The sequence below is a fragment of the Ruegeria sp. SAZA006 genome (assembly GCF_059613465.1).
In genome coordinates, this window is sequence record NZ_JBXWSO010000017.1 from 1 (window position 1) to 227133 (window position 227133).

220 protein-coding genes, 4 tRNA genes and 1 pseudogene (1 of these 225 only partly in view) are annotated in these 227133 nt (G+C 61.1%); 120 read left to right on the top strand and 105 right to left on the bottom strand.

The window, feature by feature from the left end; all coding sequences use genetic code 11:
* Positions 1–77, bottom strand: a tRNA-Asp gene (locus tag AC2FNZ_RS17845).
* A 210-nt stretch (positions 78–287) separates the two neighbouring features.
* Positions 288–422, bottom strand: coding sequence for a hypothetical protein (locus AC2FNZ_RS17850; RefSeq protein ID WP_496841459.1), 135 nt, complete (start codon positions 420–422; stop codon positions 288–290).
* A 211-nt stretch (positions 423–633) separates the two neighbouring features.
* On the opposite strand from AC2FNZ_RS17850, the gene AC2FNZ_RS17855 reads away from it, so the two are divergent.
* Positions 634–708: transfer RNA gene (locus tag AC2FNZ_RS17855), tRNA-Val, on the top strand.
* A 95-nt stretch (positions 709–803) separates the two neighbouring features.
* Positions 804–2387 carry an APC family permease gene (locus AC2FNZ_RS17860; protein WP_496841461.1) on the top strand — a complete coding sequence of 528 codons (1584 nt, stop codon included), beginning with the start codon at positions 804–806 and terminating at the stop codon, positions 2385–2387.
* 47 nt (positions 2388–2434) lie between these two features.
* Here AC2FNZ_RS17860 and lon read toward each other — a convergent pair whose 3' ends face one another.
* The 3 genes from lon to AC2FNZ_RS17875 all read right to left on the bottom strand — a co-directional run bounded on the left by lon (position 2435) and on the right by AC2FNZ_RS17875 (position 7163).
* Positions 2435–4843 carry an endopeptidase La gene (gene lon, locus AC2FNZ_RS17865; protein WP_496841463.1) on the bottom strand — a complete coding sequence of 803 codons (2409 nt, stop codon included), beginning with the start codon at positions 4841–4843 and terminating at the stop codon, positions 2435–2437.
* A gap of 214 nt (positions 4844–5057) precedes the next feature.
* The gene (gene tgt, locus AC2FNZ_RS17870; RefSeq protein WP_496841464.1) at positions 5058–6188 is read right to left on the bottom strand and encodes a tRNA guanosine(34) transglycosylase Tgt; all 1131 of its coding nucleotides are present in this window, start codon (positions 6186–6188) and stop codon (positions 5058–5060) included.
* 63 nt (positions 6189–6251) lie between these two features.
* Entirely contained in the window at positions 6252–7163 is a 912-nt protein-coding gene (locus AC2FNZ_RS17875) for a nucleoside hydrolase (protein WP_170339387.1), read from the bottom strand.
* 175 nt (positions 7164–7338) lie between these two features.
* On the opposite strand from AC2FNZ_RS17875, the gene AC2FNZ_RS17880 reads away from it, so the two are divergent.
* The 3 genes from AC2FNZ_RS17880 (at position 7339) to AC2FNZ_RS17890 (ending at position 8965) form a co-directional block, all read left to right on the top strand.
* On the top strand, positions 7339–8229 hold the full coding sequence (locus tag AC2FNZ_RS17880) for an SPFH domain-containing protein (protein ID WP_496841467.1): 891 nt from the start codon (positions 7339–7341) through the stop codon (positions 8227–8229).
* A complete protein-coding gene (locus AC2FNZ_RS17885) occupies positions 8229–8507 on the top strand; it encodes an NfeD family protein (protein WP_093962948.1) in 279 nt (92 codons plus the stop codon). The genes AC2FNZ_RS17880 and AC2FNZ_RS17885 overlap by 1 nt, the downstream gene beginning before the upstream one ends.
* A 95-nt stretch (positions 8508–8602) precedes the next feature.
* A complete protein-coding gene (locus AC2FNZ_RS17890) occupies positions 8603–8965 on the top strand; it encodes an SUF system Fe-S cluster assembly protein (protein WP_093961939.1) in 363 nt (120 codons plus the stop codon).
* Between the two features lie 264 nt (positions 8966–9229).
* Here the strand turns inward: AC2FNZ_RS17890 and AC2FNZ_RS17895 are convergent, their stop codons facing one another.
* Entirely contained in the window at positions 9230–9565 is a 336-nt protein-coding gene (locus AC2FNZ_RS17895) for a hypothetical protein (protein WP_254441519.1), read from the bottom strand.
* A 168-nt stretch (positions 9566–9733) separates the two neighbouring features.
* Here AC2FNZ_RS17895 and AC2FNZ_RS17900 point away from each other — a divergent pair, with 168 nt between their 5' ends.
* Positions 9734–10099, top strand: a complete 366-nt coding sequence (locus tag AC2FNZ_RS17900) for a HesB/IscA family protein (protein ID WP_170338817.1) — start codon at positions 9734–9736, stop codon at positions 10097–10099.
* Between the two features lie 180 nt (positions 10100–10279).
* Positions 10280–11029 carry a triose-phosphate isomerase gene (gene tpiA, locus AC2FNZ_RS17905; protein WP_170338818.1) on the top strand — a complete coding sequence of 250 codons (750 nt, stop codon included), beginning with the start codon at positions 10280–10282 and terminating at the stop codon, positions 11027–11029.
* Positions 11030–11044: 15 nt separating this feature from the next.
* On the opposite strand, the gene AC2FNZ_RS17910 is transcribed toward tpiA, so the two are convergent.
* From AC2FNZ_RS17910 to AC2FNZ_RS17940, 7 genes are all read right to left on the bottom strand, one after another.
* Positions 11045–11578, bottom strand: coding sequence for a nucleoside deaminase (locus AC2FNZ_RS17910; RefSeq protein ID WP_496841468.1), 534 nt, complete (start codon positions 11576–11578; stop codon positions 11045–11047).
* On the bottom strand, positions 11571–11882 hold the full coding sequence (locus tag AC2FNZ_RS17915; protein WP_170338823.1) for a DMT family transporter: 312 nt from the start codon (positions 11880–11882) through the stop codon (positions 11571–11573). The genes AC2FNZ_RS17910 and AC2FNZ_RS17915 overlap by 8 nt, the downstream gene beginning before the upstream one ends.
* Positions 11883–12074: 192 nt before the next feature.
* Positions 12075–13451, bottom strand: a complete 1377-nt coding sequence (locus tag AC2FNZ_RS17920) for a TRAP transporter large permease (RefSeq protein ID WP_170338824.1) — start codon at positions 13449–13451, stop codon at positions 12075–12077.
* Complete coding sequence (locus AC2FNZ_RS17925; RefSeq protein WP_093961935.1) at positions 13451–14128, bottom strand: TRAP transporter small permease; 678 nt, start codon at positions 14126–14128, stop codon at positions 13451–13453. Before AC2FNZ_RS17925 ends, AC2FNZ_RS17920 begins: the two co-directional genes overlap by 1 nt.
* 108 nt (positions 14129–14236) lie before the next feature.
* On the bottom strand, positions 14237–15238 hold the full coding sequence (locus AC2FNZ_RS17930; protein ID WP_170368383.1) for a DctP family TRAP transporter solute-binding subunit: 1002 nt from the start codon (positions 15236–15238) through the stop codon (positions 14237–14239).
* Positions 15239–15511: 273 nt separating this feature from the next.
* Positions 15512–16741 (bottom strand): sigma-54-dependent transcriptional regulator, encoded by a 1230-nt coding sequence (locus AC2FNZ_RS17935; protein WP_496841471.1) that lies wholly within the window; start codon positions 16739–16741, stop codon positions 15512–15514.
* Positions 16738–18471, bottom strand: a complete 1734-nt coding sequence (locus AC2FNZ_RS17940; RefSeq protein ID WP_496841472.1) for a sensor histidine kinase — start codon at positions 18469–18471, stop codon at positions 16738–16740. Before AC2FNZ_RS17940 ends, AC2FNZ_RS17935 begins: the two co-directional genes overlap by 4 nt.
* A gap of 47 nt (positions 18472–18518) precedes the next feature.
* On the opposite strand from AC2FNZ_RS17940, the gene AC2FNZ_RS17945 reads away from it, so the two are divergent.
* Positions 18519–19700 carry a cytochrome P450 gene (locus AC2FNZ_RS17945; RefSeq protein ID WP_496841656.1) on the top strand — a complete coding sequence of 394 codons (1182 nt, stop codon included), beginning with the start codon at positions 18519–18521 and terminating at the stop codon, positions 19698–19700.
* A 7-nt stretch (positions 19701–19707) separates the two neighbouring features.
* On the opposite strand, the gene AC2FNZ_RS17950 is transcribed toward AC2FNZ_RS17945, so the two are convergent.
* A complete protein-coding gene (locus tag AC2FNZ_RS17950) occupies positions 19708–20187 on the bottom strand; it encodes an Lrp/AsnC family transcriptional regulator (protein WP_093961931.1) in 480 nt (159 codons plus the stop codon).
* 174 nt (positions 20188–20361) lie between these two features.
* On the opposite strand from AC2FNZ_RS17950, the pseudogene cobA reads away from it, so the two are divergent.
* The 7 genes and pseudogenes from cobA to infC all read left to right on the top strand — a co-directional run.
* Positions 20362–21108 (top strand): annotated as a pseudogene (gene cobA, locus AC2FNZ_RS17955) (uroporphyrinogen-III C-methyltransferase); the annotation flags it as partial.
* The gene (locus AC2FNZ_RS17960) at positions 21108–21422 is read left to right on the top strand and encodes a DUF2849 domain-containing protein (RefSeq protein WP_093961929.1); all 315 of its coding nucleotides are present in this window, start codon (positions 21108–21110) and stop codon (positions 21420–21422) included. The pseudogene cobA and the gene AC2FNZ_RS17960, both read left to right, overlap by 1 nt.
* A 65-nt stretch (positions 21423–21487) precedes the next feature.
* Positions 21488–23152, top strand: coding sequence for a nitrite/sulfite reductase (locus tag AC2FNZ_RS17965; RefSeq protein ID WP_496833045.1), 1665 nt, complete (start codon positions 21488–21490; stop codon positions 23150–23152).
* A complete protein-coding gene (locus tag AC2FNZ_RS17970) occupies positions 23142–23903 on the top strand; it encodes a phosphoadenylyl-sulfate reductase (RefSeq protein ID WP_170432902.1) in 762 nt (253 codons plus the stop codon). The genes AC2FNZ_RS17965 and AC2FNZ_RS17970 overlap by 11 nt, the downstream gene beginning before the upstream one ends.
* A complete protein-coding gene (locus AC2FNZ_RS17975; protein WP_496841473.1) occupies positions 23900–24307 on the top strand; it encodes a DUF934 domain-containing protein in 408 nt (135 codons plus the stop codon). Before AC2FNZ_RS17970 ends, AC2FNZ_RS17975 begins: the two co-directional genes overlap by 4 nt.
* Before the next feature lie 88 nt (positions 24308–24395).
* A complete protein-coding gene (locus AC2FNZ_RS17980; protein WP_496841474.1) occupies positions 24396–25229 on the top strand; it encodes a ferredoxin--NADP reductase in 834 nt (277 codons plus the stop codon).
* Positions 25230–25473: 244 nt separating this feature from the next.
* The gene (gene infC / locus AC2FNZ_RS17985; RefSeq protein ID WP_254920153.1) at positions 25474–25935 is read left to right on the top strand and encodes a translation initiation factor IF-3; all 462 of its coding nucleotides are present in this window, start codon (positions 25474–25476) and stop codon (positions 25933–25935) included.
* Positions 25936–26014: 79 nt separating this feature from the next.
* On the opposite strand, the gene AC2FNZ_RS17990 is transcribed toward infC, so the two are convergent.
* Together AC2FNZ_RS17990 and AC2FNZ_RS17995 are read right to left on the bottom strand one after the other, a co-directional pair.
* Complete coding sequence (locus AC2FNZ_RS17990) at positions 26015–27331, bottom strand: aspartate aminotransferase family protein (protein WP_496841476.1); 1317 nt, start codon at positions 27329–27331, stop codon at positions 26015–26017.
* A 1-nt stretch (position 27332) separates the two neighbouring features.
* Entirely contained in the window at positions 27333–28094 is a 762-nt protein-coding gene (locus AC2FNZ_RS17995; RefSeq protein WP_496841478.1) for a beta-keto acid cleavage family enzyme, read from the bottom strand.
* A gap of 88 nt (positions 28095–28182) precedes the next feature.
* Between AC2FNZ_RS17995 and AC2FNZ_RS18000 the strand changes: the two genes are divergently transcribed.
* Complete coding sequence (locus tag AC2FNZ_RS18000; RefSeq protein WP_496841479.1) at positions 28183–29085, top strand: MurR/RpiR family transcriptional regulator; 903 nt, start codon at positions 28183–28185, stop codon at positions 29083–29085.
* 44 nt (positions 29086–29129) lie between these two features.
* Here the strand turns inward: AC2FNZ_RS18000 and AC2FNZ_RS18005 are convergent, their stop codons facing one another.
* From AC2FNZ_RS18005 to AC2FNZ_RS18025, 5 genes are all read right to left on the bottom strand, one after another.
* The gene (locus tag AC2FNZ_RS18005; protein ID WP_496841480.1) at positions 29130–29921 is read right to left on the bottom strand and encodes an FAD binding domain-containing protein; all 792 of its coding nucleotides are present in this window, start codon (positions 29919–29921) and stop codon (positions 29130–29132) included.
* A gap of 100 nt (positions 29922–30021) precedes the next feature.
* Positions 30022–32382, bottom strand: coding sequence for a xanthine dehydrogenase family protein molybdopterin-binding subunit (locus tag AC2FNZ_RS18010; protein ID WP_496841481.1), 2361 nt, complete (start codon positions 32380–32382; stop codon positions 30022–30024).
* Between the two features lie 81 nt (positions 32383–32463).
* Complete coding sequence (locus tag AC2FNZ_RS18015) at positions 32464–32949, bottom strand: (2Fe-2S)-binding protein (protein WP_093961919.1); 486 nt, start codon at positions 32947–32949, stop codon at positions 32464–32466.
* Positions 32950–33097: 148 nt separating this feature from the next.
* Positions 33098–34102 (bottom strand): molybdopterin-binding protein, encoded by a 1005-nt coding sequence (locus tag AC2FNZ_RS18020; protein WP_496841482.1) that lies wholly within the window; start codon positions 34100–34102, stop codon positions 33098–33100.
* Positions 34099–35067: an XdhC family protein gene (locus AC2FNZ_RS18025; RefSeq protein WP_496841483.1), complete on the bottom strand. Its 969-nt coding sequence runs from the start codon at positions 35065–35067 to the stop codon at positions 34099–34101. The genes AC2FNZ_RS18020 and AC2FNZ_RS18025 overlap by 4 nt, the downstream gene beginning before the upstream one ends.
* 256 nt (positions 35068–35323) lie before the next feature.
* On the opposite strand from AC2FNZ_RS18025, the gene AC2FNZ_RS18030 reads away from it, so the two are divergent.
* Positions 35324–35824: a hypothetical protein gene (locus tag AC2FNZ_RS18030; RefSeq protein ID WP_093961916.1), complete on the top strand. Its 501-nt coding sequence runs from the start codon at positions 35324–35326 to the stop codon at positions 35822–35824.
* A gap of 2 nt (positions 35825–35826) precedes the next feature.
* Here AC2FNZ_RS18030 and AC2FNZ_RS18035 read toward each other — a convergent pair whose 3' ends face one another.
* Positions 35827–37083, bottom strand: a complete 1257-nt coding sequence (locus AC2FNZ_RS18035) for a vWA domain-containing protein (protein ID WP_222456585.1) — start codon at positions 37081–37083, stop codon at positions 35827–35829.
* A gap of 37 nt (positions 37084–37120) precedes the next feature.
* A complete protein-coding gene (locus AC2FNZ_RS18040) occupies positions 37121–38029 on the bottom strand; it encodes an AAA family ATPase (protein ID WP_170338863.1) in 909 nt (302 codons plus the stop codon).
* A gap of 144 nt (positions 38030–38173) precedes the next feature.
* Between AC2FNZ_RS18040 and pyrC the strand changes: the two genes are divergently transcribed.
* On the top strand, positions 38174–39211 hold the full coding sequence (gene pyrC, locus AC2FNZ_RS18045; protein WP_496841485.1) for a dihydroorotase: 1038 nt from the start codon (positions 38174–38176) through the stop codon (positions 39209–39211).
* Here pyrC and AC2FNZ_RS18050 read toward each other — a convergent pair.
* The gene (locus tag AC2FNZ_RS18050) at positions 39208–40503 is read right to left on the bottom strand and encodes an MmgE/PrpD family protein (RefSeq protein WP_496841486.1); all 1296 of its coding nucleotides are present in this window, start codon (positions 40501–40503) and stop codon (positions 39208–39210) included. The two genes, pyrC and AC2FNZ_RS18050, sit on opposite strands and share 4 nt — an antisense overlap.
* A gap of 38 nt (positions 40504–40541) precedes the next feature.
* On the bottom strand, positions 40542–40988 hold the full coding sequence (locus tag AC2FNZ_RS18055; RefSeq protein ID WP_496841488.1) for a type II toxin-antitoxin system RatA family toxin: 447 nt from the start codon (positions 40986–40988) through the stop codon (positions 40542–40544).
* A gap of 75 nt (positions 40989–41063) precedes the next feature.
* Here AC2FNZ_RS18055 and hpt point away from each other — a divergent pair, with 75 nt between their 5' ends.
* Together hpt and AC2FNZ_RS18065 are read left to right on the top strand one after the other, a co-directional pair.
* Positions 41064–41606 (top strand): hypoxanthine phosphoribosyltransferase, encoded by a 543-nt coding sequence (gene hpt, locus AC2FNZ_RS18060; RefSeq protein WP_093962943.1) that lies wholly within the window; start codon positions 41064–41066, stop codon positions 41604–41606.
* Positions 41607–41629: 23 nt separating this feature from the next.
* Positions 41630–41803 carry a hypothetical protein gene (locus tag AC2FNZ_RS18065; RefSeq protein WP_496841489.1) on the top strand — a complete coding sequence of 58 codons (174 nt, stop codon included), beginning with the start codon at positions 41630–41632 and terminating at the stop codon, positions 41801–41803.
* On the opposite strand, the gene AC2FNZ_RS18070 is transcribed toward AC2FNZ_RS18065, so the two are convergent.
* Both AC2FNZ_RS18070 and lipA read right to left on the bottom strand, forming a co-directional pair.
* The gene (locus tag AC2FNZ_RS18070; RefSeq protein WP_496841490.1) at positions 41793–42947 is read right to left on the bottom strand and encodes an amidohydrolase; all 1155 of its coding nucleotides are present in this window, start codon (positions 42945–42947) and stop codon (positions 41793–41795) included. The genes AC2FNZ_RS18065 and AC2FNZ_RS18070 overlap by 11 nt on opposite strands.
* The gene (lipA, locus tag AC2FNZ_RS18075) at positions 42944–43894 is read right to left on the bottom strand and encodes a lipoyl synthase (protein WP_496833057.1); all 951 of its coding nucleotides are present in this window, start codon (positions 43892–43894) and stop codon (positions 42944–42946) included. Before lipA ends, AC2FNZ_RS18070 begins: the two co-directional genes overlap by 4 nt.
* Positions 43895–44159: 265 nt before the next feature.
* On the opposite strand from lipA, the gene AC2FNZ_RS18080 reads away from it, so the two are divergent.
* Positions 44160–44708 (top strand): peroxiredoxin, encoded by a 549-nt coding sequence (locus AC2FNZ_RS18080; RefSeq protein WP_496841492.1) that lies wholly within the window; start codon positions 44160–44162, stop codon positions 44706–44708.
* Between the two features lie 48 nt (positions 44709–44756).
* On the opposite strand, the gene AC2FNZ_RS18085 is transcribed toward AC2FNZ_RS18080, so the two are convergent.
* Positions 44757–45680 carry a LysR substrate-binding domain-containing protein gene (locus tag AC2FNZ_RS18085; RefSeq protein ID WP_093961908.1) on the bottom strand — a complete coding sequence of 308 codons (924 nt, stop codon included), beginning with the start codon at positions 45678–45680 and terminating at the stop codon, positions 44757–44759.
* A 60-nt stretch (positions 45681–45740) separates the two neighbouring features.
* Positions 45741–46844: a DUF6456 domain-containing protein gene (locus AC2FNZ_RS18090; protein WP_496841494.1), complete on the bottom strand. Its 1104-nt coding sequence runs from the start codon at positions 46842–46844 to the stop codon at positions 45741–45743.
* A gap of 238 nt (positions 46845–47082) precedes the next feature.
* Here AC2FNZ_RS18090 and AC2FNZ_RS18095 point away from each other — a divergent pair, with 238 nt between their 5' ends.
* Positions 47083–47391 carry a DUF6477 family protein gene (locus tag AC2FNZ_RS18095; protein ID WP_093961906.1) on the top strand — a complete coding sequence of 103 codons (309 nt, stop codon included), beginning with the start codon at positions 47083–47085 and terminating at the stop codon, positions 47389–47391.
* On the opposite strand, the gene AC2FNZ_RS18100 is transcribed toward AC2FNZ_RS18095, so the two are convergent.
* Together AC2FNZ_RS18100 and AC2FNZ_RS18105 are read right to left on the bottom strand one after the other, a co-directional pair.
* Positions 47384–48928 carry a trimethylamine methyltransferase family protein gene (locus tag AC2FNZ_RS18100; RefSeq protein ID WP_480753138.1) on the bottom strand — a complete coding sequence of 515 codons (1545 nt, stop codon included), beginning with the start codon at positions 48926–48928 and terminating at the stop codon, positions 47384–47386. The two genes, AC2FNZ_RS18095 and AC2FNZ_RS18100, sit on opposite strands and share 8 nt — an antisense overlap.
* 140 nt (positions 48929–49068) lie before the next feature.
* Positions 49069–49506 carry a GNAT family N-acetyltransferase gene (locus AC2FNZ_RS18105; protein ID WP_496833061.1) on the bottom strand — a complete coding sequence of 146 codons (438 nt, stop codon included), beginning with the start codon at positions 49504–49506 and terminating at the stop codon, positions 49069–49071.
* A gap of 82 nt (positions 49507–49588) precedes the next feature.
* Here AC2FNZ_RS18105 and guaA point away from each other — a divergent pair, with 82 nt between their 5' ends.
* From guaA to AC2FNZ_RS18150, 9 genes are all read left to right on the top strand, one after another.
* Positions 49589–51148: a glutamine-hydrolyzing GMP synthase gene (gene guaA / locus AC2FNZ_RS18110; RefSeq protein ID WP_496841496.1), complete on the top strand. Its 1560-nt coding sequence runs from the start codon at positions 49589–49591 to the stop codon at positions 51146–51148.
* 98 nt (positions 51149–51246) lie between these two features.
* Positions 51247–52152: a DMT family transporter gene (locus tag AC2FNZ_RS18115; protein ID WP_496841498.1), complete on the top strand. Its 906-nt coding sequence runs from the start codon at positions 51247–51249 to the stop codon at positions 52150–52152.
* 142 nt (positions 52153–52294) lie between these two features.
* Positions 52295–53425: an OmpP1/FadL family transporter gene (locus tag AC2FNZ_RS18120; protein ID WP_170363590.1), complete on the top strand. Its 1131-nt coding sequence runs from the start codon at positions 52295–52297 to the stop codon at positions 53423–53425.
* A gap of 134 nt (positions 53426–53559) precedes the next feature.
* Positions 53560–54456: a DMT family transporter gene (locus AC2FNZ_RS18125; RefSeq protein ID WP_496841501.1), complete on the top strand. Its 897-nt coding sequence runs from the start codon at positions 53560–53562 to the stop codon at positions 54454–54456.
* Between the two features lie 49 nt (positions 54457–54505).
* On the top strand, positions 54506–55378 hold the full coding sequence (locus AC2FNZ_RS18130) for an ATPase (RefSeq protein WP_496841502.1): 873 nt from the start codon (positions 54506–54508) through the stop codon (positions 55376–55378).
* Between the two features lie 37 nt (positions 55379–55415).
* Positions 55416–56333, top strand: coding sequence for a homoserine O-acetyltransferase MetA (gene metA, locus AC2FNZ_RS18135; RefSeq protein WP_170338894.1), 918 nt, complete (start codon positions 55416–55418; stop codon positions 56331–56333).
* Positions 56329–57276: an alpha/beta fold hydrolase gene (locus AC2FNZ_RS18140; protein WP_496833217.1), complete on the top strand. Its 948-nt coding sequence runs from the start codon at positions 56329–56331 to the stop codon at positions 57274–57276. The genes metA and AC2FNZ_RS18140 overlap by 5 nt, the downstream gene beginning before the upstream one ends.
* 49 nt (positions 57277–57325) lie before the next feature.
* Positions 57326–58195, top strand: a complete 870-nt coding sequence (ppk2, locus tag AC2FNZ_RS18145) for a polyphosphate kinase 2 (RefSeq protein ID WP_496841504.1) — start codon at positions 57326–57328, stop codon at positions 58193–58195.
* Between the two features lie 123 nt (positions 58196–58318).
* Positions 58319–58933, top strand: a complete 615-nt coding sequence (locus tag AC2FNZ_RS18150; RefSeq protein ID WP_093961897.1) for a TetR/AcrR family transcriptional regulator — start codon at positions 58319–58321, stop codon at positions 58931–58933.
* Between the two features lie 3 nt (positions 58934–58936).
* Here the strand turns inward: AC2FNZ_RS18150 and AC2FNZ_RS18155 are convergent, their stop codons facing one another.
* The 6 genes from AC2FNZ_RS18155 to AC2FNZ_RS18180 form a co-directional block, all read right to left on the bottom strand.
* Complete coding sequence (locus AC2FNZ_RS18155) at positions 58937–59995, bottom strand: adenylate/guanylate cyclase domain-containing protein (protein ID WP_093961896.1); 1059 nt, start codon at positions 59993–59995, stop codon at positions 58937–58939.
* Entirely contained in the window at positions 59992–60360 is a 369-nt protein-coding gene (locus tag AC2FNZ_RS18160; protein WP_496841506.1) for a group I truncated hemoglobin, read from the bottom strand. Before AC2FNZ_RS18160 ends, AC2FNZ_RS18155 begins: the two co-directional genes overlap by 4 nt.
* A 133-nt stretch (positions 60361–60493) precedes the next feature.
* On the bottom strand, positions 60494–61348 hold the full coding sequence (locus tag AC2FNZ_RS18165) for a glycosyltransferase family 25 protein (protein WP_496841508.1): 855 nt from the start codon (positions 61346–61348) through the stop codon (positions 60494–60496).
* A gap of 112 nt (positions 61349–61460) precedes the next feature.
* Positions 61461–62138 carry a GntR family transcriptional regulator gene (locus tag AC2FNZ_RS18170; protein WP_170455060.1) on the bottom strand — a complete coding sequence of 226 codons (678 nt, stop codon included), beginning with the start codon at positions 62136–62138 and terminating at the stop codon, positions 61461–61463.
* A complete protein-coding gene (locus tag AC2FNZ_RS18175; RefSeq protein WP_496841509.1) occupies positions 62135–63166 on the bottom strand; it encodes a Gfo/Idh/MocA family protein in 1032 nt (343 codons plus the stop codon). Before AC2FNZ_RS18175 ends, AC2FNZ_RS18170 begins: the two co-directional genes overlap by 4 nt.
* Positions 63163–64254: an isocitrate/isopropylmalate dehydrogenase family protein gene (locus tag AC2FNZ_RS18180; RefSeq protein WP_496841511.1), complete on the bottom strand. Its 1092-nt coding sequence runs from the start codon at positions 64252–64254 to the stop codon at positions 63163–63165. The genes AC2FNZ_RS18175 and AC2FNZ_RS18180 overlap by 4 nt, the downstream gene beginning before the upstream one ends.
* Before the next feature lie 131 nt (positions 64255–64385).
* Between AC2FNZ_RS18180 and AC2FNZ_RS18185 the strand changes: the two genes are divergently transcribed.
* The 15 genes from AC2FNZ_RS18185 to AC2FNZ_RS18255 all read left to right on the top strand — a co-directional run bounded on the left by AC2FNZ_RS18185 (position 64386) and on the right by AC2FNZ_RS18255 (position 75761).
* A complete protein-coding gene (locus tag AC2FNZ_RS18185) occupies positions 64386–65393 on the top strand; it encodes a Bug family tripartite tricarboxylate transporter substrate binding protein (protein ID WP_496841512.1) in 1008 nt (335 codons plus the stop codon).
* 59 nt (positions 65394–65452) lie between these two features.
* Entirely contained in the window at positions 65453–66202 is a 750-nt protein-coding gene (locus tag AC2FNZ_RS18190; protein ID WP_496841514.1) for a hypothetical protein, read from the top strand.
* A 4-nt stretch (positions 66203–66206) separates the two neighbouring features.
* Complete coding sequence (locus tag AC2FNZ_RS18195) at positions 66207–67718, top strand: tripartite tricarboxylate transporter permease (RefSeq protein WP_496841515.1); 1512 nt, start codon at positions 66207–66209, stop codon at positions 67716–67718.
* A complete protein-coding gene (locus tag AC2FNZ_RS18200; RefSeq protein WP_093961888.1) occupies positions 67718–68005 on the top strand; it encodes a putative quinol monooxygenase in 288 nt (95 codons plus the stop codon). Before AC2FNZ_RS18195 ends, AC2FNZ_RS18200 begins: the two co-directional genes overlap by 1 nt.
* A complete protein-coding gene (locus tag AC2FNZ_RS18205; protein ID WP_496841517.1) occupies positions 68002–68799 on the top strand; it encodes an N-acyl homoserine lactonase family protein in 798 nt (265 codons plus the stop codon). Before AC2FNZ_RS18200 ends, AC2FNZ_RS18205 begins: the two co-directional genes overlap by 4 nt.
* A complete protein-coding gene (gene otnK, locus AC2FNZ_RS18210; protein WP_496841518.1) occupies positions 68796–70025 on the top strand; it encodes a 3-oxo-tetronate kinase in 1230 nt (409 codons plus the stop codon). Before AC2FNZ_RS18205 ends, otnK begins: the two co-directional genes overlap by 4 nt.
* On the top strand, positions 70022–70666 hold the full coding sequence (gene otnC, locus AC2FNZ_RS18215) for a 3-oxo-tetronate 4-phosphate decarboxylase (RefSeq protein WP_170366996.1): 645 nt from the start codon (positions 70022–70024) through the stop codon (positions 70664–70666). Before otnK ends, otnC begins: the two co-directional genes overlap by 4 nt.
* Positions 70667–70849: 183 nt before the next feature.
* Positions 70850–71914 carry a glycosyltransferase family 4 protein gene (locus AC2FNZ_RS18220; RefSeq protein WP_496841658.1) on the top strand — a complete coding sequence of 355 codons (1065 nt, stop codon included), beginning with the start codon at positions 70850–70852 and terminating at the stop codon, positions 71912–71914.
* A gap of 152 nt (positions 71915–72066) precedes the next feature.
* On the top strand, positions 72067–72657 hold the full coding sequence (locus tag AC2FNZ_RS18225; protein WP_496841519.1) for a TetR/AcrR family transcriptional regulator: 591 nt from the start codon (positions 72067–72069) through the stop codon (positions 72655–72657).
* Entirely contained in the window at positions 72654–72923 is a 270-nt protein-coding gene (locus AC2FNZ_RS18230; RefSeq protein ID WP_093961882.1) for a hypothetical protein, read from the top strand. Before AC2FNZ_RS18225 ends, AC2FNZ_RS18230 begins: the two co-directional genes overlap by 4 nt.
* A gap of 9 nt (positions 72924–72932) precedes the next feature.
* Entirely contained in the window at positions 72933–73337 is a 405-nt protein-coding gene (locus AC2FNZ_RS18235; protein ID WP_496841521.1) for an aromatic ring-hydroxylating oxygenase subunit alpha, read from the top strand.
* A 15-nt stretch (positions 73338–73352) separates the two neighbouring features.
* Positions 73353–74096 carry an RHO alpha subunit C-terminal catalytic domain-containing protein gene (locus tag AC2FNZ_RS18240; RefSeq protein WP_496841522.1) on the top strand — a complete coding sequence of 248 codons (744 nt, stop codon included), beginning with the start codon at positions 73353–73355 and terminating at the stop codon, positions 74094–74096.
* 88 nt (positions 74097–74184) lie between these two features.
* A complete protein-coding gene (locus AC2FNZ_RS18245) occupies positions 74185–74415 on the top strand; it encodes a hypothetical protein (RefSeq protein WP_496841524.1) in 231 nt (76 codons plus the stop codon).
* Positions 74416–74463: 48 nt separating this feature from the next.
* Entirely contained in the window at positions 74464–74661 is a 198-nt protein-coding gene (locus tag AC2FNZ_RS18250; RefSeq protein ID WP_496841526.1) for a hypothetical protein, read from the top strand.
* 38 nt (positions 74662–74699) lie between these two features.
* Positions 74700–75761, top strand: a complete 1062-nt coding sequence (locus AC2FNZ_RS18255) for a 2Fe-2S iron-sulfur cluster-binding protein (RefSeq protein WP_496841528.1) — start codon at positions 74700–74702, stop codon at positions 75759–75761.
* 131 nt (positions 75762–75892) lie between these two features.
* On the opposite strand, the gene AC2FNZ_RS18260 is transcribed toward AC2FNZ_RS18255, so the two are convergent.
* The 8 genes from AC2FNZ_RS18260 to AC2FNZ_RS18295 form a co-directional block, all read right to left on the bottom strand.
* Positions 75893–75982: transfer RNA gene (locus tag AC2FNZ_RS18260), tRNA-Ser, on the bottom strand.
* 159 nt (positions 75983–76141) lie between these two features.
* On the bottom strand, positions 76142–78586 hold the full coding sequence (locus AC2FNZ_RS18265; protein ID WP_496841530.1) for a DUF3772 domain-containing protein: 2445 nt from the start codon (positions 78584–78586) through the stop codon (positions 76142–76144).
* Entirely contained in the window at positions 78586–79620 is a 1035-nt protein-coding gene (locus tag AC2FNZ_RS18270; RefSeq protein ID WP_093961878.1) for a cysteine synthase A, read from the bottom strand. The genes AC2FNZ_RS18265 and AC2FNZ_RS18270 overlap by 1 nt, the downstream gene beginning before the upstream one ends.
* Before the next feature lie 69 nt (positions 79621–79689).
* Positions 79690–80805, bottom strand: a complete 1116-nt coding sequence (locus tag AC2FNZ_RS18275) for an NUDIX domain-containing protein (RefSeq protein WP_496841531.1) — start codon at positions 80803–80805, stop codon at positions 79690–79692.
* Between the two features lie 21 nt (positions 80806–80826).
* Positions 80827–81267, bottom strand: a complete 441-nt coding sequence (locus AC2FNZ_RS18280; RefSeq protein WP_093961876.1) for a TrgA family protein — start codon at positions 81265–81267, stop codon at positions 80827–80829.
* A gap of 17 nt (positions 81268–81284) precedes the next feature.
* Entirely contained in the window at positions 81285–82493 is a 1209-nt protein-coding gene (locus AC2FNZ_RS18285; protein ID WP_093961875.1) for an SAM-dependent methyltransferase, read from the bottom strand.
* A gap of 69 nt (positions 82494–82562) precedes the next feature.
* Positions 82563–83987 carry a cryptochrome/photolyase family protein gene (locus tag AC2FNZ_RS18290; protein WP_496841532.1) on the bottom strand — a complete coding sequence of 475 codons (1425 nt, stop codon included), beginning with the start codon at positions 83985–83987 and terminating at the stop codon, positions 82563–82565.
* A gap of 45 nt (positions 83988–84032) precedes the next feature.
* Positions 84033–85259 carry an aminotransferase class V-fold PLP-dependent enzyme gene (locus AC2FNZ_RS18295; protein WP_496841533.1) on the bottom strand — a complete coding sequence of 409 codons (1227 nt, stop codon included), beginning with the start codon at positions 85257–85259 and terminating at the stop codon, positions 84033–84035.
* 257 nt (positions 85260–85516) lie between these two features.
* Here AC2FNZ_RS18295 and AC2FNZ_RS18300 point away from each other — a divergent pair, with 257 nt between their 5' ends.
* Positions 85517–85900, top strand: coding sequence for a VOC family protein (locus AC2FNZ_RS18300; RefSeq protein ID WP_496841534.1), 384 nt, complete (start codon positions 85517–85519; stop codon positions 85898–85900).
* 51 nt (positions 85901–85951) lie between these two features.
* Here the strand turns inward: AC2FNZ_RS18300 and AC2FNZ_RS18305 are convergent, their stop codons facing one another.
* The gene (locus tag AC2FNZ_RS18305) at positions 85952–87538 is read right to left on the bottom strand and encodes a BCCT family transporter (protein WP_496841535.1); all 1587 of its coding nucleotides are present in this window, start codon (positions 87536–87538) and stop codon (positions 85952–85954) included.
* Positions 87539–87744: 206 nt separating this feature from the next.
* On the bottom strand, positions 87745–88497 hold the full coding sequence (pyrH, locus tag AC2FNZ_RS18310) for a UMP kinase (protein WP_093961870.1): 753 nt from the start codon (positions 88495–88497) through the stop codon (positions 87745–87747).
* A gap of 98 nt (positions 88498–88595) precedes the next feature.
* On the opposite strand from pyrH, the gene miaA reads away from it, so the two are divergent.
* The 5 genes from miaA to AC2FNZ_RS18335 all read left to right on the top strand — a co-directional run bounded on the left by miaA (position 88596) and on the right by AC2FNZ_RS18335 (position 96346).
* Positions 88596–89492, top strand: a complete 897-nt coding sequence (miaA, locus tag AC2FNZ_RS18315; RefSeq protein WP_496841536.1) for a tRNA (adenosine(37)-N6)-dimethylallyltransferase MiaA — start codon at positions 88596–88598, stop codon at positions 89490–89492.
* Between the two features lie 340 nt (positions 89493–89832).
* A complete protein-coding gene (locus tag AC2FNZ_RS18320; protein WP_496841538.1) occupies positions 89833–91503 on the top strand; it encodes an ABC transporter substrate-binding protein in 1671 nt (556 codons plus the stop codon).
* Positions 91504–91640: 137 nt separating this feature from the next.
* Complete coding sequence (locus tag AC2FNZ_RS18325) at positions 91641–92687, top strand: ABC transporter permease (protein ID WP_093961867.1); 1047 nt, start codon at positions 91641–91643, stop codon at positions 92685–92687.
* 13 nt (positions 92688–92700) lie between these two features.
* Positions 92701–94164 carry an ABC transporter permease gene (locus tag AC2FNZ_RS18330; protein ID WP_170363621.1) on the top strand — a complete coding sequence of 488 codons (1464 nt, stop codon included), beginning with the start codon at positions 92701–92703 and terminating at the stop codon, positions 94162–94164.
* Positions 94165–94258: 94 nt separating this feature from the next.
* A complete protein-coding gene (locus AC2FNZ_RS18335) occupies positions 94259–96346 on the top strand; it encodes a dipeptide ABC transporter ATP-binding protein (RefSeq protein ID WP_480726660.1) in 2088 nt (695 codons plus the stop codon).
* 52 nt (positions 96347–96398) lie between these two features.
* On the opposite strand, the gene AC2FNZ_RS18340 is transcribed toward AC2FNZ_RS18335, so the two are convergent.
* The gene (locus AC2FNZ_RS18340) at positions 96399–96977 is read right to left on the bottom strand and encodes a lytic transglycosylase domain-containing protein (RefSeq protein ID WP_093961864.1); all 579 of its coding nucleotides are present in this window, start codon (positions 96975–96977) and stop codon (positions 96399–96401) included.
* Between the two features lie 204 nt (positions 96978–97181).
* Between AC2FNZ_RS18340 and ssb the strand changes: the two genes are divergently transcribed.
* Positions 97182–97679 (top strand): single-stranded DNA-binding protein, encoded by a 498-nt coding sequence (gene ssb, locus AC2FNZ_RS18345; RefSeq protein WP_496841540.1) that lies wholly within the window; start codon positions 97182–97184, stop codon positions 97677–97679.
* Between the two features lie 18 nt (positions 97680–97697).
* Complete coding sequence (locus AC2FNZ_RS18350) at positions 97698–98768, top strand: site-2 protease family protein (RefSeq protein ID WP_222458135.1); 1071 nt, start codon at positions 97698–97700, stop codon at positions 98766–98768.
* Positions 98769–98777: 9 nt separating this feature from the next.
* Here the strand turns inward: AC2FNZ_RS18350 and aroB are convergent, their stop codons facing one another.
* On the bottom strand, positions 98778–99890 hold the full coding sequence (gene aroB, locus AC2FNZ_RS18355) for a 3-dehydroquinate synthase (RefSeq protein ID WP_496841542.1): 1113 nt from the start codon (positions 99888–99890) through the stop codon (positions 98778–98780).
* Positions 99891–100478, bottom strand: a complete 588-nt coding sequence (locus tag AC2FNZ_RS18360; RefSeq protein WP_093961860.1) for a shikimate kinase — start codon at positions 100476–100478, stop codon at positions 99891–99893.
* Positions 100479–100557: 79 nt separating this feature from the next.
* Between AC2FNZ_RS18360 and AC2FNZ_RS18365 the strand changes: the two genes are divergently transcribed.
* The 9 genes from AC2FNZ_RS18365 to AC2FNZ_RS18405 all read left to right on the top strand — a co-directional run bounded on the left by AC2FNZ_RS18365 (position 100558) and on the right by AC2FNZ_RS18405 (position 112104).
* A complete protein-coding gene (locus AC2FNZ_RS18365; RefSeq protein ID WP_170338962.1) occupies positions 100558–100707 on the top strand; it encodes a hypothetical protein in 150 nt (49 codons plus the stop codon).
* Positions 100697–102223: a hypothetical protein gene (locus AC2FNZ_RS18370; protein ID WP_496833085.1), complete on the top strand. Its 1527-nt coding sequence runs from the start codon at positions 100697–100699 to the stop codon at positions 102221–102223. The genes AC2FNZ_RS18365 and AC2FNZ_RS18370 overlap by 11 nt, the downstream gene beginning before the upstream one ends.
* Positions 102224–102225: 2 nt before the next feature.
* Positions 102226–103176, top strand: coding sequence for a site-specific tyrosine recombinase XerD (locus tag AC2FNZ_RS18375; protein ID WP_496833086.1), 951 nt, complete (start codon positions 102226–102228; stop codon positions 103174–103176).
* A 69-nt stretch (positions 103177–103245) separates the two neighbouring features.
* Entirely contained in the window at positions 103246–104553 is a 1308-nt protein-coding gene (locus AC2FNZ_RS18380; RefSeq protein WP_496841543.1) for an HlyC/CorC family transporter, read from the top strand.
* 105 nt (positions 104554–104658) lie between these two features.
* Positions 104659–107076 carry a GcvT family protein gene (locus AC2FNZ_RS18385; RefSeq protein WP_496841544.1) on the top strand — a complete coding sequence of 806 codons (2418 nt, stop codon included), beginning with the start codon at positions 104659–104661 and terminating at the stop codon, positions 107074–107076.
* 32 nt (positions 107077–107108) lie between these two features.
* A complete protein-coding gene (locus AC2FNZ_RS18390) occupies positions 107109–107708 on the top strand; it encodes a nucleotidyltransferase family protein (RefSeq protein WP_496841545.1) in 600 nt (199 codons plus the stop codon).
* Positions 107709–108458: 750 nt separating this feature from the next.
* Positions 108459–109895: a DegQ family serine endoprotease gene (locus AC2FNZ_RS18395; RefSeq protein ID WP_496841546.1), complete on the top strand. Its 1437-nt coding sequence runs from the start codon at positions 108459–108461 to the stop codon at positions 109893–109895.
* Between the two features lie 165 nt (positions 109896–110060).
* Positions 110061–110741: a response regulator transcription factor gene (locus AC2FNZ_RS18400; RefSeq protein ID WP_093961855.1), complete on the top strand. Its 681-nt coding sequence runs from the start codon at positions 110061–110063 to the stop codon at positions 110739–110741.
* Positions 110734–112104, top strand: a complete 1371-nt coding sequence (locus AC2FNZ_RS18405; RefSeq protein ID WP_496841548.1) for a sensor histidine kinase — start codon at positions 110734–110736, stop codon at positions 112102–112104. Before AC2FNZ_RS18400 ends, AC2FNZ_RS18405 begins: the two co-directional genes overlap by 8 nt.
* Positions 112105–112128: 24 nt before the next feature.
* On the opposite strand, the gene AC2FNZ_RS18410 is transcribed toward AC2FNZ_RS18405, so the two are convergent.
* Positions 112129–113307 (bottom strand): cytochrome P450, encoded by a 1179-nt coding sequence (locus AC2FNZ_RS18410; protein ID WP_496841660.1) that lies wholly within the window; start codon positions 113305–113307, stop codon positions 112129–112131.
* A gap of 142 nt (positions 113308–113449) precedes the next feature.
* On the opposite strand from AC2FNZ_RS18410, the gene AC2FNZ_RS18415 reads away from it, so the two are divergent.
* Positions 113450–113797, top strand: coding sequence for a TfoX/Sxy family protein (locus AC2FNZ_RS18415; RefSeq protein WP_093961853.1), 348 nt, complete (start codon positions 113450–113452; stop codon positions 113795–113797).
* A gap of 60 nt (positions 113798–113857) precedes the next feature.
* Here the strand turns inward: AC2FNZ_RS18415 and ndk are convergent, their stop codons facing one another.
* Positions 113858–114280: a nucleoside-diphosphate kinase gene (ndk, locus tag AC2FNZ_RS18420; protein ID WP_027237357.1), complete on the bottom strand. Its 423-nt coding sequence runs from the start codon at positions 114278–114280 to the stop codon at positions 113858–113860.
* A 119-nt stretch (positions 114281–114399) separates the two neighbouring features.
* Positions 114400–115602, bottom strand: a complete 1203-nt coding sequence (locus AC2FNZ_RS18425) for a multidrug effflux MFS transporter (protein WP_496841550.1) — start codon at positions 115600–115602, stop codon at positions 114400–114402.
* A 106-nt stretch (positions 115603–115708) separates the two neighbouring features.
* Here AC2FNZ_RS18425 and AC2FNZ_RS18430 point away from each other — a divergent pair, with 106 nt between their 5' ends.
* From AC2FNZ_RS18430 to AC2FNZ_RS18475, 10 genes are all read left to right on the top strand, one after another.
* Entirely contained in the window at positions 115709–117562 is a 1854-nt protein-coding gene (locus AC2FNZ_RS18430) for an ABC-F family ATP-binding cassette domain-containing protein (RefSeq protein WP_496841551.1), read from the top strand.
* Positions 117559–118179, top strand: a complete 621-nt coding sequence (locus AC2FNZ_RS18435) for a MarC family protein (protein WP_093961850.1) — start codon at positions 117559–117561, stop codon at positions 118177–118179. Before AC2FNZ_RS18430 ends, AC2FNZ_RS18435 begins: the two co-directional genes overlap by 4 nt.
* 42 nt (positions 118180–118221) lie before the next feature.
* Complete coding sequence (locus AC2FNZ_RS18440) at positions 118222–118803, top strand: retropepsin-like aspartic protease family protein (protein ID WP_496841553.1); 582 nt, start codon at positions 118222–118224, stop codon at positions 118801–118803.
* Between the two features lie 51 nt (positions 118804–118854).
* The gene (locus AC2FNZ_RS18445) at positions 118855–119475 is read left to right on the top strand and encodes an ImuA family protein (RefSeq protein ID WP_093961848.1); all 621 of its coding nucleotides are present in this window, start codon (positions 118855–118857) and stop codon (positions 119473–119475) included.
* 66 nt (positions 119476–119541) lie between these two features.
* Positions 119542–120756, top strand: a complete 1215-nt coding sequence (locus AC2FNZ_RS18450) for an MFS transporter (protein WP_496841554.1) — start codon at positions 119542–119544, stop codon at positions 120754–120756.
* Complete coding sequence (locus tag AC2FNZ_RS18455; RefSeq protein ID WP_496841555.1) at positions 120753–121352, top strand: YceI family protein; 600 nt, start codon at positions 120753–120755, stop codon at positions 121350–121352. Before AC2FNZ_RS18450 ends, AC2FNZ_RS18455 begins: the two co-directional genes overlap by 4 nt.
* A 76-nt stretch (positions 121353–121428) precedes the next feature.
* Complete coding sequence (locus AC2FNZ_RS18460) at positions 121429–122652, top strand: MFS transporter (RefSeq protein ID WP_496841557.1); 1224 nt, start codon at positions 121429–121431, stop codon at positions 122650–122652.
* Between the two features lie 69 nt (positions 122653–122721).
* Complete coding sequence (metG, locus tag AC2FNZ_RS18465; RefSeq protein WP_496841558.1) at positions 122722–124440, top strand: methionine--tRNA ligase; 1719 nt, start codon at positions 122722–122724, stop codon at positions 124438–124440.
* A gap of 239 nt (positions 124441–124679) precedes the next feature.
* Positions 124680–125858: an efflux RND transporter periplasmic adaptor subunit gene (locus AC2FNZ_RS18470; RefSeq protein ID WP_496841560.1), complete on the top strand. Its 1179-nt coding sequence runs from the start codon at positions 124680–124682 to the stop codon at positions 125856–125858.
* A gap of 3 nt (positions 125859–125861) precedes the next feature.
* Positions 125862–128999, top strand: a complete 3138-nt coding sequence (locus AC2FNZ_RS18475; RefSeq protein ID WP_496833097.1) for an efflux RND transporter permease subunit — start codon at positions 125862–125864, stop codon at positions 128997–128999.
* Between the two features lie 58 nt (positions 129000–129057).
* Here AC2FNZ_RS18475 and glpD read toward each other — a convergent pair whose 3' ends face one another.
* The gene (gene glpD, locus AC2FNZ_RS18480) at positions 129058–130650 is read right to left on the bottom strand and encodes a glycerol-3-phosphate dehydrogenase (protein WP_496833098.1); all 1593 of its coding nucleotides are present in this window, start codon (positions 130648–130650) and stop codon (positions 129058–129060) included.
* A gap of 217 nt (positions 130651–130867) precedes the next feature.
* On the opposite strand from glpD, the gene AC2FNZ_RS18485 reads away from it, so the two are divergent.
* The 6 genes from AC2FNZ_RS18485 (at position 130868) to AC2FNZ_RS18510 (ending at position 135633) form a co-directional block, all read left to right on the top strand.
* The gene (locus tag AC2FNZ_RS18485) at positions 130868–131629 is read left to right on the top strand and encodes a DeoR/GlpR family DNA-binding transcription regulator (RefSeq protein WP_093962933.1); all 762 of its coding nucleotides are present in this window, start codon (positions 130868–130870) and stop codon (positions 131627–131629) included.
* A 110-nt stretch (positions 131630–131739) separates the two neighbouring features.
* A complete protein-coding gene (locus AC2FNZ_RS18490) occupies positions 131740–131895 on the top strand; it encodes a DUF5993 family protein (protein ID WP_170339565.1) in 156 nt (51 codons plus the stop codon).
* A gap of 12 nt (positions 131896–131907) precedes the next feature.
* Positions 131908–132477, top strand: coding sequence for a disulfide bond formation protein B (locus AC2FNZ_RS18495; RefSeq protein WP_170439523.1), 570 nt, complete (start codon positions 131908–131910; stop codon positions 132475–132477).
* Between the two features lie 34 nt (positions 132478–132511).
* On the top strand, positions 132512–132871 hold the full coding sequence (locus AC2FNZ_RS18500; RefSeq protein ID WP_093961840.1) for a DUF3302 domain-containing protein: 360 nt from the start codon (positions 132512–132514) through the stop codon (positions 132869–132871).
* 21 nt (positions 132872–132892) lie between these two features.
* A complete protein-coding gene (locus AC2FNZ_RS18505) occupies positions 132893–134038 on the top strand; it encodes an HlyD family secretion protein (protein WP_496841561.1) in 1146 nt (381 codons plus the stop codon).
* 2 nt (positions 134039–134040) lie between these two features.
* Positions 134041–135633, top strand: a complete 1593-nt coding sequence (locus tag AC2FNZ_RS18510; protein WP_496841562.1) for an efflux transporter outer membrane subunit — start codon at positions 134041–134043, stop codon at positions 135631–135633.
* A 3-nt stretch (positions 135634–135636) separates the two neighbouring features.
* Here the strand turns inward: AC2FNZ_RS18510 and mprF are convergent, their stop codons facing one another.
* Both mprF and AC2FNZ_RS18520 read right to left on the bottom strand, forming a co-directional pair.
* Entirely contained in the window at positions 135637–138246 is a 2610-nt protein-coding gene (mprF, locus tag AC2FNZ_RS18515; protein WP_496841563.1) for a bifunctional lysylphosphatidylglycerol flippase/synthetase MprF, read from the bottom strand.
* Between the two features lie 101 nt (positions 138247–138347).
* Positions 138348–138776, bottom strand: a complete 429-nt coding sequence (locus AC2FNZ_RS18520; RefSeq protein WP_496841564.1) for an Lrp/AsnC family transcriptional regulator — start codon at positions 138774–138776, stop codon at positions 138348–138350.
* Positions 138777–138862: 86 nt separating this feature from the next.
* Here AC2FNZ_RS18520 and rocF point away from each other — a divergent pair, with 86 nt between their 5' ends.
* The 3 genes from rocF to ocd are packed head-to-tail and all read left to right on the top strand — an operon-like array spanning position 138863 to position 141754.
* Complete coding sequence (gene rocF, locus AC2FNZ_RS18525; protein WP_170371210.1) at positions 138863–139783, top strand: arginase; 921 nt, start codon at positions 138863–138865, stop codon at positions 139781–139783.
* A complete protein-coding gene (gene ctlX, locus AC2FNZ_RS18530; RefSeq protein ID WP_496841566.1) occupies positions 139783–140703 on the top strand; it encodes a citrulline utilization hydrolase CtlX in 921 nt (306 codons plus the stop codon). The genes rocF and ctlX overlap by 1 nt, the downstream gene beginning before the upstream one ends.
* Positions 140704–140713: 10 nt before the next feature.
* Positions 140714–141754: an ornithine cyclodeaminase gene (ocd, locus tag AC2FNZ_RS18535; RefSeq protein ID WP_496841568.1), complete on the top strand. Its 1041-nt coding sequence runs from the start codon at positions 140714–140716 to the stop codon at positions 141752–141754.
* Between the two features lie 172 nt (positions 141755–141926).
* On the opposite strand, the gene AC2FNZ_RS18540 is transcribed toward ocd, so the two are convergent.
* The 3 genes from AC2FNZ_RS18540 to AC2FNZ_RS18550 are packed head-to-tail and all read right to left on the bottom strand — an operon-like array spanning position 141927 to position 145038.
* Entirely contained in the window at positions 141927–143330 is a 1404-nt protein-coding gene (locus AC2FNZ_RS18540; protein ID WP_093961833.1) for a TRAP transporter large permease, read from the bottom strand.
* Positions 143331–143333: 3 nt separating this feature from the next.
* Positions 143334–143963: a TRAP transporter small permease subunit gene (locus AC2FNZ_RS18545; RefSeq protein WP_093961832.1), complete on the bottom strand. Its 630-nt coding sequence runs from the start codon at positions 143961–143963 to the stop codon at positions 143334–143336.
* A gap of 58 nt (positions 143964–144021) precedes the next feature.
* Positions 144022–145038 carry a C4-dicarboxylate TRAP transporter substrate-binding protein gene (locus AC2FNZ_RS18550; protein WP_496841662.1) on the bottom strand — a complete coding sequence of 339 codons (1017 nt, stop codon included), beginning with the start codon at positions 145036–145038 and terminating at the stop codon, positions 144022–144024.
* Positions 145039–145467: 429 nt separating this feature from the next.
* On the opposite strand from AC2FNZ_RS18550, the gene acs reads away from it, so the two are divergent.
* The 8 genes from acs to AC2FNZ_RS18590 all read left to right on the top strand — a co-directional run bounded on the left by acs (position 145468) and on the right by AC2FNZ_RS18590 (position 154873).
* Positions 145468–147432 carry an acetate--CoA ligase gene (gene acs / locus AC2FNZ_RS18555; RefSeq protein WP_496841569.1) on the top strand — a complete coding sequence of 655 codons (1965 nt, stop codon included), beginning with the start codon at positions 145468–145470 and terminating at the stop codon, positions 147430–147432.
* Between the two features lie 7 nt (positions 147433–147439).
* A complete protein-coding gene (locus AC2FNZ_RS18560; RefSeq protein WP_496841571.1) occupies positions 147440–148123 on the top strand; it encodes an adenylate kinase in 684 nt (227 codons plus the stop codon).
* A 182-nt stretch (positions 148124–148305) separates the two neighbouring features.
* The gene (locus tag AC2FNZ_RS18565; protein WP_093962930.1) at positions 148306–148590 is read left to right on the top strand and encodes a DUF4212 domain-containing protein; all 285 of its coding nucleotides are present in this window, start codon (positions 148306–148308) and stop codon (positions 148588–148590) included.
* Positions 148591–148605: 15 nt separating this feature from the next.
* Positions 148606–150390 carry a sodium:solute symporter family protein gene (locus tag AC2FNZ_RS18570; RefSeq protein WP_496841572.1) on the top strand — a complete coding sequence of 595 codons (1785 nt, stop codon included), beginning with the start codon at positions 148606–148608 and terminating at the stop codon, positions 150388–150390.
* Positions 150391–150498: 108 nt separating this feature from the next.
* Positions 150499–152322 (top strand): DUF294 nucleotidyltransferase-like domain-containing protein, encoded by a 1824-nt coding sequence (locus tag AC2FNZ_RS18575; protein ID WP_496841573.1) that lies wholly within the window; start codon positions 150499–150501, stop codon positions 152320–152322.
* A 30-nt stretch (positions 152323–152352) separates the two neighbouring features.
* Positions 152353–152871, top strand: coding sequence for a hypothetical protein (locus AC2FNZ_RS18580; protein WP_496841574.1), 519 nt, complete (start codon positions 152353–152355; stop codon positions 152869–152871).
* A 2-nt stretch (positions 152872–152873) separates the two neighbouring features.
* Positions 152874–154286 carry a 3'-5' exonuclease gene (locus tag AC2FNZ_RS18585; protein ID WP_496841576.1) on the top strand — a complete coding sequence of 471 codons (1413 nt, stop codon included), beginning with the start codon at positions 152874–152876 and terminating at the stop codon, positions 154284–154286.
* An 86-nt stretch (positions 154287–154372) separates the two neighbouring features.
* Positions 154373–154873 (top strand): flavin reductase family protein, encoded by a 501-nt coding sequence (locus tag AC2FNZ_RS18590; RefSeq protein ID WP_170586295.1) that lies wholly within the window; start codon positions 154373–154375, stop codon positions 154871–154873.
* Here AC2FNZ_RS18590 and AC2FNZ_RS18595 read toward each other — a convergent pair whose 3' ends face one another.
* From AC2FNZ_RS18595 to AC2FNZ_RS18610, 4 genes are read right to left on the bottom strand one after another with little or no spacing between them, the layout of a single operon-like run.
* Complete coding sequence (locus tag AC2FNZ_RS18595) at positions 154874–155353, bottom strand: DUF6505 family protein (RefSeq protein WP_496841578.1); 480 nt, start codon at positions 155351–155353, stop codon at positions 154874–154876.
* Complete coding sequence (locus AC2FNZ_RS18600) at positions 155350–156048, bottom strand: biotin/lipoate--protein ligase family protein (RefSeq protein ID WP_496841580.1); 699 nt, start codon at positions 156046–156048, stop codon at positions 155350–155352. The genes AC2FNZ_RS18595 and AC2FNZ_RS18600 overlap by 4 nt, the downstream gene beginning before the upstream one ends.
* Complete coding sequence (locus AC2FNZ_RS18605; RefSeq protein ID WP_496841581.1) at positions 156045–157106, bottom strand: Mrp/NBP35 family ATP-binding protein; 1062 nt, start codon at positions 157104–157106, stop codon at positions 156045–156047. Before AC2FNZ_RS18605 ends, AC2FNZ_RS18600 begins: the two co-directional genes overlap by 4 nt.
* A complete protein-coding gene (locus AC2FNZ_RS18610) occupies positions 157103–157300 on the bottom strand; it encodes a DUF6494 family protein (protein ID WP_496841583.1) in 198 nt (65 codons plus the stop codon). Before AC2FNZ_RS18610 ends, AC2FNZ_RS18605 begins: the two co-directional genes overlap by 4 nt.
* Positions 157301–157363: 63 nt before the next feature.
* On the opposite strand from AC2FNZ_RS18610, the gene AC2FNZ_RS18615 reads away from it, so the two are divergent.
* Entirely contained in the window at positions 157364–158092 is a 729-nt protein-coding gene (locus AC2FNZ_RS18615) for a c-type cytochrome (protein WP_496841585.1), read from the top strand.
* Here AC2FNZ_RS18615 and AC2FNZ_RS18620 read toward each other — a convergent pair.
* Positions 158086–160041 (bottom strand): 4Fe-4S binding protein, encoded by a 1956-nt coding sequence (locus tag AC2FNZ_RS18620; protein WP_496841587.1) that lies wholly within the window; start codon positions 160039–160041, stop codon positions 158086–158088. The genes AC2FNZ_RS18615 and AC2FNZ_RS18620 overlap by 7 nt on opposite strands.
* A gap of 252 nt (positions 160042–160293) precedes the next feature.
* Here AC2FNZ_RS18620 and AC2FNZ_RS18625 point away from each other — a divergent pair, with 252 nt between their 5' ends.
* The 10 genes from AC2FNZ_RS18625 (at position 160294) to AC2FNZ_RS18670 (ending at position 169464) form a co-directional block, all read left to right on the top strand.
* Positions 160294–160848, top strand: coding sequence for a DUF3305 domain-containing protein (locus AC2FNZ_RS18625; RefSeq protein WP_480726714.1), 555 nt, complete (start codon positions 160294–160296; stop codon positions 160846–160848).
* On the top strand, positions 160845–161414 hold the full coding sequence (locus AC2FNZ_RS18630; RefSeq protein ID WP_496841589.1) for a DUF3306 domain-containing protein: 570 nt from the start codon (positions 160845–160847) through the stop codon (positions 161412–161414). The genes AC2FNZ_RS18625 and AC2FNZ_RS18630 overlap by 4 nt, the downstream gene beginning before the upstream one ends.
* Before the next feature lie 4 nt (positions 161415–161418).
* A complete protein-coding gene (locus AC2FNZ_RS18635) occupies positions 161419–162030 on the top strand; it encodes a TorD/DmsD family molecular chaperone (RefSeq protein WP_496833116.1) in 612 nt (203 codons plus the stop codon).
* 61 nt (positions 162031–162091) lie between these two features.
* The gene (locus AC2FNZ_RS18640) at positions 162092–162280 is read left to right on the top strand and encodes a twin-arginine translocation signal domain-containing protein (RefSeq protein WP_005983760.1); all 189 of its coding nucleotides are present in this window, start codon (positions 162092–162094) and stop codon (positions 162278–162280) included.
* Between the two features lie 129 nt (positions 162281–162409).
* A complete protein-coding gene (locus AC2FNZ_RS18645; RefSeq protein ID WP_093961816.1) occupies positions 162410–165304 on the top strand; it encodes a formate dehydrogenase subunit alpha in 2895 nt (964 codons plus the stop codon).
* Positions 165305–165315: 11 nt separating this feature from the next.
* Complete coding sequence (fdh3B, locus tag AC2FNZ_RS18650; RefSeq protein WP_005983764.1) at positions 165316–165909, top strand: formate dehydrogenase FDH3 subunit beta; 594 nt, start codon at positions 165316–165318, stop codon at positions 165907–165909.
* A gap of 71 nt (positions 165910–165980) precedes the next feature.
* Complete coding sequence (locus tag AC2FNZ_RS18655) at positions 165981–167189, top strand: formate dehydrogenase subunit gamma (protein ID WP_496841591.1); 1209 nt, start codon at positions 165981–165983, stop codon at positions 167187–167189.
* The gene (locus AC2FNZ_RS18660) at positions 167190–168452 is read left to right on the top strand and encodes a c-type cytochrome (RefSeq protein ID WP_260065759.1); all 1263 of its coding nucleotides are present in this window, start codon (positions 167190–167192) and stop codon (positions 168450–168452) included.
* 13 nt (positions 168453–168465) lie between these two features.
* Positions 168466–168591, top strand: a complete 126-nt coding sequence (locus AC2FNZ_RS18665) for a hypothetical protein (protein WP_254920111.1) — start codon at positions 168466–168468, stop codon at positions 168589–168591.
* A complete protein-coding gene (locus AC2FNZ_RS18670; protein WP_496841593.1) occupies positions 168592–169464 on the top strand; it encodes a substrate-binding domain-containing protein in 873 nt (290 codons plus the stop codon). It abuts the gene before it with no gap.
* Positions 169465–169470: 6 nt separating this feature from the next.
* On the opposite strand, the gene AC2FNZ_RS18675 is transcribed toward AC2FNZ_RS18670, so the two are convergent.
* The 10 genes from AC2FNZ_RS18675 to AC2FNZ_RS18720 form a co-directional block, all read right to left on the bottom strand.
* Positions 169471–170289: an ABC transporter substrate-binding protein gene (locus AC2FNZ_RS18675; protein ID WP_093961812.1), complete on the bottom strand. Its 819-nt coding sequence runs from the start codon at positions 170287–170289 to the stop codon at positions 169471–169473.
* Positions 170290–170308: 19 nt separating this feature from the next.
* Positions 170309–171043, bottom strand: coding sequence for an ATP-binding cassette domain-containing protein (locus AC2FNZ_RS18680; RefSeq protein ID WP_170580113.1), 735 nt, complete (start codon positions 171041–171043; stop codon positions 170309–170311).
* Positions 171036–171749: an ABC transporter permease gene (locus AC2FNZ_RS18685; RefSeq protein WP_260065751.1), complete on the bottom strand. Its 714-nt coding sequence runs from the start codon at positions 171747–171749 to the stop codon at positions 171036–171038. The genes AC2FNZ_RS18680 and AC2FNZ_RS18685 overlap by 8 nt, the downstream gene beginning before the upstream one ends.
* Positions 171750–171902: 153 nt before the next feature.
* Positions 171903–172892 carry an ABC transporter substrate-binding protein gene (locus AC2FNZ_RS18690; RefSeq protein WP_496841596.1) on the bottom strand — a complete coding sequence of 330 codons (990 nt, stop codon included), beginning with the start codon at positions 172890–172892 and terminating at the stop codon, positions 171903–171905.
* A 63-nt stretch (positions 172893–172955) separates the two neighbouring features.
* Entirely contained in the window at positions 172956–173801 is an 846-nt protein-coding gene (locus AC2FNZ_RS18695) for an ABC transporter permease (protein ID WP_496841598.1), read from the bottom strand.
* The gene (locus AC2FNZ_RS18700) at positions 173798–174715 is read right to left on the bottom strand and encodes an ABC transporter permease (RefSeq protein ID WP_170403668.1); all 918 of its coding nucleotides are present in this window, start codon (positions 174713–174715) and stop codon (positions 173798–173800) included. The genes AC2FNZ_RS18695 and AC2FNZ_RS18700 overlap by 4 nt, the downstream gene beginning before the upstream one ends.
* Entirely contained in the window at positions 174712–175143 is a 432-nt protein-coding gene (locus AC2FNZ_RS18705) for a GNAT family N-acetyltransferase (RefSeq protein WP_496841599.1), read from the bottom strand. The genes AC2FNZ_RS18700 and AC2FNZ_RS18705 overlap by 4 nt, the downstream gene beginning before the upstream one ends.
* Positions 175143–175940 carry an ABC transporter ATP-binding protein gene (locus AC2FNZ_RS18710; RefSeq protein ID WP_496841600.1) on the bottom strand — a complete coding sequence of 266 codons (798 nt, stop codon included), beginning with the start codon at positions 175938–175940 and terminating at the stop codon, positions 175143–175145. The genes AC2FNZ_RS18705 and AC2FNZ_RS18710 overlap by 1 nt, the downstream gene beginning before the upstream one ends.
* 51 nt (positions 175941–175991) lie before the next feature.
* On the bottom strand, positions 175992–177446 hold the full coding sequence (hydA, locus tag AC2FNZ_RS18715) for a dihydropyrimidinase (protein ID WP_170357549.1): 1455 nt from the start codon (positions 177444–177446) through the stop codon (positions 175992–175994).
* 72 nt (positions 177447–177518) lie between these two features.
* Entirely contained in the window at positions 177519–178769 is a 1251-nt protein-coding gene (locus tag AC2FNZ_RS18720) for a Zn-dependent hydrolase (protein WP_496841601.1), read from the bottom strand.
* Between the two features lie 171 nt (positions 178770–178940).
* Here AC2FNZ_RS18720 and AC2FNZ_RS18725 point away from each other — a divergent pair, with 171 nt between their 5' ends.
* Complete coding sequence (locus AC2FNZ_RS18725; protein WP_093961802.1) at positions 178941–179549, top strand: TetR family transcriptional regulator C-terminal domain-containing protein; 609 nt, start codon at positions 178941–178943, stop codon at positions 179547–179549.
* 43 nt (positions 179550–179592) lie between these two features.
* Here the strand turns inward: AC2FNZ_RS18725 and preA are convergent, their stop codons facing one another.
* From preA to AC2FNZ_RS18740, 3 genes are all read right to left on the bottom strand, one after another.
* Positions 179593–180897, bottom strand: coding sequence for an NAD-dependent dihydropyrimidine dehydrogenase subunit PreA (gene preA / locus AC2FNZ_RS18730; RefSeq protein ID WP_093961801.1), 1305 nt, complete (start codon positions 180895–180897; stop codon positions 179593–179595).
* A 69-nt stretch (positions 180898–180966) separates the two neighbouring features.
* On the bottom strand, positions 180967–182301 hold the full coding sequence (locus tag AC2FNZ_RS18735; protein WP_170357545.1) for an NAD(P)-dependent oxidoreductase: 1335 nt from the start codon (positions 182299–182301) through the stop codon (positions 180967–180969).
* A 160-nt stretch (positions 182302–182461) separates the two neighbouring features.
* Positions 182462–183094 (bottom strand): cupin domain-containing protein, encoded by a 633-nt coding sequence (locus AC2FNZ_RS18740; protein WP_496841603.1) that lies wholly within the window; start codon positions 183092–183094, stop codon positions 182462–182464.
* A 151-nt stretch (positions 183095–183245) separates the two neighbouring features.
* Here AC2FNZ_RS18740 and AC2FNZ_RS18745 point away from each other — a divergent pair, with 151 nt between their 5' ends.
* The 3 genes from AC2FNZ_RS18745 to AC2FNZ_RS18755 all read left to right on the top strand — a co-directional run bounded on the left by AC2FNZ_RS18745 (position 183246) and on the right by AC2FNZ_RS18755 (position 186323).
* Positions 183246–184241 carry a GT-B fold glycosyltransferase domain-containing protein gene (locus AC2FNZ_RS18745; protein ID WP_496841605.1) on the top strand — a complete coding sequence of 332 codons (996 nt, stop codon included), beginning with the start codon at positions 183246–183248 and terminating at the stop codon, positions 184239–184241.
* Positions 184242–184313: 72 nt separating this feature from the next.
* On the top strand, positions 184314–185606 hold the full coding sequence (locus tag AC2FNZ_RS18750; protein ID WP_170339646.1) for an O-acetylhomoserine aminocarboxypropyltransferase/cysteine synthase family protein: 1293 nt from the start codon (positions 184314–184316) through the stop codon (positions 185604–185606).
* Positions 185607–185612: 6 nt separating this feature from the next.
* Positions 185613–186323, top strand: coding sequence for a GNAT family N-acetyltransferase (locus tag AC2FNZ_RS18755; protein WP_496833137.1), 711 nt, complete (start codon positions 185613–185615; stop codon positions 186321–186323).
* A 2-nt stretch (positions 186324–186325) separates the two neighbouring features.
* Here the strand turns inward: AC2FNZ_RS18755 and AC2FNZ_RS18760 are convergent, their stop codons facing one another.
* Entirely contained in the window at positions 186326–187021 is a 696-nt protein-coding gene (locus AC2FNZ_RS18760) for an SIMPL domain-containing protein (RefSeq protein WP_496833139.1), read from the bottom strand.
* A gap of 164 nt (positions 187022–187185) precedes the next feature.
* On the opposite strand from AC2FNZ_RS18760, the gene AC2FNZ_RS18765 reads away from it, so the two are divergent.
* A complete protein-coding gene (locus AC2FNZ_RS18765) occupies positions 187186–189216 on the top strand; it encodes a hypothetical protein (RefSeq protein WP_496841607.1) in 2031 nt (676 codons plus the stop codon).
* A gap of 60 nt (positions 189217–189276) precedes the next feature.
* Here the strand turns inward: AC2FNZ_RS18765 and hppD are convergent, their stop codons facing one another.
* Complete coding sequence (hppD, locus tag AC2FNZ_RS18770) at positions 189277–190374, bottom strand: 4-hydroxyphenylpyruvate dioxygenase (RefSeq protein ID WP_170586239.1); 1098 nt, start codon at positions 190372–190374, stop codon at positions 189277–189279.
* Positions 190375–190519: 145 nt separating this feature from the next.
* Here hppD and AC2FNZ_RS18775 point away from each other — a divergent pair, with 145 nt between their 5' ends.
* Together AC2FNZ_RS18775 and AC2FNZ_RS18780 are read left to right on the top strand one after the other, a co-directional pair.
* Positions 190520–190975, top strand: a complete 456-nt coding sequence (locus AC2FNZ_RS18775; protein ID WP_093961793.1) for an Lrp/AsnC family transcriptional regulator — start codon at positions 190520–190522, stop codon at positions 190973–190975.
* A 19-nt stretch (positions 190976–190994) separates the two neighbouring features.
* Positions 190995–192872, top strand: a complete 1878-nt coding sequence (locus tag AC2FNZ_RS18780) for a monovalent cation:proton antiporter-2 (CPA2) family protein (RefSeq protein WP_496841609.1) — start codon at positions 190995–190997, stop codon at positions 192870–192872.
* 27 nt (positions 192873–192899) lie between these two features.
* On the opposite strand, the gene cobT is transcribed toward AC2FNZ_RS18780, so the two are convergent.
* Entirely contained in the window at positions 192900–193913 is a 1014-nt protein-coding gene (gene cobT / locus AC2FNZ_RS18785) for a nicotinate-nucleotide--dimethylbenzimidazole phosphoribosyltransferase (RefSeq protein WP_496841610.1), read from the bottom strand.
* Between the two features lie 79 nt (positions 193914–193992).
* Here cobT and cobS point away from each other — a divergent pair, with 79 nt between their 5' ends.
* A complete protein-coding gene (gene cobS / locus AC2FNZ_RS18790; protein ID WP_496841612.1) occupies positions 193993–194757 on the top strand; it encodes an adenosylcobinamide-GDP ribazoletransferase in 765 nt (254 codons plus the stop codon).
* On the opposite strand, the gene AC2FNZ_RS18795 is transcribed toward cobS, so the two are convergent.
* The 6 genes from AC2FNZ_RS18795 to AC2FNZ_RS18820 all read right to left on the bottom strand — a co-directional run bounded on the left by AC2FNZ_RS18795 (position 194754) and on the right by AC2FNZ_RS18820 (position 200629).
* The gene (locus tag AC2FNZ_RS18795) at positions 194754–195515 is read right to left on the bottom strand and encodes an ion channel (RefSeq protein ID WP_170357534.1); all 762 of its coding nucleotides are present in this window, start codon (positions 195513–195515) and stop codon (positions 194754–194756) included. The two genes, cobS and AC2FNZ_RS18795, sit on opposite strands and share 4 nt — an antisense overlap.
* 126 nt (positions 195516–195641) lie before the next feature.
* Positions 195642–196151 carry a CarD family transcriptional regulator gene (locus AC2FNZ_RS18800; RefSeq protein WP_093961789.1) on the bottom strand — a complete coding sequence of 170 codons (510 nt, stop codon included), beginning with the start codon at positions 196149–196151 and terminating at the stop codon, positions 195642–195644.
* 282 nt (positions 196152–196433) lie between these two features.
* Entirely contained in the window at positions 196434–196772 is a 339-nt protein-coding gene (gene fdxA / locus AC2FNZ_RS18805; protein WP_093961788.1) for a ferredoxin FdxA, read from the bottom strand.
* Positions 196773–196838: 66 nt separating this feature from the next.
* Positions 196839–197210 (bottom strand): RNA-binding S4 domain-containing protein, encoded by a 372-nt coding sequence (locus AC2FNZ_RS18810; protein ID WP_496841614.1) that lies wholly within the window; start codon positions 197208–197210, stop codon positions 196839–196841.
* Positions 197211–197216: 6 nt separating this feature from the next.
* Positions 197217–200039: a helicase-related protein gene (locus AC2FNZ_RS18815; RefSeq protein ID WP_496841616.1), complete on the bottom strand. Its 2823-nt coding sequence runs from the start codon at positions 200037–200039 to the stop codon at positions 197217–197219.
* Between the two features lie 20 nt (positions 200040–200059).
* Positions 200060–200629 (bottom strand): tetratricopeptide repeat protein, encoded by a 570-nt coding sequence (locus AC2FNZ_RS18820; protein WP_496841618.1) that lies wholly within the window; start codon positions 200627–200629, stop codon positions 200060–200062.
* A gap of 68 nt (positions 200630–200697) precedes the next feature.
* Between AC2FNZ_RS18820 and AC2FNZ_RS18825 the strand changes: the two genes are divergently transcribed.
* The 4 genes from AC2FNZ_RS18825 (at position 200698) to AC2FNZ_RS18840 (ending at position 204089) form a co-directional block, all read left to right on the top strand.
* Positions 200698–200988 (top strand): SCP2 sterol-binding domain-containing protein, encoded by a 291-nt coding sequence (locus AC2FNZ_RS18825; protein ID WP_093961784.1) that lies wholly within the window; start codon positions 200698–200700, stop codon positions 200986–200988.
* Positions 200988–201965: an alpha/beta hydrolase gene (locus AC2FNZ_RS18830; RefSeq protein ID WP_496841619.1), complete on the top strand. Its 978-nt coding sequence runs from the start codon at positions 200988–200990 to the stop codon at positions 201963–201965. The genes AC2FNZ_RS18825 and AC2FNZ_RS18830 overlap by 1 nt, the downstream gene beginning before the upstream one ends.
* A gap of 70 nt (positions 201966–202035) precedes the next feature.
* On the top strand, positions 202036–203856 hold the full coding sequence (locus AC2FNZ_RS18835) for a M3 family oligoendopeptidase (RefSeq protein WP_496841621.1): 1821 nt from the start codon (positions 202036–202038) through the stop codon (positions 203854–203856).
* Positions 203853–204089 carry a hypothetical protein gene (locus AC2FNZ_RS18840; protein ID WP_496841623.1) on the top strand — a complete coding sequence of 79 codons (237 nt, stop codon included), beginning with the start codon at positions 203853–203855 and terminating at the stop codon, positions 204087–204089. Before AC2FNZ_RS18835 ends, AC2FNZ_RS18840 begins: the two co-directional genes overlap by 4 nt.
* A gap of 56 nt (positions 204090–204145) precedes the next feature.
* Here the strand turns inward: AC2FNZ_RS18840 and AC2FNZ_RS18845 are convergent, their stop codons facing one another.
* From AC2FNZ_RS18845 to AC2FNZ_RS18855, 3 genes are read right to left on the bottom strand one after another with little or no spacing between them, the layout of a single operon-like run.
* Positions 204146–204994, bottom strand: coding sequence for a DMT family transporter (locus AC2FNZ_RS18845; RefSeq protein ID WP_496841624.1), 849 nt, complete (start codon positions 204992–204994; stop codon positions 204146–204148).
* Entirely contained in the window at positions 204991–205260 is a 270-nt protein-coding gene (locus tag AC2FNZ_RS18850) for a DksA/TraR family C4-type zinc finger protein (protein ID WP_170339110.1), read from the bottom strand. Before AC2FNZ_RS18850 ends, AC2FNZ_RS18845 begins: the two co-directional genes overlap by 4 nt.
* A gap of 57 nt (positions 205261–205317) precedes the next feature.
* Positions 205318–206292: a Gfo/Idh/MocA family protein gene (locus tag AC2FNZ_RS18855; protein ID WP_496841626.1), complete on the bottom strand. Its 975-nt coding sequence runs from the start codon at positions 206290–206292 to the stop codon at positions 205318–205320.
* Between the two features lie 147 nt (positions 206293–206439).
* Between AC2FNZ_RS18855 and AC2FNZ_RS18860 the strand changes: the two genes are divergently transcribed.
* A complete protein-coding gene (locus AC2FNZ_RS18860; protein WP_496841628.1) occupies positions 206440–207618 on the top strand; it encodes a dipeptidase in 1179 nt (392 codons plus the stop codon).
* Between the two features lie 60 nt (positions 207619–207678).
* On the opposite strand, the gene rpoH is transcribed toward AC2FNZ_RS18860, so the two are convergent.
* Both rpoH and AC2FNZ_RS18870 read right to left on the bottom strand, forming a co-directional pair.
* Positions 207679–208575 (bottom strand): RNA polymerase sigma factor RpoH, encoded by an 897-nt coding sequence (rpoH, locus tag AC2FNZ_RS18865; RefSeq protein WP_170339116.1) that lies wholly within the window; start codon positions 208573–208575, stop codon positions 207679–207681.
* Positions 208576–208699: 124 nt separating this feature from the next.
* The gene (locus AC2FNZ_RS18870) at positions 208700–209743 is read right to left on the bottom strand and encodes an RluA family pseudouridine synthase (protein ID WP_496841630.1); all 1044 of its coding nucleotides are present in this window, start codon (positions 209741–209743) and stop codon (positions 208700–208702) included.
* Between AC2FNZ_RS18870 and AC2FNZ_RS18875 the strand changes: the two genes are divergently transcribed.
* Positions 209742–210044, top strand: coding sequence for a DUF6476 family protein (locus AC2FNZ_RS18875; RefSeq protein ID WP_093961773.1), 303 nt, complete (start codon positions 209742–209744; stop codon positions 210042–210044). The two genes, AC2FNZ_RS18870 and AC2FNZ_RS18875, sit on opposite strands and share 2 nt — an antisense overlap.
* Positions 210045–210062: 18 nt before the next feature.
* Here the strand turns inward: AC2FNZ_RS18875 and AC2FNZ_RS18880 are convergent, their stop codons facing one another.
* The 7 genes from AC2FNZ_RS18880 to AC2FNZ_RS18910 all read right to left on the bottom strand — a co-directional run bounded on the left by AC2FNZ_RS18880 (position 210063) and on the right by AC2FNZ_RS18910 (position 217111).
* Positions 210063–211046 (bottom strand): hypothetical protein, encoded by a 984-nt coding sequence (locus AC2FNZ_RS18880; protein WP_141138456.1) that lies wholly within the window; start codon positions 211044–211046, stop codon positions 210063–210065.
* Positions 211046–212050 (bottom strand): glycosyltransferase family 2 protein, encoded by a 1005-nt coding sequence (locus tag AC2FNZ_RS18885; RefSeq protein WP_496841631.1) that lies wholly within the window; start codon positions 212048–212050, stop codon positions 211046–211048. The genes AC2FNZ_RS18880 and AC2FNZ_RS18885 overlap by 1 nt, the downstream gene beginning before the upstream one ends.
* A gap of 164 nt (positions 212051–212214) precedes the next feature.
* A complete protein-coding gene (locus AC2FNZ_RS18890) occupies positions 212215–214209 on the bottom strand; it encodes a hypothetical protein (protein ID WP_496841632.1) in 1995 nt (664 codons plus the stop codon).
* On the bottom strand, positions 214206–215141 hold the full coding sequence (locus AC2FNZ_RS18895) for a hypothetical protein (protein ID WP_496841633.1): 936 nt from the start codon (positions 215139–215141) through the stop codon (positions 214206–214208). The genes AC2FNZ_RS18890 and AC2FNZ_RS18895 overlap by 4 nt, the downstream gene beginning before the upstream one ends.
* A 5-nt stretch (positions 215142–215146) precedes the next feature.
* Positions 215147–216130, bottom strand: coding sequence for a glycosyltransferase family 2 protein (locus AC2FNZ_RS18900; RefSeq protein ID WP_093961769.1), 984 nt, complete (start codon positions 216128–216130; stop codon positions 215147–215149).
* A gap of 365 nt (positions 216131–216495) precedes the next feature.
* Positions 216496–216572, bottom strand: a tRNA-His gene (locus AC2FNZ_RS18905).
* A gap of 47 nt (positions 216573–216619) precedes the next feature.
* Positions 216620–217111 carry a GNAT family N-acetyltransferase gene (locus AC2FNZ_RS18910; RefSeq protein ID WP_093962926.1) on the bottom strand — a complete coding sequence of 164 codons (492 nt, stop codon included), beginning with the start codon at positions 217109–217111 and terminating at the stop codon, positions 216620–216622.
* Between the two features lie 70 nt (positions 217112–217181).
* Here AC2FNZ_RS18910 and AC2FNZ_RS18915 point away from each other — a divergent pair, with 70 nt between their 5' ends.
* The gene (locus AC2FNZ_RS18915) at positions 217182–217370 is read left to right on the top strand and encodes a DUF6324 family protein (protein WP_093961768.1); all 189 of its coding nucleotides are present in this window, start codon (positions 217182–217184) and stop codon (positions 217368–217370) included.
* A 2-nt stretch (positions 217371–217372) separates the two neighbouring features.
* Here AC2FNZ_RS18915 and AC2FNZ_RS18920 read toward each other — a convergent pair whose 3' ends face one another.
* From AC2FNZ_RS18920 to AC2FNZ_RS18950, 7 genes are all read right to left on the bottom strand, one after another.
* A complete protein-coding gene (locus tag AC2FNZ_RS18920) occupies positions 217373–217804 on the bottom strand; it encodes an MmcB family DNA repair protein (RefSeq protein ID WP_093961767.1) in 432 nt (143 codons plus the stop codon).
* Between the two features lie 350 nt (positions 217805–218154).
* The gene (locus AC2FNZ_RS18925) at positions 218155–219267 is read right to left on the bottom strand and encodes a PIG-L deacetylase family protein (protein WP_496841636.1); all 1113 of its coding nucleotides are present in this window, start codon (positions 219265–219267) and stop codon (positions 218155–218157) included.
* A gap of 354 nt (positions 219268–219621) precedes the next feature.
* A complete protein-coding gene (locus AC2FNZ_RS18930; RefSeq protein WP_496841637.1) occupies positions 219622–219918 on the bottom strand; it encodes a hypothetical protein in 297 nt (98 codons plus the stop codon).
* 67 nt (positions 219919–219985) lie between these two features.
* On the bottom strand, positions 219986–220468 hold the full coding sequence (gene nusB / locus AC2FNZ_RS18935) for a transcription antitermination factor NusB (RefSeq protein ID WP_170363703.1): 483 nt from the start codon (positions 220466–220468) through the stop codon (positions 219986–219988).
* Entirely contained in the window at positions 220465–221016 is a 552-nt protein-coding gene (locus AC2FNZ_RS18940) for a 6,7-dimethyl-8-ribityllumazine synthase (protein ID WP_496841638.1), read from the bottom strand. Before AC2FNZ_RS18940 ends, nusB begins: the two co-directional genes overlap by 4 nt.
* 2 nt (positions 221017–221018) lie before the next feature.
* A complete protein-coding gene (gene ribB / locus AC2FNZ_RS18945) occupies positions 221019–222140 on the bottom strand; it encodes a 3,4-dihydroxy-2-butanone-4-phosphate synthase (RefSeq protein WP_093961762.1) in 1122 nt (373 codons plus the stop codon).
* Positions 222141–222256: 116 nt separating this feature from the next.
* The gene (locus AC2FNZ_RS18950) at positions 222257–222844 is read right to left on the bottom strand and encodes a riboflavin synthase (protein ID WP_170339138.1); all 588 of its coding nucleotides are present in this window, start codon (positions 222842–222844) and stop codon (positions 222257–222259) included.
* 152 nt (positions 222845–222996) lie between these two features.
* Between AC2FNZ_RS18950 and AC2FNZ_RS18955 the strand changes: the two genes are divergently transcribed.
* From AC2FNZ_RS18955 to AC2FNZ_RS18965, 3 genes are all read left to right on the top strand, one after another.
* Complete coding sequence (locus AC2FNZ_RS18955) at positions 222997–224295, top strand: capsule polysaccharide biogenesis protein (protein ID WP_496841640.1); 1299 nt, start codon at positions 222997–222999, stop codon at positions 224293–224295.
* 92 nt (positions 224296–224387) lie between these two features.
* Entirely contained in the window at positions 224388–225521 is a 1134-nt protein-coding gene (locus AC2FNZ_RS18960) for a polysaccharide biosynthesis/export family protein (RefSeq protein WP_170363706.1), read from the top strand.
* A 3-nt stretch (positions 225522–225524) separates the two neighbouring features.
* Positions 225525–227133: the 5' portion of a capsule polysaccharide biogenesis protein gene (locus AC2FNZ_RS18965; protein WP_496841642.1), read on the top strand. Its footprint extends 392 nt past the window's final position; the window shows 1609 of its 2001 coding nt (coding positions 1–1609); its start codon is at positions 225525–225527; its stop codon lies beyond the right edge, outside the window.

Below are 227133 nucleotides of genomic sequence, written 5' to 3' on the forward strand. Positions count from 1 at the left end.
TGGCGCGGTTGACGGGGCTCGAACCCGCGACCCCCGGCGTGACAGGCCGGTACTCTAACCAACTGAGCTACAACCGCCCGCTGCCCGTTCATTGCTGAACGTTGGGGTGTATTATGGCTACGCCCGGGCATCGTCAAGCGGCGTTTTCAAGTTTTTTGCACGAACCGGAAAATTTGTTCCCGAGCGCGTTTGGCATGCTCCTTTGGGATAGCGCCGGCGCGGAGACACCCTAACCCTTGGTTGCCATCGCCGAGCCGCAACAAAACGGCGAACTTGCCAACGAATAGTCAGACGGCAGATTCTACTGCTACCAATTGCCCTGCAAAATCCCCCTCGACACAAATCGCTTGGCTTTCATAGCCGTCCACGTTGCAGTCGTTTCCTAGTTCCGGGACGAATTCAGCGATCAGTGTCTGGTTCATACCAAGACTTCATTTGTTTCGGTTTCAATCTGGCGCACCTGGCTCGCTGTATTAACCGCATTTGGGCTGCGCCACTTGTTAGACGCTCAAAACTATTGGACAGGGAAAAAGCCCAGTCACAGGACCCAAACGGTCTTGTCCGGATATGGAAAAAAACCGCATGCCTCCCCTCTTGCAGCCGGATAGAAAGCACTGTAATACGCCGCCCTACGGGTGATTAGCTCAGTGGTAGAGCGCTTCGTTCACATCGAAGATGTCAGGAGTTCAAATCTCTTATCACCCACCATTCCCTCTCTTTTTCAACGCTTGATACGGATGAGACTCGGCGTCTATCCTTGAGTTCGGGCCGGTGCAGCACCGGCATGGCAATCAGGGACATGCATGGCCGAACTAAAGCGCGACATCGGCCTGGTGGGTCTGACGTTCATATCTGTCGGAGGAATCATTGGCTCAGGCTGGCTGTTCGGGCCGCTTCTGGCCGTTCAGCACGCTGGCCCCGCGGCCGTTTTGTCCTGGATAATCGGGGCTGTGGCAATGTTCATTCTGGCCATCACATTCGCCGAAATCTCGGCCATGTTGCCGATCCCCGGAGGGATCGCCCGGGTCCCGCAGTTTTCGCACGGCAACATCGTCGCCATGACGATGGGTTGGACTGCCTGGATCGGGTACAACACGACCGCTCCGATCGAGGTCGAGGCGATGCTGTCCTACCTCGCACCCTATGCACGCTGGCTGCATGCGCCATCTGGTGACCTGACCACGCCCGGACAGGCTGTAGCCTTGGTATTCATGGTGTTCTTCGTCCTGGTCAACATGCTGGGCGTAAAGTTCTTTGCGCGGGTCAACACAATGATAACAAGCGCAAAGGTGGCTATTCCGATCCTGCTATCCGTGGTGCTGATCCTCTCACGTTTCAATGCCCAGAACTTCACGCAGCCCGACGGGTTCGCACCGTATGGGCTCAAGGGAATACTGGCCGCCGTTTCGACCGGTGGGGTAATCTTCTCGTTCATCGGGTTCCGGCATGTGGTCGACATGGCAGGCGAGGTGCGAAACCCGAAATTCGACATTCCGGCGGCGCTGGTGTTGTCGATCATCATGTGTGCGGCAATCTATCTGGGCCTGCAGATTGCTTTCATCGGCTCGCTCGACCCTCAGATGCTGGCGCAGGGCTGGGCCAAGCTGAGTTTTGCCGGAGAAGGCCCTTTGGACGGAGTCATAATGTCCGTCGGGATATTATGGTTCATCAGCATCCTCAACGTCGGCTCGGTGATCGGGCCGTTCGGAAACGCCCTCGTGGCCACCGGTTCGAATGCGCGGATCGCGATGGCCCTGTCGCAGAACGGGTTTCTGCCCGCGCGCATCCAGCATCTGTCGGCCTTTGGCGTGCCCATCTGGGCGCTGGTGCTCAACTTCGTGATTGGCACCCTTTTCCTTTTGACCATTCCCTTTGAGACGGTGATCGCCCTGAACGGAGCAGCTATCGTCCTGTCCTTCGCCGTAGGCCCCATCGCCGTTGTGTGCCTGCGCAGCCTGCTGCCAGACAGGCCCCGCTCGATCCGCGTTCCAGCGGTTGGTTTTGTCGGGATGCTGGCCTTTGCGATTGCAACTCTGATCGTCTACTGGAGCGGCTGGGATACGGTCTGGCGCCTGGGCATCACCCTTCTGATCGGGCTGCTCCTGCTTTTGGCGCGGTTTCGGGGACGCCTAGAGCAGATGGACCTCAAACAGGCCTTGTGGCTCGCGCCCTATCTGGCTGGACTTGGGTTGATCTCGTTTCTTGGTCAATTCGGAGACGGCGCGCTGCACCTGATCCCGTTCGGGTGGGACATCTTGTTTTGCACCCTGCTGTCATCGACCATTTTCTGGATCGCAGTCCGGTCCGCCCTGCCGCCCGAGAAATTCCAGCTCTACATAGCCGAGGAAGAAGTTTTGGACCCAGCAAAACCTGTAATCGGGCTTTGAATCAGAAAGGGCGGGGATTATTCCCCGCCCTTCTCGGTGTTTTCAGATCAGTGCGCTGTGGCTGAAGGTCCACTGTTATCCGAAGCCTTGGCCGCTGCGGCCGCGGCTTCTTCGGCGGCCTCATCCCATTCGATCGGCTCAGGTTTGCGCACCAGTGCGCGCTCCAGAACTTCGGACACGTGCTTGACCGGGATGATCTCCAGCCCTTCCTTCACGTTGTCGGGGATGTCGGCCAGATCCTTCTCGTTCTCTTCCGGAATAAGCACTGTCTTGATGCCACCCCGCAGAGCTGCGAGCAGTTTCTCCTTCAACCCGCCGATCGGCATGGCGTTGCCGCGCAGCGAAACTTCGCCCGTCATGGCGATGTCCTTGCGGACCGGGATACCGGTCAGAACCGACACGATCGAAGTCACCATCGCCAGGCCGGCGCTGGGCCCATCCTTGGGAGTCGCGCCGTCAGGCACATGCACGTGGATGTCGATCTTGTCGAACTGCGGCGGTTTGACCCCGATCTGAGGCGAAATCGACCGTACATAGGACGAAGCCGCGTCGATGGATTCCTTCATCACATCGCCCAGCTTGCCTGTGGTCTTCATCCGGCCTTTGCCCGGCAGCTTCAGCGCCTCGATATGCAGCAGGTCGCCACCGACCGAGGTCCAGGCCAAACCGGTCACAACGCCGACCTGATCATCCTGTTCAGCCAAACCGTACCGGAACTTGGGCACACCCAGGAACTCGTGCAGGTTTTCAGCCGTCACGACAACCCGGTCGGTCTCGTTCTTGATGATCCGGGTCAAGGATTTGCGCGCCACCTTGGCAATCTCGCGCTCCAGATTCCGCACACCGGCCTCGCGGGTATAGGTGCGGATTATCGCGGTCAGCGCATCATCGGTCAGCTCGAACTCTTTGGCTTTCAGCCCGTGGTTCTTCACCTGCTTGGAGATCAGGTGCTGCTTCGCGATTTCGCGCTTTTCGTCCTCGGTGTAGCCGGCCAGCGGAATGATCTCCATCCGGTCCAGAAGCGGCCCAGGCATGTTGTAGCTGTTGGACGTCGTCAGGAACATCACGTTCGACAGGTCATATTCGACCTCAAGGTAGTGGTCCATGAACGTACTGTTCTGTTCCGGGTCCAGCACCTCGAGCATGGCCGAAGCCGGATCACCACGGAAATCCTGCCCCATTTTGTCTATTTCATCGAGCAAGATCAGCGGGTTCGTGGTTTTCGCCTTTTTCAGCGCCTGGATGATCTTGCCGGGCATCGAGCCGATATAGGTCCGGCGGTGGCCGCGGATCTCGGATTCATCGCGCACCCCACCCAACGAGATGCGGATGAACTCGCGCCCCGTGGCCTTGGCGACCGACTTGCCAAGCGAGGTCTTGCCCACGCCCGGAGGGCCGACAAGGCACATGATCGGGCCTTTCAGCTTCTTCGAGCGCTGCTGGACCGCCAGATACTCGACGATCCGCTCCTTGACCTTTTCAAGGCCATAGTGATCGGCATCGAGGATCTGCTGCGCCCGGCCAAGGTCTTTCTTGACCCGAGACTTGGTGCCCCATGGCAGCGACAGGATCCAATCCAGATAGTTGCGCACCACGGTCGCTTCGGCCGACATCGGCGACATGTTCCTGAGCTTTTTCAGCTCGCCTTCTGCCTTTTCGCGGGCTTCTTTCGAAAGCTTGATCTCGGCGATCTTGGCTTCCAGCTCGGCGATCTCGTTCGCGCCGTCCTCGCCATCGCCCAGCTCCTTCTGAATGGCCTTCATCTGCTCATTCAGATAGTATTCGCGCTGGGTCTTCTCCATCTGCGACTTGACTCGGGTCTTGATCTTCTTCTCGACCTGAAGAACCGACATCTCGCCCTGCATCAGGCCATAGACCTTTTCCAGACGCTCGCTGATGCTGAGCGTTTCCAGCAGGTCCTGCTTCTGTTCGACCTCGATGCCAAGGTGACCGGAAACCAAATCGGCCAGTTTCGCCGGATCGGTTGTCTCGCTGACAGCGGTCAGGGCTTCTTCCGGGATGTTCTTGCGAACCTTGGCGTACCGCTCGAACTCATCGGCGACGGTACGCAAAAGCGCCTGCGTCGTCGTTACGTCGCCGGGAATTTCGGTCAGGTATTCGGCGCGGGCCTCAAAGAATTCTTCATTCTCAATGAATTCCGAAATCTTGACGCGGGCCTGCCCTTCGACCAGCACTTTTACCGTGCCATCGGGCAGCTTGAGCAGCTGCAAGACATTTGCCAGAACGCCGCTGCGGTAGATACCGTCCTGGGTCGGGTCGTCGACGGAAGGGTCGACTTGACTGGACAGCAGAATTTGCTTGTCATCCTGCATCACCTCTTCCAGCGCGCGCACCGACTTTTCACGCCCCACGAACAGCGGGACGATCATGTGCGGAAACACGACAATGTCGCGCAGCGGCAGAACGGGGTATGAGGAATTAAGAGGCTCTTGCATGCTCTATCCTTATCATTGGCAAGATGGCACTGACCCCTGTTTCAGGCAGCCGTCGGCCATCTCCTTTCTCGGACGATAAAGGTGGGGCGCGGACCGCCCCATTTCAACCTCGTCGCCTTACCTGTGCCAATCAGAATGGCCCGAGGTTTCCCCGACTGCAAGGCATCGCGACAACATATCCACTGATTTTGGCTTGGGCAGCCCAACACGCCCGTTAGAGCGGCTCGATATCACCCTGCGCCCGCTGCGCATGGAACTCGGCCTGCCAGGCCTCGAATGCACCGGCGGCGATGGCGTCCCGCATGCCCTGCATGATCTCTTGGAAATAATGCAGATTGTGCCAGGTCAGCAGCATGCCCGAGATCATCTCGTTGGCCCGGAATACATGGTGCAGATAGGCACGCGAGTAATTAGAGCAGGCCGGGCAAGTGCACTGTTCGTCCAACGGGCGCGGATCGTCGGCATGGCGGGCGTTCTTGATGTTCACCACGCCGCGGCGGGTGAACACCTGCCCCGTCCGCCCCGAGCGCGACGGCAGCACGCAATCCATCATGTCGATCCCGCGCGCAACGGCACCCACGATGTCATCGGGCTTGCCCACGCCCATCAGATAGCGCGGCTTGTCGGTGGGCAGGAAATCGGGTGCATAATCCAGACAGTCGAACATGGCCTCCTGCCCCTCGCCAACGGCCAGACCGCCAACGGCATAGCCCTCGAACCCGATGGCCTTCAGCGCCTCGGCGCTTTCCTCGCGCAGGTCGCGCTCCAACCCGCCCTGCATGATCCCGAACAGCGCATGGCCGGGCCGATCGCCAAAGGCCTCGCGGGACCGTTCGGCCCACCGCATCGACAGGCGCATCGACTCGGCGATCCGGTCGCGATCGGCGGGCAAGGCGGGACATTCGTCGAAGCACATCACGATGTCCGATCCCAGCAGGCGCTGGATCTCCATCGACCGCTCGGGTGTCAGCTTGTGTTTGGACCCGTCGATATGCGATTTGAAGGTCACGCCCTTCTCGGTCAGCTTGCGCAGACCCGCCAGCGACATCACCTGAAACCCGCCCGAGTCGGTCAGGATCGGGCGCTCCCAGTTCATGAACTTGTGCAGCCCGCCCAGACGGTCGATCCGTTCGGCCGTGGGCCGCAGCATCAGGTGATAGGTGTTGCCCAGCAGGATATCGGCGCCGGTCGCCCGCACGCTTTCGGGCATCATCGCCTTGACCGTCGCGGCCGTGCCCACGGGCATGAAGGCCGGCGTCCGCACTTCGCCCCGCGGCGTGTGGATCACGCCGGTGCGGGCCTTGCCGTCGGTGGCCTTCAATTCGAATGAGAAACGCTGGGTCATGTCATCGCCTCGGGTCGCTGAACCGGGCAGGCTTTGCCCGATCTGCCCGGCCAATGCAACCCGTCAGGGCAAGCTGGCAACCCTTTGCGTGAACAGGTCCACCACCTGCTGACCAACGACGTCACAGCACACCTGCAACGGTGGGCGAGACGGGTCCGGCCGGGTTGCCCCAACCTCGGGCCCTTCGGTTACCACTTTCAAACCTGTTTCTTGAATTTCGAACATCGCACGGTGCGAACAGGCGATGACTGCGGTCGAGTCATGCAGACCGCAGCCATCCAACCCGGCGACATCGCGGTAGAAATTCAGATAGAACTGTGAGATATCGTTCAGAAATCCACCGATTTCAGGCGCGCGTCGCGCCAGTTCCCCGAAATCAGCCGCGCGATAGAGCGTTTTCAAGGTCACATCCAGGCCGACCAGAACCGTCGGAGCGGGCTGAGCGAACACCTCGTCTGCGGCTTTCGCATCGTGATAGATATTCGCCTCGGCGTGATCGGTGATGTTGCCAGGACAGAAGACTGCACCGCCCATAATGACTAACTGGCCGATGTTCTCAGCGAAATCCGGATCCAGACGCATCGCATTGGCAATGTTGGTCAGCGGCCCAACCGCGCACACCGTTAGGTCCTTCTTGTAGCGCCGGGCCATCTCGACCAGAAACTCGGCTGCGCTCAGGTCGTGGTTCGCGCCGATCTCGGGCACATCGATTACATCGCCAAAACCCTCATCCCCATGCACGTGCCGAGAGGGCGTGTGCGCATCAGCTTCCCATGGAAACGCTGCGCCCTGCGCTACAGGTATGTCCAGCCCAAGCTTGTGAGCCAGAAACCGCGCGTTCCGGCTGGACTGCTGGACATGCGTATTGCCAAAGACCGTAGTCAGGCCAATAAGGTCAATTTCCGGAGCGGCGGCGGCGTAGGCGATCGCCATGGCATCGTCGATGCCGGGGTCTGTGTCGATAATCAGTTTCATTTCGCCCCGATAGCGCAATCAACGGCGGATGCAAAGCAGCCACAACCCGAAATCTCCGTGCTTTGTCCCAATTACCTTGCATGGATATCCTGTTCGGTTCATTTCATAGCTGAGTTGAAATTCAGCCCTTCAATCCCCAAGTGTATACCATTGTACACAAAAAATGAGGACAGAAATGACCGAAGACCAGATCATCGGACTGCTATCATCGAACATCATCTACCTGCTTGGGGCGGCCTTGGTTGTCGTCATCATCTTCAAGGGTATCAAGATCGTTCCACAATCCGAGAAATATGTGGTCGAACGGTTCGGACGCCTGCACTCTGTGCTGGGCCCCGGGATCAACTTTATCGTTCCTTTTCTGGACGTTGCCCGCCACAAGATATCCATCTTGGAACGTCAGCTGCCCAATGCGACGCAGGACGCAATCACCAAGGATAACGTCTTGGTGCAGATCGATACATCGGTCTTCTACCGTATCCTCGAGCCGGAAAAGACCGTTTACCGCATTCGCGACGTCGACGGCGCCATCGCAACGACCGTTGCTGGTATCGTGCGGGCCGAAATCGGCAAAATGGACCTGGACGAGGTTCAGTCAAATCGCGCGCAACTGATTGAACGCATTCAAGAAAGCGTCGAAACCGCGGTTGACGACTGGGGGATCGAGGTAACCCGCGCCGAAATTCTGGACGTGAACCTGGACCAGGCGACCCGCGACGCCATGCTTCAGCAGTTGAATGCCGAACGCGCCCGTCGCGCTCAGGTAACCGAAGCCGAGGGCCAGAAACGCGCGGTCGAACTGCAGGCCGACGCCGATCTGTATGCGGCGGAACAAGCCGCCAAGGCACGTCGCGTGCAGGCGGACGCGGAAGCCTATGCAACCGGCGTCGTCGCAAAGGCCATCCAGGACAACGGGATCGAAGCCGCCCAGTATCAGGTTGCGCTGAAGCAAGTTGAGGCATTGAATGCGATGGGCAAAAGCGGAGGCAGCCAGACGATCGTCGTGCCCGCAAATGCGCTCGAAGCGTTTGGCGACGCCTTCAAAATGCTCAAAGGAGGCAAATGATGGCGGATCCGTTCTGGCTGACGTGGTGGGTATGGCTGGCAGCCGCACTGGCGCTGGGCATTCTGGAAGTGGCTTTGCCAGGTTTCATCTTCCTTGGCTTCGCTATCGGGGCGGCTATCACCGGCATCCTTCTGGTCATCCCCGGCTTAGCACCGAACCTGCCTGTCCTGCTTTTGATCTTCGCCACCTTGTCGTTGATCGCATGGCTCGTTCTGCGGCGCATGTTCGCGCTGCCACATGGGCAAGTCAGGACGTTTGACCACGACATCAACGACTGACCGGTGCGGCGCCCTGTAGCGGGGCGCCCTACCCCCTCTGGACGCTGCCTTCAGCTTTCCCTATATAATTGCTCAGGTAACAACCCGAGGCATTCATGACCCACCCCAGCGAACAGCTTGAAGGCACGCCCCTGATTGCGCCTTCGACCGTTGAGCACCCTCTGTACGAATCCGTGGTCGAGGCCTGCAGGACTGTCTATGACCCTGAAATTCCGGTCAATATCTATGACCTTGGACTGATTTACACGATCGACATCAGCAGCGACAACGCAGTCAAGATCATCATGACCCTGACCGCTCCGGGCTGCCCGGTGGCCGGTGACATGCCCGGCTGGATCGTCGAGGCCATCGAGCCCGTTGCCGGGGTCAAGGAGGTGGATGTCGAACTGACCTGGGAACCACCCTGGGGCATGGAGATGATGTCCGACGAAGCCCGGCTGGAACTTGGCTTTATGTAAGGGCCTGTCGCGCTGAGCGCGTGGGAATTGTCACAAACCTGAAACCCAGTTGTCACGGATCGGTCGTCGAACCGTTACGTTGCTGCGCAACAATTACAACGCGGGCTTCGCAGTCGGACCCGTCATAGGAACTCGGCAACTCAAATATCGCTCCAGTAGTCAATGGCGACCACGTTTGAGCGTCTACCGCCCCCCCTGCCGAGGCTCTGCAATACTGGGCCGTTCTTGCCCGAGAGCGGCCCTATTTTACTCTCTGAGGTACACTCAGTTCACGTTGCACTGTGCTTTGATCTCGGCGGCGCGGTCGTCCAGTTTCTTGACATAGTCACCCGACAGCATCTGCAACCGCTTCTGCTCTGTGCCAGAGATCAATCCAAGCAACGCCCCGGCCGGCGTGATCGCGACCACACTTTCCGCCTGCTGATCCTCGGCATGTTTCTTTTCCGCCGCAATTGCACGCAGGTCGCCTTCGGCGGTCGAGCAATTCACCGGGTGCCGCTTTTGATCGCCCGCTGCATGAACGGCACTACCGGCCACCAGAAGAGCCAGAAACGCAACCTGCCGGCAAAAGCCAATCTTATTTGAAATCCGCAACATCATCGAAACCCACCTTGTTCTGCTGTCAATTCGATCTCATCGGCAAACCCTACCCTCTGCCCGTACGGTACGGTCAAAACCGGCGATGAGCAAACTTGTGGCACCGCACTCTCTTGAGCCCGGGCCCTTGGGGCCTTAGATTAGGTATAACGCGCGAAAATGGAGACGACGATGTTCGGCATTCCCGGCAAACAGGCCGTGACGATGACGCCCAAAGCTGCAGAGCAGATCCTCCGCCTGATGACGTCGGGCGGCCATGCCGGTCTGCGGATTGGCGTCAAGAAAGGTGGCTGCGCCGGTATGGAATATACCATGGAGTATGTCGATCAGCCGGACCCGCATGACGAAGTGGTCGAACAGGATGGGGCGCGGGTCATGATTGCTCCGATGGCTCAGATGTTTCTGTTCGGAACCGAGATCGACTACGAGGTCTCACTGCTGGAATCCGGGTTCAAGTTCAAAAATCCCAATGTCGTCGATGCCTGTGGCTGCGGCGAGTCGATCAAGTTCGACGAAAACCTGGCCGAACAGCGCTGAGTCACGCCAAGCCTGCACCGTTTGCGGGCAGGTGAACTGCCGCCTGCACCGCCTGGTTGGGTCCGCCCGGATCGATCCGTCGCGCGACTCGCCAACGCGCGGCCACCCAAGCGCAATTGTCAGGCCTTGATCCGGGTGCTAACTGGATAGAAACGCACGAAAGATCACGGAGACCCCGCTATGCGACGCAGACTGGCAGCCGGAAACTGGAAAATGAACGGAACCGGGGCTGCTCTGTCCGAGTTGGACACGCTGACTGCAACGCACCCTTCTCCGACGGTCGATATTCTGATCTGCCCTCCGGCCACTTTGATCCACCGGGCCGCGCAAGCCGTGCAAGGCTCGGGCGTCGCCATCGGCGGACAGGATTGCCACGCCGAGGTTTCGGGCGCCCATACGGGTGATCTGAGCGCCGAGATGCTGAAAGACGCCGGCGCGACCAGCGTAATCGTCGGGCATTCGGAACGGCGCGAAGACCACGGCGAGAAAGACGACGATATCCGCGCCAAGGCCCGGGCGGCCATGAACGCGGGCCTGACCGCAATCATCTGCGTCGGAGAAAGTCTTGAACAGCGCGAAGCGGCCAATACGCTCGATATCATTGGCGGACAGTTGTCCGGATCGATCCCCGACCTTGCCACCGGAGAGAACCTCGTCGTGGCTTATGAACCGATCTGGGCCATCGGCACCGGCAAGGTTCCTACTTTGGAAGAAATCGGCGAAGTCCACGATTTCATTCGCGCCAGACTTGAACGGCGATTTGGCGAAGGTGTCGGCCGGTCGGTTCGTTTGCTCTATGGCGGTTCGGTCAAGCCGGACAACGCGGCGGAGATTTTCGGAGTGTCAAACGTGGACGGCGCGCTGGTCGGCGGTGCAAGCCTGAAGGCACGCGATTTCTCGGGCATCATTTCCGCGCTGGAACAGGCCTGACCAGTCGACGCACGCTCAGTCCGCGATGTCCTCGGCCCAAAGCTCGGGCTGTTCAGTCACGAACCTGCGCATCAGGGCGATGCCGTCCGGGTCTTCGGCCAAAACTACCTCGACCCCGCGGTCGCGCAGGAAATCTTCGTTGCCGCCGAAGTTTTTCGTGTCACCAATGACCACGCGTGGGATGCCGAACTGAACGATCGTTCCGGCGCACATCATGCAGGGAGACAGGGTGGTATACAGAACTGTATCTCTGTACGTCTTCTGCCGCCCGGCCTTGCGCAGCGCATCCATCTCGCCATGGGCGATCGGATCCCCCTGCTGAACCCTTTGGTTTCGGCCCTGCGAGATGATCGTGCCATTCCGAGCCAGTACAGATCCGATCGGGCAACCGCCCTCATCGAAACCGGCTTTGGCTTCTTGGTAAGCCACGCGCATCAGGCGCTTGTCGTCATCGGTCAGCATGTTGCGGCACTCGTTGGTTGCGGTGGTCAGGATGGTACCAGCCTGCCCACCGTGGGTGCCTGCGTCAACAACGGGCCGGTCACGCAAGTTTCATTGCGACCATGCCGGACACGATCAGCGTTGCCGCGATGACACGCAGCGGGGTCAGTGCCTCGCCCAGAAACATCACGCCAACCAGGAACGCACCGACCGCGCCGATACCCGTCCACAGCACGTAGGCGGTTCCCAGTGGCAAGGAGCGCATGGCAAGGGCCAGCAAACCGAACGAACCGAGCATCGCGCCCCCCATGACAACGGTTGGCCAAAGCCGCGTGAATCCAGCAGACTGCTTCATGGCAACTGCCCAGACGATTTCCAGCAAACCGGCAAAAAGAAGAAATATCCAGGACATCAGGGACACCTCAATAAACTTCGGATCGTCCCGAATGATCACCCATGGTGGGGAGGTCGTCCTCGGTCACTATGTGGGAAGAACCGGTGGTGAGTTCAAGCCCGGCCATTCAGCGAGGCGACCCTTCAGATGCCGGCCGGCCGCGCAAAAGTGATCCGAACCGGCTGCCCGGTTCGGATCGATTGCAATGGTCTAGTTCGTAATGATCTCGGGGCCCATGAAGGTGTTTGGCAACACCGTCGACAGCCACGGGATATACGTGATCATGATCAGGAAGACGAACAGAACGGCCAGGAACGGCAGTGCCGCGCGTACGACGGCCATCATCGGCATTCCCGCGACGCCCGACGTAACGAACAGGTTCAGACCCACGGGCGGCGTGATCATCCCGATCTCCATGTTCACCACCATGATGATGCCCAGATGGATCGGGTCGATGCCCAGTTCGATAGCAATCGGAAACACCAGCGGCGCAACGATGACCAGCAGGCCCGAGGGCTCCATGAACTGACCGCCGATCAGCAGGATCACGTTGACCACGATCAGGAAGGTGATCGGCCCCAGACCCGCCGACAGCATTGCGCCGGCAATATGCTGCGGCACCTGCTCATCGGTCAGAACATGCTTGAGGATCAGCGCGTTGGCGATGACGAAAAGCAGGGTGACCGTCAGCTTGCCGGCCTCAAACAGCGTATGTTTGGTGTCGGGGTGGAAAAAGGCCGTGATCAGCGCCAGCGGCTTTTTCACAAGCGAGAGGTTTTGCTCACCGTCCTGGGTGCTGAGTGGCCCCATGTCCTTGTAGACGAAGCTGGCGATGAAGAAGGCGTATACAGCCGCGACCGCCGCCGCTTCGGTCGGTGTGAAGATACCGCCGTAGATGCCGCCCAGGATGATGACGATCAGGAACAGACCCCAACCGGCCTCGCGTGCCGACGCAAATATCTCGCCCCAGCCTTTCCAATCACCTTTCGGCAGGTTCTTGACCTTGGCCATCACATAGATTGTGACCATCAGCATGAACCCGGCCATGAGCCCCGGAATGACACCGGCCAGAAACATCCTGCCGACCGAGACTTCGACCGCGGCCGCGTAGACAACCATAACGATCGAAGGCGGGATCAGGATACCCAGCGTACCGGCGTTACAGATGACGCCCGCTGCGAATTCCTTGGAATAGCCGACCTGCCGCATACCGGCGATCACGATCGAACCGATCGCAACAACGGTAGCCGGGGACGATCCTGACAGCGCGGCGAACAGCATACATGCGAACACGCCCGCAATTGCCAGACCGCCAGGCAGGTGACCAACGCAGGCGATCGAGAACCGAATGATCCGGCGTGCCACCCCTCCGGTCGTCATGAAGGACGATGCAAGGATGAAGAACGGGATGGCCAGCAGGGTAAAGTGGCCCTCAAACGCCTCGAACAGGGTCCCGGCAACCGAAGCCAGCGAGCTGTCCGAGTAGATCAGCAGAAACAGGGTCGAGCTCAGCCCAAGGGCAACTGCGATCGGAACGCCGATCAGCAGTAGGCCCACGACCATGGCAAAAAGTAGTACTACATCCATCAGTCGTGTTCTCCCTTAAGGGCCCGGACTTCTTCGATCTCGTCCTCAACCTCGTGGCTTGCGACAATACGGTCGGCCTCACCGCGCAGGATCTGCAGCCCTGCCTGGGCAAAGCGGATCACCAGCAGCAGCATCGACAGCGGCAGAACGAAATACGGCACGACCTTGGGCAGCTTCTCGTAGTACTCGCCATAGTTGATGAGATCTTCGAGGAACCGAAGCGGCGCGACCATAGGGATGTCGTCCACCTCGTAGAAGCTCTGACTACGAGCGTCGAAATCAAAGCCCGTAGGGAACCAGCGGCCAGAGGTCGGGGGCAGGTCAGCGAAGACCGCCCAGTAATCGTAGGACCCCTTCAGCAGCAGCAGCGAGAATACGAGGCAGCACCCCACCGCTATCAGTGCCAATACCCTGCGCGGTGCCGGTGGCAGCATGTTCAGGATGGCATCCACCCCCAGATGCGCGTGTTTCTTGACGGCGTAGGACGCCCCCAGCAAAACCAGCCATCCGAAGGTGAATACGGTCAGCTCTAGCGCCCAAAGGATGTTGGAGTTGAAGACGAAACGCGCGATTACGTTGGCAAAGGTCACGGCCGTCATCAGGCCAAGAAGCAACGCGATCAGGGTTTCTTCGATTCGGTCGACCAGCCCACCGGGGCCGGTTTTCGCACCAGACATCTTTCTGTCCCCATTTTTGTTGATTTATCGAGGTGGCGGGCGTGGTCAGGCCCGCCAGGTATGTGCTCCGGCGGGCTTGCGACCGTCGGAGCACTCCTGCGTGTCGGATCAGAACCCGGCGTTGATCGCCTGAGCGGCGTCGATCTTGTCCTGACCGACGTCACCGGAGAACTTGTCCCAAACCGGCTTCATCGCATCAACCCAGGCCTGACGCTGCTCGGGCGTCAGCTCGCGGATCGTGCCGCCCGCGTCGACGATTGCCTGCTTGGCCTTTTCGTTGACCGCAAACGCCTCTTGGTTACGCTCTTCGGTCACCTCGGCCAGGATCGTCAAGAACTGCTCGCGCACTTCCGGATCCAGGCTGTCCAGCCAGTCGACCGAAGTCACGACCAGATAGTCGATGATGCCGTGGTTGGTTTCGGTGATGCCATCCTGCACTTCGAAGAACTTTTTGCCGTAAATGTTCGACCAGGTGTTCTCCTGACCGTCCACAACGCCCTGCTGCAGAGCACCATAAACTTCCGAGAATGCCATTTTCTGCGGGCTGCCGCCGATGGCCTCCATCTGCGCAACCAGCACGTCCGAAGACTGAACGCGGAACTTCAGGCCATTGGCGTCCGAAGGATCGATCAGCGGCTTGTTGGCCGACATCTGCTTCATGCCGTTGTGCCAGAACGCCAGACCCTGCAGGCCGCGGCGCTGCATGCTGTCTTTCATGGCCTGGCCATCCGCCGAGGCCTGGAACGCATCAACGGCGTCGATGTTCTTGAACATGAACGGCAGGTCGAACAGGCGGAACTGCTTGGTGAACTTCTCGAACTTCGAAAGCGACGGGGCGGCCAGTTGCACGTCGCCCTGCAGCATCGCCTCCAGCACCTTGTCGTCGTTGTACAAGGTCGAGTTCGGATAGACCTCCATGCACATGACGCCGTTCATCTCGTCATTGACGCGCTGCTCGAGCAGCGATGCGGCGATACCCTTGGGGTGTTTGTCGGTGTTCGTCACATGCGCGAACTTGACGACGATCTCGCCATCGTCACAGGCAGCGAAGCCCGCTGTTGCGGTAACGGAAAGCGCAAGCGCGGTGGCGGCTGTTGCCAGGAATTTCATCTGTCTTTTCCTCCCAGACTTCCAAAGAAACTTCCTTTGACATCCATGGGGATGCCGGATGCGCAAGAGTGAAACGAATCGACGGACACCGTTCAACAATTCGAGAACGGCTGGTAGCAGACAGATTTTCTAATTACTTTTCCGTAGTTTAAATAGAACATCCGCAATGAGTATTTTGTTATCGCAGACATTTGTGCGGGAAACCGCACACCCAAATGCGCAAGTGTGCGGAAATCCGCACACACATCGAATCACCGGGCGAATCGTTCCGCGTCAGCGCCGATAGTCTTCAGGGCGTATGCCGTAGCGGGCCAATTTGTCGTAGAACGTCTTGCGCGGCAGTTTCAGGGACTTGGCCGCGTCCGACGCCCTTCCGTTGTGACGACCCAAGGCCGCGATCAGCAACGAGCGCTCAACGCGCGCCATCTGCTCGTTCAGCCCAAGGTCGGCCGCTGCAGCGACATCCTCGGGCATCCCCAGAACAAAACGCATCGCCGCCGACATCAGCGAACGCGCGTTGCCGGGCCAGTCTCGCGCCATCAATGAAGCCAAGTGTTCGGACGAGACATCAGGTGTCGCGATCCCGGCCTGCTCGGCCGCTTGGGCGACGTAGTGGCGAAAGATCACCGGGATGTCCTCGGGGCGCTCGGCCAAAGACGGTACACGCACCCGCATCACATCCAACCGATAGAACAAATCGGCATTGAACCGACCCTCGGCCGCCATCTCGGACAGGTCCGCGGTTGTACCGGCGATGATGCGTACTCCGGGCCCGTTTTCGATCATCTCCAGGGCCGCATATTGCGTCGCCTCGGGCATGGCCGAGACTTCATCCAGAAACAACGATCCGGCTGCCGCATCCTTGCATATCGCCTGCAGGGCATCCGCCCCCAGCCCTGACGCCGGGCGCTTGACGAACGGCCCCTGCGCGCGGGGTGACATCAAATGGATGACTTCGGCGACTTTGGAAATGCCACTGCCGGGCGGTCCGGTGACCAGAACTTCGGCTTGAGTTGGGGCAACGCTGCGCACCCTGTTCCGCAATGCATCAGCCTGCGGTGACAAACCGAACAACAAGCGGGCCGCCGGATCACCCTTCTCCAGTTCGCGCTTGGCTGCCCGGTCGTCCAATACCTGATTGCGCGCAGCAAATGCGCGGCTCAGAACCGCAAGCAGATCGGCGGCGGCGCAGGGCTTCTCAAGAAAGTCGAACGCGCCCTGCCCCATGGCCTGCACCGCCATCGGTATGTCGCCCTCGCCGGTCAGCAGAACGACCGGCAACTCCGAGTCGACCTCTCGGGCATAGGACAGAAGATGAAACCCGTCCCGTCCCGGCATCCGAATATCCGAGACAATCACACCGGGAAAATCGTCCCGGATATGGTCCTTGGCAGCCACAAACGATCCAGCTGCAATTACGGAATAGTCCGCAAGCTCCAGAGTCTGGGCCAGTGCCTCACGCACGGCGGCGTCGTCATCGACCAATAGAACCGTTCGGATCATGCCGCGGCTTCCTTTTCAAAAGGTTCCAACTCGACGGTGAATTCTGCTCCATCGGGCATGTTCGCGCCGCGTATCTCGCCTCCGAAACTCTGGACCAAACCGTATGAGATCGAAAGGCCAAGGCCCATTCCCTCGGATGAACCAACGCTTTTGGTCGTGTAGAACGGCTCAAAAACGCGATCGGGATCCTGAATGCCCGGGCCGGTATCGCGCACCGCGACCATCAACCGCTCGCCACGGGTCAGCGAGATCGTGAGGCTTCGGGTTTCGCGACCGGTCATTGCGTCGGCGGCATTGGTGATCAGATTGACGAAGACCTGCACCAGCCGCACCTCACCGCCCCAGGCAAAGACAGGTGCATTGGGCGGTTGCCAGATCAACTTGACCCCGTCCGAGCGCAACCGGCCGTCGGTCAGTTCGACGGCGGTGTTGAGCACCTGAACCAGATCGACCTTGCCCATCGGCTCACTCTCATTGCGGGCAAAGGCTCGCAAGTTCTTGATAATGCGTGCCATACGGGCAGCCATGTCCGAGATTCGCCCCAGGTTTTCGCGGGCCTTTTCGGGCTTGCCCTGCGCCAGAAAGGCCGTGCCATTGTCGGCGTATTGCCGGATCGCCATCAGCGGCTGATTCAATTCGTGGCTGATGCCCGCCGACATTTTCCCCAGAGCGCTCAGCTTGCCGGCCTGAACCAAATCGTCTTGCGCGCGTTTCAACGCCGCCTCGGCCTCTTGCCGCTCGGCCACCTCGCGGCGCAGCGCCACGTTTGCGGCCGTCAAAGCGCGGGTCCGCTGGGCCACCCGGCTCTCCAGCACCGCATTGGCTTCGGCCAGAGTACGCCGCCGTTCGGTCGCCAGAAACAGCAACGCGCCAAAGGCAAGGCAGATCGCTGCGACCGCGGCGGCCTGCAATCCGGCCAGACGTCGTGCCGGCGTCACATCCATCAAGACTTCGCCGGTCATTCCGATCACCGGCAGATCGCGGGTCAGGTGCAGGGCGCGATCCGGCAGGTACGGGCTCCAGCCGATCGACCATAGTTCGTGCGGGCCCATGCGTGTAGACGAAAACGCGCCCGGCTTGCCATCAGCCGGCTGCAAGCCGATCTGCCCCGGCGGACGTTGCCAAAACAGCAGTTCGGACCGGTTGGAAATGAAGACCGAGCCAGAACGATCCACAAAAAACACCGCCTCGGTACTGCCGCGCCACGTGCTTTCAACGTCTTCGACATCCGCGATGACCATCAGGGCTCCGGTTACCTGACCATCCTCGGAAAACGCAGGCGCCGCATAGGAATAGATCCGGTTTCCCGTGTCGCGCAAAACCCCGTGCGAGCTGCCAAGAGCGCCGTGCAGCGCGCGTTGAAACGCGGGCTGATCGGCCATGTTGCCATTCACCACGTCCCGCGCAGCGGCCAGAACGCGCCCAGTCTTGTCCGCATAAAGTACATCCACAGCCGAGGTCTTGTCCGCGACCTCCAGCAGAAGCGCCTGCGCCGCCCGCCTCCCGTCGCTGGTGTCCAACGCCCGCAGTGCGGGATGCTCGGCCATCAGCACCGCAAGTTCCTGATAGACCTGCAACTGAGTGCTCAGACGATCCGACGCCAACTCCAGATCGGCCTCGGCCTTCTCGCTAAGCTGAGAGAGCGCCTGCCGGTACCCATAAGACCAGACGGCCGCCGACAACAGCGCGACCGCGAACAGGAAACCAATCGTGACCCAAACTCTTTGCATGAAACAGGGTCTTGCATTCACAGCGCCGCATGGCAAGTCTGCGCCGCATGAAGACCGTGCACCAATCTCCGACCGAGCCCGAATTTGTTCAAAACCCCTACCCTTTCTACCGGACAGCGCGCGATCAGGGTGACCTGGTGTACTGGCAGGACTACGACATGCCCGCCGCGATGTCTCACGCGGCCGTCCAGGCGCTTTTGCGCGATCGGCGTTTCGGACGCGAAGTACCGCCAGAGATGGCCACAAAAGGCCCCGATCACCTTGCGCCGTGGCTGACGATCGAAGCGCATTCCCTGCTCGAAGCCGAACCTCCACGCCATACCCGCCTTCGCGCTCTGGTTCTGCGCGCCTTTACCTCGCGGGCTATCGGAGCGCTTGCACCGGACATCGAAAAACTGTGTCACAACCTGATCGACGCGTTCCCCGATGCTCCATTCGACCTTCTGGATGCCTATTGCACGCAGGTTCCTGTGATCACGATCTGCCGGTTGCTGGGTGTACCCGAAAGCATGGCACCGCAGTTGTTGCAGTGGTCCCACGCCATGGTCGCCATGTATCAGGCCAGCCGCACCCGTGAGACCGAAGATCAGGCAGCACAGGCCGCCGCCGAGTTCTCGGCATTTCTGAACGACTACGTCTCTCACCGCCGATCCGAACCGAAAGACGATCTGATCACCCGTTTGATCACGGCAGAGGAAGACGGCGAGAAACTGTCACGCGACGAGTTGATCGCAACCTGTATCCTTTTGTTGAACGCCGGCCATGAGGCAACCGTTCATTCGCTGGGCAACGGCGTCAAAACACTTTTGGAGTCCGAAACCAGCCCTGATGCCCTGGGCCCGGACACAATCGATATGACGGTCGAGGAGATCCTGCGCTTCGACCCGCCGCTACATATGTTCACGCGCTATGCCTATGAGGACGTCGAGGTTTTTGGCCATCAGTTTGCCCGCGGCGATCAGGTGGCGTTGATGCTTGGGGCCGCCAACCGTGACCCGGACGTCTGGACCGACCCGGACAAATTCGACCCGACCCGCAGCATTCAGGCCAACACGAGCTTTGGCGGTGGTTTGCATTTCTGCGTCGGCGCCCCGCTGGCCCGGCTGGAAATGCGGATTGCCCTGCCGGTTCTTTTTGACCGTTGTCCGGGCCTGCGACTGGCCGAATCTCCGGAATATGCCAACACGTACCATTTCCACGGGCTGACACGACTTTTGGTCCAAGCCTGAGCGTCGATCAGGTGTCGGCCAGGGCGTTCAGGGGCAGCATGGTGGTCGATTTGATTTCTTCCATCGACAACAGCGCGGTGACGTTGTGCACGCGCACCTCCGAGATCAGCGCCTGGTAAAAAGCATCGTAGGCCCGTGCGTTCCTGACCCGAACTTTCAGAATGTAGTCGATGTCGCCAGCCAGGCGGTGCGCCTCTTGAACTTCGGGACGATCACGCAGGGCCTGCAGGAACTTGCGTTGCCAGTCCGCCTCATGCTCGGAGGTTCGGATCAGAACAAAGAACGTCGCCTCGAAACCCAGCGCCTCTGCGTCCAGCAGAACGGTCTGCTGACCGATGATTCCGGCCCCTTTCATCTTGCGGATCCGATTCCAAACGGGTGTCTTTGAACTGCCCACCTTGGCCGCGATTTCGTCCAGCGATTGACTGGCGTCTCGCTGCAGCTCGGCCAGAATTTTCCGATCCGTGTCGTCTATTCGAACCGACATTCCAATTTTCCTTCCGAATGAAAACCCATGTTCCGCCTGCCGCGCATTTCAGAACGCCTGTCCTTTTTTGATCGGCAATATGGCATCTGGGCGGGAATATTTCCTATATTGAGGGCCAAGTCAAACAACAGCCAGGGCTACCCAATGAAGGCCGCGCAGACAAAAGGACAAACGGGACAGGTCGACTTCGTCGGCGCAGGACCCGGTGATCCTGAATTGCTGACTCTCAAGGCCCTGTCCGCATTCCAGCGGGCCGAGGTTGTTTTGCATGATCGCCTGATCAGCCCAGAAGTTTTGCAACTGGCCGGCCAGAACGCCCGGCTGGTCGACGTGGGCAAGGCCGGCTTTGGTCCGTCCTGGAAGCAGAATGACATCAACGCATTGCTGGTTGACTACGCACTCAAGGGACAGCGGGTCGTTCGCCTCAAATCCGGTGACGCGACCCTCTTCGGCCGGCTGGACGAAGAGATCGATGCGCTGGACGCCGCCGGCATCCCGTGGACGATCGTTCCTGGCATTACCGCTGCCTCGGCGGCGGTGGCCGGAATTGGCCAAAGCCTGACCCGACGCGGCCGAAACTCCTCGGTCCGGTTTCTGACCGGGCACGACATGCAGGGCTTTGCCGATCACGACTGGGCTGCGCTGGCCCGTCCGGGGTCGGTTGCAGCCATCTACATGGGCAAGAAATCCGCCCGTTTCATCCAAGGACGCCTGATCATGCACGGCGCCGATCGCGCCACGCCGGTCACGCTGGTCGAAAATGCCTCGCGACCTGATCAGCGCGTTGTCGCCACGACGCTGGATCAACTGCCTGCAGACCTCGCCGCTGCCGGCCTCGACGGTCCTGCACTCACATTCTATGGCCTGGCCCCGCGCGACGCGGCCAAAGCCGTCACCGAATTCAACAAGGAGCTTGCCTGATGGCCCGCGCTTTCACCCCTAAAGTCGTTACCGCAAATGACCTGCTGGAAGGCGACGTGATCTATCTGACCGCCGATGACCGTTGGTCGCGCGATCTGCGCGAGGCCGAACTGATCACCGACGAAGCGCACGCTCAGCTGCGTCTTCTGGATGCCCAGAAGCAAGTCGACAAGATCGTAGGTGCCTATCTCGCAGATGTCGTTGCAGGCGAAAACGGTCCTGAACCCACCCATTTTCGGGAAGACTTCCGCCGGACTGGTCCGTCCAACTATGCCCACGGCAAACAGGAATCTTCCCCGCAGCCCCGGGTCTGACCTCAGGCCCCTCTCTCCCCGTAAAAAGGCCCCGGATCCGGGGCTGCAACAAAGGACAGCCAAAGATGTACCGCTACTCCGAGTTTGACAAAGCATTCCTGGCAGAGCGCAACGCACAGTTCCGCGCCCAGGTCGAACGCCGCATCGACGGCTCGCTGACCGAGGACGAGTTCAAGCCGCTGCGCCTGATGAACGGCCTGTATCTGCAGCTGCACGCCTACATGCTGCGGGTGGCGATCCCCTATGGCACGCTCAACAGCGCCCAGATGCGCCAACTGGCTCTGCTGGCCGAGAAGTGGGACAAGGGTTATGGCCATTTCACCACGCGCCAGAACATCCAGTACAACTGGCCCAAGCTGCGCGACGTGCCTGACATGCTGGACGCGCTGGCCGAGGTCGGCCTGCACGCGATCCAGACCAGCGGCAACACCATCCGCAATGTGACCGCGGACCATTTCGCCGGTGCCGCCGCGGATGAAATCGCCGATCCGCGCCCCTATGCCGAGCTGCTGCGCCAGTGGTCCACCGACCACCCGGAGTTCCAGTTCATGCCGCGCAAGTTCAAGATCGCCATCACCGGGTCCGAGCATGACCGCGCCGTGATCAAGGCCCATGACATCGGCCTGCAACTGGTCGAGCGCGACGGCGTTCTGGGTGCCCGCGTTCTGGTGGGGGGCGGCTTGGGCCGCACGCCGATGATCGGCAAGGAATTGTCCGACTTCGTGGCCTTCGACGACCTGCTGGCCTACCTGGAAGCCACCGTTTCGGTCTGGAACCAGATCGGCCGCCGGGACAACAAGTACAAGGCCCGCATCAAGATCACCGTGCATGAACACGGCATCGACGCGATCCGCGCCAAGGTGAACGAGCGCTTCCTGCAAGTCCGCCCGCAATTCAAGGGCGCCGACATGGCGCTGCTGGATCAGATCAAGGCGCATTTCGCCCCGCCCGCCTTCCGCGAAGGCTCGGTCGCGGCGTTCGAGAGCGCCTATTCGAACGACCCGGTATTCCGCTCGTGGATCGACACCAACATTGCGCCGCACAAGCAGGCGGATCACGCGATCGTCACGATTTCGATCAAGAAACACGGCCAGACGCCGGGTGACGCAACCGCCGAGCAGATGCGCGTGATGGCCGATCTGGCCGAGCAATACGCCTATGACGAGCTGCGCATCAGCCACGAGCAGAACGTGATCCTGCCGCATGTCCACAAATCGGACCTGCCCGCGATCCACGTCAAGCTGAAAGAGCACGGGCTCGCCACCGCCAATATCGGGTTGATCAGCGACATCATCGCCTGCCCCGGCATGGACTACTGCGCACTGGCAACGGCCCGCTCGATACCGGTGGCGCAGCAGATCGCGACCCGGTTCGACGAGCTGAAGCTGGAGCACGACATCGGCCACCTGAAGATCAAGATCTCGGGCTGCATCAACGCCTGCGGGCATCACCACGTGGGTCACATCGGCATCCTGGGTCTGGATCGCGCGGGCGTCGAAAACTACCAGATCACGCTGGGAGGAGACGCCACCGAAACGGCCGCCATCGGCGACCGTACCGGTCCGGGCTTTGCCTATGACGAGATCGTGCCCGCGGTCGAACGTATCGTGGAAACCTATCTGGAACAGCGCACAAGCGCCGAGGAGACTTTTTTGGAAACCTACCGCCGTGTTGGAATGGCGCCATTCAAGGCGGCCCTCTACCCTGAGGCGCGGGCCAATGCCGCTTGACCTGATCCAGACGGAACTGGGCCGGGAACGACGCGAACTGACCGAAAAGGTCGAGGCGCTGAACGCCCGGTTCCGCCACCACAGCGCACATGACGTCATGCATGGTGCGCTTGAGGAGGCGGGCAACCTGGCGCTGGTCTCCAGCTTCGGTGCCGAGTCGGTGGTGTTACTGCACATGGCTGCCGTGGTCGACAAGGCCACGCCGGTCCTGTTCATCGACACGATGATGCTGTTTACCGAAACGCTGGAATACCAGCATGAGGTCAGCGAGCGTCTGGGCCTGAAGAACGTCCAGATCATCCGCGCAGATGACGAGGATATTCAGCGCGAAGACCCTTATGGCGCGCTGCGGCTGCGTGACATGGATGCCTGCTGCAACCTGCGCAAGACCTTCCCCTTGCAGCGGGCCTTGGCGAGATATGAAGGCTGGATTACCGGACGCAAGCGGTTCCAATCCGGCACCCGCGCCACGCTCGAGTTCTTCGAGGTCGAGGACGGCACCGGCCGGATCAAGGTGAACCCTCTGGCGCATTGGGCGCCTCAGGACGTGCGCGCCTACATGGAAGAAAACCGCCTGCCCCGGCATCCGTTGGTGGCAAAGGGCTATCCCTCGATCGGCTGTGCGCCCTGCACCTCGCCGGTGAAGGATGGCGAAGACCCTCGCGCCGGACGCTGGCGCGATCAGAACAAGGAAGAATGCGGCATCCATTTCGTCGACGGCAAAATGGTACGCAGCGGAGAGAAAACATGAATGTGATCGTGAATGACCGGGGCTTTGCCCCTGATGACTGGACCGACGGATTTGTCACCCTTGAGGATGCCGCAAACGATGTGATCGCACTGGACGTCACCTCGGATACGGACCCCGACGAATTGTTCGAACGGCTTGGAAACACGCGCATGGTGCGCGTCGACTTTCCGTCCTTTGCCGATGGCCGAGGCTTTACCATTGCCCGCACGCTGCGCCTGAAGGGCTATGAAGGCCGCCTGCGCGCGAAAGGACATGTGTTGGCCGACCAATACGCGATGGCCCGGCGCAGCGGCTTCGACGAAGTCGAGATTGACGCAGACCTTGCCACCCGCCAGCCCGAGGACCAATGGCTGGCCCGCGCCAACTGGCAGGACCACGACTATCAGGCCCGCCTGCGCGGCTGACGCAACGATCGGGGCAATCTGCCCCCTTTTCCTGACCTGGATCAAAGCTTAAACGGAGATGCCGGTTTACCAGACCGGTAGTGAAACGATGACAGAGATGAAGCCCGTGACCGAAGCCACCGCCGTAAAGGCCCCCGTCCTGCCGGACGCCCAGACCGTTCTGGAAGTGCAACACTGGACCGACCGCCTGTTTTCGTTCAAGGTCACGCGTCCGCAATCGCTGCGCTTCCGCTCGGGCGAATTCGTTATGATCGGCCTCTTGGGCGACAACGGGAAACCGTTGCTGCGCGCCTATTCGATCGCGTCGCCGTCGTGGGACGAGGAACTGGAATTTTATTCGATCAAGGTGCAGGACGGCCCGCTGACCTCGAAACTGCAGCACATCCAGCCCGGCGATCAGATCATTCTGCGGCCCAAACCTGTGGGTACGCTGGTGCATGATGCACTGTTGCCGGGCAAGCGCTTGTGGTTCTTTGCCACCGGAACCGGGTTTGCCCCGTTTGCTTCGCTGCTGCGCGAGCCGCAGACCTATGAGGACTACGATGAGGTCATCATCACCCACACCTGCCGCGAGGTGGCGGAACTGGAATATGGCCGCCAGCTGATCGAAAGCATCCGCAAGGACGAGTTGCTGGCCGAACTGATCGGCGAAGGTTTCGCCGACAAGATCCGCTATTACCCGACGACCACCCGCGAACAGAGCCCCAAGATGGGCCGGATCACCGACCTGCTGAAGGACGGAACTGTTTTCAATGACCTGGGCATCGAAGGCGGCATCAAGCCCGAGACCGACCGCGCCATGGTCTGCGGCAGCCTGGCCTTCAACCACGACATCAAGGCCATTCTTGAAGAATTCGGCCTGCGCGAAGGCGCCAATTCCGACCCCAAGGAGTTCGTGATCGAAAAGGCCTTTGTCGGCTGAGATCGAACCCGGCCGGCGCTCCATGCGCCGGCCGCTGCCTTTCGCGCGGCGGGGGCAGAGATTTTCGCACCTGGCCCGCGTTATCCCGCTTGAAAGACGCAGGGTCTCAGTTTAAATTCCGGGCTCGAAATTCTGCAATTATCAAAGGAATGAACCCATAGCTCGCAGACCTCACAACGCGCCGCCGCAACGCGACACCGGCCCGCGCGTCAATGAAAAGATCCGTGCCCCCGAAATTCGCCTGATCGGCGCCGAAGGTGAGAATGTCGGGGTGGTTCATCCCGCCAAGGCCATGCAGATGGCGGCCGATGCCGGTCTTGATCTGGTCGAGATCTCGCCCAACGCGAATCCGCCGGTCTGCAAGATCATGGACTTTGGCAAGTTCAAGTACGAAACGCAGAAGCGCGAAGCCGAAGCCCGCAAGAAACAGAAGATCATCGAGGTGAAAGAGGTCAAGTTCCGGCCCAACACCGATACGCATGACTACGACGTCAAGATGCGGAACGTTTTCAAGTTTCTCGAGAATGGCGACAAGGTCAAAGTGACTCTGCGCTTCCGCGGTCGGGAAATGGCGCACCAGAACCTTGGACGTGAACTGCTTGAGCGCGTGGCGGAAGACATCAAAGAAATCGGCAAGATCGAAAACATGCCGAAGATGGAAGGCCGCCAGATGATCATGATGATCGGACCGCTTCCCCAGAAGTGACGGCACATGGATCCGAGTGACCAAAGCTCCCTCGTTCGAGGGAGCTTTTTTGTTTGTGGGTCACAGTCAGAACGGCGTGTCAGATTGCTTTGGAAATCGCAACCGACAGCTTGTCCACCAGTTCGTCCAACTGCGGCTCTTCGATGATGAATGGCGGGGCCAGAAGCACATGGTCGCCTCTCCTGCCGTCGCGTGTTCCGGACATCGGATAGCAGATCAACCCCGCTTCGACGGCGGCTTTTTTGATCTTGGCCGCCACTCCCCGGGTCGGGTCAAACGGTTCGCGCGTATCTCTGTCAGCCACCAGTTCGATGCCTCGGAACAGGCCCCGACCACGGATGTCCCCGACATTGGGATGCTGGCCGAAGGCTGCTTCGAGTTTGGCTTGCAGTTTGTCACCCATGTTGCGGGCACGGGCCGGCAAATCGCGCGAGGTAAGCTCTGTCACCACGGCGAGAGCTGCAGCTGTGGCGACCGGGTGCCCGACATAGGTATGGCCGTGCTGAAAGAAACCCGAGCCATTTCGGATGGCGTCATAAATCTGATCCGTGCACAACGTGGCACCGATGGGTTGATATCCAGCCCCCAAGCCCTTGGCGATGCAAAGAATATCCGGCGCCACTCCATCGTGGTCGCAGGCAAAAAGGTGGCCGGTCCGGCCCATGCCGCACATGACCTCGTCCAGGATCAACAACACGCCGTATTGATCACAGATTTCGCGAATTCGCTTGTAATACCCCTCGACCGCGGGGACGGCGCCCAACGTGGCCCCAACCACCGGTTCCGCCATAAACGCCATCACGGTCTCGGGTCCCAGCCGCTTGATCTCCACCTCAAGCTCGTTCGCCACGCGTTGACCATAGTCATAGCTGCTCTCGCCTTCGGGCTTTTCGGCATATTCGTAGCAGGGCGCGATATGGCTCATCTCGATCAGCATCGGTGCGAATTGGGTCCGTCGCCATGCATTTCCGCCCGCTGAAAGCGCGCCCAGCGTATTGCCATGATAGCTCTGCCGCCGTGCGATGACCCGAGACCGCTCGGATTGCCCGATTTCCAGGAAGTACTGGCGCGCCAGCTTGATCGCGGCCTCGGTCGCCTCGGACCCACCGGACACGAAATAGACCCGGTCCAACGATCCGGGCGCGTGCTGGATCAGCAGATCTGCTAGGGATTCGGCCGGTTCCGAGGTCATGAAACCAGTATGGGCAAAAGCGATCTTCTGGACCTGCTCCTGCACCGCGTGGATCACTGCCGGGTTTGAATGTCCCAGACACGACACGGCCGCATCCCCGCAGTCGAGATACCGTTTGCCCTGTGCGTCGATCAAATAGCACCCGTCACCGCCGACAGCGATCGGCAATTCCGCCTTGGTGTGGCGCGGAAAAACATGGCTCATGTCAGTGTCCTTTCAGCAAAGCGATCAACGCCGCGACCGAGGCCGCGTTGTCCGTCCATCGGGTTCCATCCGAGTTCGTCAGGCTGTTCTCAAAACCGACCCTGACATCGCCGCCACGAGCGGCCGCAGCCGCCAGACAGGCGTGTTCCAGACGCCCGAACGCACAAACCATCCAAGGCGTGCGAGCAGCGGGAAAGGCCTCCAGGTCCGCCGGTTGGGATTCCTGCCCGGTGGTATAGCGTCCCAAGACCAGCAAGCGGTCTTCCTGCTCGCGCCGCACGATCCCATCCGACTGCCATCGCTCCAGCAGATCCGCATCCGTCGAATCGTACAGGATATGCTGCACCCGAGTTCCCTGTTCCGCGCACAGCCCATAAACCCGCGGGGCCAGATCGGGCGCGCGCGCAATTTCCCGAACCGAGATCGAAGCCCATTTCGGGGCCACCTGCTGCAGGCACTCCAACTGCGCAGAAACGTCGTAGATACCGGCGGCCTCGGTCGTGATCTGAACATCCATCGTGGGCACGGTTCGGGCAAGCTCGGCCATAGCCTCCCGATAGCGCCCTGCATCCAGAGAATGAGCGCCCTGCCCATCCCTGACATGCAGGTGCAACCCGTTTGCCCCGGCCGCGTGGCAGGCAATGGCCGTCTCCACAATCTCACCGGTCGAAACCGGCACGGCGGGGTGATCCGCATGACTGCGTCGCGCACCGTTCGGTGCGACCAAAACATACGGAAACGACGAAGCCTGTGTGTCAGACATTGAATCATCCTATCGGTTTCTTGCGTGCTTAGCTCGTGTGAGGATGTTTTTCTCTTGCATTGATCATAACATTTGTTTTTCTCCCATCATGACACCCTCAACTCACCACCTGATGGATCGGCTGCGCCGAGAGATCGACCATTTACCGGCCCAATTGCAGGCCGCAACAAAATACATCATCGACCATCCGGGCGATTTCGGAATCGACTCCATCCGCGTGTCTGCCGAAAAGATCGGCGTCAGCACAAACGTGATCGTTCGCCTAGCACAGCATCTTGGTTTTGACGGCTTCGAAGCCTTTCGCCGCCCTTTCCGCAGGGATCTTGTGACAGACAGCGAAGACCGCCTCAGCCGGGATTGGCTGACCCAGTTGAATGCCGGCGATGCCTTTGCGTCGGCACAGGCCAACTATGCCCGCAACGAGATGAACGTTGTGTCACGTTCGTTGCGCCAGCTGGACCCGGGCAAGGTCAGATCCGCAGTCACACTGATGTCCGATGCTCCCCAGTGCTTGGTCACTGCAACCCGCGCAAGCTATGCCTTGGCCTATTACTTCCACTACGCCGGACGCATGGCCCACCCGGGAATGCAGTTGATCCCCAGACATATGGGGTCGGCCATCGACGACCTTCTGAGCGCGGGCGAAACCGACTGCCTGTTCGCGATCACCGTTCATCCCTATTCTGCTGACACGATACGTGCCATCCGGTTTGCCCGGGAAAGGGGTAGGCGCGTTGTTCTGCTCGCTGACAGCGATGTCATTGCCCCGGGGGTTGAGGCGGACGTGACGCTGACCGTCAGCACCCGATCTCAGCATCAGTTCTCCAGCTTCTCCGGAGCGATGGCCGTTCTCGAAGTTCTTCTGAGCCACCTTTTCGCAATCAAGGGCGACGCGGCTTATCACCGGGTTCAGGACTATCAGAAAGCGCGCGAGGATGCCGGAGCCTACTGGCAGCCCAAAAGGCTTCCGCGTGTGGCAAAAAAGAAATAAGCCCCGGAACACGTCCGGGGCTCAAAGCAGTCACTGCGACCGCGTCACATGCAGGCCTGAACCGCCCGCCGGGTCATGACGCCAACCAGATGGGCGCGGTAGTCTTTGCTGCCGTGCAGATCTCCGATCATGTTCATCGGGTTGACCCGAAGATCCATAATGGCATCGGGCCGGAACTCCTTGCTCAACGCCTGCTCGGCTTCGCTCCAACGGAACACGCCGTCTTCGCTGGCTCCGGTCACGGCAACGCGCACCCCGTCCGCAAAGCGGGCAAGGAAAACACCCACCAGCGCAAAGCGCGAGGCAGGCTGCAGAAACTTCTGGTAGCTTGCTGCCTGCGGTACCGGGAACCGGACCGTCGTTATCAGTTCGCCCTCGTCCAGTGCTGTCGTGAACATGCCCTGAAAGAAGTCATCCGCAGCGATTTCGCGCGCATTCGTACGAATGGTCGCGCCTGACCCCAATGCAGCTGCAGGGTAGCACGCCGCCGGATCGTTGTTGGCCAAGGACCCGCCTATCGTGCCCCTGTTGCGAACAGCGGGATCACCGATATGCCCCGCCAAATCAGCCAGTGCGGGATACTTGCCCGCAACTTCTGCCGCTACCGTGGCATGCGTGGTTGCCGCTCCAATCGAAATCGACCCATCATCTTCGACACACACCCCCTTCAACTCGGGAATGCCACCCAGGCTCACCAGCGTCGCGGGTGAGGCCAGTCTCTGCTTCATCGTCGGGATCAGGGTCTGACCGCCCCCCAACGCCTGTGCATCCTCTCCCGCCAACGCGGCAACCGCATCAGCAATGGTCGAGGGGTTCTTGAACTCGAAATTGTACATTTCGCTTTTCCTTTCCGAAAGGCGCGGAACCGCCCTTCATCTGGCAATTGATTGACCGGGGAACGCGAGGGGCTGCCCCCTCGCGGTCCAACCTCTCCACTCAGCTGTTCATCGCCGCCCAAACACGCGACGGGCTGACCGGCATGTCGATGTGGTCCACCGCCTTGCCGCCCGATTGCAGCGCATCGATCACGGCATTGACCACCGCCGGCGGAGACCCGATCGCCCCGGCCTCGCCGCAGCCCTTCACACCCAACGGGTTGTGCGTGCACGGCGTCTGGCTCGAATGATCCACGGTATAGAACGGCACGTCATCGGCCCGCGGCATGGCATAGTCCATGAAGGACGCGCTCAGCAGTTGGCCGTTCTCGTCATAGACGCAGTTCTCCAACAAGGCCTGACCGATCCCCTGTCCGATGCCACCATGCACCTGGCCGTCGACGATCATCGGGTTGATGATGTTGCCGAAATCATCCGCCGCGGTGAACCGTTCGATGGTCACCTGCCCGGTCTCGGGGTCAACCTCGACCTCGCAGGCATAGGCACCGGCCGGGAAGGTGAAGTTGGCCGGATCATAGAACGCGGTCTCCTCCAGCCCCGGCTCGACCTCCAGCGGGAAGTTGTGCGGCACATAGGCCGTCAGGGTCACATCGCCCCAGGCCACCGACTTGTCGGTGCCGGCCACGGTGAACTGGCCATCCTTCAGCTCGATATCGGCCTCGGAGGCTTCCAGCAGATGCGCCGCGATCTTCTTGGCCTTGGCGATCACCTTCTCGGTCGCCTTGACCATCGCCGATCCACAAACCGCCAGCGAGCGCGACCCATAGGTGCCCATGCCGAACGGGATCTTCGAGGTATCGCCGTGCACGATTTCAACCATCGACTCGTCGATGCCGATCATGTCGGCCACGACCTGCGGAAAGGCCGTCTCGTGCCCCTGCCCGTGGCTGTGCGCCCCGACCATGACGCTGATCGAGCCGGTGGCGTTCACCCGCACGGTTGCGGCGTCATATAGGCCCGCACGCGCACCCAGCATCCCCACGATGTTCGAGGGCGCGATGCCGCAGGCCTCGATATAGCAGTTCACGCCCAGGCCGCGCAGCTTGCCCCGCGCCTCGCTTTCGGCGCGACGTGCCGGGAAGCCGGCGAAATCGGCGGCCTGTTCCAGCTTGTCCATGGTGCCGTTGTAGTCGCCGGTGTCATAGGTCAGCGCCACCGGCGTGTCATAGGGGAACTGCGTGATGAAGTTCTGCCGGCGCAGCGCCACCGGATCGACACCCAGCTCGCGCGCGGCTTTGTCGATCACGCGCTCCAGCTGATAGGTCGCCTCGGGGCGGCCTGCGCCGCGATAGGCATCCACCGGCACGGTGTTGGTGAACATCGCCCGCACATTCACCTGAATGACCGGCGTCTTGTAGTTGCCCGCCATCAGCGTCCCGTGCAGCCAGGTCGGCACCGAGCTGGAAAACGTCGACAGATACGCGCCCAGATTGGCAAAAGTATTTGTCCGCAGCCCGACGAAATTGTTGTCAGCATCCAGCGCCAGCTCGATCTCGCTGACATGGTCGCGGCCCTGTGCATCCGACATGAACGCCTCGGACCGACTGGCCGTCCACTTCACCGGGCGGTTGCAAGCCTTGGCGGCGAAGGTGCAGAACGCCTCTTCTGCGTAGTGGAAGATCTTGGTGCCGAATCCGCCACCCACATCCGGCGCCACGACGCGGACCTTGTGCTCGGGCAAGCCCAGCACGAAGGCACACATCAGCAGCCGGATCACATGCGGGTTCTGCGAGGTGGTATAGAGCGTGTATTCATCCGTGCCCCGGCTGTATTCCGCCACGGCCACGCGCGGCTCCATCGGGTTGGCGACCAGACGGTTGTTCACCAGTTCCAAGGTGGTGACATGCGCCGCATTGGCGAACACCTCGTTCACCTTGGCATCGTCGGCCTCGCCCAGCTGCCAGTCATAGCAGATGTTGTTTTTCAGATCGTCATGGACTAGCGGCGCGCCCTCTTCGGCGGCGGCTTTCATGTCCAGAACGGCGGGCAGTTCCTCGATGTCGACGTCGATCGCCTCGGCCGCGTCGCGGGCCTGTTCCAGGCTGTCGGCCACGACGGCCGCAATCGGGTCGCCCACATGGCGCACCTTGCCTTGCGCAAGGATCGGGTGCGGCGGTTCCTGCATGGGCGCGCCGTGCTTGTCGGTCACCTCCCAGCCGCAGGGCATGCCGCCCACGCCTTCGAAATCCTTGCCGGTAAACACCCGGACCACGCCGGGCATGGACTCGGCGGCGGAGGTGTCGATGCTTTTGATCCGGCCGTGCGCGATGTCGGATCGCAGAAAATACACATAGGCCTGACCGCGGATGTTGATGTCGTCGGTGTAATTGCCCGCTCCGGTCAAAAAGCGCACGTCCTCGCGGCGCTTGGAACTGGCTCCGATGCCACTGTCTTTGGGCATTGCTTGTTCTCCTCCCATAAACGGATGCTTGGGCGCATCCCTGTCAACCCACGGGCGCCTCCTCATGCGCCCGCAGCGGCATCACTCGGCGGCGATGTGGCTGACGTCCTGGCCGGACGCGGCCATGATCGCCTTGACGATGTTGTGGTACCCGGTGCAGCGGCACAGGTTGCCTTCCAGGTATTTGCGGATTTCGGCCTCGGTCGGGCGCGGGTTTTCCTTCAGCAGGGCCGCTGCCGACATCACCATGCCGGGCGTGCAGAAACCGCATTGCAGGCCGTGATGATCCTGGAACGCCTGCTGGATCACGTTCAGCGATCCGTCCGGGTCGGCCTGCCCCTCGATGGTGCCGACATCGGCCCCTTCGGCTTCGAGCGCCAGCATGTTGCAGGACTTGACCGCCTCGCCGTTCACATGAACCACGCAGGCGCCGCATTGGGCCGTGTCACAGCCCACATGGGTACCGGTCAGCGACAGGTGATCGCGCAAAAAACTGGACAGCAGCGTCCGGCCTTCGACATCACCGCTCACGGTCTTTCCGTTCACGGTCATTGAGACCTGTGTCATAAGTTCCTCCCATTTTCGTATTTATCCTTGGCCCGAGTTAAACACGGGAAAAGTCGTTTGAGAACAAAAATCTTGGCCGTTTCCAACCCGTCTCTTGGGAGCAAAGAGCTAACACATATCGCAGGTCGCCAGCGGGGCGAAACTGCCGTTACGTCACTTTGCGTTTGGCCCGGGGTTGCGGACGGGTCGGGATTTCCTTGAGCAGACCACCGACGCCCATCGCCGCGATATCGGCACCCGTGGTCGGGATCCCGCAGGCCACCCGCGACAGCACCCAGTCGGCCCCGTTCAACGCGGGCGAGCGTGCGCATCCCGGCAAACCGATGACCGGCCGCTTGCCCAAAGCCCCGAGAAACAACAGGTTGCCCGGATCAACCGGCATGCCGAAACGGTCCACCTGCCCTCCCGCGCGCCGAACGGCCTGCGGCGCCACGTCCTCGACATCGGATGTGGCTGAGCCGGTCAGGATCATGACGATATCGGTATTCATCCGGGTCAATGCCTGCGCCAGAGCATCAACCGCATGCGGAACGATCTGCACGTCGTCCAGGCTCAGACCCAGGGCCTCGACCCGGCCGCGCATCGCGGCGATGCCCTTGTCGTTGGGCGGCCCGCCGGGGATGTCGGTCACCACCAACCCGGCGCTGCCAAATATCGGCGTGGCCAGGCGAATGGCCCCCCTGGCCAGCTCGGCCGCACGCTGAACGTCCGCCAGCGGCACCGCGTAGGAAATGACCTTGATCGTGGCAACCATGCCACCCGCACCCATCTGCTGATGCTGAGGAACGGTGGCCACCGTGATCATCGGGTTGACCTGATTGAACGCCAGCAGAGCCTCAACGTCCAGAAGGGCAACACCAGCTTGATCCGCAATCAGGTTGACGCGCCCCGTGAACGGCTCGGTCACGCGCAAGTTGGCCCGCTTCGGATCAGGGGTCAGTGCCACAGCCAAATGGCGCGCGGCCTCGTCCTCGTGACAGTCGCCGGGTTCCAGCCGCGCGACCACCACCTCGGACACGCCCGCCTCGGCCAACAGGGCGACATGCGTATCGTCCAGCATCATTCCCTTGCGCAACTTTTTTGTACCCGCCATGACCGAGTGCGCAAGGATCGCGCCCCTCGCGTCCGCAACCGGTACAGGGCCGAACTTCATGCCTTGCCCCGCAGCACCGCCGTCATCTGCGCGATAATCGCAACGGCAATCTCGGCCGGTCCGGCCGCGCCGATATCCAGACCAATCGGCCCGTGGATGCGCTGCAACTGCGCTGCCGAAAAGCCCGCCTCGGTCATCCGCTGCACCCGTTTGGCATGGGTGCGCGACGACCCAAGCGCGCCGATGTAGAACACGTCCGAGTCCAGCGCAGCCTGCAGGGCCGGATCATCCAGCTTGGGGTCGTGGGTCAGCAGAACCATCGCCGTGCGCGCATCCAGACCGATGCTTGCCACGGCCTCGTCCGGCCAGTCGGTCAGCAGCTTTTCACCGGGAAAACGGGTTTTGGACGCAAACGCCTCGCGCGGGTCGATGATGATCGGGTCATAGCCCGCGATCCGCGCCATCGGGACCAGCGCCTGCGCGATATGGACCGCGCCCACTACGATCAGCCGCAAGGGCGGGTTGTGTACGGCCACGAAGGTCCGACCATCTTCTTCGAACCCCGAGCGATCCATGCGCAGCCGGTCCGCATAGGCGTTGCGCCGCAGCGCGCGGTGGCCGGTCTCGACATTGACCTCATAGGCCATGGGCTCGCGCCGCGCCCGCGCCGCCACCAGTTCGGCCAGCATCGGTTCGGGCAGGACCGAGCCCACCGGCTCGACCAGAACCCGGATCGTGCCGCCGCAGGCCAGCCCGACGGCAAAGGCGTCCTCGTCGGTGACGCCGAATTCCAGCAGGCGCGCTTCGCCTTCTTCGATGGCTTCAAGCGCCTCGACGATCACCGCGCCTTCGACACAGCCGCCCGAGACCGACCCTTCGATTCGACCATCACCGGCAATGACCAACTGGGCCCCCACCCGCCGAGGTGCGCTGCCCCAGGTTTCAACGACCGTCGCCAGAACCGCGCCGCGACCCTCGCGAAACCACGCCAATGCCGTTTCCGGACTGTTGTCAAATCTGTCCATCGGACCCTCCCGCGGTGGTTCGCATCAACATAAGCAGGATTGACGCGATGAAAAGCAAGGAGCGCATTCTCAGGTGGATTATCTCGGACACCGACCCCGCCAACTTGGTTCTTCATGTGACGCAGAAGGCAGGTTTCGGCCGAAGTCCGCGACAGACAATCAAACATTTGATTGTTTTTCGCCCGCCGACTAGCCTGCGGGCAGGCCCGACTTGCGGCCGAATTGACGCAAGAGATTTCGTAAAGGAGACAATGTCTTGAAACAGATATTTACACTAACCATCGGCGCAGCGGCATTGATTGCAGGCAGCGCCTGGGCCGACACTTTCGAACGCTACGGAGAGGTCGAGGGCTGGAAGGTCTTTGTCGACAAGGAAAAGAAGTCATGCCTGATCGAAGCGGTCGATGATGCCGAGAACGTGGTGCAGATGGGTCTGACCGAAGACCGCAGCGTGGGATATGTCGGTGTCTTCACCAAGGCGGAAACCGACATCAAGCGCGGAGACAAGGAGGCCGTCGCGATCCTACTGGGCGACAACCTGTATGTCGGCGAGGCAACCGGAATGAAGGGCAACATCACCAAGGGGTATTCCGGCGGCTATGTCCTGTCGGACGACCCGCAATTCGCCGACGACCTGGCCAAGCAAAAGGTAATGGCGGTGTTTCCCGAGAAATCCTTTGGCTTCACCGTCGATCTGACCGGCACCTACAAAGCCATGGAAATGGCGCGCGAGTGCAACGAAAAGCAACTGCAGTGACGTCAGCTTGTAAGCGCGGCCAACAACCGCGCTTTCTCTCCCTGGTCGTCGGGTCGTGAAATCACGGCGGCCAGGTCCTCAAGCGATGCAATCGAATGACCGGCGCGGAAGCTGTCCACATGCGGCAGCATGGTGGCGACACCCTGCGCCTTTGGCGCGAACCCGTCCCAGCGCAGCAGCGGGTTCAACCAGATCAGCCGCCGGGCCGACAGGTGCAGGCGTTCAATCTCTTTTTCCAGCAGATCGGGATCACCCCGTTCCAGCCCGTCGGTGATCAGCAGCACGACGGCCCCCTGCCCCATAACCCGGCGCGACCAGTCGCGGTTGAACTGGTGCAGGCATTCGCCGATGCGCGTGCCGCCCTCCCAATCCTGCGCCTCGGCCCCGGCAGCGGCCAGCGCCGCATCGACGTCGCGCTGATGCAGGTGCCGTGTGATGTTCGTCAGCCGCGTGCCGAAGGTGAACGCATGCACCTTGGCCCAGCCGGCCCCCTTGGCGTTCGAAACCGTGTGCAGGAAGTGCAGGATGATCCGGCTGTACTGGCTCATCGACCCCGAGATGTCACACAGCGCGATCAGGTTGGGCCAGCGCGGTTTCGGTTTGACCAGCGCGATCTGCCGCAGTTCGCCGCCCTGACGCATGGCCGCGCGCAAGGTGCGCGCCCGGTCGATCCGCTGGCCCAGATGGCTGGCCTGACCCCGGCGCGAGGCGATCGGGTCCACCGGCAGTTGCAACCGCGCCAGAATGCGCTTGGCCTGCGCGGTTTCGGCAGTGCTCATCTGTTCGAAATCCAGCGACCGCAGCCGTTCCTCGGACGAGGCGGTCTGCGTGGCGTCAATCTCGATCTCGCTTTCGCCTTCTTGCTCGACGTCCTTGGGCTCGTCCCGCTCGACCCCGTCCAACAGGGCCTCGGCCGCGCGTTTTTCGCCCGCCTCGGCCATGCGTTCCTCCTGAACGCCGCGAATGGCCGGCAGCATCATCGACATCATGTGCTCCAGGTACCGCGGGTCGCGCCAGTACAGGCGGAAGATCTGGGCAAACACGGTGCGATGCTCGGGCCGGTTCACGAAACAGGCGTGCAAGGTCCAGTAGAAATCCTGCTTGCGGGTAAAGCCCGCCGCCTGCACCGCGCGGATGGCGTCAACGACGCGGCCGGGGCCGATCGGCAGCCCGGCCTTGCGCAAGGCGCGCGCGAAATGGGTGATGTTCTGCGCCAGTTTCGGATCGGCCGGGATATCCAGCGGAAGCTGTTCGGCCATCGCTAGGCCCCCGGAGTGTTTTGGCGCCGCGATGACATTAGACCGGTTCGAGCGTGGCTTTGGCCTGATCCAGAATGCGCTTGGCCTCGGAGCCCTGCAGTTTCTGGATGTCGTCCTGGTATTTCAGGATCGCGCCCAGCGTGTCGCCGATCACCTCGGGGCTGAGGTTGATCACGTCCAGTGCCAGCAGGCATTTCGCCCAGTCGATGGTCTCGGCCACGCCGGGTTTCTTGAACAGGTCCTCGGTGCGCAGATGCTGGACAAAGGCCACCACTTCGCGGCTCAGCGCCTCGGCGGCCTCGGGCGCGCGGGCGTGCAGGATCTCCAACTCGCGGTCGAAATCGGGGTAATCGACCCAATGATACAGGCAGCGGCGCTTGAGCGCGTCATGCACCTCGCGCGTGCGGTTCGACGTGACGATGACAATGGGCGATTCGGGCGCTTTGATCGTGCCGATCTCGGGGATCGTCACCTGGAAATCGCTCAGCGCCTCTAGGAGGAAGGCCTCGAACGGTTCGTCCGTGCGATCCAGTTCGTCGATCAGCAGCACCGGCGGGCCAGCCGGGTCGGGCTCCATCGCCTCGAGCAGCGGGCGGCGGATCAGATAGTCGCCGCTGAACAGTTCCTCCTGCAGGCCCTTCCGGTCGGACCCGCCGACCGCCTCGGCGGTGCGGATGGCCACCATCTGGGCGGGAAAGTTCCATTCATAGACGGCCGAAGACGCATCAAGCCCTTCATAGCATTGCAGCCGGATCAGGCGGCGGCCGAGTCCAGAGGCCAGGGCCTTGGCGATCTCGGTCTTGCCGACGCCCGCTTCGCCCTCCAGAAACAGCGGCCGGCCCAGTCTCAGCGACAGGAACACCACGGTGGCCAGGGCGCGCCCACAGACATAGCCCTGTTCGCCCAGCATCTTCTGAACGGCGTCGATGGAATCTGGCTGGCTCATGTGTCTCAATCTCCCTTGGCACAACAGGTCATGGCTGCCGCTGCGCGTCAAGACCGTGATCTTTCCGGGACTTGCGGCAATCTGGTCGCCTGGCAAGGTTTGTTGTCACTTTCCCGTGCGGCCTGCCTGTGCTAGCCCGGCGCCATGACCGATACTCTGACGCTCCGCCGCCCCGATGACTGGCACCTGCATCTGCGCGATGGCGCCATGCTGCAGGCCGTCCTGCCCGAAACCGCCCGCCATTTCGCGCGGGCCATCATCATGCCCAACCTGGTGCCCCCGGTGGTCACCGGCGCTCAGGCCGCGTCCTATCGCGACCGTATCCTGGCCGCCCTGCCCGAAGGCATGAGCTTTGAGCCGTTGATGACCCTGTACCTGACCGAGGATACCGACCCCGACGACATGGCCGCGGCCCATGCCAGCGGTCTGGTCAAGGCGGTCAAGCTGTACCCGGCAGGGGCCACGACCAACTCGGCCTCGGGCGTGCGGGATTTCGACAAGGTGCGCCCCGTGCTGGACCGGATGGCCGAAATCGGCCTTCCGCTCTGCGTGCATGGTGAGGTTACCGATGCCGAGATCGACATCTTCGACCGCGAGGCGGTGTTCATCGACCGCGTTCTGGACCCGATCCGCAAGGCCACGCCGGGCCTGCGCGTGGTGATGGAGCATATCACCACGCGCGACGGCGTGGAGTATGTGCGCGCGAACGATACCTACCTGGGCGCCACGATCACCGCGCATCACCTGATCATCAACCGCAACCACATCCTTGTGGGCGGGATCAAGCCGCACTACTACTGCCTGCCCGTTGCCAAACGCGAAGAGCACCGCAAGGCTCTGGTCGATGCCGCGACCTTGGGCGACGAACGGTTCTTTCTGGGGACTGACAGCGCCCCGCATACGGACGCCAACAAAGAAATGGCCTGCGGCTGCGCGGGATGTTTCACAGCGACCAACACCATGTCGCTTGTGGCCGAGGTCTTTGATCGCGCGGGTGCGCTGGACAAGCTGGAAGGGTTCACGTCGGTCAACGGGCCCAGGTTCTATCGGCTGCCCGTCAACGATCAGACCATCACCCTGCAGAAGGGCGAACCGGTCACCTACCCCGACAAGATCGAAACGCGCGATGGCCCGGTCACCGTGTTCGACCCCGGCTTCCCGCTGCACTGGCGCGTGGTCTAGTCAACCAGTCGTTTTGCTAAATCCGCTGCGCGCCCGCCGGTGCGCAGCATCGACCAGATCGCATCCGCGTCGTCCGCGCCGATCAGTTTGGCGGCCTTGTCACGGACCCGGTCCTCGCGTTCGGAAATCGAGATCGGCGCGGCCAGATCGTGGGTCGCCTCGCGCCGTACCCCGTCCCGCCGCCGCAGCAACAGGCGGGCCTCGGTCTCGGACAGGGTTTCATCCGCTTCAACCGTGATCCGGTCGCGCAGCGATTGCAGGCGCGGATCGGCGCAGACCTTGTCCGTGTAGCTTTCAGGCAGGGCCGTATCATATCCCAGCGCCTGCATCGCGATCACCGTCCGATAGGAAAACTTGGCGCCCAGCCCGGTTGTCGGCGCGGCCTGATTGCAGACGCTCATCCAACGGGGATGTGTGCGGATCTTGATCTCGGCCACCTCGGGTTCGGCGATGTCCAGATCGCGCGCCGCCTCGAGCGCGGCGTGCAGCCCGTGGCAGCAGGCGTGGAACTTGTGGCTGACGCTTTCGAACAGCCACTCATCCCCAAGTCCCGACAGAGCCGTGGCAGTATCATCGGCACCGTGATGGGTCGCGCCAAATCCGAACGGGCCGGTCAGGGCATCGGGATTGGGCGCGAACCCCCGCTGAACCAACAGCGCGGCCTCGACCCCGACCGACGCCGCCTGCCCCGCATTGTAAGGCTTGCCCATGGTGCCAAACTGCGTCTTGAGGCCAGCCGCCCGGGTCGCGGTCAGCCCCAGAACACGGCGCATGGCCGCCGCATCGCATCCCAGCAAGCGGGCGGCTGCTACGGCCGCTCCGAACGCGCCCGCCGTTGCGGTCTGGTGAAACCCGACCTGATAATGCCCCCGCCCCAGCCACAGGCCGATGCGGATGGACAACTCCATCCCCACCAAGGCCGATTCCAGCAGATCGACGATGGGCTGGTCCTGCCATTCGGCCACGGCCAGCGCGGCCGGAAAAACCGCCACAGAGGGGTGACCGATATGGGCGAAATGCGTGTCATCATAGTCCAGCGCGTGCGACACCGTGCCGTTGACCAAAGCCGCAGCGCGCATCGGCGCAGTCCCGCCACCGAACAGAGTGGCCTGGCCGGCCCCGCCTTCGTCCAGCACCATCTCCCGCAGAATGCGAGAGACCTGTTCGTTGACGCCTGCGCGCCCGACCGCCAGCCAGTCGAGCGCGGACAAAGACGTGACGATCCGAGCCCGCGCAGTTGTCTTGACCGGGCCTGCGGCGAATTCGGAAAGAGTGCGTGTGAAATCAGTCATGCGGCGCAGTCTAACGTGCGCCCGCGCCGGGTAAACCCTCAGCCGTAAAGGCTGGCCGCGCGCTGCTCGAAGGCCCGTACGATCCGGTGCATCGCCTCGTTGAAAACCACGCCGATGATGCCCTGCAACACGGCGTTCTTGAACTCGAAATCCACGTGGAAGGACACGTTGCAGCCGCCCTCGGGAGCGTCCTCGAAATGCCAGTCCGATTTCATGTATTTGAACGGGCCGTCCAGATATTCGGTGTCGATCTTCCTTTGATCGGGGTACAGCGTCACCCGGCTGCCGAACCGTTCGCGGAACACCTTGAACGAGATCACCAGATCGGCCTCCATCACCTGCGCCTCGCCCGCCGCATAGGTTCGCCGGATCCGCGCGGCCGCGCACCAGGGCAGAAACTCGGGGTATTTCGCCACATCCGCAACCAGATTATACATCTGCTGCGCGCTGTATGGGAGGTGGCGGGTTTCCGAATGAGTGGGCATGGCAACCTGGACATTTGAAACGTGACAATGGCGCGTCATGTCGTATGTTGCGCGCCAAAGATCAAGGGGGCAGCCATGAGCCAGCGCGCATATGTGATAGATGAGATGATCTCGGCCAAGGCCATCGCGGCGCGGATCGAGGAATTGTGCCGCGAAATCACCCGCGAATTCGGCGATACCGACAAGCTGGTGGTCGTGGGCCTGCTGCGCGGCAGCTTCGTGTTCATCGCCGATCTTGTACGCGAACTAGACCTACCGATCGAGGTCGATTTCCTCGAGGCGTCTTCGTATGGCGATTCAATGGAAAGCAGCCGGGAAGTGCGCATTCTCAAAGACTTGCGCGGCGCAATTGAAGGGCGCGACGTGCTGGTGGTCGAAGATATCGTCGACACGGGGCACACGCTGAACCACGTCACCCACCTGCTGCGCAGCCGCCAGCCGAAACGGCTCAAGTCGATTGCCCTTCTGGACAAACCCAGCCGCCGCGAGGTCGATTTCCGCGCCGACTGGATCGGCTTTGAAATCCCTGACGAATTCGTCGTGGGCTATGGCATCGACTATGCCCAACGCAACCGCAACCTGCCCTTCATCGGCAAGGTCCGCTTTACCGAAGACTGATCCCGCCGCGGATTCGAGGCCCCATGATCCTGCGCCACCTTCTGCGAATGTCCCGATGGGCGCGCAATCCGCCCTCGGACCAGCGGGTCAAACTGGTGCTGGGCCTGATCGTTCTGTGTCTGGTGATTGCCGGCGTTGAACACATGGGCTGGTGGCCCGAATGGGCAACCAGCCAGCCACGCAAGCTCAGGCCGTGACCGGCGCATCCAGCACCTGATGAATTGCCGCCAGAAAGATACCCGCACCGACAGGAATCAGCGCGTCGGGGAAATCATAGTCGGGGTTGTGCAGTTGCGGATGGTCAACCCCGGACCCCAGCCAGAACATGGCGGTTTTCGCCCCTTTGGCGAATTGCCCGAAATCCTCCGAAAACCTTTGCGGCACGGCCGTCAGGCGCGGTTGCACCCCGGCCTGCGCGCAGGCTTGAGCCAGGATCTGCACGGCCTCTGGGTGGTTGACACAGGCCTCGAACACGTCGTCATAGGTGATCACAACACCCAGCCCCTCGTCGGCAGCGACCTTGCGGACCAGCGCCTCGGCCTGATCGACCAGTTGCGCCATGCGCGCGTCCGAGACGGTGCGCAGCGTGACCCATATCTCGGCCTGACCGGGCGCCACGCCGAATGTCGGGGCCCCCAGTTGGGCGTGGGTGACGGTGGTCAGCGCGTAATCCTCACTCAGTTCGCCGCCCGGCCCCAAGGCCGCCAAGGCCGGCATCAACTCGGCCATGGCCGAGGCCGGCGACAGCCCGTCCTGCGGGGCCGCGGCGTGCGAGGTCTTGCCCGTCAGCCGCACCCGCATCCCGCGTGAGGCGCAATTGGCCGGGCCAGAGCACAGCTCGACCGCGCCCAGGTCCAGCCCCGGCAAGTTGTGCAGCGAGAACAGAAAATCCGGCTGTATCTCAGCATATTGCGGATCGTTCCGAAAGTCGCGTGCGCCCTGTCCGGTCTCTTCGGCGGGCTGGAAGATCAGCACGACGCGGCCGCGTGACACGGGCGTTTGCGCCAGGTCCTGCGCCACGCCCAGCACCATCGTCATGTGGCCGTCATGCCCGCACAGATGACCCTTGCCCGGAACCTGCGAGCAATAGGGTTTGCCCGGCATCTCCAATATCGGCAGCGCGTCGAGTTCGCAGCGGATACCAACGGTCGGCCCCGGCTGGCCCGAGTCGAACACGGCCGCCACCCCATGCCCACCGATCCCGGTCAGAAGCCGACTGGCCAAACCGCGCAATTGCTCGGCGATGAAAACGGCCGTTTCGGCCTCTTCACCCGAGACCTCGGGCCGTTGGTGCAACGCGTGGCGCAGCGCAGTCAGTTGCGCGAGCCGTTCGGGCGTCACGCCTGCCCCAGCTTTTTCTGCCGCGCTGTCCGCAGGCGCGCGAAATCATCGCCCGCATGGTACGAGGACCGGGTCAGCGGCGTGGCTGAAACCATCAGGAAACCCTTGCCATAAGCGGCTTTTTCATAGGCCGCGAACTCTTCGGGCGTGACAAACCGGTCCACGCGGTGGTGTTTCGGCGTGGGCTGCAGATACTGACCGATGGTCAGGAAATCGATGTCGGCGGCGCGCATGTCGTCCATGACCTGGCGCACCTGCTGTTCGTTCTCGCCCAGTCCGACCATGATGCCCGACTTGGTGAAGATCGACGGGTCCAGTTCCTTGACCCTCTGCAACAGACGTAGCGAGTGGAAATAGCGCGCGCCCGGGCGCACCTCGGGGTACAGGCCCGGCACGGTTTCAAGGTTGTGGTTGAACACATCCGGCTTGGCCGCGACCACGGTTTCCAGAACCGACGGATCGCATTTCAGAAAATCCGGGGTCAGGATCTCGATCGTGGTCTTGGGCGAGCGGTGACGCACCGCGCGGATGGTCTGAGCGAAATGCTCGGCCCCGCCATCGGCCAGGTCGTCGCGGTCGACCGAGGTGATCACGACATGATTCAGACCCAGCTTTTCCACCGCATGTGCCACCCGGCCCGGTTCGAACGCGTCCAGCGCATCGGGGCGACCGGTGGCGATGTTGCAGAAGGTGCAGCCGCGGGTGCAGATTTCGCCCATGATCATCATTGTCGCGTGGCCCTGGCTCCAGCATTCGCCCACGTTCGGGCAGCCGGCCTCTTCGCAGACAGTGACCAGGTTGTTGTCGCGCATGATCCGGCGCGTGTCGGCATAGCCCTTGCCGCCGGGCGCTTTCACCCGGATCCAGTTGGGCTTTTTCGGCTGCGCATTGTCGGGCTTATGCGCCTTTTCCGGGTGACGTTGTTCAGGGATTTTCAGATCGCGCACGGGGCCGGTTTCCTGACTTTGGGTCAATTTGGTTGGTGCATAACATAAACCGGTCGGATGTATTACGCCAGCCATGCATAGCTGCCATGCGTCAGCGTTTCGCAGATGCAGAATTTAGGTGTGATTTTCCAGGAGACCGACGCAAATTTCGACATGGTTTCAGAAGACAAGAGGATATTCGCAAACGCAGCACATCCCGTGTTGAAGCCGATTTGGAATCGTTTTAACCCACGGGCTGAACAAATGTGAATCACAGGAGATGCCCATGAAAACCGGTGCCAAGCTGCCCGACGTGACGTTCCACACCCGCGTGCGCGACGACTCGATCGACGGGCCCAATCCGTTCCGCTGGGAAGACAAGACCACAGCCGACTACTTCGCAGGCAAGCGGGTCATCCTGTTCTCGCTGCCCGGTGCGTTCACGCCCACCTGCTCAACCTACCAACTGCCGGGGTTCGAGAACAACTACGAGGCGTTCAAGGCCAAGGGCATCGACGAGATCTACTGCATGTCGGTCAATGACAGCTTTGTCATGAACAAATGGGCGCAGGATCAGGGGCTGAAGAACGTCAAGGTCATTCCTGACGGATCGGGCGAGTTCACCCGCAAGATGGGCATGCTGGTCGACAAGGCCAATCTGGGCTTTGGCATGCGGTCGTGGCGCTATGCCGCCATCATCAACGACGGTGTGGTCGAGGCGTGGTTCGAAGAGCCCGGCCTGATGGACAACTGCGCTGAGGACCCCTATGGCGTTTCGTCGCCCGAAAACCTGATGAAGCACCTGGAAGAAGCGCAGCAGCCCGAAATGGCCTGAGCCTTCAACCAGCCTCCACTCGAAGGGCTCGCCAAGTGCGGGCCCTTTTCAGTTCCGGGTTTCTGACACGATGTTTTCGCCGACCTGCCGGATCACCTGGGCCAGTTGATCGAACCACACCGCCCCATCCGACGAATCGCGCCGCACGAGGCCGATCTGCCGCGCGGGCTCCGGGGCGCCGAACCGCAGCAGTTTCAGCCTCGGCACGGCATCGGCCTCGGAACGCGCCGCCAATTCCGGAATCAAGGTCAGGCCGAACCCCTCGGCCACCAAACGCGACAGCGTGGCCAAAGACGACGCGCCCATGTTGATATGGGCGCTGGTCCGGTCCTGCCCGCACACCTCAAGCGCCTGATCCGTCAGGCAATGCCCGTCTTCCAGCAGCATCAGCTGGGCTGCGTTCAGGTCGATCGGGCGCAGAGCGTCGGGGCTGACGGTCAAGCTGTTCAGGCGTGTCTCGCTGCCGGCCAGCAGAAAACGATCCTCGAACAAGGGCACCTCGTCCAGGCCGCGCGCGCCCACCGGCAGGGCTAGCACGGCGGCGTCAATCTCGCCCGCTTTCAGCATCGACAGCAACCGCTCGGTGCGCGCCTCGCGTACCTGTACGCGCAGGGACACATCCTCTGACCGCAGACCAGCCAATACACCCGGCAACAGATATGGCGCGACCGTCGGGATCAAGCCGACCGACAGACTGCGATGCCCGGTGGAGTTGTCACGCGCGAACCGATCCAACCGTTCGGCCGCGCCCAAAATGCGCCGTGCGTGCTCCAGCGCATCACGCCCCAACGGTGTCAGCAGAACATCGCGGGCGCGCCTTTCAAACAGCGGCCCGCCCATGATGTCTTCCAAAGCCCGGATCTGCACCGATAGCGCCGGTTGAGAAACATGACACACCTGAGCGGCCCGGCCAAAGTTGCGTTGCTCGGCCACGGCGCGGAAGTATTGCAGCTGCCTGAGGGTAAAATTCATAACCCCTGATTATCACCTGCTGCGTTTTCCGCAACTGCAGCCAATCGGATTCAACGTGAATCAGCCGATCAGCCGGTCACACTCTGCTTGCTTCTCGTAATGTCGCTTGAGGCGCTGCAGTGCAATGCGCAGCACGATCTTCCCCGAACGCGCTGACCAGCCCATCCGTTTCTCGGCCAGTTCCAGACCTTCCAGATAGCAGCAACACCGCAGCGCAACGTCGCTCAAACCCGGACCCAGATCCGACAAGGCCCGGGCCACGCGATCACGCGCCTCGGACGACCCGCGCGCAACCTGCGCATCGCCTTCGAAACCCGCACGACCGCCAGCGGTGAGGAACCGGTCCCAGTTTTGCGTGACCCGCGGTCCGATCTGGGCCAGCTCGAAATCCTCACGTAGTCGCTCTCCGGCGCGCACTAGGCTTTCGTCCAGAAACGGCTTTCCGTCCCGGTCGCGTCGGCGCGACAAGGCAATCAAGGGGCTCTCTGCTGCGCAATAGCGGATGCGCCGTGGGCGCTTCTCGTCGGCTTGATTGCGCGTTTTGAACTTCGCCGGTGCCTCGGCCATCCCATATTCTGTCTGTGTCCGCGCCCGGTTTTCGGCATCTGCAATCAACTGGCTTAGTGCGGTTCGGCCCGTTTGCGTGATCCGGTAGCGCGACACACGCCCCGGATTGTCACAAACGATCCAGTCCTTCAGAGCCAGTGCCTGAGCGGTCTTGCAGTCAACAACGGCGGTCCGAGTTGTACCGCCCTCGCCGCTGTCGCGGACAACGACCGCCTTTTCCATGTCCTCGGCCACGGCCAGAACCGCACCCGTTTCGCAAAGGCGCCGCAGCACCCGCAAAGCCTCACGCTCGAACGCTTCGTCTTCGGCATTGGGAATGCGATGAGGATCGTCGCCGACGCCGAAGAAGGGACCAGAGGCCGTTTCATTCCCAGCACCGGGAAAGTGTGTTTCGGCAAGTGACTGCAGTGCTTTATCCACCAAGGGATCGTCGCGGCGCATTTCGATCCTTCGGATCTGTCGCAGAATGGTTGACGCGTGACACCCTGCCGACCGCGCCAGATCCCGGATCGACCGTCCCGCCTCGGTATGGGCCAGGTATCGCTGTGCCCCTTCGGGAACCCAAGCTGGAACGGTGAATGCGGTGCTGTTTTCCATCGTTATTCGCCCTCGTCGACAATCAAACTGCCACTGTCCGCCGTCGGATAAAGTGTTAACCAAATCTACCTAGAGTTGCTTTCGTTACTCGTTCGTTAACCTCCAGCGGCTCTGACCAGAATTGATTCAAAAAGATAAACAGTCGTGAAACCATCGTTCGGCGCGAGCCATGTCACAGCAGCACCCGCTTGGGTTGTGCCAAATTGCTGCAGGCAAAATTGAACAGAGGAACGCCGAAATGCAGGACCTGATGACTATGATCACCGCCCTCCGCCGCCCACGGCTACTGTCTCGGGCAGCCAAGGTCGGAGCACAGGAATACGACCGTGACCGCCACTTGCAGCGCCTGTTCGGCTATGGCGCGCTACCTGGAACCGGAGCGGCCTTGATGCGACTGTTGGAGATGGAGCGGAGCGTCGACGACCAACGACGCTCGGGCGACGCCGCGTATTCGCTGGTTCGCCACCTGGACCTACTGATCGCACTGATTGGTGAGGCGCGACTGCATCAAGCCAGCCGCGCCCCGGAACTTCATGTCGTCAAGTGAAGGCGTCGGGCATGGACGCTTTCTTTTCCTCGACATAGGCGGTTAGTGCCGCCAGTTTTTCCGGGTCGAGTTGCGGTTGCTGGTAGTTGGCCAGCAGATGCTCGACCCGGGCCGAGGCCAGCATGCGCGTGTCCCGCGCACCCTCTTCTTCCCATGTTTCAAAGGGTTTGTAGTCCAGCAGGTCGGTCTTCCAGAAGGCGCTTTGGAAATTGGCCTGGGTGTGCGCACAGCCAAGATAGTGACCACCCGGCCCCACCTCACGAATCGCGTCCATGGCCTGCGCGTTTTCATCATAGGCCACCCCTTTGGCCAACGCATGAAGCGCTCCCAACTGATCGGCATCCATGACGAATTTTTCGAAATCGGCGACCAGACCGCCTTCGAGCCACCCACATGCGTGCAACATGAAGTTGACGCCTGAAAGCAGCCCCATGTTCAGCGAGTTCGCAGTCTCGTAGGCCGCCTGCGCGTCCGGAAGCTTGGATCCACAGAACGACCCGGCCGAGCGGTAGGGAACACCCAAACGGCGCGCCAACTGACCGGCCCCATAGGTGATATGCGCGGCTTCGGGCGTGCCGAAGGTCGGTGCGCCAGAGTTCATGTCGATCGACGACACGAATGCGCCAAAAATGGCCGGTGCTCCCGGACGGATGATCTGACTGTAGGCGATGCCGGCCAGCACCTCGGCCAGCACTTGCGTCAGAGTTCCGGCAACCGAAACCGGGGCCATTGCGCCGCCCACGATGAAGGGCGAAATGATGCAGGCCTGATTGTTGCGCGCATAGACTTCCAGCGACCCCATCATCACGTCGTCGAACGTCATCGGCGAGTTGATGTTGGTAAGCGAGGTCATCACGGTGTTTTCCTGAACGAACTCCTTGCCGAACAGAATCTCGCACATCTCGACTGAATCCTGCGCCCGGCTGGGATCGGTCACCGAACCCATGAAGGGTTTGTCAGACAGCGTCATATGCGCCATCAGCATGTCGAGGTGCCGCTTGTTCACCGGTATGTCGGTGGGTTCGCAGACGGTGCCGCCCGAATGGTGCAGCCATTTGGACATGTAGGCCAGTTTCACGAACTTGTTGAAATCGTCCATCGTGGCATAGCGGCGGCCACCCTGTGCGTCCCGCACGAAAGGCGGTCCGTAGACCGGCGCCAGCACCAGGTTGCGCCCGCCGATCACCACCGATTTTTCCGGGTTGCGCGCGTGCTGCGTGAATTCCTTGGGTGCGGTCTTGATCAGTTCGCGGGCCAGACCTCGCGGAATGCGAACGCGCTCACCGTCGATGTCGGCCCCGGCATCGCGCCAGCGTTCCAGCGCCGCGGGGTTGTCGACGAAATTGACGCCGACCTCCTCCAGCACGGTTTCCGCATTGGCCTCGATGATCTCCAACGCTTCGTCATTGAGGATCTCGAAGTTCGGAATGTTGCGTTCGATATACTTCGCCGTTTCGATCCGAACCGCGGTACGCTCGGCCCGGCGGGCGGCGCCTCCGCCACCACGCGCTCTGCGTCGGGTGCTTGCCTCTGTCATGAGATGATCCCGTGTGAAAGTTTAGATTGGATTGCTTGTTACAAGATGCCGCGACTTCACCAGATGTGGATTCCGGCGCAATAGGGGGAAAAGCGACATATTTCGCGCTGTCCAGTACCTGCAACAGGCCTTACGAGGCGTCAGGTTGGTTTGCTGAAATAGACCTTGCTTCCCTCATGCCCGGTCTCCTGCCACCCAAGATGACGGTACATCGCACGGGTGTCCGCCATCAGACGGTGGGTTGTCAGGCGCATGTTCCGAACCCCGTTTTCGCGGACCTCTGCCGCGACGAAATCGACCAGCCGGCGAGCAATACCCTGCCCTTGCGCAACAGGTGAAACGGCCAGATTGAAGATCATCGCGGTTTCTCTTTCGAAACCAAAAACCACGACACCGTGCAGGGATGTTTCATCCACGGCCACAACGACGTTCCGGTCGCGAATGTCCTCCTCGACCCCCTCGGTCACATCCGGCAGGTCCGGAATGGTCTGGCGCGCGGCGGTATAGGCCGCTTCGATGCATCGGCGGATGGGCTCCGCATCGGTTGCCACAGCCCTTCTGAGCGAAATTCCAGTCATTCAATGCGCTCCGCGTCACTCTTTACCGCCAAATGACGTCAAGGCGCTTGCACATGCAAGGCTTCCGACCTAAAGGCCGGGTATGACCGAGACATCCCATGACCGCCTTCTGATCATCGACTTCGGCAGCCAGGTAACGCAGCTGATCGCCCGCCGCCTGCGCGAGTTGAACGTCTATTGCGAAATCCACCCCTACCAGAACGTCACGATGGATTTCGTGCGGGACATGGCCCCGCGCGCAATCATCTTTTCGGGCGGGCCGGACAGCGTGACCCGCGAGGGATCACCGCGCGTCCCGCAAGAGATCTTCGACTATGGCGTTCCGATCCTTGGCATCTGCTATGGCCAGCAGGTCATGATGCACCAGTTGGGCGGCAAGGTCGAAAGCGGCCATGGCACCGCCGAGTTCGGCCGGGCCTTCGTGACGCCGCGTGGCAAGCTCGACCTTTTGGAGGGCTGGTTTACAGATGGCAATGAACAGGTCTGGATGAGCCACGGCGATCATGTCAGCCAAGTCGCACCGGGGTTCGAGGTGTTCGGCACCTCGCCCAACGCGCCCTTCGCGATCACCGCCGATACCAACCGCCATTTCTATGCCGTTCAGTTCCACCCCGAGGTGCACCACACCCCCAAGGGCGCAAAACTGTACGAGAACTTCGTGAAACTGGCCGGGTTCAAGGGCGACTGGACCATGGGCGCCTATCGCGACGAGATGATCCGCAAGATCCGCGAACAGGTCGGCGACAAGAAGGTGATCTGCGGCCTGTCGGGCGGCGTCGACAGCTCGGTCGCGGCGATTCTGATCCACGAGGCGATCGGCGACCAGCTGACCTGCGTTTTCGTCGATCACGGCCTGCTGCGCAAGAACGAGGCGCAGGAAGTCGTCTCGATGTTCCGCGACAACTACAACATCCAACTGATCCACGCGGATGAAAGCGAGCTGTTCCTGGGCGAGCTCGAGGGCGTCTCGGACCCCGAGACCAAGCGCAAGATCATCGGCAAGCTGTTCATCGACGTGTTCCAGAAACACGCCGACACGATCGAGGGCGCCGAGTTCCTGGCCCAAGGCACGCTGTACCCCGATGTCATTGAATCGGTGTCGTTTTCCGGCGGCCCGTCGGTCACGATCAAATCGCATCACAACGTCGGCGGCCTGCCCGAGAAGATGGGCCTGAAGCTGGTCGAGCCGCTGCGCGAACTGTTCAAGGACGAGGTCCGCGCGCTGGGCCGTGAACTGGGCCTGCCGTCCAGCTTCATCGGCCGTCACCCTTTCCCCGGACCGGGTCTGGCCATCCGCTGCCCAGGCGACATCACCCGCGAAAAGCTGGAGATCCTGCGCGAGGCCGACGCGATCTATATCGACCAGATCCGCAAGCACGGCCTGTATGACGAGATCTGGCAGGCCTTCGTCGCCATCCTTCCGGTGCGCACGGTCGGCGTTATGGGCGACGGGCGCACCTATGACTATGCTTGCGCCTTGCGGGCGGTGACCTCGGTTGATGGGATGACGGCCGATTACTACCCGTTCACTCACGAATTCCTGGGCGAAACCGCCACCCGGATCATCAACGAGGTCAAGGGCATCAACCGCTGCACCTATGACATCACCTCCAAGCCTCCGGGCACGATCGAGTGGGAATGACACGGAAAGCCGGGCTTTGACCCGGCTTTTTTGTTGTTGTGAACCGGCGTCGGTTTTGGTTCGGTGACCAAACGCAAGCTCAGCCCAAGGATCGAAACATGCGCGATAGCAAATCGATGATTGCCAAAACCGCGCTTTGGATGACCGGGGCGATCGCTTCGTTCTCGACAATGGCCGTTGCCGGGCGCGAGCTTAGCCTGACGCACGACACGTTTGAAATCATGATGTACCGCAGCATTGTGGGCGTCATCGTCGTCTCGGCCGTTTTGACGGCAACCGGCAAATGGCACCAGGTATCGACACAACGTCTGGGTCTGCACGCGGTTCGAAACTCGTTGCATTTTGCGGGTCAAAACCTGTGGTTCTACGCTGTCAGCGTCATCCCTCTGGCGCAGGTTTTTGCGTTGGAATTTACGCAACCGATATGGGTCGTACTTCTGTCTCCGCTTCTGCTGGGCGAACGCCTGACACCCACGCGGGTCATGTCGGCAATCATAGGTTTCGCAGGCATATTGATCGTCGCCCGACCCGGAGCCACCCCGCTCACGCCCGGTGTTCTTGCAGCGGCCTCCTCGGCTGTTTTCTTTGCGCTTACAACGATTTCGACGAAGAAGCTGACAGGTTTCGCCAGCATCGGATGCATCGTTTTCTGGCTGACTACGATGCAGGCCGTAATGGGTCTTGCTGTTGCCGGAGCGGACGGGCAGATCGTCCTGCCAACCGCTCAAAGCGCGCCCCTGCTATTGCTGGTCGGGCTGGCCGGCCTGCTGGCCCATTTCTGCATTACAAACGCGCTTGCCATCGCTCCGGCCACGGTCGTTATTCCCTTTGATTTCGCGCGCCTGCCGACCATCGCCATCGTTGGGATGCTGCTGTATCACGAACCCTTGGATCAGTGGACCATGCTGGGCGCCGTCGTGATTTTCTCGGGCATTTTCCTGAATGTCTGGTCCGAAGGCCGTGCAGGATCGGGAACTCTGGCAAAAACCACACACAAAAACTGACGTTCGGTCACTGGCGGAAACTAACGTATGGTCAGTGGTTGACGTTTTTTTCAACTCCCCGTGAATAATGGTCACAGAAATGACCGCCACTGACACTCACAAGACAATACTGTGGCGCCGGATAGTGAAAAGGGAGGAATACATGAAGAAAGCGCTGTTACAGGCGTGCGTGCTCTGTGCAGGGGCGACCGCCGCTCATGCCGGCGGTATCGACCGTAGTGGGCAAGGCATCAACATTATTTTTGAGGAAGGTTCCGTCGTACAGTTTCGCCTGGGCTACACCAACCCAAGTGTAAGCGGCACGATGCTGGGCGTAGACTCGGGCAACGTTGCAAACGACTTCTTCTCGCCTCATCTCGCGTACAAGCACGCCTTCACCGACCAACTCGACTTTGCGCTGATCTACGACGAACCGTTCGGTGCCGATATCGCCTACGGTTCGAACTACCCGCTCTCGCAGAACCCGATCCCGGGCGGCCGCACTGACGTTCTGCGTGCGAAAGCCGACACAGAGGCTATTACTGCCCTGTTGCGCTACAAGTTCGACGGCGGATTCAGCGCCATCGGTGGATTGCGCATTCAGCGACTCAGCGCTGACGTTGCCGTTCCGGCGGCGGCTGGTTACGAGGTGAATGCCGACAAGGACACCGCGCTGGGTTACGTCGTAGGTGTGGCTTGGGAAAAGCCCGAGATCGCAGCGCGCGTTGCGCTGACCTACAACTCGAAGATCTCGCATGACTTGTCGCAAACCGAGTCGCTAAACCCTCCCCCCCCGGCCCCTGGAGGTTTTGTTGCGACATTCGACACTTCCAGCGAGGTCGTTTCTCCGCAATCGGTGAACCTGGACTTCCAGACCGGCGTTGCCCCCAAGACACTGCTGTTCGGATCGATCCGCTGGGTCGACTGGCCGCAAACGGTTTACGATCCCCCGAACTATCCGCCGACCAGCGCGCTGGTGGACTATGACGATCCGACTTGGACCTATTCGCTGGGTCTTGGCTACCAGTTCTCCGAACAGTTCTCGGGCGCAGTGACCCTTGGCTATGAATCGGCAACCAATGAGCCCGTTTCCAACCTGGGTCCGACCGACGGGTTCTGGAGCATCGGCCTTGGCGGCACCTACTCGATGGAACGTGCCAAGATTTCGGGCGGCGTTCGCTATACCGATCTGGGCGACGCAACCGCTGACGGTGCTGGCCCCGGGGCGCGGGCTAACTTCTCTGGAAACAGCGCGTGGAGCGTTGGTATTCAGGTTACCTACGCCCTGAACTAACGGATAGGCTCATTCATACAGAATTGGAAAACCCCGCCCCTGTGGCGGGGTTTTTCGCATGATCCGGGTCGCTTACCGAATTGCCGAATGCAAGTATTCCGCGTGAGGCAAACATAAACATGCAAGAAATAGCCATGACGCAGCAAAAATCCCTCTCCGCCCTTGCCTGGTTCGAGCTCATCCTCCTTGGACTGATCTGGGGAGCGTCCTTCCTGGCGATCCGCGTCGCACTGGACACGATACCTGTGATGACGGCCGTGTTTCATCGCGTTTTCTGGGCGGCGCTCGTACTTTGGGCCGTCGTCCTCTTCCGCCGAGAAACGATACCGAGGGACCCGCGTATTTGGGGCGCTTTTCTGGTCATGGGTCTGTTGAACAACGTATTGCCCTTCTCGCTGATGGCCTGGGGCCAATTGTATGTCGACACCGGTCTGACCTCGATCTTGAACGCTGCCACGGCAATCTTCGGCGTTCTGGTTGCGGCTGCGTTCTTTCCCGACGAGCGACTGACCAAACGCCGAGCCGTGGGTGTTGCGCTTGGCTTTGGCGGAGTTTCCACCGCAATCGGATTGCACAATTTCCTTGGGTTCAGCCTTCAAAGCGCTGCTCAGTTGGCCATTCTGGCCGGGACCGTATCCTATGCGCTGGCGGCTGTCTGGGCCCGTCTGCGCTTGTCAGGCCTGGCGCCGCAGGTTGCGGCGGCGGGAATGCTGAGCGGGTCAACCATCGTCATGCTGCCGGTAATGCTGGTCGTCGACGGTGCGCCATCGTTCGACCTGCCAATGACAGCGTGGATCGCCGTAGCCTATTACGCACTCGTCGCTACTGCTGGGGCCTACCTGCTGTACTACAGGGTTCTGGCCGCAGCCGGCAGCGGCAACCTGCTGCTGGTCACCCTGATCATCCCTCCAGTCGCCATTCTGCTGGGCGCCTATGTCCGGCACGAAACCCTTGCCCCGAATGCCTTCATCGGCTTTGCAATCCTTGCATTGGGGCTATTGATCCTAAGCCGAGCCCGCGGCCGAGATTGACGCCATCGCCGGGCCGATTTAGCTAGGACAAAACAAGGGACGGTTGCACATGATCTACAGTTCGGCAAAGGACTGGCGCGAAGCGGCGCGCAAAAAGGTGCTGTTTTTCGGCATGTCCGGCTTGGGCAAGACTTATGTATCGAACATCCTTCGCGACTCGGGCGACTGGTTCCACTATTCGATCGATTATCGAATTGGCACGCGTTACATGGGTGAATACATCACCGACAACGCCAAGGCCGAGGCAATGAAGGTCCCCTTTCTGCGGGATCTGCTGCTCTCTGACTCGATCTATATCGGGTCCAACATTTCGTTCGAAAACCTGACGCCGGTCGCCGCCTATCTGGGCAAGCCCGGAAATCCGGACCAGGGTGGGCTGGCGATGCCGGAATATCGGCGTCGGCAAGAGCAGTTCCGGCAGGCCGAAATCCACGCTCTGCTGGACACCGAATATTTCATTGACCGCGCTCAGCGTCTGTACGGATACCCGCATTTCATCTGTGACACCGGCGGGTCAATCTGCGAATGGGTGGACCCTGACAATCCTTCCGACCACGTCCTGTCGGAACTCTCGCGCCAGACCCTGATGGTCTGGATCAAGGGTGACGACGATCACACCGCCGAACTGATCCGGCGGTTCGACAAGGCCCCCAAACCGATGTCGTACCAGGCCGATTTCCTGACGCGCACCTGGCAGGAATACCTTGATCAGCACGGCTGCGCCGAGGCAGAGGTCAATCCAGACGACTTCATCCGCTGGACCTATGCCCGCGCCCTGGCCCACCGTCAGCCCAGATACCAATCCATGGCTGAGAATTGGGGGGTCACCGTTACCGCCGACGCAATCGGCAAGGTGCGGGATGCCCGTGATTTCGATGAGTTGATCGAGAGCACACTTGAGACCCGCGCCGCGGCGTCCTAACTAGAACGCTTCAGAAGAAACTGGAAAAACCCGCCTCATGCCTATCAAGATTCCGTCCGACCTCCCGGCCTTTGACGTTCTGACGAAAGAGGGCGTCATGGTCATGGCCGAGGATCAGGCTGCACGGCAGGACATCCGGCCCCTGAAGATCGGGTTGCTGAACCTGATGCCGAAGAAAATCCAGACCGAAAACCAGTTTGCCCGGTTGATCGGCGCGACGCCGCTGCAGATCGAGTTGTCTCTGATCCGCATGACCGAGCATCAGACGAAAAACACCGCGGCCGAACACATGGAAGAGTTCTACCGCCCTTTTCAGGACGTGAAGGACCAGAAATTTGACGGCCTGATCATCACCGGCGCCCCCATCGAGCATCTGGAATTTCAGGACGTCACCTATTGGGACGAACTGACCGAGGTGTTTGAATGGACCCGAACCAATGTGCATTCGACCTTCGGCGTGTGCTGGGGTGGCATGGCGATGATCTATCATTTTCATGGCGTAAAAAAGCATATGCTGGACGCCAAGGCGTTTGGGTGTTTCCGGCATCGGAACCTGTCGCCGGCCTCGCCTTTCCTGCGAGGTTTCTCGGATGACTGCGTGATCCCGGTCAGTCGCTGGACCGAAGTCCGGCAGGATGAAATCGACGCTGCCAAAGGGCTTGTGACCCTTTTAGGCAGCGACGAGGTCGGTCCGTGTCTGGTTGAAGATCGGCAGAACCGGGCGCTGTATATCTTCAATCACTTCGAATACGACAGTGACACGCTGAAACAGGAATACGATAGGGACGTGGCCAATGGCACTCCGATCAACGTACCCATCAACTATTATCCCGACGATGACCCGTCCCGCACGCCTCAGAATCGGTGGCGTAGCCATGCGCATCTGCTGTATGGGAACTGGATCAACGAAATCTACCAGACCACTCCTTTCGACATGACGAAAATTGGTCATTAAGTCGTTGATATACCTAGGCCTGTTTGCGGCCCTTTTTGCGGCTTTGACGGCTTGGCTTGCCGCACGCCATGAGGCCCGGGCCGAGGCCGCGTTTCCGCCAGAGGGTCAGATATTGGATGTCGACGGCGTTGCTGTACATGCCGTCGTCATTGGCGAAGGCCCGGATGTCGTCCTGATCCACGGGTCCAGCGGCAATACCCGGGACATGACGTTTGCTCTGGCGCCGTTGCTGGCAAAATCCTTTCGGGTCATTGTATTTGACCGACCGGGGCTGGGCTATTCTCAGAGCTTCTCGGCGGAGGGCGAAACCATCGTTGAGCAGGCAGAAATCCTGCAGAAAGCTGCCGCGATGCTGGGGGCCGACAAACCCATCGTAGCCGGTCAAAGCTATGGCGGGTCGGTATCGCTGGCCTGGGCTGTGACGCGACCTGACAACATCTCGGCTCTGGTCCTGATCGCCCCGGCCGCGGTGCCATGGGAAACTCCGCTCGATTCCTTCAACCGGATTACCTCGACCGCCTGGGGAAATGCTCTCGTCCTGCCGTTGATCACCGCCTACGTTCCGGACTGGTACGTCAACAAGGCCCTGGATACGGTCTTTGCCCCCCAAACGGCACCCGAAGGCTATGCCGAGCACTTTGGCCCGCCCCTGACGCTCCGCCGGTCGTCGATGCATGCCAACGCAAAACAACGGGCCAACCTCCTGAACGAAGTTGCCGAGCTGCAACCGCGCTACCCCGAGATTTCGGTGCCCACCGAAATTGTGCATGGTACGGCAGACACCACAGTTGGGCTGGGCTGGCATTCCGAGCGGTTAATCGAACAAATCCCCGGCGCTGAGCTGATCGAACTTGAAGGTATGGGTCACATGCCTCAAGTGGTGGCCGCTCCAGAAGTTGCTGCTGCGATCGAACGTGTCGCCGAACGAGCGGATTTGCGTTAACCCCGCCCGTAATCCATAGTAGAAACTGGATTTTATGGCGAGGCAACTCATGACCCGTGCAGCGGACCGAGCAATCAACAGCTACTTTCGGAACGACGCTCCCGAGAGCGTGCGAAAGGCCATCGAAGACGCTGAAAAAGGCGACATCCTCAACCCCAGCTACCCATATCAGGAAAGGATGAAGCGCAAGGACTATGACAATCAGATGGAGGCCCTGCAGATCGAACTGGTCAAGATGCAGGCATGGGTCAAGGAAACCGGACAACGCATCGCGATCGTGTTCGAGGGCCGGGATGCAGCAGGCAAAGGCGGTACGATCAAGCGATTCCGGGAAAACCTGAACCCGCGTGGCGCCCGCAATGTCGCCCTCAGCAAACCCTCCGACGCCGAGCGCAGCCAATGGTATTTCCAGCGGTACATCCAGCACCTGCCATCAGCCGGCGAGATCGTTTTCTTCGATCGCAGCTGGTACAACCGGGGGGTCGTCGAAAACGTGTTTGGATTCTGTACCGCAGACCAGCGGGAACGCTTCTTCAGGCAAGTCATGCCGCTGGAGATCGGGCTTGTGCATGACGGCATTCACCTTTTCAAGTTCTGGCTCAACGTCGGACGCGCAGAACAGCTCAATCGGTTTCTCGCGCGCGAGAATGACCCGCTGAAACAATGGAAACTGAGCCCTATCGACATCGCCGGTCTGGGCAAATGGGATGAATACACGCAGTCAATTTCCGAAACTCTGACACGCTCCCACTCCGATCTGTGCCCTTGGACGATCATCCGTTCAGACGACAAGAAGCGCGCGCGGCTTACGGCAATCCGGGCGGTATTGTCGAACGTGGACTATGACGAAAAGGACGTCGAAGCCGTTGGCGAGCCCGACCCGATGATTTGTGGCGGACCGGAAATCTGGGATGCGTAGTCTAGGGCGTCTTTGGTCAAGCATTGGTCCCTTTGATCATGTCTCAAAGATTGGACCTGCTGCCCCGCGTGCATTATGTCTGGTTGGTAAAAGAGCACGCAAACACAGGCAGGTGCCGTCGGAATGACCAAACGCGGCTATCACCATGGGAATCTTAAACAGGCGCTGATCGACGCCGCCCTCTCGCTGATCGAGGAAAAAGGTCCGACCGGCTTCACCCTGTCTGAAGCCGCAAAACGGGCCGGTGTCACCCCAGCCGCGGTTTACCGACACTATCAGGGTCGCGAGGATCTGATCGCCGAGGCGGCCCGTCAGGGGTTCGAGATGTTCGCGGACCTCATGCAGTATGCCTATGACAAGGGGCAGCCCTCGGCGCTGGCCGCTTTCGAAGCGACCGGGCGTGCATATCTGGCGTTTGCGCGCAAGCATCCCGGCCATTACATCTCGATGTTCGAAAGCGGAATCTCGGTCAACCGGACGCCCGAGCTGGCGTTGGCCGCCAACCGGGCAAAAGAGGTTCTGGAAATGGCTGCGGCCGATCTTTCAGAACACATCCCGCCGGAAAAGCGCCCACCGGCGTCTATGTTCAGCGCGCATATCTGGGCGATGAGCCATGGTGTCGTAGAGCTTTATGCCCGCAATGCGGGGGCCAGTTCGCCCTTCCCGCCCGAAGACCTGCTGGAATCCGGGATCGGCATTTACCTCAGAGGGTTGGGGCTGGTGCCGCCCGACGAATGATCGTCAAAACATTCGGCTGGCATGCGGTGCGTTCAGCCGTGAGGTGACATTGATCAGATCCATCATGCCCATCCCCTTGATGTCGACCGGACCCAGGTCCGAGACCTGGAATTCATCGATCAGCGCATATTTCATCTCTTCGGGGGCAACGATGTTCATGGGGTTCGCAAAGACCTGCAACCGCGATGCGATGTTCACGGCCGGTCCAAAAACGTCATAGACGTATTTCTGGATCCCTACCACGGACCCAACGGCCGGCCCCATGCCAAGCCCGATCCGGGCCTGCCATTTGTGCGGATGACTTTCGTTGCGCCGTTCCAGATACCGCAGAAATCGGACCGCACAATGCGCAACCGCCGTGGCATGGTCGGGCGTCGCGTCCGGCATGCCTGACACCGCAAGATAAGCGTCTCCGATCGTCTTGATCCGTTCACAGCCGAACTGTTCGACGATCCGGTCGAAGGCGGTGAAGATGTCATTCAACTCACTGAGGGTGACCGTAGGGTCGGTTTTTGCCGCAAAATCCGTAAAGCCGACGAAATCCAGCATGACCACGGAAACCTGATCATACAGCTGAGGCGTCACTACGCCGAAGGTTTTGAACTCTTCATAGACCGCACGCGGCATCAGGTTCAGCAAAAGCCGTTCGACCCTTTCCTTTTCTCTTTCCAACTCGCGAGTATTGCGCTCGACCATTGTCGAATAGCTGTCGATCATGCTTTCCAGCTCACGAATTTTCGTGATGTTCTGACATTCGACAACCAGAACCTGCTCATCCATCCCATTGGCCAAGGAAATCGTCACCGCGAAGATCAGCGTGCGGCGTTTCGGCTTCATCTGCAGCTCTGCCGAATACCGCAGGCCCGATTGCTTAACGTCATCCAGCTCGCGCTGGTCCAGATCCGGCAAAATATCCAAAAGTGTCTGACCGGGCTCGGGTTTGCCGAACCATTCGGCGAATGGGCCATTGTGGAACACGAAGGTCAGGTCCGAGGCCCGCAATACTGCAACACCGACCCCGATGGCACGCAGCAGATGCTCGTTGATGGCCAGAATGCTCATGCCGCATCCCGGGCAACGATGATCGCCCTCTTGCCCTCGATCGCAACCAGCGCGACCTGCACGTCATCTTCGGTCATTCCATGAATTGAAAGTGCTTCACCGAACAGCGTAGCCATCTCGTCGAAATCATCATGGCTGATGTTGAGGTGCCGATGCACGGCCTCGATCCGATCATCACTGAAAGACGCTGGTCCACCCACCAGAGACGAAACGAACTTGGTTTGATGATCGATCAACCGAGGCATGTCGATGTCTTCGAAGTAGCCTCCGATCTCATCCGATTCCAATGCCATTTCGTAAAATGTCATCACGATCCGGCTGATGGTTTTGAACCCGCCGTATTTCTCGTAAATCGTTTGACCCACACCAAAACCCCAAAAAATCGCGCAGTAACACTGCGAGATTATATCAAATCGAGAGTTTTGTTAACGTTTATGCGCCTTGCGACCGGCGCGGATGGTTGGAACCGCTCGGTTTTTCACCACTGGCTCAAAGACTTCAGGACCAAGGGCGCACGATCAGATCGTCGGCACAGGGAATGAAGCCCACCATGCCGCCGCGCTGGACAAGCCGCGCCTGACCGCCCAGCTTCCATGTCAGTTTGCGGCCGGCCGACTGAAGCTCGCGCCGCAGCCGAAACCATGTGGGGCCCTTGTCCAATCCGCTGTTCGTGGCGGCGTTTTGGGTTCGCTCACTGCTTTTGATCGGCTCGTCGATCTGCTCCTGCCGTCCCGACCAGATCATCTGAACACCAACGGCCGGAAAGCACTGAAACATGTTCCAATCCCTGCGCGGCAACGACAGAAAGTCATCGAGATGGTCAGAATATCTCTGCGACCAGGCCAACAGTTTGCGGCAGCCTGCCTGTGACAGAACATAGGCCGCCGCACTTGGCGCCATTTCCAACATTGGGCGCACGCGGGCATTTCCGATCCCGGTCTCCGGCCCAAAGCGCAGTGACCGGGGCGAGTAATCCAATTTGACGCAATCATAGGCTTCCGGGTGGTTCAGCACTTCGGTGATCACCCGGCCAGCGTCAGAGGACATTTCCACATCATCCTCAAAGACGACAGCGGCTGGAAGGTTCCGATCGACGATCCGCTGCCAAACCGATCTATGGCTTTCGAAACAGGCGATTTCGCTGGTCGTCAGACCCCAGCGCGTTCCCGTTCCCGCAACATATCCGTTTTGCTCCAACGCACCCGGCTGACTGGCATCCGTCGCACTGATCCTATGTGCCCCCACAAGGCCCGCCTTCAGAAACTGCGCCTCCATGAACGCCCGGCGCTCGGGCACACGGTCCAGATTGATGTAATAGACGTTGTCGCCTGCCATCTGCTGGGTTATCTGCACCGGAAGTCCTTTCGCATCGCGCCGCTTTATTGGCCATATCCCCTGTTGGGACTGGAAGTCCAGATTGCACCACTGGCAGAAGTACGGCCAGCGGGGTGACCGAACTGACTGGCTACAGCTTGTTCAGCCGATGCTTTTCCAAGATGTCGATGATGACGGATTTGGCATGCAGCCGGTGCTGGCGATGCCGGTCGCGCGCAACCTCAGGTTTGCCGTCACGGATTGCGGTATAGACCGCACGGTGATCTTCATTCGATTTGACCGGTAACGGGCGAATGAACAGGGTCGAGGCCCGCGCCCTGCGGACCTGGTCGCTCATCATGGAAACGATGCTTTCCACCCGTCGGTTGCCACCCAACCGGACAAGCTCGCGGTGGAACAGGTCATCGGCCTTGGCCCACGCCTCCAGGTCTTCCTCACCGATGGCGCGATCCATTTGGGCGATCGAGTCCGCCAACGGCTGAAGGTCCTGTTCAGAAAATCCGGCCTCGGCCGCGCGTTCGGCTGCAAGGCTCTCCAACTCGGTCAAAATGTCATAGATCTCGCGCATATCATCCGGAGATACCGGCAGGATCCGCACCCCTTTGCGCGGCCGCATTTCCAACAGGCCCTTGCTTTCCAGCATCAGCGCTGCTTCGCGAACCGGCGTGCGCGACATCCCCAACTGCTCTGCCAGCTCGGTTTCCAGATGGTCGGTGCCCGCGGCCAACTCTCCGGTCAGGATCATCCGCCGCAAGTCCCGCACCGCGCGCTGGGTATTCGAGAGAGCCTTGCCGGTCTCGTTTTTCATTCGGCCTCCAAAACGATTTTCCTGCCCTCCGCATCAGATCTGTAGATCGCCTGCTCAATGCGGATAACGTCCAGATAGTCCGGGCCAGTATTTTCCAAATGCGTTCCATTTAGAAGACCGGATATGACATGCTGCTGCAATGCGTGCACGCAATCGCCACCAAAGCCCTCCCATTTATCGGGCGCAAGCAACTGCACGCTGCTCTGGCTGCCGAATTCCCGCAGCCCAACGGCGCCAAAGCCATCCATCGTCAGCGTTCCGCCGGTGCCTTCGATCAGGGCCTCCCCCATGGTGCGGCGCAGATTGTCCGAGGCATGATCCAGGTTCCGGTTGCCATCGAATACGGCCCTCAACCCGTTTTCGAACTCAAAGATTACATAGCCTGCGTCCTCTCCGGCAATGACCGGGTTGATCCGCCGCAGATCGGCATAAACCGAGACTGGCTTGCCGAACAAGAACCGGAACGTATCGACCCAATGCACCGCCGTTTCGTGGATCAGAAAACGCGGCATTTTCTGAAAATAGGGTTGCCGATCAAGATAAGCGCGAGGCCCCTGCCCGTCGCCCGGGCGCAGCCGGAACGTGGCCTGCAGCGGTGTCCCGATATCCCCGCGTGTCAGGGCGTCCTTCATCACCCGATACCACGGCTGAAAGCGAAAATTCTCGTGGACAACGACGGTGGCTCCGGCATCCCGAGCGTCCTTCAGTACATCCTCCGCTTCTGCCAGAGATCGACAAAACGGTTTTTGGCACAGGATCCAACCCACACCCGCGTCCAGCGCGGCGCGAATTGCGTCGGCATGACCGTCAGGCGGCAGGATTATGTCCAACAGCTGGGGCGTTTCCTGGGTCAGCATCGACGGCAGATCATCATAGGCAGGCAACCCAGTGGCGGCCGCCTTCTCGAGATCGCGATCACATGCGGCGACCAGTTGAACCTGCGGTATGCGGCGCCAGCTGCCATAGTGGAACTGGCTGAAATAGCCGGCGCCGACACAGGCGACACGAATGAACTGCTGGCTGCTCACACCGAGAACACCCTGTCCGCTACCGCCCGCGCTGCGGCCAGCGTGTCGGCTTCTCCGCCCAGATCACGGGTCAGAATTCGGCCCTCGGACACGACGCTGTCGACTGCGGCGTGCAGCCGTTGCCCATCGCGCGACAACGCCGGGATCTGATGCCGCAACCCAAGCCACTCCAGCATCATCGCCGCCGACTGGAACATGGCAAACGGATTGGCGATGCCCTCCCCGGCAATGTCGGGGGCGGAACCGTGACACGGCTGGAACACCGCATGATCCAGACCAATGTCAGCCGAGGGCGCCAGACCCAGCCCTCCCATCAGCCCGGCCCCAAGGTCAGACAAAATGTCTCCAAACATGTTTTCCGTGACCAGAACATCGAATTCCCAAGGCTTCTGAACCATCCACAAGGCCGTTGCATCCACATAGGCATGATCCGCAACCAGGTCCGGGTGACGCTCAGCCTCGGCATCGAACAGATCTCGGAAGAATGCAAAGGCGCGGAAGACGTTGGCCTTGTCCACACAGGTGACTCGACCCCGACCCTGCCCGGATGCCTTTCGGTCATGCGCCAACTGGAAGGTAAACCGAAACAGCTTTTCGCAGACCTCTCGGGTGATCAGCAGCGTCTCGCGCGCCTCATCCTCGGTCACTTCTCCGCACCCCTGGGTGTGAAACAACCCCTCAGTACTTTCGCGGATCAGAACGAAGTCAATTTCCTTGCCGGGCGGCAGGGCCAACGGTGTCGCCTGCCCGGCCCTCACCCGCACAGGGCGCACACCGGCAAACAGCCCCAGCGCCTTGCGGAGGTCGATCTGAGGGGAAATCTCGGTCCCATCCGGGTACCGAACGTTCGGCAAACCCATCGCGGACAGTAGAATGGCATCCGCCTGCCGCGCCGCATCCATTGACGCTTTCGGAAATGATTCTCCGGTTTGCGCATAGTGGGCTGCCCCGGCCGGAACCTCCCGAAACTCAAGTGTATAGTCCTCGGTCTGCTCAGACAGCTGCGCAAGGATGCTTAGCGTCGGAGCCATGATTTCCGGGCCGATCCCGTCCCCGTGGAACACTGCAATCTCTAGTTTCTCGGCCATATGCGCCCTGCGTCCTTTTCCTGTGTTCTTGCGTTCGACCTTAAATCAATTCCGGTCGTTGACAACGCATTGTGTAACGTATACGCAATTTAATGCAACAACAAACACATCACTGCATCTGGGAGGAAAAGATGAAGTCGAAAATCGCAAGGTTGGCCGCGGCCGCCCTATTGACGGCAGGTGCCGCAGGGCTCGCCAGCGCGCAGGAGTATCCTTACCGGGACATTACCACCGCCGTCGTCTGGGGCGCCGGAGGCGGTACCGACACCATCAACCGGATGATCATGGCCGAGATAGAGAAACACCTGCCGGTGTCGATCAACGTGATCAATCAGACCGGAGGCGTGGCGGGTTCAAACGGAATGGTCTACGTCATGAACCAGCCTGATGACGGCTATACGTTGGTCGGACTTTCCGAATCAAACGTGACCGCCGCCGTCCAGGGCGGCTGGGACAAAAAGTTCGACTACTGGTATCCGTTCATCGTTGGCGGCTCGCCTGATTTGATCTCGGTTCCCGCAGACAGCCCCTACAACAGTCTTGAAGAGTTGGTGGACGCGGCGAAGGCCGCGCCCGGAACCATCCCCGCGGCAGCCTCGGGTGCGGGATCCATCCACCACCTGAACCTGCTGGCCATCGAAAAGGGCTCGGGCGCCGAGTTCAAATTCGTCCCCTACAAAGGCTCAGCTCCGGGGCAAGAGGCCGCCATCGCCGGTGAAGTTGCGCTGGTCGTGACCTCGCTGGCGGAACAGGCCCCGCTGATCGAAGGCGGACAGTTGCGCCCTCTGGCGATGCTGACGCCTGAAAACGCGGAAATCGCGGGAATGACCGTTCCTTCGGCCTTTGGCATCTATGACGGGCTCGACCAATATTTGCCGCTGAAACAGGCAATCGGCTTTGCGGTCCACAATTCGGCAAGCGACGATGTAAAGGCAAAACTGGCGGATGCGTTCCAGAAAGCCATGGCCTCGCAAGCCGTGGCCGATTGGGCCGCAGCAAACAATTATGACATCGGCGGACAGTACGGACCCGAGGCGCAGAAGCTGTTCTCGACGCTGGAATCCACCTTTGCATACACCCTGCAAGATTTGGGTGCGACGACCGTCGATCCGGCCTCTCTGGGCATCGAGAAGCCCTGAGCGACAAACGATCTTGGGGGCGCGGTTCCGCGCCCCTTTTTTTGCACGGGAGGGCAAAGTTGGAAAAGGCTGAGGACATTCTGGTCCTGCGCGCACGGGATTTCTGGGCGTCGCTGGTTTTGGGGGCAACATCAGTGTTCTTCCTGTGGGAGACCATGGACATCCCCCTGTGGGGAGAAAACAAGGCGGGGGTCAGCGGTACCCAATGGTACGACTCGGCAGCCATTGTTCCGTTGTTCATCTTTGTGGGCCTGTTGTGCCTCTCGATCGCGCTGTTCGTGATCTCGGTCCGGTCTGGCGGGGCGCGGCACGCCCTTGGTGCGGCTGGCATCGGCTGGAACCCTGACGAAGCATTTCGCTTTTCCACCATTGGCCTGATCCTTCTGGCTTATGTGGGCGGGCTGGTGCCGCGCGTCGATTTCATCCTGTGTTCCGGCCTTCTGATCACCGCTCTCATATTTGGGTATTACGGTGGGCACCCGCGGCGCGCGATGATCGCCTGCGGCTCCGTTTGCCTGGCTGGGTTCACGTCCTGGTTGCTCTACCCTGCTCAAGCCGACTGGAACGCACATGCGGACGACTGGGTCACGTTGGGCATTTGGGTCGCCTTGACGATCCCGGTTTTGGTCAAGGCCCGGTCCGAGCGGCTTTTGCGGGTTGTTCCCTACATAGCCATCCTCGCGCCGTTTTCCCTGGTTTGCGCCATGGCCTTCGGATTTCGCCAGAATGTTCCGGCGCGCGGTGGCCTGCTGTTTCAACAAATCGAGTACCACTATTACGTGACGCTCCGCCCGATCTGGAAAGGCTAAGACCATGGAGTTCGTCTTGTCTCAGCTGGCGGGTTTCGGCCATGCCTTCGCTGCGCTGGTCGTCGATCCGCTGACCTATCTCTATCTGGTTTTTTCGGTCTTTCTGGGCATCACATTCGGTGCCCTGCCCGGCCTGACCGCAACCCTTGCCGTGACCATTCTGACCGGTTTCTTCGGCAACAAGATCCCGCTGGATTACTCTTTGATCGCACTTCTGGGTGCCTATGTGGGGGCAATTTACGGCGGGTCCTATCCCTCGATCCTACTGAACATCCCCGGCACCGCAGCCAGTGCCGCAACCGCAATGGACGGTCACCCGCTTGCCAAGGCCGGACGCGGAGGTGAGGCGCTTGGATTGACGACGACGGCCAGTTTCATCGGGACCATCATCGGCACACTCACGCTCCTGATCTTCGTCTGGGCACTGCTGCTTGTTTCAAAGAACATCGCAAGCCCGGAAAAGGCGCTACTAGCCCTGTTCGGTATCCTTCTGTCTGGCACGCTCATGAGCGAGGACCTGGTGCTCAAAGGGTGGATTTCTGGTCTGATCGGGCTTGCTATGGCCATGGTCGGACTTGACCCCTTGCTGTCCGAGCCCCGCTACACCTTCGGCTGGTCCTACATGCTGAGCGGGTTCCAGGTGGTGCCCGTTCTCATGGGGGCCTTCGCGATCCCTCAGATCATCGAAGGCCTGCGCCATGTCGAAGCCGGCAAGGTTATGGCCCTGAAAGGCTCGATCCTGCCAAATCTCTCGACGGTCCGCCGTCACCTGCCCACCATCGGCAGGTCCGGCGTGATCGGCACCGGCGTTGGTGCCCTGCCGGGCGTCGGCGAGGATGTTGCCGGATGGGTCAGCTACGGTGTCGGCAAAACCGTTTCGAAGGATGGGAAGAACTTCGGCAAAGGTTCACTGGACGGGCTTTTGTGTTCAGAGACCGCCAACAACGCCTGTATCGGCGGCGCACTGATCCCCCTGTTGGTGCTGGGCATCCCCGGCTCGCCACCTGCGGCCGCGCTGCTGGGGGCTTTCAAAATCAACAACGTCATCCCCGGCCCCACGATCGACCCCGAAATCATCCTGCGGGTCGTCGCCATCCTGGTACTGGCATCGTTGACGATGTTCCTGATGGGCCTTTTCACCGCGCGGGTCTTCATCAAGATTCTCAAAATCCCGCAAACTGTTTTCTTGCCCGTCGTGATGGTTCTGACCACGATTGGTTCCTTCAGTGTGGGTGGCGGTATCAATGACCTTTACCTTATGCTGGGGGTCGGCTTCGTGGCGTATTTCATGAACCTGATGAAGTATCCGATTGCGCCGCTGGTCATTGGCGTCATCCTTGGTGGGTTGTTCGACGAGACATTCCGCCGGTCACTGTTCCTGTCGGATGGCGATCTGTCGGTATTTGTGTCTCGACCCGGAGCAGCAATTCTGCTGGTGTTGAACGTGGCGCTGATCCTCAGCCAATTGCCTCCGGTAAAACGCCTGTTCGCCCGTCTGAAAGGAGCGCCCGCCTGATGTATGCCGTTACCGTAACCTTCGAGTTGAAGCCCGGGACACGCGAGCGTTTCCTGCCTCTGATGCTGGACAACGCGCGCATGTCGTTGAGCGACGAGCCCGGGTGCCTGCAATTCGACGTCTGCGCAGGGGACGATCCGGCCATCGTTTTTCTGTATGAGATCTACTCGAACGCCGAAGCGTTCAGGATCCACTTGGACAGTCCGCATTTCAAGACATTCGATCTGGCGGTTTCGGATATGGTGGTCCGAAAGCAGGTCAACACGTTCTCCGAGGTCATGCGATGAACGACTGGGAAGTCTATGCCATCAAATATGCGGACAGAAATGCCCGCACCCGCGCCGACAGTTTCATACTGGATGACGATCACGCGGCCCCTCATGCCATGGACTACTACCTGTGGCTGCTCAAGCGCGGCCCTCAGGTCATTCTGGTGGATACCGGATATGACACCGACGAAGGGCTGAGCCGCGGACGTCCTATTGCCATGGATCCACGTGATGCCTTGCGGCCATTCGGGATCGCGCCAGAGGCCATTCAGCAAGTGATCGTCACGCACCTGCACTATGACCACGCAGGGGGTCTGCACCTGTTTCCAAACGCCACGTTGCATATGCAGGCGGCCGAGATGGCCTTTGCCACGGGTCCCTGCATGTGCCACGACACTCTGCGCGCGCCATTTTCGGCCGGTCATATCTGCGAGGCGGTCAAGCGGCTTTATTCCGGCAAAGTGGTTTTCCATGACGGCGACGCCGAGTTGGCTGACGGAGTCACGGTCCATTGCATCGGCGGCCACTCCCGCGGGCTGCAATGCGTACGTGTCCGGACTGCCAGCGGCTGGATGGTTCTGGCCTCGGACGCATCGCATTATTACGAGAACTTCATGGCCCGAAAACCATTCCCCATTGTGGTCGACCTGCAGGACATGCTGGAGGGCTTTGACAAGCTGCAAAGCCTCGCGTCCGCCCCCGGCCTGATCATCCCAGGCCACGATCCGCTGGTCCGGTCCGTTTTCCCCCCGGGACCGGCCGACCACATCAACCGTCTGGACACGGGGCCAATCAGAGAGATCAAACTATGAAGATCGGAGTCATTGCCGATGATTTCACCGGCGCATCCGACATTGGCCTGACCCTCGCTGAGGGCGGCATGCGGGTCAGCCAGTTTGTTGGCATCCCAACGGGCCACGCGGACCAAGATCTGGATGCGGCCGTGGTTGCGCTCAAGTCGCGCACGGCCCCGGTTGACGAGGCGGTGCGCGACAGTCTGGCAGCCTGTGACTGGCTGCTGTCCCAGGGTGCGCAGCAAATCGTCTTCAAGGTCTGTTCGACCTTCGACAGCACCGCAAAGGGCAATATCGGTCCGGTTCTGGATGCGCTTGCGGAAAGGCTGAACGCTCCGACCACGATCGTCTGTCCGGCTTTTCCCGAAAATGGGCGCAGCGTTTACCAAGGGCATCTGTTCGTGCAGGACAAGTTGCTGAGTGAAAGCGGCATGCAGAACCATCCACTGACACCGATGACCGACCCTGATCTCCGGCGTCTGCTGGCCGCTCAGTCCGCCCGTCCGATCCATCATGTGGCCGCCTTGGTGGTCATGCAGGGGGCTGCGGCCATTCGGTCTGCCCTGCCTCCCAAAGGTCATACGATCGTCGACGCAATCCGCGACGCAGACCTGCTGGAAATCGGCAAGGCTGCCCGTGATACCCTGCTCCTTTGCGGCGGGTCCGGGATCGCGCTAGGGTTGCCGGCAAATTTTGGGTTCGAACCGCGACACCCACAGTGGGACGGAGTGTCCGGGCCCGGCATCGTGCTGTCAGGATCCTGCAGCCGCGCCACCCGAGAGCAAGTCGCGCGCTTCCGGGACGTCGCCCCACACCGTGAGGTCACGGCGCGGGACGCGGTCAGCGGCTCGATCTCGGTGGAAGAATTGGTCAACTGGGCGCTCGAGCAGAAACAACCGCCGCTGATCTATTCTTCGGCCGATCCACAAGTCGTGAGGCAAGCACAGGACTCCTTCGGCAAGGAAAAGGCATCTGCAGCGATCGAAAACCTGTTCTCCGATCTCTCCCGCAGCCTGCGGGCCGCGGGCTTCCGACGGATGGTCATTGCTGGGGGTGAGACTTCGGGCGCGGTTGTCCAGGGTCTGCGCGCGCAGCAGTTGCAGATCGGCCCCCGCTTGGCCGCCGGCGTTCCCATGGTACTCCTGCCCGGCACCCCGTCCATTGCACTGGCTCTGAAATCGGGCAATTTCGGCGGCCCCGATTTCTTTGCGGACGCCTTGAACAGAATGGAGCAACAACAATGAGCGAGGCGGCGAAGCTGCGGGAAGAAATCTGTCTGCTTGCAAAGTCGATGTTCGACCGGGGACTGACCTGCGGTGCGTCGGGCAACATCTCGGCCCGGCTGACCGACGGAACGATCCTGGTTACGCCGACCGGCAGTTCGATGGGGTTTCTCGACCCGGCGCGGATCAGCCATCTGGATGCCCGGTTTCAGCACATTGATGGCGACTTGCCGACCAAGGAAGTCCCGCTGCACTCGGCCTTCTACGACACAAGGCAGCAGACCGGGGCTGTGGTCCACCTCCACTCGACGCATTCGGTGGCCTGGTCCATGCTTCCCGAAGTTGACCCCGAGGACGTTCTGCCGCCGCTGACCCCGTATTCAATCATGCGGGTCGGTCGGGTGAAATTGCTGCCATTCTTCCTGCCCGGCGACCCTGAAATGGGCAACGCGGTCCGGGGATTGGCTGGACAGCGCAGCGCGGTGCTGCTGGCCAATCACGGCCCTGTGGTTGCCGGCAAAGACATCTGGGCGGCCAGTTTCGCAATGGAAGAACTGGAGGAAACCGCAAAACTCGCCCTGCTGACCCGAGGCCTGAACCCTCGACAGCTGAGCGCCGAACAGATTTCAGCCCTGTACGACATGACAGGCCACAGCAAGTAACCGGTTCGAACACCTACTGCTCTGACAACACGCTTTGCGATCCAATCGGCCGGAGTTCGGCTATTGCCGCCAGATTTTGCGCACATTTCCGGCAAAGATCACCTCAAGCTTGCTCAATTACCCTGCGTAAATTACCATTTTCGGCGGGGGAATGTGTCGTTGAATGGTTTAAAGCTGCTTTTTGTGCAGGCAGGGTTCGGTCCGGGTGGTGCGGAAAAAGTCATCGCCATGTTGTCGAACCATTTCGTGGAACGCGGTTGCGAGGTTCACGCAACGGCGTTCAGCATGCCGGAAAACGGTCCCTATTTCTCGATGAATGAAAAAGTGCGGACCAGTGCGCTATCAGGCAGGCGCGGACAGTTGAACAGGATCACGCACGTACGTTCGGTCATTCGCGACCTACGACCCGATGTCGTGATTTCGTTTCTGACCAAAGTGAATGTAGTTACCCTGATCGCCACATTGGACTCCAAGCTGCCGGTCATCATTTCGGAACGGAACAACCCACGTCTACAGGACGCACACCCCGGATGGGCGCGATTGCAATCCGTTCTGGGCCGAAGGTCGAAGGCTGTCGTTGCATTGACACAAAAAGGTCTGAAGGATCTGCCTGGCCCGCTCCGCCGTCGCGGTCGGGTCATACCAAACCCGATCGAGCCCTTCACAAGGGCGCAGGTGTCGAACTCCGAAAAAGCGCGTCACCTGGTCTCGGTTGGTCGCCTGGTGCCGCAGAAAGGTTTTCACCTTCTTCTGGAGACCATGGCCAAGATCCATGCCGAGTGCCCATGGACCACCCTGACGATCTATGGTGAAGGCCCCGAGCGTCCCCCACTCGAGCGGTTGCGCAAGTCTCTCGGTCTTGAGGGTTGCGTTCATTTGCCCGGCAATACGGCCCGGGTCGGAGAATGGGCAAACGACGCCGATATCGTGGTTGGGTCTTCGCTGTATGAAGGGTTTCACAATGTTGTCGCCGAGGCTGTCGTCAGCGGGATCCCAGTCGTGTCATTCGATTGTGACTATGGTCCGTCCGAATTCATCCGCCACGGGCGAAATGGCTATCTGGTACCGACCGGCGACGTAACCGGATTGGCAGAAGCCGCCATTCGTCTGATCAATGACCCGACAGCCCGCGCGGGGATGGCAAACGAATCCGATGAGTTAAGGGCGCTTCTTTCTCCAGAGAGGGTCTACTCCGCGTGGGAGAACGTCGTCGCGGACGCAGTTGCGCGAAACGGTCGTATGATCTGACGTGACCCGACACGGACGACCATCCCATTATGCCAAATCCTGAGCAGGGACAGGCTGATTTTTGCCTGCCCTCAACCCTGCTTTGTTAATTTTCATTATTGACAACTTATCCGCTGCAGTTATTTGTCAAAATTGACAATAAAGGAGCCCCAATGCCCCGGCCCACGCTCAAAGACCAACGATCCGCTGAAATACTCGATGCCTATCTGACCTGTGTGGCCCGTTTCGGATTGGAAGGCGCAACACAAGAACGCATCGCGGCAGAGGCTGGTGTCAAACGGCCCTTGTTGCGCCACTACTTGGGAAACCGGGATGACATGACGGCGGCATTGGCAGACCACGTGATCAACGCTTTTGCCGAAGTGACAGAGGCGGTCTCGGTTCAATTCGAATCGCAGGGTGAGCCATCTGAGTTGATTGATGCCCTGTTTGACGACGGGCACGGCCATGATCCCCGGCTGATGCTGGCTTGGCAAGCTTTGGCAACGGCCGCAGAACGCATTCCTGACCTGGGCCCCAAACTGTCTCACAGCTACGCAGACTTTCTGGCCGTCATCGAAGGTGTTCTGGCACGCGCATATCCATCGGCACCTCCCGAACGCATTCGGGCCGTCGCCCATGGAGTAACCGCTTGCGCTCAAAACATCGACGCGCTTGTCCCGATTTCGCCACCGGACCAGTGGCGCGACGATCTGAAAGCGGCGGCGCTGGCGTTGCTTGCAAGCTTGGAGGGTGACGCATGATCAATCTTCCCAGACTGATCAACTACGCAGCCCTACCCGTTCTTTTGGTGGCCACATGGCTGGGGCTCCAGTGGCCCTGGGGACTGGTATTCCTCTGGTGGGCCATACCTTCGATCCGCAGCGGCCAAGCTTTCCTGATCGATGCCGTCAACCGCGACACCGATCCACTCCTGTTCTGGACCGTTACTGTTCTTTGGATGGTCTTAGGCGGCCTGATGGTTACCGCCGACATCGCACCGGCCATCTATCCGGCCTGGCTGGTCTGAGAGGTTTTCATGACACGAGTGTATCACCGGCTTCCCGCCTCTGCCTATACAGCGCAGGACTGGTTCGACCGCGAGCAAGAACTGATCTTCTCTCGCACCTGGCGATATGCTGGGTTTGCCGAGGATGTACCCGAGCCCGGACATTACATCTCGGTTCAGGCGGGTTTGAACAACATCTTCGTGGTAATGGGGCGCGACCGTCGGCTGCGGGCGTTCCACAACATCTGCCGTCACCGCGGAATCCAATTGATCCGTGCAGTGGGCAAAACGCAGAAGGCACTGACCTGCCCCTATCACGATTGGACCTACGATCTGGAAGGCAACCTGATCTCAGTCCCAGATGAAAACCGCGAATATCCTGACGGCATCGACAAGTCTTGCCTCGGGCTGAAACCCGCGAGCGTCGATCTCTAGCGCGGGATGATCTTCGTGCACCCTGATCCGCAGGCGCCAAGCCTTGCGGAGTGGTTCGGGCCCGTGGATCCGTTGCTGGGCCCGCACAAGCCCGAAGAAATGGTCGAATACGGCGAAGCCCGCCAAAGCTATGAGATCCGCGCCAACTGGAAGATCGTGGTTGAGAACTACATCGACGTCTATCACCTGAGCCACCTGCATTCGAACACGCTTCACATGTATGACCATGGCCGCGCAGAATACGGCTGGGAAGGTCCACACTATCATTTTTTGGAGCCGCCCTCGTCAGACTATGCCTGCGCGCTCGAGAAAAACCTGCCCACCCCGCGGGTAATCCCGAAACCGCATATTGGCGCCTGGGTGCCGATGCTGTTTCCGGGCATTGGCTTGGCTGGCAGTGAAGACAGCTGGAACATCTTCATCATCACGCCCCTCGCGCCCGACCGAACACGTGTGGAGAACCGCACCAGATTGGCCAGCGCGTCGGCGTGGGAGTACTCGCGGCAGCAATGGTCATCTTACGCGTTCTGGCGTGACTTCGGTGGCCCCAAATACAAAAGCGACGATGCGTTGGGCAAAGATGACCCGATGGCATCGGGCGATTTCACGGCCGAAGATGTCTATGCCTGCGAACAGCAACAGAAATCCTTGGCAAGCCCGTTGTTTGAAGTCGGCCCCGCCTCTGTCGGAGAAGGCCCGGTTCTGCAGCATCAGCAAGTTGTTCTGGACTTCATGGCGAAAGCTGAGGCCGAGACATGACCAGGCCCAAAACACTCTCCCAAAATGCCCTCTCCGGGCCGGCACCAATCATCCCGCGCCCAAATGCCCAGAACCAGAAGGTCATCCTGTGAGACTTCGCATTCTTGCCACCTTGGCTGGGATCGCCCTGGCAGGCGGACTGGCTCTCGCCGCGCGCGGCAGCGACCCGAAGGTCATCGCCGAACGTCAGGTCTCTGTCCCCAACTCTCAGATCGCGTGGAGCGACTGGGATCCCGAAGCGATCCACACAATCACCGTAAAATATGGTCAGGGCCAGCCGGATGATCACTTTAGCTATTCGGTGGCAGATTGGGCCTAGCGAAAGGGCGACACCGGCTTTGAATCTGTCCTAGCGCTGCAGGGATATGTGGAAACAGACCGCGCACCCCCGCGGATCGTGACTACAGAAGAGCCGGGCAGCGCCACAGCAACAGCGGTCACCACAGTCAACTACGACTGGCAGGGTCACGCAGGTACGATGAGGCAAACCAACCGCTTTTCGCTGAAACGAAAAGGCGGAAAATGGGTGATCCGCGCGCTGGACACCACCATGGATTATCGCTGACTGAAGATGGCCGTCTTTTGCTCAGGAAAGGACCACTCGTGACCCGAAAATTTTTCCCCTTGTCCGTGGCTGAAATCCGGCCTGAAATCGGTGGCGAAGCAACCACAGTCGTGCTGGACGTACCACCCGCATTGACCGAACTGTTTCGCTGGTCCCCCGGCCAACATCTGACACTGCGCTTCGGCCTGAGCGGGAAGGAGCAGCGGCGATGCTACACCATCTCGAACCCGCCAAACGAAGCGCTGCGGATCACCGTGAAACGCGTTTCCGGGGGATTGGTGTCGAACCATATCGGCGACACCCTGCGCGCCGGAGATACGGTCGAGGCGATGCCACCCTTTGGCCGCTTCACGCTGGAACCCAACGCAACTGCACGACGTACCCACTACTTTTTTGGCGCGGGCAGCGGGCTGACGCCGCTTTATGCGATGATCCGAGCCATGCTTGATCACGAGCCACATTCCGTCGCCCATCTGATTTACGGCAACCGGTCCGAGAATGAGATTCTGTTTCGGGAAGCGCTGGACGCCCTCGTCGAGGCCAACCCATACCGGTTCACCCTGCGCCATGTCTTGTCGGCCCGATCACTGTTGAGCTGGTTCAGCCCCTGGCGAACCGGCCGCGTTGACTCGGTTGCGATCAAGGCGGCAATCGACGAGACGCCCCCCATCGCGCAGGACGTCCACTACTGGATCTGCGGCCCAGGCAGCATGAACGCAGACGTCCGGGCAGCGCTGAACGCGCTGGATGTGCCCGATGCACGCATCCACATGGAAAGCTTCGGCGCCGACCCAGTTCAGGACACGAACCAATTTGGCATGGCGGCCACAGCAAGAGTGACGCTTGATGGGGAAACCCGCGAGGTGCCCATTGAGGCCGGGCAAACGATCCTGGAGGCCGCCATCGCAGCGGGACTGGCGCCGCCCTTCAGCTGCCAGTCAGGCGTCTGCGGCGCATGCCGCGCAATTCGGACGGAGGGTCAGGTACAAATGCGGGCGCACATGGCCCTCGATCGGAACGACATCGCGCGGGGTGAAGTTCTGACCTGCCAAGCCGTCCCCAAAAGCAAAGAACTGGCCGTGCAGTTCCCCGATACGTAACAGTCTCGGTACAACCCCTCACCGCTCGGCAGTACGGATCCCAGCACACAACAAATCTTCGCCCAACGTGCCGGGGTCAAAGCAAGGCCGATCTCGCGCGGTGCGCAAAAACTGTGGGTATTCAAGGTGAATGGCGGAGAGACAGGGATTCGAACCCTGGAGACGGTTTCCCGCCTACACACTTTCCAGGCGTGCGCCTTCGACCACTCGGCCACCTCTCCGTGCCGGCGATATTTGGACCAACGAACAGGGATTTGCAAGGGCCGATTGCGTGGAAATCCAAGGGATACGCAAGTTGCCTGAAGCGCCCCCACCCCAAACGATTGAGCGGGGTCGCTTCGGTCTCGGCCAGCCGGCGAGATGGTGCTGTAGTCCTCTGACTACAGCTCTTCGCCGTTGTCTCCGTCCATGTCGGCCTCGGTCAGGCCCATCGGCGCCGAGCTTGAGTCGTCGGTCTCAACAGGTTCCTGTTGATCCGACTGTTGGGGCTTCGCTGCCTTGTTGGCAGGTTGCACCAAAACCTCGGGGTTGCGCAGCCAGAGATCGCGCTGTGCGAATGGAATCTCGATCCCCTCTTCGGTGAAGCGCCGGTTGATTTCGTGGTTCATGTCCGACTTTACGGACAGGACCCAATTCACGTCGCGCAGGATGGCTCTGATTTCGAAATCCAGCGAGTCCGCACCAAACCCCTGGAACACGACGTTGGGTGCCGGGTTGGCCAAGACCATAGGATGCTCATTCGCGATTTCGCCCAGGATCTTCTCGACCTTGCGAGTGTCAGTCCCATAGGCGACGCCAACCGGAACGATGACCCGTCCGATGGTATTGCCGCGGGTATAGTTGGTCACCACGCCGCTGATCAGGTCCGAGTTCGGAACGATCACATCGGTCCGGTCAAAGGTTTCCACCCGCGTCGAGCGTACCGAGATGTCGCGCACATAACCCATCATCCCGTTGACATCGATCCAGTCCCCTTTGGCAATCGGCCGTTCGACCAACAAGATGATGCCCGAAACAAAATTCGACACGATTGTCTGCAATCCGAAACCGATGCCCACAGACAACGCACCCGCGACGATCGCCAGTGACGACAGATCAAAGCCCGCGACAATGATCGCGGCCAGTGCTGCAAGGAAAATTCCCACATAGCCCGTGCCAGCGACGATCGCGTTCTGCCCACCCGGATCGATGCTGGTTTTGGGAAGCAACGAATTGCGCAAACCGCTCTGCAGCAGTCTGGTCAGCATGTAACCGATCGCAAACACGGCCACGAAAGTCAGGAAGTTGCTGGGCGAGATCGTCACGCCGCCGATGTCAAATCCCATCAGAAGGCGGGACCACGCCTCGCGCAGATCCGAGTCGCGCGCGCCCCAATACAGCGCCAGAATAGGCAACGACAGAATGGCCAGAGCGAACCCGACGAGCACCGAGAACAACGAGTCGCTGGCCGCGTCGCCCTGCCCCGTCAGCCAGCCATAGATCGAGCTGATGAACCGCTGGAAGATGACGATGGCCGTTATCAGGACCAGCGTTTTGACCGATGGGAACACGATCGCTTCGGCGGCATTGGTATAGCCAATGGCAGCGAGGACAACGCTTGCGATGCCCAGAAAAAACAGCGCCCGGCGGAGCAGCTCGACCAGCTGACTGAACCCGGCAGCCCGTGCTGACTGGCCCTGCTCAGTCTCATCCTCGGATCCTTCGGGGCGGCGGATTTGGCGGATCCGCAGCAGCAACAGGGCTGTCACGAGTATCACAGGGAAACTGACGACGGCGCGAGTAGCCTCTGACGTGTTTTCGATCCGTTCGAACAATTGGCCAAGTTCATGCAGGATCAGCATCAGCGCGAGCAGATCCAGATAAACCCGCAGTTCCTTGATCGTATTTGCCGACAGGACTTTGAAACCCCGTTCTTCGCCCATAAAATAGACCTGACGACCGATCCAGTCGTAAAACAGGATGATCGCGGCCCAATATGGAATTTCCTGGATCAGCAATGTGCCGCGCAACCCCGGCACTCCGGTCATGACCACGGCCTGAACGATGAGGACAACCCCGAACCACGGCAGGATGATCCGGAACAGCGACACGACGAATGTCCACACGCCTCGTCCGGAGCCTCCGAACCGCCGCAGATAGTCCCCCGCTTTCTCCGACCATGATCGCCCGAACAGCAGCAGGATCGCTGCCACCGCAAGCAGTATTCCGATGGCAAGGCCGCTCCCTTTCAGCTTTTCGCGGACAACGGCCGAACGCATGTTGGCCTTCGTCTCGTTCATCAACGCACGGCCCGCTTCGGTCACGTCCACCCAGGCAGGTGCCCAATGCGCCGGGTTGAGCGGCGATGGCCCGCGCTCAAGAAACTCTTTCCGCTGCCGTTCACGGATGATCTTATCAATTTCGCTGATCAGGCCGTTGGCGCGGCTGTAGGCCTCTTCGGAGATGATCCGCGGTACCTTCAGGCTGTTGAGTTGCTGCTCGAGGCTTTCTCGCAAGCTGGCGATGTCCTCAGGTTCCGAAGATCCGTCATCGGGTTTGGGCCCCAATGCCTTGAGCTGGCTTTCCAGCGTTTGAATGCGGTCTGTGTTCGCACTTCGCGCGCGATTGAAGTCGTCCCGATAACCACTTATTTCAGAACGCAATTTCTCCATCGAAGCATTAGATGCCCGATTGGCTTCGATCACCTTCTCGGCACGCTCGGCGGTGCTGAGCCATCCCTGGTAGTACTCGCTTTGACGGTCGGTCAGCTGCGCCGAGGCTCCGCCTGCGGCGCCAATTGCGACCACAAACGCAAATGCCAGTAAAACCAGAAACTGCCGCAGCATCATACGTCCTCAAAAACACCCGGGATGCTGCGCGGGGCCTCGGTCATCCACTCTGGAACCGGCAGTTCTTTTTCGCGCAGGAAGTCGGGGTTGAACAGTTTCGACTGGTAGCGCGTGCCATAGTCGCACAACACGGTGACGATGGTGTGACCCGGACCCATTTCCTTGGCCAGCCTCACAGCGCCGGCAATGTTGATTGCGGTGGACCCACCCATGACCAGCCCCTCTTCGCGCAGAAGATCGAAGATATAGGGCAACGCTTCATTGTCCGTAATCTGGTAGGCGTGGTCGGGCTTGAACCCTTCAAGGTTTTTGGTGATGCGGACCTGGCCGATCCCCTCGGCGATCGAGCCACCCTCCATCGCGATTTCACCCGTCGTGTAATAGGAATAGAGACCCGCGCCCATTGGATCGGCGATACCGATCTTGACGCCCTTGGGCTGCAAAGCCTCGGCCACACCGGCCAGCGTTCCGCCCGATCCGACCGCGCAGATGAATCCATCGACCTTGCCGTCGGTCTGCTCCCAGATTTCCGGCCCAGTGGTCTCGACATGCGCCCGACGGTTCGCGACGTTGTCGAACTGGTTTGCCCAGATCGCGCCATTGGGTTCGGTCTTGGCCAACTGCTCGGCCAGCCGCCGCGAGTAATGCACAAAATTGTTGGGATTCCGGTAGGGTGCGGCGGGAACCTGAACCAGTTGAGCCCCGGCAAGGCGCAGCATGTCCTTCTTCTCTTCCGATTGGGTTTCCGGGATGACGATCACGGTTTTGAACCCCATCGACGCGCCGACCAGCGCCAGACCAATGCCCGTGTTGCCCGCGGTCCCCTCGACAATCGTCCCGCCGGGCTTGAGATCGCCGCGCGCAATGGCGTCGCGAATGATGAACAGCGCCGCGCGATCCTTGACCGACTGACCGGGGTTCATGAACTCGGCCTTCCCAAGGATTTCGCACCCGGTTTCTTCGCTGACACGGCGCAGCCGGATCAACGGAGTTTTTCCTACGGCGTCAGCAAGGTCTCGTGCAATGCGCATGGCACCCTCTTGTAAATTGGCGTTTTCGCAGATGTACAGGTGCCCTGCGCCGACCACAAGGCGGGATAGTCATCCCCGCAACCGATCGCGGTTGCGTGCCAACCAATGCGCCAAGGACAATAGAGGAAGGTCCTTGAAGACATGCCGGTCAACCATATCCATGAATTCGGCATACGGCAGAATCCTGCTGCGAATGTCCTCCCCCTCGGTTGCTAAGCCACCATTGTTGATCGAGGCGGTCAGGTCTCCAATCCCAACATAAAGGTGGATGTATTCAGTGGACGATCCGCTCGAAGAATAGGCACCGCCTGCATATTCGAGCCGCGAGAACGAGACCTGCGCCTCCTCCATGGCTTCCCTGTGGGCTGCCTGTTCAAGGGTTTCTCCGGGATCGATCATGCCGGCGACCGGCTCCCACATCCAAGGCTCGGGGTCGCCGATCAAGAAAACCGGGGTTCGGAACTGCTCAACCAAAAGGACCGTATCGCGCAGGGGATCATACGGCAGCACCACGACCGCAGCACCCTGCATCAAACCATTCCGATTGAGAACCGGCCCCATCGACCCATCGTATCGGCGGTGCTGCAGTTCGATTTCTTCCATCCCGAAATAGTCGATGTATGCGCGCGTGTGGCGGTGCACGATCACATCATCGCGGACACTGCGACCATCCCCGGTTCTCCGTTGCTGGGCCGCAAGCTTGGCCCAGGCCCGGGTGCGAATGGCTGGAAAGCTGCGCGCGATCCGAGAGGCATCGACCTTGCCGAAATACCCCATGACCTCATCCGCAGCCAAAAGGGTCATCGCGCCCCACTCGGACACCCACTGTTCCAACGACCAGGGATCGGCCGGCGTCCATAACCCGGGAGCGGGAAAGAAGACTTGGGCGGAAACGCTCGGTCCGCTCTCAAGGACGACCTCTTTGACGTGCAGGTCATAGTCGAACCCACCTTCGTAGAAGGCCAACCGTTCGATGTCTTGCGCAGTTAGGTTCTGCACCAAGATACCCCGTGCCGCTGCGCCGGGCGCCTCAAGGATCATCGGAAAGGCCTGGTCCTGCACCGCGTGAACCGCATGGTCCGGCAGCATCGCCGGCTCGGCCGCAAGATCCTGTCCCGAGCGACCCAAAACAAGTTCAAGCAGCGGCAAATACCGCAATGTGCCGTAGAAAAACAGATTGGTCATCGTAGGCTCGTGACTAGGGCGTCAGTTCCAGCGCCGCGAGGCGCCTTCGGTAAACAGGCCGGAAAGCAGCGCACCAATCGCCAAGGTCGCGATGATCTCGGGCGAGATCAGTTGCTTGCCGAAATCCACACCGATCTGGAAAATGGCCAGCAATGCCTCGAATGGCCCGTCATATCGGTGACGCATCGCAAGCCGGAACATCTCGTACGTGCCCTGGACGAACAGGCCCCAAAACACCAGAGAAACCACTCCGGTCAGGCCATTGTTCACGGCTGCAGTCCAGCCGCGGCCCGCCCGTTTGCCCATGATGACCCAACCACACAAAAAACCAAGGACCAGGTTCACATAGGTAAAGTAGCCGTAGTCCTTTCCCTCTTCGCCGTTGTCGATGATCATGCCGGACACAAGGAAAGCCACCACCATAAGACTGAGCGCGGCAACAAGACGTGAGGCTGTCGGCATTCCGATATTTCCGTGTGTTAGTTGGGTTTTGCTACGGTGATCTGTGTCACATCGCAATTGCCCGTGTCAAAGGCTGCGCCGCAGGCGGTCAAATAATAATTCCACATGCGGCGGAAACGCTCATCAAAGCCCATCGCAGCCACCTGGTCCCATTTGTCGTTGAACGTATCGTACCAACGCCGCAGGGTCAGGTCATAGCTTGGGCCAAACTCCTTCGACTTGACCACATCGAGACCGGCCTGCTGGATTTCCTGCCTCAGCACAGTCGGAGCCGGTAACATGCCGCCCGGAAAGATGTATTTCTGAATAAAATCAACGCCGTTTTTGTAAACGTCCCAGCGGCGGTCGGCCACTGTGATGATCTGAAGCGTGGCCCGTGCGCCTGGCTTCAGCCGGTCGCGGACCGTTTGAAAATAGACCGGCCAGTACTTTTGCCCAACGGCCTCGAACATCTCGATCGACGCAATGCCGTCATACTGCCCACGCTCGTCGCGATAGTCCTGCAGCTTGAAGGTCACCTTGTCGGAAAGTCCAGCTTTTTCTATGCGTTGTGTCGCATACTTCAACTGTTCCTGGCTGATGGTCAGGCCTGTGACCCTCAGGTCTCTTTCCTTGGCGGCGTATTCGGCAAAGCCACCCCAACCGCAGCCGATTTCAAGGATGTGGTCGCCCGGTTTTGCTCCCATCTCGTCGACCAGGCTGGCATATTTGGCCGTCTGAGCCTTTTCCAAGCTTTCCTGGCCAGTTTCGAACAGCGCGCTGGAGTAGGTCATCGTCTCGTCCAGCCACAGGCTGTAGAAATCATTGCCCAGATCGTAGTGGTACGAAATGTTCTTTTTGGCCTGTTTTCGGTTGTTCCGGTGCAGCCAGAACCGCAGGCGTTCATAGGCCTGAACCAAGAATTTGCCAGTGAAATCATCATAGACCGTCTCGGTGCCCAGATGGACAAGATCCATGAAGGCGCGCAGGTCAGGTGTGCTCCACCCACCTTCAAGGTAGGCGTCGGAAAAGCCGAGCTCGCCTTCACGGATCAACCGGGCGAACACATCCGGGTCGTGAATATCGACGCGGGCGACAGGTCCGGGTTTGGCACCTTCGTTGCGAAACACGCGCCCGTCCGGCAGCGCGATGTCCAGCCGTCCGGACTCCATTCGCTGCAGCATCTTGAAGACCTGCGAAAAATATCTGGGCAGGTTTTTTTGCCCCTCTGTCGTCGTCAGGATCATCCGCTCTCCCCTGTGCGGTGGTCGGAGCAGGCTAGGACGGGATTCCGTTTCTGGCAAGTTTTCAATTCCTTACTGGTGTTTTCGGCCTTCGTAGGCGGCAAGCGCCCGCTGACGCCCAACCTTCAGATCAACGACCGGATCAGGATAGGCATCCGTCGGAGACAGTCCCCACGACACCGGCACCGCATCGAAATAGGCAAGCGCCGTCTCGGGCGGGTTCTTTTGTCCTTCGGCCAGCCATCGGCGCACATAGGCGCCCGTCGGGTCAAACTTCTCGGCTTGGGTCTGCGGGTTGAAGATACGAAAGAACGGCGAGGCATCCGGCCCCGACCCCGCAACCCACTGCCAACCCATGGCATTCGCCGCCGGATCCCAATCGACCAGACAGTCCGCAAACCAATCCATGCCGATCTTCCAGTGCGTCATCAGGTGCTTGGTCAGGTAGCTGGCGACGATCATGCGGACGCGGTTGTGCATCCGCCCGGTGACGTACATCTGCCGTAGGCCCGCATCTATCACCGGTATCCCCGTTCGCGCCATCGTCCAGGCTCGAACTTCGGGGGTGTCGGCGTCTGTGTTCCACGGAAACGCATCCCATTCCGGCTTCCAGTTTGCGCTCAGTAGATGCGGTGTGTGGTACATCAAGTGATATGCGAACTCGCGCCAGACGAGTTGGCGCAAGAAGCCCTCGGCCCCGGACGAGCCGGAAAACCCTGTGCTCTGCACCCGGTGCCAAATGGTTGCCGAGCTGATCTCGCCCAACGAAAGGTACTCGGACAGTCCGGACGTTCCGTCATCGCCCAGATCGTCGCGTTTTGCGGGATACGCGTCGAGCCGTTCGGTGAATTCGTCCAGCTGCGCAAATGCGGCGGCTTCACCCGGTTCGACATGAGCCCGCACGACCGCTGCGCCACGACGCATATCCGCGCCAAGGTTCCAGGCCTCAAGCACGTCCGACTGCGGCCATGATCGGGGTGCCGCGATCCGGGAGGGTGCCGACTTGGGAGCATCAACCTCTCTCCCGCGCACAGCCCGCCACATGGGCGTAAAAACACGAAACGGCTGACCCGCCTGTGTGGCGACCGTCCATGGCTCGAACAAAAGATGCCCGGCAAAGGACTTGGCGGTTACGCCCTGCGCGGACAACGCAGCCTTTATCTGAGTGTCACGCCCGATGGATTCGGGATCATAGGCCCGCGACCAATAGACGTCAGTTGCCCCCGTTTCCCGTATCAGGTCTTCAAGCGCGGCCAGCGCCGGGCCGCTTCGCAGGATCAGCTTGCTGCCCTTGCGCTCGAGGCTGTCTGACAATGCGGAAAGGCCGAGGCCCAGCCGCCATTTCGGAGCCGCGCCCAAGTCATCGACCAGCTGATCGCGCAGGAAAACAGGAATCACTGGTCGGCCTGTCTGCGCGGCCGCAGCCAAAGCCGGATGGTCACTCAGGCGCAGATCACGCCGGAACCACAAAATGATTGGTGACTGCTCTTTGTCCATTTCCGCCCCGTTTTCATAAGTCTACGGGGCGGAACTGTTACCGGATCACAAAACCCGGTCAAATGCTTCGAGCAATTGGTCGATCTCGTTTCGCGAGGTGTAGTGGGTGAAACTGACCCGTAGAACACCTTGCCCCAGATCGACACCCATGGCGGTCAGCGGGCGAACCGCATAGAAATCACCACCGCCGGCCATGATGCCGTGTTCGGACAGATCAGCCGCCACGCTTTCGGCGTTGCGGTTGACGGCCAAGGCCACGGTCGGAGCCCGTCGTTCGGCATCGGACGGGCCGATCAGGCGCACCGCGTTGCGATCCTTGAGCGCGTCCAGAACCGGCTGCAGAAGCTCAACTTCGTGCGCACGCATCAGGTCGTGGACAAACGCACCACGCGCAGAAGCCCCCGAGGATGGGCCGCCGTGGTGGTCGCAGAGTTGTTCGACATAGTCGGCCATGCCGGCGCTGGCGGCAATCTGAGCATGGTCCGGTCCGGCCGGCGTGAACCGCTTGTACAGCACGTCTCCGTTGAAGAAATGCCCCTGATTGGGCAGCAACTCGCCCAGCGTGCGCCGGAGCACCATGCAGCCCTGATGCGGTCCGTAGGTCTTGTAGGCAGAGAACAGGTAGATATCCGGCCCAAGGTCCCCCACGTTCGGGAAGCCGTGCGGTGCGTAGGAAACACCATCCACGCAGACAAATGCCCCGGCCGCATGCGCGATCGCAGTGATTTCGGTGACCGGGTTGATCTCGGCGATAACGTTCGAACAGTGGGGAAAGCAGACCAGCCGCACCTTGTCGTCCAGCAGGTTTTCCAGATCGGACGGATTCAGCGAACCGGTTTCCGGGTCGATTTCCCATTCGCGAACCTCGATGCCGTCCTCGGCAAGGCGCCGCCAGGGGCCCGAGTTGGCTTCATGGTCCTGGTTGGTCACCACGATCGCTTCACCCGGCTTCATCCACTGCCGAAATGCCTGCGCCAGTACGTAGGTGTTCTGCGTGGTCGAAGGGCCAAAGCTCAGTTCGTCGGTGTCCACGCCCAGCAGAGCCGCCATCCGGGCACGTGCCTCGTCCATCTCTTCGCCCGCCAGACGGCTGGCCTCGTAGGGCGCATATGGCTGAACCTTGCGCTGGGTATAGAAGCGGGTCAGCCGATCCAGAACGGGTTTGCAGGTATAGGAGCCGCCCGCGTTCTCAAAGAATGCCTGCCCTTTCAGGCTGGGTTCGGAAAAAGCCGGAAACTGCGCCCGAACGAAATCGATATCCAGAGTGCCCATCGCACAATCCTTCTGTTGTCATGCCCAATGTTCCGAAGTTCCGCCCGCGCATGACACCGGACAACTCCGATACATGGCAGGTCTTCCAGCCAGCCGCGGGTATCGCCGTGGCAGTTCGGCAGCCCGCACGGGGATGACGGGACCAAACGCCGTCAGTTAGCCCGGCCAACCCCGCGCGGTCAAGCCGGGCGTCTGATGCCAGCTTCTGTCATCAGCGCATGCCAAACTCGCGGCACTCAAGACAAGAGAGGTCAAAGATGAGTTATCTTCCAAAGGATTTTCTGGTGTGGGGCGAACTGCCCGTTTCCGACTTGGACAAGGCGGTAGAATTCTATGCCCACGCCACGGGGGCAGAACTTGCGGTCGACACATCCGGCCCGAACCCCATGGCCATGTTCCGCCCCGCTGACCCGGCAACGGGCGTGGCCTTGCATCTGTATCCGGGTAAGCCAGCAAAAGATGGTACCGGTCCGACCCTTCATCTGGCGGCAGAGGGCACGGCTGAAGAGATCATGGCCAGAGTCAAGAATGCCGGAGGTCAGGTTGTCTCGGATCCGATCCAGATCCCGGCCGGTCGGTTCTTCTATGCGGTCGATCCCGACGGCAATTCGGTCGGCTTCTTCGAAGGCAGTCAGAAATGAAAAGAAAGGCCCCGGTGACGTCACCGGGGCCCTCTGTCAGTGGCGGTACGCTCAGTTGCGTCGGCGTTCGTTCACCAGACCGATGAAGATGGACACGCACATCAAGACCAGCACGATCGCAAAGGGAAAGCCGGTGGCAATGGCCGCGGCCTGCAATGCGCCGAGCCCACCGCCCAGCAGCAGTACGACCGCGATGGCCCCTTCCAGCACGCACCAAAATACGCGCTGAGCCGTCGGAGCGTCGGTCTTGCCGCCCGCCGTTATGGTGTCGATCACCAGCGAACCCGAATCCGAGCTTGTGACGAAGAACACAACCACCAGAACGATACCGACGAACGACAGCAGACCAGCCATCGGGAAGGCCTCGAACATCTTGAACATCTTCAGTTCCAGCGCCGCATCGGTCAGAGCCTGCCCATTGCCGGACATGACCTGATCCAGAGCAGCTCCGCCGAAAACGCTCATCCAAAGGGCGCCGACCAGCGTCGGGATCAGGATGACACAGGTCACGAACTCGCGGATCGTGCGCCCGCGCGATATACGTGCGATGAACATGCCGACGAACGGTGACCAGGAGATCCACCACGCCCAGTAGAAGGTGGTCCAGCCCTGCATGAAGTTCGTGTCTTCGCGACCGATCCAATTGGACAGGCCCGGCAGCGCGACGACATATTCGATCATGCTGTCGAAGAAGCCGGTCAGGATCGCCATGGTCGGCCCCACGATCAAGACCAGCAACAAAAGCAGCGCCGCCAGCACCATGTTGGCCTCGGACAGGCGTTTGACCCCTTTGTCCAGTCCGGCGATCACAGAGATCAGGGCGAAGACCGTGATCAAGCCGATCAACAGCACTTTCATCCCGTCCGTCACCGGAACATCAAACAGATAATTCAAACCGGCCAGCGCCTGTGTCGCCCCCAAGCCGAGCGAGGTCGCCAGGCCGAAGATGGTCGCAAAGACCGCAAGCACATCGATGACATGCCCCAGCGGGCCCCAAGTGGCCTCGCCGAACAGCGGGTAAAAGACCGAACGCATCGTCAAGGGCAGCCCGCGATTGAAGCTGAAGAATGCCAAGGCCAGCGCAACAACCGCATAGATCGCCCAAGGGTGCATGCCCCAATGAAAGATCGTGGCTGCCATCGCCAGCTTCCGCGATGCGTCGGGATCCTCCAGCCCGGCGCCCAACGGTGCCCAGTCGGTGCGCAGGCCGTCCTCGCCCACGGCGACACCACCAAGTGATGCGCCATAGTGCGAGATCGGCTCGGCCACACCCCAGAAAACAAGCCCGATCCCCATGCCAGCGGCGAACAGCATCGAGAACCAACCCGCATAGCTGTAGTCCGGTTTCGCATCGTCGCCGCCCAACCTGATCTTGCCCAGCGGCGTCACGATCAGCAGCAACGAAAACACGACGAAGATGTTGGCCGAAAGCATGAATACCCAGTCGAACCGGTTGGTCAGCGCGGGGCGCAACCAGCCGAAGAAATCGGCAGCCTGCTCGCGGAAAACCAACGAAAAGAAGACGAAGGCGATGATGGTCAGGCCAGACACGGCAAAAACCGGATTGTGAATATCCAGCCCCATGACCTGGATATTGTCCTGGCCGACCTCGTAGTCGGCATCTGAATTGTCGGACATTCTCTCTCCTCTCACTTTAATGCGCTTTTGATCAGGGAAAGATCGCTTTTTCGGTCAGCCGCCAGAGACTTTCCGGCGGGCAAAAGCGACACGCATACCGGTCACACCGAGCATTTTCAGCGGACCGGAAGGCGTTGGGTTACCTAACGTCCGAACCGAGTCGGGCGCCAGGCAAACTAATGTGGGCTGTTCGGTCGGACCTTTGGCTAGCCTTGAACCTTGGTATAGGTCCCCTCGCCTGCCAGAATTCCGCGGAACCCGCCGGGCTCGTCCAACCCGAATACGATCAGCGGCAGATTGTTGTCGCGCGCCAGAGCGATAGCCGAAGCATCCATGACCTTCAAACGCTTGGCGAGAACGTCGTCATAGGTCACCGAGTCATAGCGGACGGCATCGGCATGGATCTTGGGGTCCTTGTCATACACGCCGTCGACACCGTTCTTGCCCATGAAGATCGCCTCGCAGGCCATTTCGTTGGCGCGCAGCGTCGCGGCGGTATCGGTGGTGAAGTACGGGTTGCCGGTTCCAGCCGCAAAAATGCACACCCGCTTCTTTTCAAGGTGCCGAACGGCGCGGCGGCGGATGTAGGGTTCGCACACCTCGTCCATCCGGATGGCCGAGATCACCCGTGTGAATACGCCCAGCCCTTCAAGCGCGGACTGCATCGCCAGCGCGTTCATCACCGTGGCCAACATGCCCATGTAGTCGGCCGTCGTCCGCTCCATCCCCTGGGCCGAGCCCGACAGGCCGCGAAAGATGTTGCCGCCGCCGATGACCATGCAGATCTCGACGCCCAGATCATGAACCGACTTCACCTCTTGCGCGATGCGTTGAACGGTCGGGGGATGCAACCCGAATCCCTGATCCCCCATCAGCGCCTCGCCCGAGATTTTCAACATGACGCGTTTGTATGTCGTCTTGGGGGTTTCATCGGTTGTGTTGGTGGCAGAAAGGGTCATGTTGCGCTCCGGGCTGGCACGATTTTGTTTTCCGGCGCAAAATGAAGCAAAACCACCGCGGGTTCAATGCGGATGGTCAAGGAACAGGGCAAACACTCATGGCTGAAAACACAGCGCGCAATTTGCTGAACAGTCTTCCGCCCATTCCCGACGATCTTCCGGTCCTCATCATGGGGCCGACCGCATCGGGCAAATCGGCTCTTGCACTGGAGATCGCCGAACACTCGGGCGGGATCATCGTCAATGCGGATGCCAGCCAGATTTACGACTGCTGGCGCATCATTTCCGCGCGACCCTCGATCGACGAAGAAGCTCGGGCTCCACACGCTCTCTATGGCCATGTCGCTTTTGATCAAGACTATTCGGCCGGCCACTGGCTGCGCGAGGTGCGGACTTATTTGTCAGGACCGCAGCGTCCGATCATCGTGGGCGGTACGGGCCTTTACTTTTCGACCTTGACGGAAGGTATGGCGGACATCCCGGCAACGCCGCCCGAGTTGCGCAAGACTGCGGACGCGATCCCCCTGCCCGAGCTTCTGGCCGGGATTGATCCAAGGACACGGGACCGGATCGACACGCGCAACCGCGCCCGTGTGCAACGGGCCTGGGAGGTCGAGCAAGCCACGGGCCGGACATTGGCGGATTGGCAGGACGACACGCCGCCACCGCTGCTGCCCCTGGATCAAGCGTTTCCAATCGTCGTGACGCCCGAGCGAGACTGGCTGATCACGCGCATCAATTCGCGCTTTGACCAGATGTTGCAGGCGGGTGCCCTGGACGAAGTTGCGGCGATGCGCGACAGGTACGACCCGAACCTGCCCTCATGCAAGGCCATCGGAGTACCTGAGTTGATGGCCCACATCGAAGGGCGGATGACCTTGGCCGACGCCCGCGAAAGAGCAACGATTGCGACACGCCAATACGCCAAACGCCAGCGCACGTGGTGCCGTGCCCGGATGAAGCAATGGCATAACGTCGATCCGAGCCATGGCTGAGTGAATCACTGACATCGCGCCAAAACCTCGTCCGAAGTCGTTTATTTTCAGCCACATAAGGGATTCTGGGCCGAAACCCGTCGGAAAAGGGAATCACAAGTTCCAGAATCAGACTTGCCGATACCAGCCCCGGCGGCCACGGCTCAGGTTTCTCTGCAAATGTCGTTTTTGTGCACTTGATGACGATTTCGAACATTGACCTAAATTGGAATCTGGTGCCGAATGAACGCATGGGGATGCACAGAATTCAAAAAACCACATCCAAAATGACCTTGCTCGGCGCTGTCTGGCTTCGACGGGGACCAACAAACACCCATAATAATCTCACAGGGAGACATCCATGAAAACCAAGACATTGACCGGAGCACCGATGCACTGGGCTGCCGAAATGCACGCCCAGGAATATCGGGACGGCAAGCTGAGCCGCCGCGAGTTTCTGACGCGCACGACCAGCCTTGGTGTCACTGCCGCGGCCGCCTACGGCATGGTCGGCCTGACCGCGCCCGCCAAGGCGGCGGGTGAAGACGCCAAGAAAGAAGGTGGCACCCTGCGCGTTCAGCAGGAAGTTCGCGCGCTGAAGGATCCGCGCACCTATGACTGGTCGCAGATAGCCAACGTCACCCGTGGCACGCTGGAATACCTGGTCGAGTACAACTCGGACGGCACATTCCGCGGCATGCTGCTGGAGGGCTGGGAAGTCAACGACGATGCGACCGTCTACACGCTGAAGGTCCGTCAGGGCGTCAAGTGGAACAACGGTGACGATTTCACCGCCGAAGACGTGGCACGCAACATCGCGCGCTGGTGCGACAAGAGCTCGGAAACGAACTCGATGGCAGGCCGTTTTGCCACGCTGGTCGACGCAGATACCGGCCAGGCAATCGAAGGCGCGATCGAGGTTGTGGACTCGCACACCGTCAAGCTGAACCTGCCGAACTCGGACATCTCGTTGATCCCGGGCATGGCAGACTATCCGGCCGCGATCATCCACAGCTCGTTCAGCGAAACGGACTTGACAAACAATGTCGGCACGGGCCCCTACCTGATCGAAGAGCTGGAAGTGGGCGTGAAGGCCGTGCTGGTGCGGAACGAGAACCACACCTGGTGGGGCGAAGACGTCTTCGGTCGTCCGGCCCTGGATCGCATTGAGTACATCGACTACGGCACCGATCCGTCGGCATGGCTGGCGGCTCTGGAATCGGACGAAGTCGACATGCTGTATGAATCGGTTGGTGAATTCATCGACGTGATGGACAGCCTTGGCTACGTGAAGTCCGAGGTTGTCACGATGAACACCATCGTGATCCGCCCGAACCAGCTTGCGGAAGTGGACGGTAAGAAGGTCTATGCCGACAAACGTGTGCGTCAGGCGCTGCAGATGGCCGTGGACAACTCGGTCTGCCTCGAGCTTGGCTACGGTGGTCGCGGCTCGCCTGCAGAAAACCACCACGTTGGTCCGATCCACCCGGATTACTACGAACTGCCGCCGCAGAAAGTTGACCCGGAAGGTGCGCGCAAGCTGATGGAAGAGGCCGGCATGGCCGATTTCGAACACGAGCTGATCTCGATCGACGACGACTGGCGCCGCAACACCACCGATGCCGTGGCAGCCCAGCTGCGCGACGCGGGCATCAAGGTCAAGCGGACGGTTCTGCCGGGCAACACGTTCTGGAACGACTGGGCAAAATATCCCTACAGCTCGACCAACTGGAACCACCGTCCGCTGGGCGTTCAGATCTGGGCACTGGCCTACCGCACCGGCGAGGCCTGGAACGAATTCGGCTGGTCCAATGCCGAGTTTGACGCCCTTCTGACCGAAGCTCTGGCCATTGCCGATGCCGACAAGCGCCGCGAAATCGTGGCCAAGGGCGAAGCAATGATCCAGGAAGAAGGCGTCACCATCCAGCCCTATTGGCGGTCGCTGTACCGTCACATGAAGGACGGTCTGGTCGGAACCGACATGCATGTGTCGTTCGAACACCATCACTACAAATGGGGTTGGGCGGCCTGATCCCGACCTGAACCTTTCAAGGGGCGCCCGAATGCGGGCGCCCCTTTCCAGCCGCAGACACACCGACGCGGGGTCGGACGTCCGAGGCCAGAAAATGGTCCACTGATCTGCGGAGAACCCGAACAACAGGGGCCAACATGGGACTCTTCATCCTTCGACGATTGGGCGTGATGCTGTTGACGGCACTCTGCCTGACCTTCGTTGTCTTCTTCCTGACCAACCTCTATCCAAACCTGGAAAAACTGGCCAAGACGCAGGGCAACCAGCGTATGTCCGATGAACAGGTCGTCACCTGGCTTGAGAACCGCGGATACATGCAGCCCACGCTGGTCAAGTACGGCCAATGGCTTGGGGTGGTGCCCGGTTTCACCAACACGCTACCGGATGGTCAGTTCGTAGGAAGTTGCACCCGTCCCGGCTCTACTCCGGAAACGACACCGCGCTACTGCGGCGTTCTTCAGGGCGACTGGGGCTATTCAACCGTCTTCAAGGACGAAGTCGGAACGATCGTCAGCAAGCGTCTGGGCAACACCGGCTACCTGATGTTCTGGGTGCTGGTGCTGATGATCCCGACCGCCCTATTGGTTGGTGTGCTAGCCGGCATGCGCGAGGGGTCTGCCCTGGACCGGTCCCTTTCCACGTTTTCGATCATCACGACGGCCACGCCGGAATACGTGTCGGGCGTGATCTTCATCGCCATCTTCACCTCGTCAACCGTGGGTCTGAAATGGTTCAAGGGCACGGCCACACAGGCCATGGAGAACCCGACCTTCGAGAATTTCTTCCTGCCGGTCCTGACCATTGCCCTTTACGGCATGGGTTACATTGCACGGATGACCCGAGCCTCGATGACCGAGGTGATGACCGCGCAATACATCCGGACTGCGCGCCTGAAGGGTGTGTCCTTCGGGAATATCGTTCTGAAGCACGCCCTGCGCAACGCGCTGATCGCGCCCTTCACCGTCATCATGCTGCAGTTTCCCTGGTTGCTGAACGGCGTCGTGATCGTCGAGACCCTGTTCAACTACAAGGGTTTCGGTTGGGCACTGGTGCAGGCCGCGGGGAACAACGACATCCAGCTTCTGCTGGCGATCTCGGTCGTGTCGGTCTTTGTGGTGCTCGTGACGCAGCTGATCTCGGATATCGGCTATGTCTACCTCAACCCGCGCATCCGCATTTCATAAGGGAGGATAGACCATGGAACCTCTGAGCTGGACTGGCTCTATCGCCTTTCTGAACCCGATCATGATGATCGCCCTGGCTGCGCTGGTCGTATCCGTCGTTGCCTGGATCCTGGCAAGCATTCTGCTGCCCGAGACGCAGGTCAGCGTGAATGCGGATGGCACCGTCAGTTCGGGCGGCGGCCTCAGAAACCTGACGCAATCCGCGCTGTGGTATTCTTTCCTAGCCAGCATCGCGACGGTGGTCGCTTACCTGCTGCTGGGAATATTCCTGGGCACAGGGGCCGGGATTATCGGCGCGATCTCGCAGCAATTTCTGCCGGTCTGGCTTTCGCTGATCATTCTGTTCGCGATGTCGGTTGCCTTCAAACGGCGCCTTGGCCTGTACGGCAAGCTGTTCGACAGCCCGATCGGCATGATCGGTTTTGGACTGGTCATGTTCTGGGTTTTCACCGGCATCTTCGGGGCTTTGGACCTGATCGTGACACACGATCCATTGGTCCAGGTTTCCGGCATGAAGAACAAGGTGCCCGGCACCCCCCTGCCCAATGCCGAGGACGGTGAGTTCGCCTGGTATCTGCTGGGCGGCGACAACCTTGCCCGCGACGTATTCAGTCGCATGGTCAAGGGTGCGTGGATCGTCGTGCAGATTGCTCCGCTGGCCACAATGTTTGCCTTCATGGTCGGGATCACGCTGGGCTTGCCCGCCGGATACTATGGCGGACGGCTGGACACGTTTCTGTCGTTCCTCGCCAATCTGATCCTGGCGTTCCCGGTAATCCTGCTGTTCTACCTGCTGGTCACACCGGAAATCGTCGCGACCGGCGTGCCGAACTATATGGCCGCAGTCCTGTTCGTGTTCCCGATCCTTTTCATCGGCGTCCTTTTGAATTCGCGCTACTACACCCGGCCGAAATTCCGCACGCCGCTGCTGACCGGCGTCTTGGGTATCGCGATCTGGCTGTACCTGTCGCTGATCTCGACCGGGGGATACGTCATCCGCACGGACGATTACAGCATCTGGGGTCTGCCGACCTATCTGGATCTGTTCGACATTCCGGGCGGGATCCTGGTCGTGTTCGTATCGGTTGTGTTCGTCAACTCGCCCACGGTGTTCCGCATCGTGCGCGGCCTGGCCATGGACATCAAGACACGCGACTACGTAGCCGCGGCGCAGACGCGCGGCGAAGGCCCGTGGTATATCATGCTTTGGGAAATCCTGCCCAATGCGCGCGGGCCGCTGATCGTCGATTTCTGCCTGCGCATCGGCTATACGACCATCCTCTTGGGGACCTTGGGGTTTTTTGGGTTGGGCCTGCCGCCGGAAAGCCCGGATTGGGGATCCACGATCAACGAAGGGCGCAAACTGCTGTCGATCTACCTGCACCCTGCACTGCCGCCGGCACTGGCGCTGTTGTCACTGGTTCTGGGATTGAACCTGCTGGCGGATGGCCTGCGAGAAGAAAGCCTGAAGGACTGATGTGAAAGCGGCCGGGGGACTGCCCCCGGCCCCCACCAGGATATTTTTAGCCAGATGAAGGGGATCCCCTGAATGCTGGCGAGGAGCAAGCAAGATGAACAAACTGGCGGATTATGACGGGCCGATCCTCGAAATCGACAAGCTCTCGATTTCGTTCTTTACCCGCTTGCGGGAAATACCAGCCGTAATGGATTTTTCAGTCAGTGTGCAACCCGGCGAAGCTGTCGGCCTGGTCGGTGAATCCGGCTGCGGCAAGTCGACGGTCGCCCTGGGTGTCATGCAGGACCTTGGCAAGAATGGTCGGATCGTCGGCGGTTCGATCAAATTCAAGGGCCGCGACCTTAGCGAGATGAGCAAGGAAGAACTTCGGGACATTCGCGGCAATGAGATCGCGATGATCTATCAAGAGCCGATGGCTTCGTTGAACCCGGCGATGAAGATCGGCAAACAGCTGATGGAAGTGCCGATGATCCACGAAGGGGTCGGCAAAGAAGAGGCCTATGCCCGCGCCCTGGAAGTGGTGACCGATGTGCGCCTGCCGGACCCCGAGCGGATGCTGAACAGTTTCCCGCATCAGCTGTCCGGTGGCCAGCAGCAGCGCATCGTGATCGCGATGGCGCTGATGTCCAAGCCGTCGCTTCTGATCCTGGACGAACCGACAACCGCGCTGGACGTGACCGTCGAGGCCGCCGTGGTGGAACTGGTCAAGGATCTGGGCAAGAAATACGGCACATCGATGCTGTTCATTTCGCACAACCTCGGCCTGGTTCTAGAGACATGTGACCGTTTGTGCGTGATGTATTCCGGCGAGGCGGTCGAACGTGGCTCGATCCACGATGTCTTTGACGAGATGCAGCACCCCTACACTCAGGCGCTGTTCCGCTCGATCCCCCTGCCCGGCGCGGACAAGAATTCGCGCCCGCTGGTTGCTATCCCCGGCAACTTCCCGTTGCCGCACGAACGCCCACCGGGCTGCAATTTCGGCCCGCGATGCGACTATTTCGAGGAAGGGCGCTGTGATGCGCAGGACATTCAGATGTTCCCGGTCCCGGGCAATGACCGCCACCATACGCGCTGCTTGAAGTTCCAGGAAATCGACTGGAACGCGCCCATCACGGTTGCAGAGCAAAAAGAAAAAGCGCCGATCGGCAAGACCGTTCTGAAGATGGACAACCTCAAGAAATATTACGAGGTGGCCGCAAACGCCCTGTTCGGTGGGGGCGAGAAGAAAGTGGTCAAGGCCAACGAAACCCTCAGCTTCGACGCACATGAATCGGAAACGCTGGCCATCGTTGGCGAGTCCGGCTGCGGTAAATCCACGTTTGCCAAGGTCCTCATGGGATTGGAGACGGCGACCGACGGGCAGATCCTGCTGGACAACCGCAATATCGAGCATTTGCCGATCGAAGAACGGGATGCCAAGACCGTCGGCGAAGTCCAGATGGTGTTCCAGAACCCGTTCGATACGCTGAACCCGTCGATGACGGTCGGACGTCAGATCATCCGCGCGCTGGAGATCTTCGGCGTCGGAAACTCGGAGGCCGAACGCAAGCAACGGATGCTCGAGTTGCTGGACCTGGTGAAGCTGCCGCGCGCGTTTGCCGACCGTATGCCGCGCCAACTGTCAGGCGGCCAGAAACAGCGCGTGGGGATAGCCCGTGCCTTTGCCGGGGACGCCCGGATCGTCGTCGCGGACGAGCCGGTCTCGGCATTGGATGTGTCGGTGCAGGCAGCCGTGACCGATCTGTTGATGGAGATCCAGCGCGAACACAAGACGACACTGCTGTTCATCAGCCACGACCTGTCGATCGTACGCTACCTCAGCGACCGCGTCATGGTGATGTATCTGGGCCACGTGGTCGAACTGGGCACGACCGATCAAGTCTTCTCGCCGCCCTATCACCCCTATACCGAGGCACTGCTGAGCGCGGTTCCAATCGCCGATACCTCAGTCGAAAAGAAACACATCGTCCTTGAAGGCGACATTCCTTCGGCGATGAACCCGCCGCCCGGATGTCCGTTCCAAACCCGGTGTCGGTGGAAGTCCGAGGTTGCGGGCGGATTGTGCGAAAAAGAGGTTCCGCCGGTCCAGACGCTGGCTGACGGACACCAGGTCAAGTGTCATCTGTCCACCGAAACACTGGCCAAGATGGAGCCGGTTATCAAAATAGCGGCTGAGTGATCGCCCAAAGAAAAACCGGCCCAGGGCCGGTTTTTTTTGTGCGGCTTTGGTATCAGCCGCCCCAGATGACTTTGACGTAATTCTGTGTCTCGGCATAGGGAGGCACGCCGCCATGCTTTTCCACTGCTTGCGGGCCGGCGTTGTAGGCTGCCAGCGCGAGGCGCCAGGACTTGAATTTACGGTATTGCCACGAAAGATACCGCGCACCGCCTTCAAGGTTTTGCTTCGGGTCATGCGGGTTCACGTTCAGCAGCCTGGCGGTTTGCGGCATCAGCTGCGCGAGCCCCAAAGCGCCCTTATGCGACTTGGCGTGCGGGTTCCAACCGCTTTCCTGCTGCACCAGACGCAGGAACAGTTCTTCCGGGACATTGTGCTTGCGCGCTGCTTGGCGCGCCATGGCAAGGTATTCACCACGGTACTTACCAGAATAGCGCTTTTTGAAACTGCCGTCCGGCGTCTTCGGTTTCAGCCGTTCAGAGTCGCGATACTGGCTGGCGGCCCGCGTGTCCAAAATCTTGGCCTGCTTCAAAAAGATATCTTTGCGATTCTTGGTCGACAGGACATCCGCGCTCAGCGGCGTCGACGCCAGAACGAGGCATGCAATTGAAAAACCACTTAACAGACAACGCATTCAAGCAATCCCGCTCGTTCAGCAATCAATCGGATTATAGGTATTTCAGGCAGAAATGAAAGCTTGGTTAAGGAAACACTGATTTTCCAGGCGGCATTCCGGGCATCAACCATGTTCCAACCCGGGCGCAGGACGTATAGGGTTTCAGGTGAACTCAGCGTCAGATTCGGGCGCCATCAAGCTAGTCAAAAAACGGGGAAATCCATGGCAGGTTCAGTCAACAAAGTCATTCTGGTCGGCAATCTCGGGCGCGACCCCGAAGTACGGTCGTTTCAGAACGGTGGCAAAGTCTGCAACCTACGGATCGCGACCTCGGAGAACTGGAAAGACCGCAATACCGGTGAACGCCGCGAACGGACCGAGTGGCACACAGTCGCTATTTTTTCCGAACCGCTCGTCCGCATCGCCGAGCAGTATTTGCGCAAAGGGTCAAAGGTCTACATCGAAGGCCAACTGGAAACGCGCAAGTGGCAGGATCAGTCCGGTCAGGATCGCTATTCCACTGAAGTCGTTCTGCGCCCTTACCGCGGTGAACTGACCCTATTGGACAGTCGCAATGAGGGCGGCGGATACGGTGGCGGCCAAAGCAGCGGTTACGGAGGCGGCCAGGACAGCGGCGGATACTCCGAGCCCTACGCCGCACAATCCAGCGCGCCGGCACAGGCATCTGGCGGCATCGACGACGACGAAATCCCGTTCTAAGCTTTAGCGAGGCACGTCATGACATGGTCCTTCGCCGTCGGCCGGTTGCTCGGATCGGAACTGAGGGTCCATGTCACCTTCTTCCTGCTGCTGGCTTGGGTCGGCTTTGCCGCCTACTCTGACGGAGGGTGGCCGGCAGCCATCGACAACATCATTTTTGTTCTGGCGTTGTTTGCCTGCGTTGTTGCCCATGAATTCGGTCATGCGCTGATGGCCCGCAGGTATGGCATTCGCACTCCGGACATCACTCTGCTGCCCATCGGCGGCTTGGCCCGCTTGGAGAGGATGCCGGAAAAGCCGATGCAAGAAGTTGCCGTTGCATTGGCTGGTCCAGCGGTCAACGTCGTCATTTGGGGCATCCTTGTGCTTCTGGGCGCGGGAATGCAGGTAGAAACGCTGGCGCAAATCGACTCGACCCGCATCGACCTGCTGAGCCGGCTGGCCTACGTCAATCTGTTCCTCGCGGTGTTCAACCTGATCCCAGCGTTTCCGATGGACGGCGGCCGCGTGTTCCGCGCCCTGCTCTGCCTGAAGATGGACAGGGTCAAGGCCACACGGGCCGCAGCCTTTGCGGGCCAGGCCGTGGCCGTCGGTTTCGGTTTTCTGGGGCTCAGCACCGGTAACCCGATCCTGGTTCTGATCGCAGTTTTCGTCTTCATCGCGGCCAATGCAGAAAGCCAGGATGTGGCAATGCGCTCGGTGGCGCGCCGCGTGCTGGCCCGGGACGCGATGATCACCGAATTCCACGCACTGACCCCCCAAGACACGTTGGCAACGGCGGCTCAGGCCGTGATCCAGACAACGCAGCACGAGTTCCCGGTTTTGGGCGAAGACGGGCAGCTGTTGGGCTTCGTGACTCGCAATCGGCTGTTTGCCGCGCTAGCTGGCGATCACCCCCGGTCGGAACCCGCGACCTCGGTCATGGAAGAGCAAATCCCCCGGGTGGCCTTGACCAGTGGACTCGAGGCCGTTCTGGATGGTCTTCATGGTGGCGCACCGGCCGTGGCGGTCTGCACCAAGACCGGTCAGATGGTCGGATACATCACCCGCGAAAACATTGGCGAATTGATGGTGATACGGGGCCGCTGACTCCGCTTATCAGCACGTTGCCAATGCATCCTGCAGCACGGACAGAACGGCATCGCGTGGCACGTCCGACGTGACGAAGGCCTGCCCGATCCCACGCGCCAGGATAAAGCGCAGTTGGCCGTCAACGACCTTCTTGTCCTGAGCCATAAGGTCGACCAGATCTTCCGCGCCCGGCAGATCTCCGGGAATGTCAGACAGATCGGTCTTCATGCCCATTGCCTTCAAGTGCGCGCGGACGCGGCTCGGGTCTTCCTGGGAACACAGACCCATGCGGGCCGACAACTCGAACGCCAGGGCGCAGCCGATGGCAACACCCTCGCCATGCAGCAGCCGGTCGGAATAGCCCGTCGCCGCCTCAAGCGCGTGGCAGAACGTATGCCCGAGGTTCAACAGCGCCCGGTCGCCTTGTTCAGTCTCATCACGGGCCACGATATCGGCCTTCATCTGAACCGAACGGGTGACCGCCCGAACCCGGGTCGCCATGTCCCCGGCCGACAGCGCGGGGCCGTTGCGCTCCAACCACTCGAAGAAATCGGCATCCCCCAAAAGGCCATATTTTACGACTTCACCATATCCCGCCAGAAAATCACGCGCCGTCAGCGTGCCAAGCACTGAGGTATCAGCCAGAACCAACGAAGGTTGATGAAACGCACCGATCAGGTTTTTGCCTTGCGGAGCATTGATACCGGTTTTGCCCCCCACGGAACTGTCGACCTGCGCCAAGAGCGATGTTGGGATCTGCACAAAGCGAACACCGCGACGCAGCACCGCGGCGGCAAAGCCCCCCAGATCGCCGATCACTCCACCGCCGAAGGCTACGACGATATCGCGCCGTTCGATCTTTTCGGCCAACAGCCATTCGACGGCGCGCTCGAAATGCGGCCAGCTTTTGGTCGCCTCACCTGCGGGCAGAGCCAATGCGGTCATTTCCACCCCGGCCGATGCCAGGCCGCTGCGCAAAGCATCCAGATGCAAACCGGCCACGGTTTCATCGGTTAGAACCGCGACGCGCGGACGGTGCAGCATGGGTTTGATCCGCGCACCGGCCTGAGCCAACAGGTCCGGCCCGATTTCCACGTCATAGGACCGCTCGGCCAGATCAACGTTAACTGTCTGATGCATCTATTTGACTTCCAATACATCCGGGCGCGTCATCAGCTTTTCCAGAACCCGGTCAACCATATCCTCGATGGCGGTGTCGCCGTCCGAATTCACCACCAGATCAGCCTGTGCGTACAACGGCACGCGGGCCTCGTACAGGTCACGCAGCGTTGCATATGGATCAGGCGTGCGCAGCAAGGGTCGCGTGTCTTTGTGGCGCACCCGGTTCCACAACACTTCCAGATCGGCGCACAGCCATACGGAAACCCCACGGTCCGAAATCATCGTCCGGTTTTCTTCGCTCAGAAAAGCGCCACCGCCGGTCGACAGGATACCCTTTTTCTCGTCCAGGAGACGGCCGATGACCTGGCTTTCCTTGGCACGAAAGAACGGCTCGCCGTCCCGTTCAAATATCTCGGGGATGGTCATGTTGGCAGCCGATTCGATCTCGCTGTCACTGTCGAGGAAAGGAACGCCAAGGCGCGCGGCCAGAGCGCGCCCCACGGCCGTCTTGCCAGCGCCCATCATACCGACCAAAACCACCGTTTTGTGCAGGTCAAACACCTGCCGTTGTCCGGTCGGCGCCACGTTATGCTTAATTTCGCTCATTTCCCTGTGAATGACGTGATCTTGGGAAAAATGCCAGTTATAACTTGGCCAAAATCGAAAATTGAGGCAGCGTTGAGCCATGGGCCGTCTGATCAAATTCCTGTTGTACCTAATTTGCCTGCTTTTCATCGGCTTGGTGGCCTATGCGTATCTTGGCCCGTTCTTCGGCGCCGACTTCTCGGCCCCGCAAAGCGAAATCAGCGAACCGGTAATTCTGGATGTCAACTAGGGCCGTCGTGCTGGCGCTTGCACTGACCGGCCAAGCCGCCGCGCAAACCGAACAACCGCTATCCGCGATCGATTGGCTGGAGACGGCCCCTGACCTGTTGCCGGGGACCGTATTGCTCGAGCCGCCGGTTACCGATACCGGCCTGCAGCCCGACATCCAGGTGTCCCCGCTCGAGGCGCTGTCGCCGCCGTTGGGATTGGTGGATGGGTCCGCGACAGGGCTGCCGGTTGATCTGTGGCTGCCCAGCGATCCGGCCCGGCTGGCCGAACTTATCGCGCGCGTGCCGGTCAAATCGAACCCTGCCATGCAGCGGCTGTTGTTCACGCTTTTGTTGACCGAGGCCCGAGCGCCGGCAAATTCCAATGAGCCAGACGAGCTCCTTCTGGCGCGGCTGGATCGCCTGATGCAGCTGGGTGCCGCCGATCCGACGCAATCCTTGGTGCAGCTTGCCGGCCCCACCGATACGCCTGAGCGGTTCAAACGATGGTTTGACGCAACTCTGCTGACCGGCGACGAAGACCGCAGCTGCACTGCGCTGATCGCGCAACCGCATTTGTCGAGGGATTATTCCGCGCAGGTCTTCTGCAAGGCCCGCAGAGGTGACTGGGCTTCGGCCGCACTGACGCTCGAAGCGGCGCACGCGCTCGAATTACTGCCGCCCGAGCAACTCGATCTGCTGGATCGCTTCCTAAGCCCCGAGATGTTCGAAGGCGCCGCATATCTGCCGCAGCCCGAAGACCCTGACCCGCTGACGTTTCGCCTGTTCGAAGCGATCGGCGAGCGACTTCCGACCGCCTCGTTGCCGCGGGCCTTTGCCAATGCCGACCTGCGCGATGTTGCCGGTTGGAAGGCCCAGATCGAAGCGGCCGAGCGCCTGACCCGTATTGGCGCGCTTACGCCAAACCATCTGCTGGGCCTTTATACCGAGCGCGCGCCTGCGGCTTCGGGCGCGGTCTGGGATCGCGTCTCGGCGGTTCAGCGTTTCGAAACGGCGCTGGAGACCGGAAGCCCCGAAGCGATTTCCAAGACCCTGCCGAAAGTCTGGGCAGAAATGGGTTCGGTCGGGCTCGAAGTGCCCTTTGCCGAACTGTTCGCCGAGCGCCTGATGTCGATCAAGCTGTCCGACCCGACCACCGAGAACCTGCGCTGGCGCATCCTGCTGTTGTCCGAGCTGTACGAGGATGCCGCACGATATGTCCCCGACGGACCCGAGGCCAATGCCTTTCTGGCTGCTTTGGCATCGGGCCAACCCGAGCGTCCGAACTCGCTCTCACCGATGGCTGACGCCATCGCCGAAGGGTTTGCATGGTCGGCACCGATCCCGTCCGATATCCGCGCGATGTTGGAGGCAAACCGTCTGGGCGAGGCAATTCTTGAGGCCATGCAGATGTTCGCGCATGGCGCGCGCGGCAATCTGGTTGACTTGACTGCGGCCATCGCGGTGTTCCGACACGTCGGCCTGGAAGACACGGCGCGCCGCGCCGCCTTGCAGTTGCTTGTTTTGAAGGGGGCCTGACAGTGTCCGCTCCGGCGACACAAGACTTGTGGATTTCCGCGTTTCTCGAGGCGCAGGCCGCAGAACTTGGGGCGGCAACCAACACTTTGCTGGCCTATGGGCGGGACTTGAAGGACTTTGCCGCGTGGCTCGATCGGCGAAATGCCGGGTTCGAGGCGGCCGACCAGGATATGATCGAGGCCTACCTGATTGACTGTGACGCACAAGGCCTTTCGCGCGCGACCCGCGCTCGCCGCCTCTCTGCCATCAAGCAATTGTATCGTTTCGCGTTTGAAGAAGGCTGGCGCTCGACCAATCCGGCCATCCAGATCAAAGGCCCGGGACGCCAGAAAAGGCTGCCCAAGACGCTGGACGTGGCCGAAGTCGATCGCCTGCTGGAGGCTGCCAGGAAAACAGGGCGCAGTACGGCAGACAAGGTGCGCAACACTTGCCTGATGGAAATTCTGTATGCGACCGGGATGCGTGTGACCGAGCTTGTTTCCCTGCCGGTATCATCCGCCCGGGGCGACCCACGTATGCTGCTGGTTCTTGGCAAAGGTGGAAAGGAGCGCATGGTGCCCCTGTCACCGCCTGCGCGCGATGCTTTGGCGGCATGGCTGGCCATCCGGGACGAAGCCGAAGATGCAGCCGCCGCCAACGGAGGCCAGCGGTCCCGGTTCCTGTTTCCTTCGCGTGGAAAATCAGGGCACCTGACCCGTCACCGGTTCTTTGCTCTGATTAAGGAACTGGCCGTGCAAGGTGGTGTTTCTCCCGACAAAGTCACGCCACACACGCTGCGCCATGCCTTCGCGACTCATCTTTTGGCCAATGGGGCCGATTTGCGTTCGATCCAGACCCTGCTTGGTCACGCCGACGTCGCGACGACCGAAATCTATACGCATGTCTTGGACGAGCGCCTGTCGGAGCTGGTGTTGCAGCATCACCCGCTTGCCAAGGATGACGGTCGAGACTAGGGCCAAACCCTTGATCGCGCGCATCTGCGCCCCCATAACCATTGCATCAACAATACCTGAAACGGACCGATGGACTCTGACCCTTCTCTTCTCGATGGCGCCTTCTGGCTGACTACGGCCTCAATTCTGCTTCTGCTGGTTCTCTCCGGCTTCTTCTCGGGGTCTGAAACAGCGCTGACGGCGTCTTCGCGGGGTAAACTGCGGGCGCAAGCCGACAAAGGATCGCGCGGCGCGCAAAAGGCGCTGGAGATCACTGATGACAACGAACGTCTGATCGGCTCGGTTCTGCTGGGCAACAACCTCGTCAACATCCTTGCAGCCTCGCTGGCCACGGCGTTGTTCACCCGACTTTTCGGAGAAAGCGGCGTGGCACTGGCCACCTTGGTCATGACCCTGCTTGTTCTGGTCTTTGCTGAGGTACTGCCCAAGACCTACGCGATTACCAATGCCGAAAAGGCCGCCGCGGCCGTCGCCCCGGTGATCGGTGTTGTCGTTACGGTGTTTTCGCCGGTGGTGGCCGCCGTGCGCCTGCTGGTGCGCGGGGTCCTGCGACTGTTCGGGGTTCAGATCGATCCCGACAGCAACATCCTTGCCGTGCGTGAAGAGATCGCCGGCGCCCTGCAACTGGGCCATTCCGAAGGCGTCGTGGAAAAAGAGGACCGCGACCGCATCCTGGGTGCGCTTGATCTCGGCGACCGTACGGTCGAGGAAATCATGCTGCATCGCTCGAATATCGAGATGATCGACGCGGACGCAGACCCTGAATCGATCCTGAAACAATGCCTCGAAAGCCGTCACACGCGCCTGCCGGTGTTCCGTGGCCAGCCCGAGAACATCGTGGGCGTCGTGCACGCCAAGGATCTGTTCCGCGCCATGTACGCGCAGGCCGGCGGCGGCGAGGGCAGTGCCGACCGGCTGAAGTCGTTCGACATCCTCAAAGTGGCCAACGCCCCCTATTTCGTACCGGAGACCACCACGCTGGACGACCAAATGCGGGAATTCCTGCGCATGCACAGCCATTTTGCGCTGGTGGTTGATGAATACGGCTCGCTGCGCGGGTTGATCACGCTCGAGGACATCCTCGAAGAAATCGTAGGCGAGATTGCCGACGAATTCGACGTGGACGAAGATGTGACGGTTACGCGAATCGAAGACGGTCAGTATCTGGTCGAAGGCTCGATGACGATCCGCGACCTGAACCGCGCGATGGACTGGTCCCTGCCCGATGACGAGGCCAACACCATTGCCGGGCTGGTCATCCACGAAGCGCAGATGATCCCGACCGTTGGTCAGGTATTCTCGTTCCACGGCTTCCGGTTCGAGGTCGTCGAGCGAGAGGGCAACCGGATTACCTGGTTGAAGGTGCGGCCGCTCTGACAAACGTCTGGCGAACGGCCGGCGGAAACGACAAACTCGGTCGTTTTCGTGACAGATACCGGCGCGGCGCCCCTGCACCTTCGGGCCAGACGCAAGGAGGTGCGGATGAAATCGACGTGTCAGGTTGCCGTGATCGGCGGTGGAGTTGTCGGGTGTTCGGTGCTGTATCACCTGACCAAGCTGGGCTGGTCGGATGTGATGCTGCTGGAACGGTCGGAACTGACCAGCGGATCTACCTGGCACGCGGCGGGCGGGTTCCACACGCTGAACGGCGACACCAACATGGCCGCGCTTCAGGGCTATACCATCCGGCTTTACAAGGAACTGGAAAAGATCACCGGCATGTCCTGCGGGCTGCACCATGTGGGCGGCATCACGCTGGCCGACAACCAGGACCGGTTCGACATGCTGCTGGCCGAACGCGCCAAGCATCGCTTCATGGGGCTGGAGACCGAAATCGTCGGCCCCGACGAGATCAAGAAGATCTCCCCCATCACCAACACCGACGGCATCATTGGCGCGCTGTATGATCCGCTGGACGGGCACCTTGACCCCTCGGGCACAACCCACGCCTATGCCAAGGCCGCACGGATGGGTGGCGCCACGATCGAAACCCACTGCATGGTGCGCGAAACCAACCAGCGCCCCGACGGCACATGGGACGTGGTCACCGACAAGGGCACCATCCACGCCGAGCATATCGTTAACGCGGGCGGCCTATGGGCGCGCGAGGTGGGCTCGATGGCGGGCATCTACTTCCCGCTGCACCCGATGGAGCATCAATACCTCGTCACCGATACCATCCCCGAAATCGAGGCGATCATCGACGCGGGCGGCGAGCATCCGCACGTCATGGACCCGGCCGGCGAAAGTTATCTGAGGCAGGAGGGACGCGGCCTGTGTATCGGTTTCTATGAACAACCCTGCAAGCCCTGGGCCGTGGATGGAACGCCCTGGGAGTTCGGGCATGAGCTGCTGCCCGATGATTTCGACAAGATTACCGACTCGATCGAGTTCGCCTATCGCCGTTTCCCGGTTCTGGCAGAGGCCGGGGTGAAATCGGTGATCCACGGCCCGTTCACCTTTGCCCCCGACGGCAACCCGCTGGTCGGGCCGGTGCCGGGCGTGCGCAACTACTGGTCGGCCTGCGGCGTGATGGCCGGGTTCAGCCAGGGGGGCGGCGTCGGCCTGACGCTGGCGCAATGGATGATCGAGGGCGAGCCCGAACGCGACGTCTTTGCCATGGACGTGGCCCGGTTCGGCGACTGGATCACCCCCGGCTATACCCGCCCCAAGGTGATCGAGAACTATCAGAAGCGTTTCTCGGTCTCCTACCCGAACGAGGAACTACCCGCTGCCCGCCCCAACCGCACCACGCCGATGTATGACATCTTCAGCGATCTGGGCGCGGTTTGGGGCCAGCAATACGGGCTCGAGGTCGCCAATTACTTCGCGCAGGATGGCGAGCCCGGCTATGAAACCCCCTCCTTCCGCCGCTCGGACGCCTTCGGGGCAACGGGCCGCGAGGTGCGGGCCGTGCGTGAGGGCGTCGGCATCAACGAGGTGCACAATTTCGGCAAATACATGGTCACCGGTCCCCGCGCCCGCGACTGGCTGGATCGGATCATGGCGGGCCGCATCCCCGCTCCGGGCCGCCTGTCGCTGACGCCCATGCTGTCGCCCAAGGGCAAGCTGATCGGCGACTTCACCGTGTCATGCTTGGGTGAGGAAGAGTTCCAACTCACCGCCTCCTACGGGGCACAGAACTTTCACATGCGCTGGTTCCGGCAGCATCAGGAAGACGGCGTAACCGTCGAGAATATCAGCGACAAACGCAACGGCTTCCAGATTGCAGGCCCTAAGGCCCGCGAGGTTCTGGCCGCCTGCACCCGCGCCGATATCAGCGACATGCGCTTCATGGACGTACGCCGAATGGTCGTCGGCATGACCGACTGCGTCGTGCAGCGGGTCAGCTATACCGGCGATCTGGGGTTCGAGATCTACTGCGATCCGATGGCACAACGCCAGCTCTGGTGGACCCTGTGGCAGGCCGGCCAGCCGCACGGCATCACCCCCTTCGGGATGCGCGCGATGATGAGCCTGCGGCTCGACAAGTTCTTCGGCTCGTGGATGCGCGAGTTCTCGCCCGACTACACGGCCGCTGAAACCGGGCTGGACCGCTTCATCTCGTTTGCAAAGAACGTCGATTTCATCGGGCGCGCTGTCGCCGAGGACGAGCGGGCTGAAGGACCGGCCCGCAAGCTTGTGGCCTTTGAGGTCGAGGCCGAGGACGCGGATGTGAACGCCTACGAACCCATCTGGCACGACGGCGCAGTGGTTGGGTTTTGCACATCCGGCGGGTATTCGCATTTCGCGCAGAAATCAGTCGCCATGGGCTTCCTGCCAACGGGCTTGGCGGCCGACGGTTTGGCAGTTGAAATCGAAATCCTGGGCAAGATGCGCAAGGCGCGCGTGCTGACCAGTCCACTATTTGACCCCGACGGTGCGCGTATGCGGGGGTGACAGCAATTCCGGTTGGCGGCAAGGTGGCCGGCATGGAGGATATCCCTGTCATCTTGCTGGCCGCCGGAAGCTCTCGCCGTATGGGCGGAGTGGACAAGTTGATGCAAATTGTCGATGGTCAACCACTGATCCGACGCTCGGCTGAAATCGCAGTAGCTGTCGGGCCGGTCATCGTCGCCCTGCCGCCGGCGCCTCACCCGCGATACACCGCGCTGAGCGGGATGGACTTGCAGGTCGTTTCTGTTCCCGATGCGGATGAAGGCATGAATGCCAGTTTGCGCAGAGCCGTCGCACAGGTGCCGGTATCAGCCCGGGCAGCGATGATCCTGCTGGCCGATCTGCCAGAGCTGACATCAGACGATCTGCGCGCGGTCCTCCGGTCGGTCACCGAACATCCTGACAAGCTGATCTGGCGCGGAGCGTCCTCCGATGGCGTTCCAGGCCATCCTGTGATCTTCGACCGAAGTCTCCTTGCTGATCTGGCGCATTTGACCGGAGATGGCGGCGCACAAGCCGTCGTACGCGCGCATCTGGACCAGGTGCACCTGCAGCCTATGCCGGGTCAGAACGCTATTCTGGATCTGGATACGCCCCAAGCGTGGGCCGAATGGCGCAAAAACCAAAAATCCTAATAGTAACGCGGCCCGGTCGAGAACGACCGGGCCGGTTGCCCAAAACAGGACTACCACTTTCACCAATCCCGAAAACGCGGCCCGGATGTCGTCAAGACATCAGACCAATGTGCTGCCGAACCGAAACAAGACCCCCTCGTTAACATGCCGCTCAGCGCTTCCGGTGACTGAGATCTGCCTTCAAGCACCCCCTTGATGCCGTCAGGCCCCCCTTTCACTTGGGCACGTTCATCGTCACCGATAAGTTCATTGCAAACAACGTAAAATTGGTTGAATTGGTTAATTTTGCCGAATTCGTGATGGTATTTCCGCAACAACGCGTGTCGCGGAAATCTACCCAAGGTTGTTCGTGCGCTTTGCCATAGCCGACCCAGGGCATGAAATATTTAGCGCCAAACGATCAAAATGACATTCTTGCAAATACCTATTAGACAAATACCAACTTCTGAAAAGGCGGTGGCGCAACCTGTGAGTGTCCCTGAAAATTCGGTCAAAAACCGCTGCTGGACTGTTAACAAATTTGATTCAATTCAATGCTTTTGCGAATTTGACCCTCATTTCGGCAACAATCCACCGATTCGACCGGCAACTTCCAAGGCCGATTCCCGGGTTTGCGAGCGCTACCAGACGCCCCTAATGTGGCAAAATTAAGATTTATTAATTGATCAGTCAGAAAACGCAAAGACTGGCGGCTCATGTTCCCTGCAAAGCGCACATCAACAAGCGCCGAACCAAGGAGACCTAGTCAACATGAGCATCCGCAAATCCCCCCTTATTCTTCCTCGCACCTCAGGGCTGTTTGGCGCCACCGCGCTGAGCGCGGCGTTGCTGGCCGCGACCGCCATTCCGTCGCAGGCCGACGAAGCCCTGGCGGATCTGGTCGAAACCGTTTCACCGTCCGTGGTAACCGTCATTGCCTCGATCGACGCGGCCCCGTCGCCGGCGAGCGGCCAGGAGTTTGATTTCGAAGGCCAGCCTTTTGGTGAGTTCTTCAAACGTTTCGGGATTCCCGAAGGCTTTGACGCCCCGCGCCGTGGTCCCAGTCAGGGCCTCGGGTCCGGGTTCGTACTGGATGAAGATGGCTATATCATCACAAACCACCACGTCGTCGACAAAGCCAGCAAGATCACCGTGCGCCTGAACGATGATCGCTCGTACGAGGCTGAAGTCGTGGGGACCGATCCCCTGACCGATATCGCGCTGCTCAAGATCGACGCGGATGAGGCGCTGCAGCCGGTCCCGCTGGGGGATAGCGACGACATCCGCGTGGGCGAAGACGTGGTCGCCATCGGCAACCCGTTCGGCCTGAGTTCGACCGTCACGACCGGCATCGTGTCCGCCAAGGGACGCAATATCTCGGAAGGCCCCTATGCTGAATTCATTCAGACCGATGCAGCCATCAACAAAGGCAACTCGGGCGGCCCCCTGTTCAACATGGACGGCGAAGTCGTTGGGGTGAACTCGGCCATCTATTCGCCCAGTGGTGGTTCGGTCGGACTGGGTTTTGCCGTGACTTCGAACATCGTCGAGCACATCGCTGCGGACCTGCGTGACGATGGCCAGGTCAGCCGCGGTTGGCTGGGTGTCTCGATCCAGAACATCAGCCCCGAGCTGGCCGCAGCGATGGGTGTCGATGGCACTGTCGGCGCACTGGTATCGGAGGTTCTGCCAGACAGCCCCGCTCAAGGCGTGCTGCAACAGGGCGACGTAATCATCGCCTTCAATGGCGAGAAGGTCGACTCAAGCAGTGAACTGCCGGTGCTTGTTGGCACCACGGCCGTCGGAACCGACAGCAAGGTCACCGTCCTGCGCAATGGCAAGGAAGAGACCCTGAACGTCACGATCGGGCAGCATTCGGCACAGATGGCGGCAAACGCGGAACCGACCGATGACGCGGTGGCGGGCAAGACGCTGGGTGTCACCGTAGCACCGCTGTCCAAAGCGACTCGTGCGCAGATCGGAGTTCCCGAGAACGTGCACGGCGTGGTCGTCACTTCGCTCAAGCCGGACAGCCCGGCGGCTAAGGCCGGTCTGCGGCAGGGCGACGTGATCGTGAAGCTGGGCAACCAGGATGTGGAAACACCCGAGGCGCTCAAATCCGCGCTCGAAGACCAGAAGACCGATCCGGCGCTGATGCTGATCAACCGCGGCGGCAATCAGATCTTCGTCGCCGTCGAGATCGCCTGACCTGCGTCCCGCGCGCACCGCACGATGGGGATATCCGGTGCGCGCATCTCCTGACGGACACGATTTGTCCACGTGCTGTCGGGATTGCCGGGTGCGGATTTCGCACCCGGCAGTTTTTTTACCTGTCCATACGTGATTATATCCTGAGTGAAAGGAAATCCGACCATGAGCAGACGTCTGTTGATCGTTGAGGATGATGAAGACACGCGGGACTTCATCGCCAAGGGATTTGGCGAGGAAGGTTATGTCGTTGAATGCGCCGAGGACGGCCGCGAAGGTTTGTACCACGCGACCGACGGCGGATTTGACGCGGTCGTTCTGGACAGGATGCTGCCCGGGCTGGACGGCCTGGCTCTGATCAAGTCAATGCGCGCCGCCGGGGTCAAGACGCCGGTTCTGATGCTGACAGCCATGAGCGCCGTGGACGAGCGGGTGAAAGGGCTGCATGCGGGTGCCGACGACTATCTGGTCAAGCCCTTCTCATTTCAGGAACTTCATGCCCGGATCGAAGCCCTGTTGCGCCGACCTCAGGAATCCGAGGAAACCCCAACCCTCAAATGCCGCGACCTTGAAATGGATCTGTTGACCCGAAAGGTCACGCGCAACGGTCGCGAGATCACCCTGACGCCCAGAGAGTTCCAGATTCTGGAATTCTTCCTTCGCCGGAAAAACCGGGTGGTGTCGAGGACGATGCTTCTTGAAGGTGTCTGGGACTATCATTTCGACCCGAACACAAACGTCGTCGACGTTCATATCTCCAAACTGCGTCGGCAATTGGACGAAGGTGGTGAACCACCGCTGATCGAAACCGTGCGCGGGGCCGGTTACATGGTTTCTGATGGTTAAGTCGCCCTTGTCGTTCAAGGACTCCAGGACGCGGCTGGTGCTGGCGAGCATGGTGCTCAGCACATTGCTGACCGCGGCCGTATTGTTGCTGGTCTATATCACCGCCAACCGCACGATCGAAGGCGAAACCCGATCTGTCGTGTCCGCCGAACTGACCGGGCTGGCGGATGAGTACGAACGCCTCGGGCTTGTCGGCCTGATGGTGGCCATCGAACGCCGGCTTCCGACCGCGTCCGAGCGTGATGCACTTTATCTGTTGGCTGACCGCTCGGGAAAAACCTTGGCCGGCAACCTCAAGCGATGGCCCGAAGGCATCGCCGCTGGCAGTGGGTGGGTGGATCTGGAGCTGCGCAGAACCGAGACGGATCAACTGGTCCCGATCTCCGCCGCATCAATCCTGCTGCCCGGCGGCGAAAGGCTGTTGGTTGGCCGCGACGCCCTCGCCCGTCAGCAGTTCGACCGGGTGCTGTTTCATTCGGTGGCGCTGGCCCTGGGCGCGGCCCTTGCGCTGAGCATTCTGACCGGTTGGCTTTTGACCCGTCTGGTGTTTTCGCGGCTGAAGGATATCGCCGACACCGCAGAAACCATCGTGTCCGGCGACCTATCCCAACGAATGCCACAGCGTGGTACCGGCGACGAGTTCGACCAGATGGCAGGCACATTGAACAACATGCTGGACCGGATCGAAGAGTTGGTCAGCAACTTGCGCACCACGTCGAATTCGATCGCGCATGATCTGCGGTCACCTCTGTCCCGGTTGAAGCAGCGGGTGGTCGCCTTGGCCGAGCCAGGCAAAAGCGACCCGGATCGTGAGGTCGACATCGCCCGGGCAACGGCCGAAATCGATCACGTGTTGCGAGTTCTCGGGCAGCTGACCGAGATCTCACGCGCCGAGGCCGGATTGGGGCGGGAGCAGTTTGAACCTGTGGACCTTGAACGCTTGGTCAACGATGCTGTGGAGTTGTACGAACCGGTCGCGGCCGACAAGGATGTGCGCCTCGAGGTCACGGGTCGGGCGGCTCCGATCATGGGGCACCGCCCTTTGCTGTCGCAGGCCCTGTCGAACCTTCTGGAAAACGCCATGCGCTATGCCCCTGAAGGAACTGCAATTTCCATCGAACTGCGCGAAGACGGCCCGTTTGCCCTGCTGAGTGTCCGCGATCGCGGCCCGGGCGTGCCGGCCGAGATGCTGTCGCAGCTTCAACTGCCTTTCGTCACGCTCGATCCCGCGCGGTCGGACCGAAACTCAGGCCTCGGACTGGCTCTGGTGGCGGCCATCACCCGCATGCATGGCGGGGGCTTCAGTGCTCAGAATGCAGATCCCGGATTGAAGGCAGTTCTGAAGCTGGCGCAAAAACCCTAGGTTAACGCCCCACCTTTTTGCGGATCAAATGGACGCAGGCAAGGAAGCGTATCCGCGGAACCGCATACGTCCGCCTCTGACACGTTCATCGGGCAGTTGGAAATCTGGGAACCTTGTCACGAACCGCGACAGGGCGACCCGCCCTTCAAGGCGCGCAAGTGTAAGGCCTGCGCAGACATGCGGCCCGCCGGCAAAGGCAAGGTGACGGTTCGGTTTGCGCGAAATGTCGAACCGGCCCGGGTCTGGAAACACGGCCGGATCCCTGTTTGCAGCGCCGATACACAGATGAAGGTTGGTGCCCTTTGCGATTGGACGCCCGTCAATCACGACGTCAGCCGTCGTTTCCCGGTTGCCGAACTGGTTGGGTGAACGGAACCGCAAAACCTCTTCGACCGCCGAATTGATGAGGCTTGGATCATCCACAAGCCGCTGACGCTGCTCCGGGTGGTCATGCAGCAGGGCCAACCCGTTTCCGATCAGGTTCGTCGTGGTTTCATGACCCGCATTCAGAATGAAGATGCAATTCTGAAGCAACTCGATTTCACTCAGCTTTTCGTCGGCCCCTTCACCGCGGATCAACCGGGTCAATACGTCGGTTTCGGGGTCGCCGGGCGTGGCCCTGCGCCGAGCCACCAGATCGGCCAGATACTCCTTGAAGTCCCGAACGGCCGCATGGCCGTCTTCGAGTTGCTTGGCGGTCAATGCCGGTTCGAGCGCCCCAAGAATGGCCAGGGACCAGTCGCGCAGCGGTTCGCGCTCGTCCACCGGTACGTCCAGAAGGTTTCCGATGATCTGGATCGGGATGGTGGCGGCATAGTCTTCGATCAGATCCACTTGCCGCTTGTCTTCCAGGCGATCCAGCAAGAGATCGACAGTCTGGATCAAACCGGGCTCCATCCGGGCGATGGCGCGCGGGGTCAGGGCCGAAGTCATGATTTTGCGAACCCGCGTGTGCAATGGCGGATCCGAGAACACCAGCGAGGTGGTGTGATGCTCGAACAAGGGCGATCCGGGACCAAATTTTGGCGCGAACACGGCCTTTTTGTCGGACGAGTACAGGGTCGTGTCCCGATAGATCCGGTCCAGATCAGCATGCCGCGACAATAGAACCGAGCCATCGGGCTGCGCCAGAACCGGCGCCGAAGACAGCAGCGCATCATAAAACGGGAAGGGATTGTCGATGAAGCCCTCAGGCGGGTTCATCAGGTCCAGATTACTGATGTCGCTTGTCAATTCCTTCCCCCTCCTGCACGGACCCGTCGCTCAATGCCTAGCGCAACGGAATTCGTCGCACAACGTTCCGGCGGGCAGTGACAGCACGCCCCGGCAAAGCTAAGAAAGAAACATGCCCGAACCTGTGTCTTCCATCCGCAACCTTGGACCTGCTTTCGAACAGGCCTGTGCCCGTGCGGGCATCCACTCGGCCGAAGAGCTGCGCGAGCTTGGTGCCGATGCGGCCTATGCCCGGCTGATACAGGCCGGAACCCGGCCCCATTTCATCGGCTATTACGTTTTGGTCATGGGCTTGCAGGGCCGCCCCTGGAACGATTGCAAGGGCGAAGAAAAGAAAGCCCTGCGCGCAAGGTTCGATGCTTTGAAATCGTCAACGAACCGGGCTCCGGCGTCCCGGATCATCGCGGATCTGGATGCCATCGGTGTACGCGTCGGCCCTGACGATCTGAAATCCGTCTGACCAACAAAAAACCGCGCCCGAAATCGGACGCGGCAATCTCGACAGGTATCGTGGTGCGGCTTAGCCGACCAGTTCGATGCCCGAGAAGAAATATGCGATCTCAACCGCTGCGGTTTCCGGCGCGTCCGAGCCGTGAACCGAGTTCTCACCGACCGACTCGGCGAACTCGGCGCGGATGGTGCCCGGTGCCGCATCGGCGGGGTTGGTTGCACCCATCACTTCGCGGTTCTTGGCGATGGCGTTTTCGCCTTCCAGAACCTGAACGACAACCGGTGCAGACGACATGAACTCGCACAGTTCGTCATAGAACGGACGCTCGGCATGAACTTCGTAGAACTTGCCGGCCTGTTCCTTGGTCATGTGGATGCGCTTCTGCGCGACGATGCGCAGGCCGGCTTCCTCGAACTTGGCGTTGATCTTGCCAGTCAGGTTGCGGCGGGTTGCATCGGGCTTGATGATCGAAAAAGTGCGTTCCAGTGCCATATCGGGCCTCTCCTTGGTCTGACGGCGCGGGCTGGGCCGCGCGAAATTCATCGCGCGCCGCCTAACACGGTATTTCGCCCGTGAAAAGTGGAATGATGGCGCGATCGCGCCTTTGGGCGTCAGATTGCGTCGGGAAGCGGGTCCCGTGCATCCACCCAACGGACATACTGAACGGCCAAAAGGCCCAGAAAGCTACTGCCTGCCATCATCGACAGCACCAGATACGGCCCGTTTTCAGGGCTGACCGCAGCTCCGGTGATCGAAGTAATGACCGCACCGAGCGCGACGATCAGAGCCCCGGAAAGGCCCGCCGCGCTGCCGGCCAGCTGGGGGCGAACCGACATGACCCCTGCAGACGCGTTGGCGTTCGTCAAACCGTTTCCAAAACCAACAAAGATAGCTGATCCGAAAAACACCCAGACCGACCCCATTCCCACTAAAAACAGCAGCAGCCCGCAGAACGGCCCAACCGAGGCGATGATGCGTCCGGCCAGAATCATCGTCGTCAGCCGAGTACGCGCGGCGATCCGACCCGTCACGAAATTGCCGACCATGAAACCTCCGGTGATGATGCCGATCCCCAGGCCCAGCGTCGCGGGGCTCAGATCGAACCAGGCGGCGGCCACCAGGGGCGCTCCGGTGATGAAACTGTAGAACCCCCCGATCGAGAATGCCGCGCACAACGCGTAGCCCCAGAACCGCCGGGCACGGAACAGGTGCGGGTATTCGCGCATCTGCGCGGCGAAAGTGCCGGACCGGTTGCGGTTGGTCTCGCCCATATCCGCCCAGAGCAGCGTCAGCAGCGCCGCCCCAGCAACCGTGTAAAAGACGAACCCGGCCCGCCACCCGAACATCATGTCCAAAGTGCCGCCCAGCATGGGGCCCAGCATCGGCGCCAAAGCCATCGCCATGGCGACATATCCCAGCTTGCTTGCGGCCTCGTTGGGCGGAAACTGGTCGCGGATCGACGCGGCAGACAGCACCGAGCCCCCAACCACGGCGGCCTGCATCAGACGGAACCCCAGAAAGGTCCAGATCGACTCGGCCAGAACACAGCCCAGTGACGCCGCCACAAAAACCGTCATGCAGGTCAAAAGAACCGGCCGGCGCCCGAACCGGTCGGACATTGGCCCAAGGATCAGTTGCAGTACGGCGGACACGGCCAGATAGGCCGCGATTGACAGGTTCACCAGCGCATAATCCGCCCGAAAATCGACCGCCATGTTCGCAAGGGACGGAAGGAACATGTTCAGCGACAGCACGGACAGACCGGTCGCTAGGACAAGGGTCACCAAAGAGGGTGGAGTTTGTACCGCCCGCATCTCAACATCCGAATTTCGTTCATCTGCAAAAGCGCTAGCACAGCACATGTGGTTTGCACATGGCTTGCGTCTGGCGGTGCCAGTATCGCTCTGCTAAGAGCGGCCCATGCTACGGATCGAGAACATCACCTATTCGGTTGAGGGCCGCCCCCTGTTCGAGGGCGCCAGCGCCACCATTCCCGAAGGCCACAAGGTGGGTCTGGTCGGCCGCAACGGCACCGGCAAGACCACTCTGTTCCGCCTGATCCGGGGCGAGTTGGCGCTGGAATCGGGCACGATCACCCTGCCCCGCCGCGCGCGGATCGGCGGTGTGTCACAAGAGGTGCCCTCGTCAAACGTGTCGCTGATCGACACGGTCCTGGCCGCCGATGCCGAGCGCAGCGCCCTGATGGCCGAGGCGCAGCAGGCCACCGACCCCGACCGGATTGCCGAGATTCAGACCCGGCTGGCCGATATCGACGCCTGGTCGGCCGAAGCCCGCGCGGCCACGATCCTCAAGGGGCTGGGCTTTGACGATGCCGACCAGCAGCGTCCCTGTTCCGATTTCTCGGGCGGCTGGCGGATGCGGGTCGCTTTGGCGGCGGTTCTTTTCTCGCAGCCCGACCTGCTTCTGCTGGACGAACCGACCAACTATCTGGACCTTGAAGGCGCGCTGTGGCTGGAAAGCTATCTGGCGAAATATCCGCATACGGTCATCGTCATCAGCCACGACCGGGGCCTGCTGAACCGGGCGGTCGGCTCGATCCTGCATCTGGAAGACCGCCAGCTGACCTATTACGCGGTGCCCTATGACAAGTTCGCCGAACGCCGCGCCGAACGTCTGGCCCAGGCCGAGGCCGAAAACGCCAAGGCCAAGGCCCGCATCGCCCATTTGCAGAGCTTCGTTGACCGGTTCCGCTACAAGGCGTCCAAGGCCGTTCAGGCACAATCGCGGCTGAAGATGATCGAACGCATCCAGTTGATCTCGACCCCGCAAGAGGCCGCCCTGCGTGCCTTTTCATTCCCCGAACCCGAGGAACTGTCGCCCCCGATCATCCAGATCGAGGGCGGCGTGACCGGCTATGGCGACACCGAGGTGCTGCGCCGTCTGAACCTGCGCATCGATCAGGACGACCGGATCGCGCTGTTGGGCAAAAACGGTCAGGGCAAATCGACCCTGTCCAAGCTGCTGTCGGACCGGCTGCCCCTGATGGCGGGCAAGATGGCTCGCAGCAGCAAGCTGCGCATCGGGTATTTCGCCCAGCATCAGGTGGACGAGCTGCATGTGGACGAAACACCGCTGGATCACCTGCGGCGCCTGCGCCCGACCGAGACCCCGGCCCAGCTGCGCGCGCGTCTGGCCGGTTTCGGGCTGGGCGCGGATCAGGCTGAAACCGAGGTGGGCCGCCTGTCGGGCGGCCAGAAAGCGCGCCTGTCGCTGCTGATCGCGACGATCGACGCGCCGCACATGCTGATCCTCGACGAGCCGACCAACCACCTGGACATCGAAAGTCGCGAGGCCCTTGTCGAGGCGCTGACCGCCTATTCCGGCGCGGTGGTTCTGGTCAGCCACGACATGCACCTTCTGGCGTTGGTGGCAGACCGGCTGTGGCTGGTCTCGGACGGTACGGTCAAACCCTTTGACGGCGACCTTGAAGCCTATCGCCAGATGCTGCTGGCGCGCGACAAGCCACCGGCGCGGGAAAAAACAGCCGCCAAACCCAAACGTGCCTCTCGCGACACCATCCTGGCGCTTCGGGCCGACCTGCGGAAATGCGAGGAACGGCTGGAGAAGCTGGCCGAGATGCACGAAAAGCTCTCGGCCAAATTGTCCGATCCGTCCTTGTACGAGGATGACCGCGTCGGTGATCTGGAAACCTGGAACCGCAAGTTTGCCGAGGTGGTCGAGGCTATGCAGCGCGCCGAGGCGCTGTGGGTCGCCGCCGCCGAGCGGCTGGAAAACGCAGAGGCCGCCGCATGATCGAAATGGCATTCTTCATAACCGCGTTCACAACCCTGTTCGTTGTGATCGACCCCTTTGGCACCGCACCGATCTTCGTCGCGCTGACGCAAGGAATGGACCCGGCCACCCGTCGCCGCGTCGCCTACCGCACGTGCCTGACCGCTTCGGGCATCCTTATCGCCTTCGCCGCTTTCGGCGAGGCGGTTCTTGGCTTTGTCGGCATCTCGATGGAGGCCTTCAAGGTTGCTGGCGGCGCATTGCTTTTTCTGACCGCGCTCGACATGCTGTTCGAGCGGCGCAACAAACGGCGCGAGGACCGTGCGGAAGAGGAAGAGCACCCTGACCCCTCGGTCTTTCCGCTGGCCATTCCGCTGGTGGCCGGGCCCGGATCGATCGCAACGATCATCCTGCTGGCCGGTGAGCACCCCGGCATTCAGGGCATCGCTGCGGCTGTCGGCGTGATGCTTGCCGTGATGGCAGTTGTCTTGCTGTTCTTCCTGTCCAGCGGCCTGATCGCGCGCATTCTGGGCAAGACCGGGCTGACCGTGCTGACGCGGTTGCTGGGCATGCTGCTGGCGGCGCTGTCGGTTCAGTTCATTCTCGATGGGCTCAAGGCCTTTGGGTTCGCGTCCTGAAGCCCCATATTGACCTTATGAAAGAAGGTTTCGGGTGCCCGCATGGATGGTGACGATTTTGGACGGTTGGCCTATCTGGTTCTGCTGGGAGCCGCACTGCTGATGTGGTTCTTCACTCACAATCGGCAGTCGTTGGGCAAGACCCTGCAGATGGCCATGGCCTGGGTCTTCATCTTCATCGGGATCATTGCCGTTGTCGGCCTTTGGGGCGATATCCGCTCGACCGTTGGCGTATCTCCGCAGATGTCCGTGACCGGAGATGTGATCGAAGTGCCCCGCTCGTTCGACGGACATTATTACTTGCCGATGCTGGTGAATGGCAAACCGGTGACTTTCCTGGTTGATACCGGAGCCAGTCAGATCGTGCTGAGCCCGCAGGATGCGGAGCGCGTCGGGTTCGATACCGATCAGCTGACCTTTCACGGGCGTGCCTCGACCGCAAATGGGGTGGTCCAGACTGCGCCTGTGCGCCTCGACAGTCTGGCGTTGGGGCCCATCACAGACCGAAATGTTCCGGCATGGATCAACGGAGGAGATCTTGACCAGTCCCTGCTGGGCATGGATTACCTGCACCGTTTTTCCAACATCCAGTTTTCTGACGGCCGGATGATCCTGTCGCGCTGAACGGCGGCTTTCGGCATTGAGAACAAAATGGGAACATGCTAGCATTCGGCCATGTCCACGCATCTTCTTGGCCGCAAACCGGCGCGCGCGGCGCCGGGGCTGACCCTGCATGACGAGATTTCGCTGCAACTGGCCCGCGTGCACGAGGCCTGCGGCCCCGCGCGGCGCAGCTTTGCCATGTGGCTGGCCGGTCAGGCGCAAGGGCCGGTCCTGTGGATCTCGCCCGCGTGGGAGGCCGATCAGCTGAACCCCGACGGCATGATGCCCTTTGCCGATCCCGCCCGGTTCCTGTTCGTCCGCCCCACCCGGGCCGAGGACCTGCTGTGGTGCATCGAAGAGGCGCTGCGCAGCGGGGCGGTGCCGCTGGTGATCGGCGACCTGCCGGGGGCACCGGGCCTGACGCCGGTGCGCCGGATGCATCTGGCCGCCGAACAGGGGGGCACGATGGGTCAGGCCCCGCTGGGCCTGCTGCTGACCCCCGGCGACGGCGGCGCGCAGGGCATCGAGACGCGCTGGCACATGGCCCCGGCGCACACGGGCCAGACCCGCCGCTGGACCCTGACTCGCCGCCGCGCCCGCGCCCTGCCCCCGGTCAGCTGGCACGCCACCCAGACCGCGCCGCGCGCCGGGCTGCACCTGCAACGGATCGGCGCCGAGGAAACCTGCGCCTGACCGACCGGCCCCGGGTCACGCAAGTTGTGACTGGTCAAACCGCATCCCGCCCCCTAGCGTGCCGGAATGACCCACCCGATCCACGACAGCCGCTATTCCTGGCTTCGCCTTCTGGTCACGCTGGCCATCGCGGCGGTGGCCAATGTGGGCATGTGGGCGGTGATCGTGGTGATGCCCGCAATCGAGACTCAGTTCGGCGCCAGCCGGGCCGAGGCATCGATGCCCTACACGCTGGCCATGATCGGATTTGCGCTTGGCAACATGTGGCTGGGTCAGGTGGTGGACCGGCTGGGCGTGACCAAGGCGCTGATCGGTGCCGCAGGCCTCAGCGCGCTCAGCTATCTACTGGCGACATGGGCGCCGACGATCACGATGCTGTCGGTGGCGCATCTGATGCTGGGTTTGGGCACCGCCGTCGGGTTCGGCCCGCTGATCGCCGACATCTCGCACTGGTTCCTGCGCCGACGCGGAATCGCCGTCGCGCTGGTGGCCAGCGGAAACTATCTATCCGGCGCGATCTGGCCCACGCTCCTGTCCGGTATCCTTGCCCGCGACGGGTGGCAGCAGGTCTATCTGACATTGGCGGTCATCACTCTGATCGTTGTCATCCCGCTGTCGCTGCTGCTGCGCCGGCAGGTCCCGGTCGAGGCGCATGGCACCGCCGCAGCTGCCGCGCAGATCAACGCGCGCGGCGTCGGCCTGTCGCCGCGGACCCTGCAGTATGTGCTGGGCCTCGCCGGAATCGGCTGCTGCGTCGCCATGTCGATGCCGCAGGTCCACATCGTCTCCTACTGCGTCGGGTTGGGCTATGGCCCGGCGGTCGGGGCCGAGATGCTGTCGCTCATGCTGATGGGCGGTGTCGTCAGCCGGATCATCTCGGGGCTGGTCGCGGACAAGCTGGGCGGCGTTCACACGTTGCTGATCGGGTCGATCCTGCAATGCATCGCCCTGTTCCTGTTCCTACCTTATGACGGGATGGTGTCGCTCTATGTCATCAGCCTGTTGTTCGGACTGGCGCAGGGCGGCATCGTGCCCAGCTATGCGCTGGTCGTCCGCGAATACATGCCCCCGCAAGAAGCCGGGGCACGGGTCGGTTTCGTGATGATGATGACGATCATGGGCATGGCACTGGGTGGCTGGATGTCCGGCTGGATCTATGACGTGACCGGGAAGTATGAACTGGCCTTCGTGAACGGCATCCTGTGGAACGGGCTGAACATCGCCATTATTGCGACATTGCTTATGCGCTCGCGGCCGCGCCACGGGCGGGTTCCGGCATGAATCGCCTGACCCGCCGAACTCTGGTACTGGCGGGGTTGGCATCGCTGCCCTTGGTGCGGCACGCCGTGGCCGCCCCGGTTCCGTATATACTTGAAACACAAGGGACATTGATCGAATTCACATTCGGTCTGGCTGGCTCGGCTCAGACCGGCACCATGCCAATCCAGACCGCTGATGTTCTGGTGGACACGAAAAACCTGCGCAACAGCATGGTCGACGTCGTCCTGAACGTCGCCGAGGCACGCACGAGACTGCCGTTTGCACGCGGCCCGATGCTAAGCCGATCCGTGTTGGATGCCGCGCGGTTTCCATCAATCCACTTCGTCTCGACCGCTGTCAGCCTTGGCCCCGGCGGACGCATTTCCGACGGAGCGACCGTCACAGGCGAATTGACGGTGCGCGACGAGACCCGCCCGATCACCCTTGATGCCACCCTCTATCGCCCGCCGGGATCCGCAAAGGACGACCTGGACCGGTTGTTCATCCATTTGACCGGCGCGTTGAACCGGAACGATTTCGGCGCCACCGGCTATTCGGATCTGGTCGACGAAACTGTGGGATTGAACATACGAACCGAAATTCGCAGAAAACCCTGAAACTGGCGGAAAACGACACCACAAAGTCGAATAGCCGCGCGCATCGTCATACGCCATTCGGACATCTACTGGACCCATGCGTACCATCATCTCATTCGCCGCCCTTTTTCTTTCGGTCATTCTTCTGCAGCTTTCCACGGGCGGCGTGGGTCCGCTGGACGCGATATCCGGCCTGACGCTGGGGTTTTCAACAGAACAGATCGGCCTTCTGGGCTCGGCTCACTTTTTGGGCTTTTTCGCGGGATGCTGGTGGGCGCCAAGGCTGATGGGATCCATCGGGCACTCGCGAGCCTTTGCGGTCTGCACGGCTCTGGGCGCGATGGGTCTGATTGGCCACACCCTGACCGAAAACCCCTATGCCTGGGCAGCGCTGCGCATTGCCTCGGGGACCTGCGTGGCGGGTTGTTATACGGTTATCGAGGCCTGGCTGAACGCAAAAGTCACCAACGAAACCCGCGGCCGCGCAATGGGCACATACCGGCTGGCCGATATGGGAGCATCGCTGAGCGCGCAGTTGATCATCGCCGTTCTGCCACCTGCCTCATATGTCTCTTACAACCTGCTGGCCATCCTGTGCTGTGCCTCGTTGCTGCCGCTGACCCTGACGCGCGCCAGCCAGCCCGAAACCCCGGAGGCACCGCGTTTGCGGCCCAAGCTGGCCTGGCATTGCTCGCCCTTGGCGGTGGCTGGTGTGATCGTCTCGGCCATCAGCTCTGCTTCGTTCCGGATGGTTGGTCCAGTCTACGGACAAGAGGTTGGGCTAGGCGTCGATCAGATCGCGTTCTTTCTGGCCGCTTTTGTTCTGGGCGGCGCGCTGGCGCAGTATCCGGTTGGGTGGCTGGCCGACAAATACGACCGGCGCTGGGTGCTGATCTGGATGTCGATTGCCGCCGTTGTCAGTTGCAGCATCACCATGGCGGCCAGCGGCACAGGCACCGTGGGCGTCATGCTGGCCGCCGGATTGTTCGGCATGACGACCTTTCCGATTTTCTCGATCTCTTCGGCGCATGCCAACGACTTCGCCACCACCGAGCAGCGGGTGGAACTGTCGGCGGCGCTGATGTTCTGGTACGCGCTGGGGGCTATCGCCTCGCCCTATGTTTCCTCGACGCTGATCGAGCAATTCGGCCCCGGCGCGCTGTTTGCCTTCGTGGCATTGGGTCACGCGGTCCTGATCGTCTTTGGACTGGCCCGGATGCGCTCGCGCCCGACACCCGAGGAACGCACGAACTATGTCTACGCACCGCGCACCTCCTTCACAATCGGCCGCCTGCTGAAACGCTCGCGCGAAGGGCGATAGCATTCTGGGGCTGGGATTTCCCGATCCGGTTTGATAGAGCGCGCGCAGACAGTTAGGCGGAAACCAAACATGGCTCGGATTCTCATTACCTCGGCAATTCCCTACATCAACGGGATCAAGCACCTTGGCAACCTGATCGGCTCGCAGCTGCCGGCGGATCTGTTCGCGCGCTACCAGCGCGGCCGCGGCAACGAGGTCATGTTCCTGTGCGCCACCGACGAACACGGCACCCCGGCCGAACTGGCAGCGGCCAAGGCCGGCAAACCGGTGGCCGAATACTGCGCCGAGATGCACGAGGTACAGGCCGACATCGCCAAGCGCTTTGGCCTCAGCTTCGATCACTTCGGCCGGTCGTCCAGCCCGCAGAACCACAAGCTGACACAGCATTTCGCCGGCAAGCTGGCCGAGGCCGGGCTGATCCGCGAAGTGACCGAAAAGCAGGTCTATTCCAACGCTGACGGCCGGTTCCTGCCCGACCGCTACATCGAGGGCACCTGCCCCAACTGCGGTTACGAAAAGGCCCGCGGCGACCAGTGCGAGAACTGCACCAAGCAGCTGGACCCGACCGATCTGATCGACCCGCGCAGCGCGATTTCCGGCTCGACCGACCTTGAGGTGCGCGAGACCAAGCACTTGTACCTGCGCCAGTCGGCGATGAAGGATCAGTTGGACGCCTGGATCGACAGCAAGACCGACTGGCCGGTGCTGACCACTTCGATCGCCAAGAAATGGCTGCATGACGGCGACGGGCTGCAGGACCGCGGCATCACCCGCGATCTGGACTGGGGCATCCCGGTCAAGAAGGGCGACGAAGACTGGCCCGGCATGGAAGGCAAAGTCTTCTACGTCTGGTTCGACGCGCCGATCGAATACATCGCCTGCGCCAAGGAATGGGCTGACGCGCACGGCAAGCCGGATGCGGAATGGGAACGCTGGTGGCGCACCGACAAAGGCGCCGACGACGTGCGCTATGTGCAATTCATGGGCAAGGACAACGTGCCCTTCCACACCCTCTCCTTCCCGGCTACGATCCTGGGCTCGGGCGAGCCATGGAAGCTGGTCGATCACCTGAAGTCGTTCAACTATCTGAACTATGACGGCGGACAGTTCTCGACCAGCCAGGGCCGTGGCGTCTTCATGGACCAGGCGCTGGATATCCTGCCTGCCGACTACTGGCGCTGGTGGCTGCTGAGCCACGCGCCCGAAAGCAGCGACAGCGAATTCACCTGGGAGAACTTCCAGCAATCGGTCAACAAGGACCTGGCCGACGTGCTGGGCAATTTCGTCAGCCGGATCACCAAGTTCTGCCGCTCGAAATACGGCGAAGAGGTTCCGGCCGGTGGCGCATACGGCGAACGCGAACAGGCGCTGATCGAGGAACTGACCAAGCGCATCCGCGCCTACGAGGCGCATATGGAGGCGATGGAGGTGCGCAAATCGGCGCAGGAATTGCGCGCGATCTGGGTTGCGGGCAACGAATACCTGCAGGCCACGGCACCGTGGTCAACCTTCAAAGAAGACCCGGAACAGGCCGCCGCGCAGGTGCGGCTGGGCCTGAACCTCATCCGGCTTTACGCGGTGCTGAGCGCGCCGTTCATTCCCGAGACTTCGGCCAGGATGCTGAGCGCGATGAACACGCTCGACACCAGCTGGCCCGAGGACGTGGACGCCGCGCTGAGCGCCCTGCCCGCCGGGCACGCGTTCACGGTGCCCGACGTCCTGTTCGCCAAGATCACCGACGAACAGCGGGAAGACTGGCAAACACGTTTTGCCGGGGTGCGAAGCTGAGTACATCAAGGGGGCCGGCGGCCCCCTTTTTCACAACCAATTGACCCGACCGATCAAATTAAATCGTCGGACGATATTGGTTCGATGACCGAGACATCCCCGGACAGGGTTCGAGCGTTTAAAATTCAAATACTTGAGAATTTTCAACAATACCTCCATCCTGACTTGGAGTTTAGTCGACTCGGGCTTCAGGAACGGTCCGGTTCGACCCAAATCCCGGTTCGAATGAGGCACTCGCAATGACCGTTGAAAAGACGCTTACCCACACGACCAGCAATCGAACGCTCTCGCGTCTCGGCCTTTGCGCGACTTTGCTGGCAAGCCTTGCGTTTACTCCGGTCGCATTTGCCCAGGATCAGTCGGAAGCACCGCCGCCCAAGGTTTCGATTGCGGCCGCCTATACTCAGGAAATCACCGAGGAGGCTGTTTTCATCGGGCGGGCCGAAGCCACGGACAACGTGGACATCATCGCACGGGTCAGCGGTTTCCTGGAAAGCCGGAATGTCGAAGAAGGCTCGTTGGTCAACGAGGGCGATCTGCTGTTTACCATTGAACCCGACCTGTACCAAGCAACGCTGGACGCCCGAAAAGCGGATCTTGATCGGGCCGAAGCCAATCTGGAACTGGCCAAGGTCGACCTGGCCCGCAAGGAAGAACTGTACAGGCGCGACGCAACGCCGGAATCCGAGCGCGACATTGCCCGCGCGAACGAGCTGGTGGCCGAGGCCGAAGTCAAAGCGGCCAACGCAGCCATTCAGCAGGCGCAGCTCGATTTGGACTACACACAGATCCACGCCCCGTTTTCCGGTCGGATCGGTCGGATCAGCACCAGCGTCGGCGACGTGGTCGGCCCCAACACCGAACCGCTGGTCAACCTGATCAGCGAAGCGCCGATCTACGTGAATTTCTCGTTGAATGAAAAGCAGTTCACCTCCGTTCTTCAGACGGTTGGTGAGACGGCCTCCACCCTCGCTGAAAGCAACAAGAGCCCGATTGTCCGGCTTACGCTGCCCAATGGTACCGAGCTGGAAGAAACCGGCAAGATCGTGTTCGTGGACAACCGGATCGATCCGTTGACCGGCGCGATCACCTTGCGCGCCGAGTTTGCAAACGACAAACGTCTGATCGTGGATGGCGCCTTTCTTAACGTTCACATCGAGGCGCTTGAACCCACGCTTGAGGTGCTGATCCCTCAAGCTGCCCTGCAGCGGGATCAACGCGGAGAGTTTGTCCTGGTGGTCAACGACAAGCAGATGGTCGAACAGCGCTACATCACGACCGGCGAAACGGTCGGCTCTGCCGTGATCGTCAAGGAAGGTCTGCGTGATGGCGAAAGCGTCATCGTGGAAGGGCTGCAAAGGGTGCGCCCGGGTGTTGCCGTTGACGCCGTTGTCGCCTCTGAACAGCCGGGAGAATAATTGATGTTTTCCGCCCTGTTCATCAGCCGGCCCAAGCTGGCACTTGTGATCTCGCTTGTGCTGACAATCATGGGTGCGATCGGCTACATGGTCCTGCCGGTTGCCCAGTTCCCAGACATTACGCCGCCGGTGGTCAGCGTCACGACGACCTACACCGGCGCCAACGCCGAAACCGTTGAAAACACGGTTGCCGCGCCGATCGAAGCGCAGGTCAACGGCGTGGACGACATGATCTACATGACGTCCACATCCTCGGACAACGGCTCGTATTCGCTGAACATCACCTTCGAGGTGGGCACCGACCCCGACATCGCGTCGGTCAACGTGCAGAACCGTGTGGCACAGGCCATGTCCTCGCTCCCGACCGAAGTTACCTCGTCGGGGGTGGTGACGCAGAAAGCGTCGACGAACATGCTGTTGCTGGTCACGCTGACCTCGCCCAACGGCACCTATGACAGCGTGTTTCTATCGAACTACGCGTCGATCAACCTCAAGGATGCGTTGGCGCGGGTGCAGGGCGTTGGCAAGGCCGACGTTCTGACCAACCTGGAATACGCGATGCGGATCTGGATGGACCCCGACAAGATGGCCGCCCTGTCCATCACGCCGGGTGACGTGATCTCGGCCATTCGCGAACAGAACATCGAGGTTTCCGCTGGCTCGATCGGTGCCCCGCCGGTGCCCGAAGGCCAGACGTTCCAATACACGATCAAGACCAAGGGACGCCTCACGTCTGCCAAGGAATTCGGCGATATCGTGATCCGCACCGGCGACGCCGGCTCTATCGTACGGGTCCGCGACATCGCGCGGGTCGAACTGGGCGCTCAGTACTATGCCGCCTCCGGGTTATATCAAGCCGTGCCTGCCACCGTCATCGGCATCTATCAAGCGCCGGGCGCCAATGCGCTGGCGGTGTCCGATCGGGTTCAGACAGAACTGGAGCGCCTGTCGCGCGCCTTTCCGACGGATGTCGAATACGACGTTCCGTTCAACACCACCGATTTCGTCGAACAATCCCTCAACGACGTGGTATCGACGCTGGTTCTGACCTTCATCCTGGTGATTTCGGTCGTGTTCATCTTCTTGGGCAGTTGGCGGGCGACCATCATTCCGGCGGTGGCGATTCCGGTCTCATTGATCGGGACATTTGCGTTCCTGCTGCTGTTCGGGATGTCGCTTAACACAATCTCGCTTTTCGCACTCGTGCTGGCCATCGGGATCGTGGTAGACGACGCTATTGTGGTCGTCGAAAACGTGGAGCGGATCATCGCCGAGGAAGGCCTGCCGCCGGCCGAAGCGACCCGCAAAGCCATGGGGCAGATTACTGGACCGGTCATCGCGACAACTCTGGTTCTTCTGGCCGTGTTCGTGCCCGTGACCTTCATGCCCGGTATCTCGGGGCGGCTGTATTCACAATTCGCGGTAACGATCTCGACCGCCGTCGTCATCTCGTCCATCAATGCGCTGACCTTGTCGCCGGCGCTGTGCGGTTTGGTCCTTCAGGCGCGCTCGGGTCCGCCCAAAGGTCTGCTGGCGGTGTTCGAGAATTTCATCGGGACGATGCGAGCAGGCTATGTGTCCATCGTGCGCAAGCTGCTGATTATCCCTGTGGTCTCGCTTGGGATCATCGCGGGGTTTGCCTTTGGCGGCGTAACGATCATGTCGAATACCTCCAGCGGGTTCCTGCCGCTTGAGGACAACGGCTATCTGTTCGTCGACATCCAATTGCCTGACGCGGCGACACTGGAGAGAACCGAGGCGGTTTCCAAACGTGTCGATGACCAGATCCGCGAGATTCCGGGCGTGGCGAATACAGTTCTGATCAACGGTTTCTCACTGCTGAACGGAACCATCACCAACGGCGCGGCTGTGTTCGTCAACCTCGACAACTGGGATGAACGGCAAGACGAGGATCTGACGGCGGACGCCATCCTGCAGAAGGTACTGGCCATCGCAAACGGCGAATCCGCCGCCTCGATCGTCGCGTTCAACCCGCCGCCGATCCAAGGTCTTGGCATGTCGGCGGGCGTCGAAATGGAGGTTCAGCAAACCGGCGGCGGCTCGCCGCAGGATCTGGCCTCGGCCGTGGGGTCCTTTGTCTACGCGGCCAACCAGCGGCCTGAAATCGGCCAAGCCTACACGACCTTCCGTGCCAACGTCCCGCAGCTGTTCGTGGATCTGGATCGGGAAAAGGCAAAAACGCTGAACGTATCGGTCGCCGAAATCTTCCAGACGATGCAGGCTCAGCTTGGCTCGTACTATGTGAACGACTTCAACCTGTTCGGCCGCGTCTATCGCGTGATGATCCAGGCCGAAGGGTCGTATCGCGACAACGTCGAGGACATCTCGAACCTGTATGTCCGCTCGAACACTGGTGAGATGGTCCCGCTGGGAACGCTGATCGACGTCGAAAACGTGCTTGGCCCGGTTCTGCTGAAGCGCCACAACCTGTTCCGTTCCGCGACGGTGACGGCAGTTCCGGCAGAAGGTCTGTCAACGGGTGATGCGATCACCGTGATGACCGAAGAGTCGGCGACCGCCCTACCCCCGGGGTATGCCTTTGAATGGACCGGTACCGCCCAGCAACAGCTGGCATCCGGCGGGCTGGTCGTGGTGATCTTGGGGCTGGCGATCATGTTCGGGTATTTGTTCCTGGTCGGACAATACGAAAGCTGGACGATGCCGGTCTCAATCCTGCTGTCGGTGATCGTGGCCCTGTTCGGCGCGGTTGCGGCGGTGGCGATCGTGGGCAGTGACATCAACCTGTACACGCAGATCGGGATGATCATGCTGGTGGGGCTTGCGTCAAAGAATGGCATCCTGATCGTGGAGTTCGCGATGGAGCAGCGGGCCAAAGGCCTGTCTGTCAAAGACGCCGCCGCCGAGGCTGCTCATCAGCGTTTCCGGGCCGTCATGATGACCGCGCTGTCTTTCCTGTTGGGCGTTGTGCCCCTGCTGGCAGCCAGCGGCGCTGGTGCCGCCAGCCAGAAGGCAATTGGTGTGGCCGTGTTTGGCGGGATGCTCGCCGCGACCCTGTTCGGGGTGATCCTGGTGCCGGTCCTATATGCGGTGATGCAGAGCATGCGAGAGTGGATCAAGGGCACGAACAAGGATCCCGACCCTTCGGAAAAGGCGGCCTGACCGACAGAAAAAAGATACGCCCCGCGAAAACTGCGGGGCGTTTTTCTTTGGTGGGTTATTAAGCGGTTTTCAGTTGTTCCTGACGACGCTTCTGCATCCAGGTCTCGATCTGCTCAACCTGCTCAGGATTCAGACGCAGTCCCAGTTTGTTTCGACGCCAGATCACATCCTGCGCTGTACGGGCATACTCCTTGTCCATCAGCCATTCGAGCTCACGCTCGGTCAGGGTCGCGCCAAAATCGACGCCCAAATCATCGGCCTGGACCGCGTCCCCGAGAATGATGCGTGCTTCGGTTCCGTACGCATGTACCAGACGGTGCGCCCATTTGTCGGTGAGGAATCCGTAGTTGGCCTTCAACCCGGCAACCAGTGCCTCGACCCCGTCGACCGGGAAATCCCCGCCCGGCAGAGCAACTCCCGCAGTCCAAGGGCCAGACAGGTCTGGGAAGTGCTCGGCCACCTTCTCCATCGCGCTTTCGGCAAGGCGGCGATAGGTTGTGATCTTGCCACCAAACACGTTGAGGACCGGCGCGCCGCCCTCGGCGTCCACTTTCAATGTGTAGTCCCGCGTGGCTGCCGTGGCGCTTTGCGCGCCGTCATCATACAGCGGGCGAACACCGGAATAGGTCCAGACAATGTCGTCACGCGAGACCGGCTTTTTGAAGTATTTGGACGCGAAGGCGCACAGATAGTCCTGCTCGGCCTCGGTGCAGACGGGCGGCTCGGACGGATCGGGGTGGTCCTGATCAGTGGTCCCGATCAGAGTGAAGTCCTGCTCATAAGGAATGGCGAAGATGATGCGCCCGTCCTCACCTTGGAAGAAGTAGCATTTGTCATGGTCGTAGAGACGCGGCGTCACGATATGGCTGCCGCGCACCAGCCGCACGCCCTCGCGTGAGTTCGAACGGATCTTGGTCCGGATGATGTCTCCAACCCACGGCCCGCCCGCATTAATCAGCATCCGCGCGCGCAGTTCACGGGTTTCACCGCCTTCGCAATCCTGCACGGTGATCCGCCAGACATCTTCGCTGCGTTCGGCCGACAGAACTTTGGTGCCCACCAAGATCCGCGCGCCGTGTGCCTCTGCATCGCGTGCGTTCAAGATCACCAGCCTTGAATCCTCGACCCAGCAATCGGAATACTCATACGCGGTGTCGAACTTGTCCTGCAGCGGCGCACCCTCGGGCGCCGAGCGCAGGTTCAATGAACTTGTTCCCGGCAGGATCTTCCGTCCGCCCAGGTTGTCATACATGAACAGCCCCAAACGGATCAGCCAGGCAGGCCGCCGCCCCTTCATCCACGGCATGACCGTCCCCAACAGGCGCGACGTGGGCGTTTCAGAGTCAAACCGCATGTCCGGGTGATACGGCAGAACGAACCGCATCGGCCAACTGATATGCGGCATGGCACGCAAAAGCGTTTCACGTTCGATCAGCGCCTCGCGGACCAGGCGGAACTCGAAATACTCCAGATAGCGCAGCCCTCCGTGAAACAGCTTGGTCGAGGCTGACGAGGTGGCCGAGGCCAGATCGTTCATCTCGGCGAGCGTGACGCTCAACCCGCGCCCTGCCGCATCGCGCGCGATGCCGCAGCCATTGATGCCGCCACCGATGATGAAAAGATCGGTGATCTGGGTGTCCGGCTGTTCCATGTCTGATGATTCCATTTGCAAAAGGGTCGCGCGCATTAACGCGACCGGCACTCGTTTAGTCAATTTCGATTTTCGTTTTTGTTCGCTTTGTCGCATCTCGCCCAACTTGATCGTCATTCACTTCTATATTTTTAGCACACATTCAAGAAAACATCAGGCTTGCGCCCGATGCTAAAAAAGAACAAAAACGAACAGAATCACACCCGCGGAGCCGAATATGTCCCTGTCCTTTCGCCAATCCGACATCCTGAGCCTTGCCAAGCAAAACGGGCGCGTCGCGGTCGAGGATCTGGCCGAGCGGTTCAATGTCACTGTCCAGACCATTCGTCGGGACCTGTCGGAACTGTCCGATGCCGGGATGCTGGACCGCGTTCACGGCGGCGCGGTTCTGAGGTCGGGCGTTTCGAATATCGGTTACGAAGACCGCCGCGGATTGAACGACGAAGCCAAGACCCGCATTGCCAAACGGTGTGCCGCCGACATACCGGACGGAGCATCAGTGTTCATGAACATCGGCACCTCGACTGAGGCCGTGGCGCGGCAACTTCTGACCCACAAGAACCTGATGGTCGTGACCAACAATATGAACGTGGCCAACATTCTGGTCGAAAACCCCGAATGCGAGATCGTGGTCGCTGGTGGTGTTCTGCGCCGCTCCGATGGGGGCCTGATCGGAAACCTGACCGTTTCGACCATTCGCCAGTTCAAGTTTGACTACGCGGTCATAGGGTGTTCTGCGTTGGATGACGAAGGCGATCTGCTGGATTTCGATTTTCAGGAAGTGAACGTCAGCCAGACAATCATCGCGCAGGCGCGGCATACCAGCCTTGTTGCAGACCACTCGAAATTCCAGCGCTCGGCCCCGGCCCGCATCACGTCATTGTCCGAAATCGACACGTTCTACACAGACGCTCCCGTCACATCCGAACTGGCGGCGCGCTGCCAAGAATGGCAGACCCAATTGGTGGTGTGCGGCTAGGGTTCGCTCGCACATAAGGCGAACGGCCGACACCGAAACTTGCCAGATGGCAGCGGGCCTGACAGTATCACCACCATTGCAATCGTTGCACGGGAGGGGAGGACCGAGCCATGATCGCGCTTTTATTTGCGTTACTTACAGCCGTTATGGCGCTGAATTACTTTGGACGGACAAAGGCCGGGAACGTGGTTTTCTTTCTCACGCTGGCGTTGAGCGTCTATTGGCTCAAGTTTCACGCCACCAGCCAGCTGACAATACAGTTGTAGAAAGGGGCGATCATGACACCTGAACTGTCCCGTACTCTGAATGCCCTAGGAATGCTGGCCGTCAGCCTTGTTCTGCTGCTTGCCTATGTCTACCAGCTCCGGTTGTACGAACTACCCTGCCCGCTCTGCCTGTTGCAGCGAGTTGGCTTCGTTGCGGTTGGTGTCGGTCTGGGCTTGAACCTGCTTTATGGCCCGCGGCCCCAACACTATGCGATCATGCTGATTGCAGCCCTCTACGGCGGCAGCGTGTCGGTGCGGCAGATCCTTCTGCACATCGTACCGGGAACCGGGCACTATGGCTCTCCGGTGTTGGGCCTGCACTACTATACCTGGGCGGCCATCTGCTTTTTCCTGATCCTGTTGGGCACCGCGATCATGCTGATGTTCGAGAAACAGTATGCCTCGGACACGCGTGCGGAACCACGCTTTGGCGGCAGCACATTGGCAAAGGTCGCGTTCTTCATCATGCTGGGTCTTGCGGTGCTGAACGCTGGTTCGACGCTGTTGGAATGCGGTCCGGGCATCTGCGCCGACCCGCCGACCAGCTACAAATTGATTGACGAACTGGACACCAACAACTGAGGATGGGGCAACCGTCCAGACAGGAGGCGCGACGATGGGACTACTGGGGCAGCCGCTGGGCTATTATGACTACCTGACATTCGTCGCGCTGATCCTGCTGCTGGCGGCGGTCATGGCCTTGTTTCTGTTCATCATGGGCCTGCCCGGCCGCATCGCAATCAAACGGAACCACCCCCATGCCGAAGCCGTCAAACTGATGGGATGGATGGGGTTTCTGGCGATCATCCCCTGGGTGCACGCCTTTATCTGGGCCTATCATGATGGCATGACCGTGGACATCCGCCGCTTGCCCGAGGGCGAGCGCGAAGCGATCCGCAAGGAGATCGAGCGCCTTGGCGGACAGGTCAAGGACGAATACCGGGCCCCTGCTGCCGACGACCCACAGAAAACCTGACGCCGAAGGAAATCCACCACAATGTTCGTCGCCCTCGGCATCACGCTTTTCTACATCATTTTTGTCTGGTTCATTTTCTTCAAAGCACAATGGCTCAAGTTCAACATTGTCTGGGGGATCGTGTCGTTCTGGGTTGGCGCCCATCTGCTGCTGATCTTCCTGGTCGCGCTGCGGTTCTTCCAACCCTTCTCAATCGACAGCCACGTGGTGCGGTCCACCATCCAGATCGTCCCGAAACTGACCCAACCGACCATCCTGACCGAGGTCTTGGTCGAACCCAACACGCCCATCACCAAGGGCGATCCGCTGTACCGGTTCGATGACACGGTGTTCAAGCTGGCGGTCGAGAACGCGCAGGCCCAACTGGTGGCTGCCGAGCAAAACGCCAAGATCCTCGAACAGGACGTGATCGCCTCGACCGAGGCGGTGGAGCGCGCCAATGCCCAGCTGGCCTATGCGATGACGCAGAAGGCGCGCTATGAAAACCTGGTGCCTGCCGGGGGCGCGCGTCAGGACGAACTGGACCGCTGGAACGAACAAGTGACCGAAGATCAGGCTGCGGTCAAACAGGCTGAGGCCAATCTTAGAAAGGCGCAACTTGCGCAGGAATCACAGATCGACGGAGTGAACACCGGTATCCTTCAGGCCAAGGCGCAGCTGGCCGAAGCGCAGTATTTCCTCGACAATACAACGATCTACGCTCCTGAAAACGGTATGATCGTCTCGCAACAGGCCCGTCCCGGCCTTGTGGTGGGTGATATCCGCCTTGGGGCCATCGCCAGCTTCGTGACCGAGGATTCGCCCTATATCCTGGCCACATACCGTCAGCAGAACCTGAAATTCGTCGAACCCGGTCAGCCCGTCGAAGTCGCGCTGGACCTCTATCCGGGTGAAATTCTGCCCGGCAAGGTCGAGGCCATCTGGTGGGCCACCCGGCAGGGGCAATACCTGCCCTCCGGCCGCCTGCCGGGGTTCGAGCTGCCCAAAATTCCCGGGCGCATCGCGGTGCAGATTTCGGTCGACGTCCCTGAAGGGCATACCTTCCCCGCTGGCGGGCACGCGGCCGTGGCCATCTACACGGGACAAGGCAAAAGCTTCGAGTTTTTGCGCCGCATCAACATCCGCCTCTATTCCTTCGCCAACTTCATCCGACCGTTGGATATCTGAGCATGACACACATGAACCCGGACCATCCGCGCAGGCCACGAAACCGCCGCCGCATGTTGATCGGCACCGCGCTGAGCGCCGCATTGCTGTTTGCCTGCACCCCGGTCGGGCCGGATTTCGTGCGCCCCAACTCGCCGGTCGTGAAACAGTGGATGGAGGCCAACAGCCCCAGCGCCAGCCAGGCCAGCGGTCTGACATCGCGCAGCGCCCCCGTGGTCAAATGGTGGCAGAGCTTCAATGATCCGACCCTGAACAAGCTGGTGGCCGAGGCCTATGCCCAGAACCTGACGCTTCAGGTTGCGGGCGCGCGCGTGTTGCAGGCCCGCGCGCAACTGGGCATCGCCTTCGGCGAGCTCTATCCGCAATCGCAGGCCGTGGGCGGCGCGTTGGAGCGGCGCCGGATCAGCGACAATCTCGGTCCCATTGCCGATATCAACCGGATCATTCCGCTGGATACCGAGTTTTCGACTTCACAGGTGGGATTTGACGCCCAGTGGGAACTGGATGTCTGGGGCGCGCAGCGACGCGGGGTACAGGCAGCGCGGTCGAACCTGGCGCTGCAGGTCGCCAACTATGACGACGCGCTGGTGACGCTGACGGGCGATGTGGCCGCGCTGTACATCAACATCCGCGCGCTGCAGGAGGCTCTGGCCGTCGCACGCGAGAACATCAAGCTGCAGCAGGAAGCCAACGATCTGACGCAGTTGCGGTTCAACAATGGCGTGACGACGGAATTGGATGTGCAGGAGTCCACCGCCCTGCTGAACAACACCAAGGCGCTGGTGCCGACGTTGGAAAGCGATTTGCAGCAGGCCAAGAACGCGCTGGCGGTTCTGCTGGGCACGACACCGTCGCGCATGACCGGTTTGCTGGGAACGTCTGGACGGATTCCGTCGGCAAGATCGAACGTCGCCGTCGGCGTTCCGGCCGAATTGCTGCGCCGCCGCCCCGACGTTCGCGCTGCAGAACTGGCCGCAGCCACGCAATCGGCGCAGGTGGGCATCGCCATGGCGGACCTGTATCCGCAGTTCATCCTGTCGGGCTCGATCGGCCTGCAGGCCTCGGGCGGGCGCGACCTGTTCAGCTCGAACAGCACCACGGGTCTGGCCAGCGCCGGCGTGGTCTGGAACGTTCTGAACTATGGGCGGATAAAGAACAACGTACGTGCGCAGGACGCCGCCTATCAGGCGCTGATCGCCAACTATCAGAACACCGTTCTGACGGCTTATTCCGAGGTCGAAAGCGCCATGGTCGCCTACGCCCAGGCGCGCAAGCAGGTGACGTTTTACCAACGCAGCGTCGACGCGGCGCGCAAGGCCGCCGACATCGCCGTCAGCCAGTATCGCGACGGTATCGCAGACTATTCCCGCGTGCTGAACACGCAGACCGCGCTTCTGCGCTCGCAAGCCAACCTGATCGAGGCGCGCCAGCAGGTGTCGTCGAACCTTGTCGCGGTCTACAAAGGTCTGGGCGGGGGCTGGCAGATTCGTCAGAACCAGGAGTTTCTGCCGGAAACCGTACTGGCCGAGATGTCCTATCGCACCGATTGGGGTGACCTGCTGCAGCAGGATCCGACACGGGCCAGTCTGAACTAGGCGCTATTTCGTCAGGCCCGTCAGGCCGCCAGAGATCAGGATGTTCACCTCGTACAAGATGCGCGGCGCGGCCAGACCGCCTGGGCTGGCCAGATAGTTGGGGCTCCATTCCGGGTCGAACTTCTGCTTGAAGGCGCGCAGACCCTCGAAGTGGTAGAACTGCTCGCCGTGCTCGTAGACGAAACCGCCGATCCGGTTCCAGAGCGAGGCGAGTTGCCGGTTTTCGATCCCGGAAAACGGCGCGGCCCCCAACGAGAACCAATGAAACCCTTGGCCGGCGCCCCAGTTCATCATCTCGGCGAACAGAGCATCCATGACAAAGCTGGGGCAGTCGGGCGCGTACCGCATCAGATCCAGCGACAATTCCGACTTGTTGCCGCCCTGAAACAGGTTGGCAAAAGCCACGATCCTACCCGTCTCGCCGTTCTTCAGAACCGCATGATCGAAATAGGACAAGTACTGCTCGTCGAACCCGCCCAGGGCAAAGCCCTTTTCCGCGCCCGCCTTGCCTTCCAGCCAGTGATCCGAGATCTGGCGCAGTTCGGGCAGGACAGGTCCCAGCTGTTCTTTGGGAATGATCTCGAAGACATACCCTTCACGCTCGGCCCGGTTCCGGGCCTGACGGAACCGCTTGCGGGATTTGCCGTCCAGCGTGAAGTCCTTCAGCGGAACACGGGCGACTTCACCGATCTTGAGGATCGACAGCCCGAGGTCCAGAAACGTAGGCAGATACTTGGTGGACACACTGTAGAAAGCGCAGAGCTTGCCTTCGGCGTCGGCCATCTCGCGCAACTGCCAGATCAGTTGCTGGCCGGCGGCCTCATCGCCGACAGGCTCGCCCTTGCTGATCAACGCGTTGCCGGAATCGGCATAGGCCAGAAAGGCGCTTTCATCTGGCGCGATCAGGAACTGCTTGTCGCCGGTCAGGCTGATCTGCGCCTCGGTGTCTTCGCTGGCCATTGCCAGACGTTCGACCGCCGCGGGGATCTCGGTGCGTTGACGTGCGGGGATCGTGCGTCCGAACAACGAGTTCACGGCCACCACCCCGACGATCACCGCCACCACCATGCTGGAGCGCAGGAACCGCGAGGCATCGCCGTTCCATGCAAACTCCCACCACAACGCGTTTTCGTATTCGACATGGGAATAGGCGAACAACCCGATCCAGAAGATCACCGCCAGCAACGTGAGCAGGCTGACCAGCCAGGGAATGTTCAGTCGGAAGATGGATGCGCCGCTGACCCGGTAGAACGCCCCGCGAAACAGGGCCAACAAACTGATGGCTGCAAGCATTCCGACGGCCTCATGCGTATCCAGCCCCTTGGCCAGTGATGCGAAGAACCCGGCCAGCATCAGGATCATGGCAACGATCCATGCCCGGTACAGCTTGCGGTACAGCCCCCTCGCCACAAGCAGCAGCAGAACGCCAATGGCGCTTCCGGCCAGATGCGATGCCTCGACGAAGGATAGGGGCAGAAACTCGCGCAGGATCCCCAGTTTCGTCGAGCTGGCAGGCAAGGTGCCGGACACCAGAAGAACCACACCGGCCACTGCTGCAATACCGGCAGCCACCATCGGCACGATTGGCCGGACGGCCCGATAAAACCAGGTGGCCGCGCCGCTGATGTGATGCCGGTGTGCCAGCGCCGAAGCGATAGCGATCGACAGGCTTGCGATGGCAAATGGCAAAAACGTGTAGACAACCCGGTAGAGCAGCAAGGCGGCAATCACGTCCGACCGGCCCGAGGCCCCCAGCCCTGCGATCAACGTGGCCTCGAACACACCGATTCCGCCCGGCGCATGGCTGAGAATCCCAACTGCGATTGCGCAGATATAGATCGTGAAGAAATAGGGATAACCGACGCCCAGATCGTCGGGCATCAGAACGTAAAGAGCCATCGACGCGCCGAACAGATCCCCGATTGCGGCCAGTGTCAAAAGGCTGGCCAACTTGCCTCCGGGCAGGTCAAATCCCACCCCGCCAAAGGACAGCCGACGCCCGCCTTTGGCCAGCCATACAAACAGCACCAGCAGACCGGCCAGCAGGACGACCCCGATGACCGTTTCAAGCGTTCCGCTGATCGGCAACGCTTGGGCGATCCCGTCTGGATGAAGCGTCATCATTCCGCCGAGGATCAGGATGAGGCCCATCCAGAAGGCCACCCATGATGTGGCGATCACGCCCGCGACCCGTCCCAGATCCAACCCCAGCGACGCATAGATCCGATAGCGGATCGCCGTGCCCGTGATGTACGAAAAACCAAGGCAATTCGACACCGCATAGCCGCTGGCCCCGGCCATCGCCGCAATGCGAAGGGGGACCGTTCCCCCCGCCACGCTCTGCACGGCGAAGACGTCATAGAAGGACAGAGACAGAAAACTGAAAGCCGTCCAGAACACGGCAAGGAACATCACCCGCCAGGATGTTCCGGCAATGTCAGACTGAACGTCCGACCATTTCACATGGCTCGACAGGTCGTGCAGTACCGTCAACGCGATCAGCGTTATCACCACAGGTATAGCCAACCTGACGACCGGCTGCTCCAACAGACCGGTCACCCGGGCAATCAGGATCTCCGCCCGCGAGTTTTCGCCTGGGTCTGCTGTGCTCATATTGATTTCCCTGCCCATGGGCTTGATCAAGCCTGCGGGAAAACTCTTGCACAAATCGCTTGGTATTCAAAGCTATGCCGCGCCGGTGAATGGCGGGCGGTTCAAAAGCGGCCTTTTCGAGTGGACAGAAGCAGATTGGTCTCAGATCTGGTGACGCCTTCGATGCGGCGGATCTGGAACAGAACTTCGTCCAGTTCGGCCAGCGTTTCGGTCCCGATCTCGGCGATCAAGTCCCATCCTCCGTTGGTGGAATGCACCGCCCGCACCTGCCGCATGGCTGCGATCCGGGCCATGATGCGCTCGGTCCCGCGCCCTTCGATTTCCAGCATCATCAGCCCGCGCACCGGGCTTTGCGCGACGTCCCGACGGGTCAGGACAGTAAAGCCCACAATCTCACCCGATTGCTTGAGCCGCTGCATCCGGCTGCGCACGGTCGTCCGCGTTACACCCAGCACTTCTGCAAGCTCTGACAGCGACGCGCGAGCGTCTCTGTGAAGGGCGCTGAGCAAGCGGCTGTCCAGATCGTCCATTTCGTGTTTCCAATTTGGATTTTCAGATTTCATTTTGAGCATTTTGCCTCCTTCACGCAACCCGCATTGCACCGCTAAATGAACGTATGGATACCAAATCAGTCATTCTCGTTGGTGCCGGCATGGACGTCGGCAAGCGGCGCCAGGGTTGCCGGATGGGACCCGACGCGTACCGGGTGGCCGGAATTGCCGAGGCTCTGTCCGACCTCGGGCACACGGTCACAGACTTTGGCGACACCCGCCCGGACACTGTCGACATGCCGCAACATGATCACCTCTTTGCCCTACCCGAATGCGTAGGGTGGACGCGGGCTTTGAAACGGGTCGCGCAACAGGCGGCCCAACAAGGTCTGCCGATCTTTATGGGGGGCGATCATGCCCTGTCGATGGGCACGGTCTCTGGCATGGCCGCCCATGCGCAGCAGATCGGGCGCCCGCTGTTCGTGCTTTGGCTGGACGCGCACAGCGATTTCCACACACCCAACAGCACCGGCAGCGGCAACCTGCATGGCACGCCGGTCGCCTATTTCACCGGCCAGCCCGGGTTCGACGCCTTCCCCGCGCTGGCGGCCCCCGTTCCGACCGACCGCGTCGGCATGATCGGCCTACGCTCGGTCGATCCGGCCGAGCGCGCCGCACTTGAAAAAGACCGCGCCATGCTGGCCGACATGCGCAGCATCGACGAACACGGTATCAAAGCTCCGCTGATGGCCTTTCTGGACCGCGTCCGCGCCGCGAACGGCATTCTGCATGTCTCGCTGGACGTGGATTTCCTGGACCCCGCCATCGCGCCGGCTGTGGGCACCACCGTTCCCGGCGGCGCCACCGAACGCGAGGCGCATCTGGTCATGGAACTGCTGCACGAAAGCGGGCTTGTCTGCTCGCTGGACCTGGTCGAACTGAACCCCTTTCTCGATGAACGCGGCCGAACCGCCAAACTGATGGTCGACCTGGCCGCCTCGCTGCTGGGGCGCCGCATCTTCGACCGCATTACCCGGAGCTTCTGATGCATTCCCTTCAGGCCCCTTCGGCCGTGGTCATGGTCCGGCCACATGCCTTTGCCTCGAACCCCGAAACCCGCGACGACAACGCGTTCCAGACCCTGGCCAACCGCTCGGCCGAGGCGACCTCGGCCGCGGCCCGCGACGAACATGACCGCGCGGTCGAGCAGCTGCGCAACGCCGGCGTGACCGTGCATGTGTTCGACGATTTCGGCGACAACGACACGCCCGACAGCGTGTTTCCGAACAACTGGTTCTCGACCCATCCGGGCGGGCACGTTGCGATCTATCCGATGTTCGTTCCCTCGCGCAGGCGCGAACGGCGGATGGATGTGATCGAGATGCTGAAACGCGACTATCGCGTTCAGGACGTGATCGACTATTCCGGCCTCGAGCAGGACAACCTCGCGCTGGAGGGCACTGGTGCGATGGTGCTCGATCACGTCGGGCGCATTGCCTATACCGTCAAATCCAACCGTGCCGACCCGGTGCTGCTGGAACGGTTCTGCACCCATTTCAACTATGAGCCCATCGCCTTCGAGGCCCGCGACGCGCAGGGCCGAGATGTCTATCACACCAATGTTCTGATGGGGATCGGCACACACTACGCCCTGATCTGTCTGGACATGATCACCGACCCCGAGCGGCGCGCGACCGTGAAGGCGCGGCTCGAGGAATCCGGCCGCACGGTGATCGACCTGACCCACGGCCAGATCGCTGAATTTTCCGGAAACGCCATCGAACTGACGGGCCGCGACGGGCTGGTTCTGGCGCTGTCCAGCCGGGCTTTGGCCTCGCTGCGCCCTGATCAGATCGACATCATCCAGGACAGCGCGACGCCCCTGCCGCTGTCCGTTCCCACCATCGAAACCGCCGGCGGGTCGGTGCGCTGCATGATCGCAGGCATCCACCTGTCACGCCGCTAGGAGAGACCCCATGCAACCTTCCGACAAGGCGCTTGTTCCCTTCGTATCCGTCGACAACATGATGCGGCTGATCCACCACATCGGTGTCGAAAGAATAATCACCGAGATCGCCGCCCAGATCGAGGACGACTTCAAACGGTGGGAGAGCTTCGACAAGACCCCACGCATCCCGGCCCACTCCCCGCATGGTGTGATCGAACTGATGCCGACCTCGGACGGTGAGGCCTATGGGTTCAAATATGTGAACGGCCACCCCAAGAACACGTCCGAAGGCCTGCAGACCGTCACCGCATTCGGCCTGCTTGCGGACGTGTACACCGGGTATCCGACCCTGTTGACCGAGATGACGATGCTGACGGCGCTGCGCACCGCGGCAACCTCGGCGCTGGTCGGCAAGTACCTGGCCCCAAAGAATGCGTCCACGATGGCGATGATCGGCAATGGCGCGCAGTCCGAGTTCCAGTGCCTGGCCTTCAAGGCCATGTGTGGAATTGACACCGTTCGCCTTTATGACATCGATTCCGCCGCCACCGCGAAATGCGCGGCCAACCTGCAAGGGACCGGTTTGAACGTGCTTTCGTGCCGCTCGGCCGAAGAGGCGATCGAGGGCGCGCAGATCATCACCACCTGCACCGCCGACAAGAAATACGCCACCATCCTGACCGACAACATGGTCGGCCCGGGCGTGCACATCAACGCGATCGGAGGCGACTGCCCTGGAAAGACCGAATTGCATCGCGACATTCTTCTGCGGTCCGACATTTTCGTGGAATACCCCGAGCAGACCCGGATCGAAGGTGAAATTCAAGCTCTGGACCCTGACCACCCGGTCACCGAGATGTGGCAGGTCATCACCGGTCAAGCCGAAGGTCGCCGTGACGACCGGCAGATCACTCTGTTCGACAGCGTCGGTTTCGCGATCGAGGACTTCTCAGCCCTGCGCTACGTCAAGCGCGCGATCGAGGGAACCGAGTTCTTCGAGCCACTGGACATGCTGGCGGACCCGGACGATCCGCGCGACCTGTTTGGCATGCTCATGCGGGCCAAGTGAGCCGTTTCGCCCGATTTTGACGTTATAGGCCGGATGGGGGCGCTGCCCCCGTTCAGTCTTTACGGGGCTGAGCTATTGGGTCAACTGCGGCACCGAAGCTTTATGCAGCCAGAAATCTCTGTGCGCGCGGCAGAGCCATGCATCACAGTCCCTGCTTGGATTGCCCAAAACCTCAGCCGGCAAGCGATGGCAGATACAGAACGATCGCCGGAAACGCCACCAACAGCGCAATGGTCACCGCATCAGCGACGAAGAACGGAGCCACGCCCTTGAACACATCCTGAACGCTCAGGTCCGGGCGCACGCCAGCGACCACGAAGCAGTTCAGGCCGATGGGCGGCGTGATCAGACAGAACTCGGCCATCTTGACCACCAGAATACCAAACCAGATCGCGCACATGGGTCCGGACATACCGAATGCGCTGTCGGCCGCGCTCACCGCCTCGCCCCCGTTCAGGGCCATGACGGCAGGATAGACCACCGGCAGTGTCAGCAGCAGCATCCCGATTGCATCCATGAACATGCCAAGCACGGCATAGGCCAACAGGATACAGATCAATATCAGCATGGGTGACATATGTAGGGAAGTGATCCAATCCGAGAACGCTCCGGGCAGGTCGGCAAAACCCAGAAAGCGCACGTAGATCAAGACACCCCAGATGATCGAGAAGATCATCGCCGTCAGCTTGGCGGTTTCCAGCAACGCCGACTTCAGCTCGGTCCAACGCATGCCGTGAAACAGCGCAAAGCAGAATACGATGAATGCACCGATTGCGCCGCCCTCGGTCGGTGTTCCCCACGCCTTGTCACCGAATGGGTTGTAGACAAAACAGATGATGATCAGGATTACCGCGAAGATCGGCAGCGCGCCGGGCAAGGCGGCAAAGCGCTGTTTCCAGGTAAAGCCCCGCACCGGCGGACCCACGTTTTTGAAGAAAACCGCGATTCCGATGATCAGCAATCCGTAGATCACTGCCGAAAACGCACCGGGGATGAACCCGGCGAGTAGCAGTTTGCCCACGTCCTGCTCGACGATGATCGCATAGATCACAAGGATCGCGGAAGGTGGGATCAGCGACGCCAAAGTACCACCTGCGGCCACGACGCCTGCGGCAAACCTTTTGTTGTAGCCGACGTCCAGCATCTCGGGGATGGCAATGCGGGCAAAGACCGCCGACGTCGCCACCGACGCGCCTGACACGGCTGCAAAGCCAGCCGTCGCGAAAACCGTGGACACTGCCAAACCGCCCGGCACCCAGGCGACCCAGCGCTTGGCCGCTTCGAACAAAGCCCGGGTCAAACCCGCGTAATAGGCCAAGTATCCGATCAGGATGAAAGTTGGGATCAGGCTGAGCGTGTGCGAGGCCACTTTGGAATGCGGCACCTGCCCCGCCGTCTTGACGGCAACGGTCAAAGCCTTGCCAAACCGATCCGGGTCATATCCGAACTTGGCCCAAAATATCCAGACCAGCCCCACCAACCCTGCGAGGCCTGCGGCAAACGCAACGCGCATGCCCGCGACGACAAGAACCAGCAGGCCGCCCGTGACCCACAGGCCGATTTCAATCGTGTCCATTTGTCAGTCCTGCCTCTCAAACTGCTCGGCTTCGGCCGCGGCCTGCGCGGCGGCGTCCTGGATCAGCGGCACCGCAACCGGAGATTCCAGCCCCAACAGGAACGCCCGACCATACCCCCAGATCTGGAGACACAACCGCAGACACAAAACGGAGAAGGCAACTGGCGCCAACAGCTTGGCGGGCCAGATCGGAATACCGATGTCGATCGAGCTGTCACGGCTCCACATCGGTGCGCCGAAATCAAACGATCGATCGAAATGGGACCAGCTGCCCCAGACCAACGCCAACATCAGGACAAGGATCAACACGACCGAAATCAGCTCGAACAACCACATTGCGCGCCCGTGCAGACGTGCAATCACGATGTCCATGCGGATGTGCCCGCCGTCCCGTTGAACGTAGGAAATGCCAAGAAATGCGATCAGAGGCATGGCCTGCTCGATCCAGTCGACATAGCCCGGCAATGGGGCGTTGATCGCGTTGCGGCCGCTGACGGACACAACAGCCAACACCATCAAACCGAAAACGGCGATGCCACTGAGAAGGGCCAGAAATCGTTCAAGTCGCAGCAATTGCCGGTCGAGACGGCTCAGGAGGCTGCCGTCCTCCAATACCGTGGCGTGTCCTGCCATCCGGTTGTCCCCTGTTCCAGATGATTCCGGGGGCATTTCAGCCCCCGGCTGTTTTTTATCAGTTGCCGCCGCGCTGCTGCTTCAGCGTTGCCTGCACCAGATCATACAGATCCTGCGCCGGCAGGCCTTGCGCGGACATGTCGGCAATCCACTGGTCGCGGATCGGGTCGGCCGCCTTGGCACGGAACTCGTCCAGAACGGAGTCATCGATCATGACTTTCTGAACGCCCTTTTCTCCAAGTACACCATCCCACTTTTTCAGCAGCTCACCGTAGTTGGTCAGGTAGTGGTCAATCGCCTCGTCGATCGAGCTGTCCAGCGCCTCACGGTGCTCCGGCGGCAATGCTTCATAGGCGTCGATGTTCACGACCACCGGGCAATTCACCGTGCCGGGGTTCAGGTTCGCGGTCCACCAGTCGGCCTCATTGATGGTGCCGAACGACAGGTGTGCGTGCTGGGCAAATGCGACGGTGTCCACGACACCGGACTGCATCGCATTATAGGCTTCGGTCGCCGGAACCGATGTCGGAACGGCACCAACGGCCTCGAATGCCTGACCAAGGCCCCCGGTCGCACGAACGCGCATACCTTCAAACTCTGCCAGTTCGTCACGCGGCTCGCCTGTCCCGACCAGATTGTACTGCGGCATCGGCGAGGTCATGAGGATCCGAGCGTTCCACTTGGCCATCTCTTCCTTGACCGCAGGGTGATCATAGACCGCGTGGCTGACGGCCACTTCCTCATCCAGTGTGTTCACGCCCAGAAACGGCAGTTCCAGAACGGTGATCGCGCGGTTCTTGTCGCGATGGTAACCAGCGCAGAACTGGGCCATCTCGAAGGCGCCGATTTCGATGCCGTCCAGGTTTTCCTTGGGCTTGGAAAGGCCGCCATAGCTGACGTTGATGGTGAACGCGCCGTCGGTTTTCTCGCTGACCAGTTCGGCCAGTTTCTCAACATGTTCGGTGAAGGCGCGGCGCTTGCCCCAGACCGAGGCATTCCACTCGGTCGCAGCCGCCTCGGTGACAAAAGCAACGCCAAGGGCGGCGATGGCCGCTCCGCTCAACATCTTGTTCATAATGATCTCTCCCATTGGTGCACCCCCTCCCGGGGCGCTTGCGAGTCAAGCTAGCGCCAACATCGACACGTGCCAAGCCCCGCTGCCCGAATGGTACACCCGCGCAAGCGGTGATTTCTGCACGGCCCAGAAAGCCGGGCCGACACGTTCGACCCACAGGAGAAAAGACGTCGCCCTGGAGCGTTAACAGTTCTTAGTTCTTTAAATTATTGTTTTTTATCATGTTATCGAAAACTCAACTCTGTCTAATTTACAAAATCCCCCCTGAAACGGAAAGTTGTTTACAAACAAATCCAAGTATTACGGCAATTTATTTCTTTCTTTTCTCGAAGGCGTATTATCCCGACCGGGGAGGAAACGGATCGACAATGCCAATCAATTGGGCAAACTCGGTCCACCTGAAGTCCAGTCAGAGGGAGGAGCCTCAGAATGACCACCGCTGCCCAGGCAGAAGCCAAGGTATTTCCGCCATCCGCAGAAACCGTCGCTCGCGCTCATGTCGATGCCGAAAAATACACCCAGATGTACGAGGCATCTGTCAACGACCCCGTGAAATTCTGGGGTGAGCATGGCAAGCGGATCGACTGGATCAAGCCCTACACCCAGGTCAAGGAAGTCAACTACGATTTCGGCTCGGTGAAGATCAACTGGTATGCTGACGGCACGCTGAACGTCTCGGCCAACTGCCTGGACCGTCACCTGAAGACCCGCGGCGATCAGACCGCGATCATCTGGGAACCGGATGATCCGAACGACGAAGCCCAGCACATCACCTATGCCGAGCTGCACCGCCGCACATGCCGTATGGCCAACATCCTCGAATCGATGGGCGTGCGCAAAGGCGACCGGGTCGTCATCTATCTGCCGATGATCCCCGAGGCCGCCTATGCCATGCTGGCCTGTGCCCGCATCGGCGCGATCCACTCGATCGTGTTTGCTGGCTTCTCGCCCGACGCGCTGGCCGCTCGGGTCAACGGTTGTGACGCCAAGGTCATCATCACCGCCGACGAAGCCCCGCGCGGCGGCCGCAAGACTCCGCTGAAATCGAACGCCGACGCCGCGCTGCTGCATTGCAAGGACACGGTAAAGTGTCTGGTGGTCAAGCGCACCGGTGGCCAGACCACCTGGATCGACGGGCGCGACTACGACTACAACGAAATGGCGCTGGAGGCCGACGACTATTGCGCCCCGGCCGAGATGAACGCCGAAGACCCGCTGTTCATCCTCTACACCTCGGGCTCGACCGGGCAGCCGAAAGGTGTGGTGCACACCACGGGTGGGTATCTGGTTTACGCCGCGATGACCCACGAAATCACCTTCGACTATCATGACGGCGACATCTACTGGTGCACCGCCGATGTGGGCTGGGTCACTGGCCACAGCTATATCGTCTATGGCCCGTTGGCCAATGGCGGCACCACACTGATGTTCGAAGGCGTGCCGACCTATCCCGACGCCTCGCGGTTCTGGCAGGTTTGCGAGAAGCACAAGGTCAACCAGTTCTACACGGCACCGACCGCGATCCGCGCGCTTATGGGTCAGGGCAACGAGTTCGTAGAAAAATGCGACCTGAGTTCCCTGAAAACACTCGGCACGGTGGGCGAACCCATCAACCCCGAAGCCTGGAACTGGTACAATGACGTGGTCGGCAAGGGCAAATGCCCGATCGTTGACACCTGGTGGCAGACCGAGACCGGTGGCCACATGATGACCCCCCTGCCCGGCGCGCATGCGACCAAGCCCGGCTCGGCGATGAAGCCCTTCTTTGGCGTTCAACCCGTCGTGCTGGATCCGCAGTCGGGTGTCGAAATCACCGGAAACGGAGTCGAAGGCGTGCTGTGCATCAAGGACAGCTGGCCGGGCCAAATGCGTACCGTCTGGGGCGACCATGAGCGGTTCGAGAAGACCTATTTCTCGGACTACAAGGGGTATTACTTCACCGGTGACGGCTGCCGTCGCGACGAAGATGGCGATTACTGGATCACGGGCCGCGTCGATGACGTGATCAACGTTTCGGGCCACCGCATGGGCACCGCAGAAGTCGAAAGCGCGCTGGTGGCTCACGCCGCTGTCGCCGAAGCGGCCGTCGTTGGTTATCCCCATGAAATCAAGGGCCAAGGCATCTATTGCTACGTCACCCTGATGAATGACCGAGAGCCCTCGGATGAATTGCTGAAAGAGCTCCGCACATGGGTCCGGACAGAAATCGGCCCGATCGCCAGCCCCGACGTGATCCAATGGGCCCCGGGCCTGCCCAAGACGCGCTCGGGCAAGATCATGCGCCGCATTCTGCGCAAGATCGCCGAGAACGACTTCGGCTCGCTGGGCGACACCTCGACCTTGGCCGACCCGTCCGTCGTCGAAGATCTGATCGCCAACCGGGCCAACAAGTGAGGGCGTGATGCAGGTTGAAACAATCACAAAGCCCGCTGTCCTGATCCTTCTCGGCCCTCCGGGCGCAGGGAAGGGCACACAGGCGCGAATGCTGGAACAGAAATTTGGCCTAGTGCAGCTTAGCACCGGCGACCTGCTGCGCGCCGCGGTTGCTGCCGGGACCGAGGCCGGAAAGGCCGCAAAAGCGGTGATGGAAGCCGGCGACCTAGTCAGCGATGATATCGTCATCGCGATCCTGCGCGATCGCATTGCCGAGCCCGATTGCGCGCGCGGTGTCATCCTGGATGGGTTTCCCCGCACCACAGTTCAGGCCGAAGCGTTGGACAAGCTGCTGGCCGAAAACGGACAGAAGGTTAATGCGGCCATCAGCCTCGAGGTCGAGGACGCCGAGATGGTCACCCGGATCTCCGGACGCTACACCTGTGCAATGTGCGGTGAAGGCTATCACGATCAGTACAAGCAGCCGAAGTTAGACGGTGTTTGTGACAAGTGCGGCAGCACCGAATTCAGCCGCCGCGCCGATGACAATACCGAAACTGTGGCGTCCCGGCTGGAGGCCTATCACGAACAAACCGCGCCTCTGATCGACTACTACAAGGATCGCGGCGTACTCAGAAAGCTGGATGCCATGGGGCAGATCGATCAGATCGCCCGTGGCCTGGAAAGCATCGTGGGCGACGCGATGCGGTAAGGGGAAGAGGACTCCCCAAAGCGGGCACTGACCCCGACACGAGTTTCTTCAACGGAACCGCTCTGGCGGACCGGAGAAGCTTTGCCTGGCGCCATCGCGGCGCTCGGCGCAATCGAATGGCGGCCCTACGCCGGAGGACAAATGCACCGGGCCGCCCTGGAGGAACCAAGGAGGAAACCGCAATGGCGGATAATTCAACAAACTCCGCGCAGACTGCCGAGTCCGACAAGGGCTATTGGCAGGCAAACCTGCGTCTCATCTACATCAGCCTCATCATCTGGGCGCTGGTATCTTTCGGGTTCGGCATTCTGCTGCGCCCGTTGCTGTCGGGCATCGCCGTCGGCGGCACCGACCTGGGCTTCTGGTTCGCGCAGCAAGGCTCGATCCTGGTCTTTCTGGCGCTGATCTTCTTCTACGCCTGGCGCATGAACAAGCTGGATGCCGAATACGGCGTCGAAGAAGAATAAGGGAGCGACGGAACAATGGATCAGTTTACCATCAACCTGCTGTTCGTGGGCGCGTCGTTCGCGCTCTACATCGGCATCGCGATCTGGGCCCGCGCGGGGTCCACGTCGGAATTCTACGCCGCCGGGCGCGGCATTCACCCGGTCACCAACGGCATGGCCACGGCGGCCGACTGGATGTCGGCGGCCTCGTTCATCTCGATGGCGGGCCTGATTGCCTTTACCGGCTATGACAACAGCTCGTTTCTGATGGGCTGGACCGGCGGCTACGTGCTGCTGGCGCTGCTGCTGGCGCCCTATCTGCGCAAATTCGGCAAGTACACGGTTTCGGAATTCATCGGCGACCGTTTCTACAGCCAAACCGCGCGTGTCGTGGCCGTGATCTGTCTGATCGTGGCCTCGGTCACCTATGTGATCGGCCAGATGACCGGCGTCGGCGTGGCCTTTGGCCGCTTTCTGGAGGTGTCGAACACCACCGGTCTGCTGATCGGCGCAGGCGTCGTGTTCGCCTACGCGGTGTTCGGCGGCATGAAGGGCGTGACCTATACTCAGGTCGCGCAGTACTGCGTGCTGATCACCGCCTACACGATCCCGGCGATCTTCATCTCGCTGCAGCTGACCGGCAACCCGATCCCGGCCCTGGGCCTGTTCGGCGACACCGCCGGTGGCGAGTCGCTGCTGACCAAGCTGGATGCCATCGTGGCCGAGCTGGGCTTTGCGGAATACACCGCTCATCATTCGAACACGCTGAACATGGTTCTGTTCACCCTGTCGCTGATGATCGGCACCGCCGGTCTGCCCCACGTCATCATGCGGTTCTTCACCGTTCCCAAAGTGTCTGACGCACGTTGGTCGGCCGGTTGGGCGCTGGTGTTCATCGCGCTGCTGTACCTGACCGCCCCCGCGGTTGGCGCCATGGCCCGCCTGAACATCACCGACATGATGTGGCCCAATGGCGGTATCGAAGGTGGCGCGGTTTCGGTCGAGCAGATCGACAACGATGCCCGCTATGACTGGATGGCCACCTGGCAGAAAACCGGCCTTCTGGACTGGGAAGACAAGAACGGCGACGGCAAGATCCAGTACTACAACGATCAGAACGCCGACATGCAGGCGCTTGCCGAAGAAAAGGGCTGGGTCGGCAACGAGTTGACCAAGTTCAACCGCGACATCCTGGTTCTGGCCAACCCCGAAATCGCCAACCTGCCGGGTTGGGTGATTGGTCTGGTCGCGGCCGGTGGTCTTGCGGCTGCGCTTTCGACCGCTGCGGGCCTGCTGCTGGCAATCTCGTCGGCGGTGTCGCACGACCTGATCAAGGGCTCGATCAACCCGAGCATCTCGGAAAAGGGCGAGCTTCTGGCGGCGCGGATCGCAATGGCCGTGGCCATCGTGGTTGCCACCTATCTGGGCCTCAACCCTCCGGGCTTCGCGGCGCAAACCGTGGCGCTGGCCTTCGGTCTGGCGGCGGCCTCGATCTTCCCGGCGCTGATGATGGGGATCTTCTCGACCCGCATCAACAACACCGGCGCGGTCGCGGGCATGCTGGCTGGTCTGACCGTGACCCTGGTCTACATCTTCCTGCACAAGGGCTGGCTGTTCATTCCGGGCACCAACTCGTTCACCGATGCAGACCCGCTGCTGGGTCCGATCAAATCGACCTCGTTCGGTGCGATCGGTGCCATGGTCAACTTCGGCGTCGCCTATGTGGTGGCCGGCATGACCAAGGAAACCCCGCAGGAGATCAAGGATCTGGTCGAAAGCGTACGCATTCCCCGTGGTGCGGGCGCGGCTCAGGACCACTGAGCCGGATGCGGTCCGCGATGATGCATCACGGGCCGTTTCCCTCGACCAACTTTTCCCGCCCGGCTAACCCCCGGGCGGGGCTTTTCATTCAAGCGGACGGGCGAACCCATGGCACTTTCACCTGATAAGATCACCCGGTTCCTGAAATCCGTGCACCCCTATGACGCGCTGCCTGTCGAGGAGCTGGCCGACATCGCCGCCCGGATCGAAGCGCGCGAGATCGCAAAGGGCACCGTCATCTATCGCCGCGGCGCGCAGTTGCCCGGCCTGTTCATCATCTACGAAGGCCAGGTCGAGATCACCGACGAAAACGGCGCGGTCGTATCCCATCTGGGCCTGCGCAACTCGTTTGGCGAGCGTGGGCTGATGCGCGACGGGCGCGCGGTGACTACGGCAACGGCTGACGCGCGCTCGGTTCTGCTGATCATCCCCACCGACCTGTTTTCCGATCTGCTCAAGCGCCACGTCGTCATCGCCAAATTTTTCAACCGGGCCCGCCCCGCGCGGCCGGAACAGCAATCGCTTGCCACCACCCGTGTCGAAACTCTGATGGCGCGCAAGCCGGCCACCTGCACCCCGGACACGACCGTTCAGGAAGCCGCGCGCCTGATGCGCGACCGGGGCATTTCGTCGGTCTGCATCACCGAGCGCGGCGCGTTGCGCGGCATTGCCACGGTGCGGGATTTGTCGGGCAAGGTCGTGGCGGGCGCCCTGCCCCCGACGACCCCGGTGTCACAGATCATGACCTCGGACCCGCTGACCCTGTCGCCCGGTGACATCGGCTCGGACGTGCTGCACGCGATGCTGGAACGCGGCATCGGCCATATCCCCATCACCGAGGGCGGGCGTCTGGTCGGGATCGTCACCCAAACCGACCTGACCCGGTTCCAGGCCGTCAGCTCGGCCGAGTTGGTCAGTCGCATCGCGCAGGCCGGGTCGGCGACCGAGATGGCCGCGGTCACGGCCGAGATCCCCAACCTGCTGGTGCAACTGGTGGCGGGCGGCAACCGGCACGAGATCGTCACCCGCCTGATCACCGACATCGCCGACGCCGCGACGCGCCGGCTGCTGGCGCTGGCTGAGCAGAAACTGGGCCCGGCACCCGTGCCCTATCTGTGGCTGGCCTGCGGCTCGCAAGGCCGGCAAGAGCAGACAGGCGTGTCCGACCAGGACAATTGCCTGATGCTGGATGACAGCGTCACCGATGCCGACCTGCCCTATTTCGAGGCGCTGGCCAAATTCGTGTCCGACGGGCTGGATGCTTGCGGGTATTTCTATTGCCCCGGCGACATGATGGCGACCAATCCGCGCTGGCGGCAGCCGGTCCGGGTCTGGCGCGACTATTTCAACGGCTGGATCGCCAAGCCCAACCCCGAGGCGCAGATGCTGGCCTCGGTCATGTTCGACCTGCGCCCCATCGGTGGCCGGTTCGATCTGTTTTCAGACCTGCAGGCCGAAACTCTGCGCGCGGCCCGGGCGAACTCGATTTTCGTGGCGCACATGATCTCGAATTCTCTGAAACACACGCCTCCGCTGGGCCTGCTGCGCGGGATCGCCACGATCCGCTCGGGCGAGCATCGCAACACGCTGGACCTCAAGCACAACGGCGTGGTTCCCGTGGTCGATCTGGGCCGCGTCTACAGCCTGCAGGGTGAATTGACCGAGGTGAACACCCGCGCGCGCCTCAAGGCCGCCGAGGCCGCCGGGGTGCTCAGCCCGTCGGGCGCGCGGGACCTGCTGGATGCCTATGACCTGATCGCGGAAACCCGGTTGAACCATCAGGTCAAACAGATCAGGAATGGCGACAAGCCCGACAACTATCTTGCGCCGTCTGAATTGTCGGACTTTGAGCGAAGTCATCTTCGGGACGCGTTTGTCGTGGTAAAGACGATGCAATCCGCGGTCGGGCACGGCAAGGGGATGCTGGGGTAAAGACCCCGGCAGTAAGAACGGAGGAGGAAGATGTTTCTTGAGCTGATCGGCACGATCTTTGCGGGCTTTGCCATCGCGGGCCTCGTGATGGGTTTGAACCGGCTGACAGGTGGCCATCTGCCGAAATGGTCGGCTCCGGTTGCGGCCGGCTTGGGCATGATCGCGGTCACGATCATCAGCGAGTATTCCTGGTACGACCGCACCCGGGACGCCCTGCCCGACGGCCTGACCGTCGTGCAAGAGGTCGAAAGCCGCGCGCTCTATCGCCCCTGGACCTATGCGGTGCCCTATGTCGACCGGTTCGCGGCCGTCGATACGGCCTCGTTGCGGACCAATGCGCAGGTGCCGGATCAGCGCCTGATCGACCTGTACTTCTTTGGCCGCTGGGCGCCGGTGTCCAAGATGCCGATCGCGGTGAACTGCACCGAGCACAGCCGTGCAAGTCTGGCGGACGGGGCCGAGTTCGCGGATGATGGGCGTCTGGTCGGTGCCGATTGGGTGCCGGTTGGCGCGGACGATCCGGTGGTCTCAGCTACTTGTGAGGCCTGACAATGCTGACCCGCCTGAGCCTGCGCCTGAGAATTTTTCTGTTTTTCTGCTTGCTTGCCGCGGGTGGCATCGCCATCACCCTGATCGCCCTTTGGCTTGGCCTGCGCCGGGCCGATCCGAATGATCTGACCAGTGCTTTCGTGTTCAGCGGCCTGCTGATCTCGTTTGGCTTGCTGGGGCTGGTCGTCGGAGTCTGGCTGCTGTTCGACGACAACGTGGCCAAACCGATCGAACGCCTGTCGGCGCAGCTGCGCGCGCGGGCTCATGCGGGCGTGGATACCGATCTCGACCTGCAGGCGGCGCGCTATCTGGGTGATCTGGCCCCCGCCGCCGCCAGCCTGGCCGAACGTCTGGCCAGCACCGCCCTGTCCACCGCCGAAGCCGTGGCTGCCGAAACCGCTCATCTCGCCTCTGAGAAGGAACGTCTGACCGCGCTACTGTCCGAGATACCAGTCGCGATGCTGCTGGCGGGGCCAAACCACCAGATCGTTCTGTACGACGCGCAGGCCGCCGAGGTTCTGGCGCAGATCGCCCATCCCCGTCTGAACGCCTCGCTGTTCGACTACCTCGAACGCAAACCTCTGCTGGACGCTTACGAAAAGCTGGCGAAAACCGGCATGGATGTCTATTGCACCCTGGCAAGCGTGGACGGACGGCAGACCTACACGGCACGCATGAAGCCGCTGGGCGATGCGCCGGGCTACATGCTGATCTTCGAAGACAGCGTCGCCCGTATCCCGCCCGAGGCCGCGCGCCCTCTGGTCTATGATTTCGACCTTCTGGACACCCCCGGCGACGAGGCGTTCGAGAACCGCCCCCTGTCGCAACTGTGTTTTGTGGTTTTCGACACCGAAACCACCGGTTTGCTGCCGCACAAGGACGAGATCGTGCAGATCGGCGCCGTCCGTGTCGTCAAGGGGCGCATCGTCGAGGGCGAGCGGCTGGACACGCTGGTCAATCCGGGCATTCCGATCCCGCCGGCCTCGACCAAGGTTCACAAGGTCAGTGACCGTATGGTGCAGGACGCACCCGACATCGCGGAAGCCGGGCGCATGTTCCACCACTTCGCCCGTGATGCAGTGATCGTGGCGCACAATGCACCTTTCGACATGGCGTTTCTGCGCCGTCATGCCAAGCGCATGAAAGTGACGTGGGATCATCCCATCCTGGACACGGTTCTGCTGTCGGCCGTTCTGTTCGGAGCCAGCGAAACCCATACGCTGGACGCTTTGTGCGAAAGACTGGGCGTGGAAATTCCCGAGACGCTCCGCCATACGGCTTTGGGGGATGCGGTTGCGACGGCTGAAGCGTTGGTGCGAATGTTACCGATGTTGGCTGCACGCGGAATGCAGACCTTCGGCGACGTAATCGTAGAAACCCGCAAGCACGGTCGGCTGCTGGAAGACCTGAACTGACTCAGCTTATTGATCGCGATACAGCTTTTCGTGGACAATTCTGCTGCGGCATGGCACCCCGTGCCCGTCCACCACACGAGCGCGCGATGACCGAAAGAACATTCAAACCCGGACACGATCAAAGCATGGCCTTCCGCGAGGCCTTGGGGTGCTTTGGCACTGGTGTAACGGTCGTGACGACCAGCACCTCGGAAGGGCCGTCGGCCATCACCGTCAACTCGTTTGCATCGGTGTCGCTGGATCCACCATTGGTCCTATGGTGTCTGGCAAAAGAGTCGAACCGTTACGGGGCCTTTCAAGCGGCGCAACATTACTCGATCCATGTCGTGGCCGAGGATCAGCAGGACCTGGCCCTTCGTTTTGCACGCAATGGCCTCGATTTCTCGCATGCAGACTGGTCCCCGGATCCCAAAGGACGACCGCAGCTGAGCCAGTGTCTGGCCCGATTTGACTGCACATTGTCTGCCCGCCACGAGGCCGGGGATCATCTGATTCTCGTGGGAGAGGTCGAACAGGTCATGTACCGCACCGGCAAGGGCTTGATCTTCAAGCGCGGACAGTTCGGCGGTTTTGCCGACCTTTTGTAATCACTCGTCCAATGACCCGTGCACGGCAAAGGCCTCCAACTCGGCCTCTTGCGGCGTGATCACCCGAAAAGCCTCGTGAACGCCGGACTCGGTCAGGCTGCGGGCAACGGTCAGCAGGGTGTTGGGGGCATGATCGTCACACAACTCGGACATGTGGGCCAGCTCGGCCCGGGCCACGTCCAGCGCCGCCTCGACCGACGGCGCGCCGTAAAGGCGCACGAAATGCTCGGCCAGGTTGGTGGCCAGCCGCTCCATCTCGGCCGGCTCGATCTGCGTCACCGCTACGAAGGTCACGCGCCCGAAGGTCTCGAGCCCCAGCCACCCATTGGCAAAGGCCTGGCGCGCTTTGCCGGCCAGGTCGGCCTCGCCCCAGTTCGAAAACTCGAACCCGCCCGAGATGCACCACTCGCCCGTTCGGGCGGGTGAGTGAAAGACGTTCAGGTCGCTTTGGTCGAAATGAATGGCGCGGGCCAGATTCAATGGGCGTCCTCCAACAGATGGGTCAAGGGAACAATCTGCGTATCCGCCCCGTTCCGCAACAGCATGCCGAACCGCTCATCGGCCCCGAGAAACACGCCGCGATCACCATAGGGCTCTCCGACGCCCTGCAGCAAGCCCATCCATTCCACGTGCAATGGTGCGTTGCCATCCTCGGACCAGCGGTTCAGCCAGGTCAGCATGTGACGCGACCAGCTTTCGACCAGCTGCACCGGGGACACATCCGCGCAGCCTTCGTCATACAGGGCCGTCACATCGGGCGACTTGCCGGGCTCGTCCCCGATTTGCAGCAAGGCCAGTTCCCAGCCGACGACCAGCCAGTCGGGCACGGTTTCCGGATCGGAGGTCGACGCGGCCGCACGAAATCGGCCACACCGGGCCCCGTTGACGAAAATCGGACCATCCCAGCCAAGATGCACCGCCACCTCGGGCGGAGCCAGCGCGCCCAGCGCGTTCTGGAACCCGACGGCGCACAGCGGCAGCATGGCCATTGCGTCCTGCAAGGGCACCTCGGGTGCAAAGACGATGGCCGCGCGCAGGCGATCCGCCTGGATGTTGTAGACGACGCTGCCCGCGTCGCAGCCCAGCGCCGCCATGGCCTGTGCGTGGTCGAACGGGTCTTCCCCACCCTGTACCGGGTGCCCGGACAGCAACGGGGGAAAGACCGGCTGTGTCATGCCTTGCCCGCGGCGATCAGGTCGCGGGCGATCTTGCGGAAGGCCTCGGCCTGCGGGCTGTCAGGTTTGCTGACCACGATCGGTGCCCCGCCATCAGCGGCCACGCGGATATCCAGATGCAGCGGGATTTCCCCAAGCAACGGCACACCCAGTTCGGCGGCTTCGGCGGCGACGCCTCCATGACCGAACACATGTTCCTCGTGCCCGCAGTTCGAGCAAATATGCGTGGACATGTTCTCGATCATGCCGACGATCGGCGTCTTCAGCTGGCGGAACATGTCGATGCCCTTGCGCGCGTCGATCAGGGCCACGTCCTGCGGGGTCGAGACGACGATGGCACCATCCACCTTGAATTTCTGGCTCAGCGTCAGCTGCACGTCACCGGTGCCGGGCGGCAGGTCGACGATCAGCACGTCCAGCGCGCCCCACTGCACCTGGCTCATCATCTGCTGCAGCGCGCCCATCAGCATCGGACCGCGCCAGACCACCGCCTGACCTTCGTTGGTCATCAACCCCATCGACATCATGGTGACCCCGTGGTTGCGCAGCGGCAGGATGGTCTTGCCGTCGGGGCTCGCCGGCCGTCCGGACACGCCCAGCATGCGCGGCTGCGAGGGCCCATAGACATCTGCATCTAGCAGACCGACCCGCCGCCCCTCAGCCGCTAGCGCACAGGCCAGATTGGCCGAAACGGTGGACTTCCCGACCCCGCCCTTGCCCGAGGCCACGGCGATGATCCGGTTAACCCCCGGCACCGCCTGCGGCCCGGTCTGCGAGGGTTTGGGCTTGGGTTTCAAATCCGGCGGCGCCTTGTCGGAATGCGCGGTCAGCATGGCCGAGACCTTGGAAACCCCGTCGACCATCTGCGCCGCCTTTTCGGCGGTGGCGCGCACCGGTTCCATCTTGTCGGCATTCTTGGGGTCGATTTCGAGAACGAAGCGCACGGTATCGCCCTCGACATTCAGCGCGCGGACCACGCCCGCGCTGACGATGTCCTGCCCCGAAACCGGGTCGGTGATCTTCTTCAGGTTCGCCAGAACAGCGTCGCGGATGCTCATGCGTCGCCGTCCTTGATCTGGCCGGTCACGACATGTTCGACGTCTAGGCCGTCAATCGTCAGGACCATCTTGGCCTCAAAGCTTTTGCCTGCCGGATCGCCCTCCTTGCGCAGCGCGTCTTCGATGGCCTGCTGGCTGGTCACGCCAACCTGTTTGAGGAATTTGCGCATCGACATGTTGTAATCGCCGCTCATCGCCGTTGTCTCCGTCTTGTTCGTTCATTTGACGCATTCGCCCTGTCACCGTTAGGCTGGGCCATGCGCTTTGTTCTTTTGTGCCTGAGCCTGACGCTCTTCGCCAGCCCCTCTTGGTCGCAGGAGGAGATTGGTCTGGCCGCGCCGGAAGATGTCGCACGCTCGGGTCTTTTGAAACATATTCTTCCGCGCTTCTCGCTCAAGACCGGAATCCGCGTTGTCGCGGATGATGCGGGCGCGATGGTTCTCACGGTCGGGCCACCGGGACAGCCGGTGTTTCAGCGCGGCGGCGACATCTATCACCTGCGCATTCAGGACGAGACGCGGCAGGCCCGTTTTCAGGATTGGCTGATGTCCGATGTGGGCAAGCGCACCGTCGAAAGCTTTGCACCGACCGAGGGCGACCCGTTCTCGGCCAGTTTCGAAACGGTCGCTGCGCCCGAGTCCGATGCCATCGAAGGCGACGCCGTGCTGGGCGAAAAGCTGTCGCTGACCCATTGCGGGCGCTGTCACGTGATTGGTCCGCAGAACCGAATGAACGGGTTGGGCTCTACTCCGTCCTTCGCCGTACTGCGCGCGATGCCTGACTGGTCGAACCGATTCCAGGCGTTCTTCGCCTTGAACCCGCACCCGTCCTTTACCCAGATCGAGGGGATCACTGCGCCCTTCGACCCCGAACGCCCTCCGCCCATTCACCCGCTGAGACTGACGCAGGACGAGCTTGAGGCGATCCTGGCGTATGTCTCGGTCATCCGCGCGGCCGATCTGGGGGCGCCGCTCAAGCTTCAGTGATCTTTGCGCTTGCTGAAGTAGTCATCGGTGGTAACGACCTTGGGCTTGGGCTTTGAGGTAAATGGGTTATTCTCGCTGTGGAACTGCGCCTGGACACGGCAATCGTCACACATCTGGATCATCTTCGCCTGCTCGGACGAGGCGAACATCGGATGGCTGCCGGCCAGCTTCTCCATGATCCGCTCGACCGTCGATTTCACCCCGAACAGAGCACCGCATTCGATGCAGGCAAAGGGCTCCTCCTCGTTCAGCACACGCGGCGACAACGCGCGGTCGCTCAGGTCCAGTTCTGGCACTAGGGTGATCGCGCTTTCGGGACAGATGGTCTTGCACAGCCCGCATTGCAGGCAGGCATCCTGCTGAAAGTTCAGCTGTGGCATGTCGGGGTTGTCGATCAATGCGCCTGACGGGCACAGCGACACGCAGCTCAGGCACAGGGTGCAGGCCTCGGTGTCCACCGCCACCGCGCCATAGGGCGCGTGTTCCGGCAGAGGCAGCGACTCGGACGCATCAGGGCGCAGCGCCTGCGCCGCCAGCCGCGTAATCTGGCGCCGGTTGCCCAGCGGCAGAACTGGCTGGGCCAGTGGCTGCGGCACGTCCTGCGTATAGAGCAGATCGGCCAGCACATCGGGATCGGAGTCGTCGATCACTCCAACGACGTCCGCTCCGGCGATGGCCAGCGCCAGCGGCAGTTCGCGCTGCAACGCATCCCGCTCGGTCGTCGGGGCCAGCAGGATGTCCACCCGCGCAAAGCCATGAGCCAAGGCAGCCAGCATCTCGGCATGTCCAAAGCCGGACACCACACCCAGTTCCAGCGGAATCACATCGGCAGGCAGCCCGCGCCCGAACCGCGCGGTCAGCCGGATCATCTCGGCCCCGTGGGCGTCATGCACCAACAGGCGCGGGGCACGCCCTCCGGCCTGACGAAAGGTCGCCGCCAGGGTCTGCATCCGCGCCAGCAGGGCCGCCACCGGCGGATCCTCGTAGCTGATCGCGGTCGAGGGGCACAGGGCCGCGCATTCACCGCAGCCCGCGCAGACCATCGGGTCGATGGCCACGTGGTCTCCGGCCGGGGTGATGGCCCCGGTGGGGCAGATGTCCAGACAGTTGGAACAGCCCACCTGCCCGGCCCGCGAATGGGCGCACAATGTTTCTTCGAGCCTGACATACAGCGGCTTTTCAAAGGTCCCGACCAGCTGCGCCGCGTCAAAGGCCAGCCGGGCAACCGCCACAGTATCGCGCGGATCGGCGCGCAGGTAACCTTCGCGCTTGTCCGGGGCCGTCACGAAAGGCGTCCCCCCCGCCAGGTCGATCAGCACATCGCAGGCCGACACCGCACCATCGCGCGGCGGGGTCCAGGCAAACGCACCGCGCCCCGCCGGATCAATCTGCTGCAACGCATCCAATCGCAGGGTGAACCCGCCCAGCGCCCCCGAGACCGACCGGACCCGCGCGCGCACCACGTCATAGGCTCGGCTGTCAGGCTGCGCATCATCGGTGACGACCACCGTCACCGCCATCGTGTCCGACAGTCGCTGGGCCAGGTCAAAGGCAACCTCGCCCGGCCCGATGATGCAGGCGGTGCCTTCGCTGATGACATCCACGCTGGGCGTGATCGGCTGCTGCAACAACGCCTCGGCGGCCAGGGCGGCCATCTTGGGCATCGCCGCGCGCGCCTGATCGGACCAGCCGGCCCGGTCGCGCAGATCGACAAAGCCGGGGTGATCCACGCCCAGTTCCTCGGCCAGCTCTTGAAACACTTGAGCCTCTTGCCCACAGGCGATGACAATCTGGTCATCCGACTGCATCAGCTTGGCCACAACGGTCAGTTCGGTGGTGCACAGCGCCGTGTGGACCTTGCTGCATTCAGCACCGCAGGCAGCCGATATCCCCTGCCCGTCCAAGGCCTGACTTCCGGCGCAATCACACAAGACCAATTTGGTGACCATTTTCCCCCCGCATCTCTCCCTTGCCCCTAACCTTAGACCCAAACGCCGCCCATGCAACGTGTGGCGGCCGGTTCTGGTCAGAAACTCTGTGTCGCCCGCCAAAGACCGTTGATCGCCGCCGCGACCCATTTGCGACGACTTTTTTCCAAATCACGACCATTTCAGGCCGCTGCGGACTTGGCACGTGGCCCATTTGTGTACCATAGTGAACCTAAGGGAAAGCAGGGGAGAGCTTTTCCGGGGAGGATCAAAGTGGCCGAGGCCGCAAAACAGATCGAAATGCCGGTTGGCGTCGTCGTGCGCAAGACACCGGGGGTCACGCGCTGGGCCCGGTGGAATTGGCGCGCGGTTGCGGTGCTGCCCGGCGCCCCGCCCGCTGACTGGGTCGAACTGCGCCGCGAGGGCGATGCGGTCGAATACCACGCCGCCACCCTGCCCTTGAAACTCTGGTCCGATGAAACCGAGGCCTATATGGCCAATCTCTCGGACAGCCAGCCATCACTGTATCTTGTCCTGCGTGACGATGCAGAAGGCGATCGCCCACTGAACGCGTTTCTGATCACCGCGTCACCTTATGAAGGTCAGGACTATGCCGATACCGGTGAAGAGATCGTGGAAAAGATCCCGATGACCGAAGGCCTGATTGCCTGGGTGCGCGATTTCACTCTGGCCCATCACCACGATGAGGTGTTCGTCAAACGCCGCCGCGACAAGAAACGGGTGGATCTTATGGAAGACGGCAAGGGCGATGCGCGCATCCGGCAGGCCTCGGATGTCTACCGCGCCCCGCGGAGGGCCGTGCAATGAGCGCTCGTCAGGATTTCTGGTCTCGCCGCAAGGCCGCCGTGCAGGCCGAAGCGTATTCCGAACAAGAGGCCCTGACCGCGCAGGAGATCGCCGCGCGGCAGGCCGAACTGGAAGAAAAGACCGACGCCGAGATCTTGGCCGAGCTTGACCTGCCCGACCCTGACCTTCTGCAGGCGGGCGACGATGTTTCGGGCTTCATGGCCAAGGCCGTGCCGGACCGTCTGCGCCGTCGCGCCTTGCGGCGCTTGTGGCGGTTGAACCCTGTGCTGGCGAATGTGGACGGGCTGGTCGATTACGGCGAGGATTACACCGACGCCGCCTGCGTGGTCGAAAACCTGCAGACGGCTTACCAGGTGGGCAAAGGCATGTTGCGCCATATCGAGGCGCTGGCCGAGCAGACGGAAGCCGAAGAACAACCGGTCGAGGCCGAAGCCGAGCCAGCAACCGAAACGCCCGAGCATGAAGCCGAGCCCGCGCCCCCTGTCGAAGTGGCAGACGCCATCCAACCGGATGAGGACGAACACCCCCCGGCCCCGCGGCGCATGAAATTCGAATTCGAAGGATGACCCGATGAACATTCGCGACCCGCAGACGTTCGAGATTTCCACCGAGGACCGTATGCGCGCGGATTTCTACAACTTTCTCGGCCTGCTGCTGGCCACGCCACCCGACCAGACCCTTCTGAGCCAGATCGCTGCGCTGTCGGGGGACGAGACCGATCTGGGTCAGGCCATTCAGGCCATGGCCCGCGTGGCCAAGGTGACCAAGCCCGAAGCTGCCGAGCGCGAGTTCAACGCATTGTTCATCGGGCTGGGGCGCGGAGAACTGCTGCCCTATGCCAGCTTCTACCTGACCGGATTCCTGAATGAGAAACCGCTGGCGCAGCTGCGCAACGACATGGCGGCGCGGGGCATCACCCGGGCGGCAAACGTGTTCGAACCCGAAGACAACATCGCCTCGCTGATGGAGATGATGGGCGGCATGATCGTCGGCCGTTTCGGCGGCCCGGCCGCGTTGGAAGATCAAAAGACGTTCTGGAACAAGCATATCGGCCCCTGGGCCGAGCACTTTTTCTCGGACTTGGAAGCAGCCGAACATTCGGTTCTCTATGCCTCGGTCGGCACCGCCGGCCGGGTTTTCATGGAGATCGAACGCGAAGCCTTCCGCATGACGACGCACTAGGCGGCCGTCATTCGCTGGCGCCCCGGCGGGCGCTGAACCGCAAATGGGAAAGGAGGATCCCATGAGCAAGACCAAGGAGACCGGCGCCAGCCGCCGCGACTTCCTGAAACTGGCGGGCACCGCGGCCCCGGCAGCCGTTGCAGCGGCCAGCCTGGGAACCGAGGCCGAAGCGGCCGAGCAACCCTCGGACGAGACCCGCATTCAGGACACGGCGCATACCCGCGCCTATTTCGACAGCGCGCGCTTCTAGGCCGCCCCGGCGACGCCCGGCGCAGGTCCGGACGTGGTCACACTCGGCTGACGGTTGCGATTGGCCCTGACGTCGATTTCGAAACACCAAGCCAGCCATGGTCAACATGGCCAGCAAGGGAGGAAAGAAATGCTTAGGAAAAAGACCAACGGGGTTGCGAGACGCCCCCAGCGGACAAGTATCCTGTCCCAAATCGGCGAAAAGAGCGTCGATCGCCGCGCGTTCCTGCGTGGCTCGGGCCTGACGATCGGCGGCCTGGCCGCGATCAGCGCCACGGGTGGAACCGTGTCGCCCGCCAGCGCCCAGACCGCAGCCAACACGGCTGTCGAGAACATCAAATCCGTCTGCACGCATTGCTCGGTCGGCTGTACCGTGGTTGCCGAGGTGCAGAACGGCGTCTGGATCGGGCAGGAACCCGGTTGGGACAGCCCGTTCAACCTGGGCGCCCATTGCGCCAAGGGGGCTTCGGTCCGTGAACACGCCCATGGCGAACGCCGCCTGAAATACCCGATGAAAAAGGAAGGCGGAGAGTGGAAGCGCATCAGCTGGGAGCAGGCGATCGACGAGATCGGCGACGGCATGATGAGCATCCGCGAGGAAAGCGGGCCTGACAGCGTCTATTGGCTGGGTTCGGCCAAGCACAACAACGAACAGGCCTATCTGTTCCGCAAGTTCGCGGCCTACTGGGGCACCAACAACGTGGACCACCAGGCGCGGATCTGCCACTCGACCACCGTTGCGGGTGTTGCGAATACATGGGGCTACGGCGCCATGACCAACAGCTACAACGACATCCACAATTCCAAGGCGATCTTCATCATCGGCGGCAACCCGGCCGAGGCGCACCCCGTCTCGCTGCTGCACGTCCTGCGGGCGAAGGAACAAAACAACGCCCCGCTGATCGTCTGCGATCCGCGCTTTACGCGCACCGCGGCCCATGCCGACGAATATGTCCGCTTCCGCCCCGGCACCGACGTGGCGCTGATCTGGGGCATCCTGTGGCACATCTTCGACAACAGCTGGGAAGACAAAGAGTTCATCCGCACCCGTGTTTGGGGCATGGACCAGATCCGCGAAGAGGTCGCAAACTGGACACCCGAAGAGACCGAGCGCGTCACCGGCGTGCCGGGATCGCAGCTCAAGCGCGTGGCGCGGACGCTGGCTAACAACCGTCCCGGCACCGTGATCTGGTGCATGGGCGGCACCCAGCACACCAACGGCAACAACAACACGCGCGCCTATTGCGTGCTGCAGCTGGCGTTGGGCAACATGGGCACCTCTGGCGGCGGCACCAACATCTTCCGCGGCCATGACAACGTGCAGGGCGCAACCGATCTGGGCGTTCTGTCCCACACCCTGCCCGGCTATTACGGCCTGTCCGCAGGCGCATGGGGTCACTGGGCCCGCGTCTGGGGCGAGGAACCGGAGTGGCTGGCTGGCCAGTTCGCAATGGTCAAGGACAAGGACGGCAAGGACAAGTCGCTGCAGAACGAACGGGGCATCCCGGTTTCGCGCTGGATCGACGGTGTTCTGGAAGATCCCGAGAACATGGATCAGCCCAACAACGTCCGCGCCATGGTTCTGTGGGGCCACGCGCCCAACTCGCAGACCCGGATGGTCGAAATGAAGACGGCGATGGAAAAGCTGGACATGCTGGTCGTGATCGACCCGTATCCCACCGTTTCCGCCGTCCTGCATGACCGGACCGATGGCGTCTATCTGCTGCCGGCCTGTACGCAGTTCGAAACCCGTGGCTCGGTCACGGCCTCGAACCGCTCGCTTCAGTGGCGCGACAAGGTGGTCGATCCGCTGTTCGAAAGCCTGCCGGACGAGGTCATCATGGCCAAGTTCGCCAACAAGTTCGGCTGGGCCGACCGGCTCTTCCGCAATATCGAGATGGAGGACCCCGAAACCCCGAATGTCGAAAGCATCACGCGCGAGTTCAACGCGGGGCTGTGGACGATCGGCTATACCGGTCAGTCGCCAGAGCGGATCAAAAGCCATATGGCCAACCAGCACACGTTCGACAGAACGACGCTGCAGGCCGTGGGCGGTCCGAATGACGGCGAATACTACGGTTTGCCGTGGCCCTGCTGGGGCACCGCCGAGATGGGCCATCCGGGGACGCCAAACCTCTATGACATGTCCAAACCGGTGGCCGAGGGCGGCCTGACCTTCCGCGCGCGTTTCGGCGTGGAACGCGACGGTGATAACCTGCTGGCCGAAGGGGTCTACAGCGTGGGTTCGGAAATCCAGGACGGATACCCCGAGTTCACGATGCAGATGCTGATGGATCTGGGATGGGATGGCGACCTGACAGCCGAAGAACGTGCGGCCATCGACGCCGTGGCCGGGCCCAAGACCAACTGGAAGACCGACCTGTCGGGCGGCATCCAGCGGGTGGCCATCAAGCATGGCTGTGCGCCCTTCGGCAACGCCAAGGCCCGCACCGTGGTCTGGACCTTCCCGGATCCGATCCCGCTGCATCGCGAGCCGCTGTACACGCCGCGGCGTGATCTGGTGGCGGACTATCCCACCTACGAGGACCGGCAGGCCTATCGCCTTCCGACCTTGTACGCTTCGATCCAGAAGAACGACTTTTCAAAGGATTACCCGATAATCCTGACGTCAGGTCGTCTGGTCGAATATGAAGGTGGCGGCGACGAGACACGGTCGAACCCGTGGCTGGCCGAGCTGCAGCAGGACATGTTCGTCGAGATCAATCCGCGTGACGCCAACAACCTTGGCATTCGCGACGGATCGCAGGTCTGGGTCGAAGGTCCCGAGGGCGGCAAGGTCAAGGTGATGGCGATGCTGACCGAAAGGGTCGGTGCCGGCGTGGCCTTCATGCCCTTCCACTTTGGCGGCCATTTCCAGGGCGCGGACCTGAGGGAGAAATACCCGAAAGGCGCCGACCCGTACGTGCTGGGTGAAAGCACCAACACCGCCCAGACCTATGGCTATGATTCAGTGACCCAGATGCAGGAGACCAAAGCGACTCTCTGCAAGATCTGGGCAGCGTAAGGAGGACGACAATGGCTAGAGCAAAGTTTCTCTGCGACGCTGAACGCTGCATCGAGTGCAACGCCTGCGTGACCGCGTGCAAGAACGAACACGAGGTTCCGTGGGGCATCAACCGCCGCCGGGTGGTGACGATCAATGACGGCAAACCGGGTGAACGTTCGATCTCGGTCGCCTGCATGCATTGTTCGGATGCGCCTTGCATGGCGGTGTGCCCGGTCGACTGCTTCTATCAGAACGAAGAAGGCGTCGTCCTGCATTCCAAGGACCTGTGCATTGGCTGCGGCTACTGCTTCTATGCGTGCCCGTTCGGCGCGCCGCAATACCCGCAGGCCGGCAACTTCGGATCGCGCGGCAAGATGGACAAATGTACCTTCTGCGCCGGCGGTCCCGAAGAAACGCACTCGACCGCAGAGTTCGCCAAATACGGCCGCAACCGGATCGCCGAGGGCAAACTGCCCATCTGCGCCGAGATGTGTTCGACCAAGGCCCTGCTTGCCGGTGACGGCGACGTGGTCTCGGCCATCTACCGCGAACGCGTCGTGGCGCGCGGGTTCGGCTCGGGCGCCTGGGGTTGGGGTACGGCCTACGACCAGAAGGACGGCTGAGACCTCAGCCTGACAACACGGGTGACCCGCCCCGGTGGGTCACCCGCTTTTGGATTGATACCGAGGTTCCGATGCTGCGCATTTTTCTGGCTTTGACGTTGACACTTGCGATCGCGCACGGCGCGCTTGCACAGGACGCGACCGGCACAGACGAACCAGCCGCTGCCCCGCGCGCGCAGACCGGTGGCGCCACGACGCTCGAGGATATTCTGGCCCGGCAACGCGGCGAGAAGGTCGACAACAGCTACCGCGCACAGAATACCGGGCAAGGCAATGCCGAAGGGTTGCTGGGTCAGTTGGGTACGCGCGGTGTGGCTTCGGACAGTGATGTGTATCGCGCCATCCGCTATGGCTCAGCCGATGTGACCGTGTCGACCAAGGGGCCGGCTGCCGGCGTGCTGATCCAGGACGGCGGCATGTGGTGGTGGACTTTCCGCACCGGTCCGCTGCGCGAATACGGAACCTATATTTTGGGCGGGATGCTGGTCGTTCTGCTGCTGTTTTTCCTGATCCGCGGCCGCATCCGCATCGACGGCGAGAAAACGGGCCGCACGGTCACACGGTTTTCAGGATTTGAAAGGTTCGGGCACTGGCTGTTTGCCGGCTCGTTCCTGATACTTGGATTGACCGGCCTGCTGACGCTCTACGGCCGAGATTTCCTGATCCCATTGTTCGGCAAGGAAGGGTTCGCCACCATCGCGCAAGGCTGCAAGTGGCTGCACAACAATCTGGCCTGGGCCTTCATGCTGGGATTGATCATCATCACCGTGAACTGGATCGCCCACAACATCCCCAACCGGACCGACCTGAAATGGCTGGCGGCGGGCGGCGGGTTGTTCACCAAGGGCAAACACCCCCCGGCCAAGAAATTCAACGCCGGTCAAAAGATCATTTTCTGGCTGTGCATCCTGCTGGGCGTCTCGATCAGCCTGTCCGGCCTGTCGCTGCTGTTCCCGTTCGAGCTTCCGATGTTCGCCAAGACGTTTTCAATCGCCAACGCGACCGGGTTGCCGCAGCTGCTGGGACTGGACCTGCCCACGCAAATGTCTCCGCAGGAAGAAATGCAATATGCCCAGGTCTGGCACGTGATGGTCGCCTATGCCTTCATCGCCATCATACTGGCGCATATCTACCTCGGCTCGGTCGGCATGGAAGGCGCGTTTGACGCCATGGGCACCGGCGAGGTCGAAGAGCAATGGGCGCGCGAGCACCATTCGCTGTGGCTGGAAGAGGTAAAGGCACAGGAGGCCAGCGACGGCGCGGCCTCGCCTGCCGAATAGATGCGCGGGCTGGCTCTGGCGCTGGCCCTGCTGCCGCTGCCGCTGGCGGCGGATTTCTACACGCTCAAGGGCCATGGCGGACCGATCATGGACATCGCCACGGCCCCGGACGGGCGCATTGCTACCGCCAGTTTCGACAATTCCGTGGGACTGTGGTCCGGACAGCAGCCGGACTGGCTGGAAGGTCACGAAGCTGCCGTGAACGCGGTGGCTTTTAACGGCACCGCGATCTATTCGGCCGGTGACGACTTTACCCTGCGCCGTTGGCCCGGTGGACAGGTCGTTGGCCAGCACAAGGGCAAGGTTGTCGGGATTGCCGCCTCAAAGACCCTAGTGGCGACTGCCAGCTGGGACGGGACCATCGGCCTTTGGCCCACCGAGGGCGGTGCGCGCAAGTTGCTGGGCCCAACGGGTAGCGGCGTCAATGCGGTGGCGTTCGCGCCGGATGGGCGGACGCTGTATTCCGCTGGGGTCGACGGCAGCCTGCGGGTCTGGGATGTGACGACCGGGGCGGAAACCGCGCGGCTGGTCGAGCACGGATTCGGCATCAACGAACTGGTCCTGAACGCCCAAGACGGATGGATCGCCTATGGCGCGGTCGATGGCGTGACCCGCATTCTGGACCTGACCACCGGGGCCGAGCGCGATTTCACGCTGGACCGACGCCCGATCCTTGCGCTCGCCCTCAGCCCGGATCGGTCGCTGCTGGCGGTGGGCGATGGCGAGGGCTACATCATGATCATCGACACACGGGACTGGCGGATCGCGCAGGATTTCCGGGCAACGCTGCGCGGTCCGGTCTGGGCACTGGCCTTTTCCCCCGATGGAGAAAACCTGCACGCAGGCGGGTTGGATCAGGCCATGTACAGCTGGCCGGTGGCCGCGCTGGGGTCACAGGAACGAATGGCGAGCCAAGAGCCGAGTTTTCTGAAAGACCCCGACGACATGAACAACGGAGAACGGCAGTTCGCACGGAAATGTTCAATCTGCCATAGCCTGACGCCGGACGATCAGCGCCGGGCTGGGCCGACCTTGCATGGCGTATTCGGGCGTAAGGCTGGGACCTTGCCCGGCTATATCTACTCGGAAACGCTGCAAGGGTCTGATATCATTTGGAACGAACAGACGATAAACGCTCTTTTCGACCAAGGGCCGGACCACTACATTCCGGGGTCGAAGATGCCGATGCAGCGGATCGCGCAGGCGCAGGACCGCACCGACCTGATTGAATTCCTGCGCAGCGCAACAGCGCCCGCAGACTAAGCCGGAGGATAAGATGAAAGCCTTTCTTGCAGCTGCCGCCGCAATGGTCGTCATTACTGCCGGCGCACCGCTGGTTTTGAAGCAACTCGGGCACTCAGCCGCCGAGACACAGACCGGCTCCTCGGTGCGACTAGACTGAATGTCCGAATTCCTGACCACACGAGAGTTGGCGGACCTGCTGCGCATTGGCGAACGCAAGGCCTATGATCTGGCGTCTTCAGGCGAAGTGCCCTGCGTGAAAGCGATGGGCAAACTTCTTTTTCCCCGGGCCGAGGTACTGGCCTGGCTCAATGCGTCGCGTACCGGTCCGAACACCGTCAAACCGCCCCTGCCCGACATCGTGGCTGGCAGCCATGATCCGCTTTTGGATTGGGCGCTTCGCGAAAGCGGCTCAGGATTGGCCACTTATTACGACGGTTCATTTGACGGGCTGAACCGCCTTGCGCGACGTGACGCACAAGCCGCTGTACTGCACATCCATGAACCGGGCGGGTTCAATATCAATTCCGTCCGCGATGCGCTGGGTGAAGCGCCCTTGGTTCTGTACGAGGTCGCAAGCCGCCAGCGCGGCCTGTTGCTGGCCCCTGGGGTTCAGGGAATTTCCGATTTTGGTGACCTGAAGGGCCGCCGTGTCGTGCTGCGCCAGGACAGTGCAGCCAGTCAGCACTTGTTCGATGCCCAGTTGGAGAGCTGCGGTCTGAGCCGCGCCGATCTTGACGCCCTGCCGACTTGTGCCCGCACCGAAGAGGAACTGGCAATCGCTCTGCATGACCACAAGACCGAGGCGGGGTTCGGCATCGGAGCCCTGGCGCGACTCTACGGGTTGGGCTTCGTTCCGACCCATTCCGAACGTCTCGACCTCGCCATCTGGCGGCGGTCCTGTTTCGATCCGCCGATGCAGAAACTGCTGACTTTTCTGGGTACGGACAAATTCAGTCGTCGCGCCGATGAATTGGGCGGATACGATCTGTCCGGCTTGGGACAGATCCATCACAACGGCGCAAGTGACTGACTGGCCCTATTGCTGCGCGTTCGGAAAGAAGAGTTGCTCACCGTTCAATTTGTACGCCGCGATTGCTTCCTGACCGTCCGGGCCAGTGAGCCAGTCGATGAACCTTTTGCCCGCGGCCGCCCGGACCCGCGGATGCTTTTCGGGGTTCACGAGGATCACTCCGTATTGATTGAACAGCCGAGGATCGCCTTCGACCAGGATCTCGAGGTTTCCCTTGTTGCCGAACGACAGCCATGTGGCCCTATCGGTCAGGGCATAGGCATCCATGCCCGCAGCAAGGTTGAGCGTTGCGCCCATGCCCGATCCGGTCTCGCGGTACCACTCGCCCGAAGACAAGGTCGGGTCCGTTCCGGACAGGCTCCAAAGAGCCTTCTCCGCCTTGTGGGTCCCGCTGTCATCCGCGCGCGACGCGAACGGAGCTTTGGCCTGCGCGATCGCTGCCAACGCGGCCACCGCGTCGTCGCCGCCTTTGATCTTGGCCGGGTCCGATTTCGGCCCCACCAAGACGAAATCGTTGTACATCACGTCCCGCCGCTCGACACCCCAGCCGTCGGCCACGAATTGCTTTTCCGCCGGCTTGGCATGCACCAGCAGAACGTCACCGTCGCCGTTGATCGCATTTCGGATCGCCTGCCCGGTCCCCACGGCGACAACACGGACATCGATCCCGCTTTCCGCCTCGAACCCTGGAAGGATAAAGTCCAGAAGGCCGGAATTCTGCGTCGATGTCGTGGACTGCACGACAATGAATGGTTCTTCGGCCGCTGCCGGACCGGCGAACAGCCCGAACAGGATCATTGCGCTTTTGATTGCTGCGCGAAACATGGATTGCCTCCGGTTGTTGTTATGTGACCAGCCAGCCCGCCAGATACTGGCGCGAGGCCTGACATTGTGGCGCTTCCAGCACCTGTTTTGCGGCGCCATGCTCGACCACGCGTCCGCCCTGCATCATCACGATATCCGCCGCCAGCCGACGGGCCTGCCCGACGTCGTGGGTGACCATCACGATCCGCACGCCCCGGGCCGAGGCGCGCAGGATCATCGCCTCGATCATTTGGGTCGCCGCGGGATCAAGGGCGCTGGTGGGTTCGTCCAGGAACAGGGTCTCGGGGCCAAGCGCAAGCGCGCGAAGGATGGCTAGACGCTGTGCCTCGCCACCCGACAGCGAGCGCGCCGACTGCCGGGCCTTGGTCTCAAGCCCTCCTTCGGCCAGAAGTTCCTGGATCCGGTTTTTCCGAGCAGCCCTGCCGAGCCCCAGCCGTTTCAAAACAAAGTCCAGATTGGCAGACACCGATCGGCGCAGCAGAACCGGTTGCTGGAACACCATTGCCTGCCGGGCTTTGTGGGCCGCATTCAGAACACCGCCATCCTGCCGAACCTGCCCCGCATCCGCCTTGATCAAACCATGCAGGCAACGCAGCAGCAGGCTTTTGCCAGCACCGTTTGGCCCAAGGATCAAAGTCGGCCCCGGACCATCCATCATCAGCTGCGGAACATCCAACAACAGCTTGCCATTGCGTTCCACTCGCAGCCCATCGGCCTGCAGACAATTGGGCATGTCTGGCATCAGATCACGCATGGCGCAACCCTTCCTGCTCGGCCCGAAGCGTCAGGGCGCTGACTGCCGCATTCACGGCCACGGCAATTCCGATCAGGATCGTCCCCAAGGCCAGCGCCAGGGCCAGATTTCCCTTCGAGGTCTCCAACGCAATCGTCGTCGTCATGACCCGTGTCACATGGTTGATGTTGCCGCCGACGATAATCACCGCGCCGACTTCGGCGATGGCTCGTCCGAACCCGGCCAGCAAGGCAGTCACCAACGCCAGACGCGCGTCCCACAAAAGCACCGGCACCGAGGCCAACCGCGACACTCCCAACGAACGCAACTGTTCCGAATATTCCTCGGCCAGCATCTCGATCACCTGCCGCGTCAACGCCGCGACGATCGGGGTCACCAGCACAGTTTGGGCAATGATCATGGCGGTTGGGGTGTACAAAAGCTCCAGCACGCCCAGCGGGCCCGAACGGGACAGCATCAGGTAGACCAGCAGGCCGACGACAACCGGAGGAAAGCCCATCAGTGCGTTCATCAGAATGATCAACGCGCGCCGTCCGGGAAAGCGGGCCACCGCCAAGGCCGCGCCAACCGGCATCCCGATCACGGCTGAAATCAACACAGCCAGCACCGAAACTTGCAGCGACAGCGTCACGATCGCCCAAAGGTCCGGATCCCCGGTCAGGATCAGGTGGCTTGCTTGGCTGAATTGTGATGCAAAATCCTGCATTTTATTCCCAAATCCACCAATTTTCGTAGGGATCGCAAAATCTTACAGGAATAATAGAGGAAACTGCCTCTGAAGACAGTTAAATTCCGACATCCGCAAAAACAAACGCGGCCCACAGGGGGCCGCGCTGAATTGTTGCCATGGTACAGCCAATCAGTTCAGGGCTGAATCCGTGATCTGGCTGGTCCACGCGCCTTCGGGCTTTTTGGTGATCACCGGGTCCGAGCCGCCGGCCAGCAGCGTGTTCACCGTGCGCTCGAAATCAGCCGGATCCAACGCGCCATTCGAACCGGCGGTCAGCTTGGCGATTTCGCCCATCATGCGCTTCTGGTGTTCCTCGGTCTGAGCACCGGTCGCATCGTTCTCCAACACGATTTCGGCGGCTTCGTCCGGGTTCTCCTCGGCGTATTTCCAGCCTTTCATCGAAGCGCGCACAAAGCGTTCCATCTTGTCGACGAAGGCCGGGTCGCTGAGGTTTTCTTCAAGCACGTAAAGGCCATCTTCCAGCGTGGCAACGCCCTGGTCTTCGTACTTGAAGGTCACCAGCTCGTCGGGGCTGACGCCGGCGTCGATCACCTGCCAGTATTCATTGTAGGTCATGGTGCTGATGCAATCGGCCTGACGCTGCAGCAGCGGGTCGACGTTGAAGCCCTGCTTCAGAACCTCGACGCCGTTCTCGCTCTTGCCGCCGGTGTCGATGCCCAGCTGGCTCATCCAGCTCATGAACGGGAATTCATTGCCGAAGAACCAGACGCCCAGCGTGCGGTTCTTGAGGTCCTCGGGCGAGGAAATGCCCGCATCCTTCCAGCAGGTCAGCATCATGCCCGAGCTTTTGAAGGGCTGCGCAATGTTGACCAGCGGCAGGCCCTTTTCGCGTGCGGCCAGCGCGGCGGGCATCCATTCCACGGTGACATCAGCGCCACCGCCCGCGATCACCTGCGTGGGCGCGATGTCGGGGCCGCCGGGCAGGATGGTGACGTCCAGCCCCTCTTCTTCGTAGAACCCCTTGTCCTTGGCGACGTAGTAGCCCGCGAACTGGGCCTGGGTGACCCATTTCAACTGCAGCGTCACCTCGTCTGCGGCAAAGGCCGAACTTGCGGCGAATCCTAGGGCGGCTATGGCCCCGGTCAGTAGCTTGTTCATCTTCATCTTCTCCTAGTTGCTAGTGCTGCCCCGTTTTCGGGGTCTGTTGAATTGTTGTTCCGCTTAACTGCGTTGTGACGGGTGCCAGAAGGTCACCAATTTCTCGATCATGGCGACCAGACCGTAGAAGGCGGTCCCGGCCAGTGCCGCGACCACGATTTCCGCCCAGACCATGTCCAGCGACAATTGCCCGACACTGGTCGAGATCCGGAACCCCATGCCCAAGGTGGGCGAGCCGAAGAACTCTGCCACGATAGCGCCGATCAGGGCCAGCGTGGTGGAAATTTTCAACCCGTTGAAAATAAACGGCATGGCCGCGGGCAGCCGAAGCTTCAGAAAGCTCTGCCAATAGCTTGCGGCATAGGTCTCCATCAGATCGCGCTGCATGGCGGTGGCCTCGCGCAGGCCGGCCACCGTGTTCACCAGCATCGGGAAAAAGACCATCACCACCACAACGGCCGCCTTCGAATGCCAGTCGAACCCGAACCACATCACCAGGATCGGCGCGGTGCCCACGATCGGCAGCGCGGCCACGAAATTGCCCACCGGCAGCAAGCCCAGGCGCAGGAAGTCCCACCGGTCCACGGCGATTGCCATCAGGAAGGCAGCGCCACATCCGATCACATAGCCGCTGAGCGCGCCCTTGATGATGGTCTGCACGAAATCGGCCCACAAGATCGGCAGGCTGTCCCAGAACCGGTCCCAGATCACCGAAGGCGCGGGCAGGATCACCAGAGGCACCTCGAGCCCGCGCACCAGCAATTCCCACACCCCGATGACGGTCAGGCCGAAGATCAGCGGCGCAAGAATGCGCACCGCCCGCGTGTCGGCATAAGGTCCGCTGGCCAGGCGGGTGTTCAGCCACCAACCGGCCAGCCACAAAAGGATTGCAAGACCGACCATCATCATTGCGCCATCCCCATGCGTTTCAACACCGCGCGCTCGATCAGGCCCAACAGGCCCACCAGACAGGCCGCCAGAATGGCCGCGGCAAACAGCGCCGACCAGATCTGCACCGTTTGGCCATAGTAGCTGCCGGCCAGCAGACGCGCGCCCAGCCCCGCCACGGCGCCGGTCGGCAGTTCGCCGACGATGGCCCCCACCAGCGACGCGGCGATCCCGATCTTGAGAGAGGCGAACAGATAGGGCATCGAGGCCGGCAGGCGCAGTTTCCAGAACGCCTGCCCGTTGCTTGCATTGTAGGTGCGCAGCAGGTCCAGCTGCATCGCGTCAGGGCTGCGCAGGCCCTTGACCATGCCGACGACCACCGGGAAAAAGCTCAGATAGGCCGAGATCACCGCCTTGGGGATGATCCCCTGAATGCCGATCGAATACAGCACCACGATGATCATCGGCGCCAATGCGATGATGGGGATGGTCTGGCTGACGATGGCCCAGGGCATGACCGACAGGTCCATCACCCGACTGTGCACGATCCCCACCGCCAGCAGGATGCCCAGCCCCGTGCCGATGGCAAAGCCCAAGATCGTCGCGCTGAGCGTCACCCAGCCGTGATAGACCAATGACCGTTTCGAGGTGATCTTCTTCTGAACCGTGGTCTCCCACAGTTCGATGCCCACCTGATGCGGTGCGGGCAGACGCGGCCGATCCTGCGCCCAGGTCGCCGGAACGGCAAAGCTGTTGCGCAGCGCCAGACCGATTTCCCCCATGTCGCGGCGGTCTTTGGCCGAGGGCGGAACCACTTCGGCCCCGGCCCGTTCCTGTTCAGTTAGAACGCCCTTGATGTTCATCGGAATGCAGGCCGCGTACCAGATGACGATGATGGCCAGCAGAACGGTCAGAACGGCAACAAGCTGCTTCATGCGTGCCACTCCATCCGCACCACGGCCACGGTCTCGGGCGGCGTTGCGGCCTCGGTCCCGGTCTCGACAAACCCCTCGCGGCGATAGAAGCGTTGCGCGGCGGCATTCGGTTGATGGGCCGTCAGCCACAGAAAGCTGCGCCCCTGTTTTGCCCGGTCCAGCAGGCGCTTGCCGATGCCCTGCCCGGTCCGCAGGCAATACAGCGCGCCGACCTTCTGCGCCGCGGGATCGACCGACATGTAGCAATCGACGGGTTCGCCCACGACCCACATCTCGCGGTCTGGGAAGGCCTGCGCGATCAGCGCCTCCAACTCCTGTTGGGGCAGTTCATCCGTCATCCACTCGGTCTGGCGGACCCAGGTCGAAACCACCGCCGCGCAGGCCGGCACATCCGCCCCGGTCGCGCGTCTGATGTCATCCCTGCCCATCACACATCGTCCCCATGCCCGGCGCGCAGCCCTTCGCGCACGCGGTGCGCGACCTCGATGAATTCGGGCGTGTCGCGGATGTCCAGCGGCCGTTCCTTGGGCAGAGGGCTGTCGATCACATCGGTGATCCGGCCGGGGCGTGGGCTCATCACCACGATCTTGGTGCTCAGATACACCGCTTCGGGGATCGAGTGGGTGACGAAACCAATTGTCTTGCCGGTGCGCGCCCACAGCGCCAAAAGCTGTTCGTTCAGGTGATCGCGCACGATCTCGTCCAGCGCGCCGAAAGGCTCGTCCATCAACAGGATATCGGCGTCAAAGGCCAGCGCTCGGGCGATGCTGGCCCGTTGCTGCATCCCACCCGACAGCTGCCAAGGAAATTTTCCACCAAATCCTGTAAGATCAACAAGTTCCAGAACGTTCTGTACACGTTCTTCCTGCTCCTGCGCCGAGTATCCCATGATCTCGAGCGGCAGTTTGATGTTCTTGGCGATGGTCCGCCACGGGTACAGGCCCGCCGCCTGGAACACATAGCCATAGGCCCGGTTCCGGCGGGCCTCGTCCGGGGTCATGCCGTTGACGGTCAGCGTGCCGCCCGTAGGTGTCTCCAGCGCAGCGACACAGCGCAGAAAGGTCGTCTTGCCGCAGCCCGAAGGGCCGATGAAACTGACGAATTCGCCCTTGTCGATCGCCAGGTTCACGTCCTTGAGGGCGTGCACGGGTCCGTCATTGGTTTGGAAGGTCAGGTCGAGGTTCTTTGCCTCGATCACGGGCTGGGTATTGCTTTCAGATGTCATCCTACTGCCTTGAAGTTTTGGCTTTTTTGCCCGTTCGGTAACCTTCGAACATCACACCCCCGTCGCCGGGATGCCCGACCGCTCTACCGGGCGCGGGGCGGTCAGCTCTTTCCAGGTGCTCAGCGCCTTGTTCACGGTGGTGTTGGCCTCGCGCGCGACGAATTTACCGTGGCCTTCCTGCGTTCGGATCTCGCCATCATGCACCGCGACCTGTCCACGGGTCAGGGTAAAGCGCGGCAGGCCTTTGACCTCGTGCCCCTCGAACACGTTGTAGTCGATCGCCGACTGCTGCGTCGCCGCGCTTATGGTCTTGGTCTTGTCCGGGTCCCACACCACCAGATCGGCATCTGCGCCCACCAGAACTGCACCCTTTTTCGGATAGCAATTCAATATCTTGGCGATGTTTGTTGACGTCACGGCCACGAATTCGTTCGGCGTCAGCCGCCCGGTTGCCACGCCGTGGGTCCACAGCATCGGCATCCGATCCTCAAGGCCGCCCGTCCCGTTCGGGATCTTGGTGAAATCACCCACACCAAACCGCTTCTGCTCGGTCGTGAAGGCGCAGTGATCAGTGGCGACCACGCTCAGCGAGCCCGACTGCAACCCCGCCCAAAGGCTGTCCTGGTGCTGTTTGTTGCGGAACGGCGGGCTCATCACCCGACGCGCGGCGTGGTCCCAATCGGGATGCGCATATTCGCTGTCGTCCAGCGTCAAGTGCTGGATCAGCGGCTCGCCCCAGACCCGCTTGCCCTGCATCCGGGCCCGACGGATGGCCTCATGCGCCTCTTCGCACGAGGTGTGCACCACATAGAGCGGCACCCCGGCCATGTCGGCGATCATGATGGCGCGGTTGGTGGCCTCGCCCTCGACCTGCGGCGGGCGCGAATAGGCATGGGCCTCGGGGCCGGTATTGCCTTCAGCCAACAGCTTGGCCTGCAACTCGGCCACCACGTCGCCGTTCTCGGCATGGACCATCGCGATTCCGCCCAGCTCGGCCAGCCGCTTGAACGAGGCAAACAGCTCGTCGTCATTGACCATCAGGGCGCCTTTGTAGGCCATGAAATGCTTGAACGTGTTGATGCCGCGCTGTTCGATGACGGTTTTCAGATCGTCGAACACCTGCTCGCCCCACCAGGTCACGGCCATGTGGAAGGAATAGTCGCAATTGGCGCGGGTCGACTTGTTGTCCCAGCGTTTGAGCGCATCCAGCAGGCTTTCGCCCGGGTTCGGCAGCGCGAAGTCCACCACCATGGTCGTGCCGCCGGCCAGCGCCGCGCGGGTGCCGCTTTCGAAATCATCGCTGGAATAGGTTCCCATGAACGGCATTTCCAGATGCGTGTGCGGATCGATCCCGCCGGGCATGACGTAACAGCCGGTCGCATCCAGTTGCTCATCCCCCTTCAGATCCGGCCCGATTTCGGTGATCACGCCACCTTCGATCTTGACGTCGGCCTTGTAGGTCAGATCCGCGGTAACGACGGTTCCGTTCTTGATGACTGTGCTCATGTTCAACTCCCTGCGGGCGCGTCTGTTGCGCCTCTATTGGTTTTCCAGCGGATTGGGGGCGCGCGGCCCCGGCTACTCCACGATCTCGGCGGTTTCGACGACCGCGTGGAACAGGACATCCGCCCCGACGGTTGCCCATTCCTTGCTGATTTCCTCGGCCTCGTTGTGGCTCAGGCCATCCACGCAGGGGCACATCACCATCGCGGTCGGCGCCACGCGGTTGATCCAGCAGGCATCGTGCCCCGCGCCCGAAATGATGTTGGTATGCGAATAGCCCAGCCGCTCGGCTGCATTGCGCACGGCGGCGACGCAGGTCTCGTCGAATTTCACCGGGTCGAACCCGCCGACCTTCTCGAACGCGACCTGCAGGCCCATCTCATCCACGATGTCCTCGGCTGCGACGCGCAGCCGGTTCTCCATGTCCTTGATGACGTCCAACTCGGGCGAGCGGAAATCGACCGTGAACACCACCTTGCCCGGGATCACGTTGCGCGAGTTCGGATAGACGTCGATATGCCCGGCAGCCCCCACGGCATGGGGCGCGTGCGACCAGGCGATCTCGTCCACCTTTTCAAGAATGCGCGCCATCGCCAGCCCGGCATTCTTGCGCATCGGCATCGGGGTTGATCCGGTATGCGCGTCCTTGCCGGTCACGGTCACTTGGGTCCAGCTCAGGCCCTGGCCATGCGTGACGACGCCGATATCCTTGCCCTCAGCCTCGAGGATCGGGCCCTGTTCGATATGCAGCTCAAAGAAGGCATGCATCTTGCGGCCTCCGACCTCTTCATCGCCGCGCCAACCGATGCGCTGCAACTCGTCGCCAAATTTCTTGCCCTCGGCATCCTCGCGGTCATAGGCCCAGTCCTGGGTGTGCATCCCCGCGAACACGCCCGAGGCCAGCATGGCGGGGGCGAAGCGCGTGCCCTCTTCGTTGGTCCAGTTGGTGGCCACGATCGGGTGTTTGGTCTTGATGCCCAGATCGTTCAGGGTGCGGATGATCTCGAGCGCGCCCAGAACCCCCAGCACCCCGTCGTACTTGCCGCCCGTCGGCTGCGTATCCAGGTGCGAGCCGACATAGACCGGCAGCGCATCGGGATCGGTACCCGGGCGCATGGCGAACATGTTGCCCATCTGGTCAAGGCCCATGGTACAGCCGGCCTCTTCGCACCATTTCTGGAATAGCGCGCGGCCTTCGGCATCTTCGTCGGTCAGGGTCTGGCGGTTGTTGCCGCCGGCAACGCCCGGACCGATCTTGGCCATCTCCATCAGGCTGTCCCACAACCTGTCGCCATTGATCCTGAGATTCTGCGCCGGAGCTGCCATGTTCGTCTTCCCTGTTGCTTGCGATTTGGCTCGCTTTTGGTGTCTTGATTTGACCATCTGGTCAAACTCACGCTATCACGGGTTCGATATCAGTCAAGAAATTGCATCGCGCCGATGCAAAAATCGGCATATTCAACACCTGCTTGTTCGAAAAAGAGACGCCCTGCATACATGCCCAAAGACCGCGCCCCGACCCGAATTCAGAAAAAGAACCGCGCCGCGATTCTCGAGGCCGCGCTGAACGTGTTCTCGGCCCACGGCTTTCGCGGGGCGACCGTCGATCAGATCGCGGCCGAGGCCGGGCTGAGCAAGCCGAACCTTCTGTATTATTTCCCGTCCAAAGAGGCGATCCACACCGCGCTTCTGTCCGGCCTGCTGGACACCTGGCTGGCGCCGCTGCACGACCTTGATGAAAACGGCGAGCCGATGGAGGAGATCCTCTCGTACATCAAGCGCAAGCTGCAGATGAGCCGCGAGTTGCCGCGCGAAAGCCGCCTGTTCGCGAATGAGTTGGTGCAGGGCGCGCCCCGCATCCATGACGCCCTGTCGAACGATCTGAAGGCGCTGGTCGATCAGAAGGCGGCCGTTCTGACGCACTGGATGGACCAGGGCAAAATCGCCCGCCTCCACCCGCATCATCTGATCTTTTCGATCTGGGCGCTGACCCAGCATTATGCGGATTTCGATGTTCAGGTGCGCGCGATCCTGGGCGACGAAGACCCGTTCGAAGGGGCTGCGCCCTTCATCGATACCCTGTACCGAAAACTGCTAACCCCATGAAAAAAGGGCCGCAGCGCGGCCCCTTTTGGTGATCTGACGCCGGTCACTCGGCGGCCTTGGCCATCGGGTTGTTCGGGTGGGTCGTCCAGTTGGCATAGTCCGGCTGAACCACCTTGCCGGTGCGCGGATCGACCTCGCCCGCCGCCATCGGCACCATCGAGATGCAGCCCTCGACCGGGCAGACATCCACGCACAGGTTGCAGGCCACGCATTCCTCGTCGATCACCTCGAACACTCGGTCGGGCGACATGGAGATCGCCTGATGGCTGGTGTCCTCGCAGGCCGCATAGCAACGGCCGCACTTGATGCACTGATCCTGATCGATCTTGGCCTTGGCGACGTAGTTCAGGTTCAGATACTGCCAGTCGGTCACGTTCGGGACGGCCCGCCCGACGATCTCGGAGACGTTGGAGTATCCCTTCTCGTCCATCCACTGCGACAGGCCAGCCGTCAGTTCGTCGATGATCTTGAACCCATAGGTCATCGCCGCGGTGCACACCTGCACCGTGCCGCAGCCCAGCGCCATGAACTCGGCCGCGTCGCGCCATGTGGTCACTCCGCCGATGCCCGAGATCGGCAGGCCTTGGGTCGCCTCGGCGCGGGCGATCTCGGAGACCATCGACAGGGCGATGGGCTTGACCGCCGGGCCGCAATAGCCGCCATGGCTGCCCTTGCCGTCGATCGAGGGTTCGGGGCTGAACGTGTCCAGATTGACGCTGGTGATCGAGTTGATCGTGTTGATCAGCGACACCGCATCGGCCCCGCCATTCCGCGCCGCAGCCGCCGGCTTGCGAATGTCGGTGATGTTGGGCGTCAGCTTCACGATCACCGGACGGTCATAGTATTTCTTGCACCAGCGGGTGACCATTTCGATGTATTCGGGCACCTGCCCCACGGCCGAGCCCATGCCGCGCTCGCTCATCCCGTGCGGGCAGCCGAAGTTCAGCTCGATCCCGTCGGCGCCGGTTTCAGCGACGCGGGGTAGGATGGCTTTCCAGGCCTCCTCCTCGCACGGCACCATGATCGAGGCGATCAAGGCGCGGTCCGGGTAATCCGCCTTGACGCGGGCCATCTCCTCGAGGTTCACCTCGAGCGGCCGGTCGGTGATCAGTTCGATGTTGTTGAGGCCCAGCAGACGCCGGTCGGCCCCGTAGATCGCCCCGTACCGGGGGCCGTTCACGTTGACCACCGGCGGGCCTTCCGAGCCCAGCGTTTTCCACACGACGCCGCCCCATCCGGCCTCGAAGGCACGGCGGACGTTGTATTCCTTGTCGGTCGGCGGCGCCGAGGCCAGCCAATAGGGGTTGGGGCTTTCGATGCCCAGAAAGTTCGTTTTCAAATCAGCCATTTATCCGGCCTCCCTGATGCGAAGATGCATCTTCGTCCTGTCACACATATTCACGCGCCGACGCCTGGCTCAGGCGCTCAGGCTGGCGTGAATGTCCATCGCAGCATCGCGGCCCTCGGCCACGGCGGTCACGGTCAGATCCTCGCCGCCCGCAGCACAGTCTCCGCCGGCCCAGACCCCCGGAACCGAGGTGCGCCCGGTTGCGTCAACGGCGATCTTGTTGCCGTCGAGTTCCAAACCTTCCGGCGCACCATCCAAGGTCTGACCGATCGCCTTCAGAACCTGATCCGCAGGCAGGCGAATGGTTTCGCCCGTGCCGGTCAACGTGCCATCTACGGTGGCAGTATACTCCAATTCGATCTCGGCCGCTGCCCCGTTGCCGTGGATGGCGACGGGCTGGACGTTGCACAGAATTCGGACGCCGTGCGATGCGGCCAGATCCTGTTCGTAGCGGCTGGCACCCATTGCGTCACGACCGCGGCGATAGGCGATGGTCACATGTTCGGCCCCCAGCAGCTTGGATTTCACCGCGGCGTCCACGGCCGTCATTCCACCGCCGATAATCACCACATTTCGGCCTACCGGCAGTTTTGCCAAATCGGATGCTTGCCGAACATCTGCGATGAAGTCGACAGCGTTCCTGACGCCGTCCTTGTCCGACCCTTGCGCGCGCAAAGCGTTGACGCCCGCAAGGCCGATTGACAGGAAGACAGCGTCGTAGGCCTCCAACAACCCGTCCAACGAGATCGTGTCGCCCAGAACCGATCCGGTTTCAATCGCGATGCCGCCGATCTTCAGCAGCCAGTCCACCTCGGCCTGGGCAAAGTCATTGGTCGCTTTGTATGCGGCGATCCCGTATTCGTTCAGCCCGCCGGGTTTGGGTTTCGCCTCATGGATCACCACGTCATGGCCCAGCATCGCCAACCGATGCGCACAGGCCAGCCCCGCCGGCCCTGCCCCAATCACGGCGACGGTCTTGCCGGTGGGGGCCGCGCGCGTAAACGGATGCACACCGGCCTGCATCAGCGTGTCGGTCGCATACCGCTGCAAGCGCCCGATCTCGACCGGCTTGCCCTCGGCCGTTTCGCGCACGCAGGCTTCCTCGCACAGCGTTTCGGTCGGACACACACGGGCGCACATACCGCCCAGGATGTTCTGATCGAGGATCGTTTTCGCCGCCGATTCCGGTTGCCCGGCCTGAATCTGCCGGATGAACAGCGGAATATCGATATCGGTCGGACAGGCCGTCACGCACGGCGCGTCATAGCAGAAATAACACCGATCGGCGGCCACAGCGGCCTCGTGCGGCGCCAGAGGCGGATGCAGATCGGTGAAATTCGAGGTCAGCTCATCGCTGGAAAGCCGCCCGGCGACGATGCCGGGTGCCATCTGGCCCTGTGCCATCACTCTACTCCCTGTAGATATGTTTGTTATTGAGACCAGCTTGCCACAAACAAAAATTTTATCAATTGGTAAAATTTGCCAAATGGTCAAAAAAGCGAAAACCGGTCCGAAAGACCCGGTTTTTTGGTGGCATTTGCCCTTTTTTCAGGCGAAACCGGCCTCAGACCATGCCGGACAGGTGGCCTGACTTTATCCAGACGCGGGCGCCATCTGGCCCTGCCCGCAATTCAGTGCGCGTTCCGGGCGGCAGCCGCAGCCAGTCCCATCGCGCGAATTCCTCGCCTTGTTCGGTGAAGCCGCCGTCGATCACGAAGACCTCGGCGCCTCCAGGTACGTCAATCGGCACGACCTGGCCGGGCGGCCAACTGCGCACTTCGACCGTTTCATGGTCGTCCTTGAACAGCGGCACGTGGTCCGCACCGTTGATCGAGCGGCGCACGGTGGTGCGGTCGTTCGGGGCGAATTGGTGCAGTTTGACCAGGATCGTCGCGCCCTGGCTGGCCGATGGCGTATGCGACGTGGTCGGCGGGTTGCGGACATAGCTCCCCACCGGAAAATCTCCGGTCTCGTCCTGAAACACGCCGTCCAGCACCAGGTATTCCTCGCCCCCGTCATGGGTGTGGGCGGCAAAGGCGCTGCCGGGCGCAAAGCGCACGATGGTCGTGGCGCGCGCCACCTCGTCGCCGATCCGGTCCAGCATCTTGCGCTCGACCCCTGCGGCGGGCGAGGCCACCCACTCGGTCTGGTCGAAGTGAACCGCCACACGTTGGGTGAAATCCGCATTGATCCGCATGTCGCGCTCCTGTCTGGTCTTCTCCATCAACATGGGCGTGCCGGGCCGGATTTCAAACACGCGGCGTTAACGGTTTTGACGCAGGTTCAGCGATGCTGTAGGTCGAAACCAACGGCAAGGGGCGGGCAAGCGCCCCGAACGGAAGGCGCAGATGCAGGCAGACCGGCAGAAATTCAACATCCTGATCATCGGGCAGAACAACCGCCTGCAATACGAAGCCGTCCTGTTCGCCGCCTCGCTGCGCCATTGTTCGCCCGGGTTCTCGGGCCGCCTGTTCGTTGGCGTTCCGCAACCCGGCCCGCGCTGGAGCCAGGACCCGAGCATCCGCAACGAGGATGTTCTGAAGGCGCTGAAACAGCTCGATGCCGAGATCCTGCCCTTTTCGTCCGAGGTGTTCGGCCAAAGCTATCCCTACGGCAACAAGATCGAGGCGCTGGCCGCCCTGCCCGAGGGTGAGCCCTTCGTGTTCTTCGACACCGACACGTTGATCACCGGCGACCTGGCCGCGGTGCCGTTCGAATTCGACCGGCCCGGCGCGTCGCAGAAGGTCGAGGGCACCTGGCCCAAGCCGACCCTGTACGGGCCGGGGTTTGACGGCATCTGGCGGGCGCTCTATGACCGGTTCGGGCTGGATTTCCAAAGCTCGATCGACCCGACCCAACCGGCGGAATACTGGCGGCGGTATCTGTATTTCAATGCGGGCTATTTCTTTTACAAATGCCCCCGCCAATTCGGCGCGCGGTTTCTGGACTATGCCCGCACCATCCGGGATGGAGAGATCCCCGCCCTGACCGGCCAGAACCTGGACCCATGGCTGGACCAGGCGGCGCTGCCGCTGGTCATCCACGCGCTTGGCGGCGGGCGCGATGTTCTGCCCGAGGGCCTGCTGGATGGCTCGGTCAGTTGCCACTATCGCCTGTTTCCGCTGCTCTATGCCCGCGAAAGCGACCGGGTGGTCGAGGTGCTGGAAACCGTCGCGGCGCCCAACAAGGTCAAGAAGGTGCTCAAGAACTATGATCCGCTGAAACGGCTGGTCTATCAGGGCAAGGGCGCCAGGATCCGCGCCATGTTCGACCGGGACAACCTGCCCCGGCGCGAGCAGGCCATCCGTAAGGTGATCAAGAACAAGGGGCTGTGGCTGCGCTGACGCGGACATTGTGCCGGGCCCGGCAATCGCCTAGAGATTCTGCAACGCATATACCCAACAGGAGAGTGACGGATGTCCGACGGCCCCACCTATGGTTTTGATACGCTGCAAATTCACGCGGGCGCCCGCCCCGATCCGGCGACCGGCGCGCGCCAGACCCCGATCTATCAGACCACTGCCTATGTGTTCCGCGATGCCGATCACGCGGCCGCTTTGTTCAACCTGCAAGAGGTCGGCTATATCTACTCGCGCCTGACCAACCCCACGGTGGCAGTTCTGCAAGAGCGGGTGGCGACGCTGGAAGGTGGCGTTGGCGCGGTATGCTGCTCTTCGGGTCACGCGGCGCAGATCATGGCGCTGTTCCCGCTGATGGGGCCGGGCTGCAACGTGGTCGCCTCGACCCGGCTGTATGGCGGGACGGTCACGCAGTTCAGCCAGACCATCAAACGCTTTGGCTGGACGGCCAAATTCGTCGATACCGATGATCTGGATGCGGTTAAGGCCGCCATCGACGACGACACCCGCGCGGTGTTCTGCGAGTCCATCGCCAATCCGGGCGGTTACGTCACCGATATCCGTGCGCTGGCCGATGTGGCCGACGCCGCCGGCATTCCGCTGATCGTCGACAACACCTCGGCCACGCCCTATCTGTGCCGCCCGATCGAGCATGGCGCCACGCTGGTCGTGCATTCGACCACCAAGTACCTGACCGGCAACGGCACGGTCACCGGCGGCTGCATCGTGGATTCGGGCAAGTTCGACTGGTCCGCCAATGACAAGTTTCCCTCGCTCAGCGCGCCGGAGCCTGCCTATCACGGCCTGAAGTTCCACGAAACCTTCGGCCCGCTGGCCTTCACCTTCCACGGTATCGCCGTTGGCCTGCGTGACCTGGGCATGACGATGAACCCGCAGGCAGCGCATTACACGCTGATGGGGATCGAGACGCTCAGCCTGCGCATGCAGCGCCATGTCGAAAACGCCGAAAAGATCGCCGCCTGGCTCGAGAAAGACGACCGCGTGGACTATGTGACCTATGCGGGCCTGCCCTCGTCGCCCTATCACGACCGGGTCAAGAAGCATTACCGCAGAGGCGCCGGGGCCCTGTTCACCTTTGCGGTCAAGGGCGGCTATGACGCCTGCGTCAAGCTGGTGAACGCGCTCGAGATCTTCAGCCACGTCGCCAACCTGGGCGATGCGCGGTCCCTGATCATCCATTCGGCCTCGACCACGCACCGGCAGTTGACCCCCGAACAGCAAGAGGCTGCCGGCGCCGGGCCGAACGTGGTGCGGGTCTCGATCGGGATCGAGGATGCCGACGACCTGATCGCCGATCTCGATCAGGCGCTGTCCAAGGCTTGCGCCTAGGCCGAAATGCCAGGGCACCGGATCAACGCGTTGGGGCAGCCCGTGGGCCTGCCGGTTGCGGGGGATTTCCCGCGCCCGGCCCCACCGCGCGCGCCCATGCAGGGGCGGTTCTGCTGCGTGGTGCCCTTGGATGTGAATGCGCACGCGCCCGGCCTGTTCCGGGCGTTTGCCGCCGATACCGACGGGCGCAATTGGACCTACCTGCCCTACGGCCCGTTCGACTCGCAAGCCCAGTTCGCCGCCTGGCTGGCCCAAACCTGCACGTCGGACGATCCGCTGTTCCACACGGTTCTGGACCAGGGCGGGCAGCCCGTCGGGATGGCGTCCTACCTGCGTATCGACGGCAATGCCGGCGCGATCGAGGTGGGACACATCCATTTCTCGCCGCTGATGCAGCGTACTCCGGTCGCGACCGAGACGATGTTCCTGATGATGTGCCGCGTGTTCGACGAGTTGGGCTATCGCCGGTACGAATGGAAATGCGATGCGCTGAATGCCCCGTCGCGCCGGGCCGCCGAACGGTTGGGTTTTGTCTTCGAAGGCGAATTTCGGCAGGCCACCCATTACAAGGGGCGCAACCGCGACACGGCGTGGTTTTCGATCATCGATACGGACTGGCCACGCATCCGGCAGGCGTTCGAAACTTGGCTGTCACCTGAGAATTTCGATGCCACGGGCCAACAACGGGAACCGCTGATGGCCCGCAGCGAAAGCTGACGTCACTCGGAAATGTCGAACTCCATCGACACGGTGACCGAAACCGAAACCTCGCCACCGGCGACCGGGACCCCGCCCGAATCGGCCATGGCCATCTCGCGCATCTGGGGCATTGGGCGAATCCCCCCGCCCTGCTCGTTGATCGACACGACTGAACCCAAAGTGACACCGGCGGCCTGAGCCAATTGTTCGGCCTTGGCTGTCGCATCGGCGACGGCTTGAGCGCGCGCCTTCGCTTCAAGTGGCTTTGGATCCTGAATCGTGAAGGTCAAACCACCAAAATCATTCGCGCCATCCTGAATGACCGCATCCATGATCTGCCCCAGATCATCCAGATTTCTGACCCGCACGAACACACGGTTCGACGCAACGAATCCTGTGATCCTAGGTGCTTCGCCATCCGCGTTACCCCGTCCGGACCAGACCGGGGACAGGGACAGATCGCGGGTCTGCAGGTCGCGCGATTCGATCCCCATCTCACTCAGGCGGTTCAGGACGGTGGCAACCGCGTCCGAGGTCGCCTGCATTGCTGCCGAAGCCTGCGCGTCTTGATTTGTCACCCCCACCGTGATGGTTGCCATATCCGGCGCGGCCTCGGCCGTGCCGGTTCCGTAAACCTGGATGCGACGTTCTTCCGCATGGGCGGCCACAGCAACTGTCGCCGCCAATACCGCCGCCAAAAAAGCAAATGTCTTCAATGTGATCTCTCCTGTTTTCTGAGATCAAAGATGGGTTGGCAAGCCTTCGCCGGACAAGGGGAGATTTTGCCTTTTCCTTTCCCTCGGCGGGTTCCTGCTTTAATCTCGGTGCGCGGACGCAAGGGCGTTTGCTTTGGTTCAGACAATTACGGCACCCTTGAATAATGAAACCCGCTTTTGCGCTGTCTCTTTCTGATAACGGGATCACTCTGCTGCACTATTCGGATGACGAATGGTTTGGCATCGGGACCGTATCACTAGACGCGCCGGACTTTTCCGAACAGCTGAACGAGCTTCGCGGTCGAGGTTTCGCCCTGGCCAATGACCTCAGCTGTACGGTCGTGATTCCTCCGGACCACGTGCGCTACCTCACGGTCACCATTCCAGACGACTCTGACGTGACGCAGGTTGTCGAGACGGAATTGGCTCAGGCCACGGGCTGCGAGATTGCCGAGTTGATGTATGACCTCCGTGCGGATGGGTCGGATCTTCTGGTAGCTGCCGTGGCGAAAGAGACAGTAGAAGAGGCCCGAGCCTTTGCCAGTCGCTACGGGTTCGTGCCTGTCCGGTTCGCTGCAACATTGGCCCCCGATGTGCCCTGGACCGGTACCGGAGAGTTCGAGTTCGCCGAGCGCGCGACATCCGTCACACCGCCACCCGAGCCACCGGCCGAGGAGATTGCTGCTGTCGCGCCGGCCGAGGACGCAGAACCCGCGCCTCAGGCTTCGCAGGCATCGGAAGCCGATCCGGCTCCCTCGCCTCAGGCGCATCCGATTGCTGAACCGGCTCAGCCGGACGTATTCGTTTCGCCGATAGAAGCGACTGAAACCGCCGCACTGAAACCTGCGGCATCGAACTCCGGCATACCGGTTCGCTACATTGGTGCCGCTGCGGCGGGCGCTGTCGTGCTGGCCGTTGTCGCATTGATCTGGTCGGGTTCAGACGAAACCGGCAGCCCGGTGGCTACTGCGCCGATCGTCGAAACGGCACCTGCGCCAGTTTCTATCGCCGCCCCGCCGCTGACCGAGACCGACGCTGAAGGACTTGCAGAAGTCGCTCCTGAGCCCGAGGGCACGCCCGACCCCGAGGCATTGGCCGACGAAGACCTGACGTTTGAAGCCAGCACACCCCTGGTCGAGCCGGAGACACCCACACCCCCCGAATTGACGCCGACGGATCAGGCAATTCTGGAAGCATTGAATGTTGCGCCCTCGCCCGTTGAGCAGGTCGAACGCGATCCGGAAAGTGTCGAGGATTTCGAAGAAGCCTCTGGCCTGGCGATCACCGCGCCCGATCCGCTGCCGCTGCCAGATCCCGAGGTGCCCGAGGACGTATACCTGTCGTCCGTTGATCACGCGGCGCTGTCGCAGGATGCTGTGGCGCTTCCTGCCGAAGAGAGCTTTGATACCGACGAGCCGGTGGCTACGGTTGGTCTGCCCAATGCCGCGGGCAGCCGTTTCGAGCTGGATGACCGCGGCCTTGTCACTCCGACACCTGAGGGGACATTGAACCCCGACGGCATCCTTGTGTTCCTCGGCCGCCCGTCGTCGGTTCCCCCCCAGGTGCCGGTCAGGTTCGAAACCGACCCAACCGCCACAGACGACGACACACGGCTGGCCGGCCTGCGTCCGCGCCTGCGCCCGGAAACGCTGGTTGAGAACTTTGAGCGTGGGCAGTTGGGCGGCCGAACGGTGGACGAGCTGGCGGTCATTCGCCCGAAATCCAGGCCGGCGTCGATCCAAGAGCGCGCGGCTGTGGACCGCACGCCCACCGCATTGGCCGTGGTGCGCGTCCCTCGCCCCCGCGTTCGTCCGTCGACCGTGGCCGCTCTGGCGGCCCGAAAAGCAACAACCGGCACGGCCACTCTGGGGTCGACAGCGGCAGTAGCAAAGGCGGATGACGATGAAGCGGGATCGTTCAAACCCACAACCGTCGCCCCCAAGATACCCAGCCGGGCCTCGGTGGCGCGCCAGGCCACGATTGACAATGCATTGAACCTGCGGCGTCTGAACCTGATCGGCGTTTACGGTACTCCCGCCAATCGGCGTGCCTTGGTCCGACTACCGAGCGGTCGGTACAAGAAGCTGAAGGTAGGAGATCGGATTGACGGCGGCAAAGTCGTCGCGATCGGCGACAGCGAGCTTCGTTATCAGAAAGGCGGCCGCAACGTCACGTTGAAGATGCCGCGCGGATAAAATTCGCCGCGTTTCGGAAAAAGGAACCCGGCAGGCCGGGTTCCAAATTCTGGGTCTTCATCAGGCGGCAGAAATCTCCCCGGATTCAATCTGCTCACGCTCGATCGACTCGAACAGAGCCTTGAAATTGCCCTCACCGAACCCGTCGTCGCCCTTGCGCTGGATGAACTCGAAGAAGATCGGACCAATCACGGTTTTCGAGAAGATCTGCAGCAGGATCTTGGTCTCACCGCCGTCCACCACGCCTTCACCGTCGATCAGGATGCCGTGCTTTTTCATGCGGTCCACCGGCTCGTCATGGCCCTTCACGCGTTCGAAGGACATATCATAGTAGGCATCGTTGGGACCGGGCATGAACTTCAGACCGCGTTCGGCGATTGCATCGGTCGAGTCATAGATGTTCTCGCTGCCGACGGCGATGTGCTGGATGCCTTCGCCTTTGTACTTTTTCAGGTAGGATACGATCTGACCGGTCTCGCCGCGGTCTTCGTTGATCGGAATCCGGATACGGCCGCAGGGCGAAGTCAATGCACGGCTGAGCAAGCCGGTATATTTGCCCTGGATGTCAAAGAAACGGATTTCGCGGAAGTTGAACAGATCGCCGTAGAACTTGAACCACTTGTCCATGTTGCCCTTGAAGACATTGTGAGTCAGGTGATCGAGGTAGTAGAAGCCGACGCCGCGCGGCTTGGACTGCTTCAGCCACTCGAATTCCTGATTGTAGGGCGAGGTTTCGTAATACTGGTCGATGAAATAGATCAGCGACCCGCCGATGCCCTTGATCGCGGGCACGTCCATAGTCTTGTCGGCCGCATCATAGGGTTCGGCCCCCTTCGACACCGCATGGTCATAGGCCTTTTGCGCATCCACGACACGCCAGCCCATCGACGGGGCACAGGGGCCATGCTCTTCTACAAATTTCGCAGCAAAGCTGTCGGGGTCCGCGTTCAGGATGTAGGTCACATCGCCCTGCTGCCACAGCTCGATCAGCGGTTTGCTCTTGTGATGAGCGACCTTTTCGAAACCCATCTTGGCGAACAGGTCGCGCAGTTCCTGCGGTTCGGGATGCGCGAATTCGACAAATTCAAACCCATCGGTGCCGGCGGGGTTCTCGGCGCTGATCACGGATTTCGGGGCGTTGTGCGGGAAAGGGCCCATGGCTTGTCCTCTTGAAACAGGAAATTCTTTGCTGATTCAAGAATACGCCTTTTTCAGCGCTGTTTTTGCGCATTCTTTTCATGTAAACTACAGAAATCTGCGAAATTTCCGCACCAGAACCCGAAAAATGTGAGAATCTCCGCACATGCTGGACGCAACCGATACTCGCCTTCTGGCCGCGCTGCAAAAAGACGCGCACCTGACCGCGCATCAGTTGGGCGAGATGCTGAACCTGTCACCCAGTCAGGCCGGGCGCCGCCGTCAGCGGCTGGAGGCCGAGGGCTATATCACCGGCTACGCGGCGCGGCTTGACCCGCGCAAACTTGGGCTGCAGGTTCAGGGATTCGTACAGGTTCACCTCGGCACCCACGGCCCCGAACAATCATCCAGTTTTGCGCGCATGGTGGAAACCCGCCCGGAAATCACCAGCGCCTGGACGATGACTGGCGAGGCAGACTATCTGCTCCATGTCTATTGCGAGGATCTTTCCGCGCTCAACACCTTGCTTCACGAGGTGATACTGCCCCATCCTGCGGTGGCACGGGTGCAAAGCCAGATCGTGATGGACCAGCTGAAACGCGACGCTCCGCTGCCGACCTGACGGCAAGGAAAGGAAGAAGATGAACGAGTTTCTGTATCAGGCTTCGATCTATCTGGCAGCCGCCGTGATCGCCGTCCCCCTGTCGGCGCGGCTTGGGCTGGGGTCTGTCCTCGGATATCTCGCCGCCGGTATCGCCATCGGCCCGATCCTTGGGCTCGTGGGTGCGGAAACCAAGGACTTGCAGCATGTCGCGGAATTTGGCGTCGTCATGATGCTGTTCCTGATCGGGCTCGAGCTTGAGCCCCGCGCACTTTGGGATATGCGACACCGGTTGTTGGGGCTTGGTGGACTACAGATCTCGGTCTCTACGGTCGTGATTGGAGCAGTTACCTTCTACACTGGTCAACCATGGTCAGTCGCCTTGGCCGTGGGGCTTACACTGTCTCTATCGTCAACTGCCATCGTGCTGCAGACGCTGTCGGAAAAGGGCTTGATGCGCACAAACGGCGGGCGATCCACGTTCTCGGTCCTTCTGACCCAGGATATCGCCGTGATCCCGATCCTGGCGTTTCTACCGCTGCTGGCCATGCCGGCCAGCATCTTTATCGAAGATGACGGATCAATCACGCGCGGCGGCGACGGGCACGGCGACGCGCACCATACATTATCATTGGTCGATGGCCTGCCCGGATGGGCGGTGACGCTGGTGACATTGGGCGCGATCGCATTCGTGATCGTGGTAGGCGTCTACCTGACCCGTCCCTTGTTCCGGTTCATCCACACCACCCGCCTGCGCGAGATGTACACGGCGTTGGCCCTGATGATCGTAGTCGGGATCTCGTTCCTGATGACGCTGGTGGGCCTGTCCCCGGCGTTGGGTGCCTTCCTCGCTGGCGTCGTTCTGGCCAGTTCCGAGTTCCGGCACGAGATGGAAAGCGACCTTGAGCCGTTCAAGGGATTGCTGCTGGGCCTCTTCTTCATCACGGTCGGAGCCGGGATCGACGTCGGGTACTTTTTCAACGATCCGTTCGACCTGATCGGGTTGGCCCTGCTGGTGATCCTGGTCAAGGGCCTGATCCTGTATGCCGTTGGTCGTGCATTCAAGTTGCGGGGCCGTGACCATTGGCTGTTCACGCTGGGTTTGGCTCAGGCGGGTGAGTTCGGCTTTGTGCTGCTGGCCTTTTCGACCAAACAGAATGTCATTCCCCCGGCCCTGTCCCAGAAGCTGTTGATGATCATTGCCCTGACGATGCTGATCACACCGCTTCTGTTCATCATCTATGACTACCTTTCGCGCCACATCCGCGACAACTCACCCGAGGTTGAACCCGAGGAAATAGACGAAAAAGGTCCCGTCATCATTGCGGGAATTGGGCGGTTCGGACAGATCGTCAACCGGCTGGTGCGCGCCAGCGGGTTCAAGACGGTGGTGCTGGACCACAATATCGAAACGATCCAATTGATGCGTCGGTTCGGCGTCAAAGGATTCCTGGGTGATCCGACGCGCCCCGAGCTGCTGCGGGCCGCGGGGCTTGAGAAGGCTTCCGTTTTGGTGGCCGCGATGGACAACCGCAAGGAAGTGACCCGATTGGTCGGCTACGCCCGCCGGCAGCGTCCCGACCTGCACATCGTCGCCCGCGCGCATGACCGCACCCATGTGTACGAGCTGTATCAGGCCGGCGCTGATGACATCGTGCGTGAGATGTTCGACAGCTCTCTGCGGGCCGGGCGTTATGTGCTGGAGAACATTGGTCTGAGCGAGTACGAGGCCGCGCAAGCACAGCAGACCTTCTATCACCACGATCGGCAGGCAATTCGCGAACTGGCCGAACTCTGGGTTCCCGGCATGCCGACGGCCGAGAACAAAAAGTACATCGCACGCGCGCGCGAGTTGGAGAAGGACCTGGAAACCGCGCTGCTGGAACTGGCCGAAAAGAACGAAAAGAAATCAGCCTGACCCGGGGATCTCCCGGGCCAGGCAGGCTCAACCGTCCGACACGCCGGCTTCGGCAAAGGTGGCCATGCCCGAATGGCAAGCAACGGCGCTTTTCAGGATGTTGATGGCCAGCGCAGCCCCCGACCCTTCTCCCAGCCGCAGCCCGAGGCTCAGCAAGGGCGCTTTGTCCAGCTTGGTCAGCATGGCCGCGTGCGCACCTTCCGCACTCTGATGGCCGGCAACGGCATGGTCCAGCGCTCCCGGCGCCAGACGTTCGAGGCAAGCCGCAGCCGAGGTGCAGATGAACCCATCCAGAATGACAGGGATGCGCAGAACTCGTGCGGCTGCAATGGCCCCTGCCATGGCCGCAATCTCGCGCCCTCCCAAACACCGCAGGATCTCAAGCCCATCGCCCGATGCTCCGTGCAGCGCAACACCTTCGGCCACGACACGCGTCTTGTTGGCAAGGCCCGCATCGTCCACACCGGTTCCACGCCCGGTCCAATCAGCGGCTTCTCCGCCGAACAACGCGCAGGCGATGGCCGCTGCAGGGGTGGTGTTGCCAATGCCCATTTCGCCCACGACCAGAAGGTCTGCGGTGGGATCAACGGCGTTCCAGCCGGTCTGAAGAGCGGTCAGAAGCTCGGCCTCGGACATTGCCGGGGCCTTTGTGAAATCGGCCGTCGGCCGATCCAGGTCCAGCGCGTGTACCGTCATCTTGGCCCCGGCCGCCTTGGCCAGTTGGTTGATGGCCGCGCCTCCGTGCTCGAAGTTCATGACCATCTGAACCGTAACTTCGGGCGGAAAGGCCGAAACACCCTGCGCCGTCACGCCGTGATTGCCGGCAAATACAATCACCTGAGGTGCCTCAATCTGCGGTCGGGCATCCCCGCGCCAACCGGCATACCAGATCGCCAGATCTTCGAGCCGGCCCAACGCACCCGGCGGCTTGGTCAGCTGTCCGTTGCGGTCGGCAGCCCCTTGCTTTGCAGCCTCATCCGGGCCCGGGACATTGCGCAAAGCGTCGCGGAAGGTATTCAGATCATTGAGTTCAGGCAGCATTCAAAGCCTCGTTGCATCGGAGTGGTCCTGCGTGTTTAACCGAAGCAGGCAAAGCAACAACCCCTCGAAAGGCGCGCAAGTGCACAAAAACGACACTCGAACCTTTTCGCCATGGGACGTGCCGCTAGTTCTGGTTCTTTTGACACGGCTGCCTTTGCCCGTGCTGCCCAAATCGCTCTTCGAGCGACAGTCCAAAGCCGCTTGGGCCTATCCTGCGGCCGGGCTGGTCGTTGGCGGCTTGGGCTGCATCGTAGGCTGGTCTGCGATGGCCGTGGGCCTTTCCGGGACAGTCGGCGCTATCCTTGCTGTCGCCGTTCTGATCGCTGCGACCGGAGCCATGCACGAGGACGGGCTGGCCGACACCGCGGATGGGCTGTGGGGCGGATATACACCCGAACGCAGACTCGAGATCATGAAGGACAGCCATATCGGCACCTATGGGGTGTTGGCCTTGTTGGTCATTCAACTGCTCAGGATCTCGGCGGTCGCAACACTACTGGCGGCAGGAAGTCCGGCCGGAATTCTAGCGGCGGCTGTGTTTTCCCGTGCCCTAATGCCACCAATGATGGCGGGCCTGCCGAACGCCCGCGGCAGCGGGCTGAGCCATAGCGTCGGCGCTCCTCCGCCTTTGTCGGTTGCAGCCGGTCTTGGGCTGGCTTTCGTTTTCTCTCTGGCTCTTCTGGGTTGGACCGCCCTTCTGCCCGTCGCCTGTGCGGCAGCCGCAACCGTGGTTCTGGCAATCATAGCCAAAACCAAGATTGGCGGTCAGACCGGTGATATCCTGGGGGCTTCTCAACAGCTGTCCGAGGTTGCTTTCCTGCTGGCCGTTGCAGCCCTGCTCTAGCCGACACCGCCGGTTTTGATCCGCAGTGTCTCACCGCAATGTTTGCAGTGTACGGCATCCGGGTCGTGCCGAAACAGGCCGCAGTTGGGACATTTGTGGCGTACTTTCTGTGGCATGAAAATGGCCTGAGCCAGCCGCACGAAAAGCGCCACACCGACCACCATTATGAACACGGAAAACAGCTTGCCGCCCGGAGAGTTCAGTGTGATGTCGCCGAAACCTGTCGTAGTCAGAGTCGCCATCGTGAAGTACAGCGCATCGATATAAGGGGTCTGGCTGTCCTCGGGGATATAGAAAACCAGTACGGCGGTGGATGTTGCGAAAATGAACACCAACAGGTTCACGGCCGCGATGACCGCATCCTCGTGGGTTCGGAAAAACTCACTGTCGCGACGCAAATCATGCAACAGGTGATAGGAATGGATCAGTCTCAGCGCGCGCAGAATCCGCAGGAACGCAAGGCTGCCGGTCAGGAAAGGGTCAAGGATCAGCGAGGCGATCACGACCAGATCCGCAAGCGTGTAGATTTTGAACAGCAGCTTCTTGCGGTCTTTCGCAATCCACATCCGAGCCGAGAAATCCAGGAGTATGATCAGCCCCACCGCCCAGCTGACTGCAATCAATCCTGGGCCGTGCGGAATGTTCGCTGTCGCCACGAAAAACACGATCGAGGCAAGGTCGAACAGGATCAGACAGTACCGGAACCAGACCGAAACCGCCCCTCTGCCGATATAGAGTGCCTTGACCGTCTGCTTCATGACTGACCCGTACACGGTTCCAATGACTGGGAAATTAGCTGGAAAGGCGGCGCGAACCAAGCGATCGGGCATGAAAAAGGCCGCTCTGAAACCAGAGCGGCCCTTTGGTGTTGCTTCAAAGCCCGATCAGGCCGCGCGCGAGGTCAGGACTTCGTCCACTTGCTTGGCCGCTGCGATTTCGTCCGAACCGGACACGGCCGCAACTTCGCGCGTCAGACGCTCAAGCGCGGCTTCATAGAGCTGACGCTCGGAATAGCTCTGCTCGCGCTGGTCGTCGGTGCGGTGCAGGTCACGCACCACCTCGGCGATCGAGATCAGGTCACCCGAGTTGATCTTCTGTTCGTATTCCTGCGCCCGGCGCGACCACATCGCACGTTTTACCTTGGCTTTGCCCTTCAGCGTCTTCATCGCCTGGCTGATCACATCGGGCGAGCTGAGCGAGCGCAGACCGGATTCAGTGATCTTGTTGGTCGGCACCCGCAGGGTCATCTTGTCTTTCTCGAATGAGATGACGAACAGCTCGAGCGAGTATCCAGCGACTTCCTGTTCTTCAATCGATATGATTTGCCCGACCCCATGTGCAGGGTAGACAACATAGTCGTTCGGACGGAACTCAAGCTTCTTCGACTTTGTCATGCACGTGTTTCCTTGGTTGCAGAGCGGGAAAAAAGCGACAAAAAACCTAACCGGGGTCACCCGCGACCCCTGTCAGGCTGATTACATGTCAAAAACTCAAAACTCCAAAGTGAGTATACTTACGGAGTCGTCCCCATCTCGATCATCATTTGCCAAATGAGTATATCACAAAATTAAGACACCTGAAAGCGGACGGGGCCTTCGGCTCGGGATTTGTGACGGTTTTCAGCGCATTAGGGCAAAAACTTACGGCAGTCTTTCGGGTTTTGCGACCCGAATCGCTCAGCCGCCCTCGCCCGGTGCCTCGGAGAAGTATTTCTCCATCTTGCCCTCTTCACCGTCGCGCTCCTCGGCGCCCGGAAGCGGGTCTTTCTTGGTTACGATAACCGGCCATTGTTCGGCGTATTTGCGGTTGAATTCGACCCACTGCTCCATCCCCGGCTCGGTATCCGGGCGAATGGCGTCCGCCGGGCATTCCGGCTCGCACACGCCGCAGTCGATGCATTCATCCGGATGGATGACCAGGGTATTTTCACCTTCATAGAAACAATCCACCGGGCATACCTCGACGCAGTCGGTGTATTTGCAGGCGATACAGTTCTCGGTGACAACGTAGGTCATGGTCCAATTCCCGTCAGAGGTTTGGCCGACTAGCTAATTCAGTCTGCCCCCATCTTCAAGAGAAGATCAGCCCTTGGGGGTGCGAGAAAGATCAAGCGCGCGCCGATCCTTCTTGGTCGGACGACCTTTTCCTTCGAAACCCGGATTTTGCGGCGGATTATCCTTCTCTTCGGTCAAATCCGTATACAGCGTCTGCGCCTCGGTCGCCGGGCCGCGTCGCGCGCCCAGGATTTCGACCTGAACCACGCGAATAACGCGCCCCTGAGCGAATGTCAGAACGTCACCGGGCCCGACGGTTTGCGCCGGCTTCTGGGCCCGGTCACCGTTAACGCGCACATGCCCGCCGCTGACCTGTTTGGCGGCCAGGCTGCGGGTCTTGAAAAACCGCGCATGCCACAGCCACTTGTCGATCCGCATCTTGGCCGGTGCGTCGGCCATCAGCGATCAGTTGCCGTCCTTCAGACCCATCAGCGCAGCGGCAAACGGGTTGTCGGGATCAATCGCTTTTTCCTTTTTTGGCGGCCGGGACGAGAAGGTCTTGGCCCCATGCGGCTTGCCACCCTTCTTGCCCTGCGGCTTGCCGCGACCATCCCGAGGCTTTCCGCCCGGTTTGCCCCGACCCTGCCTTTGGTCTCCACGTGGCCCCCGGTTGGCCTGACGACCCCAGGTAAAGGTGTAGAACACCTCGACTTCGGGTTCGTCCGATGCCGGGTCTGCGGTCGTGACCTCGGTTTCAGCCTCGGTGCTTTCGGTGGCCTCGGCTGGCGCCTCGGCAGCGACGGCCACATCCGACTGTGCCTCTGCTTCGGCGGTCTCTGCCGGAGCTTCGGCGGTCTCGGCCTGTGCTTCGGCGGTTGCCGCCGGTGGTTGCTCCGTCGGCTGAGCCGGTTTGATCTTGGTCCGTTCACCACGCTCAGCCTTGTAGCCCAGCCCCTGCATCAGGTCGGCGAACTGTTCCAGCGTCATGCCGGTGATCGACAACATGTCCGCCTTGGCTTCGAAACCGCCCCGGCTGTCTTCGGCGCGCAGCATGTCGGCCAGACGCTCCAACATGTCGATACGGATCGAACGCTCGCCCGCGTTGCGGTAGCCGCACATGGTGTCATAGCCCTCGGGCGCGCCCTTGGCGACGGGCACCGTCACCAAGCCCGGCGGCGGCGCTTCGGGAAACTCCTGAAGTCCATTTGCCAGGGCCCACAACACCAGACGCAGGCGCGTCGGAGCAGGTTTCAGCAACAGCGGCATGAAAATGGTGAACTGGCCGAACCGGATGCCATGCTTGCGCAGCGCGCCACGGGCGTCCTGGTCCAGGTCCTTGACCTCTTGTGCGACTCCGGCGCGCGGCAGGATGCCCAACGCCTCGACCATGCGGAAGGCAAATCCCTTGGCCAGCCCGGTCAATTCTTCGTCGCGCGACAGGTTCAGCAGAGGCTCGAACAGCGCCGCGATCTTGCGGTCGATGAAGTGTTGCAGGCGGCGGCGCACCTTCTGCTCGACCTCTGGCCCTGCGGCCTCGTCCACGAACACTTCGACCATCGGCTTGAGCGGTTCGGCCCCAGCAACCAGCTTGCCGACGGCATATTCGCCCCACATCAGGCCACCCTGATCGGTAAAATCAATTTCGGTATCGGGCGCATTGTAGAAGCGATCGGCACGCAGATGGAATTGCGGCGCGAGTGCTTGCAGTGAGGCCGATTTGAGCGCTTTCGCCTCGGTTCCCTGCGCGCTTTTGTCCGGGATGAACCGGAACCCTTCCAAACGACCGACGAATTCGCCTTCGACGGTCACTTCACCCTTGTCATTCACTTCGGCCAAAAGGGCCTCCTTCTGTTTGAGCCGGCGCAGCAGAACAGATGTACGCCGGTCCACAAATCTTTGCGTCAGACGTTCATGCAAAGCGTCTGACACCCTGTCTTCTACAGCGCGGGTTTCCGCGCGCCAATGGGATTCGTCGCGCACCCAGCCGTTTCGTTGCGCAACATATGTCCACGTGCGAATATATGCCAACCTTTTGGACAGTGCATCAATATCGCCGTCGGTTCTGTCGATCCGGCGGATCTGGCGCGCCAGAAAATCCTCGGGGATCGTGCCGCGTTCGTGCAGATGTCCGAAGATCGATTCGAGCAGGCTGGCATGCTCCGAATGGCTGATGCCCCGAAAATCGGGGATTCGGCAAACATCCCACAACAGGCGGATCGACGGACCATCGCTTGCACGGGCCGCAACCTCGGGCACCTGGGCCAGCGACTTGAGCGCGTTCAGGTCGTCTGCGGGCCGGGCTTTGACCAAATGCTCGTTGTCCGGGCTGGCCTCGAGCGAGTCGATCAGCGCATCGACCGAGCCGAACCGCAAGGCGGCATTCCGCCAGTTCAGCTTTTTCATCGGCGTGAACCGGCTGTCCATGATGGCCTGCGCCACGCCTTCGTCCAGCGGCGATGCTTCACCCGTCACGCCGAAGGTACCATCCGACATGCCGCGCCCGGCCCGGCCGGCGATCTGGGCCAGTTCGTTCGGGGCCAGCGGCCGCATGCGCCGGCCATCGAATTTGGACAGGGACGAAAACGCCACGTGGTTCACATCCAGGTTCAGCCCCATTCCGATGGCGTCGGTGGCCACCAGATAGTCGACCTCGCCATTCTGGTACAGCTCGACCTGCGCATTCCGCGTGCGCGGGCTGAGCGCACCCATGACCACGGCCGCCCCACCCTTTTGCCGCCGCAGAAGCTCGGCAATGGCATAGACGTTCTCGACCGAGAACCCGACGATCGCGCTGCGCTGGGGCATGCGGCTGATCTTCTTTGATCCGGTGTAGACCAGTTGCGACATCCGCTCGCGCCGAGCGAACTGCGCCTGCGGCACCAGCGCCGCGATCGGGCCGCGCATCGTGTCGGCACCCAGAAACAGCGTCTCGTGCGTGCCGCGCATCCGCAGCAGCCGGTCGGTAAAGACATGACCGCGCTCGGGATCGGCGCACAGCTGGATTTCGTCGATGGCCACGAAATCGGTGCCCATCCCCTCGGGCATCGCCTCGACCGTGCAGACCCAGTATTGCGTGCGCGGCGGAACGATGCGTTCCTCGCCCGTTACCAGAGCCACCACCGAGGGGCCACGGATGGCGACGATCTTGTCATAGACCTCGCGCGCAAGCAGCCGCAGCGGCAGGCCGATGACACCGGTCCGGTGCCCCAGCATGCGTTCGATGGCATAGTGGGTTTTGCCTGTGTTGGTCGGGCCAAGTACGGCCACGATTCGGGATGCCCCGTTCACCTTTGCCCCCTGCCCGGACCTTAGAGCGCCTTGCCCGCGATCTGCGGTTTCAGCCGATTCACGGCATTGGTTACTTCTTCGTGATGGGGATGTATAGCCAGCGCGCGGGAATATGCGTCATAGGCCTGTTCGGGCTGACCCAGCACCTCAAAGATCAGGCCAAGCCCGTAGATAGCTTCGTAATTGTTCGGGTTCAACGCAAGCGCGTGTTCAAGATCGGCGGCCGCCATGCCGAACCGCTCCAGCCCAAAAAACACAGAGGCGCGCACATGCCAACCTTCTGCGAAATCGGGTGCATGGTCTGTCAGTGCCGTCAAATGATCCAACGCGGCTTCGACATTGCCCTCGTCCAGTGCTTCACGTCCGCGTTCAAGCAGCAGATCAGCCGAGGCAGACCCGGATTGCGACCACAGCGACTGCAGTTGCCGATCCAGACCGACTGCCTGTTCGGGAGACGCTTGGGCAAGCTGCCGCAGCAGCTCGGTTTCGTCCCGCAAATCGGCATGTTGCGCAATCCCAGTGGTGGAATACATGACTAGGAGGGCAAATGCCGCAACGGTACCTTTGAGATTGTTGATTGCAATGCTCATAACAATGATCAGTGTAGCGTTGCGACCGCGGATGTCCATTCACGGCGCACTAACAAATGAGGAAGACCATGAGCGACACTCTTGAAAAAGCGGCAGCCGCGCTGAACGAAAAACTGTCGGGTGGCGATTTCGATTCGTCGGCAAAATTCGCCATCGCCGACCTCGGCTCGATCGTGTTGGATGAAAACGGTGCGCGGGTCAGCGACGAGGACGCCGAAGTCACCCTGAGCGCCGACGCGGAAACGTTCGAGCAGATCCTCAGCGGTGAGCTGAACCCCACGGGCGCGTTCATGGCCGGCAAGCTGAGCGTCGACGGCGACATGGGTGTTGCCATGAAGCTTGCCTCGGTGCTGGCCTGATGGATCTGTCGCCGGCCCCTTTCTTTGAAGATGTGGCCGGCGGTCCCGCCGGCGGCGCCGCGCATTGGTTGACCACAAGCGACGGCACACGCATTCGCGTGGGCCACTGGCGCCCCGAAGGTGCGGCGACCGGGACGGTAATGATCTTTCCCGGCCGCACGGAATATATTGAAAAATATGGCAATGCAGCGGGTGAGTTCGTACAACGCGGCTTTGCTGTACTGGCCGTGGATTGGCGCGGACAGGGTCTGGCTGACAGGTTGCTTGAAGATCCGCGCGTTGGCCATGTGGACAAGTTTACCGACTATCAGCAGGACGTGCGCGAAACGCTGAAACTGGCCGAGCAGCTTGGCCTGCCGAAACCCTGGCACGTAATCGGCCATTCGATGGGCGGCGCGATCGGGATGCGCGCTGTTCTGGAAACCGGCCTGTTTGCCTCTTGTGCCTTCACCGGCCCGATGTGGGGCATTTTCTTCACCCCACTCATGAAACCTCTCAGCCGTCTGACCGCCTATTGGGGCCCGCGGATCGGGCTGGGCGAAAAGACGCCCCCGACCACGTCACTGGAAAGCTATGTTCTGATCCAGCCTTTCGAGGGCAACGCGCTGACACGTGACCCCGGAATGTACCGGATGATGCAGGATCAGTTGACCGCGCATCCCGAACTGGCCCTGGGCGCGCCGTCGACCATCTGGCTACGCGAGGCACTGGACGAGTGCGCCTGGCTGATGGCGCAGACCGCGCCCGACATTCCTTGTCTGACCTATCTTGGCAGCCACGAGCAGATCGTGGACCGCAAGGCGATCCGGGCGCGCATGGCGAACTGGCCCAGCGGCCGGTTGGTCGAGATCCCCGGCGGCGAACACGAGGTGATGATGGAACCACCCGAGGTCCGCGGCCCCGTGTTCGAGGAGATGGCCGCGCATTTCTCGGCCGCCGCCAACGGGCAGACACCCGAACTTGCGATGACGCGCTGACACCTCGGCTGCTTGTGATCCGCGCGCCCTGCGCCTAGATGTGATCCAACGCAGACAATCGAGGTGTTCCATGCACGAGCTTCCCTTCCCCGTCCGAGACGCAAATGCCGGTGGCGGCGCCGACAACCTTGGCAACCTGCCGGAATGGAACCTGGACGATCTGTACAAGGGACAGGACGCGCCGGAACTGACCCGAGATCTTGAGTGGCTGGAGCAGGAATGCGCGGCATTTGCCGCCGATTACGAAGGCAAGCTGGCCGATCTAGACGCGCAGGGCCTGCTGACCTGTGTCCAGCGCAACGAAAAGATCAACGCCGTCGCCGGGCGCATCATGTCTTTTGCCGGGCTGCGCTATTACCAGCTGACCACGGATGCCGAGCGCGCCAAGTTCCTGTCGGACATGCAGGAAAAGGTCACGTTGTTCACCACGCCGCTGGTGTTCTTCACGCTCGAGATCAACCGCATTGAAGATGACGTGCTGGCCGCCCATTTCAAGGCCAACGCGAACCTGGCACGCTACGAGCCCGTCTTCCGCCGCATCCGCGCGATGAAGCCCTACCAGCTGTCGGACGAACTGGAAAAATTCCTGCATGATCTGGGGGTGGTCGGCGACGCGTGGGAACGGCTGTTCGACGAAACCATTGCGGGGCTGACCTTCACGGTAAAAGGTGAAGAGCTGAACATCGAAGGCACCCTGAACCTGCTGACCGAACAGGACCGGTCCAAACGCGAGGCCGCGGCCCGCGAACTGGCCCGCGTGTTTCAGGACAACGTCAAAACCTTTGCCCGCGTCCACAACACGCAGGCCAAGGAAAAGGAAATCATCGACCGCTGGCGCAAGATGCCAACCCCGCAGACCGCGCGGCACCTGGCAAACGATGTCGAACCCGAGGTGGTCGAAGCCCTTCGCGAGGCGGTGGTGGCCGCCTACCCCAAGCTCAGCCACCGGTATTACGAGCTCAAGCGCAAATGGCTGGGGCTGGATGTGATGCAGGTCTGGGACCGCAACGCGCCGTTGCCGATGGAAGACACCCGCACCGTGTCGTGGGAAGACGCCGAGAAGACGGTGATGGAGGCTTATGCCGCATTCGATCCCCGCATGGCCGACATCGCGGCGCCGTTCTTCTCGAAAGGCTGGATCGACGCGGCAGTGAAACCGGGCAAGGCCCCGGGTGCCTTCGCGCACCCCACCGTGACCGATGTGCACCCCTATGTGATGCTCAACTATCTGGGCAAACCGCGCGACGTGATGACGCTTGCGCATGAGTTGGGCCACGGGGTGCATCAGGTGCTGGCCGCCGATCAAGGCGAGATGCTGTCCTCGACCCCGCTGACCCTGGCCGAAACCGCCAGCGTCTTCGGCGAGATGCTGACCTTCCGCAAGATGCTGGATCAGGCCGAAACGCCCGAGCAGCGCAAGGTTCTGCTGGCCGGCAAGGTCGAGGACATGATCAACACGGTGATCCGCCAGATCGCCTTCTACGACTTTGAATGCAAGCTGCACGCCGCCCGCCGCGAAGGCGAACTGACGCCGGACGACATCAACGCCCTGTGGATGAGCGTTCAGGCCGAAAGCCTTGGCCCGGCGTTTGAGTTCATGGACGGGTACGAGACCTTCTGGGCCTATATCCCGCACTTTGTTCACTCGCCCTTCTACGTCTACGCCTATGCATTCGGCGACGGGTTGGTGAACGCGCTGTACTCGGTCTATGAAAGCGGCGCGGACGGGTTCGAGGAAAAGTACTTCGAGATGCTCCGCGCTGGCGGCTCCAAGCACCACAAAGAGCTGCTGGCCCCGTTCGGGCTGGATGCCAGCGACCCGAAATTCTGGGATAAGGGTCTGTCGATGATCTCGGGGATGATCGACGAGTTGGAGGCCCTGGAGGGGTGAAAGACCCAACCGACAAGGGACGTTGGCGAGCCATCAAGGACCGCCTGCGCCCTGTTCTCGCCCGGATCCGCCGCAATGTCCCGCGGGGGCTGCGGTTTGTCGTGGGACTTTTGTTGATCGTCGCCGGCGTCTTCGGTTTCCTTCCTGTTCTTGGGTTTTGGATGATCCCCTTGGGCATCATGGTGGCCGCCATGGACGTCAACCTGCTGCGGCGCTGGTGGCGCCGCCGGTAACCCAGTTCCGGCTGTAGCCTAGTTTTTTCTGGTCGTCAGGAACACCGCGAATACGATCAATCCCGCCCCAATCGCAGCCATTGGGGTGATTGGTGCCCCAGAAAAATTGCCGAATTGACGAAGGTGAACACCACCGAGGTGGCGAACAAAAGGGTCGCGGTCAATGTCGATACCCGCGCGGCAGCCTCGTACCAGAGGTAGTAGGCCAGCGCAGTCGGGAAAACGCCCAGCAAAACCAATAACACCAAATCGTTGCCGGACGGCATCCGCAGGGAAAACACGGACAGCGGAAGCAGAATTACAGCCGAGCACAGGAACACACCAAACAGGAAATTCAGACGCTCGGCCGTCGATTTCGACGCGCGCATAGCCCGGCTGCTGGCGATCAGGAACACAGCCCAGCTGACCCCGGCCCCAATTTCCATCATATCCCCTAGAACGGGGTCCCCGCCGCCTTCGAAATCGCGGAAAACCGTAAGAAAGACGCCGAAGATGGCCAGAAGGGTTGCCAGAACATCGGTTCTTCCAACTGGGGTGTCGGCGAAGAAATACAAGAAAACCAGAACAAAGAACGGTGCGGTATTTTCCAACACCATCGCGCTGCCTGCACCGGTGTGTTCAAGCCCAATATGGAACAGAATGTAGTTTATGACCGTCGCCAAAACGGCAAGACGGAAGTTCCAATCCCGGAACTGGACGGAAACCCGCGCATTCATCGCACGCAACATACAGTAGATGGCCAAAGCAGCTATGAACAGCCTAGTTGTGGCAATTTGCATGCCACCCAGGTCTCCGGTCAGGTAGCGCACGATGACGCTGTGCGTGCCCCAAAGAAATGCGGCCAAGAACCCAAGAAACAGGTCATTCTGAAAAAGGGAGCTGCCGTCTTTGCCGGGCCCCTTCACTTGAGCTGGCTGTCCTTGGAGCCGCGCCGATTGATACCGCCGCGGGCCTTGAAAGCACCATCACGCTCTTGCTGACAATCCAGACACAGCTTGACCCCGGGGATCGCCAGTCGGCGCTTTTCGGGGATCGGTTCGTCACACTCTGCACAATGGGTCAGGCTTTCACCGACCGGACGCTTTTTCGCCTGCATCCGTGCCAGCTCGTCTGAAATCGAAGCCTCGATCTGTTCACTTACAGCGCCGTCGCGCGCCCAGCCTCCGGCCATGGCCCCCTCCTGTTCAGGTGCTCACCAGTTTAGGCGTGGGGCGGCTGATCACGCAAGTCAGAGCGGCGTTGCGCAGTCGAACACCCGGTCGATCATCGCCTGCGTCCCGCGCGAGAATTCGAGCGGACACGGGTATTCGTCGCCCGCGCGAACAGACCGGCAAAACGCCTCGACCTGCAGCTTGTAGTGATCGTCGTCTGGGAAGCGCGTCACCAGAACTTCCAAACCCGGGCGGTGCAGCTCGACCCGAGCCTCGCCAAACACCCGTGCGTTGAACGGCGCGGTCAGGCGGATCAGGCCGCGTTCGCCGTGAAAGACCATTTCCTGATGCGGATGCATGCGGATCGAGACATAGGCCGAATAGGTAAAGCCCGGAAACTGCGCGCGGATTTCCGTGAACGCGTCGATGCCATCCTCCCAGCGGATGGCCGATTGCACGGTGTCCGGTTCCTGCCCCGTCGCAAAACGGGCCGACCCGATGACGTAGACGCCGATGTCGCGCAGCCCGCCGCCGCCGGTTTCAGCGCGGTTGCGGATATTGCCGGTGTCGGTGCGGTTGTCGAAGCTGAATGCGCCCGTGACATGCACCAGATCTCCGATGGCGCCGTCGGCGATCAGATCGCGCACATGCTGCCATTGCGGGTGGTGCACGATCATATAGGCCTCGGCGGCCAGCAGCCCGGTCTGGCCACGCTTGTGGATCAGGGCGTCGAACTCCTCGGCGCGCATGGTCATCGGCTTTTCACAAAGAACGTGCTTTCCAGCGCCCATCGCCTTCAGGCTCCATTCCACATGCAGGTGGTTCGGAAGCGGAATGTAGACCGCCTCAACTTCGGGCGAAGCCAGCAACGCGTCATAGTCATCAAACACCTTCAGGTCCGGGCAGAAGTCCTGAAACGGCTCGGCTTTCGCCGGATCCGAAGTCGCCAAGGCAGACAAACGCGCGCCCGAAGCCGCATGGATCGCCGGACCCATGAATTGGCGTGCGAATTTCGCCGCCCCCAGAATGCCCCATTGAACCGGCTTGTGCATGGTTTCCTCCGTAATTGACCACGTTGGGCGCTGAAATGTTTGCGCCAACATCTGTTGCGCCCTCTGTACCAGCCAAGCGACGCCAAGTCAGGCTTTTCTGTGCGCGGGACACCCGTAATCTGCGCATGACAAACGGGAGGGACTAATGTGAGAAGATTTCTGAAATGGCTGGCAGGCCTCACGGCGGCTGTGGTCGTCATCGGGGCCGTGATATTTTTCGTGGTTGTGCCGCCGTATGTCGAAAACGCGCGCAACAACGTGATCGACCACGACCCATTCCCGGTGTCCGACACCGCCACGGCCCTGCACGAAACCCTGATCGTGGGCGACCTGCATGCCGATCCGTTGTTGTGGAGCCGCGACCTGACCGAGCGCGGAACCCGCGGCCAGGTGGATATTCCCCGGCTGATCGAAGGCAACGTGGCCCTGCAGGTGTTCACCGCCGTGACCAAATCACCGGCCGGGCAGAATTACGAGGCAAACTCGGCTGAGGCATTCGACAACATCACCCTTCTGGCCATTGGTCAGCTGTGGCCGCTGCGGACCTGGGACAGCCTTAAGGAACGCGCGATTTATCAGGCCGAGAAACTGCACCGGTTCGAGGCCGCCTCAAACGGACATCTCAAGGTCATAAAGACCCGCGCGGATCTGGATGCGGTGCTCGACGCCCGCGCGCGCGGCGAAAAGGTCGTGGGCGGCATTCTGGGGATCGAAGGCGCCCATCCGCTGGAGGGCGATCTGGCCAATCTTGACCCGATATTCGATGCAGGCCACAGGGTGTTCGGGCTGCAGCACTTCTTTGACAACGAGCTTGGCGGCTCGCTGCACGGCACCGGGAACACGGGCCTAACCGAATTCGGGCGGCAGGTGGTGGCCGAACTGGCCAAACGCCCGGTGGTGATCGACCTGGCCCATTCCAGCCCGCAAGTGGCGCGCGACGTGCTGGCCATGACCGACGAGCCGCTGATCGTCAGCCACGGCGGACTTCACGGGTTCTGCCCGGTCAAGCGCAACTATCCCGATGACCTGATGAAGGAAATCGCAGCGACCGGCGGTGTCATCGGCATGGGATACTGGGCAGACGTCACCTGCGGCGACATCGCCCCGTCGGGAATTGCCAAAATGATCAAGGCAGCCATCGAGACGGTCGGGGAAGACCATGTCGCGCTGGGGTCCGACTATGACGGCTCGGTCGAGACCGCGTTTGACACGTCGGAACTGGCGGCGCTGACCTCGGCCTTGCTGGACGAAGGCCTGACCGAAGCGCAGATCCGCAAGGTCATGGGCGAAAACATGGTACGGGTATTCCGCCAGCAACTGCAGTAGGACATGACGAAAAAAACGGCCCGGGTTTCCCCGGGCCGCTTGTTCATCGGATTGCCGTGATCAGGCGCTGGCCAGCATGCCCTTTTCACGCGCCAACTCACGCATCTTTTTCTGCAGCTTTTCAAAGGCGCGCACCTCGATCTGACGGATGCGTTCGCGGCTGACATTGTACTGCGTACTCAGTTCCTCGAGCGTCACGGGCTGATCCATCAACCGGCGCTGGGTCAGGATGTCTTTTTCGCGGTCGTTCAGAACGTCCAGCGCCTCGGTCAGCAACTCGCGACGCACCTCAAGCTCTTCGCGGGCCTCATAGTCGCCGGCCTGGTCTGCATCTTCGTCTTCCAGCCAGTCCTGCCACTGCATGGTGCCTTCGCCGTCGGAACCGACCGTGGCGTTCAGCGACGCATCCCCGCCCGACATGCGGCGGTTCATGCTGATGACCTCTTCTTCGGTCACGCCCAGATCGTTGGCGATCTGCTTGACATTATCCGGGTGCAGGTCGCCCTCCTCCAACGCGCCAATCCGGGCCTTCGCCTTGCGCAGGTTGAAGAACAGCTTTTTCTGCGCCGAGGTGGTGCCCAGTTTCACCAGTGACCAGGATCGCAGGATGTACTCCTGGATCGAGGCGCGGATCCACCACATAGCATAGGTCGCCAGACGGAAGCCTTTTTCCGGATCGAACCGCTTGACGGCTTGCATCAGGCCCACATTGGCCTCGGAAATCACCTCGGCCTGCGGCAAACCATAGCCGCGATAGCCCATGGCGATCTTGGCGGCCAGTCGCAGATGCGATGTCACCATCTTGTGCGCCGCTTCGGTGTCCTGCTCTTCGACCCAACGTTTGGCCAGCATGTACTCCTCTTCCGGCTCCAGCAGGGGGAATTTGCGGATTTCCTGCAGATACCGGTTCAGCCCACCTTCTGGCGTAGGCACGGGGAGATTTTTGTAATTTGCCATGTATCACGTCCCTTGGACAAATGTTTACGCCCTTAACATGGATATGGGGCCACGTTCAGGACCATTCAAGAGCAGGTGTTAACAGTCTGGGATTAAGGAACGATAAAGGAAAGCTAAGAAAGTCTTAGTCACGAGACTTTGCAGGTTGTTTCAGAACCGAGATGAGTGCCTCGATATCTTGCGGCAATGCTGCCTCAAAACGCATTTTCTCGCCGGAGACGGGATGTACAAAGCCCAGGACAGCCGCGTGCAGGGCTTGGCGCGGAAACGCACGCACCGCTTCCGCAGCGTCTGCGTCAAACGACCGGGCCGACAGTTTGCGCTTGCCGCCATAGACCGGGTCGCCCACCAAGCCGTGGCCCGCATGTGCCATGTGCACCCGAATCTGGTGGGTGCGTCCGGTTTCCAGCCAGCACTCGATTAATGATACCGCGCCGGGTTGTCCGAACACGTCAACGACGCGCGCACGCGTTACGGCATGGCGCCCGCCATGGAAAAGCACTGCCTGCTTCTGCCGATCGTGCTTGTGCCGGGCCAGTTGCGTTGTGATGCGCATCACGTTGCCGGGCTCAAAACTCACGCCTTTGACACCGCGCAGCCGCGGATCATTGGCATCCGGAACGCCATAGCAGACCGCGCGATAGTATCGTTCGACGCTGTGCGCCTCGAACTGGGCCGCCAGCCCCTGGTGGGCGGCGTCCGATTTGGCAACCACCAGCAACCCGCTGGTATCTTTGTCGATCCGGTGCACGATGCCCGGTCGCTTGACCCCGCCTACCCCCGACAATTCCTCGCCACAGTAGTGCAGCAGGGCGTTCACCAAGGTGCCATTGGGCGATCCCGGTGCCGGATGGACGACCATGCCCGCAGGTTTGTTGATCACGATCAGGTCGGCGTCTTCGTGCACGATGTCCAGAGGAATGTTTTCGGCCCCGATATGGCTCTCGTCCGCTTCGGAGACGGTTATGGACACAACGGCACCTTCCGGCACCTTGGCCTTGGCGTCGAGCACGACCTTGCCGTCGACCAGAACCGCGCCCTCTTCGATCAGCCGGGCCAGCCGGGTGCGCGACAGGTTTTCATCTGCTGGAACATCCCGCGAAAGCGCCTTATCAAGGCGGGGCGGCGGAGCGTCCGCGATAACGAAGTCTATTTGGCGGGTGCCCATGACTGTCCCTTCAGATCCCCAAGAACCGCAGGAAACGCCTCAGCTGCGCCTTCTGCGCCGCATGGTCATGCTGCTGACCGCGGTGATGATTGGCGGGGTTCTAGTGACATTCGCTTTGATTGTCATCCGTCTATCCGACCGGACCCCCACCCTGCCCGATCAGATCGAACTGCCGGACGGTGCAAAGGCCCAAGCCGTGACCATTGGAAACAACTGGTTCGCCGTGGTGACCGATGACAACCGCATCCTGATCTTCGACAAGACCACAGGGAAGCAACGACAGCAGATCTCGCTTGATTGAGCCTGTGGCGCCGCCAGCCTATTCACCCAAGGCCATTCTGAACACAATTTCTGCAGCCTGCTTGAACGCAACGATCTCGTCCGGTGCATCACGACGAAACCTGACTTCGTCCGGGCTCAGCCAGACCGGCTGGAACAGAGTGTCCCGGTCGGGAAAGAATTCAGCCCGAAATCCTTCGTCGGCTTCGGTCAAATAGGTATCAAGCCATGCCCGTTCCTCGGGTTCCAGAACGTCGTGGCGCCGGAACATGATGGGTTCTTTGGGCACCTGACGACGCAGTTGGCGGCTACGCTTGCGCCCGATGGCTCGCGTGACAACGCCAAAGGCTTCACTTGCAGCGCGGGACAGTGTTGGATTGGCAGGCTCACTGGCAACCTCACCTCCGGGTCGCGACACGCCCAGTTTGTTCAGGAAGTCATCGACGATATTGCCATTCAGCATTTCGTTGCGATCATAGAGTGCCGGCACAACCGTGACACCCGGGAACGCGTTGCGGATTCGGGTAACCGCGCCGGAAAAAGAAACCGAGTGAGGCTCGGCCTCGATCTTCGCCAACCGGTCCCGAATCAAGGCTGAACCGTCGGCTGGCAAACGGCCATTTTTGGCCCGCTGCTTGTAATCCGCCTCGAAGAAATCGGAGTAGCGGCGACAATAGAATACCACACGCATTTCGCGTGCGGGTATCTCGGTAAAGAGCTGCGCAAGCCGTTCCAGATCGGCCGAATAGAACATTTCCGACGACATCAGGCAGGCCTTGCTGCCATGTGCCTCGTACTCGCGCGCGACGGCCTCACGGTACTTGTCCATCGGCTCTGCGGACTGGTTCATGTGGAACGCCAACAGATTATGGCTGACCTTGGGGCGATCGTCACCTTCCGGTCTGCGACGTCCGGCCTCCATGTATCTGAGCCCGGCATTCGACAAGGCCGACGCATTGTTGCGCAGATAGGACTGCAATGCCGTCGTCCCGGTCTTCGGCATCCCCAAATGCAACCACAGCATCAGGTTGCACCTTTTGTGACGGTATCGGCCTGCGTGGTCATCTGATGCATCAACTCCTGCATCTCGGACGTGCCCAGCAGTTCCGATATCTGTTTGCGGTGCAGTTCGCAGGACTGGCGGTGCAGCCGGGCCGTTTCGGGGTCCGACATCAGGTCGTCGAAACAGTCCCGCTTGCGCGCGGCAATCGCATCGATCGAAGTCTCGACCACCGCATTCTGATTCATGATGTTCCAGTATTCCAAGCCGAGGCTGTCGCCCGTGTGATGAGCCCGTCCCCGCACTTTCTTGACCAAGTAGCTCTCGCAGGACTTCAGAGCGTAGTGGTTGAGTTGCACAAGGTCATATCCGACCGAGTCCCGCGCCGAACGCCAACTGCTTGTAAAATAGCGCTCGGGCATTGGCTGACCCGAACCATTGTACCAATGGCAGTCTTCCATGCGGTCGACCGTCGGACGTTTGGGGCGGTGAACACCGATCACATCCCACAAGTGCCGCTGGAACATCGTCTTCAACCCCCATGCCTGCGCCGGTCTGGGTTTGCGTTCGGGGGCAGCATGGCGGAATTGCTCGGACAGGAACCTGTCTTCGTATTGAACCACTCCGGCATTGCCGAACAACCGCCAGGTCATTGAAATCATCTTGGCATCAGGCACAGCATCAACCAATGACTTCAGTGTGTTGTCGCCCGTCTTCACATTGATTTGCTCGTCGGCGTCGATCACGATCACCCAGTCTTCAGGACCCGCGATCTCCATTTGCAAAAAGCGTTTGTACGCGCGTTTCTGAGGGCTTGTTGCGCGACGGGAATTGTTGTCCACATGGATCAGAACCCCGCGCTGGTCGAGCCGCTCGAGCAGCGCATCCGTCCCGTCCGTGCAGTCATTCGTCATCACGACCATCTGGTCGATGCCAATAGCCTGATTGTGCGCGACCCATTCCAGAACGAACGGGCCTTCGTTCTTCATCGGGGTAACGCTGACAAAGCGGGGGGGCTGATCGACCATTTTTGCCTCAGTTTTTGGTGCCATGCAGGCCGGACGCGGGCACGCAAGACCAGTGTTTGCCCGGCAGACTAATTCCATTGCAGGCGGTGACCAAGCCGAAACCTTGGGTGTGTTTGCACACAGATGACCCTGAATGGTGCTGGATATCGCGAAAGGCCCGCATGTTACCCTTCTGCCCTTTTGAGTTGATTGGAAAACCGTTTGTAGGTTGGGCACAACGCCTTGGCCCGTTGCAGAAACACTTGCGCCCGCTGTTTTTCACCACGCTTCAGGCAAATCTGACCCGCGGCCCCTTGAATGGCAGCGGTGATGTCGTCCAGCTCGGCCGCGTGCAGGATCTGCGCCTCGGCCTGCTCTTCAGCGCCGATGCGCGCCAAGAGTTGCCCCATCGCGAAAACCAGAAACGCGCTGTCAGGGTCACAAGCCAGCGCCTCGGCCATAGTCAATCGCGCCTGTCGTCGGTCACCTGCATCCGCATAAAGCTCGGCAAGACGTTTGTGGTACAGAGGGTTGTCAGGGCACCGAAGAACCACGTCCCGGGCGGCATCAATTGCCGCCTCGACGGCAACCTCGCCCATGCGCCATTGCAGCAACGATGACAGGCTTTCCACAGCGGGGTCCAGTCCCGGCACGTCGTCGTTCGCAGTCAGCCCGGCCCACAAAGCTTGCAGGCGCGGACCGCTGTCCTGCAGCCGCCTGGCGCGCTGGTCCAGGGAAAGATCGGACCAATCAAGCAGGATCATGTCGAAATTGCAGGGCGCCCTCACGATCACCTTGTGCTGGACAAGGTACAGGTTGTTGAACGGCGGAAACCGACGTTGGCGCAACTTTCGCTGCAGGGCCCAATCCACGGGCGGAAACAGTCGAACGGGCAGTTGATCGCGGTACAGCATGCGCGAACCCAAAACTACAACATCGGGTCGCAACGGCTTGGCCCAAAACGCTTTTGCGAAATGACGCCCGGCAGCCCAGCGTTTCTTTCTGGCGCCAAGAATGGCCCCCCGCAACGCGGTCAGAACCGCGTGATCTTCGGGCCAAAGATGCGGGTTTTCCAACCCGTCCCGGGCCAGCTGCTCGCTTTCCTTCCACTTGCCCAGGTAAAACGCGTTCAACGCCTGCAACAGGGGCAGAAAAGCGTTGTCCGCCCCGGCATCGAGGATGGGCTGACCCAGATCATAAGCCTCTTGGCACCGATCCTGAGCGCACAGGTATTGCGCGGCCTTGGCATAGACATGGGCGGCCTCGGACGGGTTCAGAAAAGTCTCGGGCCCTTGCGCCACGCGCCGGATGACGTTTTCGTTCGCCTCGTCCAGTTCGGCCTCGGTCAGGACATCGCGGAATACCAGTCTTTGCTGCCCCGATATCCGTGCGGCCGCCATGGAAAAGGCCGAGATGAACGGAGCGATCACCTGCTCGGCCCGGGACATCGCGTAAAGCTCGAGAAAGTCGCGCTGTGCTCGGGTCATTCCCGACAGGTCCGCAATGTCGGACATCTGCATCAGGTTCGGATAACGCTTTTGAAACCGCGCAATCAGCTCGGGCTGGTCCGAGAACATGATCGCGGGCCGGTCCTGCCTCTTGGAAAGATGCATATCGTAGAGTTCTTCCGGCTCGACCTTTGCCGGCCAGGTGGTGTGCTTCCAGGGCAGCGCGTTCAGGATGTCACCGCGCCGGATATGGTAGGCAGAAACGCCCTGCCCCGAGAGCCTGGCATCGGCAAGCTCCATGATGTGCCGGATATGCGGAGTGAACCCGATACGGTGAATGAACTCGCGGTAGCGCGGGCGGATCGCCTCAATATCCTCCCAAGGAAAGGCAAGAACCTCGAACCCCTCTTCGACCAAGACCGAACGGCCAGCGGCCAGATGCGCCATCAACCGATCGGGCGTCGCGTCGCCCAAAAAGCTCCAGACCGGCAGCGCATCCTTCGCCAGCCGATCGTGAGTTTTCTGATCCAGAAATTGAGACTTGATCCATTCGGGATCGAACAGCTCTTCCGGGTTGTCCAGTTCGGGGGCATCAGCCCCCGGTGGAAACCAGTTGACCCGATAATCCGCGTCGAAATCCTCGGCCAGGCGTATGCAGGTCAGCATCATCAGCAGTCGGGCACCCATGCGGTCCTTGCGCTGGCCGATGAACACGCCCCGTTTGGGCGTCATGACGCGTCCCCTGCCGCCATAGCCCGGCGCATAGCCCGGAACCGCTGGCGGGCGGCCATTACCAGCTTTGGGTGACGTTCTTCGCCCACGGCTTCAATGCCGCGCATGTAGATCGGCAACCTTCGGCGCGCACGCATCATCTTGTAGTACTCGGACGGCTCCAGGGCCCCGCACATCGCCTGCTGCATCACCGGCTTCAAAAGATTGAGTTTCCGCAGCATTGGTGCGGCGAAGTGGTTGGCGAACCAGGTTTTGAGAAGAACGACATTGCCGCCCTGCAGCCGTGTGACCTGTTGCCTGTCCAAGTCAAAAAACGGGTCGAAAAACACATAGGCCCGGGCGGCGGCCTGAACGGTTTCGACAGCGTCACTCAGCGGCAGATCCCAGTCCTGGACACGACCGAACCGATAGCGAGTTTCCCAAGGGACCCGCCGCTCGTCCAATGTGGTCTGAGGATTGAAAGCAATGACGATCGCACCCGGCACCAGCGCCGAGAAGGTCAACGCGGCGAACCCTCCCATGGACGCTCCGGCAAACACGACCTGATCGAACTGGTCAAAAAACCCCTCGCGCGCCTTGTCCTCGAAATAACCGATGATTTCAGGGTCGCGATACCATGCCTTTGTGCGGGCGATCACGCCCAGATGGGACCATCCCTCGTCCCGGAAAAACTTCCAGCCCCACGGCTCGCGGGCAAAGGACAGGTCATTGGCATTTGCAATATTGTCAAAACTGATGACCAGCCGCGCCGGGTCACGCTGGTGGAAGAGAACCGAGTGACGGTCGAGCTTTTGCAGAAACCCCTTCCCGTCCCCGCCGGGGTAAATCTCGACAAACCAAGGCGGAGGCGGATCGGTCAGAATGCGTTCATAGCCGCTCTTCCGATCCGGGTGGTCAGGTTGCAGCTGCGCTTTGGTCAGATCGTCCGCCATGGCCGTCACACCAGATTGTCGACCAGCCAAGACCGGAACTCCACCCAATCGGGGCGCATCTTGATCTCGGCGATTTTAGCGCGGTGCCAGTCGCAGGCCCGTTCGTGCAATTCGCGCAGCTCGGGATCCGATTTGAGTTCGTCAAGCAACGGTGCTGCACGCTGGGCGATCGGCTGGATCGAGGTGTCCTGAACCTTGTTTGCATTCATGTCCGACCAGTAGGATTGCCCCTGATCCACCTTTACGTGGTTGGTCCGCCCCCGGTCCCGCTTGATAAGAAAGCCATCCAGAGATCGAACGGAATAATGATGGAGCCGTCCGAAGGAATGGTCAAAATTCCTCCAGGCGCGCCAACCGACATTCTGGGCCGGAAACAGATTTCCGCCGGCGTCCGACCATGCGACCTCGGCCTCTTTGCCCTCTTCAATGCCCTTGGGTCTATGCGGACCGAACCGAGTGAACTTGCCATTGTTCCGAAACAGCGTTTTCAGACCATATGCGCGGCCCGAATGATAAGGAAACTCCTGATCGGCCATGCAAAATGACCGAGTCACGGGCGTGTCGTCAAAACTGATATTGCCCGACGTCCCAAACAACCGCCATGCAAACGAAATGGCGTCTACCGATTGTCCCGCCTTCTGTTCGACAGCATCAATCAAGGCCGCGAAACTGTTGTCGCCGCATCGAATGTTCCAAAACTCATCGACATCAAGGCACATCAGCCAGTCGGCTTCTTTGACCTTGGGATGCCGCCGTGCCCGCCGGAGCATCTGGTGCTGGGGATTTCCACCCTCAGGCACAGCATTTGGGACGTGGGATGCCAAACCCATCTGCTCAAGGCGTTGTGCAATTCTGTCGGTACCGTCCTCACAGTCATTGGTGAAGATCACAAAGTGATCGACGCCCAAAGTCCGATGAAATGCGACCCACTCCAACATGTAGGGGCCTTCGTTCTTCATCGTCGTGAATACGGTAATGGTCTGAGACATTTACGCCTGTTCCCGAACTGCCTTTGACCTTCTTCTTACACAAAGCGCACCAATGCTGCGAGGGTCGAATTCCGTGCGAGGGAATGTCTGCTCCAACTGGTGCACCGCTACACGCGCACCCGACCTTCAGACGCAAGTGCACATAGCACCACTGAAGCAGATGACAGGTTCCATCCGGGGTCCATTGCCCTCTCGCACAATCCCAAACCTACGGCTTCCGGCGCAAAGGGGAGCAGTAAAAACCAATCTAATTCCACCGGTTGTGCGGCGAATCTCGTGCGGCCGGCCTCTGTAATCCTCACCGGCGTGACGGAAATAAAGCGCACAGTCACAGGCGGCGGACGAGCAGTTTTGTCGAGGGGAGATGGTACCGCCTCCCTGGCTTGAACAGGGGACCTCTGGATCCACAATCCAGCGCTCTAACCAACTGAGCTAAGGCGGCACTCGTGAGGGGCGATTTAACGAACGCGTTCGGGGATTGCAAGAGCCTTAAAGTCGAATTGACCAGCTTTGTTCGATGAGATCGACGCCGAAGGAATGAACCGGTTTGCTGTCGGTCAGGCGCCATCCATGGGCCCGGTACAGCTTGCAGGCAGCCCTGTGGCTTTCGTGGGTCCACAAGACCATCGACGTGTACCCTGCGGATCGTGCAAAACCCATGCATGTCATCAAAAGCCGCGCCCCAAGCCCCTTGCCCCGCGCGTCGGGTTCCAGCAGAAAAAGGCGCAGTTTGGCGGTGGTTTCATCCAGCGCGACACAGAAAATACTACCAAGGCGCCTTCCGTCACTTTCAACGATCCATCCCCTCTCGCGTTGGGGATCATGCCCGGCGACAAATTCGTCCAGAATACGGGCCACCAGCGGGGCGAAACTCTCGTCAAACCCTTCATCCCGCGCGTAAAGCGTTCCGTGGCGCTCGACCAGCCAATCGCGGTCATCGTCCCGAAACGGTCGGATCACAGCATTGTCTCCTTGCGGCATCGGCCACACACTCCGCTTGATTCCCATTGCGTTGCAGGCTAGCAGAAACGCTCAGTCCCCGGAGGCGAGAATGGGCATCAATACCGAACGTGACATCGAAGCGAACCTTCAGATCGGTCCGACCGACCATGGAATGGTACGCCTGTTCATCGAGGCGGGCGAGCTTGAAATCCCCATGGATTTCGACCCGGAAGAAGCCGAGGAAATCGCCGACGAGATCCGCGCCGCAGCACAGGCCGCACGCGCCGTCAAAGGCTGAAATCAAAGCCGCGGATCACGCAGGCCATGCAACCGCCGCGCGGCGTCCATGGCAAATTTCTGGATCATCTTTTTGCGTCTTGCCCCGGCCAACTTGGCCTCGGGGGACATGCGTACGATCTCGGCGTCATAAGCATCCGCAATGATGAGTCCGGTTTCAGCGGGCAGCAGCTCGGTGGGAAAGTCCGTGTCCACTGCCCAGAAGAAGCGGTCGCACCAATCCAGATAACCCTGCCACTTCGAATCGGACATATAGTCGGCCCGGCTGGACTTGCACTCGATCACCCAAAACTCGCCCCTTGGCCCCAACCCCATGACGTCAACGCGCAACCCGCGAGTCGGTACGAATTCCTCAATCGAAACAAAGCCGTGCGTCACAAGGTGTCGAGAGACACCCCTGGCCAGTCTTTGTCCGGGCTGAAGTTCAACTGTCATACGCAGAGTGTGAACAATTAGTGAACAAATTGTCAAGTTGGCAGGTGTTGATCATCATCCCGGATTTGACCCGGCCCGCATGCCCAAGATTTGCCCCCACAATCAACTTCCGCACGACCCAGACCAAAAAACTGTTGTGCAAGCCCCTTGTGCAACTCAGTGTTGCGCCCTACTTACGCCCTTGGCGGGTTCTGCCCTTCTCGTGACTGGTAGCATTCCGGTGGCCTTAAGCAATTCCGAGGGAGCTGGCTCTGTTCGGGTCCTGGCCCGTTTACCTGGCGCCCACCTGTACATACAGGTCCTCGGGAATCAAAACCGCACGGTTGCCTGGTGGTCCCGCCGCCTTCCGATCAGGTGAATTCCTGCGGATCGACCCGTGCGAAGGTTTCGTCATCCAGAGCAAAATCATAAAGCCTGCGTCCGTTCCATTGCGGCATATAGCAGTCAAACAATCTGTTTTTTTGCTCCGGCAGGCTTGGCACGGTCAAATCTGCCGCTGGCAGGTTCAATCCAAACGTCAACATCTGGGCGTCCGTGTAACGTGCAGATGCCTGCTTGACCGCATGATGCAACAGCACGTGTTCGACATGCCCGTATTCGCCAACTCGGTTGTGAGTGATGACGGTTGTCGGCGCGAACTGCTTCATCAACGCATAGGCAGATCCAGATAACAGTCCAAACAACGGATGGCGGCGCAATGGCCGGACGATTTCGGGTTCTGGCAAGCCATCGTCGGTTGGCATGCGAATAAAACGGCGCAGCCTCGGGTAATCACTTTCGACCGCAAAGGGCAGTTGCACCCGGGTGGCACCAATCATTTCGCACACCTTTTGCATCGCTGCCTCGCGCGTGTCGGTGTCTCTACGGTTGGATGCAGGGCGGAAGAAGCTTGCGACGAAAACTTCGGCACGCCCCTTGAGATGCGCCAGAAGTGAGCCGGCAAACAGCGTTTCATCATCCTGATGGCACACGCACACAAGAATGCGCTGATGGGCAAGCACGTCCAGGCTGAGTCCGTTGCGCGCAACGCCCGGACCGGTCTCCAAAAGGCCGAAATTCGCGCTGTGCAGGGTTTCCGGCCCAACGAGGTTGACCGTCCGCGCGCGCCCTTGCTGGACCAAAAGGGCCGAGCTTGCCCGCACATGGCCGTTTCGGTTGTCTCCCTGAATCAAGTAGCATCTGTCAGCCAGGCCAGGCCAGACCGCATCCAGCTCGGCGATCCTGCTGTTCTTCTGCGCATCCAAGTGCAACAGGTCGATCGGGCCGAACGGCCGATCCTGAACCGCATGCTCAAGCCCTTCGATCGCTGGCCTGAGGTAGAACTTCACGCGATCAGGGAAGCGGTTTTCGAACCATCGGAATGCAATCGGCACATAGATGTCGACCGGCGGCCACGAGGCGCGCAAACGCTGTCCAAGGTCGATGCCGATATACTTCAAACCGGGGTTCGAGTGCAGCGCCAACAGACCCGCGTGACCGCCCGCCACTCCGACCTCGGCAAAGCAATTGCTTTCCTGTGCCAGCCGATGAAGAGCACGCCGTTTCGGCTCCATCGACGGCGCGAGATCGGATTTGTGAAAGTTTTCCTGCATGTGTGCATAGCACACGTTTCCATTGATCGCGACTGGCTCGCCTGCTTGTTTCAGCCCATCTGCAATCGCCTGATTCAAACTTGACAGATCATCCAGAAACGCCGGCGAATTTATGACGTCTTCATAACTTGGCTTGGTCAAGGAAACGGTCTTTCATGGACACTTCGATACGCTTGCGCATCAAATGTCAGGGGTAGACCAATTGCAAGCGTCAGCAACCACCCATCACGACCGGCGCGCTTCGACGCGCAAAGGTTCCAGCTTGACCGCAACCGGGGTTCCTCCGCGAGGGCCTTTGGGCTTTTCGGCCATGCTCATGATCGCATAGGCGAATTGGACGCCCGCAAAGACGATCCCGTTCATGAACCAGATCATGATCAGCGCGATAAAGCCAATGTCGGACCCGGTGATGAGGTGACGCAGGTTGGCCACGTTCAACAGCAGCAGCACCGCGACAAATACAGCCGAGATCACAAACCCCAGTGCAACCTGGGTGATGTAAAGACGGATCAGTTTCGGCATGACGCACCTCCTTCACACGACAGGAGTCTAGCGCAATTTCATGCCGGGTAAAATCGCCCGTGGCGCGTCAGAACGCCTCGGGTTTGGCCTCGCGGGCCATGTGATCCAGAACCGCGTTGACGAATTTCGGCTCTTTGCCTTCGGGGAAGAAGGCCCGCGCCACGTCGACGAATTCGGTGATGACCACCTTGGGCGGCGTGTCGCTCTGGCTTAGCTCGGCGCCGGCCGCGCGGAACAGCGCCCGCAAGGTCGGATCGATGCGCGAGATCGGCCACTTGGCCACCAGCGCCCGGTCGGTCATCTGGTCGATCGGCGCCTGATAGTTCACCGCGTCATCCACCAGCTTGCGGAAGACCGAGCTGTCGCCTTCCAGCATCTCGTCGCCCTCGTAGACCGCGCCGAACCGGTGATCCAGAAACTCGTTGACCACCTGCTCGGTCGTCTGGCCCGACTGCTCCATCTGGAACAGCGCCTGCACGGCATACAGCCGCGCGGCGGATTTCATCAGGCGTTTCCGGTTTGCCGGTTTCGGCGTGTCTGTCTGGGTCATGCTGTCGTTGATCCGTTGCTGTCGCCCGCCACGAGGATGGACTCGGACGGCGGCTTGAATCCGACGCCCTTTTTCGAAGCGCCCCACTTACGTCTGAGTGCGATCAGATGCAAGGCCGCAGCCGCCGCGCCGCCACCTTTGTTCATTTTTTCCGGATTTGCACGCACGTCGGCCTGCGCGTCATTTTCAACCGTCAGGATGCCGTTGCCGATGCACAGGCCCTGCAGGCCCAGCAGTTGGATTGCGCGGCTGGAATCGTTGCAGACGGTTTCGTAATGCGTGGTCTCGCCCCGGATCACGCAACCCAGCGCCACATAGCCGTCGAAGTTGCACTGGCGGTCGGCCATGGCAATCGCCGTCGGGATCTCGAGCGCACCGGGCACTTCGACCACCTCGCAGCTGCCGCCGGCGGCCTCGATTTCGGCCTTGGCGCCGCGAACCAGGTCGTCGGCGATGGCGCGATAGAACGGGGCCACGACGATCAGCAGCTTGACCGGGTCCTCGAATTTCGGGGTCGGCAGAACGCCGTGTTTGTCTTGCTCAGCCATGCTCAGTCATCCTTGAAAATCGAGCGGGTCCCGACGATGGACAGACCAAAGGCGTCCAGACCCAGGTATTTCGTCTGCGGCGAGTCGGTCAGCAGCACCAGTTCCTTTATGCCCATCTTGGACAGGATCTGCGCGCCCAGACCGGTTTGCTTGATGGTGCGCGGGCCTTCGTCCTCGGCCGCGTACAGCGAGTTGCGCGGGTTGCGGAACAGGCAGACCACGCCCCGCCCCTCGGCGGCAATCTTTTCCATCGCGCGCGGCAGTTCCTGCGGCGATTTCGGGCCAAGACCCAGAATGTCCGAGGCCTCGTGCAGCGCGTGGGTGCGGGTCAGGACGGGCTCGGGCGTGCTGATGTCGCCCTTGATCATCACCAAATGCTCAATCCCGTGGGTCTGATCGGTGAAGATCCGCATCTCCCACTCACCGCCATATTCAGACGTGACCATCCGGCGCGCGGTCTCGACCACCAGATTGTCGTGGCGCGCGCGGTACGAGATCAGATCGCTGATGGTGCCGATCTTCAGCCCATGCTCCTTGGCGAATTCAACCAGATCGGGCAGTCGGGCCATGGTGCCGTCGGGCTTCATGATCTCGCAGATCACGCCCGAGGGGTTCAGCCCGGCGAGGCGCGAAATGTCCACGGCGGCCTCGGTGTGGCCGGCGCGCACAAGCACCCCGCCCCGCTTGGCGCGCAGCGGAAAGACATGGCCGGGCGTGGCCAGATGCGCCATGGTGTTCTGCTCGTTGATCGCGGTGGCGATGGTCAGCGCCCGATCGGCGGCGGAAATGCCGGTGCTAACGCCTTCGCGTGCTTCGATCGAGACGGTAAAGGCGGTTTCGTGCCGCGACGAGTTGTTCACGGCCATCATCGGCAGGCCTAGCCGGTCGATCCGCTCGGCCGTCATCGGCAGGCAGATAAGCCCGCGGCCATGAGTGGCCATGAAATTGATCGCCTCGGCATCGGCGAATTCCGCCGGGATCACCAGGTCGCCTTCGTTCTCGCGGTCCTCGTGGTCGACCAGGATGTACATCCGGCCTTGGCGCGCCTCTTCGATGATCTCTTCGATCGGGCTGATCGCGTCGCGCAGCTGGGCCTCGACCGGTCCGGGTGTTTCAAAGCTCATGGGGCAGCCTTTCACAGAGCAGGTGTTGCATCGCGGGATAGACCAGCGCGCGCGCAAAGGCCAGTCCGCAAACGAAGTGGGCCATACCTAACGCGACGCAATTTCCTCGCTGGCGATCACGAAACCTCGGCCAGACGAGCCACGTACCGGGCGAGCGTGTCGATTTCCAGATTGACCCGATCTCCGACCTTCGCCGCGCCCCAGGTCGTCACCTCTTTGGTATGGGGAATGAAGTTGATCCCGAAATCGCAACCGTCGACATCGTTGACCGTAAGCGAAGTGCCGTTCAGAGCAACCGAGCCCTTGGGCGCGATGAAGCGCGCTAAATCCTTGGGCGCGCGCAGGGTTACGCGGGTGCTGTCTCCTTCTTCGGCCATCGCGACGATCTCGGCGACGCCATCGACGTGCCCCGAAACGATATGGCCACCCAATTCGTCACCCACCTTCAAGGCCCGTTCAAGGTTGACCCTTGAGCCCACATTCCAGCCGTCCAGATTGGTTTTGGAAACGGTCTCGGCGCTGATCTGAACATCGTACCAGTCATCACCCAGCGCGATGACGGTCAGGCAAACCCCGTCGCTGGCGATCGACGCACCAATATCTATGCCGGATGTATCATAGCCTGTCCGGATGCGCGCCCGCAGATCGCCCTGCTGCTCCAACTCGATGATTGTGCCGATATCGGTGACGATCCCAGTGAACATTCCGTTAACCCTCTGCGCCTAAGCTGTGCCATGCAATCCACGCCGAGGTAAGGCCAAGTGGCGGGCGGAGCAAGCCCTGCCTTGCCCGGCTGGATGCAAAAAGGCATAGTTTGTTCAATAAAACACGGGCAACAAGAATTCGAGCATCTGGCATGAGGCAATCGAAGGACACCTCCGACAGTCGCGTATTTCTGTTTTTGCAGGGGCCGCATGGGCCGTTCTTCAGCGGCTTGGGTCGCATGTTGCGCGCGGCTGGCGCGCAGGTGTGGCGTGTCGGGTTCAATGCCGGGGACCAGGCGTTTTGGTTCGATCGCGCCAGCTATATCCCCTATCGCGGCAGGCTCGACGACTGGCCGGAAAGCCTGAGGAATATCATCCTTGCGCGCGGTGTTACCGACATCGTGCTTTATGGCGATGTTCGCCCGGTGCACGCCGACGCGATCCGGACGGCGCGAATCCATGGCATCCGTGTTCATGTGTTCGAGGAAGGTTACCTTCGACCTTGGTGGGTCACCTATGAGCGCAATGGGTCCAACGGGCATTCTCGCCTGATGGATCTGGAAATCGCCCAGATGCAGCAGGCGTTGCAAAGCTCGGGCGCCAAAACGCCCCCACCCCCGTCACATTGGGGAGATATGCGGCAACACATTTTCTACGGCGCTCTGTACCATTGGTTCGTTCTGTGTATGAACCGCGGGTACCGAAACTTCCGCCCGCACCGAGAAGTGCCTGTCTCAAAGGAATTCAAACTGTATTTCAAACGTTTGGCGCTCATGCCGATTCATCGGTTGCAGCGAGTTCTCGCCACCTGGCGCGTAAGGCGCGGCGGGTTCCCGTATCATCTGGTTCTGCTGCAACTGGGGCACGACAGTTCGGTCCAGGCGCATTCGGACTTTTCATGCATGGCCGATTTCATCACCCCGGTGATGGAAGGGTTCGCCAAGGGCGCTCCGTCCCACCACCGCCTCGTCATCAAGGAACATCCCCTTGAGAACCAGCGCGAGCCGCTGAGAAGACGCGTCCAAGCACAGGCGCGCGCTTTGGGCATCTCGGATCGCGTGCATTACGTGCCCGGCGGAAAGCTGGCGCGACTACTGGATCACGCGAGCTCGGCCCTGACCATCAATTCCACCGCAGGACAGCAGGCCCTGTGGCGTGGCATCCCTCTGCGTGTCTTCGGCAAGTCGGTCTACGACAAGCCTGAACTGGTCTCACATCAAACGATTGACGAGTTCTTCAGGCACCCGCAAAAGCCGGACACAGAAGCCTATCAGGCATACCGCCAATTCCTGTTGGAAACCAGCCAGGTGCCGGGCGGCTATTACTCGCGCGGCGGACGGCGCCAGTTGCTGCGGCGGGTCGCTGACATGATGCTGCAGGCCCGTGACCCTTACCAGGCCGCGCTGACCGGAATCGCGACCATCACGCCACAGTTGAAAATCGTTGAATGACACGGTGCTTGGCTGGCTGGAACTTGAAGTATGAAACCGCTAGTTTGGCCGCAAACCAAAAGACTACATACGAAACTCGAGGTATTTCGGCAGTGCAGCGTTTCCCTACTCGATGGATACGAGGGTTTTCCCTTGTTGCAGCCATTGGCCTTCTGACAGCGTGCCAACTGCCCAAGGCAGGGCCGAACAAAACCGAAATTCTGGCGGGCTCGACGGTCAATGGCGGCAACGCCCACGTGGTCGAAGTTGATGACCGGGTGGCCCACGTCACCTCTGCGGTTCCACAGTTTGGTTTTCCGCCTGCCTTCCGGTCAGCACAAAGCGTAACATCCGACACCATTCGTCCCGGCGACGTGCTTGGCCTGACCATCTGGGAAAACGTCGACGACGGTCTGCTGGCTGGCGAAACCGGCCCTTCGACCAATCTCGACGAGGTTCAGGTCGACAGCGAAGGCTTTATCTTCGTGCCCTATGCCGGCCGCTTGCGCGCCTCGGGCAATACGCCCGAGCAGCTTCGCTCGCTGATTGCAGAAAAGCTGCGCGAGCAGACGCCTGATCCGCAGGTTCAGATCCGCCGCGTGGCGGGTGACGGTGCGACGGTCTCGGTAACCGGTACGATCGGCGCCTCTGGCATCTATCCGATCGAGCGCCCGACCCGCACCTTGTCGACGATGCTTGCAAGGGCCGGTGGCGTGGCGGTCGCCCCGGATATTGCGCTGGTCACGGTGATCCGCGGCAATCAGCGTGGCACCGTGTGGTATGACGATTTGTTCCGCAATCCTGAAACCGACATCGCACTGCGCGGCGGTGATCGCATCCTGGTCGAACAGGACACCCGGTCGTATATCGCGCTGGGGGCCACGGGTGGGCAATCCCGGGTCGCCTTCGACAGTCAGGATCTGTCCGCGCTGGAAGCGCTGGCGCAGGTCGGCGGCTTGCAATCGCTGTCCTCGGATCCCACAGGGATCTTCGTTCTGAGGGACGAGCGTGAAGATATCGCACGTAAAGTGCTGGGTCAGCCGAACCTTCAGGGCGAACAACGCGTGATCTACCTGCTGAACCTCACGGCGCCCAACGGTCTGTTTGTTGCACGTGATTTCGTGATCCGCGACGACGACACGATTTACGTGACCGAAGCCCCCTATGCACAGTGGACCAAGTCGATTTCGCTGATTGCCGGTGGTCTGACACCCGTTGCAAACGTCGCCACGCTGACCGGAAACTGAGGCATGAAACCCGGCGCCGACACCGCGGACGCCGAGGATCGAACGCGCCTGTATGTCTACAATGGTGGGTTTCTGACCCAACGCAGGGTCCGACGCATCCTGTCGCTGGAGGGGTTTGACATTCGCGTTGGGCTTCCGCGTTCGGGCGACATGGTGGGCATCTGGGGCGAAAGCCCGACCGCGCACCGCGGAACCCGAGTTGCGAAGGACCGGAATATCCCGCTGTTGCGGGTCGAGGATTCCTTCCTGCGATCCTTGCTGCCGGGACGCGATCACGAGCCGCCGCTGGGCCTGCTTCTGGAACGACGTGCGATGCATTTCGATCCGTCACAGCCGTCGGACCTCGAAACTCTGCTGGCCACGCACCCGCTGGATGACACCGCCCTGCTGGATCGGGCGCGCGGCGCGATCGCACGGCTGAAGGAGTCGCACCTGAGCAAGTATTCGGCCTGCGACCCGGATATCGCGCCCCCGGATCCGGGCTATGTACTGGTTGTCGATCAGATACAGGGCGATGCGGCGGTTACGGCAAGCCGGGGCGACCCGGCGCGGTTTCTCGAAATGCTGATCATGGCCCAAGAGGAAAACCCCGGCGCGCGTGTGATCATCAAGACCCACCCGGAAACACTGCAGGGTCATCGGCGTGGTTTTTTCTCGGCGGATGACGAAACTGACCGTGTCTCCCTGCTGGCGGATCAGATCAGCCCCTGGTCGTTGCTGGAAGGCGCGATCGGGGTCTATACCCTGTCCTCGCAGCTGGGGTTTGAGGCCATTCTGGCCGGTCACAAACCTAGGGTTTTTGGGCAACCCTTCTATGCTGGGTGGGGTCTGACTCAGGACGAGATGCCTCTGGCGCGCCGTCAGCGTAATCTGACCCGCGCTCAACTATTCGCTGCCGCCATGATACTGTACCCGACGTGGTACGATCCCTATCGCGACCAGCTGTGTGAGCTGGAAGCGGTGCTGGATACGCTTGAAGCCCAGAGCCGCGCTTGGCGACAGGACAGGCACGGCTGGACAGCGTCTGGAATGCGCTTGTGGAAACGCAGGCATATTCAGCAAACCTTCGGGAAGTGGAAAAAAGTCCGTTTCGTGCCGGAACGACCCTTGGCGACCGATCGGTCCCATATGGTTTGGGGCAATCGTGATCTGGACGCCGAAGATGTGGTCCGCGTCGAAGACGGTTTTGTGCGCTCGCGCGGGTTGGGGGCCAACCTTGTGCCCCCGCTTTCACTGGTGACCGACGACCTTGGAATTTACTACGACCCCACCCGACCCAGCCGTCTGGAAGAACTGATCACCGCTCGCGAAGAGTTGCGACCCGATCAGGAGATACGGATACGCCGCCTGGTGACGCAACTCACCGCGGCGGGACTAAGCAAATACAATACGGGCGGCGGTTGCCCGCCCTTGCCGGACGGGCACCGGATTCTTGTACCTGGCCAGGTAGAGGACGACGCCTCGATCCGGTTGGGCACCAGCACGGTCCGCACAAATCTCGAGTTGCTGAGCACCGTTCGCGCGGCCAATCCCGACGCAGTTCTGATCTACAAACCGCACCCAGATGTTGAGGCCGGGCTTCGAGACGGTCGAATAGACGCCGAGGGTCTGG

Coding starts and splice junctions, on each gene's coding strand:
- AC2FNZ_RS17850 (WP_496841459.1), bottom strand. CDS start 422: ATGAACCAGACACTGATCGCTGAATTCGTCCCGGAACTAGGAAACGAC.
- AC2FNZ_RS17860 (WP_496841461.1), top strand. CDS start 804: ATGGCCGAACTAAAGCGCGACATCGGCCTGGTGGGTCTGACGTTCATA.
- lon (WP_496841463.1), bottom strand. CDS start 4,843: ATGCAAGAGCCTCTTAATTCCTCATACCCCGTTCTGCCGCTGCGCGAC.
- tgt (WP_496841464.1), bottom strand. CDS start 6,188: ATGACCCAGCGTTTCTCATTCGAATTGAAGGCCACCGACGGCAAGGCC.
- AC2FNZ_RS17875 (WP_170339387.1), bottom strand. CDS start 7,163: ATGAAACTGATTATCGACACAGACCCCGGCATCGACGATGCCATGGCG.
- AC2FNZ_RS17880 (WP_496841467.1), top strand. CDS start 7,339: ATGACCGAAGACCAGATCATCGGACTGCTATCATCGAACATCATCTAC.
- AC2FNZ_RS17885 (WP_093962948.1), top strand. CDS start 8,229: ATGGCGGATCCGTTCTGGCTGACGTGGTGGGTATGGCTGGCAGCCGCA.
- AC2FNZ_RS17890 (WP_093961939.1), top strand. CDS start 8,603: ATGACCCACCCCAGCGAACAGCTTGAAGGCACGCCCCTGATTGCGCCT.
- AC2FNZ_RS17895 (WP_254441519.1), bottom strand. CDS start 9,565: ATGATGTTGCGGATTTCAAATAAGATTGGCTTTTGCCGGCAGGTTGCG.
- AC2FNZ_RS17900 (WP_170338817.1), top strand. CDS start 9,734: ATGTTCGGCATTCCCGGCAAACAGGCCGTGACGATGACGCCCAAAGCT.
- tpiA (WP_170338818.1), top strand. CDS start 10,280: ATGCGACGCAGACTGGCAGCCGGAAACTGGAAAATGAACGGAACCGGG.
- AC2FNZ_RS17915 (WP_170338823.1), bottom strand. CDS start 11,882: ATGTCCTGGATATTTCTTCTTTTTGCCGGTTTGCTGGAAATCGTCTGG.
- AC2FNZ_RS17920 (WP_170338824.1), bottom strand. CDS start 13,451: ATGGATGTAGTACTACTTTTTGCCATGGTCGTGGGCCTACTGCTGATC.
- AC2FNZ_RS17925 (WP_093961935.1), bottom strand. CDS start 14,128: ATGTCTGGTGCGAAAACCGGCCCCGGTGGGCTGGTCGACCGAATCGAA.
- AC2FNZ_RS17930 (WP_170368383.1), bottom strand. CDS start 15,238: ATGAAATTCCTGGCAACAGCCGCCACCGCGCTTGCGCTTTCCGTTACC.
- AC2FNZ_RS17935 (WP_496841471.1), bottom strand. CDS start 16,741: ATGATCCGAACGGTTCTATTGGTCGATGACGACGCCGCCGTGCGTGAG.
- AC2FNZ_RS17940 (WP_496841472.1), bottom strand. CDS start 18,471: ATGCAAAGAGTTTGGGTCACGATTGGTTTCCTGTTCGCGGTCGCGCTG.
- AC2FNZ_RS17945 (WP_496841656.1), top strand. CDS start 18,519: ATGAAGACCGTGCACCAATCTCCGACCGAGCCCGAATTTGTTCAAAAC.
- AC2FNZ_RS17950 (WP_093961931.1), bottom strand. CDS start 20,187: ATGTCGGTTCGAATAGACGACACGGATCGGAAAATTCTGGCCGAGCTG.
- AC2FNZ_RS17960 (WP_093961929.1), top strand. CDS start 21,108: ATGGCCCGCGCTTTCACCCCTAAAGTCGTTACCGCAAATGACCTGCTG.
- AC2FNZ_RS17965 (WP_496833045.1), top strand. CDS start 21,488: ATGTACCGCTACTCCGAGTTTGACAAAGCATTCCTGGCAGAGCGCAAC.
- AC2FNZ_RS17970 (WP_170432902.1), top strand. CDS start 23,142: ATGCCGCTTGACCTGATCCAGACGGAACTGGGCCGGGAACGACGCGAA.
- AC2FNZ_RS17975 (WP_496841473.1), top strand. CDS start 23,900: ATGAATGTGATCGTGAATGACCGGGGCTTTGCCCCTGATGACTGGACC.
- AC2FNZ_RS17980 (WP_496841474.1), top strand. CDS start 24,396: ATGACAGAGATGAAGCCCGTGACCGAAGCCACCGCCGTAAAGGCCCCC.
- AC2FNZ_RS17990 (WP_496841476.1), bottom strand. CDS start 27,331: ATGAGCCATGTTTTTCCGCGCCACACCAAGGCGGAATTGCCGATCGCT.
- AC2FNZ_RS17995 (WP_496841478.1), bottom strand. CDS start 28,094: ATGTCTGACACACAGGCTTCGTCGTTTCCGTATGTTTTGGTCGCACCG.
- AC2FNZ_RS18000 (WP_496841479.1), top strand. CDS start 28,183: ATGACACCCTCAACTCACCACCTGATGGATCGGCTGCGCCGAGAGATC.
- AC2FNZ_RS18005 (WP_496841480.1), bottom strand. CDS start 29,921: ATGTACAATTTCGAGTTCAAGAACCCCTCGACCATTGCTGATGCGGTT.
- AC2FNZ_RS18010 (WP_496841481.1), bottom strand. CDS start 32,382: ATGCCCAAAGACAGTGGCATCGGAGCCAGTTCCAAGCGCCGCGAGGAC.
- AC2FNZ_RS18015 (WP_093961919.1), bottom strand. CDS start 32,949: ATGACACAGGTCTCAATGACCGTGAACGGAAAGACCGTGAGCGGTGAT.
- AC2FNZ_RS18020 (WP_496841482.1), bottom strand. CDS start 34,102: ATGAAGTTCGGCCCTGTACCGGTTGCGGACGCGAGGGGCGCGATCCTT.
- AC2FNZ_RS18025 (WP_496841483.1), bottom strand. CDS start 35,067: ATGGACAGATTTGACAACAGTCCGGAAACGGCATTGGCGTGGTTTCGC.
- AC2FNZ_RS18035 (WP_222456585.1), bottom strand. CDS start 37,083: ATGGCCGAACAGCTTCCGCTGGATATCCCGGCCGATCCGAAACTGGCG.
- AC2FNZ_RS18040 (WP_170338863.1), bottom strand. CDS start 38,029: ATGAGCCAGCCAGATTCCATCGACGCCGTTCAGAAGATGCTGGGCGAA.
- pyrC (WP_496841485.1), top strand. CDS start 38,174: ATGACCGATACTCTGACGCTCCGCCGCCCCGATGACTGGCACCTGCAT.
- AC2FNZ_RS18050 (WP_496841486.1), bottom strand. CDS start 40,503: ATGACTGATTTCACACGCACTCTTTCCGAATTCGCCGCAGGCCCGGTC.
- AC2FNZ_RS18055 (WP_496841488.1), bottom strand. CDS start 40,988: ATGCCCACTCATTCGGAAACCCGCCACCTCCCATACAGCGCGCAGCAG.
- hpt (WP_093962943.1), top strand. CDS start 41,064: ATGAGCCAGCGCGCATATGTGATAGATGAGATGATCTCGGCCAAGGCC.
- AC2FNZ_RS18065 (WP_496841489.1), top strand. CDS start 41,630: ATGATCCTGCGCCACCTTCTGCGAATGTCCCGATGGGCGCGCAATCCG.
- AC2FNZ_RS18080 (WP_496841492.1), top strand. CDS start 44,160: ATGAAAACCGGTGCCAAGCTGCCCGACGTGACGTTCCACACCCGCGTG.
- AC2FNZ_RS18085 (WP_093961908.1), bottom strand. CDS start 45,680: ATGAATTTTACCCTCAGGCAGCTGCAATACTTCCGCGCCGTGGCCGAG.
- AC2FNZ_RS18090 (WP_496841494.1), bottom strand. CDS start 46,844: ATGGAAAACAGCACCGCATTCACCGTTCCAGCTTGGGTTCCCGAAGGG.
- AC2FNZ_RS18095 (WP_093961906.1), top strand. CDS start 47,083: ATGCAGGACCTGATGACTATGATCACCGCCCTCCGCCGCCCACGGCTA.
- AC2FNZ_RS18100 (WP_480753138.1), bottom strand. CDS start 48,928: ATGACAGAGGCAAGCACCCGACGCAGAGCGCGTGGTGGCGGAGGCGCC.
- AC2FNZ_RS18105 (WP_496833061.1), bottom strand. CDS start 49,506: ATGACTGGAATTTCGCTCAGAAGGGCTGTGGCAACCGATGCGGAGCCC.
- guaA (WP_496841496.1), top strand. CDS start 49,589: ATGACCGAGACATCCCATGACCGCCTTCTGATCATCGACTTCGGCAGC.
- AC2FNZ_RS18115 (WP_496841498.1), top strand. CDS start 51,247: ATGCGCGATAGCAAATCGATGATTGCCAAAACCGCGCTTTGGATGACC.
- AC2FNZ_RS18120 (WP_170363590.1), top strand. CDS start 52,295: ATGAAGAAAGCGCTGTTACAGGCGTGCGTGCTCTGTGCAGGGGCGACC.
- AC2FNZ_RS18125 (WP_496841501.1), top strand. CDS start 53,560: ATGACGCAGCAAAAATCCCTCTCCGCCCTTGCCTGGTTCGAGCTCATC.
- AC2FNZ_RS18130 (WP_496841502.1), top strand. CDS start 54,506: ATGATCTACAGTTCGGCAAAGGACTGGCGCGAAGCGGCGCGCAAAAAG.
- metA (WP_170338894.1), top strand. CDS start 55,416: ATGCCTATCAAGATTCCGTCCGACCTCCCGGCCTTTGACGTTCTGACG.
- ppk2 (WP_496841504.1), top strand. CDS start 57,326: ATGACCCGTGCAGCGGACCGAGCAATCAACAGCTACTTTCGGAACGAC.
- AC2FNZ_RS18150 (WP_093961897.1), top strand. CDS start 58,319: ATGACCAAACGCGGCTATCACCATGGGAATCTTAAACAGGCGCTGATC.
- AC2FNZ_RS18155 (WP_093961896.1), bottom strand. CDS start 59,995: ATGAGCATTCTGGCCATCAACGAGCATCTGCTGCGTGCCATCGGGGTC.
- AC2FNZ_RS18170 (WP_170455060.1), bottom strand. CDS start 62,138: ATGAAAAACGAGACCGGCAAGGCTCTCTCGAATACCCAGCGCGCGGTG.
- AC2FNZ_RS18180 (WP_496841511.1), bottom strand. CDS start 64,254: ATGGCCGAGAAACTAGAGATTGCAGTGTTCCACGGGGACGGGATCGGC.
- AC2FNZ_RS18185 (WP_496841512.1), top strand. CDS start 64,386: ATGAAGTCGAAAATCGCAAGGTTGGCCGCGGCCGCCCTATTGACGGCA.
- AC2FNZ_RS18195 (WP_496841515.1), top strand. CDS start 66,207: ATGGAGTTCGTCTTGTCTCAGCTGGCGGGTTTCGGCCATGCCTTCGCT.
- AC2FNZ_RS18200 (WP_093961888.1), top strand. CDS start 67,718: ATGTATGCCGTTACCGTAACCTTCGAGTTGAAGCCCGGGACACGCGAG.
- AC2FNZ_RS18205 (WP_496841517.1), top strand. CDS start 68,002: ATGAACGACTGGGAAGTCTATGCCATCAAATATGCGGACAGAAATGCC.
- otnK (WP_496841518.1), top strand. CDS start 68,796: ATGAAGATCGGAGTCATTGCCGATGATTTCACCGGCGCATCCGACATT.
- otnC (WP_170366996.1), top strand. CDS start 70,022: ATGAGCGAGGCGGCGAAGCTGCGGGAAGAAATCTGTCTGCTTGCAAAG.
- AC2FNZ_RS18225 (WP_496841519.1), top strand. CDS start 72,067: ATGCCCCGGCCCACGCTCAAAGACCAACGATCCGCTGAAATACTCGAT.
- AC2FNZ_RS18230 (WP_093961882.1), top strand. CDS start 72,654: ATGATCAATCTTCCCAGACTGATCAACTACGCAGCCCTACCCGTTCTT.
- AC2FNZ_RS18235 (WP_496841521.1), top strand. CDS start 72,933: ATGACACGAGTGTATCACCGGCTTCCCGCCTCTGCCTATACAGCGCAG.
- AC2FNZ_RS18265 (WP_496841530.1), bottom strand. CDS start 78,586: ATGCTGCGGCAGTTTCTGGTTTTACTGGCATTTGCGTTTGTGGTCGCA.
- AC2FNZ_RS18270 (WP_093961878.1), bottom strand. CDS start 79,620: ATGCGCATTGCACGAGACCTTGCTGACGCCGTAGGAAAAACTCCGTTG.
- AC2FNZ_RS18275 (WP_496841531.1), bottom strand. CDS start 80,805: ATGACCAATCTGTTTTTCTACGGCACATTGCGGTATTTGCCGCTGCTT.
- AC2FNZ_RS18280 (WP_093961876.1), bottom strand. CDS start 81,267: ATGCCGACAGCCTCACGTCTTGTTGCCGCGCTCAGTCTTATGGTGGTG.
- AC2FNZ_RS18285 (WP_093961875.1), bottom strand. CDS start 82,493: ATGATCCTGACGACGACAGAGGGGCAAAAAAACCTGCCCAGATATTTT.
- AC2FNZ_RS18290 (WP_496841532.1), bottom strand. CDS start 83,987: ATGGACAAAGAGCAGTCACCAATCATTTTGTGGTTCCGGCGTGATCTG.
- AC2FNZ_RS18295 (WP_496841533.1), bottom strand. CDS start 85,259: ATGGGCACTCTGGATATCGATTTCGTTCGGGCGCAGTTTCCGGCTTTT.
- AC2FNZ_RS18300 (WP_496841534.1), top strand. CDS start 85,517: ATGAGTTATCTTCCAAAGGATTTTCTGGTGTGGGGCGAACTGCCCGTT.
- AC2FNZ_RS18305 (WP_496841535.1), bottom strand. CDS start 87,538: ATGTCCGACAATTCAGATGCCGACTACGAGGTCGGCCAGGACAATATC.
- pyrH (WP_093961870.1), bottom strand. CDS start 88,497: ATGACCCTTTCTGCCACCAACACAACCGATGAAACCCCCAAGACGACA.
- miaA (WP_496841536.1), top strand. CDS start 88,596: ATGGCTGAAAACACAGCGCGCAATTTGCTGAACAGTCTTCCGCCCATT.
- AC2FNZ_RS18320 (WP_496841538.1), top strand. CDS start 89,833: ATGAAAACCAAGACATTGACCGGAGCACCGATGCACTGGGCTGCCGAA.
- AC2FNZ_RS18325 (WP_093961867.1), top strand. CDS start 91,641: ATGGGACTCTTCATCCTTCGACGATTGGGCGTGATGCTGTTGACGGCA.
- AC2FNZ_RS18330 (WP_170363621.1), top strand. CDS start 92,701: ATGGAACCTCTGAGCTGGACTGGCTCTATCGCCTTTCTGAACCCGATC.
- AC2FNZ_RS18335 (WP_480726660.1), top strand. CDS start 94,259: ATGAACAAACTGGCGGATTATGACGGGCCGATCCTCGAAATCGACAAG.
- AC2FNZ_RS18340 (WP_093961864.1), bottom strand. CDS start 96,977: ATGCGTTGTCTGTTAAGTGGTTTTTCAATTGCATGCCTCGTTCTGGCG.
- ssb (WP_496841540.1), top strand. CDS start 97,182: ATGGCAGGTTCAGTCAACAAAGTCATTCTGGTCGGCAATCTCGGGCGC.
- AC2FNZ_RS18350 (WP_222458135.1), top strand. CDS start 97,698: ATGACATGGTCCTTCGCCGTCGGCCGGTTGCTCGGATCGGAACTGAGG.
- aroB (WP_496841542.1), bottom strand. CDS start 99,890: ATGCATCAGACAGTTAACGTTGATCTGGCCGAGCGGTCCTATGACGTG.
- AC2FNZ_RS18360 (WP_093961860.1), bottom strand. CDS start 100,478: ATGAGCGAAATTAAGCATAACGTGGCGCCGACCGGACAACGGCAGGTG.
- AC2FNZ_RS18365 (WP_170338962.1), top strand. CDS start 100,558: ATGGGCCGTCTGATCAAATTCCTGTTGTACCTAATTTGCCTGCTTTTC.
- AC2FNZ_RS18370 (WP_496833085.1), top strand. CDS start 100,697: ATGTCAACTAGGGCCGTCGTGCTGGCGCTTGCACTGACCGGCCAAGCC.
- AC2FNZ_RS18380 (WP_496841543.1), top strand. CDS start 103,246: ATGGACTCTGACCCTTCTCTTCTCGATGGCGCCTTCTGGCTGACTACG.
- AC2FNZ_RS18385 (WP_496841544.1), top strand. CDS start 104,659: ATGAAATCGACGTGTCAGGTTGCCGTGATCGGCGGTGGAGTTGTCGGG.
- AC2FNZ_RS18390 (WP_496841545.1), top strand. CDS start 107,109: ATGGAGGATATCCCTGTCATCTTGCTGGCCGCCGGAAGCTCTCGCCGT.
- AC2FNZ_RS18395 (WP_496841546.1), top strand. CDS start 108,459: ATGAGCATCCGCAAATCCCCCCTTATTCTTCCTCGCACCTCAGGGCTG.
- AC2FNZ_RS18400 (WP_093961855.1), top strand. CDS start 110,061: ATGAGCAGACGTCTGTTGATCGTTGAGGATGATGAAGACACGCGGGAC.
- AC2FNZ_RS18405 (WP_496841548.1), top strand. CDS start 110,734: ATGGTTAAGTCGCCCTTGTCGTTCAAGGACTCCAGGACGCGGCTGGTG.
- AC2FNZ_RS18410 (WP_496841660.1), bottom strand. CDS start 113,307: ATGAACCCGCCTGAGGGCTTCATCGACAATCCCTTCCCGTTTTATGAT.
- AC2FNZ_RS18415 (WP_093961853.1), top strand. CDS start 113,450: ATGCCCGAACCTGTGTCTTCCATCCGCAACCTTGGACCTGCTTTCGAA.
- ndk (WP_027237357.1), bottom strand. CDS start 114,280: ATGGCACTGGAACGCACTTTTTCGATCATCAAGCCCGATGCAACCCGC.
- AC2FNZ_RS18425 (WP_496841550.1), bottom strand. CDS start 115,602: ATGCGGGCGGTACAAACTCCACCCTCTTTGGTGACCCTTGTCCTAGCG.
- AC2FNZ_RS18430 (WP_496841551.1), top strand. CDS start 115,709: ATGCTACGGATCGAGAACATCACCTATTCGGTTGAGGGCCGCCCCCTG.
- AC2FNZ_RS18435 (WP_093961850.1), top strand. CDS start 117,559: ATGATCGAAATGGCATTCTTCATAACCGCGTTCACAACCCTGTTCGTT.
- AC2FNZ_RS18440 (WP_496841553.1), top strand. CDS start 118,222: ATGGATGGTGACGATTTTGGACGGTTGGCCTATCTGGTTCTGCTGGGA.
- AC2FNZ_RS18445 (WP_093961848.1), top strand. CDS start 118,855: ATGTCCACGCATCTTCTTGGCCGCAAACCGGCGCGCGCGGCGCCGGGG.
- AC2FNZ_RS18450 (WP_496841554.1), top strand. CDS start 119,542: ATGACCCACCCGATCCACGACAGCCGCTATTCCTGGCTTCGCCTTCTG.
- AC2FNZ_RS18455 (WP_496841555.1), top strand. CDS start 120,753: ATGAATCGCCTGACCCGCCGAACTCTGGTACTGGCGGGGTTGGCATCG.
- AC2FNZ_RS18460 (WP_496841557.1), top strand. CDS start 121,429: ATGCGTACCATCATCTCATTCGCCGCCCTTTTTCTTTCGGTCATTCTT.
- metG (WP_496841558.1), top strand. CDS start 122,722: ATGGCTCGGATTCTCATTACCTCGGCAATTCCCTACATCAACGGGATC.
- AC2FNZ_RS18470 (WP_496841560.1), top strand. CDS start 124,680: ATGACCGTTGAAAAGACGCTTACCCACACGACCAGCAATCGAACGCTC.
- AC2FNZ_RS18475 (WP_496833097.1), top strand. CDS start 125,862: ATGTTTTCCGCCCTGTTCATCAGCCGGCCCAAGCTGGCACTTGTGATC.
- glpD (WP_496833098.1), bottom strand. CDS start 130,650: ATGGAACAGCCGGACACCCAGATCACCGATCTTTTCATCATCGGTGGC.
- AC2FNZ_RS18485 (WP_093962933.1), top strand. CDS start 130,868: ATGTCCCTGTCCTTTCGCCAATCCGACATCCTGAGCCTTGCCAAGCAA.
- AC2FNZ_RS18490 (WP_170339565.1), top strand. CDS start 131,740: ATGATCGCGCTTTTATTTGCGTTACTTACAGCCGTTATGGCGCTGAAT.
- AC2FNZ_RS18495 (WP_170439523.1), top strand. CDS start 131,908: ATGACACCTGAACTGTCCCGTACTCTGAATGCCCTAGGAATGCTGGCC.
- AC2FNZ_RS18500 (WP_093961840.1), top strand. CDS start 132,512: ATGGGACTACTGGGGCAGCCGCTGGGCTATTATGACTACCTGACATTC.
- AC2FNZ_RS18505 (WP_496841561.1), top strand. CDS start 132,893: ATGTTCGTCGCCCTCGGCATCACGCTTTTCTACATCATTTTTGTCTGG.
- AC2FNZ_RS18510 (WP_496841562.1), top strand. CDS start 134,041: ATGACACACATGAACCCGGACCATCCGCGCAGGCCACGAAACCGCCGC.
- mprF (WP_496841563.1), bottom strand. CDS start 138,246: ATGAGCACAGCAGACCCAGGCGAAAACTCGCGGGCGGAGATCCTGATT.
- AC2FNZ_RS18520 (WP_496841564.1), bottom strand. CDS start 138,776: ATGGACGATCTGGACAGCCGCTTGCTCAGCGCCCTTCACAGAGACGCT.
- rocF (WP_170371210.1), top strand. CDS start 138,863: ATGGATACCAAATCAGTCATTCTCGTTGGTGCCGGCATGGACGTCGGC.
- ctlX (WP_496841566.1), top strand. CDS start 139,783: ATGCATTCCCTTCAGGCCCCTTCGGCCGTGGTCATGGTCCGGCCACAT.
- ocd (WP_496841568.1), top strand. CDS start 140,714: ATGCAACCTTCCGACAAGGCGCTTGTTCCCTTCGTATCCGTCGACAAC.
- AC2FNZ_RS18540 (WP_093961833.1), bottom strand. CDS start 143,330: ATGGACACGATTGAAATCGGCCTGTGGGTCACGGGCGGCCTGCTGGTT.
- AC2FNZ_RS18545 (WP_093961832.1), bottom strand. CDS start 143,963: ATGGCAGGACACGCCACGGTATTGGAGGACGGCAGCCTCCTGAGCCGT.
- AC2FNZ_RS18550 (WP_496841662.1), bottom strand. CDS start 145,038: ATGAACAAGATGTTGAGCGGAGCGGCCATCGCCGCCCTTGGCGTTGCT.
- acs (WP_496841569.1), top strand. CDS start 145,468: ATGACCACCGCTGCCCAGGCAGAAGCCAAGGTATTTCCGCCATCCGCA.
- AC2FNZ_RS18560 (WP_496841571.1), top strand. CDS start 147,440: ATGCAGGTTGAAACAATCACAAAGCCCGCTGTCCTGATCCTTCTCGGC.
- AC2FNZ_RS18565 (WP_093962930.1), top strand. CDS start 148,306: ATGGCGGATAATTCAACAAACTCCGCGCAGACTGCCGAGTCCGACAAG.
- AC2FNZ_RS18570 (WP_496841572.1), top strand. CDS start 148,606: ATGGATCAGTTTACCATCAACCTGCTGTTCGTGGGCGCGTCGTTCGCG.
- AC2FNZ_RS18575 (WP_496841573.1), top strand. CDS start 150,499: ATGGCACTTTCACCTGATAAGATCACCCGGTTCCTGAAATCCGTGCAC.
- AC2FNZ_RS18580 (WP_496841574.1), top strand. CDS start 152,353: ATGTTTCTTGAGCTGATCGGCACGATCTTTGCGGGCTTTGCCATCGCG.
- AC2FNZ_RS18585 (WP_496841576.1), top strand. CDS start 152,874: ATGCTGACCCGCCTGAGCCTGCGCCTGAGAATTTTTCTGTTTTTCTGC.
- AC2FNZ_RS18590 (WP_170586295.1), top strand. CDS start 154,373: ATGACCGAAAGAACATTCAAACCCGGACACGATCAAAGCATGGCCTTC.
- AC2FNZ_RS18600 (WP_496841580.1), bottom strand. CDS start 156,048: ATGACACAGCCGGTCTTTCCCCCGTTGCTGTCCGGGCACCCGGTACAG.
- AC2FNZ_RS18605 (WP_496841581.1), bottom strand. CDS start 157,106: ATGAGCATCCGCGACGCTGTTCTGGCGAACCTGAAGAAGATCACCGAC.
- AC2FNZ_RS18610 (WP_496841583.1), bottom strand. CDS start 157,300: ATGAGCGGCGATTACAACATGTCGATGCGCAAATTCCTCAAACAGGTT.
- AC2FNZ_RS18615 (WP_496841585.1), top strand. CDS start 157,364: ATGCGCTTTGTTCTTTTGTGCCTGAGCCTGACGCTCTTCGCCAGCCCC.
- AC2FNZ_RS18620 (WP_496841587.1), bottom strand. CDS start 160,041: ATGGTCACCAAATTGGTCTTGTGTGATTGCGCCGGAAGTCAGGCCTTG.
- AC2FNZ_RS18630 (WP_496841589.1), top strand. CDS start 160,845: ATGAGCGCTCGTCAGGATTTCTGGTCTCGCCGCAAGGCCGCCGTGCAG.
- AC2FNZ_RS18635 (WP_496833116.1), top strand. CDS start 161,419: ATGAACATTCGCGACCCGCAGACGTTCGAGATTTCCACCGAGGACCGT.
- AC2FNZ_RS18640 (WP_005983760.1), top strand. CDS start 162,092: ATGAGCAAGACCAAGGAGACCGGCGCCAGCCGCCGCGACTTCCTGAAA.
- AC2FNZ_RS18645 (WP_093961816.1), top strand. CDS start 162,410: ATGCTTAGGAAAAAGACCAACGGGGTTGCGAGACGCCCCCAGCGGACA.
- fdh3B (WP_005983764.1), top strand. CDS start 165,316: ATGGCTAGAGCAAAGTTTCTCTGCGACGCTGAACGCTGCATCGAGTGC.
- AC2FNZ_RS18655 (WP_496841591.1), top strand. CDS start 165,981: ATGCTGCGCATTTTTCTGGCTTTGACGTTGACACTTGCGATCGCGCAC.
- AC2FNZ_RS18660 (WP_260065759.1), top strand. CDS start 167,190: ATGCGCGGGCTGGCTCTGGCGCTGGCCCTGCTGCCGCTGCCGCTGGCG.
- AC2FNZ_RS18665 (WP_254920111.1), top strand. CDS start 168,466: ATGAAAGCCTTTCTTGCAGCTGCCGCCGCAATGGTCGTCATTACTGCC.
- AC2FNZ_RS18670 (WP_496841593.1), top strand. CDS start 168,592: ATGTCCGAATTCCTGACCACACGAGAGTTGGCGGACCTGCTGCGCATT.
- AC2FNZ_RS18675 (WP_093961812.1), bottom strand. CDS start 170,289: ATGTTTCGCGCAGCAATCAAAAGCGCAATGATCCTGTTCGGGCTGTTC.
- AC2FNZ_RS18680 (WP_170580113.1), bottom strand. CDS start 171,043: ATGCGTGATCTGATGCCAGACATGCCCAATTGTCTGCAGGCCGATGGG.
- AC2FNZ_RS18685 (WP_260065751.1), bottom strand. CDS start 171,749: ATGCAGGATTTTGCATCACAATTCAGCCAAGCAAGCCACCTGATCCTG.
- AC2FNZ_RS18690 (WP_496841596.1), bottom strand. CDS start 172,892: ATGAACAAGCTACTGACCGGGGCCATAGCCGCCCTAGGATTCGCCGCA.
- AC2FNZ_RS18695 (WP_496841598.1), bottom strand. CDS start 173,801: ATGATGATGGTCGGTCTTGCAATCCTTTTGTGGCTGGCCGGTTGGTGG.
- AC2FNZ_RS18700 (WP_170403668.1), bottom strand. CDS start 174,715: ATGAAGCAGCTTGTTGCCGTTCTGACCGTTCTGCTGGCCATCATCGTC.
- AC2FNZ_RS18705 (WP_496841599.1), bottom strand. CDS start 175,143: ATGGGCAGGGATGACATCAGACGCGCGACCGGGGCGGATGTGCCGGCC.
- AC2FNZ_RS18710 (WP_496841600.1), bottom strand. CDS start 175,940: ATGACATCTGAAAGCAATACCCAGCCCGTGATCGAGGCAAAGAACCTC.
- hydA (WP_170357549.1), bottom strand. CDS start 177,446: ATGAGCACAGTCATCAAGAACGGAACCGTCGTTACCGCGGATCTGACC.
- AC2FNZ_RS18720 (WP_496841601.1), bottom strand. CDS start 178,769: ATGGCAGCTCCGGCGCAGAATCTCAGGATCAATGGCGACAGGTTGTGG.
- AC2FNZ_RS18725 (WP_093961802.1), top strand. CDS start 178,941: ATGCCCAAAGACCGCGCCCCGACCCGAATTCAGAAAAAGAACCGCGCC.
- preA (WP_093961801.1), bottom strand. CDS start 180,897: ATGGCTGATTTGAAAACGAACTTTCTGGGCATCGAAAGCCCCAACCCC.
- AC2FNZ_RS18735 (WP_170357545.1), bottom strand. CDS start 182,301: ATGGCACAGGGCCAGATGGCACCCGGCATCGTCGCCGGGCGGCTTTCC.
- AC2FNZ_RS18740 (WP_496841603.1), bottom strand. CDS start 183,094: ATGCGGATCAATGCGGATTTCACCCAACGTGTGGCGGTTCACTTCGAC.
- AC2FNZ_RS18745 (WP_496841605.1), top strand. CDS start 183,246: ATGCAGGCAGACCGGCAGAAATTCAACATCCTGATCATCGGGCAGAAC.
- AC2FNZ_RS18750 (WP_170339646.1), top strand. CDS start 184,314: ATGTCCGACGGCCCCACCTATGGTTTTGATACGCTGCAAATTCACGCG.
- AC2FNZ_RS18755 (WP_496833137.1), top strand. CDS start 185,613: ATGCCAGGGCACCGGATCAACGCGTTGGGGCAGCCCGTGGGCCTGCCG.
- AC2FNZ_RS18765 (WP_496841607.1), top strand. CDS start 187,186: ATGAAACCCGCTTTTGCGCTGTCTCTTTCTGATAACGGGATCACTCTG.
- hppD (WP_170586239.1), bottom strand. CDS start 190,374: ATGGGCCCTTTCCCGCACAACGCCCCGAAATCCGTGATCAGCGCCGAG.
- AC2FNZ_RS18775 (WP_093961793.1), top strand. CDS start 190,520: ATGCTGGACGCAACCGATACTCGCCTTCTGGCCGCGCTGCAAAAAGAC.
- AC2FNZ_RS18780 (WP_496841609.1), top strand. CDS start 190,995: ATGAACGAGTTTCTGTATCAGGCTTCGATCTATCTGGCAGCCGCCGTG.
- cobT (WP_496841610.1), bottom strand. CDS start 193,913: ATGCTGCCTGAACTCAATGATCTGAATACCTTCCGCGACGCTTTGCGC.
- AC2FNZ_RS18795 (WP_170357534.1), bottom strand. CDS start 195,515: ATGAAGCAGACGGTCAAGGCACTCTATATCGGCAGAGGGGCGGTTTCG.
- AC2FNZ_RS18800 (WP_093961789.1), bottom strand. CDS start 196,151: ATGACAAAGTCGAAGAAGCTTGAGTTCCGTCCGAACGACTATGTTGTC.
- fdxA (WP_093961788.1), bottom strand. CDS start 196,772: ATGACCTACGTTGTCACCGAGAACTGTATCGCCTGCAAATACACCGAC.
- AC2FNZ_RS18810 (WP_496841614.1), bottom strand. CDS start 197,210: ATGGCCGACGCACCGGCCAAGATGCGGATCGACAAGTGGCTGTGGCAT.
- AC2FNZ_RS18820 (WP_496841618.1), bottom strand. CDS start 200,629: ATGAGCATTGCAATCAACAATCTCAAAGGTACCGTTGCGGCATTTGCC.
- AC2FNZ_RS18825 (WP_093961784.1), top strand. CDS start 200,698: ATGAGCGACACTCTTGAAAAAGCGGCAGCCGCGCTGAACGAAAAACTG.
- AC2FNZ_RS18830 (WP_496841619.1), top strand. CDS start 200,988: ATGGATCTGTCGCCGGCCCCTTTCTTTGAAGATGTGGCCGGCGGTCCC.
- AC2FNZ_RS18835 (WP_496841621.1), top strand. CDS start 202,036: ATGCACGAGCTTCCCTTCCCCGTCCGAGACGCAAATGCCGGTGGCGGC.
- AC2FNZ_RS18850 (WP_170339110.1), bottom strand. CDS start 205,260: ATGGCCGGAGGCTGGGCGCGCGACGGCGCTGTAAGTGAACAGATCGAG.
- AC2FNZ_RS18855 (WP_496841626.1), bottom strand. CDS start 206,292: ATGCACAAGCCGGTTCAATGGGGCATTCTGGGGGCGGCGAAATTCGCA.
- rpoH (WP_170339116.1), bottom strand. CDS start 208,575: ATGGCAAATTACAAAAATCTCCCCGTGCCTACGCCAGAAGGTGGGCTG.
- AC2FNZ_RS18875 (WP_093961773.1), top strand. CDS start 209,742: ATGACTGTCCCTTCAGATCCCCAAGAACCGCAGGAAACGCCTCAGCTG.
- AC2FNZ_RS18870 (WP_496841630.1), bottom strand. CDS start 209,743: ATGGGCACCCGCCAAATAGACTTCGTTATCGCGGACGCTCCGCCGCCC.
- AC2FNZ_RS18880 (WP_141138456.1), bottom strand. CDS start 211,046: ATGCTGTGGTTGCATTTGGGGATGCCGAAGACCGGGACGACGGCATTG.
- AC2FNZ_RS18885 (WP_496841631.1), bottom strand. CDS start 212,050: ATGGTCGATCAGCCCCCCCGCTTTGTCAGCGTTACCCCGATGAAGAAC.
- AC2FNZ_RS18890 (WP_496841632.1), bottom strand. CDS start 214,209: ATGACGCCCAAACGGGGCGTGTTCATCGGCCAGCGCAAGGACCGCATG.
- AC2FNZ_RS18895 (WP_496841633.1), bottom strand. CDS start 215,141: ATGGCGGACGATCTGACCAAAGCGCAGCTGCAACCTGACCACCCGGAT.
- AC2FNZ_RS18900 (WP_093961769.1), bottom strand. CDS start 216,130: ATGTCTCAGACCATTACCGTATTCACGACGATGAAGAACGAAGGCCCC.
- AC2FNZ_RS18910 (WP_093962926.1), bottom strand. CDS start 217,111: ATGCCGCAAGGAGACAATGCTGTGATCCGACCGTTTCGGGACGATGAC.
- AC2FNZ_RS18915 (WP_093961768.1), top strand. CDS start 217,182: ATGGGCATCAATACCGAACGTGACATCGAAGCGAACCTTCAGATCGGT.
- AC2FNZ_RS18920 (WP_093961767.1), bottom strand. CDS start 217,804: ATGACAGTTGAACTTCAGCCCGGACAAAGACTGGCCAGGGGTGTCTCT.
- AC2FNZ_RS18930 (WP_496841637.1), bottom strand. CDS start 219,918: ATGCCGAAACTGATCCGTCTTTACATCACCCAGGTTGCACTGGGGTTT.
- nusB (WP_170363703.1), bottom strand. CDS start 220,468: ATGACCCAGACAGACACGCCGAAACCGGCAAACCGGAAACGCCTGATG.
- AC2FNZ_RS18940 (WP_496841638.1), bottom strand. CDS start 221,016: ATGGCTGAGCAAGACAAACACGGCGTTCTGCCGACCCCGAAATTCGAG.
- ribB (WP_093961762.1), bottom strand. CDS start 222,140: ATGAGCTTTGAAACACCCGGACCGGTCGAGGCCCAGCTGCGCGACGCG.
- AC2FNZ_RS18950 (WP_170339138.1), bottom strand. CDS start 222,844: ATGTTCACTGGGATCGTCACCGATATCGGCACAATCATCGAGTTGGAG.
- AC2FNZ_RS18955 (WP_496841640.1), top strand. CDS start 222,997: ATGAGGCAATCGAAGGACACCTCCGACAGTCGCGTATTTCTGTTTTTG.